The sequence below is a fragment of the Lutibacter flavus genome (assembly GCF_900188355.1).
In the GTDB taxonomy this organism is placed as follows: Bacteria; Bacteroidota; Bacteroidia; order Flavobacteriales; family Flavobacteriaceae; genus Lutibacter; species Lutibacter flavus.
Map to the genome: position 1 here is coordinate 1,199,674 of NZ_FZNX01000001.1, position 192,329 is coordinate 1,392,002.

182 protein-coding genes, 1 other RNA gene and 1 pseudogene (2 of these 184 only partly in view) are annotated in these 192,329 nt (G+C 29.3%); 97 read left to right on the forward strand and 87 right to left on the reverse strand.

Features of this window, described 5'->3' with window-relative positions; translation table 11 throughout:
* The 6 genes from CHB63_RS05290 to CHB63_RS05310 form a co-directional block, all read left to right on the forward strand.
* Positions 1–1,063, forward strand: partial view of an NADH-ubiquinone oxidoreductase-F iron-sulfur binding region domain-containing protein gene (locus tag CHB63_RS05290; protein ID WP_089377357.1) — the 3' portion only. Its footprint begins 563 nt before the window's first position; only the last 1,063 of its 1,626 coding nucleotides appear in the window; its start codon lies off the left edge, out of view; the stop codon is at positions 1,061–1,063.
* A 7-nt stretch (positions 1,064–1,070) separates the two neighbouring features.
* The gene (gene fdhF, locus CHB63_RS05295) at positions 1,071–3,785 is read left to right on the forward strand and encodes a formate dehydrogenase subunit alpha (RefSeq protein ID WP_089377358.1); all 2,715 of its coding nucleotides are present in this window, start codon (positions 1,071–1,073) and stop codon (positions 3,783–3,785) included.
* Between the two features lie 9 nt (positions 3,786–3,794).
* Positions 3,795–4,568, forward strand: coding sequence for a formate dehydrogenase accessory sulfurtransferase FdhD (fdhD, locus tag CHB63_RS05300; RefSeq protein WP_089377359.1), 774 nt, complete (start codon positions 3,795–3,797; stop codon positions 4,566–4,568).
* A gap of 405 nt (positions 4,569–4,973) precedes the next feature.
* On the forward strand, positions 4,974–5,105 hold the full coding sequence (locus CHB63_RS17405) for a hypothetical protein (protein WP_262494203.1): 132 nt from the start codon (positions 4,974–4,976) through the stop codon (positions 5,103–5,105).
* 142 nt (positions 5,106–5,247) lie between these two features.
* The gene (locus tag CHB63_RS05305) at positions 5,248–5,730 is read left to right on the forward strand and encodes a hypothetical protein (protein ID WP_089377360.1); all 483 of its coding nucleotides are present in this window, start codon (positions 5,248–5,250) and stop codon (positions 5,728–5,730) included.
* A 143-nt stretch (positions 5,731–5,873) separates the two neighbouring features.
* Positions 5,874–6,845, forward strand: a complete 972-nt coding sequence (locus CHB63_RS05310) for a type I phosphomannose isomerase catalytic subunit (RefSeq protein ID WP_089377361.1) — start codon at positions 5,874–5,876, stop codon at positions 6,843–6,845.
* A 51-nt stretch (positions 6,846–6,896) separates the two neighbouring features.
* On the opposite strand, the gene CHB63_RS05315 is transcribed toward CHB63_RS05310, so the two are convergent.
* Positions 6,897–7,424 carry a peroxiredoxin gene (locus CHB63_RS05315; RefSeq protein ID WP_317043589.1) on the reverse strand — a complete coding sequence of 176 codons (528 nt, stop codon included), beginning with the start codon at positions 7,422–7,424 and terminating at the stop codon, positions 6,897–6,899.
* Between the two features lie 55 nt (positions 7,425–7,479).
* Between CHB63_RS05315 and CHB63_RS05320 the strand changes: the two genes are divergently transcribed.
* The 3 genes from CHB63_RS05320 to CHB63_RS05330 all read left to right on the forward strand — a co-directional run bounded on the left by CHB63_RS05320 (position 7,480) and on the right by CHB63_RS05330 (position 9,400).
* Positions 7,480–8,487, forward strand: a complete 1,008-nt coding sequence (locus CHB63_RS05320; protein WP_089377362.1) for an adenosine deaminase — start codon at positions 7,480–7,482, stop codon at positions 8,485–8,487.
* A 36-nt stretch (positions 8,488–8,523) separates the two neighbouring features.
* Entirely contained in the window at positions 8,524–9,114 is a 591-nt protein-coding gene (locus CHB63_RS05325) for a coiled-coil domain-containing protein (RefSeq protein ID WP_089377363.1), read from the forward strand.
* A 76-nt stretch (positions 9,115–9,190) separates the two neighbouring features.
* Positions 9,191–9,400: a YgaP family membrane protein gene (locus CHB63_RS05330; RefSeq protein WP_089377364.1), complete on the forward strand. Its 210-nt coding sequence runs from the start codon at positions 9,191–9,193 to the stop codon at positions 9,398–9,400.
* A gap of 28 nt (positions 9,401–9,428) precedes the next feature.
* Here CHB63_RS05330 and CHB63_RS05335 read toward each other — a convergent pair whose 3' ends face one another.
* Both CHB63_RS05335 and idi read right to left on the reverse strand, forming a co-directional pair.
* A complete protein-coding gene (locus tag CHB63_RS05335) occupies positions 9,429–9,839 on the reverse strand; it encodes a 6-pyruvoyl trahydropterin synthase family protein (protein WP_089377365.1) in 411 nt (136 codons plus the stop codon).
* Between the two features lie 2 nt (positions 9,840–9,841).
* Complete coding sequence (gene idi / locus CHB63_RS05340; RefSeq protein ID WP_089377366.1) at positions 9,842–10,360, reverse strand: isopentenyl-diphosphate Delta-isomerase; 519 nt, start codon at positions 10,358–10,360, stop codon at positions 9,842–9,844.
* Between the two features lie 324 nt (positions 10,361–10,684).
* Here idi and CHB63_RS05345 point away from each other — a divergent pair, with 324 nt between their 5' ends.
* Together CHB63_RS05345 and CHB63_RS05350 are read left to right on the forward strand one after the other, a co-directional pair.
* Positions 10,685–11,131 carry a MarR family winged helix-turn-helix transcriptional regulator gene (locus tag CHB63_RS05345; RefSeq protein WP_089377367.1) on the forward strand — a complete coding sequence of 149 codons (447 nt, stop codon included), beginning with the start codon at positions 10,685–10,687 and terminating at the stop codon, positions 11,129–11,131.
* A 73-nt stretch (positions 11,132–11,204) separates the two neighbouring features.
* The gene (locus CHB63_RS05350) at positions 11,205–12,794 is read left to right on the forward strand and encodes a peptide chain release factor 3 (protein WP_089377368.1); all 1,590 of its coding nucleotides are present in this window, start codon (positions 11,205–11,207) and stop codon (positions 12,792–12,794) included.
* A gap of 62 nt (positions 12,795–12,856) precedes the next feature.
* Here the strand turns inward: CHB63_RS05350 and CHB63_RS05355 are convergent, their stop codons facing one another.
* Positions 12,857–14,092: an ABC transporter permease gene (locus tag CHB63_RS05355; RefSeq protein WP_089377369.1), complete on the reverse strand. Its 1,236-nt coding sequence runs from the start codon at positions 14,090–14,092 to the stop codon at positions 12,857–12,859.
* Between the two features lie 8 nt (positions 14,093–14,100).
* Between CHB63_RS05355 and CHB63_RS05360 the strand changes: the two genes are divergently transcribed.
* On the forward strand, positions 14,101–15,342 hold the full coding sequence (locus CHB63_RS05360; protein WP_089377596.1) for an exo-beta-N-acetylmuramidase NamZ family protein: 1,242 nt from the start codon (positions 14,101–14,103) through the stop codon (positions 15,340–15,342).
* A gap of 6 nt (positions 15,343–15,348) precedes the next feature.
* Here the strand turns inward: CHB63_RS05360 and CHB63_RS05365 are convergent, their stop codons facing one another.
* The 3 genes from CHB63_RS05365 to CHB63_RS05375 all read right to left on the reverse strand — a co-directional run bounded on the left by CHB63_RS05365 (position 15,349) and on the right by CHB63_RS05375 (position 18,868).
* Positions 15,349–16,875, reverse strand: a complete 1,527-nt coding sequence (locus CHB63_RS05365; protein WP_089377370.1) for a glycoside hydrolase family 32 protein — start codon at positions 16,873–16,875, stop codon at positions 15,349–15,351.
* A gap of 10 nt (positions 16,876–16,885) precedes the next feature.
* Positions 16,886–18,202: a sugar porter family MFS transporter gene (locus CHB63_RS05370; RefSeq protein ID WP_089377371.1), complete on the reverse strand. Its 1,317-nt coding sequence runs from the start codon at positions 18,200–18,202 to the stop codon at positions 16,886–16,888.
* 168 nt (positions 18,203–18,370) lie between these two features.
* Positions 18,371–18,868 carry a YkgJ family cysteine cluster protein gene (locus CHB63_RS05375; protein ID WP_089377372.1) on the reverse strand — a complete coding sequence of 166 codons (498 nt, stop codon included), beginning with the start codon at positions 18,866–18,868 and terminating at the stop codon, positions 18,371–18,373.
* 76 nt (positions 18,869–18,944) lie between these two features.
* On the opposite strand from CHB63_RS05375, the gene CHB63_RS05380 reads away from it, so the two are divergent.
* Together CHB63_RS05380 and argS are read left to right on the forward strand one after the other, a co-directional pair.
* Positions 18,945–20,474, forward strand: a complete 1,530-nt coding sequence (locus CHB63_RS05380; RefSeq protein WP_089377373.1) for a serine hydrolase — start codon at positions 18,945–18,947, stop codon at positions 20,472–20,474.
* 47 nt (positions 20,475–20,521) lie between these two features.
* The gene (argS, locus tag CHB63_RS05385) at positions 20,522–22,291 is read left to right on the forward strand and encodes an arginine--tRNA ligase (protein WP_089377374.1); all 1,770 of its coding nucleotides are present in this window, start codon (positions 20,522–20,524) and stop codon (positions 22,289–22,291) included.
* A 61-nt stretch (positions 22,292–22,352) separates the two neighbouring features.
* On the opposite strand, the gene CHB63_RS05390 is transcribed toward argS, so the two are convergent.
* On the reverse strand, positions 22,353–22,721 hold the full coding sequence (locus tag CHB63_RS05390; RefSeq protein ID WP_089377375.1) for a hypothetical protein: 369 nt from the start codon (positions 22,719–22,721) through the stop codon (positions 22,353–22,355).
* 110 nt (positions 22,722–22,831) lie between these two features.
* On the opposite strand from CHB63_RS05390, the gene lpdA reads away from it, so the two are divergent.
* The 3 genes from lpdA to CHB63_RS05405 all read left to right on the forward strand — a co-directional run bounded on the left by lpdA (position 22,832) and on the right by CHB63_RS05405 (position 25,234).
* A complete protein-coding gene (gene lpdA, locus CHB63_RS05395; protein ID WP_089377376.1) occupies positions 22,832–24,220 on the forward strand; it encodes a dihydrolipoyl dehydrogenase in 1,389 nt (462 codons plus the stop codon).
* Between the two features lie 153 nt (positions 24,221–24,373).
* On the forward strand, positions 24,374–24,790 hold the full coding sequence (locus CHB63_RS05400; RefSeq protein ID WP_089377377.1) for a hypothetical protein: 417 nt from the start codon (positions 24,374–24,376) through the stop codon (positions 24,788–24,790).
* A gap of 21 nt (positions 24,791–24,811) precedes the next feature.
* Entirely contained in the window at positions 24,812–25,234 is a 423-nt protein-coding gene (locus tag CHB63_RS05405) for a hypothetical protein (protein ID WP_089377378.1), read from the forward strand.
* On the opposite strand, the gene bshC is transcribed toward CHB63_RS05405, so the two are convergent.
* The gene (bshC, locus tag CHB63_RS05410; protein ID WP_089377379.1) at positions 25,231–26,820 is read right to left on the reverse strand and encodes a bacillithiol biosynthesis cysteine-adding enzyme BshC; all 1,590 of its coding nucleotides are present in this window, start codon (positions 26,818–26,820) and stop codon (positions 25,231–25,233) included. The two genes, CHB63_RS05405 and bshC, sit on opposite strands and share 4 nt — an antisense overlap.
* Positions 26,820–27,455 carry a class I SAM-dependent methyltransferase gene (locus CHB63_RS05415; protein ID WP_089377380.1) on the reverse strand — a complete coding sequence of 212 codons (636 nt, stop codon included), beginning with the start codon at positions 27,453–27,455 and terminating at the stop codon, positions 26,820–26,822. The genes bshC and CHB63_RS05415 overlap by 1 nt, the downstream gene beginning before the upstream one ends.
* Positions 27,456–27,863: 408 nt before the next feature.
* Here CHB63_RS05415 and CHB63_RS05420 point away from each other — a divergent pair, with 408 nt between their 5' ends.
* The 3 genes from CHB63_RS05420 to CHB63_RS05430 all read left to right on the forward strand — a co-directional run bounded on the left by CHB63_RS05420 (position 27,864) and on the right by CHB63_RS05430 (position 34,936).
* A complete protein-coding gene (locus tag CHB63_RS05420; protein WP_089377381.1) occupies positions 27,864–29,813 on the forward strand; it encodes a leucine-rich repeat domain-containing protein in 1,950 nt (649 codons plus the stop codon).
* 255 nt (positions 29,814–30,068) lie between these two features.
* Complete coding sequence (locus CHB63_RS05425) at positions 30,069–32,261, forward strand: InlB B-repeat-containing protein (RefSeq protein WP_089377382.1); 2,193 nt, start codon at positions 30,069–30,071, stop codon at positions 32,259–32,261.
* A 212-nt stretch (positions 32,262–32,473) separates the two neighbouring features.
* Positions 32,474–34,936, forward strand: coding sequence for a M14 family metallopeptidase (locus CHB63_RS05430; RefSeq protein ID WP_089377383.1), 2,463 nt, complete (start codon positions 32,474–32,476; stop codon positions 34,934–34,936).
* Positions 34,937–35,125: 189 nt separating this feature from the next.
* Here the strand turns inward: CHB63_RS05430 and rimO are convergent, their stop codons facing one another.
* The 7 genes from rimO to CHB63_RS05465 form a co-directional block, all read right to left on the reverse strand.
* Positions 35,126–36,439 (reverse strand): 30S ribosomal protein S12 methylthiotransferase RimO, encoded by a 1,314-nt coding sequence (gene rimO / locus CHB63_RS05435; protein ID WP_089377384.1) that lies wholly within the window; start codon positions 36,437–36,439, stop codon positions 35,126–35,128.
* Between the two features lie 66 nt (positions 36,440–36,505).
* Entirely contained in the window at positions 36,506–38,155 is a 1,650-nt protein-coding gene (locus CHB63_RS05440; protein WP_089377385.1) for an amidase family protein, read from the reverse strand.
* An 88-nt stretch (positions 38,156–38,243) separates the two neighbouring features.
* Positions 38,244–39,197, reverse strand: a complete 954-nt coding sequence (ftsY, locus tag CHB63_RS05445; RefSeq protein WP_089377386.1) for a signal recognition particle-docking protein FtsY — start codon at positions 39,195–39,197, stop codon at positions 38,244–38,246.
* 87 nt (positions 39,198–39,284) lie between these two features.
* Positions 39,285–39,437, reverse strand: coding sequence for a DUF4295 domain-containing protein (locus CHB63_RS05450; protein WP_089377387.1), 153 nt, complete (start codon positions 39,435–39,437; stop codon positions 39,285–39,287).
* A gap of 9 nt (positions 39,438–39,446) precedes the next feature.
* On the reverse strand, positions 39,447–39,632 hold the full coding sequence (gene rpmG / locus CHB63_RS05455; RefSeq protein WP_089377388.1) for a 50S ribosomal protein L33: 186 nt from the start codon (positions 39,630–39,632) through the stop codon (positions 39,447–39,449).
* A 7-nt stretch (positions 39,633–39,639) separates the two neighbouring features.
* Positions 39,640–39,879, reverse strand: a complete 240-nt coding sequence (gene rpmB / locus CHB63_RS05460) for a 50S ribosomal protein L28 (protein WP_089377389.1) — start codon at positions 39,877–39,879, stop codon at positions 39,640–39,642.
* A gap of 79 nt (positions 39,880–39,958) precedes the next feature.
* Complete coding sequence (locus CHB63_RS05465; protein WP_089377390.1) at positions 39,959–41,203, reverse strand: competence/damage-inducible protein A; 1,245 nt, start codon at positions 41,201–41,203, stop codon at positions 39,959–39,961.
* A gap of 104 nt (positions 41,204–41,307) precedes the next feature.
* Between CHB63_RS05465 and CHB63_RS05470 the strand changes: the two genes are divergently transcribed.
* On the forward strand, positions 41,308–41,721 hold the full coding sequence (locus CHB63_RS05470; protein WP_089377391.1) for a hypothetical protein: 414 nt from the start codon (positions 41,308–41,310) through the stop codon (positions 41,719–41,721).
* Between the two features lie 5 nt (positions 41,722–41,726).
* Here CHB63_RS05470 and CHB63_RS05475 read toward each other — a convergent pair whose 3' ends face one another.
* Positions 41,727–42,338, reverse strand: a complete 612-nt coding sequence (locus CHB63_RS05475) for a fumarylacetoacetate hydrolase family protein (RefSeq protein ID WP_089377392.1) — start codon at positions 42,336–42,338, stop codon at positions 41,727–41,729.
* A gap of 69 nt (positions 42,339–42,407) precedes the next feature.
* A complete protein-coding gene (locus tag CHB63_RS05480) occupies positions 42,408–43,247 on the reverse strand; it encodes a 1,4-dihydroxy-2-naphthoyl-CoA synthase (protein ID WP_089377393.1) in 840 nt (279 codons plus the stop codon).
* 174 nt (positions 43,248–43,421) lie between these two features.
* Between CHB63_RS05480 and CHB63_RS05485 the strand changes: the two genes are divergently transcribed.
* Positions 43,422–45,812, forward strand: a complete 2,391-nt coding sequence (locus tag CHB63_RS05485) for a GAF domain-containing protein (protein ID WP_089377394.1) — start codon at positions 43,422–43,424, stop codon at positions 45,810–45,812.
* Here the strand turns inward: CHB63_RS05485 and CHB63_RS05490 are convergent.
* Positions 45,804–47,063: a Pycsar system effector family protein gene (locus CHB63_RS05490; protein ID WP_245856779.1), complete on the reverse strand. Its 1,260-nt coding sequence runs from the start codon at positions 47,061–47,063 to the stop codon at positions 45,804–45,806. The genes CHB63_RS05485 and CHB63_RS05490 overlap by 9 nt on opposite strands.
* Before the next feature lie 46 nt (positions 47,064–47,109).
* Here CHB63_RS05490 and CHB63_RS05495 point away from each other — a divergent pair, with 46 nt between their 5' ends.
* From CHB63_RS05495 to CHB63_RS05505, 3 genes are read left to right on the forward strand one after another with little or no spacing between them, the layout of a single operon-like run.
* Positions 47,110–50,811 carry a metallophosphoesterase gene (locus CHB63_RS05495; protein WP_089377396.1) on the forward strand — a complete coding sequence of 1,234 codons (3,702 nt, stop codon included), beginning with the start codon at positions 47,110–47,112 and terminating at the stop codon, positions 50,809–50,811.
* A gap of 17 nt (positions 50,812–50,828) precedes the next feature.
* A complete protein-coding gene (locus CHB63_RS05500) occupies positions 50,829–52,007 on the forward strand; it encodes an alpha/beta hydrolase (RefSeq protein WP_089377397.1) in 1,179 nt (392 codons plus the stop codon).
* 15 nt (positions 52,008–52,022) lie between these two features.
* Positions 52,023–53,174 (forward strand): C1 family peptidase, encoded by a 1,152-nt coding sequence (locus tag CHB63_RS05505; RefSeq protein WP_089377398.1) that lies wholly within the window; start codon positions 52,023–52,025, stop codon positions 53,172–53,174.
* 145 nt (positions 53,175–53,319) lie between these two features.
* Here the strand turns inward: CHB63_RS05505 and CHB63_RS05510 are convergent, their stop codons facing one another.
* Entirely contained in the window at positions 53,320–53,745 is a 426-nt protein-coding gene (locus tag CHB63_RS05510) for a S1 RNA-binding domain-containing protein (protein WP_089377399.1), read from the reverse strand.
* Positions 53,746–53,750: 5 nt separating this feature from the next.
* Positions 53,751–55,415 carry a 2-succinyl-5-enolpyruvyl-6-hydroxy-3-cyclohexene-1-carboxylic-acid synthase gene (gene menD, locus CHB63_RS05515; protein ID WP_089377400.1) on the reverse strand — a complete coding sequence of 555 codons (1,665 nt, stop codon included), beginning with the start codon at positions 55,413–55,415 and terminating at the stop codon, positions 53,751–53,753.
* A 151-nt stretch (positions 55,416–55,566) separates the two neighbouring features.
* Here menD and CHB63_RS05520 point away from each other — a divergent pair, with 151 nt between their 5' ends.
* Entirely contained in the window at positions 55,567–56,697 is a 1,131-nt protein-coding gene (locus CHB63_RS05520; RefSeq protein ID WP_089377401.1) for an AraC family transcriptional regulator, read from the forward strand.
* A gap of 204 nt (positions 56,698–56,901) precedes the next feature.
* Here the strand turns inward: CHB63_RS05520 and CHB63_RS05525 are convergent, their stop codons facing one another.
* Together CHB63_RS05525 and CHB63_RS05530 are read right to left on the reverse strand one after the other, a co-directional pair.
* A complete protein-coding gene (locus CHB63_RS05525) occupies positions 56,902–57,966 on the reverse strand; it encodes an isochorismate synthase (protein WP_089377402.1) in 1,065 nt (354 codons plus the stop codon).
* A gap of 46 nt (positions 57,967–58,012) precedes the next feature.
* A complete protein-coding gene (locus tag CHB63_RS05530) occupies positions 58,013–58,429 on the reverse strand; it encodes a PaaI family thioesterase (RefSeq protein ID WP_089377403.1) in 417 nt (138 codons plus the stop codon).
* Between the two features lie 76 nt (positions 58,430–58,505).
* Here CHB63_RS05530 and CHB63_RS05535 point away from each other — a divergent pair, with 76 nt between their 5' ends.
* Positions 58,506–59,009: an IS1096 element passenger TnpR family protein gene (locus tag CHB63_RS05535; RefSeq protein WP_089377404.1), complete on the forward strand. Its 504-nt coding sequence runs from the start codon at positions 58,506–58,508 to the stop codon at positions 59,007–59,009.
* A gap of 91 nt (positions 59,010–59,100) precedes the next feature.
* Here the strand turns inward: CHB63_RS05535 and CHB63_RS05540 are convergent, their stop codons facing one another.
* Positions 59,101–60,165 carry a hypothetical protein gene (locus CHB63_RS05540; protein ID WP_089377405.1) on the reverse strand — a complete coding sequence of 355 codons (1,065 nt, stop codon included), beginning with the start codon at positions 60,163–60,165 and terminating at the stop codon, positions 59,101–59,103.
* Positions 60,166–60,257: 92 nt separating this feature from the next.
* On the opposite strand from CHB63_RS05540, the gene CHB63_RS05545 reads away from it, so the two are divergent.
* From CHB63_RS05545 to uvrB, 4 genes are all read left to right on the forward strand, one after another.
* The gene (locus CHB63_RS05545; protein WP_089377406.1) at positions 60,258–61,160 is read left to right on the forward strand and encodes an ABC transporter ATP-binding protein; all 903 of its coding nucleotides are present in this window, start codon (positions 60,258–60,260) and stop codon (positions 61,158–61,160) included.
* Positions 61,160–62,005, forward strand: a complete 846-nt coding sequence (locus CHB63_RS05550) for an ABC transporter permease (protein ID WP_089377407.1) — start codon at positions 61,160–61,162, stop codon at positions 62,003–62,005. The genes CHB63_RS05545 and CHB63_RS05550 overlap by 1 nt, the downstream gene beginning before the upstream one ends.
* Before the next feature lie 91 nt (positions 62,006–62,096).
* Positions 62,097–64,931, forward strand: coding sequence for a T9SS type B sorting domain-containing protein (locus CHB63_RS05555; protein ID WP_089377408.1), 2,835 nt, complete (start codon positions 62,097–62,099; stop codon positions 64,929–64,931).
* 83 nt (positions 64,932–65,014) lie between these two features.
* A complete protein-coding gene (gene uvrB, locus CHB63_RS05560; protein WP_089377409.1) occupies positions 65,015–67,003 on the forward strand; it encodes an excinuclease ABC subunit UvrB in 1,989 nt (662 codons plus the stop codon).
* Between the two features lie 174 nt (positions 67,004–67,177).
* Here the strand turns inward: uvrB and fsa are convergent, their stop codons facing one another.
* Complete coding sequence (fsa, locus tag CHB63_RS05565) at positions 67,178–67,831, reverse strand: fructose-6-phosphate aldolase (protein WP_089377410.1); 654 nt, start codon at positions 67,829–67,831, stop codon at positions 67,178–67,180.
* Positions 67,832–68,284: 453 nt separating this feature from the next.
* On the opposite strand from fsa, the gene CHB63_RS05570 reads away from it, so the two are divergent.
* Complete coding sequence (locus CHB63_RS05570) at positions 68,285–69,835, forward strand: T9SS type A sorting domain-containing protein (RefSeq protein WP_089377411.1); 1,551 nt, start codon at positions 68,285–68,287, stop codon at positions 69,833–69,835.
* A gap of 9 nt (positions 69,836–69,844) precedes the next feature.
* Here the strand turns inward: CHB63_RS05570 and CHB63_RS05575 are convergent, their stop codons facing one another.
* Positions 69,845–70,648, reverse strand: coding sequence for an SDR family oxidoreductase (locus tag CHB63_RS05575; protein ID WP_089377597.1), 804 nt, complete (start codon positions 70,646–70,648; stop codon positions 69,845–69,847).
* A 70-nt stretch (positions 70,649–70,718) separates the two neighbouring features.
* An RNA gene (gene ffs / locus CHB63_RS05580) (signal recognition particle sRNA small type) lies at positions 70,719–70,817 on the reverse strand.
* A 179-nt stretch (positions 70,818–70,996) separates the two neighbouring features.
* On the opposite strand from ffs, the gene CHB63_RS05585 reads away from it, so the two are divergent.
* From CHB63_RS05585 to CHB63_RS05600, 4 genes are all read left to right on the forward strand, one after another.
* Positions 70,997–71,524 carry a DUF4199 domain-containing protein gene (locus CHB63_RS05585; RefSeq protein WP_089377412.1) on the forward strand — a complete coding sequence of 176 codons (528 nt, stop codon included), beginning with the start codon at positions 70,997–70,999 and terminating at the stop codon, positions 71,522–71,524.
* An 18-nt stretch (positions 71,525–71,542) separates the two neighbouring features.
* Entirely contained in the window at positions 71,543–72,490 is a 948-nt protein-coding gene (locus CHB63_RS05590) for a glycosyltransferase family 2 protein (protein WP_089377413.1), read from the forward strand.
* Between the two features lie 74 nt (positions 72,491–72,564).
* Positions 72,565–74,280, forward strand: a complete 1,716-nt coding sequence (locus CHB63_RS05595) for a phospho-sugar mutase (RefSeq protein ID WP_089377414.1) — start codon at positions 72,565–72,567, stop codon at positions 74,278–74,280.
* Positions 74,281–74,308: 28 nt separating this feature from the next.
* Positions 74,309–76,132, forward strand: coding sequence for an ABC transporter ATP-binding protein (locus CHB63_RS05600; protein ID WP_089377415.1), 1,824 nt, complete (start codon positions 74,309–74,311; stop codon positions 76,130–76,132).
* Between the two features lie 40 nt (positions 76,133–76,172).
* Here CHB63_RS05600 and CHB63_RS05605 read toward each other — a convergent pair whose 3' ends face one another.
* The 5 genes from CHB63_RS05605 to CHB63_RS05625 all read right to left on the reverse strand — a co-directional run bounded on the left by CHB63_RS05605 (position 76,173) and on the right by CHB63_RS05625 (position 80,940).
* Positions 76,173–77,597 (reverse strand): CCA tRNA nucleotidyltransferase, encoded by a 1,425-nt coding sequence (locus tag CHB63_RS05605; RefSeq protein WP_089377416.1) that lies wholly within the window; start codon positions 77,595–77,597, stop codon positions 76,173–76,175.
* A gap of 103 nt (positions 77,598–77,700) precedes the next feature.
* Positions 77,701–78,264: an L-threonylcarbamoyladenylate synthase gene (locus tag CHB63_RS05610; RefSeq protein WP_089377417.1), complete on the reverse strand. Its 564-nt coding sequence runs from the start codon at positions 78,262–78,264 to the stop codon at positions 77,701–77,703.
* A 2-nt stretch (positions 78,265–78,266) separates the two neighbouring features.
* Positions 78,267–79,301 (reverse strand): CDP-glycerol glycerophosphotransferase family protein, encoded by a 1,035-nt coding sequence (locus CHB63_RS05615; protein ID WP_089377418.1) that lies wholly within the window; start codon positions 79,299–79,301, stop codon positions 78,267–78,269.
* A gap of 3 nt (positions 79,302–79,304) precedes the next feature.
* On the reverse strand, positions 79,305–79,985 hold the full coding sequence (locus tag CHB63_RS05620; protein ID WP_089377419.1) for a phosphocholine cytidylyltransferase family protein: 681 nt from the start codon (positions 79,983–79,985) through the stop codon (positions 79,305–79,307).
* A gap of 139 nt (positions 79,986–80,124) precedes the next feature.
* Positions 80,125–80,940, reverse strand: a complete 816-nt coding sequence (locus tag CHB63_RS05625; RefSeq protein WP_089377420.1) for a 2,3,4,5-tetrahydropyridine-2,6-dicarboxylate N-succinyltransferase — start codon at positions 80,938–80,940, stop codon at positions 80,125–80,127.
* Positions 80,941–81,040: 100 nt separating this feature from the next.
* On the opposite strand from CHB63_RS05625, the gene ruvX reads away from it, so the two are divergent.
* The 7 genes from ruvX to CHB63_RS05660 all read left to right on the forward strand — a co-directional run bounded on the left by ruvX (position 81,041) and on the right by CHB63_RS05660 (position 85,209).
* Positions 81,041–81,451, forward strand: coding sequence for a Holliday junction resolvase RuvX (gene ruvX / locus CHB63_RS05630; RefSeq protein ID WP_089377421.1), 411 nt, complete (start codon positions 81,041–81,043; stop codon positions 81,449–81,451).
* 76 nt (positions 81,452–81,527) lie between these two features.
* Complete coding sequence (gene def / locus CHB63_RS05635) at positions 81,528–82,115, forward strand: peptide deformylase (protein ID WP_089377422.1); 588 nt, start codon at positions 81,528–81,530, stop codon at positions 82,113–82,115.
* Positions 82,116–82,119: 4 nt separating this feature from the next.
* A complete protein-coding gene (locus tag CHB63_RS05640) occupies positions 82,120–82,542 on the forward strand; it encodes a DUF5606 family protein (protein WP_089377423.1) in 423 nt (140 codons plus the stop codon).
* 39 nt (positions 82,543–82,581) lie between these two features.
* On the forward strand, positions 82,582–83,136 hold the full coding sequence (locus CHB63_RS05645; protein ID WP_176420260.1) for a LicD family protein: 555 nt from the start codon (positions 82,582–82,584) through the stop codon (positions 83,134–83,136).
* A 62-nt stretch (positions 83,137–83,198) separates the two neighbouring features.
* Positions 83,199–83,978, forward strand: a complete 780-nt coding sequence (mazG, locus tag CHB63_RS05650; RefSeq protein ID WP_089377425.1) for a nucleoside triphosphate pyrophosphohydrolase — start codon at positions 83,199–83,201, stop codon at positions 83,976–83,978.
* A gap of 34 nt (positions 83,979–84,012) precedes the next feature.
* Positions 84,013–84,471: a DUF1801 domain-containing protein gene (locus CHB63_RS05655; protein ID WP_089377426.1), complete on the forward strand. Its 459-nt coding sequence runs from the start codon at positions 84,013–84,015 to the stop codon at positions 84,469–84,471.
* A 6-nt stretch (positions 84,472–84,477) separates the two neighbouring features.
* Positions 84,478–85,209: an SDR family NAD(P)-dependent oxidoreductase gene (locus CHB63_RS05660; RefSeq protein ID WP_089377427.1), complete on the forward strand. Its 732-nt coding sequence runs from the start codon at positions 84,478–84,480 to the stop codon at positions 85,207–85,209.
* A gap of 29 nt (positions 85,210–85,238) precedes the next feature.
* Here the strand turns inward: CHB63_RS05660 and lon are convergent, their stop codons facing one another.
* Positions 85,239–87,695 (reverse strand): endopeptidase La, encoded by a 2,457-nt coding sequence (lon, locus tag CHB63_RS05665; protein WP_089377428.1) that lies wholly within the window; start codon positions 87,693–87,695, stop codon positions 85,239–85,241.
* 235 nt (positions 87,696–87,930) lie between these two features.
* On the opposite strand from lon, the gene CHB63_RS05670 reads away from it, so the two are divergent.
* From CHB63_RS05670 to CHB63_RS05685, 4 genes are read left to right on the forward strand one after another with little or no spacing between them, the layout of a single operon-like run.
* The gene (locus CHB63_RS05670; RefSeq protein ID WP_089377429.1) at positions 87,931–88,491 is read left to right on the forward strand and encodes an RNA polymerase sigma factor; all 561 of its coding nucleotides are present in this window, start codon (positions 87,931–87,933) and stop codon (positions 88,489–88,491) included.
* Positions 88,472–89,014, forward strand: a complete 543-nt coding sequence (locus tag CHB63_RS05675; RefSeq protein WP_089377430.1) for a hypothetical protein — start codon at positions 88,472–88,474, stop codon at positions 89,012–89,014. The genes CHB63_RS05670 and CHB63_RS05675 overlap by 20 nt, the downstream gene beginning before the upstream one ends.
* The gene (locus CHB63_RS05680) at positions 89,007–90,074 is read left to right on the forward strand and encodes a hypothetical protein (RefSeq protein ID WP_141107268.1); all 1,068 of its coding nucleotides are present in this window, start codon (positions 89,007–89,009) and stop codon (positions 90,072–90,074) included. Before CHB63_RS05675 ends, CHB63_RS05680 begins: the two co-directional genes overlap by 8 nt.
* A gap of 10 nt (positions 90,075–90,084) precedes the next feature.
* Positions 90,085–90,855: a head GIN domain-containing protein gene (locus tag CHB63_RS05685; RefSeq protein WP_089377432.1), complete on the forward strand. Its 771-nt coding sequence runs from the start codon at positions 90,085–90,087 to the stop codon at positions 90,853–90,855.
* A 69-nt stretch (positions 90,856–90,924) separates the two neighbouring features.
* Here CHB63_RS05685 and lgt read toward each other — a convergent pair whose 3' ends face one another.
* The 6 genes from lgt to CHB63_RS05715 all read right to left on the reverse strand — a co-directional run bounded on the left by lgt (position 90,925) and on the right by CHB63_RS05715 (position 96,333).
* Positions 90,925–91,749: a prolipoprotein diacylglyceryl transferase gene (gene lgt / locus CHB63_RS05690; RefSeq protein ID WP_089377433.1), complete on the reverse strand. Its 825-nt coding sequence runs from the start codon at positions 91,747–91,749 to the stop codon at positions 90,925–90,927.
* 58 nt (positions 91,750–91,807) lie between these two features.
* On the reverse strand, positions 91,808–92,059 hold the full coding sequence (yidD, locus tag CHB63_RS05695) for a membrane protein insertion efficiency factor YidD (RefSeq protein ID WP_089377434.1): 252 nt from the start codon (positions 92,057–92,059) through the stop codon (positions 91,808–91,810).
* A 1-nt stretch (position 92,060) separates the two neighbouring features.
* Positions 92,061–93,539, reverse strand: coding sequence for a cysteine--tRNA ligase (cysS, locus tag CHB63_RS05700; protein ID WP_089377435.1), 1,479 nt, complete (start codon positions 93,537–93,539; stop codon positions 92,061–92,063).
* Positions 93,540–93,667: 128 nt separating this feature from the next.
* On the reverse strand, positions 93,668–95,254 hold the full coding sequence (locus CHB63_RS05705) for a hypothetical protein (protein ID WP_089377436.1): 1,587 nt from the start codon (positions 95,252–95,254) through the stop codon (positions 93,668–93,670).
* Positions 95,235–95,792 (reverse strand): hypothetical protein, encoded by a 558-nt coding sequence (locus tag CHB63_RS05710; protein WP_089377437.1) that lies wholly within the window; start codon positions 95,790–95,792, stop codon positions 95,235–95,237. Before CHB63_RS05710 ends, CHB63_RS05705 begins: the two co-directional genes overlap by 20 nt.
* Entirely contained in the window at positions 95,785–96,333 is a 549-nt protein-coding gene (locus CHB63_RS05715; protein ID WP_089377438.1) for an RNA polymerase sigma factor, read from the reverse strand. Before CHB63_RS05715 ends, CHB63_RS05710 begins: the two co-directional genes overlap by 8 nt.
* Positions 96,334–96,461: 128 nt before the next feature.
* Here CHB63_RS05715 and CHB63_RS05720 point away from each other — a divergent pair, with 128 nt between their 5' ends.
* The 7 genes from CHB63_RS05720 to CHB63_RS05750 all read left to right on the forward strand — a co-directional run bounded on the left by CHB63_RS05720 (position 96,462) and on the right by CHB63_RS05750 (position 104,214).
* Positions 96,462–97,175: a glycosyltransferase gene (locus CHB63_RS05720; protein WP_089377439.1), complete on the forward strand. Its 714-nt coding sequence runs from the start codon at positions 96,462–96,464 to the stop codon at positions 97,173–97,175.
* Positions 97,175–97,795 (forward strand): lipid-A-disaccharide synthase N-terminal domain-containing protein, encoded by a 621-nt coding sequence (locus CHB63_RS05725; RefSeq protein ID WP_089377440.1) that lies wholly within the window; start codon positions 97,175–97,177, stop codon positions 97,793–97,795. The genes CHB63_RS05720 and CHB63_RS05725 overlap by 1 nt, the downstream gene beginning before the upstream one ends.
* A gap of 17 nt (positions 97,796–97,812) precedes the next feature.
* A complete protein-coding gene (locus tag CHB63_RS05730; protein ID WP_089377441.1) occupies positions 97,813–99,438 on the forward strand; it encodes an ArnT family glycosyltransferase in 1,626 nt (541 codons plus the stop codon).
* A gap of 180 nt (positions 99,439–99,618) precedes the next feature.
* Positions 99,619–100,356 (forward strand): glycosyltransferase, encoded by a 738-nt coding sequence (locus CHB63_RS05735; protein WP_089377442.1) that lies wholly within the window; start codon positions 99,619–99,621, stop codon positions 100,354–100,356.
* A gap of 23 nt (positions 100,357–100,379) precedes the next feature.
* Positions 100,380–101,783, forward strand: coding sequence for an ArnT family glycosyltransferase (locus tag CHB63_RS05740; RefSeq protein WP_089377443.1), 1,404 nt, complete (start codon positions 100,380–100,382; stop codon positions 101,781–101,783).
* 35 nt (positions 101,784–101,818) lie between these two features.
* The gene (locus CHB63_RS05745) at positions 101,819–103,444 is read left to right on the forward strand and encodes an ArnT family glycosyltransferase (protein WP_089377444.1); all 1,626 of its coding nucleotides are present in this window, start codon (positions 101,819–101,821) and stop codon (positions 103,442–103,444) included.
* A gap of 101 nt (positions 103,445–103,545) precedes the next feature.
* Complete coding sequence (locus tag CHB63_RS05750) at positions 103,546–104,214, forward strand: hypothetical protein (protein ID WP_089377445.1); 669 nt, start codon at positions 103,546–103,548, stop codon at positions 104,212–104,214.
* Here the strand turns inward: CHB63_RS05750 and CHB63_RS05755 are convergent.
* The 5 genes from CHB63_RS05755 to CHB63_RS05775 are packed head-to-tail and all read right to left on the reverse strand — an operon-like array spanning position 104,207 to position 108,202.
* On the reverse strand, positions 104,207–104,779 hold the full coding sequence (locus CHB63_RS05755; RefSeq protein ID WP_089377446.1) for a phosphatase PAP2 family protein: 573 nt from the start codon (positions 104,777–104,779) through the stop codon (positions 104,207–104,209). The genes CHB63_RS05750 and CHB63_RS05755 overlap by 8 nt on opposite strands.
* A gap of 20 nt (positions 104,780–104,799) precedes the next feature.
* Positions 104,800–105,906 carry a peptidylprolyl isomerase gene (locus CHB63_RS05760; protein WP_089377447.1) on the reverse strand — a complete coding sequence of 369 codons (1,107 nt, stop codon included), beginning with the start codon at positions 105,904–105,906 and terminating at the stop codon, positions 104,800–104,802.
* 11 nt (positions 105,907–105,917) lie between these two features.
* Positions 105,918–106,649, reverse strand: coding sequence for an FKBP-type peptidyl-prolyl cis-trans isomerase (locus tag CHB63_RS05765; RefSeq protein WP_089377448.1), 732 nt, complete (start codon positions 106,647–106,649; stop codon positions 105,918–105,920).
* Complete coding sequence (gldI, locus tag CHB63_RS05770) at positions 106,636–107,181, reverse strand: gliding motility-associated peptidyl-prolyl isomerase GldI (RefSeq protein ID WP_089377449.1); 546 nt, start codon at positions 107,179–107,181, stop codon at positions 106,636–106,638. Before gldI ends, CHB63_RS05765 begins: the two co-directional genes overlap by 14 nt.
* A complete protein-coding gene (locus tag CHB63_RS05775; protein WP_089377450.1) occupies positions 107,171–108,202 on the reverse strand; it encodes a DHH family phosphoesterase in 1,032 nt (343 codons plus the stop codon). Before CHB63_RS05775 ends, gldI begins: the two co-directional genes overlap by 11 nt.
* A gap of 260 nt (positions 108,203–108,462) precedes the next feature.
* Here CHB63_RS05775 and CHB63_RS05780 point away from each other — a divergent pair, with 260 nt between their 5' ends.
* Positions 108,463–108,897 carry a nucleoside-diphosphate kinase gene (locus CHB63_RS05780; protein WP_089377451.1) on the forward strand — a complete coding sequence of 145 codons (435 nt, stop codon included), beginning with the start codon at positions 108,463–108,465 and terminating at the stop codon, positions 108,895–108,897.
* A 50-nt stretch (positions 108,898–108,947) separates the two neighbouring features.
* Here the strand turns inward: CHB63_RS05780 and CHB63_RS05785 are convergent, their stop codons facing one another.
* Together CHB63_RS05785 and recF are read right to left on the reverse strand one after the other, a co-directional pair.
* On the reverse strand, positions 108,948–109,244 hold the full coding sequence (locus tag CHB63_RS05785; protein ID WP_089377452.1) for a DUF721 domain-containing protein: 297 nt from the start codon (positions 109,242–109,244) through the stop codon (positions 108,948–108,950).
* Positions 109,244–110,323 carry a DNA replication/repair protein RecF gene (gene recF, locus CHB63_RS05790; RefSeq protein WP_089377453.1) on the reverse strand — a complete coding sequence of 360 codons (1,080 nt, stop codon included), beginning with the start codon at positions 110,321–110,323 and terminating at the stop codon, positions 109,244–109,246. The genes CHB63_RS05785 and recF overlap by 1 nt, the downstream gene beginning before the upstream one ends.
* 112 nt (positions 110,324–110,435) lie before the next feature.
* Here recF and CHB63_RS05795 point away from each other — a divergent pair, with 112 nt between their 5' ends.
* The 9 genes from CHB63_RS05795 (at position 110,436) to CHB63_RS05835 (ending at position 119,631) form a co-directional block, all read left to right on the forward strand.
* Positions 110,436–111,200, forward strand: a complete 765-nt coding sequence (locus CHB63_RS05795) for a tetratricopeptide repeat protein (RefSeq protein WP_089377454.1) — start codon at positions 110,436–110,438, stop codon at positions 111,198–111,200.
* A gap of 6 nt (positions 111,201–111,206) precedes the next feature.
* Positions 111,207–111,686: a 6,7-dimethyl-8-ribityllumazine synthase gene (gene ribH, locus CHB63_RS05800; RefSeq protein ID WP_089377455.1), complete on the forward strand. Its 480-nt coding sequence runs from the start codon at positions 111,207–111,209 to the stop codon at positions 111,684–111,686.
* A 90-nt stretch (positions 111,687–111,776) separates the two neighbouring features.
* Positions 111,777–112,061 carry a riboflavin synthase subunit beta gene (locus CHB63_RS05805; RefSeq protein ID WP_089377456.1) on the forward strand — a complete coding sequence of 95 codons (285 nt, stop codon included), beginning with the start codon at positions 111,777–111,779 and terminating at the stop codon, positions 112,059–112,061.
* Positions 112,062–113,879, forward strand: a complete 1,818-nt coding sequence (gene mutL / locus CHB63_RS05810; RefSeq protein WP_089377457.1) for a DNA mismatch repair endonuclease MutL — start codon at positions 112,062–112,064, stop codon at positions 113,877–113,879.
* 19 nt (positions 113,880–113,898) lie between these two features.
* Positions 113,899–114,633: a rhomboid family intramembrane serine protease gene (locus CHB63_RS05815; RefSeq protein ID WP_089377458.1), complete on the forward strand. Its 735-nt coding sequence runs from the start codon at positions 113,899–113,901 to the stop codon at positions 114,631–114,633.
* Positions 114,590–115,468 carry a rhomboid family protein gene (locus CHB63_RS05820; protein ID WP_245856784.1) on the forward strand — a complete coding sequence of 293 codons (879 nt, stop codon included), beginning with the start codon at positions 114,590–114,592 and terminating at the stop codon, positions 115,466–115,468. Before CHB63_RS05815 ends, CHB63_RS05820 begins: the two co-directional genes overlap by 44 nt.
* A gap of 3 nt (positions 115,469–115,471) precedes the next feature.
* A complete protein-coding gene (locus tag CHB63_RS05825; RefSeq protein WP_089377459.1) occupies positions 115,472–116,491 on the forward strand; it encodes an endonuclease/exonuclease/phosphatase family protein in 1,020 nt (339 codons plus the stop codon).
* Between the two features lie 66 nt (positions 116,492–116,557).
* Positions 116,558–118,684 (forward strand): S9 family peptidase, encoded by a 2,127-nt coding sequence (locus CHB63_RS05830; protein WP_089377460.1) that lies wholly within the window; start codon positions 116,558–116,560, stop codon positions 118,682–118,684.
* 161 nt (positions 118,685–118,845) lie between these two features.
* Entirely contained in the window at positions 118,846–119,631 is a 786-nt protein-coding gene (locus CHB63_RS05835) for an aldose 1-epimerase (protein WP_089377461.1), read from the forward strand.
* On the opposite strand, the gene CHB63_RS05840 is transcribed toward CHB63_RS05835, so the two are convergent.
* From CHB63_RS05840 to CHB63_RS05850, 3 genes are read right to left on the reverse strand one after another with little or no spacing between them, the layout of a single operon-like run.
* A complete protein-coding gene (locus tag CHB63_RS05840) occupies positions 119,618–121,222 on the reverse strand; it encodes an ABC transporter substrate-binding protein (protein ID WP_089377462.1) in 1,605 nt (534 codons plus the stop codon). The two genes, CHB63_RS05835 and CHB63_RS05840, sit on opposite strands and share 14 nt — an antisense overlap.
* On the reverse strand, positions 121,206–121,523 hold the full coding sequence (locus CHB63_RS05845; RefSeq protein WP_089377463.1) for an antibiotic biosynthesis monooxygenase family protein: 318 nt from the start codon (positions 121,521–121,523) through the stop codon (positions 121,206–121,208). Before CHB63_RS05845 ends, CHB63_RS05840 begins: the two co-directional genes overlap by 17 nt.
* A gap of 24 nt (positions 121,524–121,547) precedes the next feature.
* Positions 121,548–121,919, reverse strand: coding sequence for a hypothetical protein (locus CHB63_RS05850; protein ID WP_089377464.1), 372 nt, complete (start codon positions 121,917–121,919; stop codon positions 121,548–121,550).
* A gap of 232 nt (positions 121,920–122,151) precedes the next feature.
* Here CHB63_RS05850 and mtaB point away from each other — a divergent pair, with 232 nt between their 5' ends.
* The 7 genes from mtaB (at position 122,152) to CHB63_RS05885 (ending at position 127,521) form a co-directional block, all read left to right on the forward strand.
* Entirely contained in the window at positions 122,152–123,486 is a 1,335-nt protein-coding gene (gene mtaB / locus CHB63_RS05855) for a tRNA (N(6)-L-threonylcarbamoyladenosine(37)-C(2))-methylthiotransferase MtaB (RefSeq protein ID WP_089377465.1), read from the forward strand.
* 14 nt (positions 123,487–123,500) lie between these two features.
* Positions 123,501–124,148: a MarC family protein gene (locus tag CHB63_RS05860; protein WP_089377466.1), complete on the forward strand. Its 648-nt coding sequence runs from the start codon at positions 123,501–123,503 to the stop codon at positions 124,146–124,148.
* Entirely contained in the window at positions 124,138–124,800 is a 663-nt protein-coding gene (locus CHB63_RS05865) for an alpha/beta fold hydrolase (RefSeq protein WP_089377467.1), read from the forward strand. The genes CHB63_RS05860 and CHB63_RS05865 overlap by 11 nt, the downstream gene beginning before the upstream one ends.
* Before the next feature lie 75 nt (positions 124,801–124,875).
* Positions 124,876–125,802, forward strand: a complete 927-nt coding sequence (locus tag CHB63_RS05870) for a lytic transglycosylase domain-containing protein (protein WP_089377468.1) — start codon at positions 124,876–124,878, stop codon at positions 125,800–125,802.
* 10 nt (positions 125,803–125,812) lie between these two features.
* Positions 125,813–126,190: a sulfite exporter TauE/SafE family protein gene (locus CHB63_RS05875; RefSeq protein ID WP_089377599.1), complete on the forward strand. Its 378-nt coding sequence runs from the start codon at positions 125,813–125,815 to the stop codon at positions 126,188–126,190.
* A 98-nt stretch (positions 126,191–126,288) separates the two neighbouring features.
* The gene (locus CHB63_RS05880) at positions 126,289–127,212 is read left to right on the forward strand and encodes a sterol desaturase family protein (RefSeq protein WP_089377469.1); all 924 of its coding nucleotides are present in this window, start codon (positions 126,289–126,291) and stop codon (positions 127,210–127,212) included.
* Between the two features lie 48 nt (positions 127,213–127,260).
* Complete coding sequence (locus CHB63_RS05885) at positions 127,261–127,521, forward strand: DUF1456 family protein (protein WP_089377470.1); 261 nt, start codon at positions 127,261–127,263, stop codon at positions 127,519–127,521.
* A gap of 201 nt (positions 127,522–127,722) precedes the next feature.
* Here the strand turns inward: CHB63_RS05885 and CHB63_RS05890 are convergent, their stop codons facing one another.
* The 25 genes and pseudogenes from CHB63_RS05890 to CHB63_RS06000 form a co-directional block, all read right to left on the reverse strand.
* Positions 127,723–128,658, reverse strand: a complete 936-nt coding sequence (locus CHB63_RS05890; protein WP_089377471.1) for an NAD(P)H-dependent flavin oxidoreductase — start codon at positions 128,656–128,658, stop codon at positions 127,723–127,725.
* Positions 128,659–130,839 (reverse strand): S8 family serine peptidase, encoded by a 2,181-nt coding sequence (locus tag CHB63_RS05895; protein ID WP_141107269.1) that lies wholly within the window; start codon positions 130,837–130,839, stop codon positions 128,659–128,661.
* Positions 130,840–130,914: 75 nt separating this feature from the next.
* Entirely contained in the window at positions 130,915–132,102 is a 1,188-nt protein-coding gene (mnmA, locus tag CHB63_RS05900) for a tRNA 2-thiouridine(34) synthase MnmA (protein ID WP_089377473.1), read from the reverse strand.
* A gap of 106 nt (positions 132,103–132,208) precedes the next feature.
* Complete coding sequence (locus tag CHB63_RS05905) at positions 132,209–132,943, reverse strand: DNA alkylation repair protein (RefSeq protein WP_089377474.1); 735 nt, start codon at positions 132,941–132,943, stop codon at positions 132,209–132,211.
* 103 nt (positions 132,944–133,046) lie between these two features.
* Positions 133,047–133,805 (reverse strand): annotated as a pseudogene (locus CHB63_RS05910) (alpha/beta hydrolase); the annotation flags it as partial.
* A gap of 302 nt (positions 133,806–134,107) precedes the next feature.
* The gene (locus CHB63_RS05915; protein ID WP_089377476.1) at positions 134,108–134,590 is read right to left on the reverse strand and encodes a DinB family protein; all 483 of its coding nucleotides are present in this window, start codon (positions 134,588–134,590) and stop codon (positions 134,108–134,110) included.
* A 114-nt stretch (positions 134,591–134,704) separates the two neighbouring features.
* Positions 134,705–137,008, reverse strand: coding sequence for an ATP-binding protein (locus CHB63_RS05920; protein WP_089377477.1), 2,304 nt, complete (start codon positions 137,006–137,008; stop codon positions 134,705–134,707).
* A 262-nt stretch (positions 137,009–137,270) separates the two neighbouring features.
* Positions 137,271–137,615: a VOC family protein gene (locus CHB63_RS05925; RefSeq protein ID WP_089377478.1), complete on the reverse strand. Its 345-nt coding sequence runs from the start codon at positions 137,613–137,615 to the stop codon at positions 137,271–137,273.
* A 179-nt stretch (positions 137,616–137,794) separates the two neighbouring features.
* Positions 137,795–137,923, reverse strand: coding sequence for a hypothetical protein (locus CHB63_RS17470; RefSeq protein ID WP_394335311.1), 129 nt, complete (start codon positions 137,921–137,923; stop codon positions 137,795–137,797).
* 12 nt (positions 137,924–137,935) lie between these two features.
* Positions 137,936–138,202 carry a hypothetical protein gene (locus CHB63_RS17295; protein ID WP_245856786.1) on the reverse strand — a complete coding sequence of 89 codons (267 nt, stop codon included), beginning with the start codon at positions 138,200–138,202 and terminating at the stop codon, positions 137,936–137,938.
* 96 nt (positions 138,203–138,298) lie between these two features.
* The gene (locus tag CHB63_RS17300) at positions 138,299–139,102 is read right to left on the reverse strand and encodes a MutS-related protein (RefSeq protein WP_245856789.1); all 804 of its coding nucleotides are present in this window, start codon (positions 139,100–139,102) and stop codon (positions 138,299–138,301) included.
* Between the two features lie 997 nt (positions 139,103–140,099).
* Positions 140,100–140,969: a cation diffusion facilitator family transporter gene (locus tag CHB63_RS05940; protein WP_089377479.1), complete on the reverse strand. Its 870-nt coding sequence runs from the start codon at positions 140,967–140,969 to the stop codon at positions 140,100–140,102.
* 160 nt (positions 140,970–141,129) lie between these two features.
* Complete coding sequence (gene mddA / locus CHB63_RS05945) at positions 141,130–141,867, reverse strand: methanethiol S-methyltransferase (protein WP_089377480.1); 738 nt, start codon at positions 141,865–141,867, stop codon at positions 141,130–141,132.
* Positions 141,868–141,879: 12 nt separating this feature from the next.
* Positions 141,880–142,458 (reverse strand): OsmC family protein, encoded by a 579-nt coding sequence (locus CHB63_RS05950; protein WP_089377481.1) that lies wholly within the window; start codon positions 142,456–142,458, stop codon positions 141,880–141,882.
* A gap of 105 nt (positions 142,459–142,563) precedes the next feature.
* On the reverse strand, positions 142,564–143,430 hold the full coding sequence (locus CHB63_RS05955; protein WP_089377482.1) for a helix-turn-helix domain-containing protein: 867 nt from the start codon (positions 143,428–143,430) through the stop codon (positions 142,564–142,566).
* Positions 143,431–143,598: 168 nt separating this feature from the next.
* Positions 143,599–144,096, reverse strand: a complete 498-nt coding sequence (locus CHB63_RS05960; protein ID WP_089377483.1) for a GNAT family N-acetyltransferase — start codon at positions 144,094–144,096, stop codon at positions 143,599–143,601.
* Between the two features lie 124 nt (positions 144,097–144,220).
* Complete coding sequence (locus CHB63_RS17120) at positions 144,221–144,385, reverse strand: hypothetical protein (protein ID WP_176420262.1); 165 nt, start codon at positions 144,383–144,385, stop codon at positions 144,221–144,223.
* Positions 144,386–144,535: 150 nt separating this feature from the next.
* Positions 144,536–145,060 (reverse strand): hypothetical protein, encoded by a 525-nt coding sequence (locus tag CHB63_RS05965; RefSeq protein WP_141107270.1) that lies wholly within the window; start codon positions 145,058–145,060, stop codon positions 144,536–144,538.
* Between the two features lie 212 nt (positions 145,061–145,272).
* Positions 145,273–145,920, reverse strand: a complete 648-nt coding sequence (locus tag CHB63_RS05970; RefSeq protein ID WP_089377485.1) for an outer membrane beta-barrel protein — start codon at positions 145,918–145,920, stop codon at positions 145,273–145,275.
* A 294-nt stretch (positions 145,921–146,214) separates the two neighbouring features.
* Positions 146,215–146,424 (reverse strand): hypothetical protein, encoded by a 210-nt coding sequence (locus tag CHB63_RS05975; RefSeq protein ID WP_089377486.1) that lies wholly within the window; start codon positions 146,422–146,424, stop codon positions 146,215–146,217.
* Between the two features lie 503 nt (positions 146,425–146,927).
* Complete coding sequence (locus CHB63_RS05980) at positions 146,928–147,119, reverse strand: cold-shock protein (protein WP_089377487.1); 192 nt, start codon at positions 147,117–147,119, stop codon at positions 146,928–146,930.
* Between the two features lie 140 nt (positions 147,120–147,259).
* The gene (locus tag CHB63_RS05985) at positions 147,260–147,895 is read right to left on the reverse strand and encodes a carbonic anhydrase (RefSeq protein ID WP_089377488.1); all 636 of its coding nucleotides are present in this window, start codon (positions 147,893–147,895) and stop codon (positions 147,260–147,262) included.
* 77 nt (positions 147,896–147,972) lie between these two features.
* Positions 147,973–148,656, reverse strand: coding sequence for a toxin-antitoxin system YwqK family antitoxin (locus tag CHB63_RS05990; RefSeq protein ID WP_141107271.1), 684 nt, complete (start codon positions 148,654–148,656; stop codon positions 147,973–147,975).
* An 11-nt stretch (positions 148,657–148,667) separates the two neighbouring features.
* Positions 148,668–149,105, reverse strand: a complete 438-nt coding sequence (locus CHB63_RS05995) for a heme-binding domain-containing protein (protein WP_089377490.1) — start codon at positions 149,103–149,105, stop codon at positions 148,668–148,670.
* A gap of 3 nt (positions 149,106–149,108) precedes the next feature.
* Positions 149,109–150,095: a DUF1028 domain-containing protein gene (locus tag CHB63_RS06000; RefSeq protein ID WP_176420264.1), complete on the reverse strand. Its 987-nt coding sequence runs from the start codon at positions 150,093–150,095 to the stop codon at positions 149,109–149,111.
* Positions 150,096–150,278: 183 nt separating this feature from the next.
* Between CHB63_RS06000 and CHB63_RS06005 the strand changes: the two genes are divergently transcribed.
* The 13 genes from CHB63_RS06005 (at position 150,279) to CHB63_RS06065 (ending at position 165,011) form a co-directional block, all read left to right on the forward strand.
* On the forward strand, positions 150,279–150,848 hold the full coding sequence (locus CHB63_RS06005; RefSeq protein ID WP_089377492.1) for a hypothetical protein: 570 nt from the start codon (positions 150,279–150,281) through the stop codon (positions 150,846–150,848).
* Positions 150,849–150,906: 58 nt separating this feature from the next.
* Positions 150,907–152,250 (forward strand): adenylosuccinate lyase, encoded by a 1,344-nt coding sequence (gene purB, locus CHB63_RS06010; protein ID WP_089377493.1) that lies wholly within the window; start codon positions 150,907–150,909, stop codon positions 152,248–152,250.
* Complete coding sequence (locus CHB63_RS06015; RefSeq protein WP_245856794.1) at positions 152,250–152,621, forward strand: hypothetical protein; 372 nt, start codon at positions 152,250–152,252, stop codon at positions 152,619–152,621. The genes purB and CHB63_RS06015 overlap by 1 nt, the downstream gene beginning before the upstream one ends.
* Before the next feature lie 3 nt (positions 152,622–152,624).
* The gene (locus CHB63_RS06020; RefSeq protein ID WP_089377494.1) at positions 152,625–153,404 is read left to right on the forward strand and encodes a TerC family protein; all 780 of its coding nucleotides are present in this window, start codon (positions 152,625–152,627) and stop codon (positions 153,402–153,404) included.
* Positions 153,405–153,509: 105 nt separating this feature from the next.
* Positions 153,510–154,541, forward strand: coding sequence for an AI-2E family transporter (locus CHB63_RS06025; protein ID WP_089377495.1), 1,032 nt, complete (start codon positions 153,510–153,512; stop codon positions 154,539–154,541).
* A gap of 144 nt (positions 154,542–154,685) precedes the next feature.
* On the forward strand, positions 154,686–155,996 hold the full coding sequence (locus tag CHB63_RS06030; protein ID WP_089377496.1) for a TolC family protein: 1,311 nt from the start codon (positions 154,686–154,688) through the stop codon (positions 155,994–155,996).
* Positions 155,997–156,019: 23 nt separating this feature from the next.
* Positions 156,020–157,090, forward strand: coding sequence for an efflux RND transporter periplasmic adaptor subunit (locus CHB63_RS06035; protein ID WP_089377497.1), 1,071 nt, complete (start codon positions 156,020–156,022; stop codon positions 157,088–157,090).
* 109 nt (positions 157,091–157,199) lie between these two features.
* Positions 157,200–160,391, forward strand: a complete 3,192-nt coding sequence (locus tag CHB63_RS06040; RefSeq protein ID WP_089377498.1) for an efflux RND transporter permease subunit — start codon at positions 157,200–157,202, stop codon at positions 160,389–160,391.
* Positions 160,392–160,510: 119 nt separating this feature from the next.
* Positions 160,511–160,816 carry a hypothetical protein gene (locus CHB63_RS06045; RefSeq protein WP_089377499.1) on the forward strand — a complete coding sequence of 102 codons (306 nt, stop codon included), beginning with the start codon at positions 160,511–160,513 and terminating at the stop codon, positions 160,814–160,816.
* A 14-nt stretch (positions 160,817–160,830) separates the two neighbouring features.
* A complete protein-coding gene (locus tag CHB63_RS06050) occupies positions 160,831–161,016 on the forward strand; it encodes a YgaP family membrane protein (RefSeq protein ID WP_089377500.1) in 186 nt (61 codons plus the stop codon).
* Positions 161,017–161,104: 88 nt separating this feature from the next.
* Positions 161,105–161,377, forward strand: coding sequence for a hypothetical protein (locus tag CHB63_RS06055; protein ID WP_089377501.1), 273 nt, complete (start codon positions 161,105–161,107; stop codon positions 161,375–161,377).
* Between the two features lie 38 nt (positions 161,378–161,415).
* Positions 161,416–163,671 (forward strand): TonB-dependent receptor, encoded by a 2,256-nt coding sequence (locus CHB63_RS06060; RefSeq protein WP_089377502.1) that lies wholly within the window; start codon positions 161,416–161,418, stop codon positions 163,669–163,671.
* A gap of 110 nt (positions 163,672–163,781) precedes the next feature.
* Complete coding sequence (locus CHB63_RS06065; RefSeq protein ID WP_089377503.1) at positions 163,782–165,011, forward strand: uracil-xanthine permease family protein; 1,230 nt, start codon at positions 163,782–163,784, stop codon at positions 165,009–165,011.
* Positions 165,012–165,196: 185 nt separating this feature from the next.
* Here CHB63_RS06065 and CHB63_RS06070 read toward each other — a convergent pair whose 3' ends face one another.
* Together CHB63_RS06070 and CHB63_RS06075 are read right to left on the reverse strand one after the other, a co-directional pair.
* On the reverse strand, positions 165,197–166,492 hold the full coding sequence (locus CHB63_RS06070) for an NCS2 family permease (protein ID WP_089377504.1): 1,296 nt from the start codon (positions 166,490–166,492) through the stop codon (positions 165,197–165,199).
* Positions 166,493–166,503: 11 nt separating this feature from the next.
* Positions 166,504–167,136 carry a DUF5020 family protein gene (locus tag CHB63_RS06075; RefSeq protein ID WP_089377505.1) on the reverse strand — a complete coding sequence of 211 codons (633 nt, stop codon included), beginning with the start codon at positions 167,134–167,136 and terminating at the stop codon, positions 166,504–166,506.
* Between the two features lie 353 nt (positions 167,137–167,489).
* On the opposite strand from CHB63_RS06075, the gene CHB63_RS06080 reads away from it, so the two are divergent.
* The 5 genes from CHB63_RS06080 to CHB63_RS06100 all read left to right on the forward strand — a co-directional run bounded on the left by CHB63_RS06080 (position 167,490) and on the right by CHB63_RS06100 (position 174,456).
* Positions 167,490–169,226 (forward strand): NAD(P)H-dependent oxidoreductase subunit E, encoded by a 1,737-nt coding sequence (locus CHB63_RS06080; RefSeq protein WP_089377506.1) that lies wholly within the window; start codon positions 167,490–167,492, stop codon positions 169,224–169,226.
* Positions 169,227–169,533: 307 nt separating this feature from the next.
* On the forward strand, positions 169,534–171,261 hold the full coding sequence (locus CHB63_RS06085) for an NAD(P)H-dependent oxidoreductase subunit E (protein ID WP_089377507.1): 1,728 nt from the start codon (positions 169,534–169,536) through the stop codon (positions 171,259–171,261).
* 17 nt (positions 171,262–171,278) lie between these two features.
* Positions 171,279–172,541 carry an NADH-quinone oxidoreductase subunit B family protein gene (locus CHB63_RS06090; protein WP_089377508.1) on the forward strand — a complete coding sequence of 421 codons (1,263 nt, stop codon included), beginning with the start codon at positions 171,279–171,281 and terminating at the stop codon, positions 172,539–172,541.
* A gap of 18 nt (positions 172,542–172,559) precedes the next feature.
* Positions 172,560–174,011, forward strand: coding sequence for a Ni/Fe hydrogenase subunit alpha (locus tag CHB63_RS06095; RefSeq protein WP_089377509.1), 1,452 nt, complete (start codon positions 172,560–172,562; stop codon positions 174,009–174,011).
* Positions 173,995–174,456, forward strand: coding sequence for a hydrogenase maturation protease (locus CHB63_RS06100; protein ID WP_089377510.1), 462 nt, complete (start codon positions 173,995–173,997; stop codon positions 174,454–174,456). Before CHB63_RS06095 ends, CHB63_RS06100 begins: the two co-directional genes overlap by 17 nt.
* On the opposite strand, the gene CHB63_RS06105 is transcribed toward CHB63_RS06100, so the two are convergent.
* The 3 genes from CHB63_RS06105 to CHB63_RS06115 form a co-directional block, all read right to left on the reverse strand.
* Positions 174,436–174,858, reverse strand: coding sequence for a secondary thiamine-phosphate synthase enzyme YjbQ (locus CHB63_RS06105; RefSeq protein ID WP_089377511.1), 423 nt, complete (start codon positions 174,856–174,858; stop codon positions 174,436–174,438). The genes CHB63_RS06100 and CHB63_RS06105 overlap by 21 nt on opposite strands.
* A gap of 8 nt (positions 174,859–174,866) precedes the next feature.
* Positions 174,867–176,168 (reverse strand): MFS transporter, encoded by a 1,302-nt coding sequence (locus CHB63_RS06110; protein ID WP_089377512.1) that lies wholly within the window; start codon positions 176,166–176,168, stop codon positions 174,867–174,869.
* Between the two features lie 73 nt (positions 176,169–176,241).
* A complete protein-coding gene (locus CHB63_RS06115) occupies positions 176,242–177,069 on the reverse strand; it encodes a M48 family metallopeptidase (RefSeq protein WP_089377601.1) in 828 nt (275 codons plus the stop codon).
* Between the two features lie 76 nt (positions 177,070–177,145).
* On the opposite strand from CHB63_RS06115, the gene CHB63_RS06120 reads away from it, so the two are divergent.
* From CHB63_RS06120 to CHB63_RS06130, 3 genes are read left to right on the forward strand one after another with little or no spacing between them, the layout of a single operon-like run.
* Complete coding sequence (locus tag CHB63_RS06120) at positions 177,146–178,027, forward strand: alpha/beta hydrolase (protein WP_089377513.1); 882 nt, start codon at positions 177,146–177,148, stop codon at positions 178,025–178,027.
* 2 nt (positions 178,028–178,029) lie between these two features.
* Positions 178,030–178,512: a peptide-methionine (R)-S-oxide reductase MsrB gene (msrB, locus tag CHB63_RS06125; protein ID WP_394335309.1), complete on the forward strand. Its 483-nt coding sequence runs from the start codon at positions 178,030–178,032 to the stop codon at positions 178,510–178,512.
* A gap of 32 nt (positions 178,513–178,544) precedes the next feature.
* A complete protein-coding gene (locus CHB63_RS06130) occupies positions 178,545–179,150 on the forward strand; it encodes a YdeI/OmpD-associated family protein (RefSeq protein ID WP_089377514.1) in 606 nt (201 codons plus the stop codon).
* Positions 179,151–179,257: 107 nt separating this feature from the next.
* Here the strand turns inward: CHB63_RS06130 and CHB63_RS06135 are convergent, their stop codons facing one another.
* Entirely contained in the window at positions 179,258–180,007 is a 750-nt protein-coding gene (locus CHB63_RS06135; RefSeq protein WP_089377515.1) for a hypothetical protein, read from the reverse strand.
* A gap of 282 nt (positions 180,008–180,289) precedes the next feature.
* Positions 180,290–181,981: an FAD-dependent oxidoreductase gene (locus tag CHB63_RS06140; RefSeq protein WP_089377516.1), complete on the reverse strand. Its 1,692-nt coding sequence runs from the start codon at positions 181,979–181,981 to the stop codon at positions 180,290–180,292.
* 299 nt (positions 181,982–182,280) lie between these two features.
* On the opposite strand from CHB63_RS06140, the gene ffh reads away from it, so the two are divergent.
* From ffh to CHB63_RS06155, 3 genes are all read left to right on the forward strand, one after another.
* Complete coding sequence (gene ffh, locus CHB63_RS06145; RefSeq protein ID WP_089377517.1) at positions 182,281–183,612, forward strand: signal recognition particle protein; 1,332 nt, start codon at positions 182,281–182,283, stop codon at positions 183,610–183,612.
* A 61-nt stretch (positions 183,613–183,673) separates the two neighbouring features.
* Positions 183,674–184,549: a bifunctional 5,10-methylenetetrahydrofolate dehydrogenase/5,10-methenyltetrahydrofolate cyclohydrolase gene (locus CHB63_RS06150; protein ID WP_089377518.1), complete on the forward strand. Its 876-nt coding sequence runs from the start codon at positions 183,674–183,676 to the stop codon at positions 184,547–184,549.
* 36 nt (positions 184,550–184,585) lie between these two features.
* Positions 184,586–185,302 carry a YwaF family protein gene (locus CHB63_RS06155; RefSeq protein ID WP_245856797.1) on the forward strand — a complete coding sequence of 239 codons (717 nt, stop codon included), beginning with the start codon at positions 184,586–184,588 and terminating at the stop codon, positions 185,300–185,302.
* Between the two features lie 10 nt (positions 185,303–185,312).
* Here CHB63_RS06155 and CHB63_RS06160 read toward each other — a convergent pair whose 3' ends face one another.
* Positions 185,313–185,672 carry a cupin domain-containing protein gene (locus CHB63_RS06160; protein ID WP_089377519.1) on the reverse strand — a complete coding sequence of 120 codons (360 nt, stop codon included), beginning with the start codon at positions 185,670–185,672 and terminating at the stop codon, positions 185,313–185,315.
* 138 nt (positions 185,673–185,810) lie between these two features.
* Here CHB63_RS06160 and CHB63_RS06165 point away from each other — a divergent pair, with 138 nt between their 5' ends.
* Positions 185,811–187,169 carry an MBL fold metallo-hydrolase RNA specificity domain-containing protein gene (locus CHB63_RS06165; protein WP_089377520.1) on the forward strand — a complete coding sequence of 453 codons (1,359 nt, stop codon included), beginning with the start codon at positions 185,811–185,813 and terminating at the stop codon, positions 187,167–187,169.
* On the opposite strand, the gene CHB63_RS06170 is transcribed toward CHB63_RS06165, so the two are convergent.
* Together CHB63_RS06170 and CHB63_RS06175 are read right to left on the reverse strand one after the other, a co-directional pair.
* Positions 187,166–187,729: a hypothetical protein gene (locus CHB63_RS06170; RefSeq protein ID WP_089377521.1), complete on the reverse strand. Its 564-nt coding sequence runs from the start codon at positions 187,727–187,729 to the stop codon at positions 187,166–187,168. The two genes, CHB63_RS06165 and CHB63_RS06170, sit on opposite strands and share 4 nt — an antisense overlap.
* Positions 187,730–187,787: 58 nt before the next feature.
* Positions 187,788–189,305 (reverse strand): helicase HerA-like domain-containing protein, encoded by a 1,518-nt coding sequence (locus CHB63_RS06175; protein ID WP_089377522.1) that lies wholly within the window; start codon positions 189,303–189,305, stop codon positions 187,788–187,790.
* A gap of 105 nt (positions 189,306–189,410) precedes the next feature.
* On the opposite strand from CHB63_RS06175, the gene CHB63_RS06180 reads away from it, so the two are divergent.
* Entirely contained in the window at positions 189,411–190,043 is a 633-nt protein-coding gene (locus CHB63_RS06180) for a 7-carboxy-7-deazaguanine synthase QueE (RefSeq protein WP_089377523.1), read from the forward strand.
* On the opposite strand, the gene cmk is transcribed toward CHB63_RS06180, so the two are convergent.
* Positions 190,040–190,732: a (d)CMP kinase gene (cmk, locus tag CHB63_RS06185; RefSeq protein WP_089377524.1), complete on the reverse strand. Its 693-nt coding sequence runs from the start codon at positions 190,730–190,732 to the stop codon at positions 190,040–190,042. The genes CHB63_RS06180 and cmk overlap by 4 nt on opposite strands.
* A 112-nt stretch (positions 190,733–190,844) precedes the next feature.
* Positions 190,845–192,329, reverse strand: partial view of a Lon protease family protein gene (locus tag CHB63_RS06190; RefSeq protein WP_089377525.1) — the 3' portion only. 900 nt of this gene lie beyond the right edge of the window; 1,485 of the gene's 2,385 nt are visible here — the last part of the coding sequence; the start codon falls outside the window, past its right edge; the stop codon is at positions 190,845–190,847.

A 192,329-nucleotide genomic window follows, 5' to 3' on the forward strand; every position in this document is an offset into this window, starting at 1 on the left:
TCGTGGTGGTGCTGGATTTCCTTTTTGGTTCAAATTAGATGCCGTAATTAAAGAGTCAAATCCTAAAAAATATATAGTTTGTAATGCAGACGAAGGTGATCCTGGCGCATATTCGGATATGTATTTAATGGAGCACCAAGCTCATAAAGTATTGTTTGGAATGTATCTTTCCGGGTTAACTGTTAGTGCAAATACCGGGGTTTTATATATTAGAGGTGAATATCCAGATTCGATTAAAATTGTTGGAGAAGCCATAAATGAATTGAAAGAAAAAAACTTAATTGGCGATTTTAAATTCAAAATAATTAGAGGACAAGGTTCTTATGTTTGTGGTGAAGAAACAGCACTTTTAAACTCTATTGAAGGCTTACGTCCTGAAGTTAGAGTTCGGCCACCTTATCCTGCACAATATGGTTTGTATGGCAAACCAACGGTTTTAAGTAATGTTGAAACGTTTGCAAATATTCATTGGATTTTAGAAAACGGCGGGGAAGCTTTTGCAAAACTTGGAACCAAACAGTCAACAGGAACTAAATTAGTATCGTTAGATAGTTTTTTCAACAAACCCGGAATGTATGAAATTGAAATGGGAACAGATTTACACACTATTTTTAGCGAATTTGGAGGCGGATTTAAATCTAAAATAAAAGGATTTCAAATTGGTGGACCTTTAGGCGGAATTGTACCAATGCATAAAATAGCAGATTTAACGTTGGATTTTGAATCTTTAAATTCCAATGGGTTTTTATTAGGGCACGCAAGTGTGGTTTCTATTCCAACTGATTTTCCAATGGTGAAATTTTTAGAACATTTAATGGAATTTACCTCTGATGAATCTTGTGGAAAATGTTACCCTTGCAGAATTGGATCGTTTAGAGGAATGGAAATGCTTCAAAAAGCTCAAACCTCAAGCTATAAAATTGACAGACAATTATTTGATGACTTATTAGAAACCCTTGAAATTGGGTCGCTTTGCGCTTTAGGTGGTGGAGTTCCATTGCCTATAAAAAATGCATTGCAATATTTTGAAGAAGAACTAAAACACTATTTTACTTCTAACTAAAATCAATATGAAGGCATATATCAACAACATAGCATATGATATTATTCAAGGTGAAACCATCTTAGAATTTGTTCGAAGAATTGAAAAAAATAAGGAAGCCATTCCAACTATGTGCCAAGATGATCGTTTGGAAAATTTTGGATCTTGTAGAATTTGTTCTGTGGAAGTTGCTCGTGAAAAAGATGGAAAAACAAAAACAATGGCATCTTGCCACACTCCTATTTCTGAAGGATTTTATATTTATCCAAATACTGAAAGAATAAAACGCTTGCGTAAAAATATTGTTGAATTGGTGTTAACAGATTATCCAGCGGATAAAATATTTCCTTCAAAAGACAAAAAAGCAACTCCTTTTCAAGAAACTATTGCACAAATTGGGATTCCAGACATTCGTTATCCCAAAGGCGCTAATCATTTTGATATTCAGCCAGACAGAGCACATCCTTACATAAAATCGGATTTATCACAATGCATCAATTGTTATAGATGCGTAAGAGCTTGTGAAGAAATTCAGGGTGAAATGATTTTAGGAATGTCGGGGCGTGGATTTGCAACCAATATTATTAAAGGTTTTGATACTTCATTTGATGAATCTGCCTGTGTTTCTTGCGGTGCTTGTGTGCAAACGTGTCCAACGGAAGCCTTAACCGATAAATTTGAAACCAAAACTTTAATTGCAGATAAAACAGTGAGAACTACTTGCACTTATTGTGGCGTTGGTTGTCAGTTAGATGTTTCAGTAATTGATGGAAAAATTAGAGGAATTCAAGCGCCAGAGACTGCTGAAGTAAATCAAGGGCACACCTGTTTAAAAGGTCGTTTTGCATTTCAATTTTACGACCATCCAGATAGACTTCACGAGCCAATGATTAAAAAGAATGGCAAATTTGAAATAGCTACTTGGGATGAAGCTTATGATTTTATTGCAAAAAAAATAATTGACATCAAAACGAAATATGGACCTGATTCCATCGGTGGATTTTCTTCATCAAGAGCCACTAACGAGGAAAATTATTTAATGCAAAAAATGATACGGGTTGCTATTGGAACTAACAATATTGATGGTTGTGCGCGTGTTTGCCACGCTCCTACCGCTTTTGGAATGCAACAATCATTTGGTACAGGAGCAGCAACAAATTCAATAGAAGATTTAAAACAAACCGATGCTATATTCTTGTTTGGTGCTAATCCTGTGAAAGGTCATCCGGTAACTGGCGCTAAAATAAAACAGGCTTTTATGAAAGGGATTACCTCAATTGTGGTAGATCCTATCAAAACTTCTTTAGCAGAATTGGCGGATTATCATTTACAAATTAGACCAGGAACTAATGTGGCAATTTTAAATATGATGGCGCATTATATTATTAAAGAAAATTTAGTAAATCAGCATTTTATAGATTCTTATACTGAAAAATATGAAGCGTTTAAAAAACATGTTGAAAATCTTAATATGAGTGAATTAGAAACACTTACAGGTGTTTCTAAAGAATTGGTAAAAAAAGCTGCCATTGCTTATGCAAAAGCCAACAGTGCTATGGAATTTCACGGGTTAGGTGTTACAGAACACTATCAAGGAAGTAAAACCGTAATGTTATTGTCTAATTTGGCAATGATGACTGGTAATGTTGGTAGAAATGGAGTTGGTTTAAATCCTTTACGTGGACAAAATAACGTGCAAGGAGCAGCAGATATGGGAGTACAACCACATCAAGGAGCTGGTTATATGGATATTAACAAACCTGAAGTTCAAAAATATTATGCAAAAAAATATGGGGTTCTAAAAATGCCAGAACACGAAGGTTTAAAAATTCCTGAAATGTTAGATGCCGCTATTGATGGAAAATTAAAGGCGCTGTATATTATGGGGGAAGATACCATTATGACAGATCCAAACACGAACCATAGCATCAAAGCTTTTGAAAATTTAGAATTAATTGTAGTACAAGAATTATTTATGACTGCAACCACTAAAATGGCTGATGTGGTTTTACCTGCTTCTTCCTATTTTGAAAAAAATGGAACATTTACAAATGGAGAGCGAAGAGTTCAACGCGTAAATAAAGTTATTGAACCTATTGGAAATACTAAACCAGACGGACAAATTATTATTGATGTTATGAGCCGTTTGGGCTATAATCAACCAACAGGTTCAACTTATGATGCTGCTAAAATAATTGAAGAAATTGCAGATGTTATTCCCTTTATGAAAGGTTTAACCTGGGAACGCTTAGGTGAAAATGGATTGCAATGGCCTATAAAAGAAGATGGTACTGATACACCAATGCTTCATATTGATGGACATTTCAAAAAAGGAACAGGAACTTTTCATCATTTTGATTTTGAAGAATCTCCAGAAATTGTTTCACATGGTAATAAATATCCATTTATTTTAACAACAGGAAGAGAACTAGAACATTACAATTCTGGAACAATGACAAGAAGAACCGACAACCAAATTATTTTATCAAAAGATATTTTAGAAGTTCATCCAAGAGATGCAAAGGCGAAAGGAATTGAAGACAATGAGATGGTTCGAATTTTTTCTGATAGAGGAAGTGTCAACATTCCAATAAAATACTCTAAAAACGTTAAAAGAGGCGTTTTAAGAACTACTTTCCATCAACCTGAAGTATTTATCAATATTATTACAGGAAGCGTTGGAGACAAAGAAACTATGACTCCGGAATACAAAGTAGTAGCAGTTGATTTTGAACGTGTTTAACAAAAATATATGCAAACATTAATTTACGAAGGATTACAACTAAATAATGGTGACTCAAAAAAAGTTAAAGATGCTTTAGTTGTTGAAGCTGCTCTACAAATTAACATTAATAGCAAACCATATACGGTTGTAATGAGAACTCCTGGAGATGATTTTGAATTAATTCGTGGTTTATTTTATGCTGAAGACATTTATAAAAACAAAGAAAATTTGGAGTTTGAAATAATAGAAAAACGTGAAAATGGATTTTCAATAATTAATACTAAAATTTCAAAAGTACTTTTAGGTAAAGGTTATTTAAACAAACGCACATTACTTTCGGTTTCTTCCTGTGGAATTTGTGGAAAGCAAAAACTAGAAGATATTTCGGTCGAAGGAAAAAAATTAGTAACTACTTTTAATTTTGACTCTCATAAAATTGAAACAATGTTTTCGGAAATGAAACTACAACAAGAAACTTTTGAATTATCCGGAGGATCACATGCAGCCGCACTTTTCAATTCTTCTTACGAATTAATAAATGTTAAAGAAGATATTGGCAGACATAATGCAGTTGATAAAGTTATTGGAGAACTTCTAATTAACCAATCTATTAAAAATGCAAATTGTTTATTAGTGAGCGGCCGTGTTTCTTATGAAATAATCTCTAAAGCTTTTATTGCTAAAATACCTTATGTAATTGCTATTTCAGCTTGTTCAACTTTGGCTGTAGATTTTGCAAAAGAATTTGGAATTTGCCTTATTGGATTTTCAAGAGGTAAAAAAGCAACCTTCTACTCTTAGAAAAATAAACAAAATACACGATTTAACACATAAAATGCATATTTTTATAAATACTTGGTAAACATTAATATTTATTATACCTTTGTTTTGTAAGAGCGTCCCTATAATTGCAAATTTTTACGGAGAGAATTTGTAATTCACTGATTTTGACAGTAGAATACCCAATTTTATTGATAAATAAGTCAGTTTTGCTTTTAATTATCTCCAAAATAGAAGTTTTATTTATTAAAATTTTGAAACGTTTTCAACTCAAATTACAAATTAAATAACTGTAATAGAGATGATTAAAAGTTTAAATTTTCTTTATTTTTAAAAATAGTTAAAAATAAAGCAGGACATTTTTTGATTAAACGTAAGTTTTTTCTAAATTTGAGGTTCTTACTAATCATTTAATTCTTACAAATAATGAAAAAATTAAAATTAATTTTCGGATTGCTTATGGTATCTGCTTTTGTTGCAGTAACAGTTTTAACTATCACTTCTTCAGACGATCAAGCTATTAGAAAAGACAGAATTGTTGTTCCTAGAAACGGATAAATAAGTTTTTAACAACATATAACACTTATTTTTTATTTAAAAATTTGACACCACAAAGAATTTATTTTTTTGTGGTTTTCTGTTGTTTTAATTTGAAATATTAATTTATAGTTATATATTTATTGATTAAATACCCCGATCAATGATTAAGAATACAAAAAAATCCTCATTACTTATAGGAAGTATCATTATTGTAATGATCATTTTTATACCATATTTACTTTATATTCATGCATTTATAGATGAGAATATTGAAAATTACAGCACATTCTTCGGTACTATAAAAGGTGGACAATATACATATGCTCAAACTTACATTTATATATTATTCTCAAAATTAGCACCTTTATTTTTTCTTTTCATTTGGTTTTTAACCAATAAACATTGGTGGGTTCACGCGCTGATTATACCAATATCAGTTTATATTTTTCAAACAGTATCAATAATTAATGATAGTGAAGAAGTTGTTGATAATGTTGAATTTATTTACACGGTACCAATTGCTGTAGTTGTACTGTTAATTTTGTATTTTGTAAGAAGTAAAATATCTACTTATATTCAAGCTGTTGATTTAAAAAGAGAAATGGATGAAAATATGCAAGGCCCTAAAACCTTTGGGGAGTAGCATTAACTTTATAATAACTACTTTTTTATTTAAAATATCAATGATTGCATAAATATCATTGAATTTTACATATTTATTCATTTATTTTTGTCTTCTAAAATTTATTTTACAATTATTATTATCAATTTTTCTATACAAAAAAAATGAACTTATATCCTTTAAAATTTGAGCCACTTTATAAATATCGTATTTGGGGTGGTGAAAAATTAAAAACTGTTTTAAATAAAAATTATAACGACCAAAACATTGGTGAATCTTGGGAAATCTCTGATGTTAAAGGAGATGAAACTAAAGTTATAAACGGAGATCTTGAAGGTTTCACTTTAAAACAATTGATTCAAAAATTTAAAGGAGATTTTGTTGGAAAGCATGTTTATGAAACTTACGGTGATGAATTTCCATTACTTATTAAATTTATTGATGCTAAAACACCGTTATCAATTCAGGTTCATCCTAGTGATGAATTGGCAAAAGAACGACATGATTCATTTGGAAAAAATGAAATGTGGTATATTATGCAATCAGACGAAGGAGCTGAGCTAATTGCTGGTTTTAAAGGAAAAGTTTCAAAAGAAACTTATAAAAAACATCTTAAAAATTCAACTATTACCTCTATTTTAAATGTTGAAAAAGTAAAAGAAGGAGATACTTTTTATATTCCTACTGGAAGAGTTCATGCGATTGGTTCTGGAGTTCTATTAGCCGAAATTCAGCAAACCTCTGATATTACTTATCGAATCTACGATTATGATAGAGTTGATAGTAAAACTGGAGAACAAAGAGAATTACATAATGATTTAGCAATTGATGTTATTGATTATAAGGTACATGATAATTATAAAACAGAATACTTAAAAGAGAAAAATGTTTCAAACACTTTAGTCCATTCTCCTTATTTTAAAACAAATATCATTTTTTTAGCAGGCGAAATTGAAAAAGATTATTCCAAACTCGATTCTTTTGTTATTTATATTTGTGTTGACGGTGAATTTGATTTAGAATGTGAAAATACAATATATTCATTAAAAAAAGGGGAAACTATTTTAATACCTGCTTCAATTGATACTATTAGATTAAAAGGAGATTCAGCAAAAATATTAGAAGTTTCTTTATAAACTACTAAAGAAGAAATTTAGGGTTAACATTATTTATAAATAATGTTAACCCTAAATTTCTTTTAGTTTTTTCAAGGCATTTTTGATATGCTTTTCGGCCCCAAACTGACTATTAAATATATATTGAACAATTCCATTTTTATCAACAATATAAGTTACTCTACCCGGTAAAAAAATTAAACTATTTGGCACTCCAAAAAGTTTTCGAACTTTATTTTCTGTATCAGCTAATAAAATAAAAGGCAAATTATATTTCTCTTCAAACTTTTTATGCGATGCAACATTATCACCACTAATTCCTATTACTAAAGAACCTAAATCGGTAAATTTTTCAAAATCATCCCTAAATTTACAAGCCTCTTTTACACATCCTGGAGTATCCTCTTTCGGGTAAAAATAGATAACCATTGGTTGATTTATTTCATCATTTACAGTAAATAAATTTCCGTTTTGATCTATTAAGGTAAATGCAGGAACAGTATTTCCAACTTCAATTTTCTTCATGGCTGAATTATTATTTTTTGAAATAAGGATTAATGCTAATATAATAATGGCAATTATAAAAATTATTTTTTTCATTTTTAAATTTTCAACAAATATCAAATAAAAATAATGAAATACGTATTTTCGTAAAATGAAGTTATTTATTGAGAATTTACCTAAAGCAGAATTACATTTACATATCGAAGGATCCTTTGAGCCTAGTTTAATGTTTAAAATTGCTGAAAGGAATAAAATAGAAATCCCTTTTAATTCTATTGAAGAAATTGAAAAAGCTTATAATTTTAATTGTTTACAAGATTTTCTTGATATCTATTACCAAAGTGCTAATGTGTTAATTAAAGAGCAAGATTTTTACGATTTAACCTATAGTTATTTAGAAAAATGCGCAGCACAAAATGTTCGACATACCGAAATTATGTTTGACCCTCAAACACATACTAAAAGAGGAGTTTCTTTTAAAACAGTAATTGATGGAATAACAAAAGCTTGTGAAGCTGCTGAAGAAAATATAGGTGTAACTTCTTTATTAATAATGAGTTACTTACGTCATTTAAGCGAAGAAGATGCATTTAAAACATTAAAAGAATCGATACCGTTTAAAAATAAAATAACTGCAGTAGGCTTAGATTCCTCCGAACAAGGAAACCCTCCATCAAAATTTAAAAATGTTTTTGAAGCTTCTGTAAATGAAGGGTATATTCCGGTAGCACACGCAGGTGAAGAAGGTCCGGCAGCATATGTTTGGGAGGCAATTGATATTTTAGGAATTAAAAGAATTGATCACGGAAACAATTGTTTGCAAGATGAATCTTTAATAAAAGAAATAGTGAAACGCGATATGGCCTTAACTATTTGCCCACTTTCTAATACTTCTTTGCATGTTGTTGATGATTTAAAAAACCATCCATTAAAAAAGATGCTTGATTTAGGTTTAAAAGCAACCATAAACTCGGATGATCCAGCTTATTTTGGGGGACAGGTAAATAGAAATTATATAGAAATCCAAAAAGCTCTAAACCTTAGTAAATCAGACTTATACCTGTTAGCTCAAAACTCTTTTAAGTATTCATTACTAAATGAAGATAAGAAACAACAATATTTGAACGAATTAGAAGTTTATTACATAAATAACAAGTAATTTTAGCCCCTAAAATAAAATCAAATTAAAAATCAAATGAAAAAAAGTACATTTTCACTATTAATTATCTTATTTATCTCAATTAATTTATTTAGTCAAACTAACAAACAATTTGATGATTCAGGATCTATAAAAGATCAATTTGACAATTTAATTAACAATTCTAACAAATACCAAGATTACAAGGTTGTTAAGTTAAATTGGCTGCAACAACTTAAAACTAACGTAAATGATTCTTTAAGTGTTTCGAAAAAAGAGATTTTGAGTTCTTCTAATATTATAAACTCTCAAAAAAATAAAATTGATAGTTTAAAAACAGCACTGAGTTCAACAAAAACGGAGATAAGTACATTAAATAGCCAAATTGAAAGTATTTCGTTTTTAGGAATTCAATTTGAAAAGGGATTATTTAAAACAATAATGTTATCTATAATTGGTGCATTAGCTTTAATTTTAATATTCTTTATTTCTAAATTTAAACAAAGTAATAGTATTACTAAACAAACTAAAAATGATTTAAAGGAAGTTGAAGAAGAATATGAAGATCATAGAAAAAAAGCATTAGAAAGAGAGCAAAAAGTAATGCGAAAACTACAGGATGAACTAAATAAACAGAAAAAAGACTAACTGAATTAACATTCTATTATATTTATCTTAAATTATACCTTAAATTTAAACCACATTAATTAAAAATTTTTTGACAATGAAAAAAAACATGGGAAACTCAGATAAATTGATAAGATTATTAATTGCTGTTGTAATTGCTGCTTTGTATTACACAAAAGTAATTGATGGTACAGTTGCTATTGTTTTAATGGCGGTTGGTATAATTTTACTATTAACCAGTTTACTAAATTTTTGTCCGCTTTACAAAATATTTGGATTAAATACCTGTAAAATCCCTAAAAATTAGGCGATTTCTATACGTTTTTCATCAAAAATTAATCTCCGGAATAAGTTACGAAGTTTCTTGGCGTTTCATAAAGTGTAATTGTCAATTCTAAATTATTTTCGATTTTAGATCGTAATTTATTCCAAATAATAACTGAAATATTCTCTGCAGTTGGGTTTAAAGTTTTAAACTCAGGAACTTCTTCATTTAAATTTTTATGGTCAAATTGGTCTTCAATTTCAGTTTCAATAAGAGATTTTAAAATTTTCATATCCATTACAAATCCAGTCTCCGGATGTATTTCACCTTTTACAGATACAATTAATTCATAATTATGACCGTGATAATTAGGATTTGCACATTTTCCAAACACATTAGCGTTACGGGCATCGGTCCAATCAGCATTGTATAATCTATGTGCTGCGTTAAAATGTGCTTTTCTATTTACGGTTACTTTCATTTTTATTGCTTTATAAAATCGTAAAATTTTTCAAAAATTATTTTAAACCACTCTGTATAAATCTCAGGTTTTAAATCAATATCTTCTTTAACCTCTTCAACAGTCATAAATTTATAACTTTCTACCTCTTCCCTATTTATTTTAGGCTTACCATTATAATAACCAACCATAATATGGTCTAATTCATGTTCGGTCAATCCATTATCAAAAGGAGCTTTATAAATAAATGAAGTTTTTTCTTCCAACTCACAAACAAAACCCATTTCTTCTTGCAAACGTCTTTTACCAGCTTCAATATTTGTTTCTCCATTCCGTTGATGACTACAACAGGTATTTGTCCATAATAAAGGTGAATGGTATTTATCAGCTGCACGTTGTTGCAACATTAATTGGTTTTTATTATTAAAAACAAATACAGAAAATGCTCTATGTAAAACAGCTTTTTCATGTGCTTCCATTTTTGGCATTAACCCAATTTGTTCATCTTTCTCATTCACTAAAATTACTTGTTCTTCTATCATATTTTTATAAAACACAAATTTACAATTTTAAACATAGAGAATAAAATAAAATTAAAATTTTATATATCGCTTATTATCATATACTTACGTAGTTTAACATAATATTTAGAAAACATTAACAATTTATATGTTGTAACATCTAATGTTTAAACTTATTTTTGCATTGAAAATATATGTTATTACAATTAGCTATATTTTAAGTTAAATTGTTCTTCTGGAGCAATTAATTAATGTTCTTTTTTATTAAATAGATTGTGTAAAATAAACTATAACTAGTTGAAAATTGCACAGTCTTTTTTTTATTTTTGTATAAATTAAGTATTTATGAAAGTTCCAGATGAATTAAAAAGTGCAAAAGATAATGAATTCCTTAGAGCAAGGTTAAACATACATTTTACTCATAATTATTTAAAATATCATTTATTAGATGTTATAAAACCAATAAAATTACCTCTTAATCAATTTACGGTTTTAAGAATCTTAAAAGTTGAATACCCTGAAAACTGCTCAATAAACGGTATTAAAGAACAAATGTTTGATAAAAATTCTGACGTTAGCCGGTTGGTTGATAGATTATTAGTTAAAAAATTGGTTGTTAGAAAAGAATGTAAAACAGACAGAAGACAAAAAGAGATTCAAATTACCCAACGTGGTATTGATTTATTCAAAAAAATAAACAATCATGATGACCTTTTAAACAGTAGAATAAATCATTTATCGCTTGAAGAAGTTACGCAATTAAATAATCTTTTAGAAAAAATTAGAATTTAACTCTTCTTATCTTAAAGTTCCAATTGCCAATTCATCTATTTAGCCATATATTTGCCCACTTAAAAATTAACAGATGAGTTTTTTAAAAGAAATAAAACGCAGAAGAACTTTTGGAATTATATCACATCCAGATGCTGGTAAAACAACTTTAACTGAAAAGTTATTATTGTTTGGTGGTGCAATTCAGGAAGCTGGAGCTGTAAAAAACAATAAAATAAAGAAAGGAGCAACTTCCGATTTTATGGAAATTGAGCGCCAACGTGGTATTTCTGTTGCTACATCTGTTTTGGCTTTTATTTATAAAGACAAAAAAATAAATATTCTGGATACTCCAGGACATAAGGATTTTGCTGAAGATACTTTTAGAACACTAACTGCTGTAGACAGCGTAATTGTTGTAATTGATGTTGCAAAAGGTGTTGAAGAACAAACGGAAAAATTGGTTGAAGTTTGTAGAATGCGTAAAATTCCAATGATTGTTTTCATCAACAAAATGGATCGTGAAGGAAAAGATGCTTTTGATTTATTGGATGAGGTGGAGCAAAAATTAGGTTTGCGCGTTACTCCTTTAAGTTTTCCTATTGGAATGGGATACGATTTTAAAGGTATTTACAATATCTATGGAAAAAAAATAAATCTATTTTCTGGGGATAATAAACAAACTGTTTCTGCAGGTGTCGAATTTACTGATATTTCTACCCCTGAATTAGACGGAATTATTGGAGGTAAGGCTGCCGAAACATTGAGAGAGGAATTAGAATTAGTTACTGAGGTTTATCCTGATTTTAACAAAGAAGAATATTTAAATGGAGATTTACAACCTGTGTTTTTTGGATCTGCATTAAATAATTTTGGAGTAAAAGAATTATTAGACTGTTTTATAGAAATTGCTCCTACTCCACAACCTAAAAAATCAGAAGAACGATTAATTGATTCAAAGGAAGAAAAATTAACTGGTTTTGTATTTAAAATACATGCCAATATGGATCCAAATCATAGAAATCGATTGGCTTTTATAAAAATTGTTTCTGGAACGTTTAAACGAAATGCACCCTATTTACATGTGCGTTTAAATAAAAAAATGAAGTTTTCCAGTCCAAATGCTTTTTTTGCTGAAAAGAAAGAAATTGTTGACGAATCATTTCCTGGAGATATTGTTGGTATTCAAGATACTGGAAATTTTAAAATTGGAGATACCTTAACTGAAGGTGAAAACTTAAACTTTAAAGGTATTCCTAGCTTCTCTCCTGAACATTTCCGTTACGTAAATAATGCTGACCCATTAAAATCTAAACAATTATATAAAGGTTTAGACCAATTAATGGATGAAGGGGTTGCGCAATTATTTACACTCGATTTAAATGGAAGAAAAATAATTGGAACTGTTGGAGCTTTACAATATGAAGTTATTCAGTACAGACTTGAGCACGAATATGGAGCAAAATGTAGTTATGAAAACTTACCGGTTCACAAAGCTTGTTGGGTTGAGCCACAAGATCCTAAAAACGAAGAATTTAAAGAATTTAAGCGCGTAAAACAACGATTTTTAGCAAAAGACAAACAAGGACAATTGGTGTTTTTAGCTGATTCTTCGTTTACAATTCAAATGACTCAAAGCAAATATCCTTCAGTAAAATTGCACTTTACAAGTGAGTTTAATTAATTTTCGGTTGAAATTATTTGTCATTCCTGCGTAGGCAGGAATCCACCTATTCTAAACAAAAACTATTCGAATTTTATAGATTTAACTGGGTCAATTTTTGAAATAATTAATGTTGGTATTATTAACATTATTAAACAAAGTAACAACGTTCCTATATTTAATAAAATTATATACCAAAAGTCCAAATATACGGGAGCTTCACTAACGTAGTAAGTTTCCGGATTTAAGGTAATTACACCAAAATACTTTTGAATAAATAAAATTGTTAATCCAATTAAATTTCCCCAAAAAAGCCCTTTTAAAACTAAATAAGCAGCATTGTATAAAAATACTTTTCTTATACTAACATTATTACTCCCTAAGGCTTTTAAAATACCAATCATTTGAGTTCTTTCCAGTATTAAAACTAACAAAGCAGTAATCATATTAATACCTGCAACCAAAATCATAATAACAATTATTAGGTAAATATTATTATCAAAAAGGCTAATCCACTCAAATATACCTGGATATTTATCCATAATACTTTGGCTATTTAACGTTGAAGCTGTTTGAGTATAAACTTCATCACTTTTTATTTTAATATCCTTAAAATCATTTATTAAAACTTCAAAACCTCCAACTTCATCTTCAGTCCATCTATTCATTTTTTGAATATGTCTAATATCGGCAATTACAAAATTCTCATCAAACTCCTGAAAACCAGAATTGTAAACACCAACTACCTTAACTACTCGTATCCAAGGAGCTTTTGACGGATTTTCTTTTACAAAAAGGATATTGAATTTATCCCCCAAATTAATATTTAAACGGTTCGATATTTCTTTGGAAATTAAAACATCATTTGATACTTCCCCATAAAAATCAGGAATTTTCCCTTCAACTAAATATTCTTCAAAAAAAGTCCAATCATAATCTTTAGCAACACCTTTAAAGATGATTCCTTCAAAATCGGTTTCAGTTCTTATAATTCCACCTTTTGTGGCAAATACCTGAACGTTTTTAATATCACTAACATTCTTAAATTCCGGATAAAATTCCTGATTTTTAGAAACAGGTTCTAGCGTTATCTCCGAATTATTATTATCGAAATTTGTGATTTGAATATGGCCATTAAAACCCGAAAGCTTTTCACGAATTTTCTGTTGTAGTCCAAAACCAGTTGCAATTGCAATCATCATAACAACCATTCCCACTGCAATAGCCAAAATTGCAATTTTTATTATTGGTGATGAAATACTACTTTTATACTGTTTTGCAGCAATTATACGTTTTGCAAGAAATAATTCGTAATTCAATTTTATTTATGATTTCAATGTCGTTCAAAAATACATATTTCTTATTGGTTTTTTTATTGTTTTTTAGTTTGATTTCTTGTGGGCAATCTAAAAATTCTAAAACACAATCAAACCCAACAAATATTGCAAGCAAAACTGACTCAATTTTAATTGAAGATATTCTTTCTGGAGCCCAGCAAACTAATTTATATTTACAACTTTTAAAAGATAAAAACATTGCCGTAGTTGCAAATCAAACTTCTGTAATTTTTAAAGACGAACACTATACACATATGGTTGATAGCTTATTAACTAAAGGGATTACCATAAAAAAAGTGTTTTCTCCAGAACATGGTTTTAGAGGGAAAGCTGATGCCAGTGAAGAAATAGCAGATGGAATTGATCTAAAAACAGGTCTGCCAATTGTTTCTTTATACGGTAAAAACAAAAAGCCAACCAACGAACAATTAAATGGAATTGATATTGTTGTTTTTGACATACAAGATGTTGGAGTGCGGTTTTACACCTATATTTCAACATTACATTATGTTATGGAAGCCTGTGCCGAAAATGGAATTCCTGTTATTGTTTTGGACAGACCAAACCCAAACGGACATTATGTTGATGGGCCAACCTTGGAAACTGAGCATAAAAGTTTTGTTGGTATGCACCCTGTTCCGTTGGTTTATGGTTTGACAATTGGAGAATATGCTCAACTAATAAATGGAGAAAAATGGCTAAAAAACAATGTAAAATGTGATTTAACTATTATTCCTTTAAAAAATTATACACATAATAGTGAGTATAATCTCCCAATCAGACCTTCTCCAAATTTACCAAATAATAAGTCTATAAACTTATATCCAAGTCTTGGTTTTTTTGAAGGAACAACAATAAATGCAGGAAGAGGAACTGAAAATCAGTTTCAACAATATGGCGCTCCATTTTTTTCTGAAAGTGATTTTAGCTATACCCCACAGCCAAATTTCGGTTCAAAATATCCAAAACATGATGGGAAATTATGCTATGGTGTAAATTTAAAAAATGTTGAAAAATTAAACTCTGTGAACATTGAGTATTTAATTGATGCCTATAATAAAACCCCTAAAACTGAAAACTTTTTTGGCCCAACATTTACAGTTCACGCGGGTAATACCAAATTAGAAAATCAAATTAAGAACGGATTAACTGCCAAAGAAATTCACGATTCCTGGCAACCAAAAATTGAAGCGTTTAAAAAAATTAGAGCAAAATACTTAATGTATAAATAAACGTTTTTAGTTTTCAGAAATTGAATCAATTGGATAAATAGTTACCAACTCTGCATCACCACTAATAGAAATACTTTTATAAGGTTCGTTTGGAAAAACCAATTCTGTAATTACTCTTTCTCCGTTATTAATAAAAATTTCTATAGATGCCTTATCAACAAAAACCTCTATTTTATGAATTCTAATTCCATTAAGAGGAACTTCATGAATCGCAGGAAACACATCATTAAAAGAACCAATTCCTGCTAATTTTCTATCAACAAATAATTTATCTTCAATCACAGATATTTTCAAAACTTCATTTAAACGATTCGCTAAATTTATACTAAACGCTTCCGAAGTAATTTTATCAATTTCTAATAAATAAGTAGCTGCTAAAACTTCAAATTCGTTGTTTTTTTCAATAATTCCTTTTGATAAAATCGATTGAAGTTCTTCAACTGGTATACTATTTACAATATATCCATTTTCAGTTTCTTGCAATGTTAATTCTCTAGGAATCGTCATTGCGCTTCTCCAACTATATGTTGGCACTTCTCTTGCATACTGCCAATTACTAAGCCATCCCATAAATAATCTTCTTCCATCATTTTCAGGTATATCGCTAAACGTAATTCCTGCATAATTATCAGCGCCGTAATCTAACCACTTAATTTCCTTTTCAGATGTTGTAAATGTGTTTCCGTCAAAATCACCTATAAAATATTGTGTAGCAGAACCTCCTTGTGGACCTCCCGGATTAATACTGACTAATAACACCCATTTTTCAACTCCATTTTGATCTATTAACGGAAATAAATCCGGGCATTCCCAAACACCGTCATGACTTCCATTATCAGCACCAAACTGGCCTTCAAGCTTCCAACTTTTCAAATCCTTTGAACTATAAAACGCTATGTGGTTTTTAACAGCCAAGCTCATTATCCATTTATTTTCTTTCGCATACCAAAATACCTTAGGGTCTCTAAAATCTTTAATCCCTGGATTTGTAATTACTGGATTATTTTGATACTTAATCCAGGTCCGACCTTTATCTATACTATATGCAATTCCTTGTGTTTGAAAATCTATAGTTCCAGCTTTTTCACCTTCCATACTATGATACGTAAAGATTGCAACCATTGGAGAATTTTTTTTTGTCCCAAATCCAGAAGTATTTTCCCAATCAATTACCGCACTACCACTAAAAATATAACCCAATTCATCTGGATATAACGCTATAGGTAAATGTTCCCAACGTATTATGTCTTTTGAAACTGCATGTCCCCAGTGCATAGGCCCCCAAACATTATCATCAGGATAGAATTGATAAAAAAGATGATATTCACCTTCATAAAAAACCATTCCATTAGGATCATTCATCCAGCCCGTTTTAGGTGTAAAATGAAAATTTGGTCTGTATTGTTCCCCGGTAATTGAGTCTTTTAAAAAAGAAGGTTTTTCAGTTGCTGTTTTTGGTTTTTTATCGCAACCAACAAGCAACGTCATTAAAAATGCAATTAGAAAAAGAAATTTAAAAGAATTAGTTTTCATACCTATATTTCTATTGTTTGATTAATTTTTTACTCAGCTCTTCCAACGAAACTCCTTTTGTTTCCGGCATTACATAAAATACAAATAGCAATTGGAAAACCATCATAATTGTAAATATTAAAAATACAACTCCAGCCCCAATTGTTGAGAATAACATTGGCACTAAAGAAGGAATAATGGCTGCTAATACCCAATGTGTTGACGAACCAAATGATTGTCCGCTTGCTCTTAAATGATTCGGGAATATTTCAGAAATAAATACCCAAATTACAGCACCTTGTCCTATTGCATGTGAAGCTATAAATAAAAATAAAAATATTGGAACTGCCATTCCCTGCCATCCTAGAAAAAATGCTGTTGATACTAATCCTAATGATATAATATATCCAACAGAGCCAATGTACATTAATGTTTTTCTACCTAATTTATCTATTAAAGAAACACCTAACAAGGTAAATATTAAGTTGGTAACACCAATACCAATACTACTTAACAATGCTGTACTTTCTCCTAGACCAGCCTCTTCAAATATTCTTGGCGCGTAATATAAAAAGGCATTTATACCTGAAAGTTGATTGAAAAATGCTATAAAAAATGCCAAGATTAATGGAAACCTATATTTTTTCATAAAAATAGTTTCTCCAGGGAGCTCTCTCTCATTTTCGGCCTTAATTTCGGCAAGAACTTCATCTATATTCTCATTCGGATTGATAATTTCCAATACTTCCTTAGCTTCTGAAATTTTGTTTTTTGAAATAAGCCATCTTGGACTTTTAGGAACGTAAAACACTAATAATGTGTATATAATAGCAGGAAATGCCTCTATTCCTATCATCCAACGCCAAGCATTTTCACCAATATTTCTTAATAAATAATTAGACAAAAAAGCGATTAAAATACCCAAAACAATATTAAATTGGTAGAGTGCTACTAAACGACCTCTATTTTTTGCCGGTGCAATTTCAGAAACATAAGCCGGTGCCGCAATGGTTGATGCTCCAACACCTAAACCTCCCAAAAACCTAAAAAAAGCAAAACTCCATGGGTCATTGACCAATGATGAGCCTATTGCTGAAACCACATAAAATAAACCGATAATTATTAAGGTGTTTTTTCTTCCTAGCTTGTTGGTTGGAATTCCCCCAAACAAGGCTCCTACAACAGTTCCCCATAAAGCCATTGCCATTACTACAGAACCATGAAAAGCATCTGAAGAACCCCATAATAATTGTAATTTTTTATCTGCTCCGGAAATAACAACTGTATCAAAGCCAAAAAGAAAACCTGCCAAAGCAGCAACAATTGACCATCTTAAAATTTTATTCATAATTAATCATTTGAACTTTGTTAATTCTGCTATTCAATAACATTTTAAATATAAACTATTAAAATAAGTACAGATTGTTTAAAAACAATAACAAGACATTTTGTAGTACAAAAACGTTTTCGATTTATAAAATGCTAAATAAAAAACCCGTTAAAATAAATTACTATTTTATAATGGTAATTTCAGTTTTAATGCCTCAATAATATTATAAGTAGCCGGACAAAGTTCTATATTCTTTAAGGTTAAATCTGTAATTTGAATGAATTTTCTTCGGTTAGTGTGTGGGTATTCACTACAGGCTTTAGGTCTTACATCATAAATCATACAAGAATTATCATTCAAATCTAAAAAAGAACAAGGTGAAGTTTTTAAAACATAAAAATCATCGGCATCTCTTTCTAAATATTGTGAAACAAAATTCACAACTTTCATTTTAAAATGCTTTGATATACGCTGAATATCTTTTTCTGTAAATATTGGACTGGTTGTTTTACAACAATTTCCACAAGTTAAACAGTCCGTTTTTTTAAACTCTTTAGTATGTAATTCTTGCATAACCACATCTAAATTTTTTGGTGTTCTCTTTTTTAGTTTCTGAAAATATTTTTTATTCTCAACTAATTTTTCCTTTGCTAATTCTGGCAGTTCATTTAAAAAATTTTCCATACTGCAAATATATAAATGTTAGTTGTTTGTATCAGCAATTATATTTATTATTAAATTCGTAACCTAAATCTATTTTATGAAATTTTTTAAACTTTTTATCCTTCTTTCTTTTGTTAGCATTACACTGTTTTCACAAACAAAAGAACAATTAAATCATTTAGACACTTATTTTCAAAAATCTTTAGACGAATGGCAAGTACCCGGAATGGCAATTGCAATAGTAAATGCCGATTCTATAGTTTTTAGCAAAGGATATGGTTTTGCAAATATTATAAAAAAGACAAAAGTAGATAACCATACTTTATTTGCAGTAGCTTCCAATTCTAAAGCGTTTACAGCGGCTGCAATTGCGAAGTTAATTGAAGAAGGCAAGCTAAATTGGGATGATAAAGTGATTGATTATTTACCCTATTTTAAAATGTATAACGATTATGTAACTGCAAATTTTACTATTACAGATTTGTTATGCCATAGAAGTGGATTAGAAACTTTTAGTGGAGATTTATTATGGTATGGAACTACTTTAACTGCAGAAGAAATAATTGCTGCTCAAAAATATTTAAAACCTAAATACGAATTTAGAACAACATTTGGCTATTCTAACATTGCCTATTTAACCGCTGGAATAATTATTGAAAAAATCTCTGGTAAATCTTGGCAAGAGTACATTAAAAATAATTTTATTGATCCTCTTGAAATGAATAGAACTTTAACTTCAACCACTCAAATTAAAAAAACAACAAATGTTGCAACACCTTATTATTATGAAAATGAAAAAAACCAAGAACTTAATTGGGTAAATTGGGATAATATTGCTCCTGCAGGAGCAATAATTAGCTCAGTTAACGACTTTTCTAAATGGTTACAGTTAAATATTAATAAAGGTAATTTCAAAGAAACATCTTTTTTTAATGAAAATAGCTTCAATAAATTAACAACACCACATGTAAACTTTGAAGTTGGTAAAAACACAGAAAATGTACATTTTAAATCCTATGGATTAGGATGGAATCTTCAGGATTATGAAGGAGTTAAAATTATTTCACACGGAGGTGGTTACGATGGTATGATTTCAAAGTCATTTTTTATTCCTGGAAAAGAACTGGGAGTTGTAATACTAACCAATAGTTTAAACTGGGTTCCAAGTGCTTTAACAAAGAAAATTTTAGAAGTTTTAATCACCAATAATTTAAATGGAAATGACTGGTCAGCTAATTATTTAAATTATAAAAAATCTAGTGATAGTATTGCTATAGTAAAACATAATAAAAGTGAATTACAAAGAGGCAAATTAAATAAAAACCACTTTGAATTAAAGAAATATACGGGTGTTTTTAAAGATATAATGTATGGAACGGTTACGGTTTCAGAACAAAATAACCTACTTCATTTTAAAATGGATGCAACCCCAATTTTTTATGCTTATTTAAATCATTGGAATCACCACATTTTTACATTCAGATTTCCAAAGCACTTAAGTTCTTTACCAGAAGGAAAATTATGGTTTGATTTAAATAAAAATGGAGAAATTACTAAGTTGCATATAGATGTTCCAAATCCAGATTTTGATTTTACTGAATTTGAGTTTATAAAACAGTTAAAATAATATTGAATTTAGTACTTTTGCATTTCGAAATAATTTAGCAAAAAAATATGCAAAACATTTTAGAAACAGCAATTAAAGCAGGGTTTAAAGAAATTTACAAAACAGATATTGAATCTGTCGAATTTCAAGCTACAAGAAAAGATTTTGAAGGAGATATAACAATTGTTGTTTTTGCATTTTTACGCTTTGTAAAAGGGAACCCAGTAGAAATAGGTACACAAATTGGTGAATATTTAAAAGAAAACGTTGATGAAGTTTCCGATTTTAATGTTGTAAAAGGCTTTTTAAATTTAGTGATTTCTGATTCTTATTTTGTATCAAATTTCAATACTATAAAAAATACTAAAGAGTTTGGATTTTCTTCGCCAAAAGCTAATGAAAAAGCTGTAATGGTGGAATATTCTTCACCAAACACTAACAAACCTTTGCATTTAGGTCATATTAGAAATAATTTATTGGGTTATTCAGTTGCCGAAATAATGAAAGCTTCAGGTAAAAAAGTTTATAAAACTCAAATTATTAACGATCGTGGAATTCATATTTGCAAAAGTATGTTGGCTTGGCAACGATTTGGAAACGGGGAAACTCCTGAAAGTACAGGTTTAAAAGGTGATAAATTAGTTGGTAATTATTATGTAGCTTTTGATAAAGCATATAAAAAAGAAATAGCTCAACTTATTGCTGAAGGAAAAACTGAAGAAGAAGCAAAAAAACAAGCTCCAATTTTATTAGAAGCTCAGCAAATGCTTTTAAAATGGGAAGCTGGAGATGAAGCTGTAGTTAAACTTTGGAAAACAATGAACCAATGGGTTTATGAAGGTTTTGACCAAACATATAAAGAACTTGGTGTTGATTTTGACAAGAACTATTATGAAAGTAACACCTACTTATTGGGAAAAGATGTAGTTGCTGACGGACTTAAAAAAGGTGTTTTTTATAAAAAAGAAGATGGATCTGTTTGGATTGATTTAACTGATGAAGGTTTAGATGAAAAAATAGTTTTAAGATCCGATGGTACTGCTGTTTATATGACTCAAGATATTGGAACTGCTATTGAGCGTTTTAAAGATTTCGATTTAGACGAACTTGTGTATACCGTTGGAAATGAGCAAGATTATCATTTTAAAGTCTTATTTTTAATTTTAGAAAAATTAGGATTTGATTGGGCTAAAAATTTATACCATTTATCTTATGGAATGGTAGATTTACCAAGTGGAAAAATGAAATCTAGAGAAGGTACTGTTGTTGATGCAGATGATTTAATGATAGAAATGACAAATACTGCCAGAGAAATTTCACAAGAACTAGGTAAATTAGAAGGTTATAAAATAGAAGAAAGAGAAGAATTATACAAAACTATTGGATTAGGAGCTCTAAAATATTACATATTAAAAGTAGATCCAAAGAAAAGAATTTTATTTGACCCTGAGGAATCTGTTGATTTTGCAGGAAATACCGGGCCTTTTATTCAATATACCTATGCAAGAATTCAATCTATTTTAAGAAAAGCAGATTTTGACTACTCTATAGAAATAACTGATATTGAATTACATAGCAAAGAAAAAGAATTAATGAAACAAGTTTTATTATTTCCAGAAACAATTCAAAGTGCTGCTAACAATCACAGTCCGGCATTAATAGCTAATTATACATACGAATTAGTAAAGCTTTATAATTCTTTTTATCAAACAGTGCCAATTTTAGGATGTGAAGATTTGAATGAAAAAATATTTAGAACGCAATTATCTTCTAAAGTATCAGAAATTATAAAATCAGCATTTAAATTATTAGGAATAAATGTTCCTAGTAGAATGTAGTAATTAATTTATAAAACAAAAAAAGGTTAGCATTGCTAACCTTTTTTTGTTTTATAAATTTCTATACCTCTATATTATCAGATAAGTCTTCTTCTATTTTATCTGTTGTATTTTTACCTTTTTCTTTTACTTTTTTAGCAATATTTTTTCCACCTTTCGCGAAATCTTCAACTTTATCAGATACAGTTTCGACAACATCACCAACTTTATCTTTAGTTTTTTTAAATACTTCTTCCGCAGATTCCGAAACATCATCAGCAACATCTTTCACCTTATCCATAGCTTTACTTGCCATTTCTTTTGCATTTTCACGCACATCTTTTGTGGCTTCCATAGCATCTTCAGCTAAATCTTTAACTTCTTCAAAAGTATTTTTTGTAACTTTTTTAGCGCTACCGAATAATTTTTTAATTGAATCTAATATTCCCATAGTTAACAATTTAAATATATGTGTACTATTTATGTATTTCTTATATCATTATAAGTTTTTTTATTGAAAATCTTTGTAAATTCGCGCTGTAATTTACTAAAGATTAAAGAATGAAATACGACGTAATTATTATTGGAAGTGGTCCTGGAGGATACGTTACCGCTATTAGAGCTTCTCAACTTGGATTTAAAGTTGCTGTAGTTGAAAAAGAAAATTTAGGTGGGATTTGTTTAAACTGGGGTTGTATTCCAACCAAAGCGCTATTAAAAAGTGCTCAAGTTTATGACTATCTGAAGCATGTAGACGAATATGGTTTAAAAGCTGAAGCAATCGATAAAGATTTTGATGCAGTTATTAAACGTAGCAGAAACGTTGCTGAAGGAATGAGTAAAGGAGTTCAATTTTTAATGAAAAAAAATAAAATTGACGTTATTGATGGTTTCGGAAAAATTAAAACTGGTAAAAAAGTTGATGTTACTGATGCTGATGGTAAAGTAACTGAATACAGTGCTACTAATATAATAATTGCGACTGGAGCGCGCTCTAGAGAATTACCTAATTTACCGCAAGATGGTAAAAAAGTTATTGGATATAGACAAGCCATGACCTTACCAAAACAACCTAAAAAACTTATTGTTGTAGGTTCTGGTGCTATAGGTGTTGAGTTTGCTCATTTTTACAATTCAATGGGAACAGAAGTTACCATTGTAGAATTTTTACCAAACTTAGTTCCTTTAGAAGATATTGATGTTTCAAAACAATTTGAACGATCTTTCAAAAAATCTGGAATTAAAGTAATGACTAATTCATCTGTAGAGTCAGTTGATACTTCAGGAAAAGGTGTAAAAGCAGTTGTTAAAACCAAAAAAGGTGAAGAAATTTTAGAAGCTGATATCGTTCTTTCTGCTGTCGGAATTAAATCTAATATTGAAAATCTTGGATTAGAAGATGTTGGTATTGTAACTGATAGAGATAAAATACTAGTAAATGACTTTTACCAAACAAATATCCCGGGATATTATGCAATTGGTGATGTTGTACCTGGTCCTGCATTAGCACACGTTGCTTCTGCTGAAGGTATTACTTGTGTAGAAAAACTTGCTGGTTTACATACTGAAAAAGTTGATTATGGAAACGTTCCGGGTTGTACATATGCTACACCTGAAATTGCAAGTGTTGGTTTAACTGAAGTACAAGCCAAAGAACAAGGATACGATTTAAAAGTTGGAAAATTCCCGTTCTCTGCATCTGGAAAAGCAAAAGCTGCTGGAACTCCTGATGGTTTTGTTAAAGTAATTTTTGATGCAAAATATGGTGAGTGGTTAGGTTGCCATATGATTGGTGCTGGTGTTACTGATATGATTGCTGAAGCTGTTTTAGGTAGAAAACTAGAAACTACAGGACATGAAGTTTTAAAGACAATTCATCCTCATCCAACAATGAGTGAAGCTGTTATGGAAGCTGTTGCTGATGCGTATGATGAAGTGATTCACTTATAATATAAGTTAAATATATTTTAAAAGTCCAAGCGCAATTGTTTGGACTTTTTTATTAAAATCAAGAATATATAGGAAATTAAAGGGAATTTTATTTTTATTATATTTGGAATCAATTTTTAATTTCTTGAGTAATCAAAACTCTAAATAAACTTTATGAAAACATTTAAAATATTTTTACTATTAATTTGTGTAATCTCATTTTCTTGTAAAGAAGAAAAACCAAAAACAACTGTAAAAGACTCAAAACAAACTGCAAAAGTGCAACATTATATTTGTGCTAATAAATGCGAAAATAGCGGAGGAGCGGTTGCTGGAAATTGTGCTACCTGTAATACACCATACACTCACAATCAGGCTTTTCATAATGACGATTTTTTAAAAAACGGACCACTTAACGTCCCAAAAAATACTCAGACTACAACAAATACTGCAGCTCCATCTCCTGCTCAAAATGCTTTAGGAGTATATCATTATACTTGTAGTAATGGTTGCACTGGTGGTGCTGGAGAAGCATCTAATTGTAAATCTTGTGGAAGCGCATTAGCACACAACACAGCATATCATAATTAATAAAAAAAGTAATTGCAAAATATGGCATTCTCATTTTCAAAAATATTTAAACCAAAAGAGGCAACTGTAGTAGCTGCAAATGTTATTGATCAAATAGATTATAAAGGTGGTACAAAATACGCCAAAAACGAAACCAATATTGTATATGCTGATATTGAAGAACTTGGTGGGTTTCCATATTTAAAAACAGTAATTATTGGTGATACAAAAGCGAATATTAAAAGAACTGGCTGTACTATTTCTTTTATATTTAAAAATGAAGAAATTACTTTAGCATCAGATAACACTACAATAGAATCAAATAAAATAAAAAATTCAAATGTCTTTTATACAGAAATCGATTTTGAATTAGATGAAAATGATGCTAAAAAAATTAAAACTCAAAAAGTAAATGAGGTTAAATTTACTTTTAAAAAGTCAGTGGCTGTTTTTAAAACGATTTAATTTTCTATCACTAAAAACTCAAGTTTCAAAGGTTCTTGTGCATTTAAAAGCATAGGAATTAATGTTTCGCCAAACTCCAAATATATTTCTGAAAAATTACGAGTACGTTCTTCTAAACTGTTGTTTGGAAATAATTCATTTTGCAACAATTTAATGCGATTAACTTCATCAGTAAGTTTTCGTTTTTGTGCTTTCAATAACCTTTTCTCTAAATTCTCTAAACCTTTTAATTGTTTAGCTTCCTGAGCGTTAACTGCTCCAATAAAAGAAAAATCAGTTTGTTTGGCAAGTTCTTTCAAGGAATCAAATTGCTGCTGTAAAAATATTTTTTGATTGGAAAAATCAATATTTATTTCTGAAATTTCATTTACTTTTTTATTGACTAAATTCTCTTGTTTTAGAAATATTTCAGATAAAGAAATATTCAATTTATCTAACTTACTAAGTTGCTTTTTTGATACTAACAACACCGAATTTCTTAATAGTAAAATTGGAAATGGTGTATTTACTTTATCAAAATATTCTTTTAATTGAAACCAATAAGCCAATTCTCCACCACCGCCAATATAACATAGATTTGGTAAAATTGTTTCTTGGTAAAGTGGTCTCATAATCACATTTGGACTAAATCTTTCAGGATGATTTTTTATTTCCTCTAATATTTCATCCTTGGTGAAAGTAATTAAAGTATCATTTACTTTATACAAGTCATTTTCAAATACAATGCGTTCCCTTAAATTATCTTTTAAATAAAATAAATTTATTTCCCTTGGGTTTACTTGAATTTTATAATCCCTTCCTAGATTTTTTATTGTTTTTGTAACTTCTGTAAAGGAGGTATTGTTTAATAATTCATCTTTAACAATTGGAGCAAATTCCTTTTTTAAATCAACATCATCACCGTCTATTATTACCAAACCATATTTTCCAAATAACTCATTTACCAAATAACGTGTTGCATCCGTTAAATTGTCATGTTTTAAATAAGACTCTTTAAATAAATTTTTAATATAATTTTCATTTGTTGAATTTCCTAATTGTGAACAAAACTCGTTATAAACGGTATCAAAACCATCAGTTTTCAATCTTCCAACTCCTCCACTACTTTCTCTATTCCAACTAATTTTATGCTGTTTAAAATTAAAATAATTAATCTCATCAAAATCGTGGTCTTCGGTTGCCATCCAATAAATAGGTACAAAATTACTTGATGGAAATGCTGCTTTTAATTGTCTTGCTAAATTAATAGTTGAAACTATTTTATATAAAAAATAAAGCGGACCTGTAAAAATATTTAACTGATGACCTGTTGTTATTGAATAGGTATTTTCCTGCTTTAATAAATCAATATTGTTATTTGTTTGTTCACTTTCACTAATTGATTTATATTGATTTATAAGCGATGAAACCAGCGTTTTTCTTTTTGCTTTATCAAAATTGGACTTTAATTCAATCTGGTTTTTAAAACCAGCTATTTCTGGAAAATTCCCGTAATAATTAGACAAATTCGGATTTTTATCCAAATAGTCACAAATAAGTTTTGAAAAATAACCTGTACTTTGAAAAGGTAGATGATGAACTTTCATTAACTATTAATTCTTTGAAATAATGTATAAACGTATTCGCGTGTATTCCCAGATGGCTGAATATAAGTATAATTAAAAGAATTTAACAATTTAAAATCTTCTCCTAGTCTGTCTTGTAACATTGTTTCATTATAGTTAAAAACATCTAATCCACTACACTTTTTGGCGCCATTTAGATTAAATTCTGCTAAAATAACATAACCGTTGGGTTTCAACACTTTTTTTAACAAATTAAAATAAGTGTCTTGTTGTTCTTGCTCAATAAAAAAATGCAATACTGCCCTGTCATGCCATAAATCAATATTTTTAAGTTTAAATAATTCATTTGGATTTGTTAAATCATCAACTACAAATTTTATACTAGAATTTTTATATTTACTTAAACCATTACTCAATTCAGTGAGCGCAGACGATGCAATATCATTTACAATTAAATTAGAATACCCTTCTTTTAATAACTGCTCAATTAAAGTTGTTGCTCCAGCTCCTGCATTAAAAATAGCGGCATTATTAGGTAAGTTACATTCATTAATTAAACTCAATGAGGGAGTAGACTTTTCTTCATACCAGCCTAAATTATTTATAGGGGTTTTTCTATAAGCATTATTCCAATGCTCTTCAAGATTAGTGCTCATTCTAAATAAAATTTTATTTTATAAAAGTAAACATTTTAGGTTGTTTGTCGCAATAATATAAATTATCTAACATTTTTTTAACTTAAAAAACCAGGTTTATTAACTTAAAAAGATGATGAATAAAAAAACTATTTAGCCATTTAAATAAAAATAATTAAAGTAGGAATTATGCCCTTTAATCCTATAAAGTTCACAAAATTTACAACACCTTGTTATTCAGATAAATACATTTTTAACGTACTGATTAAAACCTTAGATCTTTGAAAATTGCTTGTATTGGTGATAACAATCATTAATATTTTTGGTTGATATCATTGTATCTCATCAAATTTATATCTTTTTTAGTAATTGATTTCTCACTCCTAAAATAACAACCCATAAGTTAGAATTGAATTAAAATTAAATATTATGAATAATGTAAAGAGAGTAACAAGTTGTCAATTGTGCTTATTTTCGCTATTGATTGGATTTACATTTCTATTGCAAAATTGCCAAGAAGATGAGCTCTTAAATTCTCAAGTAGAAGAATTATCAAGCAAGAAAGAAACTGCCTCAAAAGGTAGTATATACTTTAAAGTCCCTGATTCAAATTTTGAACAGTATCTAATTTTGGAAGGATATGATGATATCTTGGATGGCCAAATGTTAAAAAGTAACGCCCTAGGTGTAACAAATATAAATATTCCAATAATGAATATTTCAGATTTAAAAGGAATAGAATATTTTGAAAGTTTAACATACCTTAATTGCGCTAAAAATAATCTTGTTAAATTAGATTTAAGTAAAAATGAGAAACTTGAGATTTTGGTTTGTTATAATAATCAACTTAAAATCTTAAAATTGTGTAAATCAAATTCCTTGGAAGAATTATTATGTTTTAATAACCAGCTTAAACATTTAAATGTTGGAAATAGCCCTAATTTAGTGACAATAAGATGTTTTGATAACCAACTCGAAAATTTAAACATAAGTGGAGCTCCATCATTAACTATTTTGGATTGTTTTAATAACCATCTTGAAAGTTTGGATGTAAGCCAAAATCAGGAATTAGTTTATTTGCATTGCTATACGAACAATCTTACAATGTTAAAAGTTGGTCAGAATCCAAAATTAGAAATTTTACATACTACTAATAACAAGTTGAAAAATTTGGATGTTAGTCAAAGTGAAGCACTTCGTATTTTGTGGTGCGATGATAACGAACTTCAAAGTATTAAATTGGGTAAGCACAATTCTCTACAGAATATTGACTGCTCAAACAACAAAATTAAGAGTTTGGATGTTAGTCAATTTGCATTTTTAGAATATCTACAATGTTATTCCAATCGCTTAACTAATTTGAATGTAAGTCAGAATATAGATTTGGTACTTTTAGCATGTCACTTTAACTTATTAACTTGTATTGAAGTTAACCAAACGCAATTAGAAAATATACCCATAAGCTGGACAAAGGATGACGGTGCTGATTATTCATTAAATTGTTCTTCAAATTATTCTTTAACCTATGTGCCAGATGACAATTTTGAACAAGCACTAATTGATTTAGGGTATGACTTTGGACCATTAGATGATTATTTACCTACGGTAAATATTAATAAAATAACAACCTTAGTTGTAAATAATAAGAATATTAGTGATTTAACTGGAATTGAGGATTTTGAAAGTTTAACCGAGTTAAATTGCAATTGGAACAATCTCACTAAATTAGACTTAAATAATAAGCGTCTAGAATATCTGTCATGCTGGGGTAATTCGCTCGAAACGCTGGATGTTAGGAAGTGTACTAACTTAATAAAGTTAGTTTGCATTAATAACCAACTCACTAGTTTAAATTTAAGTAAAAATAATGCTTTATCATATCTTGATTGCCAAAGTAACCATCTAACAAGTTTAAATATAAGCAAGAATGCTGCTTTGGCCTATCTTGGTTGTCAAAATAACCAACTAACTAGTTTAAATGTCAAGGGCGCAAAAGATTTAATCATTTTAAGATGCTTTGAAAACCAACTTATCAGTTTAAATATAAAAATGTGTACAAATTTATTAGAGTTAGATTGTTCTGATAACCAACTCACTAATTTAGATGTAAGCACAAACACTGCTCTAAATGAATTTGTTTGTATTTCGAACGAATTAGTTAGTTTAGATTTAAGTAGTCTTAAAAATTTAGGTCATTTATTCTGTACAAATAATCAATTAACCAATTTGGATGTAAGTAAGAATATTAATTTGTTGGAATTAGAATGTTCTGATAACCTTTTAACCTGTATTCAAGTAAATCAAGATCAAATTGACACAAAAGTAGGAGATTGGGACTCGGGACTATCTCTCGATGCTTATAAACTAAATTGTAATTAATCTCAATAAAAGAAAACCTAGAGAGTAACCCAAATTGAAGCTCTCACTTTTTTATTAGAGTTACTCTATTATTTGAATAAGAAAAAATCCAAAACTTATTGGTAAATATCTTTTTGATGATTTAAATCATTTCACCTTTGATTAATATCATTGTACTATATTATTTTTATTTCTTGTTTTGTACATGAAATTCTCGCCCTTTAATTAAACCTCATAATATTTGTAGGATAAAATAATATTAAAAATGAAATGAAAATGAAAAATGTTCTAAACCTAAAACCTATAGTATATACCTTACTATTATTACTTTTTGTGGTTTGTACAGAAGATGATCCAATTCAATACAAACTAACTACCCATGTGAATCCTCCTGAAGCCGGAAGTATTTCTCCATCATCAGGTTTTTTTGAGGAGGGAACAGAAATCACATTAACCGCAACGCCATCTGCAGAATATAATTTTAAGAATTGGTCTGATGGAATTACCGGAACCGAAAACCCCATTACCTTTGTATTTAATACACACAAAAATATTACTGCAGAATTTGAAAAGAAAAATTATTCGTTAAACATTGAAATTGTTGGAGAAGGAACAGTTACTGAAGAAATAATTCAGGCTAAGCCGGCAACAGATTATCCCTCAGGAACTATCGTAAAACTTAATGCTGTTCCAAGTGATGAATGGGAATTTTTGGAATGGAGTGGAGATTATCAGGGAACTGAAAATCCACTTCAAATAACAATTGATGAACCCATAAATTTAATTGCAAAATTTGAAAAGAAAAATTACTCGTTAAACATTGAAATTGTTGGAGAAGGAACAGTTACTGAAGAAATAATTCAGGCTAAGCCGGCAACAGATTATCCCTCAGGAACTATCGTAAAACTTAATGCTGTTCCAAGTGATGAATGGGAATTTTTGGAATGGAGTGGAGATTATCAGGGAACTGAAAATCCACTTCAAATAACAATTGATGAACCCATAAATTTAATTGCAAAATTTGAAAAGAAAAATTACTCGTTAAACATTGTAATTGTAGGAGAAGGAACAGTTACTGAAGAAATAATTCAGGCTAAGCCGGCAACAGATTATCCTTCTGGAACTATTGTAAAACTAACTGCAATTCCAAGTGAAGGATGGGAATTTGACAATTGGAATGGCCATTATGAAGGAAATGAAAATCCGCTTGAAATAACGATAGACAAACCAACAAGTTTAACTGCAAAGTTCGTTGACACTAGTCCCAAAACATATATTTCTGATGATAACTTTGAACAAGCTTTAATTGATTTAGGATATGATGATATTTTAGATGATTATGTAGACACTTATAAAATTGATAAAATTATTGAATTAAGTATTATTTCAAAAAACATTTCAGATTTAACAGGAATAGGCGATTTTATTGGTCTTGAAACTTTATGGTGTTCACAAAACCAATTGACTAGCTTAGATGTAAGTGCTAATAATTCTTTAACAGATTTATTTTGTGATAACAATAAAATTGTTTCATTAGATTTATCCAATAATACAGCTTTAACAAGTTTATATTGCGGGAATAACTTTCTAAATTCCTTAAATGTCGCATATAACAAAACCTTAAGTTCGTTGCATTGTGAGGGAAATCAGTTTTTTCTATTAGATGTTTCTAACAATACTGCTTTAGTTGGGTTGAATTGTGAGGGAAATATGCTAACTGAATTAGATGTTTCTTCCAATACAGAGTTAATATATTTGAATTTTAAAAATAATCAGCTAACAACTTTAGATATATCTAATAATACTAATTTAACGACATTGGATTGTTCAAGTAATCAATTAACATCATTGAATATATCTAATAATAATTTGTTAGGAACAATACCTTTTTTTAGTTTTTTAGATTGCACTAATAACCAACTTGATTGTATACAGGTTAATGAAGAACAATTAGCTGATATTGGAATTGACCCTCCAATATATTTTTGGGTAAAAGATGATAGCGCTTTTTATTCCTTAGATTGTAATCCTAAAACATATGTTCCAGATGATAATTTTGAACAAGCTTTAATAGATTTGGGATATGATGATATTTTGGATGATTATTTAAAAACTGAAATAGTTGAAGCAATAACTGAATTAAATATTTCATCAAAAAATATTTCAGAATTAACAGGCATCGAAGATTTTACAAGTTTAGAATATTTTACATGCGAAGATAATCAACTTACTAGTTTAAATCTAAGTGCAAACACAGAGTTAAAACAGTTATATTGCAATAATAATCAACTCACATCACTTGATGTGTCGAACAGTATTTTAGTTGTATTAATTTGTACTGATAATCAACTCAATTGTATTCAAGTTAGTCAAACACAATTAGGTCTTATAAATGCTCCACCTGGACCTGATCATATATTATGGTCTACTGATGAAGGAGTTACAAACTCTTTAGATTGCAATTATTAATATCATAATAAATAATTATAGAAAAGGGTAGCTAAAGAGTTACCTTTTTTTTACACCAAATTATTATACATAAATGATAACAAAACTTTTCAGTATAGATTCCTGAAATAACTAAAAACTATTTTTCTTTCTAATGAAAAATATATTGGCTTCTTTTATTAATCAAAAATTTCAAGTTTAATTAAGTACATTTGGTTTTTAAAATTTAATAAATGAAAAAACTAATCTTTTCCTTCTTAGCAGTTACAGCTATTTTTTTTTCAGTACAAGCTCAAAACATTAAATCTCCCTCAGATTTTTTGGGCTATGAATTAGGTTCAAATTTCACAAGACACCATAAAGTTGTGGAATATTTTAATTATGTAAGTGAAAATTCTTCTAATGTTATTTTAAATAAATATGGAGAAACCAACGAACAAAGACCTTTATACGTTTCGTTTATTTCTTCAGAAGAAAATATTAAGAATTTAGAAAATATTAGAACTGATAATTTAAAAAGAACTGGAATTTTAGAGGGCACTTCTATTTCAGAAATTGGAATTGTTTGGTTGAGTTATAATGTTCACGGTAATGAAGCTTCAAGTACAGAAACAGCTATGCTAACTATTTATAAACTAATAACCGAAAAACAAGATTGGTTAGAAAATACTGTGGTTATTATTGATCCATGTATAAATCCTGATGGACGAGACCGGTATGTGAATTGGTACAATCAAACCAAAAGTACTCCATTTAATACCAATCCAGATGTTTCTGAACATAATGAACCTTGGCCTGGAGGAAGACCAAATCATTATTTATTCGATTTAAACCGTGATTGGGCTTGGGCTACTCAAATTGAAACGCAACAACGTTTAAAAGTTTACAACAAATGGATGCCTCACATTCACGTTGATTTTCATGAGCAATTTATAAACAATCCATATTATTTTGCACCAGGAACAGAACCATATCACGAAATTATAACCGATTGGCAACGCAGTTTTCAGACTGAAATTGGAAAAAACCATGCAAAATATTTTGATGAAAAGGGATGGAGATATTTTACTAAAGAGTCTTTTGATTTATTTTATCCAAGTTATGGAGATACGTACCCAACCTATATGGGAGCAATTGGAATGACCTATGAGCAAGCAGGTCACGGAAGAGCAGGCTTAGGAATAATTATTGAAAACAATACTATTTTAACATTAAAAGATCGAATCGCGCATCATACAACAACTGGACTCTCAACTATTGAAATTGCTTCAAAAAACACGAATAAAATGCTTGCTGAGTTTAAGAAATTTTTTAATAATTCTAATTTAAAAAACAAAAGCTATATTTTAAGAGGTGATGCCGAAAAGATTTCTAAAGTTTCAAAATTCTTACAAAAACATGAAATTATAAGTTATCCCTCTGAAGAAAAAATAGTTAAAGCATTTTACTATAACTCAAATATTATTAAACCATTAAAAACTACAATTAATGATTTAGTGATTCCAACAAATCAACCTAAGGGAAAAATGGTAAAGGTTTTATTTGAGCTTGAGGCACAACTTTCTACACCAATTACATACGATATTACAGCTTGGAATATTCCCTTAGCATATGGTTTAGAAGGTTTTTCCTCTGAATATGAATTAGTTCGTAACAAAAATTTAAATGCTAAAAAGCAACCTATAATAAATGAAGTAAATAAAAATGCATATGCTTACATTAACAAATGGAATGAGGTTTCTGATGCTACATTTTTAGGTGATTTAATTGAAGAAGGTTTTAATGTAAGATTTAGCTCTAAAGATTTTTCGGTTGACGGAAAACAATACAAGAAAGGTTCTTTAATTGTTATGAGAGGAGAAAATAAGCATATTGCGAATTTTGATGACGCAATTGTTGAAATTGCTAATAGACTAAACAAAAAAATTACATCTGCATCGACAGGTTTTGTTGATTCTGGATCAGATTTTGGATCATATAATGTTTCTCTTATAAAAACAAAAAATGTTGCCGTATTAGCTGGCGAAGGTACTTCTTCATTAAGTTTTGGAGAGATTTGGCATTTTTTTGAAACTCAATTGAATTTCCCTTTAAATGTTATAAATACCAAAAATTTAAAACGAACTGATTTATCAAAATACCAAGTTTTAATTTTACCTAATGGTTATAATGCTACTAAAGAAACTTTGAAAAAATTTACCTCATTCACTTCTGGTGGAGGAACTTTAATTGCAATTGGAAGTGCTGTCAATAGTTTTGCTGACAAAGAAGGTTTTAAATTGAAAAAGAAAAAAACTGAAGAAAATGAAAAATCAAAAGAAAATTTAATCCCATTTGATAAACGCGAACTTGAAAATATTAAAAATAAAATTACCGGAAGTATTTTTAAAAGTACAATTGATGCTTCTCACCCATTAGCCTTTGGATATAACGATACTTATTACAGTTTAAAATTAAGTTCAAATGCCTATGAATTATTAGAAACTGGTTATAATGTAGGATACTTCCCTGAGAACTCCACAAATATTTCTGGCTATACCGGGGTTAACGCTTTAAAACAAGTACCAAATTCTTTATTATTTGGAATTGAAAATAAAGGGAGAGGTAAAATAATTTATATGGTAGATAATCCTCTTTTCAGATCCTTTTGGGAAAATGGAAAACTCTTTTTTACTAATGCTGTATTTTTTAATTAATTAAAAGGGAGCAGTTAAAAAGATAAAATTTCATGTATAATTGAGCTTGTAGAAATGTTAAAACTATTTGATATTGAAATAAACTTCGACAAGCTCAGTTTGACAAAACGTATATTCAGTATTACTGAACTAAACTAAAAAAAGCGAGCTACTGCTCGCTTTTTTTATATAAAATATTATAATTGTCAATTAACTAACTGGTTCCCCATAAAGATCAAACTCCGTTGCTGAAGTAATTTTAATATTGGCAAACTTTCCAACTTGCACATAATGCTCTGTTGCATCAATTAAAACTTCATTATCAACATCTGGTGAATCAAATTCTGTTCTACCAACAAAATAATTACCATCTTTTCTATCAATTATAACCTTATAAGTATTATTTACTTTCTCTTGATTTAACTCAAAAGAAATCTGACTTTGCAACTCCATAATTTCATTTACACGTTGCTGTTTCACTTCTTCCGGAACATCATCTTCTAAGTTTGCAGCGTGTGTATTTTCTTCATGTGAATAAGCAAATGCACCTAAACGCTCAAAACGCATTTCTTGAACCCAATCTTTTAATTCTTGAAATATTTCTTCAGTTTCTCCCGGATAACCAACAATTAAAGTAGTCCTAATTGCCATATCTGGAACAGATTTTCTAAATTCAGCAATTAAATTGGTTGTTTTTTCATGAGAAGTACCTCTACGCATTGATTTTAAAATTGCATCGTTAATATGCTGCAATGGAATGTCCAGATAATTACAAACTTTAGGTTCGTTATGAATTACTTCCAATACATCCAAAGGAAAACCTGTTGGAAAAGCATAATGTAAACGAATCCATTCAATTCCTTCAATTTTAGCCAACTCTTTTAATAAATCTGCTAACGCTCTTTTCTTGTAAATATCTAAACCATAATAAGTTAAGTCCTGAGCAATTAAAATTAATTCTTTAATTCCCTTTTTTGCTAATTTAGTTGCTTCTATAACTAAACTCTCTATTGGAGTAGAAACGTGTTTCCCTCTCATTAAAGGTATTGCACAAAATGAACAAGGTCTGTCACAACCTTCAGCAATTTTTAAATAGGCATAATGTGTTGGAGTTGTAGTTAAACGTTCTCCTATTAACTCATGTTTATAATCAGCATCTAAAACCTTTAATAAATTTGGCAAATCATGTGTTCCAAAATACTCATCAACGTTTGGTATTTCTTTTTGTAAGTCTGGTTTGTAACGCTCACTTAAACAACCAGAAACATAAACTCTATCAATTTCCCCTAACTCCTTTTTATTTACGTAATGTAAAATTGTATTTACAGATTCTTCTTTAGCATCTCCAATAAAACCACAAGTGTTTATAACAACAATATTACCATCATCATTTGCATCTTCATGTACAACATTCTTATTATTAGCTTTTAATTGCCCCATTAAAACCTCACTGTCGTAAACGTTTTTTGAACAACCTAAAGTAACTACATTGATTTTATTCTCTTTTTTTGATTTGGTTCTCATCTTCTCTATTTAAGGATGGCAAAAATACTACTTTTTAGTTGTTAACCAACTTTTTACCTAAACTCTTTATTTATAGCTTTTTGGAAATTTACGAACCTTTGTAAATTGTTCAAAAGCATATCCTAATTCGAGTAATTTCTCTTCATGAAAAGGCTTAGCAATAAAAGTCAAACTTATTGGCTCTCCTGAATTTTTATAACCCATTGGAACTGTTAAACACGGATACTTGGCAACAGCCGCAAAACCTGCGTGATAATTATTGATTGATAATATGGCATCCAATTCATAATCTTCAATTGGTGTATTTAAAAATTCAACGCCACTTTCATGTAAATTTTGTTTCACTAAACTAAACTTTTCCTTTGAAGTTGTATCTTGTAATATACCTTCAAATAATTGCTGTCCATACGGTGCTCGCTTAATTGAATCTAATAAATTTAGTTTTACTACATCATCTACAGAAGTAATTTGAATATTTTTATCGGCATAATTTTTTAAATAGTTTGGTAAATCATTTTTCATATCAATATTTAACAATGTTAAAAAACCATTTAATCCGATTTGTGGAGGCTCAAACTCAATAATTTCGGCTCCTGCTCCTTTTAATTTATCAATTGTAATTTTATAAATTGAATCGGATAGCAATTGTTTAATGACCCCCAATCTTTTCCCTTTTAATGTAGCAGATTTTAATGCTTCTACATAATTGAGCTCCAGAATATTTCCTTTTGTTGTGGTGTCCTTAATATCTTCGCCTGTCATTGCCGAAAGAAAAATTGCGTTATCTATTACACTTTTTGTCATAGGGCCAGGAGTATCTAGTGTGCTAGAAATTGGTACAATTCCTGTTCTACTTAACAACCCAATTGTTGGCTTTAAACCAACTACTGAGTTCTGACTGGAAGGTGATAAAATTGAACCAGAAGTTTCTGTCCCAACAGCTGCAATGGCATAATTAGCAGCAATACTAACCCCACTTCCAGAACTTGACCCACCCGTTTCAAAAACTTTTCTTCCATACGGATTTAATGTTTGCCCACCAATGGCACTATATCCAACAGGACAACCACTACAAAAATAATAGGCCCACTCACTTAAATTAGCTTTACCCAAAATTAGTGCTCCGTTTTCTTTTAACTTTTTAACAATAAAAGCATCATCAGTGCTGTTGTTATCTTTTAAAGCAAATGCACCAGCAGTTGTAGGCATTCCAGCCGTATTTATATTGTCCTTTAATAAAATGGGTAAACCGTAAAGTGTGTTTATAATATTTTCTGGCCTTTTTAAATCCTTTTCACGGGCTTGATTAATTACCTCAGGATTTAAAGAAATAATACTATGAAGCGCTAATTCATTATTACTTTCAAATTTTCTAATTCTATATAAATAAAACAGTACAATTTTTTCATATGTTAATATCCCGCTTTTAACAGATTGTTGAATTGAAGGAATGTCTTTTTCTAAAATATAAGGCTCTAAGTTGTAATAATCTTTCTCAGAAAAATAGGCTAATTCTTCTTCAAAAGGTTTGAAAACCAAATTCATATCTAAATATTTTGATTGAATTAGTTTAAATTTCATTCTGTTAATTTGATGATTTTGTTGTTCGGCAATTTCTGATGACTCATCATAATGACTAAAAACAACTGGTAATTCTTTCTTTTTACAAGAAATAAATAGGATTAATATTCCTAAAATAATGGTTAGTTTTCTCATTGATTATTAATTTTAATTAAAGGTATAAAAAAAAGGTCTCATTTGTTTTGAAAACAAATGAGACCTTTTTTTTATAATGAATATTATATTAATTGAAAAATGAATCTACAAATTCAATTTTATTAAATACTTGTAAATCATCAATTCCTTCTCCAACACCAATATATTTTACCGGAATTTGAAATTGATCTGAAATACCAATAACAACTCCACCTTTTGCAGTACCATCTAATTTTGTGACTGCTAAAGATGTAACTTCTGTTGCTTTCGTAAACTGTTTAGCTTGTTCAAATGCATTTTGCCCAGTTGAACCATCTAAAACTAACAATACATCATGTGGAGCATCCTCAATAACTTTTTGCATCACCCTTTTTATTTTGGTAAGCTCATTCATTAAGTTTACTTTGTTGTGTAATCTACCCGCAGTGTCAATAATAACTACATCGGCATTTTGAGAAACACCTGATTTTAAAGTATCAAAAGCAACTGAAGCTGGATCACTTCCCATATTTTGACGAACAATTGGAACTCCTACTCTATCGGCCCAAACCTGTAATTGATCAATTGCTGCTGCTCTAAATGTATCTGCTGCTCCAAGTACAACTTTTTTACCACTTTTATGAAACTGAGCTGCTAACTTACCAATTGTAGTTGTTTTACCAACTCCGTTTACGCCAACAACCATAATTACATATGGCTTTTTACCTTCAGGAATTGAAAATTCAGTTTCATTTCCAACATTAGTTTCAGCAAGTAAACCTGCAATTTCCTCACGAAGAATCTCGTTTAATTCTTCAGTTCCTAAATATTTATCTTTAGCGACTCTAGCTTCAATTCTAGTTATAATTTTTAAGGTAGTTTCAACACCTACATCCGATGAAACTAAAATTTCTTCTAAATTATCAAGTACATCATCATCAACTTTTGTTTTACCCGCAACTGCCTTAGATAGTTTAGAAAAAAAAGTAGTCTTAGTTTTTTCTAAACCTTTATCTAAAGTTTCTTTTTTCTCTTTTGAAAATATTCTTTTAAATAAACTCATTTTAATATTTTAATCTGGTAAATATAAAAAAGAAAAGCTACTCTCAATAGAATGAAAGTAGCTTAATATTATTTTATAAACAAAAATTTATTTTTTGCTCAAAAAGTCTTTTACGTTAGCCGGATCCAATATAGCTTCTACAAAAGTGTAAGCCCCAGTTTTTGGAGATTTCACCATTTTAATAGCTTTTGATAATCTTTTTGATCCAGTTTGTAACGATGCTACTGATTTCTTTGCCATGGTCCTTTATTATTTAATTTCTTTATGAACAGTCATTTTCTTCAAGATAGGATTGAATTTTTTAATTTCCATTCTATCTGGAGTATTCTTTTTATTCTTAGTAGTAATGTATCTAGAAGTACCTGCTTGCCCTGAAGCCTTGTGCTCAGTACATTCTAAAATTACTTGAATTCTATTTCCTTTAGTCTTTGCCATTACTTAATTATTTTTTTAAAAAACCATTATCTCTTGCTTCTTTAATCACAGCAGAGATTCCTTTTTTATTGATATTCTTTAAAGCAGAAGTAGATACTTTTAAAGTTACCCATTTATCCTCTTCAGGAATATAAAAACGCTTTTTAATTAAATTAGCGTCAAATTTTCTTTTAGTTCTATTCATGGCATGAGAAACATTGTTTCCAACCATTGCTTTTTTTCCAGTAAGTTCACAAACTCTTGACATATATCTGTACCTTTTTATTGTATTCTCAAAACGAGATGCAAAATTAATTTTTTAAATCTAAATACACAAACTTATTTTACTAGTTTTTTAAAATTTCTTTTCTAAGGAGTTCCAATGCTTTAATTGAAGCTCGTTCAATTACCTTTTCTCTTGGTTTTCCGAAGAAATATTCTTTTGAGAAAATTCTAGTTGGAGTTGCAATTGCAATAAAAACAGTCCCCACAGTTTTATCAGTTAAATCGGTTGTTGGGCCCGCATTACCAGTGGTTGCAATGGCATAACTAGTATTGTATTTTTTTTGAATTCCTCTTGCCATTGCCTCCGCAACTTGTCCGCTAACTACTGTATTTTCTTCAATTAATTCCTTCGAAACATTCAATTCTAACGTTTTTATAAAAGCTTGATATGCCACAACAGAACCCACAAAATATTTCGAAGAACCTGGAATTAATGTAATCATTTTAGAAATATTGCCGCCAGTACAGCTTTCTGCAATAGCCAAAGTTTGCTTTTTATCGGATAATAAGGCTCCAATTGCAACTTCGATTGTTTCGCTATCATCAAATCCAATTATAATATCTGGTATTATTTTCATCAGGTTTTCAACTTCTTTATTAATCCTTTTTTCCAGTAATTCTTTATAATCGCCTTTTGCTGATAATCTTAATCTAAGCTTTCCATATCCTGGTAAATAAGCTAATTTTATAAAATTAGGCAAATTATTTTCCCAATCCTCAATCCGTTCTGCAACCATGCTTTCACCCATTCCATAAGTTAAAATGGTTTTATGAAGAATATACGGTAAATGAAACGTTTCTGTTAATTTTGGCAACACACTATTTAGCATTAAACCTTTCATCTCATTTGGAACACCAGGTAAAGAAATTGTTACTTGATTATTATAATGAAACCACATTCCGGGTGCAGTTCCCCAATTATTTTTTAAGGGGGTACATTTTGAAGGAACCAATGCTTGATCCCGGTTTAAATCTGAAAAAGGATAATTGATTTTTGCAAACATTTTTTTTATATGCTCAACAATTTCAAGATTTAATTCTAAATGGTCATCAAAATACTCAGTTAAAGTTAATTTAGTTATATCATCTTTGGTTGGCCCAAGTCCTCCTGTTAAAATAACAATATCTGATTTAGACTTTGCTTCTCTTAAGGCTTTTAAAATATGTTCTTTATTATCTTGTATTGAAGTTATTTGATATACTGAAACTCCAATTTTGTTCAATTCTTCTGCAATCCACTTTGAATTTGAATCCAATATTTGACCAATTAAAATTTCATCTCCAATAGTAATTATTTCTGCCTGCATTTTTATTAAAATATTTTGATAAATGTACTAATTTCAACGCAACCTTTTAAAAAAATAGTCATCTATAAATTAAAAGATTAAGTAATAAAAAATAAACAACAGCTATGATATCACCAGATGAATTAAATGACAATGAACTTTTGGAGCAAATTGAAAATTGCACTTTAAGTCCATCTTTTTTTACACACGAGGTTCTTTTAAGAATGTCTTGGATTTTAATTAAAAAATACGGATTAGAAACTGCTATTTTAAAAAATTGTGAAATAAAGGAAAACTATTTTAAAAACGCCTTAAATAGTAATAAGTTCAATTATACTTTAACAAGGGCTTACACAGAAATTGTATATCATTTTATAGAAAATTCCTCAAATAATAACTTTGATAAATTATTACGAGATTACCCTAGATTAAGATATAATTTCAAAAACTTGGTTAAAACTCACTATGGTTACGATATTTTAAAAGAACACAGAAATGAAGCTCCTGAATATAAAGGGCCTATTTTATTTACTTTCTAGTTTTTTTATTTTATTTTAATTGAGAATGCTTCTTTATTGGATATTTTACCAACTAGTATATCATTTTCATGAACTCTTCCAACACCAGCGGGAGTCCCTGTAAAAATAATATCGCCTTTTTTTAAGGTGAAAAACTGTGATACGTATGCAATTAGTTCATCTATCTTCCAAAGCATTGCATTGGTATTTCCATCTTGAACTATCACATCATTTAAAGTCATATTAAACTTTAAATTACTTAAATCACCTAACTCTTCTTTTGGAAAAAAATCACCAATTACTGCACTTCCATCAAAACCTTTTGCTTTTTCCCAAGGCAATCCTTTTTCTTTTAATTGACTTTGCAAGTCCCTTGCTGTAAAATCAATTCCCAATCCAATCTCATCATAATATTTATGAGCAAATTTCTCATCAATATATTTACCAACTTTATTGATTTTAACTAAAACCTCAACCTCATAATGAATATCGTTTGAAAATGGCGGAATAAAAAATGGCTGACTTTTAGCCAATATTGCAGAATCCGGCTTTAAAAAAATTACTGGATTTTCAGGTTTTTCGTTTTGTAATTCTTCTATATGTTTAGCATAATTACGACCTATGCATATTATTTTCATGTGCCCCTTTTTAATTTCCCCAAAGAGGAAAATTTAATTATTCATTCTTAATTATTAATTGTCAATAAACTAAGGAATCCATTTTTTTTCAAAACTAGGTTTCCGTTTTTCTAAAAAGGCATTTCTGCCTTCTTTAGCTTCATCTGTCATATATGCTAAACGTGTTGCTTCACCTGCAAAAACTTGTTGCCCAACCATCCCATCGTCCGTCAGATTCATTGCAAATTTTAACATTTTTATAGATGTTGGCGATTTTTCTAATATTTCTTGCGCCCATTGGTAAGCAGTGGCTTCTAATTCATCGTGAGGAATTACGGCATTTACCATTCCCATTTCAAAGGCTTCCTCAGCAGAATAGTTTCTACCTAAGAAAAATATTTCACGTGCTTTTTTTTGTCCAACCATTTTAGCTAGATATGCTGACCCATAACCTCCATCAAAACTGGTTACATCTGCATCTGTTTGTTTAAAAATAGCATGTTCTTTACTTGCTAAAGTTAAATCACACACAACATGCAAACTATGTCCACCACCAACTGCCCAACCTGGAACAACTGCAATTACTGCTTTTGGCATAAAACGAATTAAACGCTGAACCTCTAAAATATTCAATCTATGATAACCATCTTCACCTACATAACCCTGATGTCCACGTGCTTTTTGATCGCCTCCACTGCAAAATGAATACACTCCATCTTTAGTTGAAGGCCCTTCTGCGGAGAGCAAAACTACACCAATAGATGTATCTTCTCCAGCATCATAAAAAGCATCATACAATTCTTTGGTTGTTTTTGGTCTAAAAGCATTTCTAACATTTGGTCTGTTAAAAGCTATACGGGCAACATTACCACATTTTTTATAGGTTATATCTTCAAATTCTTTAACTGTCTCCCAAATAATTTTACTCATTATTTAATATTTTAAAAAGGTAAAAATAACCTATTTTTATGTGATTATAAAACAACTAAAATAAAAGTTTAATGTTACAAAAATTACAAGGAAACTATAATCAATAATTAAAACAGTAATTTTGTCTACATAAATACGACAAAATAGCTATTATACTGACTAAATTAAAAAGATATGAGGATTTTAAAATCTAATTATAAAAAGAATTCGGATTTACCATTAAAACTTAAAATAAGTTTTAAACCTATATTTGAATACCTTGAAAAAATTGCTGTCGATAATAATCATTTTTTAAAACCTTCGGCAATTCAATTATTAGAAGAATATCAAAACTATCCAGAACTTAAGGAAGGTTTTGACGATTTTAATCAGTTAGAAAAGTATAATAAAGAAGTAGATAAAATTTTAGATATTTTATTTCCAGATTTATTACAAGAGAACGAAATTAAAGCAGCAAGTATTCCTTTTGAATTTACCTCTTTTAAACTTTCAAAACGGTTTTCTCAAATTATTGAAGATGCTGGTGAAGATTATGAATTTAAACTTCGAAATTACGAAGAGTCTAAATTTTATATTTTAGCTTGTACCTTTATTCTTGCATATTGTCATGACACGCACATAGATTTTAGAAGACCCTTTTATTTTGACATTCCAGATAAAAATACAGGAATCACTAAACATTACAGGACTTTATTTAATGGTGATTTTTTTAAAGTATCACCACTTGAAAACGCACCAAAAATAACAACTGAAGATATTAATTTACTATTAGATAACTTTGATAATATTGATATTTGGATGGAAAAATTTCCTCCAAATAGTTATCAATTTGAAGGTTTTGGAATTATGAATTTATTTGATGTTACCTCAGATCAGGCAATATCAAACTTAAGAGAAAACCTTTTAAAAAAGGATGATGATTCTTTTCAAGAATTGGAAAAAAGCATTTCTCATTTATATGGATCTTCAACAGTTCAATTCGGATTTTCAACCTATAATTCAAATATTAACGGGTTACAATTTAAAAATCATAAAATAAAGAAAAGTTTTATTCAACAAGATAAATTCGGTCAAGAATGTCAAGGCTTTTTCTGTGATGAAATACTAAATAAAGTACTTAAAAACAATGAATTAATCGCCATTTCTGATATGGAAAAATATGGAAATAATTCTAACTACAATGGTTTTTACAAAGTGCTTAAGGATCAAAATATTCAAAGTATTATATTAGTTCCAATACAATTAAAAGAAGATTTACTCGGAGTTTTAGAATTAGTGTCAACCAAGAAATACGAATTAAATTCTATAAATGCTTACAAATTAAAAGATGTTATTCCTGTATTCAAAATATCGATTGAAAGATATTTGGAAGAATATGAAAACAAGCTAGAATCAGTAATTCAAGAAAACTATACTGCATTACATTCTTCAGTAAAATGGAAATTTTATGAAGAAGCCGAAGAATATCTTTTTAATTTAGATTTAGGAAACAAACGAAATTACAATTTAAAAGAAATAGTTTTTGATAACGTTGTTCCGTTATATGGTCAAATTGATATCAAAGGATCATCAGTTGCCAGAAATATAGCAATACAAGAAGATCTGGTAAATCAATTAAATTTAGCTTCAATAATAATAGAAAAAGCTCATGCTTTATATAATTTACCTATATACAATGATTTATTATTTAGAATTGATGAATGCTTAACTAACATAAAAGATGGTTTAAATTCTGGAGATGAATTAACTCTGACTGATTTTTTAAACAAAGATATTTACCCCGTTTTTAATCATTTAAAAGCTTTAGATAACAATTTAAAAAGTGATATTGATATTTATATGCAACAAATTGATGACACACTTCATGTTGTTTATGATAAGCGAAAAAAATATGAAGAAAGTGTTAATATCTTAAATGAGGAATTAGCCAAATTTATTGATAAAAAACAAGTTGAAGCTCAAAAAATGTTTCCTCATTATTTTGAACGCTATAAAACTGATGGTATTGATTATAACATGTACGTAGGTCAATCATTAGTTAAAAATTGCACTTACAACAAAATTTATTTGTACAATTTTAGATTATGGCAATTACAATTAATGTGCGAATTAGAAAATATTGCAACTAATTTAAAAGATACTTTAGAGCATCCTTTAGATGTAGCCTCTTTAATTTTAGTACATAGCAATCCTTTAGCTATTAAATTTAGAATGGATGAAAAACGCTTTGATGTTGATGGAGCTTATAATATTAGATATGAAATAATTAAAAAACGAATTGACAAAGCTCATATATTAAACACCAATGAGCGATTAACACAACCTGGAAAAATCGCAATTGTATATAGCCAAAATAAAGATGCTGCCGAATATTTAAAATACATTAAGTATTTACAATCTAAAAACTATTTATTAAAACCTGTTGAAAAATTGATTATTGAAGATCTTCAGGGCATTTCAGGATTAAAAGCATTAAGAGTCGCTGTCAATTACAATAATACTCCAGAAAACAAGATTACACTTAATGATTTAATGAAAGTTATAACTAACGATAACTTAAATTAAATCAGGTGTAACTCCAGAATTTTTCATTATTTCAAAAGCAATTACAAAGGCAATTACTGAAATAATTATCCCAACCATAAAAATATTATAGGCTATACGCAATAGCCTATATTTTTTTTCTAGTACTATTCCAAGAAAATATAAATCTTTCATTAAAGTTTTGTAAAGGTATTCCCTATCTTTCATTAACTCAGTCATTCCCTCTTGAAAATCTTCCAAAGGCATTTGATGAAAATTACCAAAAAACAATAAATTTACTTTTTTATTTTTAACATCTTCTTTTGTAAACTTACCTGAAGTAACCTTTGGCCGTGTAGACAAGATAGAATAAATCATTGTTATTACTGTAATAAATAAAAAAAACAACGTAGGGTAAATTAAATAGTAATTGTCAGGTTTATCCAATTTTGGAAACAAACTAGAAAGCGCAATTGACAAAATAATTGCACTAACGGACAACAATATATTTGCCTTAGTATCAGCTATATCACTTAATTTAATATGATTTTTCAATGTTACCCGATACATTGTTTCAATACCTCGTTCTGGTCTGTCACTCTTATCCTTCTTTCTTTTTAATTCTTCTTTTTTTAATTTATTTTTAACCCTTAACTCTTCATTTTTAGCAATTGTTTTGCGTAAATCCTTTTTAACTTTTAACCAATTTGCTGTTTTTTGCTTATTTAAATTAGCAAAGGCATAATTTGTAAAATATGTATGCTCACTTAAAAAAATTTCATTTTCTTCTAAATATTCAATATCTGTTAAAGTCTTATCACATAATTGTTCCCATTCAGAACGAAGTAAATTCGATTTTTCATTAAAATCTTCAGCTCCTAAATGGTATAAATCAGCATCACAGATAATTTCCTCTAATTTATTAGTAGGTTTCTGTGGTATTTTGGTAGCATCAATTAATAAATTGACTTTTGATATTTTATCTAAAGAGAAACCCTTTTCACTTAAATATTTTTCTGAAATTTCTTTACTCTTTGTTTCATGATTTTCAAATCCGTATATAAAACCTGTATCATGAAACCAAGCTGCAAGCAATACTATTTCTAACTCCTCTTCGGTAATATTTTCAGCTAAACCAATTTCATAAGTATTTTTAACAACTTGAAATGTATGTTCAAAATTATGGTAAACCACTTTCGGAGAAAGTTCGTTTTTAAACAAATTAAACACAAAGGCTTCTATCTCCTTAAAAAAATCGTTTTCTAACATAGTAAAAAATATAGTTGAATTCAAAAATACATAAATTTACGTACTTTTAAACTTTTAAACTTAATACTTAATGAATCGAGTTCTTATTTGTAAACTTACTTTTTTATTTGTTTTCCTATTTTTAGGTAGTTGTGCAACTTATAATGCCCAATATGAAAATTCGAATTTGAAATGGGATACAAATTCAGCTGATAAGAATTTAGAAATTGACCATACTTTTTATTTAATTGGTGATGCCGGAAATGCTTTAAAAGGAGAGATTTTAACACATTTTAATTTATTAAAAGAAGAACTTTCCAAAGCAAATGAAAACACTACTGTACTTTTTTTAGGTGATAATTTATATGAAAAAGGATTACCTAAAAAAGATGATCTAAACAGAGAATTGGCTGAACACAGATTAGATGCTCAAATTGAATTAGTGAAAAATTTTAAAGGTCAGCCAATTTTTATTCCAGGAAATCACGATTATTACAGCAACGGAATAAGTGGTTTAAAAAGAGAAGAAAAATATATTACAAATAAGTTAGATGATAAAAAATCCTTTTTACCAAAAGATGGCTGCCCAATTGAAAAAGTTGATATCTCAGATGAAATTGTATTGATAATTGTTGATTCTCAATGGTATTTAGAAAATTGGGATAAAAACCCAACAATGAATGATAATTGTGACATTAAAACCCGAGAACATTTTTTTGATGAATTTGAAAGTTTAATTAAAAAAAATGAAAGTAAAACAACTATTGTAGCAATTCACCATCCACTTTTTAGCAATGGTTCTCATGGCGGTCAATTCTCATTTAAATCACAATTTTACCCTGTTAATAATAAAATTCCTTTGCCTGTTCTTGGTACAATAGCTAATGTATTTAGAAAAACCAGTGGTGTTTCTATACAAGATATGAACAACTCACTTTATTTAGAGTTAAAAAACAGAATTGTTACACTTTCTCAAAAAGCTGAAAAAGTAATTTTTGTGTCTGGTCACGAGCATAATTTACAATATATATTTAGAGATAATATTCCTCAAATTGTTAGTGGATCGGGTTCCAAAACATCAGCAGCAAGAGTTATTAATGGAAGTAAATTTTCGATTGGAAAATTGGGATATGCAAAAGTTGACGTTTATAAAAATGGTGCTTCTTGGGTATACTTTTATACTGAAAAAAATGAAACTAAAAAGTTAGAATATAAAACTGAAATTTACCCTTCAAACATAACTGAAAAGCAATACAATTTTGAAAACCATTTTCCAAAAACTGTTTCGGCATCTATTTATAGTAAAGATGAAATTTCAAAAGGAAAAGTTTTTTTGGGCTTATGGGGTAAACATTACAGAAAATATTATGGCACAAAAGTAACAGCTCCAACTGTTTTATTAGATACTCTTTTTGGAGGTTTAACTCCCCTAAAAACGGGAGGAGGAAATCAATCCAGATCTTTACGCTTATCTGATAAAACCGGTAAAGAATACGTAATGAGAGCATTACGGAAAAGCGCAACCCAATATATTCAAGCTGTCGCCTTTAAAAATCAATATATTGAAGGTCAATATGATAATACTTATACAGAAAGTTTGTTATTGGATATTTATACCACATCGCATCCTTATGCTCCTTTTACAATTGGTCAATTAGCTGAAGCTATAGATGTTTATCACACAAATCCAACCTTATATTATGTTCCAAAACAAAATGCATTAAAACACTTTAATGAAGAATTTGGTAATGAATTATATATGATTGAAGAACGTGCTTCAGATGGACATGGTAACGTTAAAAGTTTTGGTTTTTCAGATGAATTAATAAGTACAAGTGATTTATTAAAAAAACTTAGAAAGTCTGACGATAATTCAGTTGATGAAGATACATACATTAGAGCTCGATTATTTGACATGTTAATTGGAGATTGGGACAGACACGAAGATCAATGGAGATGGGCAGAGTTTAAACAAAACAAAAGAACAATTTATAAACCAGTTCCAAGAGATAGAGATCAGGCATTTTCAAAAAACGATGGATTTATTCTTGGTTTTTTAACACGAGCTATTCCTGCTTTAAAATTAATGCAAGTGTATGATGAAGAAATTCGAAATGTAAAATGGTTTAACTTAGAACCTTACCCACTTGATATGGCACTTATAAATAACGCCACATATAAAAATTGGGAACAACAAGTTGCCTATATTCAGCAAAATATTACAGATGAAGTAATTGACGCTGCTTTTGAGAACTTTCCTGATGAAGTAAAAGATAAAACTATTGACGAAATAAGAACCAAGCTAAAAGGACGGTTAAAAAACTTGCCTAAAATTGCCAAAACATATTATAAACATTTATCTAAATATGCCATAGTAAAAGGAAACGATAAAGACAATTGGTTTGATATTGAACGTTTAGAAAATGGACAAACATTGGTAAAAGTATTTAATATTAAAAATGATAAAAAAGGAAACTTACTATTTGAAAAATCATTTAATAAGAAAACTACATCAGAAATTTGGGTATATGGATTAGATGATAAAGATAAATTTTATGTAACAGGATTATATAATAAGGTTATTCCATTAAGAATTATAGGGGGGCAAAATAATGATGAATATTATATCGAAAACGGAAAAAGAGTAACTGTTTATGACTTTAAATCAAAGAAAAATACAATAGTTAAAAACAAAGCCCGATTAAAACTAGTAAACGATTACGAAACAAATGTTTACAATTATAAAAAATTAAAATACAGCCAAAATCAATTAATTCCTGCAATAGGTTCTAACCCAGATGATGGAGTGAAAATTGGAATTAATGATGTTTTTACGGTTTACGGCTTTGAAAGAAATCCGTTTACTCAACAGCACACATTAAATGCAGCTTATTATTTTGCTAACAAAGGATTTGATATTTTATACAGTGCAGAGTTTGCAAATATTTTTAAAAAATGGAATTTCTTAGTTGAAACTAAATTTACAAGCCCAAACTATAGCATTAATCATTTTGGTTATGGTAATGAAACTATTAATTTTGAGAAAAGTTTTGACGAAAACTACCATAGAGTTAGGTTAAGTACTTATGCAATAGCACCTTCATTAAAATGGAATGGTCGTTTAGGGGCTATGTTTAAAATTGGAACAACCATTGAAAGTATAGAGGTTGAAGCATCAGCCGATAGATTTATAAATTCACTTCCATATACACTAGATAAGCGCAAAAATTTTATTGGTGTAAAGACTTCATATTTATATGAAAATTATGATAATAATGTTTTTCCAACACTTGGCATGAGCTTTTCTATTGATACTGGCTGGAAAACAAACTTTAAAAATAAAAACGAAAATCACATTTATGTAACACCTTCCTTAGGAATAAATTACAAGCTAATTGCGAGCGGAAAAATTATTTTTGCAACAATATTAAAGGGAAATGTAATAATTGGTAATAACTTTGAGTTTTATAATGCAGCAAGTATTGGTGGACTTGACGGTTTACGTGGTTATAGAAACCAGCGTTTTGTTGGAGATAAATCGTTTTATCAAAATACGGATATTCGATTTAATTTAAGAAATGTTAAAACTGAATTGATACCATTAAAATTTGGTTTATTTACTGGATTTGATTATGGCAGAGTTTGGCTTAAAAATGAAAATTCCAGTGACTGGAAAACCTCATATGGAGGAGGCTTTTGGCTTGTTGGAGCAGAATTAATTAATTTAAATTTATCTATTTTTAAGTCAAAAGAAGGTACCTACTTCAAATTTGGTTTAGGTTTTGGATTTTAACAAATAACTATTTAACTATGAAAAAAAATCTTTCAACAATTTTAATAATTTTTATTTCTTCTGTACTCTTTTCTCAGAATATTAAAACAAAAAAGTTTAATTCAGAAATCCTTCAAAATGATCGTTATTTAAAAATATATCTTCCACCGAGTTATGATTCTGAAGAAACCAAATTTTATCCTTTAGCTATTGTATTAGATAGTGAATTTTTATTTGATGTATATGTGGGCAATTCAATCATGTTTGCAAATAGGGAAGAAGCACCTGAGCAAATAGTTGTAGGTATAAATCAAAATCATAATGGAGAACGTTTTCAAGATTGTTCTTATCAAAAAGAAAATAGCTTTCCAACTCAAGATGGCGAAGCTTTTTATCAATTTATTAAAATTGAACTATTGGCATATTTAGAAGAAAACTATAGAATTTCACCTTTTAAAACTCTTGTTGGGAACACTTTAACTGCAAATTTTACTAACTATTTTCTAATTGAAGATTATCCTAGCTTTAATGCATTTATAAATATTAGCCCTTATTATGCATTAGATATGCCATTATTATTGCATCAAAAGGTGTCTGGCTTAAAAGATGAAAACATATACTACTATCTTTCAAATAATAAAGATAATACTGAAGAAAGACAGCAAATTATTAAAGATACAGACACTATATTAAAAAGTGCAAATAATGCTAAATTTAAATATAAATTTGATGCTTTTAAAAACAGCTCTAAAACTGCTGCTATAGGACAATCGATCCCTAGTGCTTTGTCATTTATTTTTGAACTATTTTCTACAATTTCTGATGAAGAATTTGATAAAAATATAAAGGATTTATCGCCTGCAGATGCAATTGCATATTTAGAAAATAAATATGTAGAAATTGAATATTTATTTGGGAGTAATTTAAAAATTAGAGAAAAAGATATTTATGCTGTAGAAGGTATTATTTTAGATAAAGAAAATGGAGATTATTTAAAAAACTTTGGTGAAATGATTAACAAACTTTATAAAGAATCGCCTATTGGAGATTATTATATTGGACGTTATTATGAACTAGGAAAAAAATATAAATTAGCCCTAAGATATTATAAAAGCGGTTATATGAAACTAGATGAAGGTGATCCAAATTCTGATGGCTATTATGAAAATATTGAACGAGTACTGCAAAAAAGAGATGGTACTTATAGTGATGAATAAAATAATAAATACAAAATGAAAAAAGCTTTTTTAACGCTACTTTTAGTAGCAACTACAACTTGTTTTTACGCACAAGAAGATAATGTTGTTACCATAAAAATACCTAATGAACAAAAGTATGAATTTACCCCAATTATTGATATTGAAGCGTCTGCTGTAAAAAGTCAGGGAATTACTGGAACGTGCTGGAGTTTTTCTGCATCATCATTTATTGAATCCGAAATATTTAGAAATACTGGTGAAATGATTGATATTTCTGAAATGTATAATGTTAGATATACCTATCCTGCAAAAGCCTGGAACTATGTTATGCGTCAAGGAAAAATTCAATTTAGTGAAGGAGGATTGGCTCACGACGTTTTAAATTCAGTTTCAACTTTTGGTTTAATGCCGGAAAGCGCTTATTCAGGGTTAATTGGAGAGGCAAAAAATCATAACCATTCTAAAATAGTACCAGAATTACAAAAGGTTTTAGATGCTTATATTAAAAATGATAAAAAATCTGAATACCCAAATTGGAGAATTGCTGTCGATTCTATTTTAGATTTGCATTTAGGCAAAACACCAAATACTTTCTTTTATGAAGGTATAACTTATGATGCAAAATCTTTTTTAGAAAAAACTAAATTAAATACATCAAATTATGTAACCTTAACTTCTTTTAGCCATCAACCATATAACTCAAATTTTGTATTAAATATTCCAGATAATTTTTCAAACGGAATGTTTTACAATATAAGTTTAGATGAATTAGTAGCCGAAACTGACAATGCGCTAAAAAAAGGATATACAATTGCCTTAGATTGCGATGTTTCAGAAAAAACATTTTCATCTAAATATGGAGTTGCTGTTATTCCAAAAAATATAGATGATACTAAAAAATCTCTGACTTATATTGTAGTTGAAAATGAAATAACTCCAGAATACAGACAACAAGAATTTGAAAATTACAATACTACTGACGACCATTTAATGCACATAGTTGGTATGGTAAAAGACCAAAATGGCAACGAATACTACAAGGTTAAAAATTCTTGGGGAAACAATAGCGAACGCATTGGTAATGATGGCTATGTTTATATGAGCAAAGCTTTTTTTAAGTTAAAAACAATTTCCGTTTTAGTAAATAAAGAAGCTTTAAGTGAGGAATTGAAAAAAGAGATTTAAAAAAATATTGAACTAATTTGAGCAAAAAAGAGATTTTCTAGAAATTGCAAAAAACACTTATTGTCAAACTGAGCTTGTCGAAATATTATAACTTTTCGTATTATAAAAAACTTCGGCAAGCTCAGTTTGACTTAAAATTTTATTTTTAAGAATACGTTTCAACAAACTTTATTCCTTCATCTGAAATTGTAATCAATTTTTGTCTAAATAAACCACCTACAGCACTTTTAAATGCCTTTTTGCTCATTCCTAATTGATATTTTATTTCATCTGGACTACTTTTATCATGCAAAGCTAACTCTCCATTATTTTTCCTTAATGCATTTAATATTGTAATTTCATTCTTAACAATAGTATGCTTAAAACCAACTGCCTGTAAACTCACATCCAATTTTCCATCTTCACGAATTTTCTTTATATAACCTACTAATTTCTGACCTTCTTCTAATTTTTGGTATAATTCATTTCTATAAAGCATTCCTTCAAATTCTTCATTTACCAAAACTGTAAATCCAATACCTGTTAGTCTAACAACAATTAAATCTACCTTATCTCCTACTTTTAAATCCATTTTTTTTATTTTAAATTGTTAAAATATGCTTTTAATATAATATCATTCTCCTCCCTTGGAGTAAATACCTCTAATAATTTTGGACTATCAGACTCTGTATAAAAAACAGATAATTCTTTATTTAATTCAATTTCATTATTAGCTGTTGAATATTCAAAATTATACATTTTACATAAATGCTCAGCTGTTAAATTATGAAGTGTTTCAAAGTAATCCAATGCATTAGAATTTTGTGGCCCTGGAATAAATCTAAAAATACCTCCGCCATTATTGTTTATTAAAATAATTCTAAAGTTTATAGGAATATATTTATTCCAAAGTGCATTGCTATCATAAAAGAAACTAATATCCCCAGTAATAAATATGGTGTTTTTATCAACCACTGAAGCAGCACCTATAGCTGTACTTGTACTTCCATCAATTCCGCTAGTTCCCCTATTGCAAAAAATAGGTAGCGTTTTATTAATATCAAACAACTGCGTATATCTAATAACTGAACTATTACTAATTTGTAACTGTGAATTATCTGGAATTGCTTTTAAAATAGCATCAAAAACCTTTAAATCTGAAAACTCACAATTTGCAATAAATTCGATATGCTTTTTTAACCTGATTGCTTTTTTATTTAACCAAAACTCTTGATAATCACTCTTTAAACTTTCTGTTAAAAAGAAAAACTGACTAAAAAATAATTGTGGAGTTATTTTAAAATGATGATTTAAACAATGAAACGTATTAAAGGCTCTTTTTGAATCTACATGCCAATGCCGTTTAGGTTTAAACTTTCGTAAATGTTGTTTTATTTTTTTTGAAACTATTAACCCTCCTAAACTCAATAAAATATCAGGTTGAAAATGTTCTAATTCATTATCTTCAAGCGGAAATATTAATTTATCAATACTGTTTATAAATTTTGGATGAGAAACGTTAGCAGTGTTCTCTATCAACACTAAAACCGAAGGATCTTTTGTTAAATGCTCCAACTGAATTTGTAATAATTCATTTGGAAAATGTTCCCCAACAAGTACTATTTTTCTATCTGAATTATTCCAAACTTTTGCAAATTTTTCTAATTCATCAACATTTAAAGGCTCTTCTACAAACTCAATAGTTTCTTTTTCAAAAACCAAGATTTCATCAATTGTTTCATATAAAGGCTCATCAAACGGAATATTTATATGAACAGGCCCTTTTTGCAATATAGAAACTTTTAAAGTTTCATCAATCATTTCCTTAATTGATTCATCTATATTCAAATTTTCAACTAAACTAATAGCTTCCAAAATGTGATTTTCAAACACATTTTCTTGTCGTATAGTTTGCCCATCTCCAATATCAATTAAATGAGCCGGCCTATCTGCTGAAATTACAACTAACGGAATATTACTATAAAAAGCCTCGGCAATTGCTGGATAATAATTTAACAATGCAGAACCCGAAGTACAAACTATTGCAACTGGTTTTTGCAGTTGTTGCGCCATACCCAATGCAAAAAATGCCGCACAACGCTCATCTACAACACTATATGTTTTAACTTTTAAATGATTTGTAAATCCAATAGTTAATGGTGCATTTCTTGAACCCGGAGAAATTACAACGTGTTCAATATTATTTGCAACACAAGATGCAATTAAAGTTTGAGCAAGGAAATTTTTAGGAAATTGAGGCATTTAAATTCTACTAATTTTAATGTTGCAAAGTTACACAAACTTATTGTAGAAATATTAATGAAATAAAATAAGATGCATACTTGATTTTTATCATATACTTTTTTAAATATTAATTGTACTTTTCGTTGTTATATCAACTAAACCAATTACTTTGATAAAAATAATAGCTTTATTATCAACATTATTTTTAAACTTATATGGTTCATTTTTTTTAATTTCTTCTTCAAATAAAAAATTTAAAAATCGTTTTTACCTAGCTCTTTTCTTTTTTAATAGTTTTGTTTTATTTGTTGGACATTTTTTATCTTTTAATGAATATTGGAGGGCTTTTAGATATTTTGATTTTATTTTTTTAGCCTCTTTACTCGCTTTTTACCCATTTTATTATCTATACCTTTTTAGCGCATTTAATTTTAATATTGTAAAATCTAAGTGGATATATCATTTTATTCCCTCAATTTTAATTGCTTTTTTAATGTTAATTGCAACAAGTCTTTCAAGCTGGGAGAATTACGATATTTATATGAATAACAATTTACATGGCACTAAACTTACTAGTAATTCATCGGTAATACTTGCATATTTATATAAAGGAAGTAGAGCTTTTCATCTAATTCAAATTTTAGTTTATAACTATTTAGCTATTCGTTATATTTTAAAAGCAAAATCTCAAATGAACAATTCATTCTCCGACTTAGACAGCTTTCAATTACGCTTTTTTTATATCGCAAATATTTCATTTATCTTATTAATGTCAATCCCAGGTTTTTATGCTACAATAATTGGAAGAACTCCATTTAACACCAACGAATTGTCACTTTTATTTTTATGTTCATTATTTACAGCACTTTATTTAATACTGGCTTTTGTTGGTTTAAGACAAATTCCTGTAAATGTAAATTTATCTGTAAAAAATAGGAATGCAACATTAGAAATTCATCCAAATGATTTAATTCAAATTGAAAAGCAGTTATTAGATTATTTTAACAATGATAAACCATGGTTAAATCCCAATTTAAATATTTGGGATGTAGCAAGTAAAATTGGTACAAACCGATCTTATGTTTCAAAAATTATTAATGAAAGTATGGGCTTTAATTTTAATCATTTTGTAAATTATTACAGAGTAAAAGAAGCCAAGTCTATTTTAATAGCAAATCCCGATCTTTCCATTGTTGAAATTAGTGAATTATCTGGCTTTGGATCTATGAATTCATTTATAAGAATCTTCAAAGAAACAGAAAACTGTACGCCCACTGAATTTAAAAAAAATTCTAATTAATTTTTACGATTTGAAACCTTCTTTATACGATTTAAAAGTTACAATATTACGGTTCTTAATAAATTTACATCATAAAACAAGAAATACTAAGTTCTTAGTTAAACATTTGGGAACGAATTGCTAGAATCTGTTTTAACGTGCTACCTCACAGCCTATTTAAAATTTAAATTGCTATAAAATAACTTTGAGTTTAGTATTTCTGTTTTATAAAACTTTTCTCATTATTTCAGCTTTTGATACTGTTTCAACCCACTCATTTTCAGCAATACTTTTACAAGTTATTCCTCCTCCAACAAATATTGAAGCACTATTATTTTCTAGTTGCATACATCTTAAATTTACAAAAAGATTGGTTGAATTATTCATATTTAATTCACCTAAATAACCCGAATAATAAGCTCTATTATAACCTTCATGTTCTAATATAAAATCTGTTGCCACTTTCTTTGGAATCCCACAAATTGCAGGTGTTGGATGCAATGAGTTAATTAAGGTCTCTAATAAATTCGAAGATTTTAATGTGCCCGAAATATCTGTTCTTAAATGCAACAAACTACCTGCTTGCACAGTATATGGTCCAACTGTTTTGAAAGATGTTAGTTTGGGTTTTATATTTTCTACAATGTAATCTGTAACATATCGTTGCTCATGCAATTCCTTCTCCTGCCAAATAACATCTAATGTTCCTTTAAATTTTTGGGTTCCAGCTAGCGACATAGTTTTTAGCTTATTCTCGCTAATACTTATTAAACGTTCTGGTGTTGCTCCCATCCATAATCCAATTTTTGGATGAAACCATACATATACAAATGCATTTTTATAATTGTTAAGCATTTGTTTTAAAGTATAAATTACATCTATGGTATCACTTTCAAGAGTTTCTTTTCTAGATAATACAATTTTTTTTGCTTTATTACTTTTTATAAACTCAACCGCTTTTTCTATTATTGAAATATGATTTACTTGTGCGTTATCTTTAGTGGTTGATTTTAGAACTGTTGACTTTTCATTTAGCTCAAAATCATTATCTAAATTGGTAATTAAAACATCACATTTTTCGAGTGGAAAAATAATTTTCAATCCATTTTTATTAAAAGGAGCAAAAATAAACCCGGATTGATCAAATGATTTTAATTCAAACAGTTCGTTTGTTTTTTGGCAAAGAGCAGTAACCTTATTTTCATTAGGTTTTCTAAACACAATAAATGGAAAATTGCTATTAAAAACAGTTTCTATTTTATCAAAAAAAATCTCATTAGTCTGTTGCACTTCCTTTAATTTAATTGTTGATTTAATATGTTTTCCGGTTAAAAAACTATTTAGCCAAAATATAGTTTGTTAACTTACATAATGAAATAACTCTACCTCTGTCATCCACAACTTTAATTTCAACCAAATGTATAGTTTTTCCTTTATGAATTATTCTTGCCGTTGCGGTTACAGTTCCGCTTTTAACACTTCTTAAATGGTTTGCAGAAAACTCAATTCCTCTTACACTATATTTATCCATATCAACAGCCAACATTGATGTTGGACTGCCAACACTTTCTGCCAATGCCATTGTTGCACCTCCATTTAAGATTCCATCTGGCTGATGAACCCTCGAATCTACAGGCATTGTGGCAACTAAAAAATCATCTCCAATATCTGTGTATTTTATATTTAAGGTTTCATTTAAAGTGTTTTCACACATTTTATTTAACTTATTTAAAGTTACTTCTTTAGAATTCATACATAAAAAGTTAGTTGGTAAAAATAAGAATTAAAACTTTAAATACTACCTTTGCATTTTAATTGTATTATATAAAATGGCTTATAAAATTAGAGTTATATTAGATGTTGATCAAGATGTTTTTAGAGATATTATTGTAAATGAGACTATTAATTTAGAAGAACTTCATTTTACAATAGCAAAATCTTTTGGCTTTAAAGGACAAGAAATGGCTTCTTTTTATTTGAGCGACCATAACTGGGAACAAGGTGAAGAAATTCCTTTGTTTGATATGTCGGAAGATGAAAATTCATTTTCAATGGCAACTTGTACTACTTCAATGGTTCTTAAAAAAGTAGGTGATAAACTTATTTATGTGTACGATTTCTTTTCAATGTGGACATTTTTTGTTGAATTGACAGATATAATTGAACATACTGATGACGATTTACCGGTTATTGCACTTTCCTTTGGAACCCCACCAGATGAAGCTCCTGAAAAAGAATTTATAGGCGAATCAACGAACAAAGATGATTATGATGTTTTTGATGATGAAAACAATTTTGATAATATTGATGATATTGACTTAGACAACTATTAGTTTAAAACTTGCTGTTTATTGTTTACCATTCCTTAATCCTGTCCAAAGGAGAGAATACTTTGTACCTTTGTACCTTTGCTACTAAACTAATTTAACGAATAATATAAGTATTCACATTTTCATAATTTCTTGTAACAAAATCAAAAGCAACTTTTAATATTTCACCCATAGAATTACACTTTTTAAAGTTTTTATCCTTCGTGTAATCAATCAAATCCGTTTTTAATTGTTTAATTTTTGCTGGAGTTGAAATATTATCATTTACCATGCAATCCATTAAATCATTTATTCTTTCCTGTGAACCTCTGATTCTTCTTGCTATTGCAGATCTTTCTTCCTTTTTATATTGTTCAACAGATTCAATTTGTAGATTTTCTGAAACCATTTTTACAAATGGATAGTTTTCTTTAAAAAACTGTGGATAATAAACTTTTAAATTACCTTCAAAACTTTGTTGATCAAAATCCATTGCTCTAATTCTATATTCAACTTGGTCAAAATCATACGAAGCAACAATTACATAATTATATGAACGCATATCACCTAATAAACGAATCATGCAACGTTCATTAAATTTCACAAACTCTTTAGAAAGTCTTTTTTTACCACTAACTGAAACCGTTTCAAGGTTTTCTGCAACAAACTGGTCTCCAGGAATTCCCAACACATGCTCTTCAATTAGGGTATCCTTATATACCAAGAAATTTATATTATTTGGCGATAAAATATGCTCTAGTTCCAATCCATAAACTCTAGATGCATCCGCTTTTTTAATATATAAATAAGTATGGTTATCGTTTAAAATATTTCTAATTTTTATTCTAAATGGCTTCGAGTTTCCAAATGTGCAATAATCAATAGCATCAACAGTTAAAAAAGGAATTGAATCTTCACTTCCATCAGCATGTAAAATTAAATACATCCGTTTTAAACTTAAATCAATTTCATCACGCTCATGTTCCGCATAATAAACTCGTACCCATAACGTATCATCTCCATTCTTATCATACACAACAATTGCACCTGCAAAACGTAACAAATCATCATAAAAAACTGGAATTTTAATATTTCTATTATAATCCGTTAAATAATCATACAATTGCTGATTAATTGGGAAAGCCGGTTTTTTTTGTGAAATTAATTTTTGTTCTTCCATATAATAAAACATCTAATAAATTTCAAATTTACTATATTGCTGTAACAAAATTAAAAAATCATCGTCTTAATTTTATACTAAACTAATTTATATTGGAAACTATTCTATCAATTAAAAATCTTGACAAAAGATTTGGAAACATTCATGCAGTAAATAATTTATCGTTTGACATAAAAAAAGGCAACGTTTATGGAATTTTAGGCCCAAATGGAAGTGGAAAATCCACTACATTGGGAATTATTCTAAATGTTGTAAACAAAACATCTGGAGAATTCAGTTGGTTTGATGGAAAACTTTCTACACATCAGGCATTAAAAAAAGTAGGTGCAATTATTGAACGACCTAACTTTTATCCATATATGACCGCAATTCAAAACCTTGAATTAGTATGTAAAATTAAGGAGATTCCATACAATAAAATTGAAGAAAAACTTAAAACAGTTAATCTTTTTGAACGAAAAAACAGCAAGTTTAAAACCTATTCTTTAGGTATGAAACAACGTTTGGCAATTGCATCTGCACTTTTAAATGATCCGGAAATTTTAATTTTAGATGAACCAACCAATGGATTAGATCCTCAAGGAATTCACGAAATTAGAAAAATAATTAAGGATATTGCTGCACAAGGAACAACTATATTATTGGCTTCTCATTTATTAGATGAAGTGGAAAAAGTATGTTCTCATGTTGTTGTAATACGTGAAGGAATAAAATTATATTCAGGGAGTGTCGATGAAATGACAGCTTCACACGGATTATTTGAGCTTAAAGTAGCTACAGATTCTGACAAATTAATGGAAATATTATCTATTTACGATGGGATTTCATCTCTAAAAAACGAAGAAGAATTAATAATTGCAACATTAAATAAACAGATTTCGGCCTCAGAAATAAATAATTATTTATTTAAAAATGGAATTATCTTATCTCATTTAGTAAAAAGAAAACCAAGTTTAGAGCAACAATTCTTAACACTAACTAACAACAAATCATAATGCTACGATTATTAAATATAGAAATTCATAAATTAAAATATAATAGAGCGAGTAGAATTTTAACGCTTATCTATTTTTTATTATTAACTTCAATAGCATTAATCGCTGCTATAAAATTTGATATTGGTCCAATTCAATTTCATTTAGCAGAACAAGGAATTTTCAACTTCCCGTACATTTGGCATTTTAACACATTTATGGCTGCAATATTCAAATTCTTTTTGTTGCTTGTAATTGTTTCTATGATGGCTAATGAATACAGTAACAAAACATTAAAACAAAATTTAATTGACGGTTTAAGTAAAAAAGAATTTATTTTATCAAAGTTTTACACAGTAATTGCACTTGCACTTATCTCTACAATATTTGTGTTTGTAGTCTCTTTAATATTAGGTTATAGCTACTCCGATTTTAATGAATTTGCAATTGTAACTACCGATTTAGAATATTTATTTGCCTTTTTTATTAAACTTACTGCATTCTTTTCTTTTGGATTATTTATGGGAATTTTAGTAAAACGTTCAGCGTTTGCAGTTGGAGGCATCCTAATTTGGTTCTTTGGAGAAAGTATGCTGAAAGGTTACTTATTTTGGCAGTTTAAAGATGCTACTGAAACAACTGAAAGCGTAAATAGTGTAATGCAATTTCTTCCTTTGGAATCTATGTCGAATCTAATAAAAGAACCATTTACGCGTTTAAGCGCAGTAAAATCAGTAGCAAAACAAGTTGGTGAAGATTTATCAAAAGATTTTTCAGTTCAACCATTAGACATACTAATTGTATTGGCGTGGACTGCTTTATTTATTTATTTATCCTATGCTTTATTAAAAAAGAGGGATTTATAAATTTCATTATTATTTTTAACTCCTATAAGTTAAAGAAATAATACTATGTACTAGGTTATTTATATATTTGAGTATTATATTTAAACTTAGAATGAAAAAAACAGTATCCGTAATTTTCTTTTTAACTAGTATTATTGCTTTCTCGCAAGGTGAAGCTAATATTTGGTATTTTGGACAAAATGCTGGTATCGATTTTAAATCTGGTAATCCTATCGCAATTTCTGATGGACAACTTAATACGCTTGAAGGTTGCTCTTCTTTTTCTGATGCCAATGGAAATTTACTATTTTATTCTGATGGTACAACGGTTTGGAATGCAAATCATGTTTCAATGCCAAATGGTGTATTTTTAAGAGGAGATTCATCCAGTACACAATCTGCTATGATAATTCCCAAACCGAACAGCACAACTGAATATTATATTTTTACTGTAGGGTCTTTACCTGGTCGGAATCCAGGTTTCAACTATTATACCATTGATATGAGTAAAGACAGCGGCTTAGGTGATGTTGTTGCAGGCCCTATAGATTTAAATGAAGGTAGAGCAGATGAATGGTCTGAAAAAGTTGCAGCCATAAATGGTGAAGAATGTGAAACATTTTGGGTTATTTCCTACGTGTCTAACGAATTTAAATCTTATAAAATTACAAAAAATGGAGTTGCTACAAACCCAGTTTCATCTATAGTTAATTATACTGCTCAAGATAGACGTGGGTATCTAAAAATATCTCCAGATGGAAAAAAAATAGCAATCGCTCATATGGCTGATCAACAAATGATTTTATATGATTTTGATAACTCAACCGGCATTGTCTCAAACCAACAATTTTTAAATCTGCAAGCTCCCTCTAACAAGCCTTATGGAGTAGAATTTTCTGGAAATGGAGAAAAACTTTATGTTCATGCTACAAATGATTTTTATAGTGATGATTTTATTGAATGGAATAATCCTAGCAATCATTTTTCAACTTTATACCAATTTGATGTGAGCCTACCTACAATTCAAGAAATTAATAATTCGAGATTTGAAATTGATTCACAAAACTTATATAGAGGTGCTTTACAATTGGGACCAGATCAAAAAATATATAGAGCTTTATCGGCTTCATATAATAACGGTGGATCTTATTTGGGAGTTATTGAAAATCCAGAAAATGATGGCTTAAGCTGTAATTATAAACACAATGCAGTAAATTTAGGTACAAAAAAATCTACACAAGGACTTCCTCCTTTTATTGCTTCAATTTTTTATTTAATAGAAATTACTAACGAAGCATCTAATGAAATAATCACCAATCAATCCATAAAATTATGCACTGGAAGCGATTATACATTTAATGCACAAAGTTTATCCGGAGATCCTGTTTTTAATTGGAAATACAAGGACTCAATTATTAGTAATCAGCCCTCAATTACTTTTTCGAACATTCAAAAATCAGAAGCCGGGTTGTATAAATTAGAAGTCGATTTAGTTGATGATTGTGATAAAATTATACTTTATAAAGGTGAATTTGAAGTTGAAGTTTTTGATCCTCCAGTTGCTCCCACAACTATTATTTATGATCAATGTGATATTGACGAAAATAGTTTAGACGGGGTTACTGTTTTTAACCTTAATTCTAAAATTCCTGAAATTACAAATAACGATTCTAATCTAGAAGTTACTTTTTTTGAATCTGAAGAAGCTATAGAAAACAACAAACCTATTGAGAATCCAACTGAATATATTACTGCAAGTAATCCACAATTATTTTTTAAAATGATTGATACACGATCTGACTGTTTTGCAATTGAATCAATGGAATTAAATGCCTACCCAACTAGTTTAGATATTTATAATAACATTTATGTTTGTGAAAATGATTTAGGTTTTGATACTGAAACAAGCAGTGGAAGTGGAAATGGCACATTTGATTTTGAAGCAAAAAGAGCTTCTATAGATGATATATTTTTCAATTACGACATTATTGTTGAGTTTTATGAAAACTCCCAAGATGCGCAGCTTCAAACAAATAAAATAGTTGGCATACAGGATTATTCAGATATGGAAATCTATGTTAGAATTTCCAATAAAGATAATAACAATTGTATTTCAGCAGGAAAATTTAATTTGGTTGTCAATGAAATTCCATTACCAAATAGCGTTAATGAAAATGTAATATTGTGCATTGGAAATAAAGAAGATGCTCCTCAAGAATATACGGTTGAATTAGATGGTAATACTTATGTTCAAGGAGATCAATTCCAATGGTATTTTAATAATACACCTATTGCTAATGCTACAAACCCAATCCATTTTGCTAATAAAGAAGGCCAATATCAAGTTATTGTAACAAGAAATTTCGAAAATGATTTAAATACTTTTATAGATAACAGCTCGTGTAATGGTTTTAGTAAATTTAAAGTTGTAGCATCAAATATTCCTGTAATTTATTCTGAAAATGTGTTAATAAAAGACGATTCTGACAATAACACAATTTTAATAAACCCCTATGAATTAGGTATTGGAAACTACGAATATTCTCTAGATGATTATTATGGAACCTATCAGGACGAACCTTATTTTGAAAATGTTTCAGCTGGATTCCATACTGTTTTTGTTTTCGATAAAAATGGTTGCGGATTTGATCAATTAGAAGTTTCCATATTAGGTTTTCCAAAATTCTTCACTCCAAATAATGATGGCACCAACGATACGTGGAGAATTCCGGGCGCAAATACTGACTTTTACCCTACTTCAAACATTTATATTTTTGACAGGTTTGGTAAATTAATCACAATTATCAATCCAAATAGCGAAGGCTGGGATGGAACTTTTAATGGTAAATTACTACCTTCTTCAGATTATTGGTTTTCTGTAGAACTTATTGACAAACAAGGAAATACACGTCTAAAAAAGGGGCATTTTAGTTTAATAAGACGGTAATTAGAGTACTTCGAAAAAATTAAATATTCGTTAAAATAAATCGCTTTTCTACGTTCAAGTAGAATTTAACTTATTTTTGCAAAATGCAATTCAAATTAGAATCAAATTTTAAACCAACAGGAGATCAACCTGAAGCAATAAAACAATTGGTAAGTGGTATAAATTCTAACGAAAAATATCAAACCTTACTTGGTGTAACTGGTTCAGGAAAAACATTTACTGTAGCTAATTTGATTGAGCAAGTTCAAAAACCAACCTTGGTTTTAGCACATAATAAAACATTGGCTGCACAGCTTTATTCAGAATTTAAACAATTTTTCCCTTCTAATTCAGTAGAATATTTTGTTTCCTATTACGATTATTATCAACCAGAAGCTTTTTTACCTACAACTGGAACCTTTATTGAAAAGGATTTGTCTATTAATGAAGATATTGAAAAGCTAAGAATTAGTGCTTCATCTGCCCTACTTTCAGGAAGAAGAGATGTAATTATTGTTGCATCGGTTTCATGTATTTATGGTATCGGAAACCCTGTAGAATTTAAGAAAAATATCATTTATATTGAAGTTGATCAAACCATTTCAAGAACACAATTTTTAAAATTATTGGTTGCCAGTTTATATTCCAGAACCGAAACTGAGATAAGTAGTGGGACTTTTAAAGTAAAAGGAGACACGATAACTGTGTACCCATCTTATGGTGAACACGCATATCGAATTCATTTTTTTGGAGATGATATTGAAGAAATTGAAAGCTTTGATGTTACTAATAACCAAGTTGTTGAAAAATTTGAGCAGCTTACAATTTATCCTGCAAATTTATTTGTTACCTCTCCTGATGTTTTACAAAATGCGATTCATGCTATTCAGGAAGATTTAGTAAAGCAAGTTGATTATTTTAAAGAAATTGGTAAACATTTAGAGGCAAAACGACTAAAAGAACGTACCGAATTTGATCTAGAAATGATTCGTGAATTGGGTTATTGCAGTGGAATTGAAAATTACTCTCGTTATTTAGATGGAAGAGAAAGAGGAACAAGGCCCTTCTGTTTATTGGATTATTTTCCAAATGATTATTTAATGGTTATTGATGAAAGTCACGTAACAATTCCTCAGGTACATGCAATGTATGGTGGAGACCGATCCAGAAAAGTAAATCTGGTAGATTATGGATTTAGATTACCGGCAGCAATGGATAACAGACCTCTAAAATTTGAAGAGTTTGAGGAAATTCAAAATCAGGTAATTTATGTGAGCGCCACACCAGCGGATTATGAATTACAAAAAACTGAAGGTGTTTTTGTAGAACAAATAATCAGGCCGACAGGTTTACTGGATCCAGAAATTCAAGTACGTCCAAGCCTCAACCAAATAGATGATTTAATTGAAGAAATTCAGGTTAGAGTTGAAAAAGATGAACGTACTTTGGTTACGACTTTAACCAAAAGAATGGCTGAAGAATTAACCAAATATTTAAGTAGAATTCAAATTAGATGCCGTTATATTCATTCTGATGTAGATACTTTAGAGCGTGTTGAAATAATGCAAGATTTAAGAAAAGGTTTGTTTGATGTTTTAATTGGTGTAAACTTATTACGTGAAGGATTGGATTTACCTGAAGTTTCATTAGTTGCAATTTTAGATGCTGATAAAGAAGGTTTTTTACGCTCGCACCGTTCTCTTACACAAACAATTGGTAGAGCAGCAAGAAATGTAAATGGAATTGCAATTATGTATGCTGATAAAATTACTAGAAGTATGCAATTAACAATAGATGAGACCGAAAGAAGGCGCGAAAAGCAAATTGCCTATAATACTGCAAACAATATTACACCAACTCAAATTAAAAAAAGCATTGAAAATACGCTGGCAAAAAACACAGTGTCATCCTATCATTATGACAATTCAATAGATATGGCTGCTGAAGAAGAATTAGCTTATTTAAGTAAAGATGAAATTGAAAAGCGAATTAGAGAAAAGCGTAAACAAATGGAAGCAGCTGCAAAAGCGTTGGATTTTATTGTTGCGGCCAAACTTCGTGATGAAATAAAATTATTAAAGGAAAAAATTTAGTTACGTCATTGCGAAAGAAACGCAGTGAAATGAAGCAATCTGCAACTTATAAAACCATATTGCTTCAGTCATTCTTCCTTCGCAAAATATTCAAAATGACAATAAAACCATTAATAGAATAAAAAAAAGCCTCACAATGTGAGGCTTTTTTTATATCTAAATTCGAAAATCGAATTAGTTTCCTTTTTGGTAATCAGCTAAAAACTGGGCTAAACCGCTATCCGTTAAAGGGTGTTTTAACAATCCTTTAATTGCACTTAATGGTCCTGTCATTACATCAGCACCAATTTTTGCACAATCAATAATATGCATTGTATGACGAACTGACGCTGCTAAAATTTGAGTTTCAAAACCATAATTGTCATAAATATGTCTTATTTCAGAAATAAGGTGCAAACCATCTGTAGAAATATCATCTAAACGACCAATAAAAGGTGACATATAAGTTGCCCCTGCTTTTGCAGCTAGCAATGCTTGACCTACTGAAAAAATCAACGTTACATTTGTTCTAATTCCTTTGTCAGAAAAATATTTACACGCTTTTACTCCATCAGCAATCATTGGTAATTTTACCACAATTTGAGGGTGCAAGGCTGCTAAAGCTTCTCCTTCTTTAACCATTCCTGCAAAATCTGTTGCAATTACCTCTGCACTTACATCTCCATCAACAATATTACAAATATCTACATAGTGTTTTAATATATTGTCTGAACCTGTAATTCCTTCTTTAGCCATTAAGGATGGGTTTGTAGTAACTCCATCTAAAACCCCTAAGGCTTGTGCTTCTTTAATTTGATCTAAGTTTGCTGTGTCAATAAAAAATTTCATTCTCCTATTTTTAATTAATTAAGTTACAAATATAAAATAATAGAATGGATAAAAAATGAATAAAAGTGAAAAAAGAAGTTTGTAAGTGTGTTTTTAACACTTTTAAAAGAAAAACAACAAAAATATCATTTTATCTCCAAATAAATTTAAATGATAATGTTTCATTAATAAATTCTCATAAATCTTATCGGGTAATGCATTTTTTAAAATAATAGAAAATTTCTGCATAAAATTCCCTACTTCGCGTATTATTTATTAATTCTCACTTATTTTCTTCTATAAAAAGTAGACAAATCTTTGGTTTTTGAACCGCTAGGGAAGAAAAAAATATCATTCATTTAAAACAGAATTTTAATTTACATATAATACTACCTGATTTAAAGCCTAAGAAAGTTGTATTTTTGTTAAAGATTTTTTATATTAAAGTGCTATTTTGAATTATATTGAGGACCTATGAAAAAAAATATTTTTATTACAGCTATTTTATGTTTCTTTTTAAACATAACATTTATTAATGCTCAAAAATCTTTAACTGCATCATCTGCTCAAGGTACTGCTACATCTAATACTGCTGTGAATGTCTGGAATACTGTAGCTTCAACAACACTTAATTTAACAGCAGGTGTAAAGGTATTAGTAGAAGCAACAATTGAAGTTCAAGTAACTAGTGGGAATAGTGATATAAATACTCAATTTAGGTTGACAGATGGTACTAATTTTGGTCAAATTATTTCGCGTTATGTAGCAACAAAAACATATACAGACAAGGGGATTGTCGCAATTTCATTTATTTTCGATTATGGTGCGGGTTTTACAGGATCAAAAACTTTTAGCTTAGAACAAGCCAAAACTACAACTGGTGTAAGTAAAATTTTTACATCAAAAGCTGAAATTACTGCTATTGAGATAGCTAGTAGCAATGTTAGCTTACCTAATGGGCAAGCAACAACTGTTTCAGTAAGCACTGCATCTTCAACTTATGTAGCAGCTGCAAACACAAATAGCATTGTACTTGAAAAACCTGCAGATATTTACATTGTTTCAACATTTTCAACCAGGGCTGCAAATGCTCCGGCAGTAGGGGCATGGTCTTTACAAGAATCTATAGATAATAGTACTTTTACAGATATTCCCAATTCTCAAATTACAAGATCTATTATAGCCGCAAATGAAAATGGTAATGGTGCCGCTACTTTAGTCACTTTAATTAAAAATAAACCTGCCGGGAATTATTATTTTAGGCTAGCGCATAAGGTAAATTCTGGAATAGATATTATAACCTCTGGAGCTACAATATCTGCTGTTGTTTTAAGAAGTACAATAGCCACAGGAGACGATGTATTTCCTGCTTATAGTGATTCCCCTCCAAGTGCAACAAGTACTTTAAATAGTTATAGCGACATAGCAACGGCTTCTATAACAGCTCCTACAAATGGCTTTACAGATAATATGTTTTTTATGCATGCCACCTATAATATGTCGGCTTCGGGTGCTAATATAGAATATGCTACCTACAAATTTGGGAGTTCTGCAGGAACATTACCTCTTTTTGAAATACAGCGCTATGTTCTTAATGGAACAACAGGTAGTGGAGGATTGATTGGTATTGTAAGTGGAATAAATGAAGGAACCTCTTTTAATGCTTCTTTTCAGCATAAAAATTCGGGTGCAACGGGTACCCTAACTACTTCTAATGTAGGTACTATAGGTTTTTTTCTAAATAGTGACCCTTTTAGCACACTCTCAATTGAAGAGGATATCTTAAATACTAACATTTCTATATATCCAAATCCTGCCCAGGAACAATGTTATATTAGTAATAACGTAACCGATGGAGAAACTTCTTTTAAGTTTTATACATTAACCGGACAGTTAGTGCATTCCATAAATGTACTGCCTAAAACCAATACTAAAGTAAATGTTACAGGTTGGGCTTCTGGAATTTATATTATGAAAGCTACTAATAATGGTGTTAATATTGCAAAAAAATTAATTATAGATTAAGCTAAGTGCTTATAATTTATAATGATTCATTAATAATTTTTCATAAACTTTATCTGGAAGTATTTTTTTTAATACAATAGAAAATTTCTGCATAAAATCTCCAACTTTGTAGTGTATTTTAGGTTTTGGAGTTTGGATAATTTTATAAATAGCTGTTGCCATTTCTAGAGGATCTCCTCCACTATCAACATGCGCATCCATTAAATTTAAATTTTCTTGGTATTTTTCTTTATAAGGAGAATCTTCAAAAATAGGAGTATGATACCTTCCTGATGCAATATTGGTTGCAAAATCTCCTGGAGCAACATTAGTAACTTCAATACCAAAGCTTTTAACTTCCATTCTAATAGCTTCTGTAACAATTTCCAAAGCACCTTTTGTAGCGGAATAAATTCCTCTAAAAGGCAACCCCATATAACCTGCTATGGAAGTTACATTTATAATTAGCCCACTTTTTTGCGCTCTCATTTGGGGTAAAACAGCTTTCATAACATCAATGGCTCCAAATAAATTGGTATCAAAAACTTTTCGCATTTCGGTAGTTGGAGTATCTTCAATAGAACCAGTAATTCCCATACCTGCATTATTGATCAAAACATCTAATTTTCCTTCAGATTTTATAACTTCAGAAACTGCTTTTGAAATACTTTCAATATCATTGACATCTAAAGCAACTAATTTAAATGGATGATTTTCAATATTTTGAGGTTTTCTACTCGTACCGTAAACAATAAAACCTTTTTTAGATAAAAACTCACCAACGGATTTGCCTATACCAGAAGAACCTCCAGTTATTAAAACTACTTTGCTCATATTAGGTAAAATTAAACTAATTACTTTAAATAAAAAATCCTGCAAAAGCAGGAAGTACATTTTAAATAAAAAAAGGCAAGCTACCTACATCACACCGCTACAACCTAATACCTTTGCTGCGTTCCCGCCCTGGAGGATTCAAAGGGAGCTGGTTGTGTAGGACTTGCCCGCGGCAAATTTACAATCATTTTTTAGTATAAACAATCATTTTTTTTATATTTTTATGTAACATTTTTAAAGAACTGTTTACTAATAATTTATTACAAATAAATATTAATGTTAATCTAAAACTTTACATACTAAAAGTGTATTTAGTATATTTGTTAATCTAAAACTAAACAAACAATTATGGAAAACCAAAAATCAACATCATCAAAACAAGTAATGTTAAACTATGGCTTAATTTTAGGAGTAGTTTCTATTATTCTTTCTGTTGCTATTTATGCAATGGGTAAAATTTATGACCAAGGATTTGGAGTTATGGCCGCCAGCTTTGTAATTATGGCTGTTATTACTTTTATGGGATTAAAAAACTTTAAAGAAGGTAATAATAACCTTTTAAGCTTAGGAGAAGCTTTAAAAATTGGTTTAGGAATAGCATTAATTGGTGCTGTTATTTCAGTAATTTACAACCAAATTTTCATCAACTTTATTGAGCCAGATTTTATGGAAAATATGATGAAAGTGGGTCAAGAAAAAATGTTAGAACAAAATCCAAATATGACAGATGAACAATTAGAAATGGCAATAGGTATGCAAGAAAAAATGTCCAGTCCACTAATTGGCGCTGCTATGGGTATTGTTGGAAGTTTATTCTTTGGATTTATTATTTCATTAATTGAAGGTTTAATTCTAAAAAGAACCGAAGAAGATTAAAAAATACACATATTATAAATGGATATATCAGTAGTTATTCCACTACTTAATGAAGAAGAATCTTTAAATGAATTACACGATTGGATTGCAAAAGTTATGCAATCCAATCGTTATTCTTATGAAATACTTTTTATTGATGATGGTAGTACAGACACCTCGTGGAAGGTTATAGAAGAACTTTCTAAAAGTAATACAAATGTAAAAGGTATTCGATTTCAAAAAAATTACGGTAAATCACAAGCTTTAAACGCAGGTTTTAAAGAAGTCCAAGGTGATGTTGTAATTACTATGGATGCAGACTTGCAAGATAGTCCAAATGAAATTCCGGAGCTTTACAACCTCATTAGAAAAGATGGTTTTGATTTAATTTCCGGTTGGAAAAAGAAACGTTACGATTCCAAAATTAGAAAAAACATACCCTCAAAATTATTTAATGCAGCCGCACGTAAAACTTCAGGTTTAAAATTACACGATTTTAATTGTGGCCTAAAAGCCTACAAAAATGAAGTAGTAAAAAGTGTTGATGTAAATGGTGAAATGCATAGATACATTCCTGTACTTGCCAAAAATGCTGGATTCAATAAAATTGATGAAAAAGTAGTTGCTCACCAAGCAAGAAAATATGGCGAAACAAAATTTGGAATGGATCGTTTTGTAAATGGTTTTTTAGACTTAATTACAATTTGGTTTTTATCAAAATTTGGAAAAAATCCAATGCATTTATTTGGATTATTAGGTACAATTATGTTTATTATTGGTTGTACTTTTGCTTTTTATTTAGGAATAGATAAATTGTTTTTTCATCAAACAGGCAGACTTATTACACAAAGACCAGAATTTTACATAGCATTAGTTACTATGATTATTGGCACTCAATTATTTTTAGCTGGATTTTTAGGAGAGATTATTTTAAGATCAAAATCTGACACAAAAAGATACTCTGTATCAAATAAAATAAATCTATAACGTTTTAGTAGAAAGGGCTATTTATTTACACTCAATTACAGTATTTTTGCGATAAAATTAGAATATATTATACTATGACTACAATATTAGAAAAAGCAAAACTTTGGTTAACTGACACTTTTGATAGTGAAACTCAGCAAGAAATTCAACATTTAATTGATACCGATCAAGATCAGTTAGCAGATCGATTTTATAAAGATATGGAATTTGGTACTGGAGGAATGCGAGGTATTATGGGTGCTGGGATTAACCGTATTAATAAATATACATTAGGAAAAGCTACACAAGGTTTGTCTAATTATTTAATTAAAACTTTTTCTAATAAACAGCTTAAAGTAGCTATAGCTTTTGATTGTAGACATAACAGTAAATCATTTGCAAAAATTGTTGCAGATGTGCTTTCGGCAAACGGTATTAAAGTTTTTCTTTTTGAAGATTTACGTGCAACACCTGAACTTTCATTTGCAGTAAAACATTTAGGCTGCGATGCTGGTATTGTTTTAACAGCTTCTCACAATCCACCAGAATATAACGGTTATAAAGTTTATTGGAATGATGGCGGACAAATAGTTCCTCCACACGATAATAAGATTATTGATGAAGTTAATAGCTTAGATTTTTCTGAAATTAAATTTGATGCAAATGAAGATTTAATTGAAGTTATTGGAAAAACAGTTGATGACGCTTTTATTGATGCTTCAGTTAAAAATGGAACTTTTGATATTAAAGGAAGAGAAAATTTAAAAGTTGTTTTTACTTCATTACATGGAACTTCAATTGTTTCTGTACCTGATGCTTTAGGAAAAGCTGGATATAATGATGTAAACATAGTAGAAGAACAAAGAGTACCAAATGGAGATTTTCCAACAGTTGTTTCACCTAATCCTGAAGAACCTGCTGCCTTAAAAATGGCAACAGATTTAGCTGATAAAATTGGGGCTGATATTGTTATAGGTACCGATCCAGATTGTGATAGATTAGGAATTGCTGTTAGAGATTTAGAAGGAAACATGAAGTTATTAAACGGGAATCAAACAATGTGTTTAATGACGAACTTCTTAATTAAAAACTGGAAAAAAGAAGGTAAACTAAATGGAAATCAATTTGTTGGATCTACAATTGTTTCAACCAATTTAGTAAATGAAATTGCATCTAGTTATGGAGTTGAAACTAAAGTTGGTTTAACAGGTTTTAAATGGATTGCAAAAATGGTACGTGAAGCTGAAGGTGAACAAGATTTTATTGGTGGTGGAGAAGAAAGTTTCGGTTATATGGTTGGTGATTTTGTACGCGATAAAGATGCTGTAACTGCTACATTATTAGCTTGTGAAATAGCAACAAATGCAAAAGAAAATGGCAGCTCTATGTATCAAGAATTATTGCAAATTTATGTTGATAATAATTTCTACAAAGAACATTTAATCTCTTTAGTTAGAAAAGGAATGGATGGAGCAGAACAAATTGCTCAAATGATGGTTGATTTACGTAAAAATCCAGTGAGTGAAATTGATGGTTCAAAAGTGAATTTTGTTTATGACTATGAAGCATCAACAAAAACTAATTTAATAACAAATACAGTTCAATCTATTGATATTCCAAAATCAAATGTTTTAATTTATGAAACTCTTGATGGAACAAAAGTTGCTGCCAGACCAAGTGGTACGGAACCAAAAATTAAATTTTATTTTAGTGTTAGAGGAGCTTTAGACGCTGTTGAAAACGCTAAAAAAGTTGAAGCTGAATTAGACGCCAAAATTCAACGTATTATTGTTGAAATGAAACTAAACTAATTCTAAGGCTTAACCAATTAAATAATTAATGAAATATTTTAGGCAAATATTAGTATATGCAAAACCGTATAAAATGTACGGTTTTTTTAACATTATTAGTAACATCTTCTATGCCCTTTTCGGAACTTTAGCATTTGTTTCGTTAATGCCAATGTTAAAGGTGCTGTTTAAAAGTGCTGAGCCAATTAATACTCCACCAGTTTATAGCGGAATTACTAAATTAGGAGACTATATTGAAAATTCTATCAATTATTTTATTACTCAAAAAGTAAATAATGAGGGTGAATTAAAAGCCTTATTATTTATGATTGTAATTATAATTAGTACCTTTTTATTGAAAAATATTTTTGGCTATTTAGCAATGTACTTTATTACTTTTTTAAGAAATGGCGTTTTAAAAGATGTTAGAAATGATCTGTATGAAAAAACTGTTGATTTACCCCTAGCCTACTTTTCTGAAAAAAGAAAAGGAGATATAATTGCTCGTATTTCTACTGATGTATTAGAAATTCAACATTCATTTTTATCTATTTTAGAATTAATAGTTAGAGAACCATTAATGATTCTTTTTACTATAATTGCTATGTTGGCATTAAGCCCGCAGTTAACACTATTTGTCTTTATTTTTATTCCAATAGCTGGGTTTGTAATTTCCTTAGTTGGTAAAAAATTAAAAAAACAATCCGATAAGGTTCAAAAAGAACAAGGGCAGTTTTTATCAATTTTAGAAGAAACTTTGGGTGGCTTAAGAGTTATAAAAGGCTTTAATGCTGAAGGCTATTTTAATACAAAATTTAAAGATTCAACTTCTAGATTTTATAAATTTTCAAACTCATTATTAAACAGACAAAATTTAGCATCACCGCTGAGTGAGTTTTTAGGTATTGGCGTAATTGCCATTTTATTATGGTATGGTGGTTCATTAGTTTTAGTAGAAAAAACTTTAGCCCCCGATGCATTTATTGTCTTTATGGGATTAGCTTACAATATTTTAACTCCTGCAAAAGCAATATCAAAAGCAGTTTACGGAGTTAAAAAAGGTGATGCTGCTGCCGAAAGAGTATTGGAAATATTAAATACAAAATCCCCTTTAGCTGACAAGCCAAACGCACTTAACAAAGTGAGTTTTGATTCTGGAATTAGTTTGAAAAACATTACTTTTAAGTATGAAGATGAATATGTTCTAAAAGATTTTTCTTTAGAAATCCCAAAAGGAAAAACAGTTGCATTTGTTGGCCAATCTGGTAGTGGGAAATCAACCATTGCAAATTTATTAACTCGTTTTTACGATGTAAATGAGGGTACCATAAAAATTGATGGTATTGATATTAGAGATATTACAAAAAAATCGCTTCGAAATTTACAAGGATTGGTTTCTCAAGATTCCATTTTATTTAACGATTCTATAAAAAGTAATATTTTATTAGGTATTGACAATAAAACTGACCAGGAAATATTGGCTGCTGCCCAAATTGCAAACGCTCATGAATTCATTAAAGAAATGCCTAATGGATACGATTCTAACATTGGAGATAGTGGAAATAAACTCTCTGGTGGTCAGAAACAACGATTAAGTATTGCGCGTGCGGTTCTAAAAAATCCTCCAATTATGATTTTGGATGAAGCTACATCAGCATTAGACACAGAATCTGAACGATTGGTGCAGGATGCTTTAGAAAAAATGATGCAAAATAGAACTTCGGTTGTAATTGCACATAGACTTTCTACGATTCAAAAAGCCGATCTAATTGTGGTTTTACAAAAAGGTAAAATTATTGAACAAGGAACTCACAATGAACTAATTGCAAATAATAACGTTTATAAAAAATTAGTTGAAATGCAATCACTTTAGAGTTCACTTCTGCTTTAATATTTGCGTTTGTCTTTTTAAGTTATTCTCTTTTCAACCCTAATTTTTCAGCACGTTTTAGCATAAAAGCATAGGCTTCGTCATAATCATTGGCAATATTTCCATCTAAAATGGCTTCTTTAATAGCATCTTTTATCTGTCCAATTTCACGGCAAGGTTTTAAATTAAAAGTTTCCATAATTAGTTCTCCAGAAATTGGTGGTTGAAAATTACGAACGTGATCACGTTCTTCCACTTCTTTAATTTTATCTCTAACAATTTTAAAGTTGTTATGATATTTCTGAAATTTAACTGGATTTTTTGTAGTAATATCCGCTTCGCACAAAGTCATTAGACTATCGATATCCTCACCAGTATCAAAAACCAAGCGTCTAACCGCAGCATCCGTAACATTTGAGGCCAAAACAATTGGTCTAGAACTTAAAAACACCATCTTTTGAACAAATTTCATTTTATTATTTAAAGGCATTTTTAATCTTTTAAATAATTTATAGACCATTTTAGATCCAACAAATTCGTGACTATGAAATGTCCAACCAACCTTTTTATCAAATTTTTTAGTTGGTGCTTTTCCAATATCGTGTAATAATGCAGCCCATCGAAGCCATAAATCATCAGTTGTTCTGGCAATATTATCCACCACTTCCAAGGTATGATAAAAATTGTCTTTATGTTTTTGACCTTCAACCTCATCAACACCTTGTAAATTTGTTAATTCAGGTAAAAAACGTTCTAACAATTTAGTTTTATGCAACAATAAAAAGCCAACAGAAGGAACATCAGACAGTATAATTTTATTCAATTCATCAATTATTCGTTCTCGTGTAATTATGTCTAATCTTTCAGCATTTCTAGTAATTGCATTTAAAGATTCCTCTTCAATTATAAAATTTAATTGTGATGCAAAACGAATTGCACGCATCATCCTTAAAGGATCATCAGAATACGTAATATCTGGATTTAAAGGAGTTTTAATAATCTTAGATTCTAAATCTTTAATACCATTAAACGAATCTAATAATGCTCCAAAATTGTCCTTATTTAAACTTAAAGCCAACGCATTTATGGTAAAATCTCTCCTGTTTTGATCGTCTTGTAAAGTTCCATCTTCGACAACAGGATTTCTGCTATCTTCATTATAAGATTCTTTTCTCGCTCCAACAAATTCAATTTCAATATCACTATAACGTAACATCGCAGTACCATAGGTTTTAAAAACCTTTACTTTTGGTTTTTTAGGTAATAATCTGGCAACTTCCTTAGCCAACTCTATTCCACTGCCAACAGCAACAATATCAATATCTTTTGGCGTTCCTCTTTTTAAAAAATAATCACGTACAAAACCTCCAATTACATAAGAATCTAGCTGTAAATTTTTCGAAGCTTTTGAAATATATTCAAAAATTGGATGCGATAATGCACCTTTGTATGTTTTGCTATCTGACATATTTTCTAATATCAAAGTCCTTAAAAATATTAAGAACGTCATTCTGAACTCGTTTCAGGTTGACGAAAACTTTTTACTTTATAAACTTCGGTTTTGTTTTAAATTATTTGCGAAGAACTATTATTTCCCCATTATCAGCTACTTTTAAAATTGTAGATGATTTATCATTCACTTTTTCGCGTTGCAAATTTACAATATAGTCTACGCTATCCAAAATTGCAGTATCAATTTCTTTAAAACAATTTGGTGTTTGGTTTCCGCTCACGTTTGCCGAAGTAGAAACAATAGGTTTTCCAAAAGCAGTAATTAGTTGCTTACAAAATTCATTCTCTGGAATTCTAATAGCTACGGTATTATCTTCAGCAACCACATTTTTTGCCAGACCAATAGGATTGTTATAAATAATTGTAGTTGGATTTTTTGAAGTTTTTAATAATTCAATTAAATTTTTTGAAACTGAAGGAATGTACTGTTTGAGCATTTCAATTCCATCTACCAATATAATCAAGCTTTTACTTTCGGAACGTTTTTTAATTTCAAAAACCTTTGCAACCGCTTCTTTATCAGTTGCATCACAACCAATTCCCCAAACCGTATCCGTTGGGTACAACAAAATTTGTTGACTCCTCAATACTTTTAACGCACTATTTATTTCTGATGTAATCATTCCTATTTTCCAAATATTTTATGAATTTTTAATCGACGTAAAAATGATAATTTTCTCTTTTCCGGCACTCCATTTTCAATAATATAAATAGAAACTGCTTCAACCATTCTTTCTGCTGACTTACCATCGTTATATGGATGATATTCTGAAACAATTTGTTGTCTTTGCTCTCTAAAATTATCTTCTGTTAAGTTCGATTTAATTTTGTCTGAAAGGTTTTTGTATTCTTTGGAATCATCCCATTGAATATTTTTTGAGCTACTTTTAAACGTAATTACTGGTTTATCCAATAATAAAAACTCATAAACAACAGAAGATGTATCACTTATCATAATATCAGCCATTAATAAAAACTTAATGATATTTCGTTCTTCTTCAACAATAATATTTTCATTTTCAGTAGCCAATTGTTTGTAACTTTCAATCAATTCAACTGACATTAAATCGTGAAACTTTACCAAAATTAAATATTCTTTATTTTTAGCAAGTTCTTTAAATTCATCAATTAAAAAACCACCTGATGTTAATGATGGAGAAAAAGTTGGTGCATATAACACAATTTTACAGGCATCATACTTACTTAATAATGCTGTTTTTTCTGAATCATATTTATGCAATTCTTTCCCATAAATATCTATTTTAGGCCAGCCTGTTTCTAAAACTTCAAAATCTTTATATTTCTTTTTTAGTTCTAAAAATTTTCGAGTAAAAAATGGCCCCTGAGTTAAGTATAAATCAAAATAATGACGAATTCTAAAATGGCCTTTTTTCTCTCCTGCAAATCCGTGAAAAATTTGAACTTTTAATCCACGTAAATAGTAAGGAACTTCATTTCCAGGAACAAATATAGCGTCGCTTTTAAATTCTTTTACTTCGTTCATGTTAGAAGTAAAAGGCTCGTTTTTAAAAGGAAATTTATCTTTTATAGGTTCGTTTACAAACCACAAATACTCATAATCCTTTTCTTTTAAAACCTGCATAATAGGTTCTAAAATTCCAAAAGCATAAGGATTCTGACAAAAAAGTACTATTTTCAAAATCTAAACTATTTTGTTGGCATTTTGTAAATCTTCTTCGAAATCAACCTCAATACAATTGTATTTTGAAATATCTATGGCTTTGATTTTTAAATTGTCCTGAGCGATTCCATTTTCCAAACCTTTCTCAAAATAATCATTGGCATCGCATTTTTCCAATTGAGAAATAAAAATATCTAAATCCTTCTTCGAAATAAAGTTAATTCCAACTGCTTCACCTAAACCATTTTTCACTTCTTTAGAAAGCTCATTTACAAAACCATCTTTAAGCGTGTATTTAACTTCCTCATCTGCAACACTTAAGGTGTTTACAGCTATAAAAGAGTTGTTTTTTTTAATATCATCAATTAAAACAGAAAGTAATTTTTCATCAAAAACAACATCTCCATTAAACCATAATACTGATTTACCTTTATGTTTTTTTAATGCCTGCAGTAAACTTTTTGAAGTATTTGTTTGATCGAAAAACGGATTGTAAACATAATTTACTTCAGGAAAACGTTCCATTATTAAATCTTTTTTAAATCCTACAACCGTTGTTACATCATTGATATCAAAATATTTTGAGATGTTTTTTAGCTGTTTAGCCATAATACTTTCTCCATCTTTTAGTGGAGTTAATGGTTTTGGAAAAGGATTTCCAAGCCTAGATCCAATACCTGCGGCTAAAATAATAATCTTCAATGTATTATAAATTTAAGTTTCAATTATAAAATACAAAAATAGAATATTAAATTTTAATTATGTTAACATTTTAAAATCGTTAAGTAAGATGCAAAAAAAAGCTCCAACATTTGTTGGAGCTTTAATTAATAGTTAATTTTTAAACGGCAACATCGTTCTCACGAAGTGCATCATTTAAACTCGTCTTTTTATTTGTACTTTCTTTTCTTTTTCCAATAATTAAAGCACAAGGAACACTGTAAGTTCCCGCTTTAAACTTTTTAGGATAACTACCTGGAATTACAACAGAACGTTCAGGAACTTCTCCTCTCATTTCAACTGGTTCATCACCCGTTATATCAATTATTTTAGTACTCATTGTTAAAACAACATTTGCTCCCAAAACCGCTTCTTTTTTAACTCTAACACCTTCAACAACAATACAACGAGAACCAACAAATACATTATCTTCTATAATTACTGGCGCTGCTTGCAATGGTTCTAAAACACCACCAATACCTACTCCTCCACTTAAATGAACATTTTTTCCAATTTGAGCACAACTACCTACAGTAGCCCAAGTATCAACCATTGTTCCTTCATCTACATAAGCTCCAATATTTACATAACTCGGCATTAAAATAGTTCCTGCAGAAATATAAGAACCGTGACGTGCAACTGCGTGAGGTACAACTCTAATCCCTTTTTCTTTATAACCACTTTTTAAAGGTATTTTATCATGATATTCAAAAATACCAACTTCTATAGTTTCCATTTTTTGAATTGGAAAATAAAGCACAACTGCCTTTTTTACCCATTCATTCACTTGCCAGCCACCTTCAATAGGTTCGGCAACACGTAAAGTTCCACTATCTAATAAATTTACAACCTCACGAATTGTATTTTGTGTAATTTCTTCTTTTAATAACTCTCTATTATCCCAAGCTTTTTCAATAATCTCTCTAATTGCTTTCATGTTCCTTTTATAATTCTTTATTTACGCAAATATAAAACTTAAAATAGTATTTCGTCCAAAATGCGTAAATTTGCACAACTTTATAAATAATGTTAACGTATTGGCACGAATTTTAGCTATTGATTATGGTGAAAAAAGAACTGGAATTGCTGTAACTGATGAACTTCAGATTATAGCTTCCGGACTTACAACCATTGCCACAAAAAATATTTTTTCCTTTTTAACTGAATATTTAAAAAGTGAAAATGTCGAATTATTTATTGTTGGAGAACCTAAACAAATGAATAATAAAGAAAGTGAAAGTGAACAATTTATTAAGCCATTTGTAGAAAAACTGAGCTTAACTTTTCCTAAGATTCCAATAAAAAGAATAGATGAACGTTTTACTTCAAAAATGGCATTTCAATCGATGATAGATAGCGGATTGAAGAAAAAACAACGCCAGAATAAAGCTTTAATAGATGAAATAAGTGCTACATTAATTTTGCAATCTTACCTTTATAACAAATAAACAATTTGTTAATAATTATATAATCTTTTGACATATAGCCTGATTATTTGTAATTTTGCAAACCAAAAAAAATTAAATGATATTACCAATTATAGCATATGGAGATCCTGTCTTAAGAAAAGTAGGAGTTGATATTGATAAGGATTACCCTAATCTAGGCGAACTTATTGATAACATGAGAGAAACAATGGTGAATGCACAAGGTGTTGGTTTAGCTGCACCTCAAATTGGAAAAGCTATTAGATTATTTATTATCAACGCTACACCTTTTAGTGAAGATGAAGAATTAGAAGAAAATGAACGAGAATTTTTATCTAATTTCGATAAGGTTTTTATAAATGCTAAAATATTAAAAGAAGAAGGAGATGAATGGGCTTTTAATGAGGGTTGTTTAAGTATTCCTGATATTAGAGAAGATGTTTTTAGAGAGGAAAAAGTAACTATTGAGTATTTAGATGAGAATTTTGAAAAACATGTTGATGTTATAGATGGCATTGCAGCCAGAATTGTTCAACATGAATACGACCATATTGAAGGCGTTTTATTTACTGATAAAATTTCATCTTTAAAAAAACGATTATTAAAAAAGAAATTAGAAAATATTACTAAGGGAATTGTAAAAGCTGATTATAGAATGAAGTTCCCAATGCTAAAAAGAAAATAAATATATGGAATTAAAAGATATTGTATCTGTGAATGGAAAACCGGGATTGTATGAAATTAAAGCACAATCTAAAGGTGGTATTATTGTTGAATCTTTATTAGACGGAAAAAAAATACCTGTTACCGTTACTCATAATATTAGCGCACTAAATGAAATTGCAATTTATACCTATGAAGAAGAAATTCCTTTGCGAATTATTTTTAAAAGTATTGGAGAAAAAGAAAACGGTAAAGAAGCAATTAGCCACAAAGAAAATGGTAAAGTTTTAACTTCATATTTTAGAGAAATTTTACCAAATTTTGATGAAGAACGTGTTTACACTTCAAACATTAAAAAAGTATTGCAGTGGTATAATTTATTAGCATCTAAAAATTTCGATTTCACCGCAATTAAAGAAGTGGAAGATGAAGTTGAAGAGAGCTCTTAACTGGTGGCCTATAACATAACTCTTACTAAAAAAAATAAGGTGGAAGCTCTGGAATTACTAGAGTTTTCTGCTAAAATAATTGAAAGTTGCAAAATTAACTATTGGTTAGATGGAGGAACTTTATTAGGTCTTGTAAGAGAAAATAGGCTGTTACCTTGGGATGATGATTTAGATATTTCAATGATGCATCCTGGCCCTGATGAATTAGCTCTAAAAGAACTAATTAAAAAGTTTAAAAAAGCTAATAAAAGAGTAAAAGTAAGATATTTTAAAAAAAATAATTATTATTTCTCAATTAATAATATTAGGGTTATAAAAATTAGAAATAAATATTTTTTTGGATTGTTAAAAGGAAATGTTTGTTTGGAAATTTTTATTAGATATAAAATAGAAGATGAAACATATTGTAAAGTAGGTGATCAAGTACAAGTAATTCCTTATAACCTTTGTAATTCATATAAAACTCTAATTTTTCAAAATTACAACTATTATGTACCACAATTAACATCAGAATACTTAACATTCAAATACGGCGATTGGAAAATCCCTGTAAAGGAATGGTGTGTATTTAATGACGATAAATCAATGATGTAAGAAACTTTACAATTAATTATTTCATTTTGATTAATTTCATTTAAATCCAAAAGTAAATAATTATGAATACTCGCGAACAACAACTTCAAGCATTTGGCCGATTATTAGACATAATGGATGAGTTGCGTTTAAAATGTCCTTGGGATAAAAAGCAAACTTTTCAATCTTTACGCCATTTAACTATTGAAGAAACTTATGAACTAGGCGACGCCATTCTTAATAATGATTTAGAAGAAATCAAAAAAGAATTAGGTGACGTTTTACTGCATATTGTTTTCTATGCAAAAATTGGTTCTGAAACCGATACTTTTGATATTGCTGATGTTGCCAACGAAATTTCCGAAAAATTAATTTACCGTCATCCTCATATTTATGGAGATGTTGTTGTTAAAGATGATGAAGAAGTCAGTCAAAACTGGGAAAAACTAAAGCTAAAGGAAGGTAAAGAATCTGTTTTAGAAGGAGTTCCAAAAGGATTACCGGCAATAGTAAAAGCGAATAGAATACAAGATAAAGTTGCTGGCGTTGGTTTTGATTGGGAAAAACCAGCACAAGTTTGGGAAAAAGTTCAAGAAGAATTAGCAGAACTTAATGCTGAAATTGAAAAAGGAAATACTGATGCGATTGAAGCTGAATTTGGTGATGTTTTATTTTCAATGATTAATTATGCACGTTTTATTAAAGTAAATCCTGAAAATGCTTTAGAACGAACCAATAAAAAGTTTATAAATCGTTTTCAACATCTTGAAAAAGAAGCCAAAAAAATTAATAAGTCATTACATGAAATGTCCTTAGAAGAAATGGATGTATTTTGGAATGAATCTAAAAAGTTTTATAAATAATTTATAACTTAGCATAGAAACTCAATTTCACGCTATGCAATATAAAGCTAACGCTCCCGAAGAATATATTTCTCAAATTCCTGAAGACAGAATTCCGTATTTCAATAAATTAAGAGAAACTATTTTAAACAATATTCCAAAAGGTTTTGAAGAACAAATGAGTTATGGAATGATTGGATACGTAGTACCTAAAAGCTTATATCCAAATGGTTATCACTGTGACACAAGTTTACCGCTCCCTTTTACAAACATAGCTTCACAAAAGAATTTTATTGCTTTATATCATATGGGTATTTATGCTAATAAAGAGTTATTAGATTGGTTTGTTAGTGAATACCCTAAACATTGTAAACGTAAATTAGATATGGGAAAAAGCTGCATTCGCTTTAAAAAAGCTGAAGAAATTCCTTTTGATTTAATTGCACAATTAATGCAGAAAATAACTGTTGAAAACTGGGTGAATTTATATGAAAGCGCTTTTAAAAAACAATAAATTGTTATGGAAAAAATTGTAATTATTACAGGAGGAAATAAAGGTTTAGGATATGGTCTTGCCAAAGAATACCATAAAAAAGGATATCGAGTTATTTCAATATCAAGAAGTAAAATTGAAAAATTATATTCAGTTGAACAATACCAATGTGATTTAAGTAAATCTGAAACTATTGAAGATACTGTAAATGAAATATTTTCTCATTTAGATAATAGTACTACAAAAACATTAACACTATTTAATAATGCCGGTGATTTAGGAAATGTAAATACCATAGAAAATATTTCTCCAGAAGAAATTGCTTATACAATTAGAGTGAATTTAATTGCCCCATTAATTTTAAACTCGTTATTTATAAAACTAACTAAAGGTTGGGAATGTAAAAAGAAGATAATTAATATTTCTTCAGGTGCGGCAATAAACCCTTATGAAAGTTGGTCTATGTATTGTTCATCAAAAGCTGGTTTAGATATGATGACAAAAGTGCTATCTAAAGAACAAAAAAAGATTAAAAACGGTGTTAAAATTATTTCAATTTATCCTGGAATTGTTGATACAGATATGCAGGCACAAGCACGTAATACTCCTAAAGAAAATTTTAAATCCGTTCAACGTTTTATAGATTTTTACGAGCATGGTGAATTGTTTACACCAAAGCAAGTTGCCGAGAAAATTTATCAATTAGATTCTAAAGGAAAACTCAAAAACGGTAAAATTATAGATATTAGAAACGTATAAAAAAAGCAGCCAATTGGCTGCTTTTTTTATTATAATAACTTCTTAGCGTTTTTTACTTTTTGCTTTGTTAAGGCAATATCAATTACCTCTTTCATATCGGAAACATAATGAAAATTAAGTCCTTTTAAATAGGATTCCTTAATTTCTAATATATCTTTTTCATTGTCTTTACAAAGAAGTATTTCTTTAATATTTGCACGTTTTGCGGCTAATATTTTTTCTTTAATACCACCAACAGGTAACACCTTTCCTCTTAAAGTAATTTCACCTGTCATTGCCAATCTCAATTTCACTTTACGCTGTGTAAATACAGAAACTAAAGATGTTAACATTGCAACGCCTGCACTTGGTCCGTCTTTAGGCGTTGCTCCTTCCGGAACATGAATATGAACTTTATATTCATCTAAAATTTTAGGATTAATATCAAAATCTTGTGCATTAGCTCTAATATATTCCATTGCAATAGTAGCAGATTCTTTCATTACTTTTCCAATATTCCCAGTAATTGAAAGTCCTTTTCCTTTGGAAACAATAGATTCAATAAATAAAATATCACCCCCAACACTTGTCCAGGCTAAACCTGTTACAACTCCAGCAACATCATTACTTTCATACTTATCACGCTCCAAATGTGAAGGTCCTAATACTTTTTCAATAACTTCATTGGTAATTTTAACCTCATAAGCCTCCTCCATCGCAATTGATTTTGCAGCAAAACGCACCATTTTTGCAATTTGCTTTTCTAAACCTCTAACCCCAGATTCACGTGTATATGCAACTACAATTTTTTCTAGTTGCTTTTTACCCATTTGAATGTGCTCCGAAGTTAAACCGTGCTCTTTCAATTGTTTTGGTAATAAATGACGTTTCGCAATTTCAACTTTTTCTTCAATTGTATATCCCGAAACATTTATAATTTCCATTCTATCTCTTAAAGCCCAAGGAATAGTAGATAAACTATTTGCTGTCGCCACAAACAATACTTTAGAAAGATCATAATCTAATTCTAAATAATTATCGTAAAAAGAAGTATTTTGTTCAGGGTCTAAAACTTCTAACATTGCTGAAGACGGATCTCCACTATGGCTAGATGTTGCTAATTTATCTATTTCATCCAACACAAAAACTGGATTGGATGTGCCGGCTTTTTTAAGATCCTTAATTATTCTTCCTGGCATTGCACCAATGTATGTTTTTCTATGCCCTCTTATTTCGGCTTCATCTCTTACTCCACCTAAAGACATACGCACATATTTTCTTCCTAATGATTCTGCTATAGATTTTCCCAAAGATGTTTTACCAACTCCCGGAGGACCATACAAACAAATAATAGGTGATTTCATATCTCCTTTTAACTTTAGTACAGCCAAATGCTCAATAATTCTTTCTTTTACTTTCTCTAAACCAAAATGGTCTCTATCTAATATTTTTTGAGCACGTTTTAAATCGAATTGATCATCAGAATATTCATTCCAAGGTAAGTCCAATAACAAATCTAAATAATTTCGTTGTACAGAATATTCAGCAACTTGTGGATTCATACGTTGCAAACGTCCTAATTCTTTATCAAACGTTTCCTGTATATCTTGACTCCATTTTTTTGTTTTTGCCCTTTCGCGCATTTCATCCAACTCTTCATCATAAGAAACACCTCCCAATTCTTCCTGAATTGTTTTTAATTGTTGATGCAAATAATATTCACGTTGCTGCTGATCCATATCAGTACGTGTTTTTGACTGGATTACATTTCGCAACTCTAATCGTTGCAATTCTTCATCCATCTTCTTTAATGTAAGTAGCGCTCTTTCTTTTAAATTCTCAGTTTCTAAAAGTTCTTGCTTCTCTTCTACTTTTAAATTCATATTAGAAGAAACAAAATTGATTAAGAACGGTTTGCTTTCAATATTTTTTATAGCAAAAGAAGCCTCAGAAGGTAAATTTGGATTCTCCTTAATAATACGAATCGCCATTTCTTTAATAGAATCAATAATTGCCTCAAACTCAGGTTCATTTTCTTCAGATCTATCTTCTTTTCTTGGTTTTGTAGTCGCTTGTAAATAAGGCTCTTCCTGTACAAAACTATCTATTTCAAAAGGCTTTTTTCCTTGTATAATTACAGTTGTATTTCCATCAGGCATTTTTAACATTCTTAAAATGCGAGCAACGGTTCCTACTTTATATACATCTTTATTTGTTGGATCCTCAATTCCTTCATTTTTTTGCGCAACCACACCAATAATTTTATTGCCTTTATTAGCCTCTTTTATTAATTGGATAGATTTATCACGCCCAGCTGTAATAGGAATTACAACTCCTGGAAATAACACAGTATTACGTAAAGGTAATATTGGTAAAATCTCAGGAACATCCTCTCTATTTATTTCCTCTTCATCTTCAGGAGTCATTAAAGGAATTAAATCAGCATCTTCATCTAATATGTTCTGTAATGACAGATTGTCTATATTTATAAATTTCGATTTACTCATAGTCTATAATTTGGTCATTTTGTCATTTAAAAATTTACACTAAATAAATATTTAAAAACAAAATCACGTTATTTATTTGATTTGCAGCGATTTAAATTATACTTAAATACACTTTCATAGAGTAAATTTCAATTGTTGTGCCAAATAAGAATTAAGGAAATAATTAATTTTTTGTAATTTTAAATAAAAGTGTAACAGTTCTAAAAATGTCATGTCTTTTTAATAGAAATCGATTTTGAAAGTAGAGAATCAACATAGCAACAGTTTAATTGAACAATGTAAAAACGGAGATAAATCGGCTCAATTTGCAGTATACAAACAATACTATAAAGCTATGTATAATACAGCTTTAAGAATTGTAAATGATAGTTTTGAAGCAGAGGACATTATGCAGGAATCATTTTTAGCTGCTTTTACAAAATTGGATTCTTTTAGTGGAAAAGTAACTTTTGGAGCTTGGTTAAAAAGAATTGTAATTAATAATAGTATTACAGCTTTAAAAAAGAGTAAAAGACTTGATACTGTTCCAATTGACAAAGTAACAATTAGCAATGTAGAAAATGAGGGATCTCAAGACTATAATTCAATATCACCAAGTGATATTTTAAATAAAATAAAACAATTAAAAAGTAATTATAAAATAGCCTTAACATTAAATTTGATTGAAGGATATGATTACGAAGAAATAGCTCAAATTATGGAAATTTCATACCAAAACAGTAGAACTACTATTTCAAGAGCTAAAAATAAATTAAGACAACTTTTTTCACAACAACATGAAAAACAATTTAGATAACATATTTAAAGATTTAGAAGGAAAGTTTGATCTGGAAGAACCAACAATTGGACATTTTGAGCGATTTCAAACAAAACTTAATAAAGGATCTGATTTAGATTCAAATAAAAGAAATAACCTTTTTTATTTTATAGCAATCGCAGCTTCTTTTATCTTATTTTTTGGAATTTGGATTGGTTCTTCATTAACAAATTCAGGTATGGAATTAGCAGAGCTTTCTCCAGAAATGAAAGAAACCCAAAGTTACTTTGTAAGTGTTATAGAAAAAGAACTTCAGGCTATTGAAATAGAACGAAATAGCGACACAGAGCATTTAATAAAAGACGCTCTTTTACAATTAAATAAACTTGAAACAGAATATCAATCACTTACTTTAGAGCTCAAAGAAAGTACAGATGAAAAACGAATTATTTTTGCAATGATTTCAAATTTTCAACAACGGATTGATGTTTTACAAGGTTTATTAGCTCAAATAGAAGAATTTAAACAATTAAAAACACAAAAAAATGAAACATATGTATAAAATATTACTTTTTCTTTTTCTAGTCCCTTTCATTTCTTCTGCTACTGAAAGAGATGGAAAATACACTAAGAAAAAAGTAATTTCGAAAAAATTTACAGTTGATAATAATGCAACTTTAAATGTTACAAATAAATATGGAAATATTGATATTATTTCCTGGAATGAAAATACCATTGAAATAGAAGTTACAATTACTACCAATGGAAATGATGAAGAAAAAGTTGAAAGAAGATTAGAGCAAATTGATGTGGATTTTAGCGCAAGTTCTAATTATGTTTCCGCTAAAACTAACATTGGAAAAAGTTCTAACTCCTGGAGTTTTTGGGGAAAGAGCAACAATGTGAATATGGAAATTAATTATAAAATTAAAATGCCAGTAACCAACAACGTTGATTTAACTAATGATTATGGTGGAATAAGTTTGGATAAACTTGAAGGCAAGTCTAAAATTGATTGTGATTATGGTAGATTAACTATTGGTGAATTGCTAAATTCAAGTAACAGTATTAACATTGATTACACAAATAAATCAGAAATTGAATTTATGAAAGATGGAGATATAAATGCCGATTATTCTACTTTACACATTGAAAAAGCTGGAAGAACTAAATTAAATGCTGATTATTCACACATTTCTTTTGGAATGCTAACTACATTAGATTATAACTGTGATTATGGTGATTTAAAAATTGAAGATTGTGGAAATCTAAGTGGAAACAGCGATTATATGCATACAGCTGTTGGGAAATTAAGAGGGTCTGGAAATTTTGACATGGATTATGGATCTTTAAAAATTAATGAAATAGGACCTAATATTAGCCAATTAAAAGTTGAATCATCTTATACTCAATTAAAATTTGGGGTTAATCCAGATACCTCTTTTAATATAACTGCTACTTTAAGTTATGGCGGTTTTAAATATGGAAACGGCTTCACTTTTAATAAAGAAATAGTTAAATCTACTTCAAAATATTATGAAGGTTATTATAATACTGCCAATTCTAATGGAAATATCACAATAAAATCAAGCTACGGAAGTATCACATTTTTTAACAACTAAAAACTAAACTATGAATTTTTTAAATCAAAATCGCACTAAAAAAAGCAAGCCTTTTACAATTAAAACAATTGCAAGTGTAATTGCATTTTTAATAATTAGCACTAGTATTAATGCACAATTTTTCAACAAAAAAATTAATGGAAACGGTGATATTATAACAAAAACAAGATCTGTTGGTGACTATGATAAAATTGGAGTTTCTGGATCTTTTGATGTGAAATTATATAAAGGAAATGAAGGTAAAATTACTATTAAAGCTGATGAAAATTTAATGGAATATATTGTTACCGAAGTAAAAAATGGTAATTTAGAAATTAAGCCTAAAAAAGGCTATAATATTAGATCAAGAAAAACTATTGAAATTACTGTTCCTTTTGAAGACATCAAAGCCGTTTCTCTTGCAGGATCTGGAGATGTTTATACAACTGATGTTATTAAGTCCTCTGAACTAAAGTTAAGTTTAGCTGGCTCTGGAAACATAGATTTAAATGTAGATACAAGTGATTTAGACTCGAGTATTGCAGGTTCTGGAAACATTAAATTAAATGGAAAAGCTAAAGAATTCTCTTGTAGCATTGCAGGTTCTGGAAATTTAAATGGATCCGATCTAAAAGCCTCAATTGCAAAAGCTAAAATAGCTGGTTCTGGTAATATAAAAATCAATGCTGTTAACGAAATTCACGCAAAAATAGCTGGTTCTGGTAATATTATTTACTCAGGAGATCCGGACATAGTAAAATCAAATTCAGCTGGCTCTGGTTCTGTTAGAAAGAAAAACTAGTCCTAATTTATAATAACAAAAAAGCCCATTGAAAAATCAATGGGCTTTTTTAATATATTATTTTAATCTCTATTTTGAATTATTGTTTCTAAACATAAAATACAATCCAACCAATATTAGTGGGATACTTAATACCTGGCCTGTATTTAAGCCTAAAATCCAATCTTCTCGTCCTTCAACTTGTGCTTCTTTAAAGAATTCAACAAAAAATCGAACTGTCCAAAGTAATGCAAAAAACAAACCGAAAATATATCCTGATTTTTGTTTTTTATCAGTTTTCCAGTATACAAACATCAAAATTCCAAAAATTACTAAATAGCTAATTGATTCATATAATTGCGCCGGATGACGTGGAAAATCTTCTCCCAATCTTCTAAAAATAAAACCATAATCAGAGTTTGTTGGTTTTCCAATAATTTCCGAATTCATTAAATTTCCAAATCTTACAAATGCAGCTCCCAAAGCACTAGGTACTACAAGTCTATCTAAAATAAATAAAACAGGTTTTTTTAGCACCTTTTTACTATATAAATACATAGCTATAATTATTCCAATTGCAGCCCCATGACTTGCTAAACCCATAAAACCAGTAAATTCAAATTTTGGAGAAAATTTAAATGGCAAAATAACTTCCAAAGGTTTTCTTATTAAAAACTCTGGGTCGTAAAATAAAAAGTGTCCTAATCGTGCACCAATTAATATTGAAACTACTGCATAAATAAAAAGGGAATCTAACTTTTCAATTGAAATTTTTTCATTTAAAAATATTTTCTTCATTATATATAGGCCAAACATAAATGCAAATACAAACATTAAGCTATAATAACGGAGTGCAAAAGAACCAATTTTAAAAATTTCTGGTGCTGGATTCCAATCTATTTGTAATAAAATCATTTAAAAATATTTTAGTAGGTAAATATAAAATTTAATTGTTGAACTATTTTTTTAAAAATCACTTTTTTAAATCTTCTTTTTCAGGAACGGGATCGTAACCGCTTCCTCCCCAAGGATGACAACTGCCTATTCTTTTAATAGCTAACCAGCCACCTTTAAAAACACCATGTTTTTGCAATGCTTCTAAAGAATAACTTGAGCACGTTGGTGTATACCTGCAAGCAGACGGCGTATACGGTGAAATTGCAGCTTGATAAAAACGTACCAACCAAATAAATGGAATTGCTAATATTTTTGTAAAACTTTTCAAATTAATTTATTGAAAAAGTTGTTCCTTCTTTTCCATCTTTTAATTGAATCCCCAAATCAGCCAATTCATCTCTAATTTTATCTGATAAAGCCCAATCCTTGTTATCGCGAGCATCTTTACGCATTCCTATTAGCATTTCAACTACTCCAGAAAGCTTATCTGAACTATCTTCTTGCAGTTCGTTTCTTAAACCCAAAACATCAAACACAAAAGCGTTAATAGTTGTTTTAAATTCTTGTAAATCTTCTGAAGAAATAGCTGCTTTCTTTTCAGTTAATAAGTTGATGAATTTAACAGCTTCAAATAAATTAGCTATCAAAACCGGACTATTAAAATCATCATTCATAGCATCATAACATTTCTGTCTCCAAGCTTTAATATCCAACGATGATTCCTTTCCTGCCTCAATATTATCTAAATTATTTATAGCTTCCATTAATTTTATATAACCTTTTTCTGAAGCTTCCAAACCAGAACTTGTAAAATCTAAAATACTTCTGTAATTGGCTTGCAACATAAAAAAACGTGTTGCGCTTGGAGAAAATGCTTTACTTAAAATTTTATTATTCCCTGAAAATATTTCATTAGGTAAAATAAAATTTCCTGTTGATTTAGCCATTTTTTGACCATTTAGAATCAACATATTGGCGTGCATCCAATAATTAACAGGTTCTACACCATTATTAGCTTTTGATTGGGCAATTTCACATTCATGATGTGGAAATTTTAAATCCATTCCACCACCGTGAATGTCAAAAGTTTCACCTAAATATTTCGTGCTCATTGCTGAACATTCTAAATGCCAACCAGGAAAACCATCGCTCCAAGGTGAAGGCCAACGCATAATATGACGTTCATCTGCTTTTTTCCAAAGTGCAAAATCTTGCGGGTTTTTCTTTTCTGATTGTCCGTCTAACTCACGCGTATTATGAATAGAATCCTCAATTTTTCTTCCAGAAAGAATTCCGTAATTTTCAGTTTCATTATACTTTAAAACATCAAAATAAACCGAACCGTTTATTTCATAAGCCAAACCTTTATTAAGTAAATCTTTAATAATTACAATTTGTTCAACAATATGTCCGGTTGCTGTAGGTTCAATACTTGGTGGTAAATTATTTATTTTTTGTAGTGTTTCGTGAAAATCAACTGTGTAACGTTGTACTACTTCCATTGGTTCAATTTGCTCCAACCTTGCTTTTTTTGCAATTCTATCTTCACCGGCATCAGCATCATTTTCTAAATGACCAGCATCGGTAATATTACGTACGTAACGCACTTTGTAACCCAAATGTTTTAAATAACGAAATATCAAATCAAAGGACATAAAGGTTCTAACATTTCCTAAATGCACATTGCTGTAAACAGTTGGTCCACATACATACATTCCAACTTTGCCTTCAACAATAGGTGTAAAAACTTCTTTAGTTTTACTTAAAGAGTTATATATTTTTAATTGATTTGATTTAAATAATTCCATTAAAATTTGTTTGTTTTTAAGGTTGTAAAGATAACAACAAATCTTTAACGGAAAAATTTATACTTCAGCGTATTTTGAAGTATAAAAAAAGAAGAAAATATATTTTATAAATCCTTAAAAACGTGAAGTTAAATAATATTTATTGTGCTAAAATTAGATTTTAACTTAATTAAATTATTTGTTTTAACACTTGAACTAAATGAACCATTAATGCTTGTTTCATTTTTTTTAAGAATATTCATGAATTTATTCTGTAAAAAATCAGAGTCTTTAGATGCAATATTTAATCTACTTTTATTAGTATCTAAATTATAATTTGCTTCTAATTTTTCTAATGGAACAGTTGCTTTGGTATAATCTAAATTCAAACTAAGGGTTTTAAATAAAGGAATTATATTTTTCACCATTATATTTCCAAATTTCTGACTTAAAGCAACATCCATTCCTATTTCATCTATAACAACATCTGATGAATTTGAAAATAAGTTCACATTCTCAAATGTTCCAAACTCAGCGTTTGGAACATTTTTTAATGTAATATTACTTGAGATTAAAGAACCAATTATTACTGGAGAATTGGTAAAATTCAATTCATTTTTATCTCCAGTTATAGTTCCACCTACAAAATCTCCATAGGACATATTTGCAGATATTTTTTTATTAGATTCTGGAATAGTAACTTTTCCGTGACGAACATTTAAATTGAAAGTCGCTTTTTTAGGGACTTTAATTTTTAAGTATTTTTTAATTTTAACTTTAGAATTTTTATCGGTACTATAATTAAAATAGATGTTTTCACTGTAATTATGCAATGAATCTAATTTATTTTCGTGGTAATTATGTAATGAATCCAATTTCCCATCCTTCTTCATTCGTTTAAGTTCTTCCATTGCAGCCTTTCTAGCTTCACTAGCCATTTTAGCTTGTTCTAAAATTTTATCTCTATTTTTAAGAAGGTGTATTCTCGTTTCTTCAGCAGCTTTTCTGGCTTCTTTCATTTGTTGTTTAAATTCTTCAGAATTTTGTAATTCCTGTATTTCTTTAAACCACTTTGACTCTTTTAATTCTTTTGTCATTTTTTCACCAGCCTCTTTAAACTCCTTCATTTTCTTTTTATAATCAGGGGAATTTCTTAATGAGTCAAAATTCTTTTTCCAATTACTGTTTTTAAATTTTTCGACACCTTCTGCCACTCTCATTTTATAATTCTTTAAATAGGTAGAATCATTTTTATATGCTTGATAATCGAACTCAAATTCCTGCATCTCTGGCATTTCGGGCATCTCTGGAAATTCAGGCATTTCGGGCATTTCAAAATGAGGAATCTCTACATCAATTTCAGGGAAATCGAAATTAAAATCAAAGTCGTGATCAAAATCAAAGTCAAAATCATGATTAAATTCATAATGTATATTGTTTGATAACGATGTGATTTTTACTTTACTTTTATTTCCTAAAGCTTCGAATTTCCAATTCTTTAAGATTTTTTCAGCTTCTTTTTTATCTACACCTTCAACTTCCATTACTGCTTCTACAGAAACTTCATTTCTATTCCAAGTTTCAATATCTACATCCATATTTGAAGCATTTATAACAATTTCGACATCTGAATTCACTTTAAATTTTTCTTCAATTTTTTTGTCGAAAGTTTGAGCTTGTGCTAGTACAGTAAGTAATATTAAAAAAACTACTAATCTATATTTGTATGTTTTCATTTTCTGATGTGTTAAGATTTTTTAATTCGTTTAGTTGTTCTTTAAGTTGATACAATAATTTTAAACGAAGTTGTAAATTGTCTATTAAAGCATTTATTGTTTTCTCATTTAATCCTTCTTCATTTAACTCTTTAGTCAGTAACTTATAATCTTCTGTTAATTCACTTATTTTTTCAAAATAACCATCTAACAACTCTTTGTTTTCTTTAGTTTCTTCCAGGCTTGATATTTCTGAATTAATACTAACTAAATAATAATTTTCTATTTTCTTTAGTTCAGGTGAAATACTGCCTAAACTTTCTATTTGAACCTTTTCTGCAGTATTTGTTACTGTGCTATTTGAAAAATAAAAAATAGATGAACCCAGCCCAATTATCACTAAAAAAGAAGCAGCTATTTTTAAAAATTGATAGTTTTTGTTTTTAGTGCTATGCAATTCTTTCTGTAATTTCGCTTCAAAATTACTTCTGTGATTATTAGAAAGTTTGCCCGTGCCTTTTATTTCTTCTTGTAACATTTCTCTTAAATCCTTAGGCATATTTATACTCTTTTAAATGATTTTTCAACTTGTTTTTACCTCGCATTAACTGTGATCTAGAAGTAACCTCAGTAATGTTTAAAACTTGTGCAATTTCCTGATGATCGTACCCTTCAATTAAATACAAATTCAAAACGATTTTGTATTTTTCAGGGAGGTTGTTAATAGCAGAAGTAACAATACTAATAGTTACTTCTTCATTCACATTCCAATCATTTTCATCTGCAATTGTCAGTTTCGCTTCGTCAATTGAAACCAATTCAATTCTTTTCTTTTTCAAATAATCTATGCATTGATTAATTACAATTTTTTTTATCCAGGCGCCAACGGTAACTTCACCTTTAAAACTTTTAATATTTTTAAACACCTTAATAAAAGCTTCTTGCATAATATCTTCAGCTATAAAACTATCTTTTACATATCGTTTAGCAATTGTAAACATTGCCTCGCAATACATATCATATAATTGCATTTGAGCTTTAGACTTGTTTAGCTTGCAATCTTCAACAATTTGGTTATTCAAAAAAACTGTTTTACTCATTAAGTTGGTTACTTCTATTACTAAAGACGAAACATTATTTTGTGCGTTGCATTTTTATCGAAATAAATATTTTAAATTTACACCTTTAAATAAAATAGTTAAAGTATTACTAAATCACTTAACAAATAATGAGTTACGAATTTACTATAATTGTTCCTGTTTATAACGAAGAAGACAATTTAAAACGTGTTGAACAAGAACTTTCGAACTATATTAAAATAGCAACCAAAAAAACCAAAATCTTATTTGTTAATGACGGAAGTAAAGATAAAAGTCAAGAGTTAATTGAAGAAATTTGCGCTAATAATTCTGACTTCACTTTTATACAATTTGAAAAAAACTGTGGACTAAGTGCTGCAATTTCAGCTGGTTTTAATACTGTTGATACCGAATTGGTTGGCTATATAGATTCCGATTTACAAACTGCTCCAGAAGATTTTAATCTACTTTTAGCAGAAAGTGGAGAATTTGATTTAGTAACTGGTGTTAGAGCAAATAGAAAAGATTCGTTTGTTAAAAATATGTCGTCAACTATTGCAAATGGAATTAGGCGTGCATTTACACATGATGGAATGGATGATACTGGTTGTCCGTTAAAAATAATAAAAACTGAATACGCTAAAAAGATCCCAATGTTTAAAGGCTTACACCGTTTTTTACCTGCAATGATTTTATTACAAAATGGCAGCATAAAACAAATTCCTGTACAACATTTCCCGCGCATTGCTGGTGAAGCAAAATATGGTTTATGGAACCGACTTTTAGGTCCGTTATTAGATTGTTTCGCTTATTTATGGATGAAAAAAAAATATGTTAATTACAAAATTGCTAAAAAAGGTTAATGAGTAGTTGGATCATTTATACCGTTGGTTTTATTGCACAGTTATTATTTTCTGGCAGGCTAATATTGCAATGGATTTTATCAGAAAAAAGTAAAAAAGTATTAACTCCTTCTCTATTTTGGAAATTAAGTTTAGTTGCCTCTTTTCTATTGTTTATTTATGGCTATTTACGAGATGATTTTTCAATTATGTTAGGACAAGCCCTTACCTATTTTATTTATATCCGAAATTTACAATTACAAGGCGAATGGCAAAAAGCTCCCAAAGTTTTACGTTTATATTTATACATATTCCCAGTACTTTTAGTTGTTTACTCTTACAATAACAACACCTATGATATTGATAAATTATTTAGAAATGATGCAATACCAGTTTGGTTACTTATCTGGGGAAGTATTGCACAAATTATTTTCACCCTTCGATTTGTGTATCAATGGTTATATTCAGAAAAAAATAAAGAGTCATCTTTACCCTTTGGTTTTTGGTTATTGAGTTTAATTGGCTCAATTATGATATTAATTTATGCTATTTTAAGAAAAGATCCCGTACTTTTAATAGGTCATTTAATGGGATCTGTAATTTATTTTAGAAATATTTTAATTTTAAGAAAGCAGGTTTAATAAGTTTTCATTTTATTTTGAAAAACAAATTATACATTTTATTAGGTATTATTTTTATCCTACTCATTTTTAAGCTCGGAAATTGGGGTTTAACTGAAAGTAGCGAAGCCAGATATGCCGAAATTGCAAGAGAAATGGTAATAAGTGGAGATTATATAAATCCAACTTTATTAGGAATAAAACACCTGCACAAACCTCCCGTAACTTATTATTTAACAGCACTGGGTTATAAAATATTTGGCATAAATGAATTTGGAGCGCGTTTTTTTATGCAATTAGGGTTAGTTTTACAACTAGTTTTAGTTTTTAAAATATCCTTGCAACTGTTTAAAAGTGAGAAAATAGCAGTAGCTGCTTTACTAATTTATTTTTCATTTCCTATAACAGTGATTGCTGTTAGAACTTTAACAACGGATGCTTATTTAACAACATTTATTTTAGCTTCAATTTATTTCTGGTTACAATACAAAACGCATTTAAAACCTTATAATCTCTATTTATTTTACTTTTTTTTAGGATTAATTTTTGAAACAAAAGGACCTGTTGGATTTATGATTCCAGTAACATTTGTAATTACTTATAAAATCTTACATAAAAATAAAATTGAAGCAAATATTCATCAATTTTTAGGATTTATTTTATTTCTGTTAGTTTCTGCAGCCTGGTACCTTATTGTGATGTACAAAAACGACGGATTATTTGATTATTTTATTAACAATCAACTAGTTGAAAGAATTTCTGAAAATAATTTTAAAAGAGGAAAGCCAATTTGGTATTATATATTTTTAATGCCTTTAGTAGGGATGCCTTGGTTATTCTATTTTATTTTTTATTTCAAAAAGAACATAAAAACTATTTTGAAACAAAAAAAGACTGACTTTCTATTAATAATTACTTTCTTAACTTTATTTATTCTTCTTTCAATCTCCACTTCAAAATTGATTTTATATGTATTGCCTTTGTACTTTATTCTGGCAATTTTTTCTGCGAGATATTTAAGTTTATGTTCTGAAAAAACAATGAAGTCAATTTCTAATTTTTATTATGTTTTAATTATAACTGTAACTGCAGCATTATTTATAGCATCGTTTCTAAATATAGAGCTTACTATAAATCGATTTTATTCATTTTTAGTTTTTGTTTTTTTTGGGATAATTGCTTCCCTTTTAAAAACTAAAATTTTGAATACCAATTTTTTAAAACCGGCATTTTTAGGTGTTGTTTTTATAGTTTCAATTATTATATCCTCAGATTTTATTTTTAAAGAAAATGAACTTAAAATAAACTCGGTAAAACCGCTTGCTGAATTCATAAAAAATAATTCCCAAATTGAAAACGAAGTAGTTGTTTACAATTATTTACTACCATCTTTATCCTTCTATTTAAATAAAGATATTACCACAATTAATCACGGAAAATATACAACAGAAAGAGAAGTCCAATTTGAAACGAATGATCAATGGAAAAAACATTTAATTAATTATTTTGAAAATAGCGAAAGAGAGCGTTTATTAAAACTTGCTTCTGATAAACCAATATTTCTAATAAAACGGAAAAAAGACATTTTTCCAGATACCTTAAATATTTTAGCCAAAAAATTAAATCATAAAAAGAATTTTGACAAATTTGAAGTCTACTATTAAAACTACATAAAAGTTAAAAATAATTCATTAAAAACTATTGCAAAACACTTTAAAATAGAGCACTTTTTATTATCCTTATTTAAAATTATAATAATAGTATATTTGTAACTTTGTATACTGAAAATAATATTTAAACAATGTTTTTCTTAATTGAAGAAACATTTATAATTAAAAAAAAGAATGACAGAAGAATTTAAGTTGTGCATTATAATTCCATGTTATAATGAAGAAAAAAGACTTGATATAACTCGCATATCTTTATTTTTAAAATTAAACAAAACAACACTGCTCTGCTTTGTTAATGATGGCTCTAAGGATAAAACATTAAAAGTACTTGATAAAATTAAGACAGACTTCCCTCAAAATGTTTCTGTAATTTCTACCCCCAAAAATGTTGGAAAAGCGGAAGCAGTTAGAAATGGGGTTCAACATTGTAATACTTCGTATCAGTTTACAAAAATCGCCTATTTAGATGCTGACTTGGCAACCACTTTAGAAGAATGTGTAGAAATTAGTGAACAAGTTAATAATAATGTCGTCTTTGCTTTTGGATCAAGAATTGCTAAAATTGATTCTAATATTCAACGCAAGTTTTCAAGATTTTTAATTGGACGTGTAATTGCTACTTTTATTTCCAGACAATTAAAACTCCCTGTTTATGACACACAATGTGGGTGTAAAATTTTTGAAAAAGAACTCTCAAAATTAATTTTTAAAGATAAATTTATTTCAAAATGGTTATTTGATGTTGAATTATTTCATCGTATAATTTCAATTTATGAATTAAATGAAATGAAAAATATTTCAAAAGAAATTCCATTAAAATCTTGGATAGACTCAGGGGATTCAAAAGTAGAATTAAGTTATTTTTTCAAACTTTGGATAGATTTATTTCAAATAAAAAAATACTATCGTTAATTCAAAAATAATTTAAATATAAGATGAAGTTGTTTACTAAAAAAATATCTCCTTATGCTATTTTGGTTAGTGTACTAATTTTGTTCAGAGCCTTTTTAAATTATGCAATTCCTTTAATGGATAAAACAGAGGCTCGTTATGCAGAAATAGCGAGAATTATGGCCGAGACAAACAATTGGACAACTTTACAAATTGACTATGGCGTTCCTTTTTGGGCAAAGCCGCCACTTTCAACTTGGTTTTCAGCAATAAGTTTTAAGGTGTTTGGGGTAAATGAGTTTGCGACAAGATTTCCATACCTTCTATTAAGTATATTTATCATTTTATTGATTGGAAAATATTCAAAACGAAAAGGCCTAGACTTTTTAATTCCGGGTATTATATTACTTACAATTCCTGAGTTTTTAATTCATTCAGGCGTGGTTTCAACTGATACTGCTTTGGCATTTTGTGTTACTTTAGTAATGATTTCATTTTGGGAGGCACTCAACAATAAACAAAATAACATTTGGAAATATTTATTCTTTGTTGGCTTAGGTTTGGGTTTATTAGCAAAAGGACCGATTATTATTATTTTAACTGCACCACCAATTTTTGTTTGGGTAGTTTTATCTAAAGAATTTAAAGCCTTATGGAAATCGATTCCCTGGGTTGTAGGAATTCTAATTACTGCAATAATTGCAATCCCTTGGTATTATTTAGCTGAATTAAAAACACCAGGCTTTATTGATTATTTTATTGTAGGTGAGCATTTTAAACGATTTTTAGATTCTAGTTGGAAAGGCGATCTATATGGATTCCCAAAATCTCAACCATTAGGAATGATTTGGGTATTTTTAATCCTTTTTGCAATCCCTTGGATTCAAATACTAGCTATTAAACTTTGGAAAAACAAATCTGTAGTATTTAAAAATAAATGGCTTTTATATTTAATTCTTTGGCTATTATGGACACCGCTGTTTTTTACAGTTTCAAAAAGCTTAATTCATCCATATATTATGCCTATAATGGTACCAATAGCATTATTAATTACACATTATTGGGGAGAAATTAAACATAAAAAAAGAATTATTGGTGTTGGTTTAGTATTCCCAATTTTGGCATTACTACTTTACATTTCAATGGCATTTACAAACAAAATGGAATTTTATATGAATTCCGATAAGTATTTTATTGAAAAGCATATTAATGATAGCTTGCCCATTTATCATTGGCAAAATAAAAGTTATTCTGGTCAGTTTTATTCAAAAGGTAAAATAAAAGCACTTGAAAACAATTTAAAATTAGAAGAACAACTTTCATCTAAAAAACCGTTCTTAATAATTATTTCTCATAAAAAGATTAAAAACATTGATAAAAAAAGTATGAACTTACTTGAGAAAATAGATACTAATTATAAAAAAAGTATTTATAAATTTAATAAGTAGCTCATTCTGATTGTATTTTTTTAAAAGATTTAAAAATGATTAAAACCCTTGAAAAGTATCCAATAGCAACTTTATCAATTGTAATTATACTAATGCTTTTGATTCATTTAGATGTTCCAAATGTTACTATTATGGAAGCGCGAAATTTTATTACAGCTCGTGAAATAGTAAATGATAACAATTGGTTATTAACTACAATGAACGGTGAACCAAGATATCAAAAACCACCTTTACCAACTTGGCTAACAGCTATTTCAGGCTTAATATTTGGATTTAAAAACCTTTTTGGATTAAGATTACCAGCCGCTTTAATGGTCTTATTTTTAGGGATTTTCGGATATTATTTATCTCTAAAATTAGAATTATCTAAAAAACATAGTTTAAATAATAGTTTACTATTAATTACTTCATTTTATGTATTTGCTATAATTAGTGAAGCTCCCTGGGATATTTTTGCACATGGGCTTATGCTTGCCGGCTTGTATTTTCTTTTTCTCCTTTTTGAAAAAAATAAATCTGTTTGGAAGAACGCTTTACTTTCAGGTATTTTTATTGGATTTTCAATTATGAGTAAAGGCCCTGTGTCTTTATTTGCCGTGTTTTTACCGTTTTTAATTTCTTATGGAATTGTAATTAAATTTAAAAGTATTAAATCTAAAATTACACCTTTACTAAGCTGGGTAATTACATTTATATTAGTTGGTGGCTGGTGGTTTTTTTATGTAAGATATGCAGATCCAGAGGCTTTTTTAGAAATCGCAACCAAAGAAACTGGCAATTGGAGTAGTTATAATGTAAAACCCTTCTATTATTATTGGAGCTTTTTTACACAATCTGGTTTATGGACAATTCCTGCTTTTATAGGCTTGTTATATCCTTATTTAATAAAACGTGTTGAAAATAAAAAAGCATATAAATTTACTTTTTGGTGGACTATTTCTGCTGTAATTTTACTTTCCTGCATACCAGAAAAAAAAGCCCGTTATTTAATGCCGGTTTTAATTCCATTGGCTTTAAATACTGGTTTTTATATACAATATTTAATTGAAAATTTTAAAGAATTAACATCTAAAAAAGAAACACTTCCTGTCTTTTTTAATTTTGGATTGATTGCAACAATTGCAATTACACTGCCTATTGCGTTGTTTTTTATATTAAAGGAAGATATTCAACAATATTTAATCAATTATATTTTAACATCCATTTCGGCTATTTTAATTGGTGTTTTAATTTTTAAATCTTTAATTAAAAAGAGAATTTTACAAGTGTTTTACTTAACCATTCTTTTTATGGTTTCCATATTTTTATTTGGCTTACCTATTTCAAAAAGTTTCAATAAAAATGATCAATTTAAAGCTATAAATTCTTTACATACAATTGAAACAAATTATAAAATAAACACCTATTCAATTGGTGAAATAGCCCCTGAATTACTTTGGGATTATAATGGAATTTTAAAAGACATTTATAAAAATGAAACTTTACAAATACCTTTAGAAACAAATTTCGGGCTGTTAATTATGAATGCTGATATTGAAACTATAACTGCAGAATTAAACTCAAACTATAATTTAAAATTAATTGAAACTTATAATTTAAATGTTGGTTCTAAAATGAAAGAACGATTAATTAGACAGTTTTATTTAGTATCAAAAAAATAGTACTTTTGACATATGAAACGAGCATGTTAAAAAGTTTATCGTCCAATGAAATGACAAATAGCGAACAGCATGTGACCGTTAAAAAATATTAATATAGACATATGAAAACACTTACTAACATCGATAAAATTGCCTATTTATTTTTAATTATAATATTTGGATTAGGAATTTATTACGCAAACACAAACCTTCAGTATTTTGATGAAGTGTATACGGTTGAAGACGGATATGTCGAAGGTGGTTCAGCTATATTTCTGTTTATTTCTAGTATGTTATTGTTATATCGTTTTTTTAAACTTTTTAAGCATAAAGACTTATTTTGGAAAATTGGGATATTGGCAATGGCCATTGTTTTCTTTTTTGGAGCAGGTGAAGAAATATCCTGGGGACAGCGCATTTTTAATATAGAATCTTCAGAATATTTTTTAGAAAATAACGCCCAAGGAGAAACCAATTTACACAATATGGTTGTTGACGGAACAAAGATTAATAAGTTAATTTTTAGTCAGCTTTTAACAGTAGTTCTGGTAATTTATTTAATAATTACACCGTTTCTTTTTAGAAAATACGAATGGATTAAAAATTTAGTGAATAAATTTGCAGTTCCAATTGTTCAATGGCACCACACCATTTCATTTTTGGCAGTTACTGCCTTATTGGTTTTTATTTCATCAAATAGGAAATGGGAAATATATGAATTGGCCTTTAGTGTAATTTTCCTTTTGATTTTTATCAAACCACTAAATAAAGAAATCTATACATCTAGGTAGTTCCAAACTTTTTTAAAAATACTTTAAACAGTTTATAAAACAGGATTCCATAAAAACCTCCAATTATAACTCCTGTGAGCACATCTAATGGAAAATGAACTCCTATATAAACTCTGCTATAAGCTATTAATAAAGCCCAAAATATTAAGAAAAAAGGAAGTATTTTATAGCTCCTTTTTAATAAAAAACTAAAAAATATTGCAATCGCCATAGAGTTAGAGGCGTGTGCAGAAAAGTAAGAATACAATCCACCACAGCGTTCTTTTACTAAACGTACTAAATTTAAAATATTTTCATCGTGGCAAGGACGCAATCGTTTAAAACCATACTTAAACAAATTACTTGTTTGGTCAGAAATTGAAATCAACACAATTACAAACAATACTACAATTATAGTTTTTATAAAACCAAACTTTTTAAATGTGAAATAAAGTAGTAATAAATATAATGGGATGGCACTAAACTTGTTTGTTAAAACAAGCCAGAAACCATCCCATTGTTCTGAACCTAAATTATTTAGGTAAATTAGTAATTCAACGTCTTTATCAATTAATAAATCTATCATTGAATACTAATAGTATAATTTTATTTAACTACTTCAACTAATTCTAATTCAAAAACTAAATCAGAATTTGGAGGTATAACACTACCAGCACCTTGAGCTCCATAACCCAAATGAGAAGGGATAAAAAGCATTGCTTTATCACCAAGTTTCATTTGTTGTAAACCTTCTCTAAAACCAGGAATTAAACGAGCCTCTGGTCCATACACAGTTTCAAACGGTGCATAACCATTTTGTGCGTCCCTATGTTCATCATAAGTTTCATAGGCTTTTGCAACTTCTTTAAAACTTGTATCAAACAATTTACCAGTGGTAAAATAACCTGCATAATTTACTTTTACTTTTGATCCTAAAACTGGTTTTTCTCCATCCTTAGTTTCAGTAATTACAAACTTTAATCCAGAAGGTAATTCAGTTCCTTTTGTATTGTTTTCTTTAAAACTTTTTAGCTTTTCTGAAAAAACAGCTTGAAGTCTCTCCTCTTTTAATTTACTTTCTTTCTCTTGTTCTATAAAATATTTAGAGAAAATGGCTCCTCCTTTAAATTTTTTGGCCAATTTTCCAACCTTAATTATTTCAAGTGTTTTTATGGTGTCATTTTGTGCTATTGAATCAACAACATTATGACCTTTAATAACATTTCCAAAAACAGTATGCTTACCATCTAACCAAGGAGTATCTTTATAAGTAATAAAAAACTGACTTCCATTAGTTGCAGGTCCTGAATTTGCCATTGATAAAACACCAGCTTTATCATGTTTCAGCAATAAATTACCAACTGAATCTTTTGGAAATTCATCAATAAATTTATATCCCGGATCACCAGAACCAGTTGCTAAAGGATCACCTCCCTGACACATAAAATCTTTAATTACTCTATGAAAAACAAGACCATCATAAAAATGTTTACCTTTTAAAGAATCTACAACTTGCTCATTTGAACCTTCAGCCAAAGAAACAAAATTAGCCACAGTAATTGGAGTTTTCTCAAACTCCAATTTTAATAAAATAGTTCCTTTGTTAGTTATCATATCTGCATACATCCCATCTTCTAAATCAGCATATTTAGTAGGTTTACACGATACAATTATTAAAGAAAATACAATTAAAACTAATTTAAATATTCTCATATTTTATATGTTTATTTTTTTACAATTTCTAATAATTCCACTTCAAAAACTAAAGCATCAAAAGGTCTTATTTTACCACCTTGACGTGGTGTAGCACCATATCCTAATTCTTGAGGAATAAAGAATTTGTATTTTGAACCTACAGACATTAATTGTAATCCTTCTGTCCAACCTTTTATAACTCTATTCACACCAAATTCGGCTGGCGTACCTTTATCTACAGAACTGTCAAATACTGTTCCGTCAATTAAAGTTCCATGATAATGAACTTTTACTTTTGATGTTTTTAATGGTTTTTCACCTTTTCCTTCTTTTAAAACAATGTATTGAACACCACTTTCAGTTGTTACAACACCATTTTTAGTTTTATTTTCTTCAAGAAATTTTTCACTTTCAGCTTTTACTTCAGCAAAATCACTTTCAGCCTTTTTTGCAGCAGCTTCTTGTTGTTCTTTTCTTTTCTCTTGTTGAATTTTTTGAAAATAAGCATTAATAACTGTATTAAGATCTTTTTGTTCGAATAGTAAATTAGTAGAATCAATTCCACTTTTTACTCCTGCCATATATAAATCTTTATTTACATTATCAAAATTAGTTCGAAGCTTAAGACCCATATCTAAACCTAAGGCATAGCTTACAGAATCCACTTGTGTTTCTAACGATTTATTTGTAACTCCTTGAGAATTACATGAAGCTAATGATACTACTATTATACTTAGAAATAAGAATTTAATTACTTTCATTTTTTTTATTTATTTTAATTAATTGAACTTTATATATTAACGGTTGATTTATATTAATTTTATTTTGATCCCCCAAATATCCAAAAACTTTATGAGATGGGAACAAAAAAGTTACTGTGTTTCCTTCACTCATCAATTTTAAACCCTCTCTTAGTCCTTCAACAATTTCCTGTTTATCTACTATATATTTTTGAGTACCTATTTCATCGGCACTATATATTAATTGATAATTTATATCATAAATATCATTCGAATATATTACTTCATCACCAGATTTAGGTGTATAACCTTCAGTGTTTTTAGAATCAATTTTATACCAAAATCCAAAATCGCTTGCAATATAATTATTTAATGAATCCTTTTTCATTAAATAATTAAAATCGGCTTCTTCTCTAGAAATTAATGTTTTATTGTACTCAACAGAAGTATTCATTAATGTTGAAGTTTTTCTAACAATAGGTTGTCTAGGAATTGGTTCATTACAAGAAACAAGCACAAAAATTATAAAATATATGAATTCTTTATACTTCATATGAATTTAATAAATCATTTTTATAGTCTGGAATAATACTTAAAAATTTTGAAACTGTCGCTTTTAAAGAAATTTCAGATTTTCCGCCTGCTGCATTGTCATGTCCACCTCCATCAAAATGATTTCGAGCAAATTTATTTACTGAAAAACTTCCTTTGGATCTAAATGATATTTTCACAATTTTTTGATCAATGTCTTCAATAAAAATCGCTGCAAAAATAACACCTTCAAGAGATAGCGCATAATTTACAACACCTTCGGTATCTCCCTTTTGATAATTAAACTGGTTTAATTCGTCTTGAGACAACGTTATATATGCCGTTTTAAGTTTATCAATTACTACCAAATTACTTAAGGCACGCCCTAAAAGTTGCAATCTACTATAGGAATTGGTATCATACACATGATTGTGAATCAGCGAATTTTTTGCCCCTCTGTCAATTAAATCGCCAATTATTTTATGAGTTACACTTGTTGTTGAAGCAAATCTAAATGAACCGGTATCTGTCATTATTCCAGTATATAAACTAGTTGCTATTTCAGCATCAATAGTATCCACATCATCTAATTTTTCTAAAAAATGATACACCATTTGACAGGTTGAACAAATAGAAGTATCTGAAAATAAATAGTCTGCAATAGCATCTGGTTGTTGATGATGATCAATCATAATAAAAGTACCATCAAAATCTTTCAGGGTATTTTCCATATCCGACCCAACACGATGCAACGCATTAAAATCCAACAAAAATATTATTGTAGCTTCATCTATGGCTTTTTTAGATTGACGATTTTGCATATCAAACTTTAAAACTTCTTTAGAATCTGGTAACCATTTTAAAAAATTAGGATAATCATTTGGTGCAACAACAGTAGTAAAATGACCTTTTTTTATTAAATAATGATACATTGCTAAACTAGCGCCTATAGCATCTCCATCAGGATTTCTATGTGGTACAATTACTATTTTTTTTGGAGTAGATAGTAATTCCTTTATTTCTTTAATTTCACTTACATTCATAAGTTGCAAATATACAATTTTATAATATTCTATTTCATTACCCCAGTTGTATGTTTGTTAAAATTAAGCTAATAAAAATTGTTAATTTCATATATATTTTTCCTGCTATTTTTATATTAAACCAAAATCTTAAGTAAAAAAGGAATTAGATGTTATAATTAATTCCCTATAAAAGTTATAATGAAAAAATATTTTTAGTAAATTTGAAGTTAGCCATAAAATACTATATTTGCGGCACTTAAAAATTCAAAAAATATAAAATGACTACAAATAGAACATTTACAATGTTAAAACCTGATGCAGTTGACAAGGGTTACATCGGGGCAATTTTAGAAAAAATAAACGCTGCTGGATTTAAAATTATAGCAATGAAAATGACAAGATTAACAAAAGCAGGTGCTGAAGAATTTTATAAAATTCATAAAGATCGCCCATTTTTTGGAGAACTAGTTGATTATATGACATGTGGACCAATTGTATCTGCAATTTTAGAAAAAGAAAATGCGGTTGAAGATTTTAGAGTTTTAATTGGTGCTACCAATCCAGCTGAAGCAGCTGAAGGAACCATAAGAAAACTATATGCTGAATCAATTGGAAATAATGCAATTCACGGTTCAGATAGTGATGAAAACGCTGCTATTGAAAGTGCTTTTCATTTTTCAGGTAGAGAAGTGTTCTCAGGAAATTTCTTTTAATCAACAAATAAATCAAATAAAAAAATCCGCTAATTAGCGGATTTTTTTATTTAACACAATAGTACTTTAGAAATTAAAATTTCTCCTAATTCTTCATTCATCATTTTAAGTATTTTCTCTTTTCCATAACTCAATTCTTCTCTTAATACAGAGGATTTTAATTTTACAATTAAAGTTTTACCTTGTAATTCTACCTTATCTGTATTAGACACAACTCCATTTCCCATAAGATTAGCCCAGGCCTCTTTCACCGACAATTGATGCATTCCTTTTGTAAGTTTATTCTCCTTTATTACATCTTTCATCAAATCCTGTATGGATTGAAATTCATTTTGCCTTTTCACCATTATAACTTAAATATTTTATATGATTGTTCTGTTCTTTTTATAACCTCCTCTGTTCTTTCCTCGTGTGTATCACTAATAAATAACTGTCCAAAATTATCATTATTTACTAAATTAATCAATTGTTCTACACGTAAGTCATCTAATTTATCAAAAATATCATCTAACAACAATATAGGCTTTACTTTAGCCTGCGATTTAATAAAATCGAATTGTGCCAGTTTTAAGGCAATTAAATAGGATTTTTGCTGACCTTGAGAACCAAATTTTTTAATTGGATACCCATCAATTTCAAAAGTTAAATCATCCTTATGAATTCCTACACTTGTATATTGCAATATACGATCCCGTTCTAAATTCTGCTCAAATAATTGTATTATATTTTTATCTTGAAGTTGTGATTTATATTCCACATTCACTGTTTCTTTACTATTAGATATAGATTCATACCTTTTTTTAAAAATAGGAATAAAGGAATTTAGGAATGCTGTTCTTTTTTCAAAAATTATAGTTCCATAACGTTCTAATTGCTCATCATAAACTTTTAAATTAATGGCGTCAAAAACTCTATTGGCAGCAAAATACTTTAATAATGAATTTCTTTGGGCTAAAACTTTATTATAATTTAAAATTGTTGTTAAATAACTTTTATCCGACTGTGATATTACACCATCTATAAACTTTCTTCTAGTATCACTCCCTTCAATTATTAAATCTCTATCTGCAGGCGAAATAATTACCAAAGGTAAATAACCAATATGGTCAGAAAATTTTTCATAAGCCTTCCCATTTCGTTTTAAAACTTTCTTATTTCCCCGTTTTAAACTGCAAACAACCGTATCTATTTTCTCTTCAATACGATATTCTCCCTGAATCATAAAAAAGTCTTCGTGATGCCTAATATTTTGAACAGCTACCGGATTAAAATAACTTTTAGCAAAAGACAGATAATAAATCGCATCTAACACATTTGTTTTTCCAACTCCATTATTACCAACAAAACAATTGATTTTATTCTCAAAATCAAATGTTTGTGATTCAAAATTCTTAAAATTTACCAGCGTAATTTTTTGTAAATGCATCTATTTTTTATGAAAGTCCAAAATTATTCAAAATAAATGGAAATTTAGACACAATTGCATTTTTACTTTCCAATTAAAAATTCTATTTTTGCGCCTACAAATTTTACAATAAATGGCAACATATAAAAAGAGAGGTAATAAAGCAAATAAAGCTCAAAATTCTGTTGAGAGTCATTCTACTACAGCTGAAGTATTTAACACTTTAGATGAAACGGCTTCAAAATCAGAACAGTTTGTAATTAAGCATCAAAAAACTATTTTTATTATTTTAGGATTAGTAGTTGCAAGTATTTTAGGTTATTTAGCGTATCAAAAATATGTAAAAGCTCCTAAAGAGAAAGTCGCGGCTGATGAATTAGCTTTTCCAAAAGCATATTTTGAAGATGCATTAAATAGTTCTGTAGCAATAGATTCTTTATTAACATTAGGATTAAATGGTGCTGATGGAAAATATGGTTTTGTTGATATTGCAAAAGAATTTAGCGGAACCAAAGCTGGAAATTTAGCAAATTATTATGCTGGTATTTCTAACTTAAAATTGAAAAACTATAAAGAAGCGATTGATTATTTAGAAGATTTTTCTTCTGAAGATGAATTATTAGGTCCAACTGCAAAAGGTGCAATTGGAGATGCTTTTGCAGATATCAATCAACCTGAAGATGCTTTAGACTATTATTTAAAAGCAGCAAACTTAAGAGAAAACAATTTTTCTACTCCGCTTTTTTTATTTAAAGCAGCAAATACAGCAATGGATTTAGAAAAGTTTGATAAAGCATTAGATCTTTTTAAAAGAATTAAAAAAGAATTTCCAGATGCTCCAGAAGCAAAAAATATAGATATCTATATCAATAAAGCAACATTTGCATCAAAAAACTAAGCTGTAATGGCAACAACTAATTTATCTAATTACGATAAAGCCACAATCCCAAACGCGAAGAAATTTCGGTTTGGGATTGTTGTTTCTGAATGGAATCCTGATATCACAGAAAACTTATATTTAGGCGCAAAAGAAGCTTTTTTAGAAAACGGAGCAACTGAAGAAAATATAATTAAATGGGACGTTCCAGGTAGTTTTGAACTTATTTACGGTTGTAAAAAAATGATTGAAACTCAAAAATTAGATGCTATTATTGCAATTGGAAATGTGATTCAGGGAGAAACAAAACATTTCGATTTTGTTTGTGATGGCGTTACTCAAGGAATAAAAGATTTAAACATTAAATTTGATGTTCCAATTATTTTTTGTGTTTTAACAGATAACACAAAACAACAATCAATAGACCGTTCAGGCGGAAAGCACGGTAACAAAGGCATTGAGAGTGCTATCGCCGCTATAAAAATGGCAGCTTTAAGAGAGTTTTAACACCCTACTTTTTTAAAAAACTTGACCACAACTTTATAATTCAGTATTTTTGAGGATTACTGTATAATCTATTTTTATTTTTGATAATTTATGGGAATCTTAAAGAGACGTACTAATAAAAAATTTGACTATCAACCAAGATATTATAAAGGTGAAGGAAACCCTTATAAAATTGGTCATAAATTTGATGAATTTAGAACTACTGTTGGGGATAACAAAGGAATTAAAGATAAATTTAAGTCGGCTTATGAAGAATTAAATAGTAAAGAAAAGAAAGGCAGTAATAAATTACTCCTAATTATTATTGCTATTTTAGTTTTCATTTTTTTATATATAATCGATTTCGATTTAACAATTTTCAAGAAACCATTTTAGATGTCAGACATCATTCAGCTTTTACCTGATCACGTTGCTAATCAAATTGCAGCTGGTGAAGTCGTTCAACGACCTGCATCTGTTGTAAAGGAATTATTAGAAAACGCGATAGATGCTGGAGCAACAAATATTAAACTAATTATTAAAGAAGCTGGTAAAATTTTAATTCAGGTAATTGATAACGGTAAAGGAATGAGCCAAACCGATGCCAGATTAAGCTTTGAACGCCACGCAACTTCAAAAATAAAAAAGGCAGAAGACTTATTTAATTTACATACCAAAGGTTTTAGAGGTGAAGCGTTGGCATCAATTGCTGCAATTGCTCATGTAGATTTAAAAACCAAACAAGAAGAAAGCGATTTAGGTACACTTATTAAAATTGAAGGAAGTAAATTAGTGAGTCACGATCGAATTTCAACTTCAACTGGTACATCTGTAGCTGTTAAAAATTTATTTTATAATATTCCTGCTCGCAGAAATTTTTTAAAATCAAACACTATAGAAACGCGTCATATTGTTAACGAATTTCAACGTGTTGCATTGGCACATGCATCAATTTCATTTTCGTTTTACCACAATGAAAACGAAGTATACAATCTAACCTCCAGTAACTTACGCCAAAGAATTGTAGCAATTCTAGGAAAAAAAACGAATGAAAAATTAGTTCCTATTAATGAAATAACTGATGTTGTAGAAATTAATGGTTTCGTAACTAAACCTGAATTCGCAAAGAAAAAAAGAGGGGAACAATTCTTTTTTGTAAATGATCGTTTTATTAAAAATGCTTATTTAAATCATGCGGTTACAAGTGCATTCGAAAGTTTACTTTCTGGTGGATATCACCCAACCTATTTTTTATATTTAACTGTACCAACTAAAAGTATTGATATAAATATTCACCCTACAAAAACTGAAATTAAATTTGAAGATGAAAAAACGTTATATGCAATTTTACGTTCAACAATAAAACATAGTTTAGGTCAATACAATGTTGCTCCGGTCTTAGATTTTGAGCGTAGTAATTCTTTTGATACTCCGTATGCGTTTAAGAATAAAAGTTCGGCAACACCAAGAGTAAATGTTGACCCTAATTTTAATCCTTTTAAATCAGAAGCAGAAAAAACTGTAAATACTCCTTACAAACGCGAAACACAATCGCAATGGGAAAGTTTATATACAGGTTTAGATATACAAAATATAGAAGTTGAATCAGAAACCGTAAATACCTCTTTATTTTCAGATGAAAAACCAAATAGCAAAACCTATCAAATTCATAATAAATATATTGTAAGCAGTATTAAATCTGGTATTGTATATATCAATCAGCATTTAGCACATCAACGTATTTTATATGAAGAATTTTTAGAAAATATTACCGTTAAAGAAGCAATGAGCCAACAATTGTTGTTTCCTTTAGAAATTTCTTTTAGTAAATCTGATATCACTTTAATAAAAGAAATTAAAGAAGATTTAGAAAGTGTTGGGTTTTTATTTGGCGATATATTAGATGATACAATTATAGTAAAAGGAATACCAGTAAATATTTCTGAAAGTCAAATTACTATTATTATAGAGCAATTATTAGAGGATATTAAAAATGATGTTCCAGATACGAGTTTTAGTCAGCTTGATATTATGTCAAAAAGTTTAGCAAAAAGTTTAGCCATAAAAACAGGAAGTAAATTAAATTTGAAAGAACAAGAAGAAATGGTAAACAAACTATTTTCTTGTAAACAACCAGATTTATCTCCATTTGGAAAAATTACATTTGTAACAATAAATATTGATGAAATTGATAAAAAGTTTAACAACTATTAATTGATAACTAGTTGAAATTATGGGAAGAATTACAGAAGCTGTTAAGCATCTTATTATAATAAATGTTATATTATTTATAGCACCACAACTTATTCAAGGGTTTGATTTGCAAAGTATGTTTGCACTCTATTTCCCTGAAAATGAAAAATTTGGATTTTGGCAATTTGCTACACATATGTTTATGCATGGCGGGTTTTCACATATATTATTCAATATGTATGGCTTATGGGCTTTTGGAACTCCATTAGAACAAATGTGGGGAAGAAATAAATTTATTTTCTTCTATCTTTCTGCTGGTTTAGGTGCAGGAGTAATTTACACATTGGTAAATTATTACCAGTTTAATAATATATACGACCAACTTATAAATATTGGATTGTCAAGTACCGATATTCAAAATATATTAACCACCGGTAGTTATAACAATACAATTTTAGAAACTATTTCCGAAGCTAAATTAAATGAGTTTTATGCAACTTACCATACACCCGCCGTTGGAGCCTCAGGTGCCATTTATGGAATTTTAGTAGCTTTTGGTCTATCTTTCCCTAATGCTAAATTAGCATTGATATTTTTCCCTGTTCCAATTGCAGCAAAATACTTTATTCCTGCTATAATTTTAGGAGATTTATTCTTTGGAATGACAAAATATTCCATAGGAAATGTTGCCCATTTTGCCCATGTTGGTGGAGCATTAATCGGATTTTTAATTGCCTGGTATTGGAAACAAAACCAATTTAAACGCTGGAACTAAAGTGAATATAATTAACGACATAAAACAAGCTTGGTACAAAGCAAACATCGTTGAAAAAATAATATATGTAAATGTATTTTTATTTTTGATAACTGTATTATTCAGTAGATTTATTATTGAATATCTTGCTTTACCAGCTACAATCGACAGTTTTATATTTAAACCTTGGACACTTATAACCTACGCATTTATTCATGAACGACTATTTCATGTATTATCAAATCTATTAATCCTTTATTATATTGGCAATCTCTTTTTAAATTTTTATTCTAAAAAGCAATTTTTAAACTTTTATTTTTTAGGTGCTCTTGTTGGAGGTGTTGTATTTTTAAGTTATAATTATTTTGCTAGTAAAAATGGAGCTCCTTTAGGCGGAGCTTCCGCAGCAGTTACAACAATTTTTGTTGCATTAGCCACCAAAATTCCTCGTTATTCTTTACAATTACGGTTTATTGGAAGTGTAGAATTATGGGTAATGGCCGCAATTTGGGTAGCGTTAAGTATTTTACAATTAGCAAATCCAGACAATGGAGGCGCAATTGCTCATATTAGTGGTGCTGCTTTTGGATATCTTTATTCTAAACAATTAGATAAAGGAAATGATATTGGAAAATGGTTTGAGTCTATTATAAATTTCTTTACTAATTTAGTCCAGCCAAAAAAGAGTTCACCTTTAAAAACTGTTCACAAATCTAAAAGCAGATCCTCAAAAGATGAAGTAACCAAAACCAAGCAACGAAAAATTGATGAAATTTTAGATAAAATAAGTAAATCAGGGTACGAAAGTTTAACGCAAGAAGAAAAGGATTTTTTATTTAGGGCCGGGAAAAAGTAACAGATGCAGAAATTATCATTAGTAGATAAATTATTATTTATAGTCAATTCATTATTGGCTACTATGCTGCTTATTTCATTTTTAAGCTATTATATTTCACCTAACACTTTTTCATTTATATCATTTATAAGTTTATCTATTCCTTTCCTAATTATTCTTAATTTACTTTTTATAATTTATTGGATTCTAAAATTAAAGAAACAGTTTTTACTTTCTACAATCATACTACTAATTGGTTTTCAATTTATTACAAAATTTTACAGTTTTTCTGAAAAAAAAGTATTGCTAACTAATGATCTAAAAGTTATGAGTTATAATGTGCGAATGTTTAACTTGTATAATTGGATAGATGAGAAAAATGTAGATCAAAAAATATATGACTTTATTAAAGAAAAATCTCCAGACATTTTATGTATTCAAGAGTTTCATCCTTCAAAAGAGCTTGATATAAAATATCCGTATCAATATGTAAAAATTAGAACCAACCATAATAATTTTGGACACGCTATTTTTTCAAAATACAAAATAATTAAATCTGGGTCATTAGATTTTTCAAATAGTAGTAACAATGCAATTTTTGCCGATATTGTTAAAGATAAAGATACAATTAGAGTATATAATGTTCACTTAGAATCACTTAAAATTAATCCTAAAGAGGAAACATTAACACAAGAAAATTCTGAAAAACTAAGAATAAGAGTGGAAAAAGCCTTTAAAAAACAAACCAATCAGGCAGATTTAATTTTACTACATCAAGAAAAAGCAACCTATAAATCCATTATTTGTGGAGATTTTAATAACAATGCTTTTTCCTGGGTGTACAATACATTAAAAACTAATAAAAACGATGCATTTGAAGTTGCCGGAAAAGGATTTGGAAAATCTTTTGATTATCATTTTCCATTTAGAATCGATTTTATATTAACAGATAAAAAGTTTGAAGTAAATAACTTTAAAACTTACGATGTAAAATATTCCGATCATTATCCAATAATGGCGCGTATCAATTTTAATACAAACTGATAAACATCAGGTAAAAAAACCTTTAAATATCTAACTTTACTTTGTTTAATAATTAACTCCATAATAATGAAAAAATTAATTTCGTTTCTATTTATTTGCACCTTTATTTTAGGTTATTCACAACAAAAAGAATTATCAATTGAAGATGCCGTATTAGGTTATTACAAAGGATTATATCCTTCTTCTTTATCCAACTTACAATGGATTGAAAATACCAGCAACTACGCTTTTAAAAAAGAGAATGAATTAATTTTTACAAATGCTAAAACCAATAAAGTTGTTTCTAATTTATCTTTTGAAGCTCTTAAAAAAGTATATCCTGAGATAAAAAGACTTCCCTATTTACAGGAAATTTCAGCTACCGACTTTACATTTCAAAATGGAAGTTCTATTGAAGTTTATAATTACGTGTCAAAGTCTAAAAGCACTTCAATACATTTTGACGAAAATGCCAAAAACACAGAATACAATTCAAAAGCCAAAGCAATTGCATATACAATTGACAACAATTTATTTATAGCCAACGCTGCAAATCCAAAAATTGTAGTAACTGAGATAGAAGATAAAAACATAGTTAGCGGACAAGCAATTCATAGAAGTGAGTTTGGAATCTATAAAGGTACTTTTTGGAGCCCAAAAGGTAATTATTTGGCATTCTATCAAAAAGATGAGAGTAATGTAGCAGATTATCCGTTAGTTGATATTAACACCTACCCTGCTTCTTTAAAAAATATTAAATATCCAATGGCCGGACAAGGAAGTGAAATTGCAAAAATTGGAATTTTCAATTTAGCTACGCAATCAACAACGTATCTTGATATTGATACTTCAGATGAGCATTATTTAACAAACTTATCCTGGACACCAGATGAAAAATTTGTATTGGTAGCTGAAATAAATCGCGGTCAAAATCACGTTTGGTATAACAGATATAGTGTTGAAACCGGTAAAAAAGTGAATACTTTATTTGAAGAAACCAGTGATAAATGGACCGAACCAGAATTTGATGCCGTGTTTTTACCTAAAAGTACCACAAACTTTTTATGGTTTAGCGAGCGTGATGGGTTTATGAATTTATACCAATATACCTCTGAAGGCAAACTGGTTAAACAATTAACTAAATTTGATTGGGTTGTTACCGGAATTTTAGGTTTCGACGCTTTAGCAAAAAATGTATTTATTACTGGAACAGGTGCAGATGCCAGAGAATCTCATACTTTTAAAGTAAATTTAAAATCAGGAAAATATACTAAACTAACAAGTACAAATGGTACGCATAGAACACAGTTAAGTACGAATGGAAACTATTTAATTGATTCCTATAGTAACTTAACTACTCCTAATTCTATTGAGATAGTTGAAACTAAAAAAGGAAAGTCAACTTTAGTTTATAATGCAGAAAACCCTTTAAAAGAGTACAATTTAGGAACTACTGAATTTGTAACTTTAAAAGGAACTGACGGAACTGATTTATATTCCCGAGTTATTAAACCTGCTAACTTTGATGCGTCAAAAAAATACCCTGTTTTAATTTATGTTTATGGTGGGCCTCACGCTCAAATGAATACAAATTCTTGGCTAGGCGGTGCAAGCCTTTGGATGACCGCTTTTTCAACTTTAGAAGATTACATTATTTTCACTTTAGACAATAGAGGTTCTGCAAATAGAGGTTTTGCTTTTGAAAGTATTATTCACCGTAATTTAGGTGATGCTGAAATTGAAGATCAACTAACTGGTGTTGATTATTTAAAATCTTTAAGTTATGTGGACAGCAGTAGAATTGCTGTTAATGGCTGGAGTTATGGTGGTTTTATGACTACAAGTTTAATGTTACGCAACCCAGGAATGTTTACTACTGCAGTTGCCGGCGGACCTGTAATTGATTGGAAATATTACGAAGTTATGTATGGTGAACGATATATGGATACACCTCAAGAAAATCCAGAAGGTTATGAAAAAACCAAAGTTGCAAATTATATTAAAAATTTAGATGGTAAAATGCTTATAATTCACGGCAGTGTAGATCCTGTTGTTGTACCTCAACATAGTATGACATTATTACAGGAAGCTGTAAAACAAAAAACTCAAATCGATTTTTTCACCTATCCAATGCACGAACATAATGTGCGCGGAGTTGATAGAGCGCATTTAGTTAAAAAAATGTTGGACTATATTGTAGAAAATAATAAGTAGATTCTCGTCACCCTGAATTTATTTCAGCATCTCATAAACCCAGGTCTTAGTATGATGAGATGCTGAAATAAATTCAGCAAGACGTTAGCCAATAATAGTATTAGTTACAGATATAAAATACAGCATAACGGTAAATTTCCTCTTTCTTAAAAAAAATATAAATGATTTTAATAAGCACAGACAAAATTTCTATTGTAAAAATTGAAAAGGGTGAATTAATTAGTTACCAAAAAAATGGTGAAGAATTAATGCATCAAAAAGGAAATCCAGGCTGGAGAAATTCCGATACAGAAATGTTTCCAATTATTGGTCCAACTGAAGCCAACAATTTTAGAGTTGGTACTCCAAAAGGGAATTACAGTCAAGATCAACACGGACTTTTAAGAGAATTAGAGTATTCGGCTACAAGTAAAACAGAAAAATCCTGTTCATTTATTAAAAAATATGCTGCATATTCTGCTATTGAAAATTCAAAATATCCTGAAAAATCTTCCGCCAGATTGCTTTCCTGGCCTTATAGTTTCACCTTTAAGAAAAGTTTTGAATTAACAAACGAATCCTTAAAAATTACTTTTGAAATTATAGCAGAAAAAGGAATGCCTTTTATGCTGGGTTATCATCCTGCATTTATGTTAAACAGTAATTTAGATGAACTTGTAAAAACCGAAATTAAAGAAATTACAATACCCGAAATTATGAAAGGTGGAGATACAGCATATCCTGTTTTAAACACCTCTGAAATTTCTTTACTAAAAAAAACAGGGTCTAATATCTCCATTAGAACGAAAGGTTTCAATAATTTTATGTTATGGACACCTGTTGATAATATGTTGTGCATAGAACCTATTACTGCCTATCCTTATACAGGTAAAGAAATGCTTTCAAAAGAGTTGTTTACTAATTCTAATGGGTTAGATATTTTTGAAGTTGAGATTATTCCTTCTTAACCATTTTAATACTCAATAAATTAACTGGATTTATTCCTAATCCACTAACATTTTTTTGAGAGAAACGTACCACCTCATCATAATATAAGGGTATTACTGCAGCTGATTCCATTACTAAACTATCCATTTTTCGGTATAATACATGTCTTTTTTCATTATCTATAATTTGAATGGATTTTTCGAACAAAGCATCATATTCTTTAGAACTATAATGTGTATAATTTGGTCCGTTTGGTGAGAAATTTTTACTGTGAAAAATAAATAAGTAATTTTCTGCATCTGGGTAATCGGCAACCCAACTTCCTCTAAAAATACTAAGCTGACCATTTACTTTAACCTGACGTAATGTTGAAGGCGGCATTACATCTATATTAACTTTCAACCCAGTTTTTTCCAATTCTCTTTGTATGTATTCACATAAATCTAAATACTGACTGTTGGTACCTATAGTAACTGAAGGTTTTAAATTACCCGTTTCTTCTATATACGATTTTACTAATTCCCTTGCTTTTTCTGGCTGATAGGTGTATCCTTTCATATTATTAAAAGAAGGTAATCCTTTAGGGATAAAACCATTAATAGCTGGAGTTCCAATTCCGTTTCTCAAATACAAAATCATTTTTTCACGATCAAAACCGTAATTTAGCGCTTGTCTTATTTTTTTTGAATGTACTTCTTTCTCATCTGCATCCATATAAACTCCTAAATATTCGGTATTTAAATAAGGACCAGTAACCATATTTATTTTATCCTTATAACTATCGGTAAGTTTTCCATCTGTGGTTAATAAATCGTCTTTATAAGAAGCGTCTATACTGCTCATAAAATCAATATTCCCTTGTATAAATTGCAAAAATTCACTTTGTTTGTCTGGTAAAAACGTAATTGCAACCGCTTCTAAATAAGGCAATTTATATCCATTTTTATCTTTTTCATGGTAAGTAGTATTTTTGCGAAAAACCAATTTTGTGTTTTCTACCCATAACTTAAATTGAAATGGTCCAGTACCTATTGGATTTGCTCTAAACGTATCTCCAAAATAATCAACTGCTTCTTTTGGAAGTACCGAACAATATTTCATACTTAGTAAACTTAAAAACGGCGGAAAAGGTTGTTTTAAATTTATTACAAATGTGCTATCGTTTTTGGCTTCAAAGCGCTCCACATATTCCAATACCCATTTCCCTGGAGAAGCCACATTTGGATCAATCAATCTATTAAAACTGTATTCAAAATCACTGGCAATTACATTTCTAGTTGAGTCTTTACCAAACAAACTATGCTTGTGAAATTTTATGTTATTTTTCAGATTGAATTCATATGTTTTTGCATCATCAGAAATTGTCCAGGAATGTGCAATATCTGGTTTAATTTTTAATTCATCATCTAACTGTACCAAACCATTAAATAGTTGGTTTGTTGCCCAAATAGTTCTTAAATCTTTTGCAAATGCCGGATCTAAAGTGGTAATATTGGCGTGTTCATTATACCTAAAAACCTGAGCATCTCTTTTTTTAATTTCTTCATCAGCACAAGAAACCAGTAACAAACAACCAATAACAACTATTAAAAACCTACTTCTCAAACCCATAGTCATGTTCTACTTTACTAATTCTAAGTTGGTATTTTTTATACCAAAGTGCTCTCCCCTTTTCACGCGCAATTATATGTTCAGCATTATTTTTCCAGTTTAAAATAGCTTCCAAACTTTCCCAATAAGAAACTGTAATTCCCACATCATTTCTAGCTGACTCAATTCCTAGGTAACCATCTTGTAATTTGGCTAATTCTTCCATTTTTTCTGCTGTTTCTAAATAACCTTCATCTATTTCAGTTCGTATGGTGGAAAAGATTACTGTGTAATAAGGTGGTTTTGGTGTATTTGCAATCATAATAAAATTTAATTTCTATATTATTTATTTGAAATTTAACAACCACTTTATTGCAGCAGCCTTTGTTGTAAAAACCTTTTTAAAATGGCTGTTTCCTATCCATTCTTCATGAAATAAAGTTGTTAAAACATGCGTTTCGGGATCATTTACTAAAACAGCCTCATAGTTCACTTTTTCATGATTTACAATCGAAGATAAATTATCTTTCAATAATTTTATCTCGTGTATATCCCAGTTATATTCAGCCATTCGTGTATCAGAAAGATATAATGTATTATTACCTTTAACATTATTGGATAATTCTTTTGCTAAATCAAGAACCTCATTAACACTTATTAAACCTGTTAGCTCAATTTTCACAATACAATTAAAATATTTATAATCTATTTTATACATTTATATCTATTTTAAGATACTGCAATTTAAGACACTTCGTGTTCCTATTTATAATAAATTGATGCAAAATTTTTCAAAAACTGTTGCCATTACTGCAATATATCACATCTATATTCTTTTGTCTTTTTTGAAAGTCATTTATTTTCGAAATTGTTAATTTTTGAACTCTAAGTCGATTGGTTTCAAATATTATCAATTATTCTGTACTTTTGCACTCGATAAATGTACAAGAATGAGCGCACAAAAAAAAGTCGCATTTTATACACTTGGATGTAAACTTAATTTTTCTGAAACTTCAACCATTGCAAGAAACTTTCTAGGAGAAGGTTTTGAACGTGTTGAATTTGAGGAAAAGGCTGATATATACGTAATTAACACGTGTTCTGTTACTGATAATGCTGATAAAAGATTTAAATCTATTGTGAAGTCGGCATTAAAGAAAAACGAAGAAGCATTTTTAATTGCTATTGGTTGTTATGCCCAGTTAAAACCAGAAGAATTAGCTGCTGTTGATGGTGTAGATTTGGTGTTGGGAGCTACCGAAAAATTTAAAGTTACCAATTATATAAACGACCTTTCTAAAAATGATATGGGTGAAGTTCACTCGTGTGAAATTGAAGAAGCCGATTTTTATGTTGGTTCTTATTCAATTGGGGATAGAACTCGTGCTTTTTTGAAAGTACAGGATGGTTGTGATTATAAATGTACCTATTGCACAATTCCTTTAGCCAGAGGGATTTCACGAAGTGATGAATTAGAAAACGTATTGCAGAACGCCAAAGAAATTTCTGAAAAAGGTATTAAAGAAATTGTACTGACAGGTGTAAATATTGGTGATTATGGTAAAGGTGAGTTTGGAAACAAAAAACACGAACATACCTTTTTTGAATTGGTAAAAGCACTCGATACTGTTGATGGAATTCACCGTTTAAGAATTTCTTCTATTGAACCTAATTTGTTGAAGAATGAAACCATAGAGTTTGTAGCAAATTCTAACAGTTTTGTTCCTCATTTTCATATTCCATTGCAAACTGGAAGCGATGAGCTATTAAAATTAATGAAGCGTCGTTACCAAAAAGAAACCTATACAAATAGAGTTGATGCGATAAAAAAAGCAATGCCAAATGCTTGTATTGGAGTTGATGTAATTGTTGGGTTTCCAGGAGAGACTGATAAATTATTTTTAGAAACTTATAATTATTTAAACGAATTAAATATTTCTTATTTACACGTTTTTACATATTCTGAAAGACCAAATACAGAAGCTGCCGAAATGGATAATGTAGTATCAAAAAATGTACGAGCTAAACGTAGTAAAATGTTAAGAGGTTTATCGGTTAAAAAACGAAGAGCTTTTTATGAAAGTCAAATTGGAAATGAATTAACAGTGCTTTTTGAAAGCGAAAATAAGGAAGGTTTTATTCACGGATTTACAGAAAATTACGTAAAAGTAAAAACACCTTGGAATCCTGATTTGATAAATACATTGCATCCTATTAAATTAACGAAAATTGATGAAGATGGAATTGTACGTTTTGATTGGATTTCTGTTTCAATAACTAATTAAATAAACTATTTATTTTGTACGATTTATACTCTTTTGGTTTGTTAGCTTTTACAGCTTTTTTTACGATTATCAACCCACTAGGCACCATGCCTATTTTTATGTCGATGACAGCTTCTTTAAGTAAAACTCGTCGTAAACAAACAGCAAAAAAAGCAACAATAGTAGCATTTTTAACCGTAATTGCATTTGCATTTTCAGGTCAAATATTATTTAACTTTTTTGGAATTTCAGTAAATAGTTTTAGAGTTGTTGGTGGTATTATTTTCTTTATGATGGGTTGGGATATGTTACAAGCCCGATTAGGTAATTTTAAGCATACCGATGATGAAGATCAACTTGATGCCTATGTTGAAGATATCTCTATAACTCCTTTAGCAATTCCTATGATTTGCGGACCTGGTGCAATAACCAATGCAATTATCTTAATGGAAGAAGCAAATGATTATCAACAAAAAATAGTGTTAGTTTCAGTAATTGCACTTGTGCTATTTATCACTTATTTGGTATTGGTTGGAGCAAGTAAAATAACTGAAAAATTAGGCTCTACTGGTAATAAAGTTATGATGCGATTAATGGGATTAATAGTTATGGTGATAGCGGTTGAATTTTTCTTTAGCGGATTAAAACCAATTTTATTAGGAATTATTAGCAATGGATCATAAAAAAACACCTATTTACTTTGTCCCGGGATTAGCTGCAAGTCCTAAAATATTTGAATACTTGCAATTGCCAAAAGATAAATTTGAGTTTCATTATTTAGAGTGGTTACTTCCTTTATCTGATACCGAAAAAATTGAAGATTATGCCAAACGAATGGCTCATTTAGTTACAGAAAAAGATCCTGTTTTAATTGGTGTTTCTTTTGGAGGGATTATGGTGCAGGAAATGAGTAAACATTTAAAGGTTAAAAAAATAATATTGATATCCAGCGTTAAAAATAAAAATGAATTACCAAAACGTTTAAAAGTAATTCAAAAAACTTGGGCCTATAAATTATTCCCTTCAAAATCTATTGATAATCTTGAAGATTTAACAATGTATGCTTTTGGTGATTTTGCTAAAAAACGTGTTAAATTATATAAAGAATATTTATCCGTTAGAGATGAAAAATATTTAAACTGGGCTATTTACAATGTGCTGCATTGGCAACAAGAGGAAACTTTAAATAATATTGTTCATATTCAAGGTGTTGATGATCACGTTTTTCCAATAAAACATATAAAAAATTGTATTCCTATTGAAAAAGGAACACATATTATGATTCTAAACAAAGCGAAGACAATTAGTAAACTAATTTTACAATCACTAAATTAATTGTTAAAATACTAATCTTCTTTCTAAAAATTCAAATAAATTTGTACTTTACAAACACATCTAATAAATGCTATTATGAAAAATACAATTAAAATCTTAGGGTTAGTTGCAATAATTTTAGTGAGTTCCTTGCTAATTTTTGCTTCAAAAACGTCTGATGAAAATAAAGTAAAAATAGCCAATGAACCTGAAAAGAACACAAGCGAATCTTATCAAATAAAAGCGTTAAAAATTCCTGCTAATTTAAATTTTGCAGGTGAGCGTATACCAACTGAAAATGCTGATATTAAAGAGCGCATAGATCGTGAGTTATTAGTGAATACTTATTGGCAATCTAACGGACTTCTTTTATTTAAAAGAGCTAATAAATATTTCCCAATTATTGAACCTATTTTAGAGAAAAATGGAATTCCAGATGATTTTAAATATTTAGCAGTTATTGAAAGTGGATTACAGAATGTAACTTCACCTGCAGGAGCAAAAGGCTTTTGGCAAATAATGAGTGCTACAGCTAAAGAGAATGGCTTGGAGGTAAATTCGAATGTTGATGAACGTTATCATTTAGAAAAAGCTACGGAAGTTGCATGTAAATATTTAAATGCTTCAAAAGAACGCTTCGAAAATTGGACTATGGCAGCAGCTGCATACAATGCCGGAAATGCTGGTATGGCGAGAAAAATTAATGATCAACAAGTTAAAGATTATTACGACTTGTTATTAGGTGAAGAAACAAAAAGATATTTACCTAGAATTATTGCTGTTAAAGAAATATTATCTAATCCAGAGAAATATGGATTCATTTTCGATAATGAGGATTTATATTACTTTAAACCAACAAGATTTGTTGAAGTTGATACTGCAATTACCAATATTGCTCAGTTTTCAAAAGATTTAGGTATCAATTATAAAATATTAAAAGAATACAATCCTTGGTTACGTGAAAATAAATTAAATAATGGTTCACGAAAATTGTATCATATACAAATTCCTTCAGAAATATAAACTAATGAAAATGACCCTAACAACAATTTTTACCCTAATTATTATTGGTTTATTAGCAGGAATATTAAGTGGATTGGTTGGTGTTGGAGGCGGAATAATAATGGTTCCATTATTTGTGCTGTTTTTGGGTTTAACACAACATAATGCGCAAGGTTTAAGCTTGGCTGTAATGCTCCCTCCTGTTACTTTTTTAGCAGTTCATAATTACCATACAACTGGAGATGGAGGAAATATTGATTGGAGAGTTGCATTAATAGTCTCTGCTTTATTTATTATTGGAGGCTTTTTAGGTTCAAAAATAGCACTTCAAATAGATCAGCGTATGCTTAAAAAAATATTTGGTGTTTTTATGTTGATTGTTGCAATTAAATTAATTTTCACAAAATAAATTTCAACTTTAGAGGTTATATTGTAATAAAGTACAAATATTGAAGGGTTTACTAAAAATATTCCTATATTCCGCTTTTTATAATTTAAAACCAACAAATGGATTTCACCAACCCATTAGTGTATGGAGTTCCTTGCTTCTTAGCGCTAATATTACTTGAACTTACTTATAGTAAAAGTCACGATAAAAAAAATCTTTACGAATGGAAAGATTTAGGAGCCAGCCTATTTATGGGTGTTGGTTCTGCAGTAATTGCTCCATTAATTAAAACTATTTCTGCAATTGTAATTTTCAACTTCATATTTGAATTATTTAATCCAGAAATAAATGGGATTCGAACAAATGTTTTAGGATGGGAATCATTTGGATATGCTTGGTATGTATGGATAGCTTGTCAGATATTAGATGATTTTACTTATTATTGGTTTCATAGACAAAACCATATGGTTAGAGCATTATGGGCTGCACATATTGTGCATCATTCTTCAGATAATTTTAATTTAGGAACTGCCGTAAGAAATGGTTGGTTTACAATTTTATACAAACCATTATTTTATATGTGGTTGCCTGCTTTAGGTTTTAGACCTGAAATGGTAGTTGTTTGTTTAGGAATTGAAGCTTTATGGCAATTTCAATTACATTCTGTTTATATTCCTAAAATGGGATTTCTGGAAAAAATATTCAATACCCATACCATGCACCAAGTTCACCACGCAAAGAATGTGGAGTATATGGATAAAAATCACGGTGGATTTTTAAATATATTTGATAAAATATTTGGAACATGGAAAGAGTTGGACGATTCTATTGAAGTTAAATATGGAGTAACACATGCCCCTGATTCTTATAATCCCTGGGTAATTCTTACTCATGAATATAAAGACATTTGGAATGATACTAAAAAATCTAAAAACTGGTATCACAAATTTATGTACACATTTGGCCCTCCTGGATGGAGCCATGATAATAGCACACAAACTGTAAAACAGATGCAATTGGAACTTAAACAAAACAAAGTTTAATTCTAATTTAAGTTAGATTTATGTTTTATAAAAAATTATCTTTGCAAAATGGGATTAACAAATAATGATATTTTTAAAAAACTACGTGTAGCTCATAAATTAAGAGATACTGATATTATAAAAATATGTGAATTGGTTGACTTTAAAGTCTCTAAAAGCGAGTTAGGTGCTATTTTTAGAAGTGAAGACCACGAGAAATATATGGAATGTGGCGATCAGTTTTTACGTAACTTTTTAAATGGTTTAATTATACATTTAAGAGGTCCAATGCCTCCAAAAGGGGCTAAACATCTAGACAAAAAGAAATAACCTAATTAGCCTAAACGTACTTTAGATTTTGGTAATAAATTGGATTCAATTTGTTGAGATTCTAAAACAAGCCTATCTGTCTATAGGAAGGTTTAGAATCAATTAAACTAGTGTCATTCTGAGCGATAGAGAAGAATCTCAGAGTACGAATGGTTTAATTTAGTTCTCAACATAAAGATTCTTCAATCCGTTTCACTTTTTTCAGCAAAAAGACTTTTTTATACTATTATATTCTTCAATAATTTCTTGAACAATTTCAGCTGCAGGTTTTATCTCATGAATTAGACCAGCTATTTGTCCGATTTCTAATTCCCCATTTTCTAAATCACCTTCAAACATTCCTTTTTTAGCTCTTGCCCTACCCAATTTTTCTTTCAATTGTTCAACTGTTGGTTTTTGCTGATATAAATCCTGTAATTCACTGTAAAACTTATTTTTAATCAATCTAACCGGTGCTAATTCTTTCAAAGTTAAGTGCGTGTCACCATCTTTAGTTTTTACTACTTCTTCTTTAAAATTGATATGTGCAGAAGATTCGTTACTAGCCACAAATCTGCTACCAATTTGAACTCCTTCTGCACCTAAAACCATAGCTGCCAGCATTCCTCTTCCTGTCGCAATCCCCCCAGCAGCAATAACTGGAATAGTTACTGCTTCTTTAACCATTGGAATTAACGTAAACGTAGTTGTCTCTTCCCTTCCATTATGACCTCCGGCTTCAAATCCTTCCGCTACAACAGCATCAACTCCAGCCTCCTGAGACTTCAATGCAAATTTTACACTACTTACAACATGCACCACTGTAATTCCGTTTTCTTTTAAAAAAGGTGTCCAGGTTTTTGGATTCCCCGCTGAAGTAAACACAATTTTTACCCCTTCATCCACAATTATTTTCATAATTTCTTCAATGTTTGGATATAACATTGGTACATTAACTCCAAAAGGTTTATTGGTGACTTTCTTACATTTTTGAATGTGTTCTCTCAATACTTCAGGATACATGGAACCTGCTCCAATTAATCCCAATCCTCCTACATTACTCACAGCCGAAGCCAATCTCCATCCACTATTCCAAACCATTCCGGCCTGAATTAATGGATATTTTATATTAAAAAGTGTTGTTATTTTATTCTCCATTTAATTTTTTAAAACTTTAAAAGCTCTAATTTCATTGTTAGATTTAACTTGCATTAAATAAAAACCTTTAGATAAAAAAGAAATATCTGTTGTTGGATTATTTTTTAGTATTTGCCCCTGATAAATAGTGTTCCCCAATAAATTATAAATTGATATCTCAATTTTATCTACGTCATTTGGAAATTTAAAGTTAACTATATTGTTTATTGGGTTTGGATACACACTAATTGCTGCTTCTGCTGCTATTTCTTTAGAAAAAACACCTTCACACGCAATGCTGGTTTTAACTTCAACTATATCTCCAGGCTTAATTGCTATTTCAAAAATTGAATTTAAAGTTTGCAGTTTTTCTAATCCATTTAAATAAACTGTATAAGGTGGAGTTCCCTTATCTAATTCAACAATAACAGATTTAGAAGAAATACTAGCTTTTCCAGATACCAAAACCCCTTCTAAAATATCAAAATTATAACATTGCTCATAATTTTGATTTTCTAATGTTACACACATTTCATAATCTCCTGGTGATAAATCTAAAAGATTAAAAGTACTATTTGTAAGTGAATAATTTAAACCATCAACCGTAATTAAATAATTATAAGCAGTTTCTGAGCTAAAACTAATTTGCCCATTATTTTTATCCGGACAAGTTTCTCCAGTTACTTCCAATTTAAAATTATCTGAAGGTAAAACCAAACAACCGTTAGTATCAACTTCTGCTCCTTCAGGTGTATTTGGACATGCATCAAACGTGTTTAAAACCCCATCACCATCTAAATCATCAATATTAACTGAAAGAAGTTGATAAATGGTTGTAAAATTTGGAATTCCGTAACCTTTCTGATTGGTTGGTGAAGTATATAAATGCGCAGATTCTTTTATTAATTGTGTTATTTCTGCATTTGTTTTATCAGGAAATGCCTGCCATAAACAGGCCACAACTCCTGTTAAAACAGGTGATGAAAAAGAAGTTCCATTTCCTGAATCAACATTTCCAGCACTATTTATTAAATATGTCCCTTGACCTTGAGCAAGTACATCTGGTTTTGTGCGATTATCTGCGGATGGTCCAAAAGAGCTAAATGATGCAATTATACCTTCGGAATTTACAGCTCCAACGGTTAATACTGAAGGACCGTCAGCAGGTGCATTTATATAAGGCCATGCAGCATCTCCCCCTTCATTTCCAGCTGAGGTTACCAATAGCATTCCTCTTGAAAAAGCAACTTCAGCTCCTCGGGTTATAAAAGCTGTTTGTCCATCCATATCCTCATAACTATAATTATGATCTGGATTATCAAAAAACACTGAATACCCCAACGAAGTATTAATTACATCTACTCCTAAGCTGTCAGCTCTTTCAGCTGCTTCAACCCATAAACTTTCTTCTAATCTAACCTCAACTGGTGCGTTTTCTGTTCTAAATAAATAAAAATCCGCATCAGGTGCTGTACCTGTAAAATTAGCAGTTGCACCGTCAACACCAATCTCTAAATAACCTGCTATTGTTGATAATACAGAAGTTCCATGAGAACTTCCCGTATAAATATCTGAACTTCTAGCAACAAAATCATAACCACCTAAAATCTGACCGTTATCTCTAATTCTTTTAAATGCACTAAATGTATTTACACCAGGAAAACCAGCATCTATAACTGCAATTTGCATTCCTGCACCGGTAAAATTATTTTGATGAAGCGTTTCTCCACCCAACATTTCAATTTGATTTGTAGCACTTCCATAACTAACTGTTGATTCAAATTTTAGTTTATCAATTCCTTTTTTTATTATGTTTGAAGTTTTACTTGGTTTTGAACCAGTTAATAATCTATTGGCATATTCTATCGATTCAATAAAACTTAAATTCAATAAATTATCAATAGCTGCTTTTGATCCTTGAATATGCAATGCATTTAACCATTTAGATCTTGCTAAAATTGTAATTCCTACACTACTATTTATTTGTGAAACATATGTTGGCTCTAAAGGAACATCTTTACTATCTAATGCAATACCATAACGTGCTCTTCTATCCAAAGAACGCTGTGTTAGCATATTTAAAGGAGTTGTAAAATAAGAAGCCTCACTAGGTTTGTCATTAAAATACACCCAAGCATCTTCTTGTGCAAACAAGCTGAAAATAGAAAAAAATAATAGTAGAGATAGTAATTTAACTTTCACAAGTATAAAATATTGGAGTTAAGGTTCGAAATTACTAATTATTATTGAATTGTTACTTTATAAATATGTTAAAGATTAAGCAATTACACCCGACCCTAATAACTCCTCATTTAAGTACCAGGCAACAAATTGCCCCTCGGTTATGGCAGATTGCATATTCTCAAACTCAACATACAAGCCTGTTTCTACTTTATACAATGTCGCTTTTTCTAATTTCTGACGGTATCTAATTCTCGCCAAAACATTTAAAGACTCTCCATTTTTTAAGGCTAAATCGGTTCTAATCCAATGTAATTCTTCGTTAGAAACAAATAATACATTCCTATACAAACCTTTATGATTTTTACCTTCACCAGTGTAAATTACATTTTCTTTTACATCTGTATCAATTACAAATAAAGGTTCTTTGGTGCCTCCAACAGCTAAACCTTTACGTTGACCTTTGGTAAAATAATGAGCTCCCTGATGTTTTCCAACAATTTTACCATCCGCTACTGCGTATTTATATTTTGTAGCAAAAAATGCCAGTTCTTCTTCTTTGGATTTAAAAACTGGAACTTCTCTATTGTAAATTTCAGAATCTTCAGGAATTTGAACTATAACTCCTTCTTTTGGTTCTAATTTTTGTTGTAAAAATTCTGGCAATCTAACTTTCCCAATAAAACATAAACCTTGAGAGTCTTTCTTTTCGGCAGTAATTAAATCTTGTTCAGCGGCTATTTTTCTAACTTCTGGTTTTGTTAATTCACCTATTGGAAATAATGCTTTTGAAAGTTGTTCTTGAGATAACTGACATAAAAAATAAGATTGATCTTTATTAGTATCCTTTCCTCCCAATAATTTATAAACAGTTTCTCCATTAATTTCTTCTTCTCCCTTTCTACAATAATGCCCGGTTGCAACGTAATCGGCCCCTAAATCCAACGCAATTTTTAAAAAAACATCAAATTTAATTTCACGATTACACAATACATCTGGGTTTGGTGTGCGACCCATTTCGTATTCTTTAAACATATAATCTACAATGCGTTCTTTGTATTGCTCGCTTAAATCAACAACCTGAAATGGAATTCCCAATTTATCAGCTACCAACATAGCATCGTTGCTATCTTCTAACCAAGGGCATTCGTTTGAAATAGTTACAGAATCATCGTGCCAGTTTTTCATAAATAAGCCAATAACCTCATACCCTTGTTCTTTTAACAAGTATGCTGCTACACTACTATCTACACCACCGGAAAGACCAACAATTACACGTTTCATTTAGAAAATTTTAGGATGCAAAGTTACATATAACTTTTAGTAACAAAAAGTAATTTTTAAATGGTTTAAAACAGGAGGTTTAATGCACTTTAAATGAAAAATAGATTTATGCTTTAGCTGCAATTTTTTTTACTCTCCTAAATTTTTTTCGATATTCTTTATCCATTTTTTCAGTGGCATATTGTACAATTACTCTACCACACTCATCTTTCCATTTCAACAAAAAATCTTCTATTATTTGAGGATATTTTTTCCATAAACCACGTAATAATGTTCCAATTCCTTTTTGAACATATTGAGAATCATCAAGCATTAACGCTTCTATAACTGGTAAAGCAACAGCTGGTTTTAAGTCGTGTTTAATTAATTCTACCAACGTTACTGGCACGGCTCTTCTTTGCCATTCAGATTCTGCTTTTGTCCATTCTTTAAATTTCTCGAACGAAATTATATTATCTATTAAAAAACTTGAAAGAACAAGCATACACAACACATCTGTAGTTGCCCAATTAGAAATGCCATACTTAAACCAATTTCCAATTCTATTAAAAGTATTTTCAGTGAAATTTGCTCGTTCCGATTTCAAAAAAACAATGGCAAATGATATTTCTTCAAGTTTACCATTTTGCATTAATTTATCCCCTAAATCCAAGTAACTGGCTAATGTCATTTCATTTTTCCAATCTGCAATCCATTGATCCCTTTGGGCTTCAAATATTTTTTGGTCTATACCGTAACCATTATAACCTTCTTTAAAATATTTCGAATATTTTTTAATTATCTCGGGATCCGAGTTTGATTCACAAAATTCTCTAATCTCTTTTAGTTTTGAATTAATCATAATAAAATAATTTAGATTGTTTTTTTATTTTGCGGGATAACTATATAAAATTAACGATTTTACATCAATTAAATTACTTTCTTAATAATTGAATATGAACAAATTAGTTTCTTATATCATTTCCAATTGATTTTAATGCCAGTTCCAATCCGGTCCTCCAATATTCCCAAGTATGTGCTCCATCACGAACCCTAAATTCAAATGGTACCTGAGCATCTTTCATTATTTTGGTAAGATTCATATTTTGTTTTAAAAGAAAGTCATCATCACCGCAACCAAGTGTAATAGCCGGTAAACCAAACTCTGCTCCTGTCATTTCAGCATATGCATTTGGAGCTTTATAGGTACCCATTGTTTTAAAAATTTCTTGTATGGAATGTTTTTTATAATTTGCTGGCAAACCTTCTTTATTAATTGGTCCCCAAATTTTATCCTGAAAAGCTTTGTCATATTCACTTTGTTGCTCGCCCTCTTTTAAAGGCGCTACCTCTATAACCGCAGCACTAAGTGCATAACAAGCTTTATACATTTCTTTATGAGTTATTGCATGGTACAAAGATCCGTACCCTCCCATTGAAAGCCCTGCAATTGCCCTCATATTTCTATTGTTTAAAATTCTGTATTTCTTTTCTATTTGAGGAATAAATTCTTTGTAAAAAAAATCTTCCCATTTAACAGATTTATCATAATTATTTATATAAAACCCATCAATTAAGCCATCTGGCATTATAATTACCATTTCAGGAATTTCCCCTTCGGCAATTAATGTACTTGCGATTCTATTCACTTCACCTTTTGTAACCCAAGAATTATAATCATCCCACATACCATGTAATAGATATAAAACAGGATAAGATCTAGTAGATTCGTTGTATCCTTATGGCAAATAAACAGCATAATGCATATCTTTATTTAACACACTACTCTTAACAACAGGAGAACAATCTACTACACCTGTTTGGGAAAAAGAGTTATTGATAATAAAAAAAAAGATTATTAAAAAGAATTTGTGTTTTTTCATCGTGTAATTATTTTTAATTAGGTTTTTAACCAATAAATTTAATCCTTTTCCATGATATATTCTATCAATATTAAAGTATATAGAAATTATTTAGGTCAATTATTTAGGTCAATTATTTAGGTCAATTATTGGAGTATTATCAATTAACCTTGTTTTTCTGATTCTAGCACCATTTTCTTAATTAAAGTGATCTGTCCTAAATGGTAATAACTATGTTCAATAATACCGTTTATATTTCTCTGATAATTTCCATATTTTTTATCTACAAAAATTTCATCAAGTTTTTTTTCAGGCATCGACTCAATTAAATTGGCAAATTTTTCAGCATTATTCCACAAAGTATTTATTAATTCTTCCCAATCATTTTGTGATTTAATTGGAGTTGAATTAAAACTATATTTGTCTCTAATATCAAGTGGCCCACCTTCAAATACGTTTAATACCCCTGCGATATAATAATTAATGTGAAATACAAGATCCGAAATGGTGTTTAAAGATTCTATTTTCTTGTTAGCTTGTTTCCAAGTTAAATTTAATAATTGATCTTTATAATTTGTATAGGAAACCCATTTACCATTTAAAATTACTTCCCTGAATCGATTAGAAATTTGTTTTGCTTGTTTCATAAGTTAAATTCTTTTTCTAACTCATTAAAAAGTATTTAATATTTAAAATTCAAATTTGTCTTTATTATTATTATTAGAAAAATAAATATCTCTCATATTCTTGAAAAAATAGTATTATTTAGCAAAGTAGCGTTGTATTATTGAAAATAATTCTTGCTTACTAATTGGTTTTGAAAGATGTTCATTGCAACCTGCTTCAACTGATTTTTCGTCATCACCAGTGAGCGCAAATGCAGTTTGAGCAACAATAATTACGTCTTTATTGAATTTTCGAATTTGACGTGTTGCTTCATACCCATCCATTATTGGCATTTTAATATCCATTAAAATCAAATTAATATCAGGATTGTTTCTACACATTTCAACAGCTTCAATTCCATTAGTTGCATGTAAAATTATACAATCTATTTCTTCTAGTATTGTATCAATCAGAAATTTTGAAATTTCATCATCTTCAACAATTAATATCTTTAAATTTTTAAATTTATTTTCTTCTTTTTCTGCTGAAACCGTTAATGTAATTTCATTTATATTATTGCTGTATGGTATCGTAAAATAAAAATTTGAACCTTGATTTTTTTTACTTTCAACCCATAGTTTCCCACCAAGTAGTTCAATATATGCTTTGGAAATTGCCAAGCCTAACCCTGCACCTTGTCTTGCCATTTTATCTTCGATATCAGCTTGGATAAATCGCTCAAAAATGGCTTTTTGTCTTTCTTCCGGTATTCCAATACCAGTATCTTTTACATAAAACTCAAGGAATTCTTTCTTTTTTACATAGCCAAATTCAATTGAACCTTTTTCACTGTATTTAATTGCATTTTTTATAAGATTGGTAAGTATGGATATGAATTTTTCTCTGTCAACTTTTATAATTGATTCGTCTGCTGGCAATCCATTTTTAAATGAAAACTTTATCCCTTTAGCTTCAACTTCTGGTTTGAAAAATGTGTATATATATTCTATTTGCTCATTAATATTCATTTCCTCGAGAATTATCTCCATAAGTCCCGATTCTATTTTTGAAATATTTATAATATCATTAATAATATTGAGCATACGAGTACCACTTTTCTCGATAATTCTGATGTAATTTTGCTGTTCTTCATTTGAAATATTTGCGTTCTTAAGCAAATCTGAAAAACCAAGAATTCCATTCATTGGTGTTCGTATTTCATGACTCATATTAGCCAAAAAAGCAGATTTTAATCTATTGCTTTCTTCCGCTTTTTCCTTCAATATAATTTGTTCCTGCTGATATATTTTTAAATCTGTGATATCTGTAATGGTTCCAACATATCCAATTATTTCATTTTTACTGTTTAATTCGGGAACAGCTAAACCCAATACCCATTTAATTGTTCCATCCTTTAACAAAAATCGATATTGGGTTTGAGATTTTCTTTTTTGAACTGTAGCTAACTCCCAACCTTTTTTAATGATTTCAATGTCATCTGGATGTACTGCTTGCATCCAACCGTTTCCAAGTGCTTCATCCTTCGATAAACCAGAAATTTCACACCATCTTGGATTTACAAATGTTGTGAATCCATCAACACGTGTATGAAAAACACCAACAGGCGAAATATTTGTCAGCGTTCGGTACTTAGCTTCATTTAATTTTACTTCTTCTGAAGTTTTAATTGCCTCAAGACGGGCTAGTTCAAATTTCTGTTTATATGTCTGCGTATGAAATACATCTTTTATCTTGAAATAATGTGTCCCATTTTCGTTCGTTTCAATAAACTTTAAATAAAGATAAAAGAGAATGCTATAAAAAATTGCAAAAACACCTTTTGAAATTAATCCGGAAGTTATAATAACACTTAAATTATCAAAATTCCAAAATGCAACTATTGAAAAGAAAAGGGTATCAAAACTTACAACAATTAACATGGTTATAAAAATCTGAAAGAATACCGTTGAAAGGTGTCTTGATATAAATTCATAAATAATAATAATTAATAATGAATCTAGAAAAAGTGCCAAACCACCTACAAATAATGCCCATGCATTATTATCAAAAAGAACAGTTGATACATTAAAAGGGTTATATGTTGAATGTTCTTCTATAGACCAGCTAAAAATTAGAATAAGAAGTGACATTATAATATTTACTATTAATAATGCATAAATTATTTTTCGGGTTTCACTTGCCTCTTCTTTTATATAAATTATTAAAATAGCAAAAAGTGTAGCTGTAAATAAAACCGAAGATCCTGGAGATACAAGAAGGTTATCCGTTATTTCAACATAAATTGTGCTTGAAAGAAAAACCTGCATAAATTGAAACAGGCCTAAACAAGCAAATAGCAATCCAATTCCCTGTTTTTTACGAAGACGAAAAAGAAAAAATATCAAAAGTACAACTAAAGCACCTTGCAAAAATAATATACCAATCTGGTGAAAATTCATTGTTAAAGATAAATTTTTTTATTTAATTTATGAATCTATAAAAAATATTTTTTGAATTATTTTGGTTAGCAACTCTTTTAGAATTTGGATTAAAATCTAAGGTTTTTTTAGCTTATAGCAATTTGATTAGTTAAATGTTAACTGGTTTGTCTTCGTGCAAATTTAGATGTCAATTTTATTTGTGGGTACCCGTTTTTAAGGTTTTCTTTATTCAATATTTTAGTATTCACTAAGCTCAAATAAAGAAACTTTTATAAATCATTTATTTGTCCGACCAAACTGCAAGCTCGTTTCCAGCTGGATCCATAAAATGAAATCTACGCCCACCTGGAAAAGTGAAAATATCTTTTGAAATTTCACCATTTGATGCAATAACTTTTTTCATTATCAAATCAAGATTATTATGGTATAATACAACCAGTGCACCATTTACAACATTATTTTCAGTTTTTTCAAACCCGCCCTCAAGTCCACTCTCAGAAAAAGCTGTATATGTTGGTCCATAATCAGTAAATGTCCAATTAAACGATTTAATGTAAAATTCCTTTATTTTCTCGAGGTCTTTCGCTTTAAATTCAATGTAATTAATGTGATTGTCTTTTGGCATTTCAAAATAATTTATTTAATATCGGTATTTTTAATTGACTAGAGGGTGTTTGACTAAAGTTTTGGTTTGGAAAATGATAGCAACTTTTCCGCCATTCAAACTTAGCTGATTAAAAATAGAACAAACTTTTGATTTAGAAAAAAGCCATACTCAATTATAAACATAAATGAAAGAATGCTTTATATTGCTTTTAAACTACTTACAATTATATTAAAACCATCTGGATCTTTAATTAAAATTCCATTTTCATTCCAATATGGATTTTTTGCTTTTTCTATTTTTATATTAAATTTATTAATTGCTTCAATTACATTATCATATCAATTTATTGTCTTTGGATAAAAGACTAAAATGTCATCATCATCAAATTTATGGTCAGCACGTTCATTCGATTTTGTAAATTCTAAATGCCAACTCATTCCTTTAATTCCTAAAAAAACGCCATCGTATTTCTCGTGGTTTTCGAAAGAACCTAAAATTTCGAAATTTAATATATTCTTGTAAAAACTTATTATTAATTTAAGGTTATCGGTATGTCTTGCTATTCCAAATCCATTTACTTTTTTTAAATTTATTAACAAAAGCAATTTAAATAATTTTTTATAATTCTGTTCAATTCTTTTTCGTTATTTTAATTTAAGCATTTCGTTTTTATTAAATATTTAATCCTTCTTTAGCCAAAGTTATTTTTTTTCTGTCATTCTTGCATCTGTTATAATTTCAGCAGGATATTTATATAATTCCAGGATTTTAATTGCATTTCTTGTCTTTAATTTTCCAGCTTTCAATTTATGATCAAAATATAATTCGTCATTTTCTATATTTTCGCTGAAATGATGTAATGCATAGTTTTCTTTTTCTAGTAATTCCGTCAATTCAATATCATGCGTTGAAACTAATACAATATGATTTTCTTTGTTTAAAAACGATAAAACTGCTTTCCCGCCAGAAATTCTCTCGATAGTATTTGTTCCTTTAAAAATTTCATCAAGCACAAATAAACACGGACTTTCATCTTTTGAAGCTTCAATAAGTTCTTTAATCGTCAAAACTTCTTTTAAGTAATAACTTGTATCCTCAAGTAAGTCATCTGTTATTCTAACTGAAGAATAAACTTTTAAAAATGGAGCAGAATATTCCTTTGCAAAACAAACATATAAAGTTTGAGCTAATATAGAATTTATTGCAATTGTTCTAATAAATGTTGTTTTTCCAGACATATTAGAGCCTGTTAACAACAAGCTTTTGTTATCAAGATTTATATCATTTGCTACACAATTTTCAATTAATGGATGTATAATTTCTCTTGTGAAAATATGTTTTTCTTTTGTGAATTTAGGTTCGCAATTTTCTAATTTGCCTGATTTTAGTGAAGCTACCGATATTGCAGAATCTATTTCTCCAATAAACTGAAATAATTTATCAATGTTATCTTTTTCCTTTGTTATGGAATCAACAAAACTAAAAAAGACAATATATTCAATCATAAATTGAATTTTTAGTAATTCAATTATTAACCAAAAAAACAAAGCATATTCATTACTTAATTGATTTTAAAATCCAATAAATTCAGTTTTGGTTTGAATTGCACTTACTTTATTTATAAAAGATAAATCAGAAAAATGCAGTTTAATTTCATCAATTGATGAAAGATCTTTACTTACTTTTAAAGCTTTTGAAAGTTGATTTACAGCACTAACATAATAAGTAACATTTTCTTTGTTTTTATAATAAAAAATAGAGTTTATAAAAAAATAGGAAGTAAAAAAAGAAAAAATATTGGATTGAAAAAACCTAGAATTATCAATAATAATGAAGTAAAAGATGAAACGTAGATATACTTTAAATATTTTGGTTTTTCTATTGGTTTATCATTTATTAGTTTCTCTAAATCATAAGAGTTTTGGGAATTTAATTTAGATAGAATAATTTGACAATTAAGTCGTAATTTTTCATTGTTCAAGAACAGTTTACTTAATAAATCAAACTTTTTAAATTTTTCAACTGTTTCTATTGTTCTTATCTTAAAATAAAGGTATTGTTGCCCAATTTTTGAAGAAGTTCTGTCAATAAATTTGAAAAGTTCATCAATATCTAAATCTATGTTTGTTCTTTCAGGGATTTGGTGGTAAGATTGATTTTTATGTAAATTATTTTCAAAGTATTATTTAATAACATAAAAATTAAAATATTCATTTTTTTTCTGTTTTCCCCAATTCTTTAGAAGATTTACTTTTAAAGTATTAATTCTTTTCTTTCTGAAATAATTATTTACTAAAAAGATTAAAACCAAAACAAAGGTAGTTCCTAAAATCCAATTAATTTTTTTTCTCTTTTTATATAATTATGCTAACTCTTTAGACTAAGAAAGGTTTCGGTTTGCAAACCCTAATTTTTTGATGTTTAAAGTTATTATTTTTATGTTTTATACCTATCATATTTGTTATAATTAAGTATTTTTTTAACCATTGTTGCACACTACCTTTACTCATTCGGTTCAATATGAATTAGAACATGAGCTAAATTAGCTATTTCTTTACGCAGATAATCTTTAAGGTTATGTGCAATTTCGTGACCTTCTTTAACAGAAATTTCAGCATCTACTATAGCATGTAAATCAACATGATATTTCGTTCCGGCTTTTCGTATAAAGCATTTTTCTGTTCCTAAAATACCTCGAACCTGCATTGATTTTTCCCTAATTTCAATTAATAGATTATCATAAAGATGTTCATCCATAATTTCACCTAAAGCTGGCCTAAAAATCAAATAGCTATTGTACAAAATAAAGAAAGAAGCTAATAATGCAGCCCAATCATCAGCAGTTTCATAACCTTCTCCAAAAATAAGTGCTATTGAAATTCCAAGAAAAGCCATAATTGAAGTGATTGCGTCACTCCTATGGTGCCAGGCATCAGCTTTAAGAGAAGAGCTATTTGTTTCCTTACTTTTCTTAATAACAATTCGGAACGAAATTTCTTTCCATAAAATGATACATCCCAAAACAATTAAAGTCCAAGATTTAGGAATTTCATGAGGTGTTTGAATGTTTTGAATACTTTCATAGGCAATTATTGTAGCTGAAGTTACAAGAAAAGCCACAACCAAAAACGTTATTAATGGTTCAATTTTTCCGTGTCCGTATGGATGATTTTCATCTGCGGGCCTTTTTGCGTATTTAAGACCAAATAACACCAAAAGTGAAGAAAAGATATCAGTTGCTGATTCAATTGCATCAGCGATTAAAGCATATGAATTTCCGAAAAATCCAGCAAGCCCTTTTATTAAAGCTAAACAAGTATTGCTAATAAGACTGAAATATATAGTTCGTATAGCGGTTTGTTCGTTATTCATATGTTTTTATAAGGATGCATGGGTTTTTATTAGATTTGTACATTTGATGAATCGGAGATTTTTCGGACGAAGCAAATCGCTTGTTGAATGTTTGTCGTTTGTAATAGTTCAAATTTAAGCATAAATTATATAAGTTGTTGACTGTTGTTTTTTCCTATATCTACCTCTTGTTTTTAGTAAATGGAATAATCATTGGCACTTCTTTTTGGTACGTTTCATATTTTTTTCCAATAACTTTTTTGAGGTCTTTTTCCTCTAAATATTTTACAGCCACAAAAATGTATATGGTAGTTATTAGTGCAAATAGTAAATGCCCAACTGTCATAGTAGGCGTTGCCCAAAAAGCGATGAGAAAACCAAGCATTAGAGGATGTCTAACCAATTTATATAAATAATTTGTTTGAAATTTTGGATTTGGAGTTTGCTTATTTTTTAGATTGTCAAAGATTTGTGCAAGACCGAAAAGCTCTAAATGATTAATCATAAAAGTTGAAAGTAAAACAATAAGCCAACCAAGAAAAAATATCCCAGTTATAATACTAGAAAGAATTGTGTTTTCAGTTTCCCAAACTATAGTTGTTATTGGTTGCCATTGCCAATAGATTAAAATTAGAGCTAAACTAGATAATAGAATATAAGTGCTACGTTCCATAGCTTGACTAAAAATGGAATTAAACCATTCTTTAAATTTTGGTCTCGCCATTATACTATGTTGTAATGCAAAAACACTTAATAAAATTACATTGATAAATACGGAAAAATACATTGTAGTTTCTGCACCAGTGTCTATTGATTTTGGAACAATAATATTACCTACAAACCCAATGGCATATAAAAAAGCAATTAGAAAGACAAAATAGGCTACAATTCCATATAATAAGATGATTGATTTTTTCATAATTTATTGTTTTTAGTTTTTGATTTTAACATCCGTATTTAAAGTAATTGGGATTCCTTTTTTTATAGTTTGATAGATAATACAACTACGTTTTGCTCCATTTATTAATGTATTCAATAGCTTTTCATTGGTGTTTTTAGCAACAATTAGCAAATCAATATGCATAGTTTGAAACTCAACAGGAACAGACGTATCAAACAGTAACGTTCCTCTTACATCAATTTGAGCTATTACCTTTATTTTTGTTTCAATAAGTTCTATTCTCAATTTATTAGAAATTAGTCTAATAGTGCTTTCAAAACAAGATGCTAACGAAGCACAAAGTAAATCTCCAGGATTTGGAAAATCGTGGTCACCTCCAACTGCTTTATGAACTCCAATTTTAAACGGAACCTTCATGTTATCATTTATGGAAACCGATGTTCTAAATGGGTCGTGTAAATTTTTTCCAACAACCTCCGCAGAATCAGTAATCCAAGCAGATGCAGTGTCTTTTAGATATTTTTCATTAAGAACTAAATGTCTTTGGTGAACAATAGAAGTGTCTTTAATAGATTTTGTATTCTTGGTTGAAAATTTTTGATTTGGCATCACATCATTTTATTAATTTACTAATGATGTAAAGGTTGTATTTATATTGCCAATCAGGATTTCTTAAAAGTCCAAATAATGTTCTTAAAAGTTCAAGAAATATAGTTACGCTTCTTTTTTGAGTATTCTATATTTATTGGGTGTTACTTTAGCTATCTTTTTAAAAGCTTGAATAAAATGGGAATTATTTTTAAAACCACAATCAAAACCTATTTCACTTACAGTTAGATTTGTACCTAGTAACAGTATTTTGGAGTGTTCTAATCTCTTATTAATTAACCACCTATTTGGTGTAGTGTTAAAACATTCTTTAAATTCACGTTTAAAAGAAGATAGGCTTTTTCCACAAAGTTTTGCAAAATCAGTAATTTTCAAATCATATTGAAAATTTTCTATCATAATATCTTCAATAATTGTTTTACTGTTTTGCATTATTGAATTAAAGAAAAACAGCAGTTCTTTATTATTTGAATTAAGTACGATATTGAAGAGTAATTCTTTAAATTTAATTTCCACTAATTCTTTAGGCATTTCCAATTCTTGATTTAAATATTGGAATATACTTTTTATTAATGTTTTAAACACATCATTAGTAGTAATGTCGAAAATTTGATTATACTCTTTCTTATGATTTAATTCTCTTTTAAAAGTTGGATTCTCTGAAATAAACCTTTTTATGAAATTATCATTAATAAAAAATAGCATTACACAATACTCACTTTCTAAATATTGCTTTGTAGTATAAACACCTTTTCTAACAAATAAGGTGTCTCCAGCTGTAAGTTTGTGTGTTTTTTCTGGAGTAATCCAATCCTTTTTTCCGCTAATGACATAAGTAATTAAATGATTTTCAATCCACAATTGATACTCTTCAATATTTAGAGGACATTTATATTCAACGAACAAGAAATCATTACCAACAAGCTTGTTGAATTTCGGATGATTTTTAAAGTATTCGTATGCATTAATCACTATCTAGTTTTCAGTTTTTTAAATTATTCCTCACGGGCTTTTATAAAATTTACATAACTGGAAAATCGGAGATTTTTCTGCCGTTGCAAATCGTTAGTTCAATGTTTGTCGGTTCGCTATTAAGTTTAAATGTAAGCATAAATTTTATGAGTTGTTGGTCACGGTTTTTTATTTTTTCCACTCATTTTTATTTATGGACATATTAATAGCTATCCATTTTTCTTCTCCTAATTTTGCCTCTTTGGTAATTCCTTTGTTTATTTTCATTCCTGATTTTTCATAACATTTTATTGCTCCAATATTCCAATCGAAAACATTTAGGTTTACTCTGTCAACTTTTAATTCCTCAAAGGACATTCTTAATAGTTCATTGATTAGTATATCTCCAATTCCTTTTCCTCTAAATTTTGAATCTCCAATCAATATTCGGCAAAGTCGAGCGTTAAATTTATCCTCTAAATATATTTCAGCTTGTCCAATTATAGTTTCATAATAAACTACTTTAAAAACAAATCTATTACTGTCATTTAAGTATTTTACAATTTGAGTTTCTGTTATTGGGAATGAAAACATATCTCCAGCGAATTGGAATAAATCTTTTTCATTGTCAATCCATTTTGATAAATATTCTAAGTCTTTGGATTTAAAATGTTCCAATTTTACCATTATAATTCGGTTTTTCTAATTGTTGCCAACAATTTTTATAAGATTTGTTCGACTGGAAAATCGGATATTTTTCGATTGTTGCAACTCAGTTTATTCTTAACTCTAGAATTATTCTTGAGTGAATTTATGAGCTTTTTCTTGAGAAAAAAGTTTTTCCTGCAATTGTTACAGCACCTCCAGCTCCAATCAAAACACCTGAAATGAATGAGCTTAAATCATTGTCTAGTGTATACATTAATATAATTCCGATAATTAATATTAAAATTCCGAAAAGTCTAGTTTTGTTCATCTTTTTCTATTTATTGTTGTTATCCGCAATTACTTGCAATGGGTTAATCTAGGGTTTTAGCGTGGAAAATGTCGGAGACTTTTTACCAGTTGAAACTTAGCCGATTAAAAGTAAACCAAACTTTTGATTTAGCAAAAACTTTAACCATTGTTACTTGCAGTTTTTATTGTATTCAGCTAATTCTTGGAACATTCCAACATCTGTCATTACTCCAAATTCAATTCTTGGCTCACAATTCGGTTGATTAAAAATCACTCCGTATTTCCCTTCTTCATTTTTTAATCGGTCAAGATATTTAATTCCACTTTTTGTTGAATATTTTATTATTCTTTCTTTTACAATTTTAACTTTTAAATCCGTTTTTGAGATTGAGTCATAAACTTTATTTGCATAAAATCCGAAATCAGAATCGACCTCATTAATTCCTGAATTTTCCCCAAGTGCTTTTAATAATTCATTGTATTCGGATTCGTTAGGTTTAAAAAATAAAACATTGAAGTTATCTGCATCAATTGTATCTAGTTTAATAATATTTGGAGTAGTTTCGATAATAGGGTCAATAATCACTATTTCAGAGTCGTCAAAAATTGGACTATCAATAAACTCTTTCTCTTTTTTTTCCGCTTTACAACTTAAAATAATTATCATTAAACTCAAATAAATTATCTTTTTCATATTTCGATTTTTATTGCAACGGGTTAGTACATGAAAAGTAGCATTTTTGAAAACGTTATTTTCCGATGTTTAAAATTAATATTTTTTAAGTTTAGAAACATTCTATTTTAGTAAATGCAACAATTTTGGTTATGCATTGTTACCTTATTTTGCGACACGTTTTACTGATAAACAAATTTTAGATTGTTCTGAGTTTTGTCTGCTGTAATTAATTAAAAAAAATAAGAAAGACCTAAAAGTAAATTATTAGAATTAAAATTAAAATTAAATGAATTAAATTTTCCTTCACGATTATTAGATTCATTTTTTCCTGTTGAATAACCTAAGGCACCAATACTAGTTTCTAAAACAATCTTTTCAGTTAGAAAAAATGTTATCCCAGGACGAATTCCAACAAATAGACTGCTATTATTTTCCTCGTAAGAATTGAAGTTTATTGAGCTATTATTATCATTCCAAGATTTGGACACTCTAAATTCACCTTGCAAATGAAAAGAAAATTTTTCATTTACATTAAAATATTTCTTAATGTATGGAAAGACAACTATTCCATTCTGATCTGAATTATAACTTTCAGTTTCTGAATAATAATTTTTATTATTATGATACTCATAACCAATTCCAATTCCAATAATTAAATTATTATTAATTGCATAACCAACTCGAGGATAAAAGCCAACATAAAATTGATTATTTTCAGTATTTGATGAATTGTTATTAATTTCTGAACTGGAATTATTTAAAGTAAAATTTCCTCCTAAATTCCAAGTTCCTTTTTGAACGTTTGAATTTTCTTCTTTTTCTTGACCAAAGCTAATTCCAAACGTAACTAAAAGTCCAATAATAAGTAATTTTTTCATAATAATATTTTAAGATTAAGTTTAGCAGGTATCAATTTCTATTCCAATAGTTTGAATTATTAATTAGAATAGTTCTAAATATTATTTTGAAATTTTCGAGCAATTAAAGGTAAGGGTTTAGAGTTATGATTTCGTTGCTGAAAATCCACAGGGATTTTGGGTTAAGAAATCAGGTTAAATGGACAAAGAGTTCATCGGAATTGCACCTAAAACAGCAATGAATTATACGCATTGTTGTAATTTTTTAGCGACACGTTCTGCTGATAAATGAATGTAAGTATTTTTCAAGGTTTGTCATCCTTGTTCCTCATATAATTTTTTTAACACATACAATACAATGGGAATTGCAATAATAACTCCAATAACAGAAGCAATGAGCATATAACCTTTTAAATCTCCATATCCCATTATATACATAATTACAGTAAAAAAAATAATTAAGCATACAGTTAAAAATAAATAGTCCTTGCGATTTAATTTATTATTTGGTTTAGAATTTATCATTTTACTTGTTTTTTTGCAATTTTTTTTCGTTTCAAGGCTCAATCCGTTATGATTTTAAAATCTTGGAATTCATTGAGTTTTCCATTTCAGCTCTCAAATCCATAAAGTGAAAGCGAACTCAGAATTTGGCATTAATCGACTGTTAAAACAATTTGTTACTCATATTCTATTCGAATCAATACTCCATCCGTAATTTACTAAAAATCATTTTATTAAGCTAATTTTATTTCTGACCGAAATTCAGTCGAGCTATTAATTACAACTTGTTATATCCAAACAAAAAATACCGTTTATCATTTAAATGTACGGGATAAACCCAAGTATAATTACAAAATAGTGGTAAACAGCAATTTTTATTTTGTTATGTATTTCAAATATAAAAAATACAACATTCTAATGAGGTGATAATTATCACAATAAAAAATAATTGGTAAAAAAAAGCATAAAAAAAGCCTGTTAATTTAATTAACAGGCTTGTACTAAAAAATGTTTATAATTATGTATTAAATAACTTTTACATTTACTGCGTTCATTCCTTTTTTACCTTCTTGTAAATCGAATTCCACCTCATCACCTTCACGAATTTCATCGATTAAACCAGAAATGTGTACAAAATGTTCGCTGTTAGATCCTTCTTCTTTAATAAATCCAAAACCTTTTGTTTCGTTGAAGAATTTTACTGTACCTTTACTCATTGTTGAAAAATTTAAAATATTATATTAGATACAAATATAGTATTTTTTATTTAACTATAATATTTTTAGCGTTTTAAATTTTTTTAATGGAATTTAATTCGTAAATCAGCTAACTTTTTTAATTATTTTTTAAACAGTTGCTAATCTTCACTAGATAAACGGTAAATCTCTCTAATATCTTTTAAAATTTTATCAAAGTCTATTTTTAAATCTTTCAATTCACCGGTATGAATATCCCAAACCCAACCGTGAACCGTAATTCTTTTTTCTAATACAGCCTTTTGCACATCAGATGTTTTTAAAACATTTACACATTGTTCCTGCACATTTAGCTCAACCAGTCTGTCATACTTTTTGTCCTGATCTTCAATTAAATCTAATTCGGTATGGTGCAATCTATAAACGTCTCTAATATTTCTAAGCCACGGATTTAAAATGCCTAAATCTTTAGATTGCATAGCCGCTTTTACACCTCCACAAGAATAATGACCACATACAACAACGTGTTTTACTTCTAAATGGCTAACCGCATAATTTATAACTGACATTACATTTAAATCGGTATTAGGAACCATATTCGCTATATTTCTATGTACAAAAACATCTCCAGGTTCCACTCCCATTAAATCTTCCGCAGAAACTCTACTATCTGAGCATCCTATATAAAGAATTTGTGGGTTTTGTCCTTTTCCTAAGTTTGAAAAATAATTTTCATCATCACTCAACCTTTTAGCTATCCAAGCTTTATTATTTTCAAATATTTTTGATATATCCAATTTTGGTAGTTTTAGTTTATTTATTTTAATTTATAATTTAACCAAATAAACGGCAATAAAATATGTTAGAAGGTAATTTATTGTTTTAATTTATTTACGTTTTCTTTTTTACCGTTATTATAATATTCCCACTCACCTACTTTCTCATCATTCTCATAATTGCCAGTATAAATTAACTGCCCATTAATATCATAGTATTTTGCCAAACCTTCAAGCTTTCCTTCTTTGTAATTTAAATCGTCTAACAAAACCCCATTGTCTGCATAACGTTTCGTATTTCCGTGTAATTTTCCGTTATTATAATTTAAAAATTCTGTAATTTTTCCTGTTTTATAATAACTTTTAAATTCACCGTTCAAAACTCCATTCTCATAATTTTCTTCAATCATTAAAGTCTTACCATCTGGCTGAAAATATAACCATTTGCCTATTCTATTTTTTCCCTGCATTTCTCCAGTACTTTCCAGAACTCCTTCAACAGTATAAAATTTAACTGTTGCAATATCATTATTCGCAGTAAATGTTTTAATAATTACAGGATGTTTAGAACTAACAGCACTGTAATATTTAAAAATACCAATTTCCTTACCAGACTTAAATTCGCCTTCGTATCTAATATTATTATTTGTGTAGTGCTTTTTCCATACGCCGGTTCTTTTACCATTTAAATCGAACTGATTTATTTTTCCCTGTGCATTTGTTTGAATTCCAAATAACAGTAAAAAAACAATTACCACACTTTTAATAGATTTGTTTTTCATTAAATACCCAATTATTCTACTTTCAGCGTTTTTACCCAATTTAACATTAGTTGATATTGTTCTGCACTTAATTTAGCATCTTTATGAATCCACAAATAACTATTTAAAGGCATTTTATGATCTTCTAACTCTTCTTCCAAATCTTTTATTATATGGCTTTTTTGATTTTTATTATATGCTGCCCATTCCGAAAAATTTAAGTGCTCTTTCCCATCATTTACATGTGATGCTAAATACCAAGAAACCGGAGCAATTTCGCTATACCAAGGATAATTGGTTTTATTAGAATGACAATCAGCACAAGAGGTTTTTATTATTTTTTGAATAGTTGCAGGAACATTCATTACCGCTGTAATGGCATTGGTTTCATCATTAGACTCATTTTTTTCAGGCCTAATAACTTGTATTAAAATAATTGCAACTACGATACCTAATAGTACTTTTTTCATAAATTATAGCTTTAATATTTCTTGTAGTTCTTTTTCTGAAATTATTAACAATTTAGGTTTTACCAATCTTGGAGTTAACTCTTTCCATTTACTGTTTTGTTTAAATACGCCTTTTAATATTTCCTTCGCTTCGTCCAATTCCCCATTATTTGCCAAGGTTATTGCATACCAATATTTCATTTCTAAATTATCAGGATTTAATTTTTGAGCATTCATATAATGCTGTTTGGCTAACTTGTTATTTCCTGTTTCAACGGCTAAATCTCCCTTGTTCATAAACTCATATGCAGTATTAATAGTTAACAACCGTCTCATTTCTTTTATAGGGTTTTTGTTATCCTCTACCCTTAAATCCACAACTTTATCTTCCCATTCATTTCCAGTACTTTTAGCCTTAACGACTAAGATAGCCGCAGATTGCTTACCTCTAATATCACCACCTTCTTTTTGTGCTGCTTCCATTGCCTGAAGCATTCTATCGGCCAAACTTCCTTTAGCATTTTTAAAAGCTTCTGCCATTTCCGGCCAAACAGTATTTTTATCCATTAAATTTGCTTGTACAGAAAAATTATTACCTATAATATGCCCAGCCTCCACAATACAGTTTTTACCTGTATAAGCTTCCACATTTCCTTGAGCATCTAATATTGCCAATTGACGAACTTCTCTTCCTTCATCCAGTTCTAACAAAGTTTCAACAGCCATTTTTGGTGTTAAACCATTTTTTAACAAGCTCAATCCTCGTGGCCCAAATGAAGGGTTTACAAAAGATTGGGTTGCAACAACACCAACTCCGGCTTCTCCCCAAACTACCAAACTACCAACAGAAAACCAATGTGATTGCACGGCCACACCCATTTCACCTGTTACTGTATCCCTTGCTACAATTGAATACGTATGTGCAAATGGTTCTTTTTTTGAAAAAACTTGTTGCGAAAAACCTTCAACACTTAAAAATAATGTTAATAATAGTATGGCATAAAACCTCATAATATGTAATTTTAAAGTTTAAAGATAAATATTCTTTTATTACAATTAAACTTAAATTTAGAATGGGACTTTCAAACTTTTGGTTTTATACAATAATGATTGTTGTGATACTACACATTATTATTGGGTTTGCTTATTTACTGTATAAATTATCGCCAAAGAAAAAAGATAAAGAATCAAAAAATGAATAAAGATTTATTAGTTGAACAACTTGAGCTTTTAGAAAACGCAAAACGAGTGAATCGTTTACGTGTTTCTAATTTTGTGCTTAATAATCCAACATTATTTCCTCATTTATTAGAATTATCTTTTGATACAACAAATAAAAAATCAATTAAAGCTGCCTGGATATTAGAGTTGGTTTGTATCGAAAAATTAGACTGGCTAGCTCCACATTTAAACTATTTTACACAAAATATTAAACAGCTGAAATTTGATAGTGCAGTGCGCCCAGCTTCGAAAATATGTATGTTTTTGGCTAAGGCCTACGCTTCAAAAAACGATAGTTTTGTAAAAGAAACTTTAACAAAAAACCATATCGATAAAATAATTGTAACTGGTTTTGATTGGATGATTAGCAACCATAAAGTGGCAACAAAAGCATATACAATGGAAACACTTCTATTATTTGGTAAAAACTATTCTTGGGTTCATAACGAATTAAAATTGATTCTAGAACAAAATATGGCGAGTGAAAGCCCTGCTTATAAAGCTAGAGGAAGAATAACCTTGAACCGCATAAACAAGAAATAAATCTAACATTTTTGGCTTAAAATCATTAATTTTGCATTTTTCAACACAAAACTAAAAGATGTCATTAACAAGTTTAAACGCAATATCTCCAATTGACGGTAGATACAGAAGTAAAGTCGCAAATTTAGCTCCATTTTTTTCGGAAGAAGCCTTAATAAAATACAGAGTAAAAGTAGAAATTGAATATTTTATTGCATTGTGCGAAATTCCATTGCCGCAATTAAAAGATTTTGATACAGCTCTTTTTCCTGAATTAAGAACTATTTATATAGATTTTACCTCAGCTGATGCTCAAAAAATTAAAGACATTGAAAGTATTACAAACCACGATGTAAAGGCGGTTGAATACTTTATAAAAGAAAAATTTGATGCTTTAAATCTTCAAAAATATAAAGAGTTTATTCATTTTGGATTGACTTCTCAAGACATCAATAACACCTCTGTTCCATTATCAATTAACGATGCTTTTGATATCGTTTATTATCCGGAATTAGCGCAGTTATTGGAAAAATTAAGACAATTAGCTATTTCCTGGGCTGATGTACCAATGTTAGCACGCACACACGGACAGCCAGCATCTCCAACTCGTTTAGGGAAAGAAATCTTTGTTTTTATTGAACGAATAGAGCAACAAGTTAACCAATTGCAAAACATACCATACGCAGCAAAATTTGGTGGGGCAACGGGTAATTTTAACGCTCATAAAGTTGCATACCCAACTATTGACTGGAAAGAATTTGGAACTCATTTTGTAGAAAAAGTATTGGGATTACATCACTCTTTTCCAACAACTCAAATAGAGCATTACGATCATTTAGCAGGTATTTTTGACGCTCAAAAACGTATCAATACTATTCTAATTGATTTTAACAGAGACATTTGGACGTATGTTTCTATGGATTACTTTAAACAAAAAATTAAAGCAGGTGAAGTTGGTTCCTCAGCAATGCCACATAAAGTAAATCCTATCGATTTTGAAAATTCTGAAGGAAACTTAGGAATTGCAAATGCCTTGTTTGAGCATTTATCAGCCAAATTACCAATTTCCCGTTTGCAACGTGATTTAACAGATTCTACAGTTTTAAGAAATGTTGGTGTTCCATTTGCACACACAATTATTGGCTTTACTTCTACGTTAAAAGGATTGAATAAATTATTAATAAACAAAGAAAAATTTGCTGAAGATTTAGAAAATCATTGGGCGGTTGTTGCGGAAGCTATTCAAACTATTTTGCGTAGAGAAGCCTATCCAAATCCTTATGAAGCATTAAAAGGATTAACCAGAACAAATGAGAAAATAACTCAAAAATCTATGGCCGATTTTATTGATAGTTTAGAAGTTTCAAACGAAATTAAAACTGAATTAAAAGCCATAACACCAAGTAATTATACCGGAATCTAATGAAAAAAATTGCCTTAATTATTGTTTTAGTACTCGCTTTTACATCTTGCAAAGAAGAACCTATAAATCCAGATCGATTTAAATATGGAACCTTTGAAATTCCAGAAGGAAAAGGATATGAAAAAACAATTATTGTAAGGCAGGATTCTATTCAAATAGAAACCTATGAAGATCGAATAGACACATTATCAATTAGTTGGAAAAATAATTTTAATTATACATTAAAAATGATCAATCCAAAAACGGCTATTGATGAAGATCCAATTCATATAAAAATAACCAATATAGATAAAGATTCTTATGACTTTGAAGCTGTTATTGGACATTCAAATTATGTACAAAAAGGAAAATTGATTAAAAAATCTAATTAAACCATGGAAATATTTTTGCACGCAGATACATGGATAGCACTACTTACTTTAACTTTTTTAGAAATAATTCTAGGAATAGATAATATTATTTTTATTTCAATTTCGGCTGGAAAATTGCCCAAAAATCAAATTAAAAAGGCTACCAGATTAGGATTATTATTAGCTCTTATTTTTAGAATTATTTTATTATTGGGTGTATCATGGTTAATTTCTATGAAAGCTCCTTTTTTAACCTTCGATTTATCATGGTTTAGAGGTGGAATTACTGGTCAAAGTGTAATTTTAATTCTAGGTGGAATCTTTCTATTATATAAAAGCACTAAAGAAATTCACCATAAAGTTGAAGGTAGTTCTGAAAATGAAACGAATTCAAAATCTATAAAAGGTAAAGTTGCTGCTACTTTTAATATGGTCATCGTTCAAATTGTAATGATTGATATAGTTTTCTCCTTCGATTCCGTATTAACAGCTGTTGGTATGACTAGCGGTATACCAGGAGCACTAATTATAATGATTACAGCAGTAATTATTTCCATGATTATTATGATGATATTTGCTACACCTGTTGGAAATTTTGTAAACAAACACCCAACAATTCAAATGTTAGCACTTTCATTTTTAATTTTAATCGGATTTATGTTAATTACTGAAGGTGCACATTTATCACATATTGAAATTTTTAATAAACCAGTTGGCGCAATTCCTAAAGGGTATTTATATTTTGCAATTGCTTTTTCATTAGGTGTAGAGGCACTTAATATGAAAATTAGAAAAAAGAAATAACTTAGGATAAAAAACCTAATAAACAACAATTTATATAATTTGAAAAAATCCTGTTTTTACGGGGTTTTTCTTATTAAATTTGCAATAAATTAGACACAATACTTTATGAACGAACGTAGAACAACAAATATTCTATTACTTATTATTGTAATTCCTCTTATTTTTTATTTACTAAAAATATTGAGTTTTATTCTAATTCCATTAGTGTCGTCATTGTTTATTGCCTTGTTATTTTTACCATTAATGAGATGGCTTACAAAACGTAAAATCCCAAATTTTATAAGTATCATTATTATTTTACTCATTTTTATTGGAGCATTTTTAATTGGTGGTGAAATAATAAAACTTGCCAGCAAAGAAATAGTACAAACACAAGATGCTTTTTTGGTAAAAGCACAAGCTAAAATTACAGATTTAGCGCATCTTATTGAAGATTTTTTAGGTGTTCAATATATAAAAGAGGGTAATCTTATAAACACATTTATAAATAACAATGCTTTTGGTAGTAGTTTTGGCTCAACATTAAGTTTAATTAGCAATACAATAACTATGTTGTTAATGACCGCATTTTTTGTTGTTTTATGGTTGGCCGAATCAATTAACTTTTATAAAATATTAAGTAGCACTATTTTTAAACGAAAATATGCTTCAGCAAAAATATTTATGAAAATTGAAGATGACTTAATAAAATTTGTGAAAGTAAAATTTTTTATAAGTGCTTTAACAGGTATTGGTTTTGGATTGGCCTGTTACTTTTTTAATGTTAGCTTCCCTATTTTCTGGGGATTAGTTGCGTTTCTATTAAATTTTGTACAAATGATAGGTTCTATAGTTTCTGTTATATTATTATCAATATTTGCCTTTGTAGAGCTTGATCCTACAAGTGTCTTGTTCTTTTTTATTTTAACAATTACATTGGTTCAAGTTGTATTTGGAAGTATTTTGGAACCTATATTCTTAGGTAAATCTTTCTCTATTAATGTAATTGCCATTTTGGTTTCATTAATGCTATGGGGATATATTTGGGGTGTTCCAGGTTTAATTATGTCCATTCCAATAACGGTATTTTTAAAGATTATTTTTGAACAATTTCCTCAAACAAAATTTTTCTCTTCGCTACTTTCCGGAAAACATTAGTTTTTTAATTAAAGTTTTTGTAAATTTAATCATGTAAATCACTATTTATTAATGTGTTACAAATGTTACATTAGACTGTAATGTTTATTACTGTTCACCCTTGTCACCTCATTTACATTTGCACCAAACTAAAAAAGCAAAACTATGCGCGGTAAGGACATTTTATTATTTACATTTTTACTTTTTAACTTTTTATTTATAAATGCTCAACAAGAAATTTCAATTTCTTTGAATGAAGTATTGGAAAAAGTTGAAAATAACAATCACACTGTAAAAATATCAGAACAAGATTTTAATGCTGCAAAAGCAGATTACAATCAAACAAATTCAATTTTTTTACCAAATATTGCTGTTTCACATGCTGCAATTTCAACCACAAATCCATTAATGGCATTTGGTTCAAAGTTGAATCAGGAAATTTTAACACAAGCTGATTTTAATCCTGCACTGCTAAACGATCCCGATGAAATAAAAAACTTCGCTACTAAAATTGAAATTCAGCAACCAATTTTTAATGCAGATGGAATTTTTATGCGAAAAGCTGCAAAAGCAAAAATGAATGCTTTTGAATTGCAATCAAATAGAACAAAAGATGCAATGAAGCTTGAGGTTACAAAAGCTTATATGCAATTACAAGTAGCCTACAAAGCTGTGGAAGTAATTGAAAAAGCCAAAAATGCCGCTTTTGAAAATAGAAAAATAGCTGAAAATAATTTTAAACAAGGGTATCTACAAAAAGCGGATGTTTTAGCTGTTGAAGTTCATGTAACTGAAGTTGAGAATCAATTATTAACAACAAAAAGCAATGTTCAAAATGCTTCGGATTATATATTGTTTTTAATGAATGAAAAAAGTGATGTAATTTTAAAACCTACTACAGAACTAAAAGCAGCACTGGACTTAGAGGTATACAATCAACTACTTTCAGAAAATAGAGCAGATATAGAAGCTATGGAAAATAGTACAGAAGCTTATAACAATATGTACAAAGCTTCTAAAATGACGTATTTACCAAGATTGAATGCTTTTGGAAGTTACGAATTATATGATGACAAACTTTTTGGTACAAATGCTAAAGGCTATTTAATTGGAGCACAACTTTCCTGGAATGTTTTTGAAGGCTACAAACGTATCGGTAAAACACAAAAAAGTAAGGCTGAGTTTGACAAAGCTGAAATTAGCTTAGATCAATATAAAAATCAAAGTCAGTTAGAATTTGTTAAAGCTAAACGCCAATTAAAAGATGCCGAAAATAAGCTTACACTTACAAATTTAGCTTTAGAACAATCTAAAGAGGCTTTAAGAATTAGAACAAACCGATTTGAACAAGGATTAGAAAAAACTTCTGATTTATTAATTTCTGAAACCCAATACTTACAAAAACAATTAGAATACCTACAAACCGTTTTTAACTATAATTTTACAAAAGCGTACGTAAATTTCTTAACAAAATAATAACCCTAACTAAAATAAATAAAATGAAAAATATATTAAAAATAATAGCATTTGCAACCTTAATAATAGTAGTAAGTTGTGGAAAAGAAAAAACCAAACTAGCTGATACTAGAGAAACAGTTGCTGTAAAAGTAAGCACACCATCATCTGAACATGTATCATTTATTACTGCAAGCGGAAAAGTTGAAGCTGTACAAAATGCAAACCTAAGTACTAGAATGATGGGGTTTGTAAATAAGGTATATGTAAAAGTAGGTCAAAAAGTTTCTAAGGGTCAACTTTTACTAAGCATCAATAGCGCTGACATAAATGCCCAAAAAGCACAGGTAAATGCTTCAATAACCGAAGCTACAGCTGCTTTTACTAATGCGGAAAAAGATTACAACCGTTTTAAAGCTTTGTATAATGACAATAGCGCTTCACAAAAAGAAATGGATGATATGACAGCTAACTACGAAATGGCTAAAGCTCGTTTAGAAGCCGCAAATCAAATGAAAAACCAGGTGAATGCACAGTTATCTTATTCAAATATAACTGCTCCTTTTACTGGTATTGTAACTGGAAAATTTATTAATAAAGGTGATATGGCCAATCCGGGAATGCCTTTAATTAGTATTGAAACTCCAGGTGAATTTCAAGTTATGGCAATGGTACCGGAATCTGAAATTACAAAAGTAAAAACAGGATCAAAAGTAAATGTGGTTATAAAATCTACAAATAAATTATTAACCGGTGAAGTTACTGAAGTTAGTACTTCAGCAAAAAATACTGGCGGGCAATATTTAGTTAAAGTAATACTTGATAAAACAGAAGAAAAATTACTTTCGGGAATGTTTACTTCTGTACAAATTCCAATTGAAAAAGTTGAAACTTCAAGTTTAGTAATCATTCCAAAAAGCGCTTTGGTTAAACAAGGTCAGTTAACAGGTATTTATACTATTGGAAATGAAAATACAGCCATTTTACGATGGTTAAGAATTGGAAAAAGCTTTGGTGATCAAGTTGAAGTTTTATCAGGTTTATCTGCTGATGAACAATACATTGTTTTTGCTGAAGGTAAATTGTATAACGGAGCAAAAGTAGCTATTCAATAAGCCCATCCTAACCTTCCCAAAGGGAAGGAGCTTATTATAAAATAATTAAAAGTTCCTCAAATAAATCCCCTTTTGGGGGAAATAGGGGCTAAACTTAAAACTTTAAAAAATGCAAGAAGGAATATCAGGTAAAATAGCCAATGTTTTCATTAATTCAAAATTAACAATTCTGTTAATGGTTGCCTTAATGGCTATTGGTATATATAGTTCTTTTCTAATTCCAAGAGAAGAAGAACCACAAATTATTGTTCCAATGGCCGACGTTTTGGTTGGGTATCCGGGAGCGAGTCCAACCGAAGTAGAAAGTCGTGTTGTAAAACCTTTGGAAAAAGTAATTTCTAACATAAAAGGAGTTCAGCACGTACATAGTATTGCAATGAACGGACAATCTATGATGATTGTGCAGTTTTATGTTGGTGAAGATACAGAACGTTCGTATGTAAAATTATATGATGAATTAATGCGTCACAAAGGTATGTTTCCTCCTGGGGTTACCGAGCCTTTAGTAAAAACCCGTTCTATTGATGATGTTCCAATGTTAGGACTTACTTTTTGGAGTGAGAATTATGACGATTACCAAATTCGCCAAATTGCTGAAGAAGTAACGTCAGAAATTGAAAAAGTTAAAGATGTATCTATTACCAAAGTAATTGGAGGTAGAAATCGTGAACTTAAAGTGGTTTTAGATAAAGATAAAATGGCGGAAAACGGCATTGACGCCTTAAATATCATGCAAATGGTACAAGCAAATAACAGTAGTTCACAATCTGGAAGTTTTGTTAGCGGAGATGAAGAGTTTTTAATAACTACAGGAAAGTTTTTAACCTCTAAAGATGATGTTGAAAATTTAGTAGTTGGTGTAAACCAAAATATGCCTGTTTATTTAAAACAAGTTGCAACAATTATTGACGGACCTGAAACTCCAAAAAGTTATGTTTCTTTTGGTTATGGAAAAGGCAACGAGCAATTTGAATCAAATCCAAGTGAATATGCAGCAGTAACACTTTCTATTGCAAAAGTAAAAGGTGCTGATGCTATGAAAATTTCAGAAAAAATTCTTGAGCGAGTTGAACATTTAAAACAAAATTTAATTCCTTCAGATGTTCACGTTTCAGTTACAAGAAACTATGGAGAAACTGCATCACACAAAGTAGGAGAATTATTATTACACTTAGGGGTTGCAATTTTAGCCGTTACCATTTTAGTAATGTTGGCAATGGGTTGGCGTGGTGGACTGGTCGTGTTTTTCTCGGTACCATTAACATTTGCCTTAACGTTATTCAGTTATTATTTATTGGGTTATACATTAAATAGAATCACATTATTTGCCTTAGTTTTTGTGGTTGGTATTGTAGTTGATGATAGTATAATTATTGCTGAAAATATGCATAGACACTTTAAAATGAAGCGCTTACCATTTAAACAAGCTGCTATTTATGCTATTAATGAAGTTGGAAACCCAACAATTTTAGCAACTTTTACGGTTATTGCTGCAATTTTACCAATGGCGTTTGTATCTGGAATGATGGGTCCATATATGAGCCCAATGCCAATTGGAGCTTCAATTGCGATGATACTTTCTTTGTTTGTTGCATTAACAGTAACTCCTTATTTAGGTTATCATTTATTACAAGAAAAGGATTCAGAAGAACATAAAGAAGAGGAAGGTTTAGATACCGGAATGATTTATAAAATCTACAAAAAAGTTGAACAACCTTTTTTAGATAGTAAAACAAAACGATTTGTAATGTTAGCCATTACAGTTGTAATGTTAATTGGATCTGTATTGATGTTTTTTACTAAATCTGTGGCAGTAAAAATGTTACCTTTTGATAACAAAAATGAGTTTCAGGTTGTAATTGATATGCCTGAAGGAACTACCTTAGAAAGAACTGCAGCGGTTACAAAAGAAATTGCTCAGTATATTTCAACAACGCCAGAAGTAGTAAATTATCAAAACTACATTGGTACCTCTGCTCCTATTACGTTTAACGGTTTAGTTAGACATTATGATGTTCGTGGTGGAAGTAATATGGCTGATATTCAAGTAAATTTATTATTGAAAGCAGAAAGAGATTTACAGAGTCATGATATTGCTAAAAAAGTTCGGCCAGAAATTCAAAAAATAGCCAAAAAATATGGTGCCAATGTAAAATTAGTTGAAGTTCCGCCAGGACCTCCAGTTTTATCAACATTGGTAGCAGAAGTTTATGGGCCAGATTATGATGAACAAATTAAAGTTGCTAATCAGGTAAAAAATATCCTTGAAAACACCACTGATGTTGTTGATACTGATTGGATGGTTGAAGACGCACAAGTTGAATACAAATTAGAGGTTGATAGAGAAAAAGCAATGCTAAATGGAATTGTACCTCAACAAATTGTAGGAAATTTAACCTATTTATTAAGTGAATATCCTATTTCTTATTTATACGATGAAACTTCTTTTGATCAGGTAAATATTGTTTTAGGATTAAATGATGCTGATAAAACCAGTTTACAAGATATTCAAAACATAAAAATAAAAGGTAAAAATGGAAATGTTGTTCCTATTAGTGATTTGGTAAAAGTTAAGAACGATACTTTACAAAAAACCATTTATAGAAAAGACCAAAAACGTGTAGTTTATGTGTTGGCTGATATGGCAGGTGATTTAGAAAGTCCGGTATACGCAATTTTAGGAATGAAAGAAAAATTACAAAAAATTGAGTTACCAAAAGGTTATAAAATGAATGAATTGTATTTAGAACAACCATCTAATGAAAGCGATTTTACAGTAAAATGGGATGGTGAATGGCAGATTACTTTAGAAGTTTTCCGTGATTTAGGTGCGGCATTTTTAATAGTAATTATCATTATTTATATGCTAATTGTTGGTTGGTTCCAAAACTTTAAAACTCCAATGGTTATGATGGCTGCAATTCCGTTGTCGTTAATTGGAATTGTTTTAGGTCACTGGTTATTAGGCGCTTTCTTTACAGCAACATCATTTATTGGAATGATTGCTTTAGCCGGTGTAATGGTTAGAAATTCTGTATTATTAATTGACTTTATAGAAATTCGTTTGAATGATGGAATTCCTTTAAAACAAGCAATTATTGATGCTGGCGCAGTAAGAACAACTCCTATTTTGTTAACAACAGGAGCAGTTGTAATTGGTGCTTCAATTATATTATTTGATCCTATTTTTCAAGGGTTGGCAATATCGTTAGTTGCTGGAGCAATTGTTTCAACATTACTAACATTAATTGTGGTTCCGCTAATTTATTATATGACAGAAAGAAAGAAGTGGGAAAAATAAAATGTGAGATTATAAAAAAGTAACTTTTTTTGTCTATTGAGCTTGTTGAAATATATTAAACTTCGACAGGCTCAGTTTGACAATACACAACTAGTTAAAATTAACTTAAAAAATACCATATGAAATTACTAATTATTACAGCCATTAGAGTTTTTGAAAAAGAAATAAAACAAATTTTAAAAAAATCGGATGTTAAAATATTCTCTTTTGCAAATATCAACGGTTTTAGAGATTCAACCGAAGAATCTGTGGAAAGCAATTGGTTTGCTTCAGAAATGAATCAAAATGAATCGATGCTTTTTTATGCTTTTGCAACTGAAGAACAAACCGAGCTCGTATTTAAATATGCAAATGAATTTAATGAAACTCAAAAAACACTATCAAAAATTCATGTAGTTGTTTTAAATGTAGAAAAATCAAATTAAAAAAATAAATAATTATGAAACAAAGAGTTGTTAGAGCTGTTGCAGGTACATTTATTTTAATAAGCTTAATACTTGCAATTAAAGTAAATATCAATTGGTTATGGTTTACGGCATTTGTTGGTGCAAACTTATTGCAGTCATCTATTACTAAATGGTGTTTATTGGAAGTTATTTTAAATAAATTTGGCATTAAAGATTAAAATCATTTTGTAATTTTGTGTTTAAATAAAATAAGTTATAAAGTCACAAATTAAACATATAATTTCAATTGTACTTGTTACTACTCTATTGCTTCCATTTGCAGTACAGTTTGCGCATTCATTTGAAACTCACGAACATTTAGTTTGTAAATCACAAAATAAGCTTCATTTTGATTCACATGAAATTGACTGTTCTGTCTTTCACTTTAAAATTAATACAGATACAATTGATTTTAATTCTAACTATACTGCTTACGATAGTAAGTTAAACATTGAAAAATTTTACAAAGCAGAACATCAAATTACTTCTGTTAAACTTTATTATAAAACTTCTAGAGGACCACCAGTTTTATTGGCTTAGTAATTAAAAAAAACTAATTATCAATAAAAATATGAAACATGAAATTTCAAATATCTATCCTATTTATAGGATTATCATTTATTGCATATTCGCAAAATAAAATATCTGGTAAAATTACAAACGAACAAAATGAACCGCTTTTAGGAGTTGAAGTTTATATTGAAGATTTACAAAAAGGAACTTCAACTAATGAAAATGGTATCTATGAATTAATAAATTTACCCAATTCTCAAATTAAAATTACTGTAGCTTATATTGGTTACGAAACACAAACTAAAAACATAAACTTTCAGCAAAATGAAATCGTCATAAATTTCACTTTAAAAGAAGCTGTTTTTAAAATGGATGAAATAATTGTTTCAACCGCATTTAATAAATTACAATCAGAAAATGTAATGAAAGTTGAACGAGCCACGGTTCAACAATTAAAAAATAAAGGAGCTGCTACTTTAATTGACGGAATAAGTTCTATTGCAGGAGTTTCACAGGTTTCAACAGGAATTGGAATCGGAAAACCCGTAATTAGAGGTTTACGTGGCAACAGAGTATTAGTTTATACTCAAGGAATAAGACTAGAAAATCAGCAATTTGGTGACGAACACGGCTTGGGTATCAATGAATCAAGTATTGAAAGTGTAGAAGTAATTAAAGGTCCCGCTTCACTTCTATATGGCTCAGATGCCTTGGGGGGAGTACTTTATTTTAATCCTACAAAATTTGCCGAATCTAATTTGTTCGATTTTAATTTTAACCAAACGTATTACTCAAATACTCAAGGTAGTTCAACTGGTTTTGGAGTAAAGCAATCATACAATTCTTGGAAATTTTTAGTAAATGGAGCACATAACCAACATAGTGATTATAAAACAGCAAATAGCGAAAGAATTACAAACACACGATTTAACGAAACCAATTTTAACACAGCGATTGGATTTTCAAACAATCTTATTTCAAGCGCTTTACGCTTTAATTTTAACAATTCTAAAATTGGAATTCCAGAAGAAATTGGCATTCAAAATTCACATAAAACACCCTTACTGCCTTATCAGGATTTAAGCACTAAGATGTTAAGTTTTAATAATATTGTGTTTTTACCAAATTCAAAGGTTGTTACAACTTTAGGGTTTACTGTAAATGATAGAAAAGAGTTTGAAGAACACGAAAATGAAGAGACAGAAGAATCTCATACCAGCCATAACGAAACAATTGAAGCATCCTTAAATTTAAAATTGAAAACCTTTAGTTATGATACCAAATGGCACTTACCAAATTTTGGAAATATTGAAACTATTGTAGGAATTCAGGGTTTACATCAAACAAATAAAAATTATGGTGAAGAAATTTTAATACCAGATGCCACAACAGATGATTTTGGTGTATTTTTTACAAGCGCAATTGATTGGGAGAAAAGCACCATTCAAGGTGGTTTAAGATTCGACTCAAGAAGTATTTCTTCAGAAAAACATATTGTTTCGCATGATGATGAAGAACATATTTTTGAAGCAATTGATAACACATATAAAAACTTTACTGCTTCCTTAGGGTATAAATCGTTACTTTTTAAAAAAATAACAAGCAGAATAAATTTAGCTACAGGTTTTAAAGCACCTAATTTAGCAGAACTTACTTCAAATGGTGTCCATCATGGTTCCAACAGGTTTGAAATTGGTAATAACAACTTAAAAAGCGAAAAGAATTTTCAATCTGATATTGCCTTGGAATACAATACAAACCACTTTGAAATTTTTGCAAACGGTTTTTATAATTATATTAATGACTATATTTTTGTTTCTCCAACAGGAGAATTTGAAGATACATATGCTATATATAAATACACGCAAGACGACGCAAAATTGTATGGAGGAGAATTTGGTTTTCATTTGCATCCTCATCCACTAGATTGGCTACATTTAAATAGCAGTTTTGAGTTTGTAATTGGTAAACAAAATAAGGGTAATTTTCTACCTTTAATTCCGGCTAATAAACTTACAAATACATTAAGAGCTGAATTTAATTCAAATGAAACCTTTAAAAATGGTTTTGCATCAATTTCTTTAGAAAGCACATTGAAACAAAATAATATTAGTGAATTTGAATCTTCAACTAAAGGCTATAATTTAGTAAATATTGGAGCTGGTGGAACAATTAATATTTCCAATACTTCTTTTAATGTAAATATAAATATGAACAATGTGTTTAATACCAATTATTTTTCGCATTTATCGCGATTAAAAATAGATGGAATTCAAAATATTGGACGAAATTTTATTGCAAGTATCAAATTTGACATCTAGTTTTATAGAATCATTCTAAATTTCTATTTTAATAAGCAATCTTAAGCTAACTACTTAAGGTTGTTTTGTTTTTATACCTAAATTAGCGAGTTTAAAATTTATACCACCCTATGAAATCATCTCAAACTTTTACCGACACTTCTAATCCAGTAAAACGCGTAATTATTGGAATTCAATTTTTATTTGTTGCCTTTGGGGCAACCGTTTTGGTTCCACTTTTAATCGACATTGATCCTTCAATAGCGTTATTTACTGCTGGTGTTGGAACACTCATTTTTCACGTAATTACAAAAGGAAAAGTACCTGTTTTTTTAGGGAGTAGTTTTGCTTTTATTGCACCAATTATTGCGGCAACCAAACTGTATGGTTATCCGGGAACACTAGGAGGAATAATTGCTGTAGGTATTGTTTACGGTATTGTATCCGGAATTGTAAAATTATGGGGATTAAGGGTTATAGAAAAAATATTTCCTGCTGTTGTTGTTGGTCCAGTTATTATGATAATTGGATTGTCCTTAGCATCTGTTGGAGTTGATATGGCTAAAACTAATTGGCCAATAGCGCTTACAGTTCTAATTACAGCTATTATTATTGTAATTTACACCAAAGGTTTAATTAAATTAATTCCAATATTTATTGGGATTCTCGTTGGTTACTTTATTTCCATTATTTCTGGCTTGGTTGACTTTTCTAGTGTTAATGATGCTGCTTGGTTTGCCTTACCTAATTTTACAACTCCAGAGTTTAATTGGGGAGCTATTTTATATATGATTCCAGTAGCAATTGCACCAATTATAGAACATATTGGAGATATGTATGCTATTAGTGGAGTTGCAGATAAAAAGTTTGTAAAAGATCCTGGATTACACAGAACTTTATTAGGAGATGGTGTTGCCACTGCTTTTGCTGGTTTTATGGGAGGACCTCCTAATACAACCTATTCAGAAGTAACTGGTGCAGTTGCCTTAACTAAAATAACGGATCCTAGAGTATTAAGAATTGCGGCAATAACAGCTATTGTATTTTCATTGGTTGGTAAAATAAGTGCCATTTTAAAAACGATTCCACAAGCTGTGCTTGGAGGTATAATGTTACTTCTTTTTGGAATGATTGCAAGTATTGGAATTAAAACTTTGATAGATGCCAAAACAGATTTTTCAATTACAAGAAATCAAGTAATTGTTTCGGTTATTTTAACTGTTGGTATTGGAGGAGCACAAATGGGAATTGGAAACTTTTCTTTAGCAGGTATTGGATTGGCCTCTGTAGTTGGTGTTATTCTTAATTTAATTTTACCTAAAACAAAAGAAGTTATTAATCCTGAAGAAATTAAGGAATAATTGTAGTTAAATAACTAAAAAAAGCTTTGTAAAAAGTATTGAAAACGGCATTTTGAACTTGATTCAGAATCTCTTATTTATATAAATATCTAGTGTTAAGTGTAACTCTATATTAGGACGAGACAACATAAAAAAAACCTTCTTGAAATAACAAGAAGGTTTTTTTTATTTAAGTTAATAGCGTATTATATATAAAATTTAATAATAAATAATATCGCTATTATATACATTATAGGCTTAATTTCTTTAAATCTTCCAGTAAGAATTTTTAACAATACATAAGATAACATTCCAAAAACAATACCTTCAGCAATACTGTAGGTTAAAGGCATCATAATAATTGTAAAAAATGCAGGGATTGCTTCCGTAAAATCTGTTAAATCAATTTTCATAATTGGAGAAATCATAAATAATCCAACAATTATTAAAGCAGGCGCAGTGGCCGCCGCTGGAATAATCATAAAAATTGGAGCGAAAAACAAAGCCAATGCAAACATTCCTGCAACTGTTAAAGCTGTCATACCTGTTTTTCCTCCTTCAGCAACACCTGCAGCACTTTCTACATAAGTAGTAACTGTTGATGTACCCAACATAGCTCCTACAAAAGTACCTATTGAATCTGCAAATAAAGCTTGTTTTACTCTTGGAACATTTCCATCCTTATCCAACATTCCAGATTTTGAAGAAACACCAACCAAGGTCCCAACAGTGTCAAACATATCAACAAATAAAAATGTAAATAATACCAATAACATATCTAATGTAAAAATTTGAGAAAAATCAAATTTAAAGAAGATAGGTTCTATTGAAGGGGGTAAACTTACAAAAGTAAAACTTTCAGGAACAACAGTTACGCCAACAAATAATCCAATAATTGTTGATGCTAGAATTCCAATTAAAATTGCTCCTTTTACTTTTTTTGTTAATAAAACTCCAATAATAATAACTCCAGCCATTCCAACTAAAACCGCAGGATTTTTCATATCTCCTAAGCTTACTAAAGTTGCTGGATTGTCTACAATTAATCCTGTTCCTTTTAAACCAATAAATGCTATAAATAAACCAATACCTACTGAAACCGCGTGTTTTAAATTTAAAGGAATAGAGTTCACTATTAATTCTCTAATATTAAAAGCAGTTAAAATTATAAATATGATTCCTTCTAAAAAAACTGCGGTTAACGCAAATTGCCAGGAATATCCCATACCTAGTACTACTGTAAACGCAAAAAATGCATTTAAACCCATTCCTGGAGCCAATGCAAACGGCAATTTAGCAACTAAAGCCATCACTAAGGTTGCAATAACTGCGGATAATGCAGTTGCAGTAAATACCGCATCTTTATCCATTCCTGCCGCACTTAATATACTTGGATTTACTGCTAAAATGTACACCATTGTCATAAAAGTGGTAATCCCAGCTACAATCTCTGTTTTTAAAGTTGATTTATTTTCTGTGATTTTAAAAAATTTGTCTAACATAATTTATATTTTTAAATGTTCCACTTTATTCCTAAGGTTGGCCTCACCTTAAACTCAAACTCATAAGCAAAATTATTTGCTAATTCTACCTCACCTCCTATTGAAAAACTCTTATTTAAATGATACCATAATTGTGGTTCAGATAAAAATACTGTTTTATCAGACAAACCGTTTTCTGTCCATAAATCTGCAAAACCAGAAAACGTCAATTTATTTTCAATTAAATTAATATACCAAGTTCCTGTAACTTGAAAATTTCCTTTTCCAGCTCCTGTAAATGCTTTATAACCTGCATAGGTTGAAAAACCCCATTTTGCACCACCTTTAGAATAATTAGCTCCAAAAATCCAAGCTTCATTAAAACTAAATGCATTTGACAATCCCGCATTGTATTCTACGTGTAAACCAACAGGCATTTTTTCAGTTTTTAAAACACGTGCAATTTCATAATATGCAGAGCCCGTTCCTACCGCTGCATTGTAATCAAAATCGATAAAAGTAAACGTGCTACCGTATTTATCCATTTTGAACATTTCAAATGTTGTTGTAAAATGATCCCTTTCAAAATCTCTGTGTAATTGAAAGTTTTGTGAAGTAACAGTTACTGTTACTAAAATTGTAAATAGGGTGATTAGTTTTTTCATGGTTTTTAGATAAAAAATTTAAGCATCAAAAATACTATAAATAATACTAGTTAGTCTTATTAAAAAAATTCAATTATTAACACGTAATTAACTATTTATAATGAAACTAAGTAACACGAATCTTAAACTTTGCCTAAATTGATAATACTATTTTAGGAATATTAAAATATTCTCATTAAAAACGCTTTTTCAAAATTTAATAATCATCCTAATTGTTTTAAAATAACAATATTATAATTGATTACTAGAAAATATAATTTTTCAATAATTCTACCAAAATCAAATTAATTATATTGGTTATCAATAAGTTGTGTTGTAAATTTATATAGTTTTTAATACTAAATTATTTTATTATGAAAAGGACGGAGCTATTATCTCGCCTTTGGGAATTTCAAAATAATTATGGCTACATATCAGATAAAGCTATTACTGAAATCGCTCAAAAACTAAATGTATCAAAAATTGAAATTGAAGGAGTTATTTCGTTTTACCACTTTTTTCACCTTCAACCAACTGGAAAACACATCATTTACTTAAACAACAGTATTGTATCCGAGTTTAAAGGGTTTTCAAAAGTGAAAGCTGCCTTTGAAAAAGAAACTGGCTGTACTTTCGGTGCATATTGTAAAGATCCGTTATTCTCACTTTTTGAAACTTCGTGTATTGGATTAAGTGATCAAGAACCAGCAGCACTAATTGATTTTTATCCATTTACAGATTTAACACCAGATAAAGTTAAACTAATAATCAGGCAATTAAAAAGTGGAACTCATCCTGAAGAAATTTCAAATAACCCAAAAAGTAAAATACAGTACACTCCTAAAGAAGAAAAATCAATTTTTTTTAGAGATTACAAGTTAGGTACATCCTTAAAAAAACTAAAAACCAAGGATGTTAATTCAATCTTAAAAATTATAAGTGATTCTCAACTAGATGGCCAAGGAGGTGCTTTTTTTCCAACCGCAATAAAATGGAAATCCTGTAAAGAAAATAGTAATAAAACTAAATATATAATTTGCAATGCAGATGAAGGTGAGCCTGGAACTTTTAAAGATAAATCATTACTAAATAATTTACCAGGATTGGTTATTGAAGGTATGATTATAGCCGCCTATGTAACTGGAGCTAAAAAAGGTTTTATTTATTTAAGAGCTGAATACAAATACCTGCTTAAAAAAATTGAAAATACTCTTGAAGAATTTAAACAAAAAGGATTTTTAGGTAAACAAATTTTAGGAATCGAAAACTTCAATTTTAAAATTAAAATCATTTTAGGTGCCGGTGCATATGTTTGTGGAGCAGAAACTGCCTTAATAGAATCTATGGAAGGAAAGCGTGGAGAACCGAGAATTAGAAAGTATTTTCCAACAGATATTGGTTATTTGGGAAAATCTACCATTGTTAATAATGTTGAAACGTTTGCAAAAGCAGCTAGAATTATAGAATTAGATACAAAATTTATTTCATCAATTGGAACAGAAAAGAGTAAAGGAACCAAATTATTAAGTATTTCCGGTGATGTTGCCAAACCAGGAATTTATGAAATTGAATGGGGAATGACTGTAAATAAGTTATTAGAGTTATGCCAAGCTACTTCTCCTCACTATGTACAAATTAGTGGTCCCTCTGGAGTATGTATTAACAATTCTGAATTCAATAGAAAAATTTGTAAAGAGGATTTAATTTGTGGTGGGTCTGTTATGGTATTTAATAATTTTAGAAGTATTACCCGAATTATAGAAAATTTTGTCAAATTTTTTAAAGAAGAATCTTGTGGATCCTGCACACCTTGTAGAGCAGGAAATCAAATTCTTTATGAAAAAATTAAAAAAATTAAAAGAGGAATTTGTACCACAAAAGATTTAGAGGATATTAAAGAATGGGGTAAAATTATGCAATTGACCAGTAGATGTGGTTTAGGGCAATTTTCTGCAAATACATTTATAATGGCTATTGATAAATTTGATGATTATTTTAATCTAAAAGTAACTACGTGTGATAACAATTGTAAAATTGAATTTGATATGCAAAATGCCGTTTATGAATATGACAATTTAATTAAAAACACTCAATTAGAAGAAGTTGATTAATAAATTCAAGTAATAACTTGAGTTTAATTTATTGCATAATTATTTATTTTTAAGCCAAATAATCAATCATAATTAACTAATTATAAATTTAATAAGTGGTTTTTTATGAATTTAATAAATTAATAATTTAATAAATACTATGGTTTTATATATTTTATCAGGAGAATCATTAAATTTTTTAAACTAAAACAAATGTCTCCTAAAATAATTTTCATTTTAAATAAAACGATTCAATGCGTGTTAAATTCCTAAATAAAAAATGCTTTTTTTGTAATTTTAGTTACATCAAACATCAATACATTTTCTTATGGATAGAACACATCTATTAAACAAACTTTGGCAATACCAACATCAATATGGTTTTATTTCAGATGAAGCAGTTTCTGAGATATCAAATAAATTAAATGTGTCAAATATTGAAATTGAAAGCGTTATCTCTTTTTATCATTTTTTTCATAAAAAACCAACAGGGAAACACACCATCTATTTAAATAACAATATCATTTCCGAATTAAAAGGTTTTTCAACAGTTAAAACCACAATTGAAAAAGAAACTGGTTGTACTTTTAATGAACAAGGAAACGAGGAATTTTCTTTATTTGAAACTTCTTGTATTGGGTTGAATGATCAGGAACCAGCTGCTCTTATCAATTTTCAACCATTTACAGATTTAACACCTAATAAAGTTAAATTAATTATTCAAAAAATTAGAAATGGAGAAAATGTAAAAGATTTTGCAAGTAAAACTAAAAGCAAAATTAGATACACGCCTGAAGAAGATAAAACCGTAATATTTAGACCATATGAAATGGGAAAAAGTATTCTAAAAGGACTTAAATATACTCCTCAGGAAATAATAGATAAAATTTCCAAATCTAAATTACTGGGATTGGGTGGTGCGTTTTTTCCAGTTGGCTACAAATGGCAATCGTGTAAAAATAATGAAGATGATGCAAAATATATTATTTGTAACGCAGATGAAGGAGAGCCTGGAACTTTTAAAGATCGCGCAATTTTTCAACACTTGCCAGGATTAGTAATTGAAGGAATGATTTTAGCTGGTTACGCAACTGGTGCTAAAGAAGGCATTATTTATTTACGTGCTGAATATCAATTTTTTAAAGAAGAGCTAGAAAACTTAATTCAGCAATTTCATACCGCTAATTTACTTGGTAAAAACATAAAAGATATTAATGGATTTGATTTTGATATACGAATTCAACTTGGGGCAGGCTCTTATGTTTGCGGAGCTGCATCCGCTTTAATAGAATCTATGGAAGGTCGCCGTGGAGAACCTCCTGTGCGTATGTGGTCTGCAACAAAACACGGTTTTAAACACAAGCCAACAATTGTTAATAATGTTGAAACATTGGCGTTTGCATCAAGAATTATTGAATTGGGTGAAGATTATTTTTTAAACCTCGGTACTGAAGAATCTCCTGGAACAAAATTAATAAGTATTTCTGGTGATGTTGCAAAACCTGGTATTTATGAAATTGAATTTGGAACGACAATTAGAGAATTATTAAGCATAGAAATGAGCCAGGCAACTGCTCCTTATTTTGTTCAAGTAAGTGGTCCATCGGGTGAATGTGTAAATAACACTGAGTTTGATCGAAGAATTTGTAAAGAAGATATTTTATGTGGTGGATCTTTTATGGTTTTTAATAGAAACAGAGATATTCTTCAAATATTAAGAAATTTTATGGAATTTTTTAAAGAAGAATCTTGTGGAGTTTGCACACCTTGTAGAGCTGGTAATTATATTTTAACCGAAAAGATAAAAAAAATTCAGAGAGGTTTATGTGCTCAGGAAGACATTGATGAAATGAAACAATGGGGTAAAATAATAAAACTTACAAGCAGATGTGGGCTTGGTAAATCATCTGCAAATACTGTTACAACTGCAGTTGATAAATTCAAAGATTACTTTAATGTAAAAATTGCTCCGGCAAACTTTGACAAAACGGTAGAGTTTGATATGGAAGATGCAATACACGAATTTGATAGTATTATAAAAGACACACAATTATAGCTTGAAAACCAATTCAAATGGAAAATATATCATTTAAAATAGACGGAAGACAATGTTCCGCCGAAAAAGGTCAAAATCTAATTGAAGCAGCTAAACAAAATGGAATTTTCATTCCTACGCTTTGTCATTTTAAACATTTAAACCCATTAGGAACTTGCAGGGTTTGTACTGTAAAGAATAATGGAAGAACCATTGCTGGATGTACAGTAAACGTTGAAGAAGGAATGGATATTGAGGTGAACTCTGCAGAATTGTTAGATGCCCGAAAAGCCATTTTAGAAATGATGTTTGTTGAAGGAAACCACTTCTGCCCTTCTTGCGAAAAAAGTGGAGATTGTCAAATGCAAAATTTAGGTTACGAAACCGGAATTAGATTTACACGTTTCCCTCATTTATTTGTTGATCGTGTTGTTGATGCTCGTCCGGAACGTATTGTTGTAAATCAAAATCGTTGTATTAAATGTAAAAGATGTATTGAAGAGGTTATAACAAATGATGGTTTTAAAGTATTTAATTTCACAAATAGAGGGAATGATACTGTTGTTGGTGTTGATTATGAACAAGAAGCAAAACTATCCGATGCTCAGGCAGAACATGCAATGCATATTTGTCCAACAGGTTCAATTTTAGTTAAAGGTAAAACTTTTGGAAAACCATTTGGAGACCGTCAATTTGATTATGGTCCAAAAGGTAAAATGATTCCTTTAAATGAAATAAAAAAACACAAAACAACAAATAAAAAAAAGCGTATTGCTACAACTTCATTAGCAGGTTGTTTTGGCTGCCATATGTCTATGCTTGATATTGATTTAGGTTTGTTAGATTTACTTGAAGTAGTAGAATTTAATAAATCTCCAATAACAGATATTAAAACTTTTAGTGAGCGTTGCGATATTGGCTTAATTGAAGGTGGCTGTTGCAACACTCATAATATTGAAGTATTAAGAGAATTCCGTAAAAATTGCGACATTCTAATTTCAGTTGGTGAATGTGCTATTTGGGGAGGAGTTCCAGCAATAAGAAATACGGTACCTTTAGAAGAGTGTTTAAAAGAAGCTTATTTAAACTCCATGACAAGTGAAGAAGGAGAAACTATAATTCCAAATCACGAAGACATTCCAAAAATTTTGAATAAAGTATATTCAAATCGTGAAATCGTAGAAATTGATTATCACATACCTGGTTGTCCTCCAAATGCAAATCATATATGGAATGTAGTCAAAAGTATTTTATTTGAAGAAGAATATTCAATCGCTTACCCAGAATTTAAATATGACTAAAATCAAAACATCTGAAAAATGAGTAAAAGAAAAATAGTTATAGAGCCAGTAACAAGAGTTGAAGGCCACGGAAAAGTAACCATTAAATTGGATGAAAAGGGAAAAGTTGAAGATGCCTTTTTACATATTGTAGAATTTAGAGGTTTCGAAAAATTTATTCAAGGTCACCCATATTGGGAAGCGCCAGTTTTGGTACAACGTTTATGCGGAATTTGCCCTGTAAGCCATCACCTTGCTGCTGCAAAAGCAATTGATCAATTAGTTGGTGTAGATCCTGAAAACTTAACTCCAACTGCAACAAAATTACGTAGACTATTGCATTATGGTCAAGTTTTTCAATCGCATTCACTACACTTTTTCTACTTAGCTTCACCTGATATTTTATTTGGAATTAATGCTCCTGCTGAAAAACGAAATATTGTTGCCGTAGCTTCAGAAAATAGAGAACTTGCAAAAAAAGGTATTTTAATGCGAAAGTTTGGGCAAGAAATAATTAAAGCTTTAGCAGGTAAAAAAATTCACGGAATTTTGGCCGTTCCAGGAGGAGTTCATAAAACATTTACAAAAGAAGAGCGAGAGTATTTCTTAGATGGAAAAGAAATTCCAAATGTGGATACAATGATAGCATGGTCGAAAGAAGTAATAGATTTTATGAAAAACTATCATCTTGAAAATGGTGAATGGATTGATAATTTTGCCGCTTATCCGTCAAATCATTTAGGTTTAGTTGATAAAGAGACAGGAGCTCTTGAGTTATATGATGGTCGCCTTCGTTCTATTGATTCTGAAGGAAACGAACTACTAAACATTGAAGATATTGAATATCGCTATCACTTTAAAGAAGCAGTTGAACCTTGGTCCTATTTAAAATTTCCATATATGACAAAATATGGAAGAGAAAAAGGTTGGAACCGTGTTGGGCCATTAGCTCGTTTAAATACTTCCTCACATATTACAACGCCTTTTGCTGAAGTCGAGCGACAAATTTTTAAAGCTTATACACAAAACAAGCCTAACAATATGACAATGCACACACATTGGGCGCGTTTAATTGAAATGCTTCATTGTGCTGAATTAATAAAAGAATTATTGTTAGATGACGATTTAATGGGGACTGATTTAGTTTCAACAGGGACTCCGAGAAATAAAGGTATTGGAATTATTGAAGCTCCTAGAGGAACTCTTATTCATGAATACCATACAGATGATAAGGGATTAATAACTAAGTGTAATTTAATAGTTTCTACCACACACAATAATGAAGCCATGAATAGAGGCGTTAGAGCTGTAGCGAATGAGGTTCTTAGTGAAAAACCTGAAATAACTGAACCAATGCTAAATCAGGTTGAGATGGCAATTAGGGCATATGATCCTTGTTTAAGTTGTGCAACACACGCCTTAGGTCAAATGCCATTAATAGTTCAATTAGAAGATACTAACGGAAACTTAATTGATGAAAAAATTAGATAACACTTTAATAATTGGGATAGGAAATAATACTCGCCAAGATGATGGTCTTGGCTGGAGTTTTTTAGAAATATTAGAAAAAAATGGTTTTAACTCTGAAAATTTATTGTATAAATATCAGTTAATGGTTGAAGACGCTGAGTTAATTGGCGAATATGAAACAGTTTTTTTTGTTGATGCTTGTAAAACAGATATTCCAAAAGAATTTGAAATTAAACGCATATTTCCCGCTGAACAAGTTGCTTTTTCAACGCATGAAGTTCCTCCTAATCAAATTTTAAATCTTTGTGAAACAATCTATAACAAAAAACCAAAAGCATATATTATTAAAATCCAAGGATATGAATGGGATATTGAAATTGGATTAACCGAACAAGCAAAAATAAATTTAAAAAATGCTTTTTCTTTTTTTATAGAAAATAAAAATTTAGTTTCCAAAAGCCGTTAAAACCAATTTTCTCGAACCACCATAATCTCTATGTTCGCATAAGTAAACACCTTGCCAAATACCTAAATTTAATTTTCCATTGGTAATTGGTATTTGAACTGAGGTTCCCAAAAGGGATGCTTTAATATGAGCTGGCATATCATCTGAACCTTCGTAAGTATGGATATAATATGGCATATTTTCAGGAACCATTTTATTAAAATGACTTTCAAAGTCTGTTCTTACTGAAGAATCTGCATTTTCATTAATGGTTAAACTTGCTGAAGTGTGCTTTATAAAAACTTGCAATTGCCCAATTGAAATTTGTTTAATTTCTGGCATTGCATTAATAATTTCAGAAGTTATTAAATGGAAACCTCTTTTTACCGGTTTTAAATTTAGTTCTGTTTGAAAAAACATCATTGCTACTTTTATTTTACATATTTAGTCTTTTTCATAAAACTTAAAACTATAAATCCAGCTATAAAAAAAACAGCCAAAATAAGTATAAATAAGCGTAAAGAATTAGTGTAAGATGTAACAATACCTGCAATTGTCATACTAATAACAATTGCTATTTTCTCAGTTACATCATAAAAACTAAAATAGGTTGCATGATCTTGAGTTTCATCAGGAATTAATTTCGAATAAGTTGAACGAGATAATGTTTGGATAGCACCAAAAACTAAACCAATAAAACCTCCTAAAATATAGAACTTTAAGTTTACATCTGGATCATCTCTATGCAATGTATAGGCTCCTGCACAAGCAAATGCCCAAATAACTACTGTTATTTTCAATGCTTTAATATTTCCAATTTTTGCAGATAACCTAGAAAAGAAAAAGGCTCCTACTATCCCAACTAATTGAATCAATAAAATTGTAATAATTAAGTTTTGGTCTTCTAGCCCTAAATCTTTAGTTCCAAAAGTAGATGCTAATAAAATTACGGCTTGAACACCAATACTATATAAAAAGAATGAAATTAATAGTATTTTTAGCTGCCCTTGTGTTTTTATTTCTTTTAATACAATTTGTAATTCCCGATACCCTTTAAAAATATAATCTTTTTCTGGTTTTCTTTTAAAAGGATTATTTGGTAAACGACTAAATGTAATCTGTGCAAATCCAAACCACCAAATACCAACTGTTAAGAATGATACTCGTGCAGGCAATGTTGAATCCGTGATACCATATAATTCTGGCTTCATTACCATCGATAAATTAAAAGCTAATAATAAAACTGAGCCGGCATAACCTAACATAAATCCTTTTGCACTTACCCTATCATGATCTTGAGGTTCTGCTACTTCCGGTAAATAAGCATTATAAAAAACAATACTTCCCCAAAACCCGATACTCGCCAACATAGCAAACACAATTCCAATCCAAATATTTTCTTTTCCTGTGAAAAAGAAAAGTGACATAACCGAAAGTGACCCCAACAAACAGAAAAACTGCATAAAACGCTTTTTATTCCCTGTATAATCTGCTATTGCTGAAAGAATTGGAGATAGAAAAGCAACTATTAAAAAAGATACACCCAATGAATAAGAATATAACGTAGTATTGTGCCAATCCGTCCCTAAAAAATGAACATTTCCTCCTTTATTGGTAACTGCTTCATAATACATTGGAAAAACTGTAGTACTTATAACTAATGAATAAACTGAATTGGCCCAATCATAAAACGCCCATCCGTTTATTAATTTTTTATCCCCTTTTTTTAACATAGTTTAAAAATAAAAAACCGCTCTCAAAATTGAGAACGGTTTACAATATACTTATTTTATTTCTATTAATTTTTTATTGATTTGAACTTACTGGCTGCGCACTGTATTTTTTAGCTAGTTTAACAGCTTCAGGCAAAAATGCTTTTAAATTTTTAATCCTTGTTTGATTTGATGGGTGCGTACTCATAAACTCCGGCGGAGCCTGATCAGAACTTGCTCTTTGGCTCATTCTAATCCATACATTTACAGCTTCTTCCGGTTGATAACCAGCCATAATCATAAATACCATTCCCAATTTATCAGCTTCTGTTTCATGATTTCTACTAAATGGCAACATGATTCCAAACTGAGCTCCTAAACCAAAAGCTGTATTCCATATTTGTTGAGTTTTAGGATCTTTATTAGCAGTTCCTAAAGCAACTCCTGCACCTCCCAATTGCAATAAAGTACCGGTAGACATTCTTTCTTGTCCATGTTTTGCAAAAGCATGGGCTACTTCATGTCCCATAACTGCTGCAACACCATTAGTATTGTCACAAATTGGTAAAATACCTGTATAAAAAACTACTTTGCCTCCAGGCATGCACCAAGCATTTACAGTCGGATCATCTATTAAATTAAATTCCCATCTATAACTATTTGCTTCAGCTTCCATTCCATTTGCCCGCATAAATTGATCTACAGCTTTAGATATTCTCATCCCAACGGATTGAACTTCATTCGTCATACCAACATCTGCAGAAATTTTATTTTCGGCAAGAAAACTTTCGTATTGGGCAAAACTTGCTGGTAATATTTGAGCATCACTAACAAAATTAACCCGCTTTCTTCCAGTTATTGGCACGGTACTACAACTAACTATGAACAGTGCCAACATAACTATCGAAATTACTTTTTTCATTTTTCTGATTTTTTTAATTGTTATTTCTCGTTTAAAGTAACAAATTCTATCTTTATCCACAAATTTAATATAATAAATGAAGAATTCTAACCCCAACAAAATATCAACTACAATTAATGTTCCAAAAATTCCTTCAACAATAATTTATATTGGAAAATTTCTTCAGTTTATTTGCCCTCCAATAGCAACAAAATATGTTATTAAACTTTTTAGAACCCCTATAAGGCATAAAACACCTGATAGAGAAAAAATGATGGCAAAAAGTGCTCAAAAAGAAATGGTTTTAATTCCAAATCTCGATAAAGAAGTTATGGTATATACCTATGGATACTCAAAAAGAAAAGTACTTTTAATTCACGGTTGGTCTGGAAGAGGAACACAACTCTATAAAATTGCTGACAAACTTTTAGAAAATGGATTTATGACCATTAGTTTTGACGCTCCGGCACATGGAAAATCTAAAAGTAATAGTACAATGATGACTGAATTTATTGCTACTGCAATGCATTTGGAAAAAAAATACGGTCCTTTTGAATTTGCTGTTGGTCATTCACTTGGAGGTATGGCAGTTTTAAACAGTGTTAAAAAAGGGTTGAATATTAAAAAAGCTGTTACTATTGGTGCAGGAGATATTATCACCGATATAATTATACATTTTGTAAATAAGCTTCAATTAAAACCAAATATGGTTATAAAAATGAAAAAAGCTTTTCATAAAAAATTTGGTGAAGATATTGATAATTATTCAGCTAGTGTAGCAGCTAAAAACGTAACTATTCCTATTTTTGTAGTTCATGATTCACAAGATAAAGAAGTTGGTGTAAGTTGTGCTTACAATATTCGTCAAAACTTAAAGAACGGTGAAATTTTAATTACGAATGGCTTGGGGCATACGCGTATATTAAAAGATAACCAAGTTGTAAACCGAATTATTGAATTCATAAAAAGAGATATTTAAAAATGAACCGCTATTATTTAATTTTTATTTTAAGCTTATTAATTTCAACCAATAGTTTTTCTCAAGAAAAAAATAAAAAAAACATGATGAAAAAAGTAACTAAAACGGAACAAGAGTGGAAAGAACAATTAACTCCACAAGAATATTTTGTTTTGCGTGAAAAAGGTACAGATAGACCAAGTGAAGGTGGATTGACATCTCATTTTGAAAAAGGCACTTATCACTGTGCGGCTTGTAATGCTCAACTTTTTGAATCCAATAGTAAATTTGAATCTCATTGTGGCTGGCCTTCTTTTGATGATGCTATAAAAGGAACTGTAAATTATGTTTCAGATAAATCTCATGGAATGATTAGAACTGAAATTATTTGCGCTTCATGTGACGGGCATTTAGGTCATATTTTTGATGATGGTCCAAAAGAAACTACCGGACAACGTTATTGTGTTAATACTACATCAATAAAATTTGTAAAAGCAACAAATTAATTTATTAATTTAGTATGTACAATTAATTACAAATGGCAAAAATAAATCCAGAAGCACCTCTTTTAATTGATGATTATATTGAAAATTTACCCTCATTTTCTAAGGAAATTAGCGAAATTATTCGATCAGTAATTCATAAAAACGAACAAGATATTATTGAAGATTGGAAGTGGAACAGACCAATATTTAGCTCCAATAAAATGGTATGTGGTTTTTCAGCATATAAAAACCATGTTTCTCTAACTTTTTTTGAAGGAGCTATTATGAGTGATAAACATCAACTATTTTCAGGTGATTGTAGTGCTCAAAAAACAAGAACAATAAAATTTGAAACTGCTTCAGAAATAAATAAAAATAAGTTATTTGACTATTTTAAAGAAGCTTTTTTATTAGATATTGTTGCCAATAAAAAAACTGTAAAATCAAAAGAAATAGAAATTCCTGAATTATTGAAAAATGCCTTTAAGAAAAATAAATTAGCTGAAATTAATTTTGAAAACATGGCATATACTTATAGAAAAGAATATGCTCGTCATATTTCAGAGGCAAAAAGAGAAACTACGCAACTTAGTAGACTTGAGAAGGTTATTTCTAATCTTGAAAAAAATATTAAAATGCACGAACAATATAAGTGCTAAAAAAAAGGCTGTCTAAAAAGTAAAATTCCTTATCATATTGAGTTATTACCTACTTTAACTCATTTTAACAAAACAATTTTTGTTTTCTTTTTAAACAGCTTTTTTTGTTATTTATTTACTCCAATTCTCCAAACCTGAGAATTTATTGATTCTGTTGAATCGGCCCAATCTTTAAGAGCATTATCCCAACTACCTTCTCCATTAATTTCTTCAAAAGACTCTTTAATTCCTCCATCATCTTCATCCATATCGGCCCATTTATTAAATGCCCAAACTATCGCAACGTCTCTTCCATTACCTTCTCTAAACTGATTGTTATATATATTGAAGTTACCTTCCCCTTTTTTCTCATAAGCTTTTTTAACTTTTTTTATAAATTCATTAAACTTATAATCTTGCCCCTTTTTAACATCAACAAACCAAATATTTTCAAATTTTGGAGAATCAGAAGCATCACCACGATAAGAAAGCTTTGTATTGTAACGCCAAAATTCATTTCTTCCATATTTTAAAACATTTGGAGAAACATTTTTGTCCCAATCATTTGTATGTGCAGCATCTGTAGGTCTATTATCCAAATCTGAAAAAGTACAAGGCCCCATAATCCAAACATACCAACCCGTTTCTTTTCCAGTTAAAATCAAATCTAAAGAAGCTTTAAAAACACCTTCTTTGTGATATTTTTGATTGTGTGATTTCACAGCACTTTCAAAAGCTTTTTCCATTCCTATTTTGGGAAGCATATAGGTTATTTCAGCCATTCCATAGGATTCTTTTTCTTCCTGTGCCGTTACAGTAAATGTGGTTACCATTAATGCAAATACAAGAATTACGATAAAATTTGTTTTTGTTCTCATAGTTAAAAAATGTATTGGTTAGTAAATTAATTATATACCAAATTATTTGATATCGAATTGATAATTGGGGTAGAAAACTGGAGTTAAAAGAAATAAAGTTTCAACGTTTTCTTATGTAACTTTTATTACTTTAATAGTCTAATATAATAAATATTAATTAGTTACAGTAATAAAAATTAAAAAAATATAAATTAGCATTAATAATTTCACATATTATTCAATAAAAAAACCTCTAACTTTTTATAAAAATTAGAGGTGCTATTAAATTAAATTTCTAATACATTAATCTATATAAACAGGTTCTGGTATTGCTATTTTGTCGCTATACATTTGCCATAATTTAAATCCACCTGCAACATTTACAACATTAGTAAAAATATTATTATGTTTTAAAATAAGTTCAGCTAAATAACCACGTAGTCCTTTTTGACAAAATATTACAACTGGTTTATTTTGTTTTTTAATAAAATCAATATGTTGTCTGATTTCATCCAAAGGATAATTAATTGCATTTGGAATTGTCCCTTTTTCATATTCAGCAACAGTCCTAACATCTAACAACAAATAATCTGAGCTATCATTATTATTTAAATATGTTTCTAATTCTTCAACTGAAATTTGTTCGCTTTTATTATTCACAATATTTTCAGATACAAAACTTGTAACAACTACAGGATCTTTTGCAGGTGAAAATGGCGGTGCATAAGCCAAATCTAATTGTGCCAAATCTGTTATTTTCAATTTAGCATAAATTGCAGTACTTAAAACATCAACCCTCTTATCAACTCCTACTTCTCCAAATAATTCGGCTCCTAAAATTTCTTCAGTTTCAAAATTATAATAAATTTCAGTAATTAAATCTTTTTGTCCTGGATAATAACCTGGAGTAGCACCTGCAATGGTCAAAACTGTTTTAAAAGGTACTTTTAAATATTTCAATGTTTTTGCATTCATACCAGTTCTTGCCAAAGTATAATCAAATACTTTTATAATAGCTGTTTTATAAGCTCCTTTAAATGGGGTATTTTTTCCCACAGAATTAGCCCCTGCAGCTCTCCCAGCTTTATTTGAGTGCGTTCCTAAAGGAAAATAGTCAAACTTACTTGTCTGCAAATTTTTAATTGCCACGTTATCACCTGCGGCGTAAATATCTTTTATGGATGTCTCCATATACTCATTTACTTTTAAGGCTCCATTCCAAATATGCTTAGCTCCGTTTTCAAGCAATAGTTCTGTATTTGGTTTAATACCAACACTTAAAATTACAAAGTCAGTTTTTACAGTTTTACCATCCTTAATTTTTACACCTTTAATTTTCCAATTTTCATCTAATTCAAATTCTGAAACTAGACCAGAAGTAATTACTTCAATGCCTTTATCTTTTAAAACTTGTTCAGCAAAATTTCCAAATTTTGGTAACCACATGTTTAGTATTTGATGATCTCCTTCAATTAAAGTCACTTCTTTTCCTGCTTCACGCAAATTTTCAGCAACTTCTACTCCAATTAATCCTGCACCGATAACAGTAATATGTTTAGATTTAGAAGCCAAACCTTCTTTAGTGATTTTATCATAATCAACCATAGAGCGGCAAGTTGACCAATTAGTAGCTTTTTCAATATTTTTTATTGGTGGAACAATTGATTTTGCACCCGTGGCAAAAACTAATTTATCATAACTATAATCACTTTTTTTTGAATAAACAATTTTGTTTTCAGTGTCAATTTTTATAATTTCTTCATTTAAATGAACATCAATATTAAATCGGTTTTGTAATAATTCTGGTTTTACAACAATTAAATCATTTCTATCTTCAATTACACCCGAAAACGCATAAGGCATACCACAAGTAGCATAGCTAATATTTGCTCCTTTTTCAAAAAGTATTATTTCAGCATTTTCATCTTCTCTTCTAGCCTTTGCTGCTGCCGATGGACCCGCCGACAAACCTCCAATTACTATTATTTTTTTCATTTCTTTATTTTATAAATCCATACAAATTTTAACTATTTTTTAAAAATAGAAAGTAATAATTATTACTATATCGTTTGCGCAATTATAATAGTTTTACATTCTATTTTATATGGCAAAGTTATGGGTTCAAAAAAGTTAATTATTTAAATACATCATTCATTATTTAATTATAAACCTTATTGAAAAGTATTAATTAATAAACAAACAATTATCTTAAAGAAAAGATAAAATGATGTTTATAAAAATAGTTTCTTATCCATTTTTATTATATTTGCAAATCTCAAAATTGAAGCAAGAATATGTTTAATAATTTAAGTGAAAAGTTAGATAAAGCCCTACATGTTTTAAAGGGACATGGTAAAATTACAGAAGTTAATGTTGCTGAAACATTAAAAGAAGTTAGAAGAGCGCTGTTAGATGCCGATGTTAACTTTAAAATAGCCAAAAATTTTACAGCTACTGTTAAAGAAAAAGCTTTAGGACAAGATGTACTAACATCTTTAAATCCTGGACAGCTAATGGTGAAAATTGTTAAAGATGAACTTACTTCTTTAATGGGTGGAGAAACTGTTGGTATAAATTTATCAGGTACACCTACAATTATTTTGATGTCAGGTTTACAGGGGTCTGGTAAAACTACATTTTCAGGAAAACTTGCAAATTATTTAAAAACCAAAAAAAATAAGAATGTATTATTAGTTGGTTGTGATGTTTACAGACCAGCTGCAATAAACCAATTACAAGTTGTTGGTGAGCAAATAGGTGTTGAAGTTTATGCTGAAGTAGGTAATCAAAACCCTGTTGAAATTTCTCAAAATGCAATTAAACATGCAAATGAGACTGGAAAAAATGTTGTAATTATTGATACCGCGGGTCGTTTAGCTGTAGATGAAGCAATGATGACCGAAATATCTAATATTCATAAAGCCGTTAACCCACATGAAACTTTATTCGTAGTGGATTCAATGACTGGTCAAGATGCTGTAAATACGGCAAAAGCTTTTAATGATATCCTAAATTTTGAAGGTGTTGTTCTTACAAAATTAGATGGTGATACGCGTGGTGGAGCCGCCTTATCTATAAAATCGGTTGTAGACAAACCAATTAAATTTATTGGTACTGGAGAAAAAATGGAAGCAATTGATGTTTTTCATCCAGATCGTATGGCTGAAAGAATTTTGGGAATGGGAGATGTTGTTTCTCTAGTTGAACGTGCCCAAGAACAATATGATGAAGAAGAAGCTAGAAAAATCCAAAAGAAAATTGCCAAAGATCAATTTGGTTTTGATGATTTCTTGAAACAAATTCAACAAATCAAGAAAATGGGTAATATGAAGGATTTAATGGGGATGATTCCTGGTGCTGGAAAAATGATGAAAGATGTTGATATTGATGATGATGCTTTTAAAGGCATTGAAGCAATGATACATTCTATGACTCCTGGTGAAAGAACCGAACCAAAAACTATAAATGCAGCAAGAAAAAAGAGAATTGCTAAGGGATCAGGAACTACAATTCAAGAAGTAAATCAATTGCTAAAACAATTTACCCAAATGAGTAAAATGATGAAGATGATGCAAGGTGGTGGCGGTAGACAAATGATGCAAATGATGAAAGGAATGGGAAAATAAATAAAATAGGTAAACGAAAAAGTTTGCCTTTTTTTATATAAAAAAATTAAAACTAATCACAATGATTTTACTAGACGGAAAAAAAACATCGGCAGATTTAAAAATTGAAATTGCAGAATCAGTAAAAAAATTAAAATCAGAAGGAAAGAAAACACCACATTTGGCTGCGATATTAGTAGGTACGGATGGTGCAAGTATGACTTATGTAAATGCTAAAGTAAAAGCTTGTGAATTAGTTGGCTTTAATTCTACTTTAATAGATCTGCCAGAAGAAACATCTGAAGAAAAATTATTACAGGAAATTGAAAAATTAAATACGAATAATGATATTGATGGTTTTATTGTTCAATTGCCATTACCAAAACATATTGATGAACAAAAAATATTAATGGCTGTTAATCCAGATAAAGATGTTGATGGATTTCACCCAACGAATGTTGGTAAAATGACTTTAGATTTACCCTCTTTTTTACCCGCTACTCCATTTGGAATTTTAGAATTATTAGAACGTTATAATGTCCAAACATCGGGAAAACATGTTGTAGTTATTGGCAGAAGTCATATTGTTGGTAGACCAATGAGTATACTTATGAGCCAAAAACGTAAAGCCGGAAACGCTACTGTAACCGTGGCCCATAGTAGAACTAAAAATTTAAAAGAACTTACATTACAGGCCGATATAATTGTTGCTGCATTAGGAATTCCTGAATTTTTAACTGGTGATATGGTAAAAGATGGAGTTACAATTATTGATGTTGGAATTACTAGAATTAGTGATTCAACTAAAAAAAGTGGGTATCGTTTAGCAGGTGACGTTCATTTTGCAAGTGTTGCGCCAAAGTCTGCATTTATAACTCCTGTTCCAGGCGGCGTTGGTCCAATGACCATTGCTATGCTAATGAAAAACACATTATTAGCCTGCGAAGGGAAAAGTTAATTTTTTTAGTATATTGGGCTTTTAATAAACTATTTTTTGAAAGAGTCCTTTTTTTTTAAAGACAATCATAACTTTGTCCTGTTTGGTTTTGAGCATATTTTAGCTATTTTGGCTTTTGCTCTTTTTGGTTTTATTCTTATAAATTGGGCAAAAACAGTATCCAAAGAAAATCAATTTAAAATTGGAAATATTTTTGCATACTCAATGTCCATTACTATTGTGGTTTGGACCTTTTTAAAAATTTATAATAGAGGTTTTGATATTAAACATGATTTACCTTTTCATCTTTGTAATTTTATAGCATTACTCTTACCTGTTTTAACAATAACTCGTAAAAAAATATATTATGAAATTCTACTTTTTTGGATTTTTGCAGGAACCTCACAAGCTATAATTACCCCAGATATTAAAAACGGATTTCCTCATTTTCATTTTTTAAAATATTGGATTATACACGCAGGTTTAATTGTGTTCATATTATATATAACTCACATTTATAATATGCGTCCAACTCTAAAAAGCGTGTTTAAATCTTTCCTGGCTTTACAAGCATATTTTATTCTTATGCTGATTATAAACAAAATTACAGGTGCAAATTACTTTTACATAAATAGGAAACCTGAAGGAGCATCTATTTTAGATTATTTGGGGGACTGGCCATATTATATTCTTGTTGGAGAAATAATACTTATTCCTTATTTTCTAATAATTTATTTACCGTTTTATTTAACAAGAAAAAGAATTAAAAACTAATTAAGGTATATTATTCTTCCCTATTTACTTTGTCCATAGAGAAAGCCGGTAAACATATTGATAAATATTCACAAGGTGAATTAAAAGGATTTGAATAGCGAATTCTAGCGCCTTTTTCAATTTTAATAGATTCACCAGTTTCTAAAACAATAATTTCCCCATCAATATTAAATTGCTTTTTTCCTTTTATAATATAAGTATACTCATCAAATTCTGGTGTTTGAAATGGTTCACTCCAATTTGGTGGAGCAACCATATGTGCAATACTTAGTTCTGAGAGAATACTTGCTAAACCAAAATGTTCTTCAATTAATTTTCCATCATTTGTTGGCACTACAAATGGATTTTTTTGAATTCTATATTTCTTCATAAATAAATTATTCTAAATTAATTCTTTTGTTAAATTACTAAAATACTAAATATGAATGCCAATATTAGTCAATTAAAAGTTGTAAATTAGTATAGATATTGCACCTCAAATATTTCTAATTAATTTAAATCTATTAATATGAAACTAACATTTTTAGGTGGAGCTGGTACTGTAACAGGTTCAAAAATATTACTTGAAGTAAATTATAAAAAAATTCTAATTGATTGTGGTTTATTTCAAGGTCTTAAAGAACTTCGCGAAAAGAACTGGGAAACGCTTCCAATAAACCTTAATGAACTCGATCTGGTTTTATTAACACATGCACATTTAGACCATTCTGGCTATATACCTTTATTAGTTAAAAATGGATATAAAGGAGAAATCTATTGTACAGAAGCTACAAAAGATTTAACTGAAATTATATTGTTAGATAGTGGTAAAATTCAAGAAGAAGATGCAAGACGAGCAAATAAATATGAATATTCAAAACACAATCCTGCCGAAGCTCTTTATAATGTGGATGATGCAAAAGAAGCTATTACTCATTTAAAAACTTTTGAATCTAACAAATGGCATAAATTTAATGATGAAATAGAATTTAAATTTATAAATAGTGGTCATATTTTAGGAAGTGTATTTGTTTTAATAAAGGTGAATGAAAAAATTATTGCTTTTTCTGGAGATATAGGTAGAACCGAACCAATCCTATTACCAAAATTTGAATATATAGATTATGCTGATTATTTGATAGTTGAATCAACTTATGGAAACCGAGTGCATAAAGAAGTTTCAATTTCTGATGAACTTTTAAAATACATTAACCATACATATGCCAAAAAGGGAATTTTAATAATTCCAACATTTTCTGTTGAAAGAGCCCAAGAAATAATATACTTACTAAGTGTTTTAAAACGTAAAAAACAATTACCAAATATCCCGATTTTTTTAGATAGCCCAATGGGTGTAAATGCCACAGAGGTTTACTTTAAATATAATAAAATTCATAAATTAACAGAGGAAGATATAAAAAGTATGTTGTCTACAGTTCATTTAATAAGCAGTGTTAAAGCTTCAAAAGCTGTAGTTAATGATAATAGTCCTAAAATTGTATTAGCTGGTAGTGGCATGATAACAGGTGGAAGAGTATTACATTATTTAAATAAATATATATCAGACAAAAGAAATAGTGTTTTAATTGTAGGTTTTCAAGCTGAAGGAACAAGAGGAAGAGCCCTATTATCTGGGGACTCTGAAATTAAATTCTTTGGAGAATATCACAAAATTAATGCTGAAGTTTTCAAAATAAATGCTTTTTCGGGTCATGCAGATCAAAATGAATTAATGGATTGGCTAAAACATTTTAAATCTTCACCAACTTTAACATTTATAAATCATGGAGAACCACATCAAAGTCAAGCTCTAAAAGTTAAAATTAGAACAGTCTTAAATTGGAATTGTACCGTAGCAAAAATGAATAATGAATACTATTTAGATTAATTAAACCAAATAGTAAAGTACTTAATTCTAGCGATATCAGGAATTTGATCAATAGAAATTTCATCTCTGCTAAAGGTATTTAAACCTAATTCCTTTTTATCAATTGAAATTGTAGCATTTAATTCATCAATAAAAAGTGTTGCCGATGTTAAGGTTGTTTCAACCTTATTTACCAAATAATTTTCGTTAATATCCTTAAATGTTGATTGAAGAGAAATTCCTTTCTCCGTTTTATAATTTGAATCAAAAATTTGAATACTTTTTATTTTTGATAATGAATCATTTTCATCTGAGGGTACAATCTCCAATATTTTTTTTCCTTTCTTAGAAAAAACTATATACTCTTCTTTATCAACCTTAAATAATTTATTTTTTAATTTATCATCAGCCATATTTGCAACAATGGAATCGTTTGCAAAAATTGAATTTAAATCTTGAATGCTAGTTTGTTTATTTAATTTACCTACAGTACCTTTTTCAACAAGAAATTGATTATCCTTTCCACATTGAATAAATACTAAAGTAATTAATACAATCACAATTTTTTTTAATGAAGACATATATACCTTACAATTTTTATATAGTTTTAAACGAAACAATTTAATTTTTATTTGAAAATCACATTACTCGTTTTAAAATTCCCAAAACACCACGTATAAAAGTAGCGCTGGTTACCACTTTTAATATAGGATTCATTCTCGTGCTTCTTCTACTTCTACTAGTTCTACCAGAAGATTTAGAAGCCTCTTTTTTCTTTTCCTCAACTTTTTCCTTTTCATTTATTTTTTCAATTTTCTCACTCAAAATTTCATAAGCACTTTCCCTATCAATATCTTCATTATATTTATAATAGAGTCTAGAAGTATTTATTAAATGTTTAAGTTCATTATCTGTAAGAACATCCATCCTACTCATTGGAGCTCGCATCATAGTTGCGGCCAAAGGTGTTGGTATTCCCTTTTCATTTAATGCCGAAATAAATGCTTCACCAATTCCAAGCTGTGTTAGTGATTCATCAAGATCATAATATTCCGAATCTGGATAATTCTCTGAAGCTAATTTAATAGCCTTTCTATCTTTAGCTGTAAACGCACGCAATGCATGTTGTACTTTTAAACCTAATTGTGCCAAAACATCTTCAGGTACATCTTTTGGATTTTGAGTAACAAAAAATAATCCAATTCCTTTAGATCGTATTAATTTTACAATACTTTCAATTTGCGACATTAATGCTTTTGAAGCTTCTTTAAATATTAAATGTGCTTCATCAATAAAAATCACAAGCTCAGGTTTTCCACTATCTCCTTGCTCAGGAAATGTTGAATAAATTTCAGCCAATAATTGCAACATAAACGTTGAAAACAATTTTGGTTTATCTTGAATATCCGTTAAGCGCAATATTGAAATAACACCTTTTCCTTCTTCATTTGTCCGCACTAAATCTTTAACATCAAAAGAGCGTTCTCCAAAAAACTGTTCTCCTCCTTGTTGCTCTAATTCAACTAATTTTCTTAAAATTGCACCAGTACTCATTGTTGAAATCCTTCCATATTCCGACTGAATTTCTTTTGATCCTTCTTCTGTTGAATATTGTAATATTTTTTTGAAATCTTTTATATCTAATAATGGAAGTTTATTATCATCACAATATTTAAAAATTATAGAAACAATACCACTTTGAGCTTCAGTAAGATCAAGTATTCTCGATAATAAAACAGGGCCAAACTCTGAAACTGTTGCTCTTAATCTTACACCTTCTTGTTCGGAAATAGATAATATTTCAACAGGAAACTTTTTTGCATCAAAAGGCAAACCAATTGCAGCATGACGTTCATCAATTTTGACATGACCTGGACTTGGTTGCGCCAACCCACTTAAATCACCTTTTATATCCATTAACAATACAGGAACTCCTTTTTCAGATAAATTTTCGGCCATTACTTGTAATGACTTTGTTTTACCAGTACCTGTAGCACCTGCAATTAATCCATGTCTATTTAAAGTTTTTAATGGGACCTTTACAAAAGCATCCTTTATAGTTTCACCGTCTAACATTGCAGAACCAAATGTGATAAAATCACCTTTGGTTTTATATCCTTCTGTAATATGATTAAAAAATGTTTCTTTTCTTCCCATTATAAATATTTTTGATAAAAATAAGACTAAATACTCAAATTAAAAATTTCAACAGAAATTATATTGAATTAATTTATTATCACTCTGAATGCCTATATTTGCAAAATGATTAATGAGGAAATTCAAAAGCAAATTAGTAAGGGTAAAATGCTACCTTTAATGGAGGAATTTTATACAATTCAAGGAGAAGGTTTCCATACAGGAAAAGCCGCATATTTTATTAGAATAGGTGGTTGTGATGTTGGTTGTCATTGGTGTGATGTTAAAGAAAGTTGGAATGCAAATTTACACCCTCCAACAAATACTGATAACATAGTAAACAACGTAATAAAGTATGCAAATACAGTTGTTGTAACTGGAGGAGAGCCACTAATGTGGAGTTTAGACTTTATTACCTCACAACTTAAAAAAAACAATATTAGAACTCATATTGAAACTTCAGGTGCCTACCAACTAAGTGGTGAATGGGATTGGATTTGTCTTTCTCCTAAAAAAACAAAATTACCCTTAGAGCCTATTTATTTAAAAACAAATGAACTTAAAGTTATAATTTATAACAAAAACGATTTTAAATTTGCCGTTGAACAAGCATCCAAAGTTTCTGACACTTGCGAATTATATTTACAACCAGAATGGAGCAATAAAGAAAAAATGACCCCATTAATAGTGGATTTTGTCATGAAAAACCCTCAATGGAAAATTTCATTACAAACTCATAAATATCTAAATATACCTTAAGACTCCTTAATTCTTTTTTTAACTATTTTATAAACTTGCTTAAATTGTTGCTCCAAATTTAGATCAGAATTATCTATTTCAATTGCATCACTGGCTTTAATTAAAGGTGAATCTTCACGCGTTGAATCAATATGGTCTCTATATTCTACATTTTTTAATATTTCTTCAAAAGTAACCTGATCTCCACGTTTAATAAGTTCATCAAAACGTCTTTTTGCTCTTTTACTCGCCGATGCATTCATAAAAAATTTTAATTCGGCATTTGGAAAAACAACAGTTCCAATATCTCTTCCATCCATTACAACTCCTTTGTTTTCTCCATATTTCTTTTGTTGCTCAACCAATTTTTTTCTTACTTCAGAAATTTCAGCAACTTTACTTACAAGTTTTGAAACTCCTAAAGTTCTTATTTCTTTTTCAACATTTAGATTGTTCAAGTAAATCTCAGCAAAACCAAGAGATACGTTATATTTAAAAGTTAAAATAATATCATCTAATTTTTTAATTAATTCATCTTTATAAAAAAAAGTATCCGAAATAATATTATTTTCCATTGCAAAATAAGTAACTGCTCTATACATTGCACCTGAATCAACATAAACATATTTTAATTTTTTTGCTAACTCTTTTGCAATGGTACTTTTACCTGTTGATGAAAAGCCATCAATAGCAATTGTGATTTTTTTCAATTTTATCTTAATTTATAACGCAAAGAAAATAGAAATATAAATAATAACGTAATATTTTATATACTTTTTATTAAAACATTTATAATAAACCTGTATAAAAATGATTATTAAATCATTCTTTTAGTTCCGAATATTTTTTAAGGGTTTTATTTAACTCATCTATTCTTTTATCTACTAAATAATGAACAGAATTTTTGGTAAAAGATTTGTTTTTTAATTGTTTTCCTGCAGGATGCCCTAAAAGAATTTGAATACCTTCATCAATAGTGGAAACTGACCAAACATGAAACTTTTTTTCTTTAACCGCATTAACAATTTCCTGTTTAAGCATTAGGTTTTGCTCATTACTTTTAGGAATTATTACACCTTGTTCACCTGTTAAACCAACTTGTTTACATACTTCAAAAAAGCCTTCTATCTTTTCATTGATAGCGCCAACAGGTTGTACTTCGCCTTTCTGGTTAATAGATCCGGTTACTGCAATACCTTGTTTTATAGGTAATTGTGAAAGGCTTGATAAAATCGCATACAATTCAGCACTTGAAGCACTATCTCCCTCAATTTCAGAATAGCTTTGTTCAAATACAAGACTTGCAAAAAGGCTAATTGGTTTTTTCTGAGCATATTTTTCAAGCAAGTATCCTTGTAAAATAAGTACACCTTTGGTATGAATTGGTCCTGCGAGCTTTGCTTCTCTTTCTATATCAACTAAACCTTTTTTACCTGAAGCTATACTGGCAGTTATTTTATTTGGTTTACCAAAAATAATATCTCCCAAATCCAACACTGAAATACCATTAATTTGACCAATTTTTGATCCCCCTAATGGGATCATTAACTGATTTCGTTTAATCATTTCATTAATTTTCTCCTGAATAAGGTTAGATCTATAGTATTTGGCATCAATAGCTTTATTTATATGTTTTAATGAAATTTTATCTTTAGATTCTAACTTTGCATAATGCTGTGCCTCAATTAAAATATTACTTATATCACCAAATCTTATAGAAAGTTTATTCTGGTCATGAACCATTCTAGATGCTTGTTCTATTAAACAAGTAATCGCTTTATCATCTAATGGAAGTAAATTATTCTCCTTTTCTATTTTATATATAACTCCAGCAAAATCCTTTATATTTTGAATAGAGTTATCCATTGAAGTATCAAATTCTGCTTTAACCTTAAATAATTCTTTGAAATCTTCATCTAATTCATACAATAAATAGTATAATCTTGGTGAACCAATTAAAATTATTTGAACATTTAGTGGAATTGGATCAGGTTTTAAGCTTTTTGTACTTAAAAAACCATAAAGTTCACTAATATCCTCAATTACAACTTCATTATTTTTAAGAGCCCTTTTTAAACTTTCGTATGAAAAGTAATTTAAAAGAAGTTCTTTTAGCGGAATAATTAAGTAGCCTCCATTTGCTTTGTGTATAGCCCCACCTCTTATTAAAGTGAAATTTGTAATATATGTACCCATATCTGATTCACGCTCTACTTTTCCAAAAAGATTATTATATGTAGGATTCAACTCCATAATTATTGGAGCTCCTTTTAAATGAGAATTATCGGTGATAACATTTACTTGGTA

Coding starts and splice junctions, on each gene's coding strand:
- CHB63_RS05570 (WP_089377411.1), top strand. CDS start 68,285: ATGAAAAAAAATATTTTTATTACAGCTATTTTATGTTTCTTTTTAAAC.
- lpdA (WP_089377376.1), top strand. CDS start 22,832: ATGAAATACGACGTAATTATTATTGGAAGTGGTCCTGGAGGATACGTT.
- CHB63_RS05655 (WP_089377426.1), top strand. CDS start 84,013: ATGCAATATAAAGCTAACGCTCCCGAAGAATATATTTCTCAAATTCCT.
- CHB63_RS05705 (WP_089377436.1), bottom strand. CDS start 95,254: ATGAAAACATACAAATATAGATTAGTAGTTTTTTTAATATTACTTACT.
- CHB63_RS05405 (WP_089377378.1), top strand. CDS start 24,812: ATGGCATTCTCATTTTCAAAAATATTTAAACCAAAAGAGGCAACTGTA.
- CHB63_RS05375 (WP_089377372.1), bottom strand. CDS start 18,868: ATGGAAAATTTTTTAAATGAACTGCCAGAATTAGCAAAGGAAAAATTA.
- CHB63_RS17405 (WP_262494203.1), top strand. CDS start 4,974: ATGAAAAAATTAAAATTAATTTTCGGATTGCTTATGGTATCTGCTTTT.
- CHB63_RS06165 (WP_089377520.1), top strand. CDS start 185,811: ATGAAACTAACATTTTTAGGTGGAGCTGGTACTGTAACAGGTTCAAAA.
- CHB63_RS06060 (WP_089377502.1), top strand. CDS start 161,416: ATGAAATTTCAAATATCTATCCTATTTATAGGATTATCATTTATTGCA.
- CHB63_RS06095 (WP_089377509.1), top strand. CDS start 172,560: ATGAGTAAAAGAAAAATAGTTATAGAGCCAGTAACAAGAGTTGAAGGC.
- CHB63_RS06140 (WP_089377516.1), bottom strand. CDS start 181,981: ATGAAAAAAATAATAGTAATTGGAGGTTTGTCGGCGGGTCCATCGGCA.
- CHB63_RS06105 (WP_089377511.1), bottom strand. CDS start 174,858: ATGATGTTTTTTCAAACAGAACTAAATTTAAAACCGGTAAAAAGAGGT.
- CHB63_RS05725 (WP_089377440.1), top strand. CDS start 97,175: ATGAGTAGTTGGATCATTTATACCGTTGGTTTTATTGCACAGTTATTA.
- CHB63_RS05660 (WP_089377427.1), top strand. CDS start 84,478: ATGGAAAAAATTGTAATTATTACAGGAGGAAATAAAGGTTTAGGATAT.
- CHB63_RS05920 (WP_089377477.1), bottom strand. CDS start 137,008: ATGAATTTTCACCAGATTGGTATATTATTTTTGCAAGGTGCTTTAGTT.
- CHB63_RS05595 (WP_089377414.1), top strand. CDS start 72,565: ATGACTACAATATTAGAAAAAGCAAAACTTTGGTTAACTGACACTTTT.
- CHB63_RS05575 (WP_089377597.1), bottom strand. CDS start 70,648: ATGAGCAAAGTAGTTTTAATAACTGGAGGTTCTTCTGGTATAGGCAAA.
- CHB63_RS05555 (WP_089377408.1), top strand. CDS start 62,097: ATGAAAAAAACAGTATCCGTAATTTTCTTTTTAACTAGTATTATTGCT.
- CHB63_RS05315 (WP_317043589.1), bottom strand. CDS start 7,424: ATGAAAAAAATAATTTTTATAATTGCCATTATTATATTAGCATTAATC.
- bshC (WP_089377379.1), bottom strand. CDS start 26,820: ATGAAAGTTCATCATCTACCTTTTCAAAGTACAGGTTATTTTTCAAAA.
- CHB63_RS05425 (WP_089377382.1), top strand. CDS start 30,069: ATGAAAAATGTTCTAAACCTAAAACCTATAGTATATACCTTACTATTA.
- lgt (WP_089377433.1), bottom strand. CDS start 91,749: ATGATTTTATTACAAATAGATTGGAATCCAGCACCAGAAATTTTTAAA.
- CHB63_RS05480 (WP_089377393.1), bottom strand. CDS start 43,247: ATGAGTAAAATTATTTGGGAGACAGTTAAAGAATTTGAAGATATAACC.
- CHB63_RS05360 (WP_089377596.1), top strand. CDS start 14,101: ATGATTTCAATGTCGTTCAAAAATACATATTTCTTATTGGTTTTTTTA.
- CHB63_RS05780 (WP_089377451.1), top strand. CDS start 108,463: ATGACTACAAATAGAACATTTACAATGTTAAAACCTGATGCAGTTGAC.
- CHB63_RS06170 (WP_089377521.1), bottom strand. CDS start 187,729: ATGTCTTCATTAAAAAAAATTGTGATTGTATTAATTACTTTAGTATTT.
- CHB63_RS05870 (WP_089377468.1), top strand. CDS start 124,876: ATGAAAAATACAATTAAAATCTTAGGGTTAGTTGCAATAATTTTAGTG.
- CHB63_RS06015 (WP_245856794.1), top strand. CDS start 152,250: ATGAAAAAAATTGCCTTAATTATTGTTTTAGTACTCGCTTTTACATCT.
- mutL (WP_089377457.1), top strand. CDS start 112,062: ATGTCAGACATCATTCAGCTTTTACCTGATCACGTTGCTAATCAAATT.
- CHB63_RS05720 (WP_089377439.1), top strand. CDS start 96,462: ATGAGTTACGAATTTACTATAATTGTTCCTGTTTATAACGAAGAAGAC.
- CHB63_RS05400 (WP_089377377.1), top strand. CDS start 24,374: ATGAAAACATTTAAAATATTTTTACTATTAATTTGTGTAATCTCATTT.
- CHB63_RS05510 (WP_089377399.1), bottom strand. CDS start 53,745: ATGGATTTAAAAGTAGGAGATAAGGTAGATTTAATTGTTGTTAGACTA.
- mnmA (WP_089377473.1), bottom strand. CDS start 132,102: ATGAAACGTGTAATTGTTGGTCTTTCCGGTGGTGTAGATAGTAGTGTA.
- CHB63_RS05885 (WP_089377470.1), top strand. CDS start 127,261: ATGGGATTAACAAATAATGATATTTTTAAAAAACTACGTGTAGCTCAT.
- CHB63_RS06135 (WP_089377515.1), bottom strand. CDS start 180,007: ATGAGAACAAAAACAAATTTTATCGTAATTCTTGTATTTGCATTAATG.
- mazG (WP_089377425.1), top strand. CDS start 83,199: ATGAATACTCGCGAACAACAACTTCAAGCATTTGGCCGATTATTAGAC.
- CHB63_RS05715 (WP_089377438.1), bottom strand. CDS start 96,333: ATGAGTAAAACAGTTTTTTTGAATAACCAAATTGTTGAAGATTGCAAG.
- CHB63_RS05325 (WP_089377363.1), top strand. CDS start 8,524: ATGAAAAAAAGTACATTTTCACTATTAATTATCTTATTTATCTCAATT.
- CHB63_RS06130 (WP_089377514.1), top strand. CDS start 178,545: ATGGCAAAAATAAATCCAGAAGCACCTCTTTTAATTGATGATTATATT.
- fdhD (WP_089377359.1), top strand. CDS start 3,795: ATGCAAACATTAATTTACGAAGGATTACAACTAAATAATGGTGACTCA.
- CHB63_RS05970 (WP_089377485.1), bottom strand. CDS start 145,920: ATGAAAAAATTACTTATTATTGGACTTTTAGTTACGTTTGGAATTAGC.
- CHB63_RS05840 (WP_089377462.1), bottom strand. CDS start 121,222: ATGGGTTTGAGAAGTAGGTTTTTAATAGTTGTTATTGGTTGTTTGTTA.
- CHB63_RS06180 (WP_089377523.1), top strand. CDS start 189,411: ATGATTAATGAGGAAATTCAAAAGCAAATTAGTAAGGGTAAAATGCTA.
- CHB63_RS06080 (WP_089377506.1), top strand. CDS start 167,490: ATGAAAAGGACGGAGCTATTATCTCGCCTTTGGGAATTTCAAAATAAT.
- gldI (WP_089377449.1), bottom strand. CDS start 107,181: ATGAAGTATAAAGAATTCATATATTTTATAATTTTTGTGCTTGTTTCT.
- CHB63_RS06110 (WP_089377512.1), bottom strand. CDS start 176,168: ATGTTAAAAAAAGGGGATAAAAAATTAATAAACGGATGGGCGTTTTAT.
- CHB63_RS05540 (WP_089377405.1), bottom strand. CDS start 60,165: ATGGAAGAACAAAAATTAATTTCACAAAAAAAACCGGCTTTCCCAATT.
- CHB63_RS05625 (WP_089377420.1), bottom strand. CDS start 80,940: ATGAAAGCAATTAGAGAGATTATTGAAAAAGCTTGGGATAATAGAGAG.
- CHB63_RS05370 (WP_089377371.1), bottom strand. CDS start 18,202: ATGAATAAAATTTTAAGATGGTCAATTGTTGCTGCTTTGGCAGGTTTT.
- CHB63_RS06000 (WP_176420264.1), bottom strand. CDS start 150,095: ATGAGGTTTTATGCCATACTATTATTAACATTATTTTTAAGTGTTGAA.
- fsa (WP_089377410.1), bottom strand. CDS start 67,831: ATGAAATTTTTTATTGACACAGCAAACTTAGATCAAATTAAAGAAGCA.
- CHB63_RS05980 (WP_089377487.1), bottom strand. CDS start 147,119: ATGAGTAAAGGTACAGTAAAATTCTTCAACGAAACAAAAGGTTTTGGA.
- CHB63_RS05505 (WP_089377398.1), top strand. CDS start 52,023: ATGAAAAAAGCTTTTTTAACGCTACTTTTAGTAGCAACTACAACTTGT.
- CHB63_RS05475 (WP_089377392.1), bottom strand. CDS start 42,338: ATGAAAATAATATGCATAGGTCGTAATTATGCTAAACATATAGAAGAA.
- CHB63_RS06175 (WP_089377522.1), bottom strand. CDS start 189,305: ATGGGAAGAAAAGAAACATTTTTTAATCATATTACAGAAGGATATAAA.
- CHB63_RS05380 (WP_089377373.1), top strand. CDS start 18,945: ATGAAATTTTTTAAACTTTTTATCCTTCTTTCTTTTGTTAGCATTACA.
- cysS (WP_089377435.1), bottom strand. CDS start 93,539: ATGGAATTATTTAAATCAAATCAATTAAAAATATATAACTCTTTAAGT.
- CHB63_RS05975 (WP_089377486.1), bottom strand. CDS start 146,424: ATGATAAATTCTAAACCAAATAATAAATTAAATCGCAAGGACTATTTA.
- CHB63_RS05450 (WP_089377387.1), bottom strand. CDS start 39,437: ATGGCAAAGAAATCAGTAGCATCGTTACAAACTGGATCAAAAAGATTA.
- CHB63_RS05830 (WP_089377460.1), top strand. CDS start 116,558: ATGAAAAAATTAATTTCGTTTCTATTTATTTGCACCTTTATTTTAGGT.
- CHB63_RS05775 (WP_089377450.1), bottom strand. CDS start 108,202: ATGAATGTAAGTGAAATTAAAGAAATAAAGGAATTACTATCTACTCCA.
- CHB63_RS05915 (WP_089377476.1), bottom strand. CDS start 134,590: ATGAAACAAGCAAAACAAATTTCTAATCGATTCAGGGAAGTAATTTTA.
- CHB63_RS05710 (WP_089377437.1), bottom strand. CDS start 95,792: ATGCCTAAGGATTTAAGAGAAATGTTACAAGAAGAAATAAAAGGCACG.
- CHB63_RS05600 (WP_089377415.1), top strand. CDS start 74,309: ATGAAATATTTTAGGCAAATATTAGTATATGCAAAACCGTATAAAATG.
- CHB63_RS06120 (WP_089377513.1), top strand. CDS start 177,146: ATGAAGAATTCTAACCCCAACAAAATATCAACTACAATTAATGTTCCA.
- CHB63_RS05470 (WP_089377391.1), top strand. CDS start 41,308: ATGATATCACCAGATGAATTAAATGACAATGAACTTTTGGAGCAAATT.
- recF (WP_089377453.1), bottom strand. CDS start 110,323: ATGCATTTACAAAAAATTACGCTGGTAAATTTTAAGAATTTTGAATCA.
- CHB63_RS05550 (WP_089377407.1), top strand. CDS start 61,160: ATGCTACGATTATTAAATATAGAAATTCATAAATTAAAATATAATAGA.
- CHB63_RS05815 (WP_089377458.1), top strand. CDS start 113,899: ATGGGAAGAATTACAGAAGCTGTTAAGCATCTTATTATAATAAATGTT.
- CHB63_RS05925 (WP_089377478.1), bottom strand. CDS start 137,615: ATGCCAAAAGACAATCACATTAATTACATTGAATTTAAAGCGAAAGAC.
- CHB63_RS06020 (WP_089377494.1), top strand. CDS start 152,625: ATGGAAATATTTTTGCACGCAGATACATGGATAGCACTACTTACTTTA.
- CHB63_RS05965 (WP_141107270.1), bottom strand. CDS start 145,060: ATGAAAAAGATAATTTATTTGAGTTTAATGATAATTATTTTAAGTTGT.
- CHB63_RS05940 (WP_089377479.1), bottom strand. CDS start 140,969: ATGAATAACGAACAAACCGCTATACGAACTATATATTTCAGTCTTATT.
- CHB63_RS06150 (WP_089377518.1), top strand. CDS start 183,674: ATGATTTTACTAGACGGAAAAAAAACATCGGCAGATTTAAAAATTGAA.
- menD (WP_089377400.1), bottom strand. CDS start 55,415: ATGCCTCAATTTCCTAAAAATTTCCTTGCTCAAACTTTAATTGCATCT.
- CHB63_RS05610 (WP_089377417.1), bottom strand. CDS start 78,264: ATGATTACATCAGAAATAAATAGTGCGTTAAAAGTATTGAGGAGTCAA.
- CHB63_RS06005 (WP_089377492.1), top strand. CDS start 150,279: ATGAATAAAGATTTATTAGTTGAACAACTTGAGCTTTTAGAAAACGCA.
- CHB63_RS05680 (WP_141107268.1), top strand. CDS start 89,007: ATGTATAAAATATTACTTTTTCTTTTTCTAGTCCCTTTCATTTCTTCT.
- CHB63_RS05330 (WP_089377364.1), top strand. CDS start 9,191: ATGAAAAAAAACATGGGAAACTCAGATAAATTGATAAGATTATTAATT.
- CHB63_RS05590 (WP_089377413.1), top strand. CDS start 71,543: ATGGATATATCAGTAGTTATTCCACTACTTAATGAAGAAGAATCTTTA.
- CHB63_RS06040 (WP_089377498.1), top strand. CDS start 157,200: ATGCAAGAAGGAATATCAGGTAAAATAGCCAATGTTTTCATTAATTCA.
- CHB63_RS06030 (WP_089377496.1), top strand. CDS start 154,686: ATGCGCGGTAAGGACATTTTATTATTTACATTTTTACTTTTTAACTTT.
- CHB63_RS05495 (WP_089377396.1), top strand. CDS start 47,110: ATGAATCGAGTTCTTATTTGTAAACTTACTTTTTTATTTGTTTTCCTA.
- CHB63_RS05755 (WP_089377446.1), bottom strand. CDS start 104,779: ATGATAGATTTATTAATTGATAAAGACGTTGAATTACTAATTTACCTA.
- idi (WP_089377366.1), bottom strand. CDS start 10,360: ATGATAGAAGAACAAGTAATTTTAGTGAATGAGAAAGATGAACAAATT.
- CHB63_RS06115 (WP_089377601.1), bottom strand. CDS start 177,069: ATGAAAAAAGTAATTTCGATAGTTATGTTGGCACTGTTCATAGTTAGT.
- rimO (WP_089377384.1), bottom strand. CDS start 36,439: ATGAGAACCAAATCAAAAAAAGAGAATAAAATCAATGTAGTTACTTTA.
- CHB63_RS06075 (WP_089377505.1), bottom strand. CDS start 167,136: ATGAAAAAACTAATCACCCTATTTACAATTTTAGTAACAGTAACTGTT.
- CHB63_RS05530 (WP_089377403.1), bottom strand. CDS start 58,429: ATGAATTCTAAAGAAGTAACTTTAAATAAGTTAAATAAAATGTGTGAA.
- lon (WP_089377428.1), bottom strand. CDS start 87,695: ATGAGTAAATCGAAATTTATAAATATAGACAATCTGTCATTACAGAAC.
- CHB63_RS05750 (WP_089377445.1), top strand. CDS start 103,546: ATGAAAACACTTACTAACATCGATAAAATTGCCTATTTATTTTTAATT.
- CHB63_RS05835 (WP_089377461.1), top strand. CDS start 118,846: ATGATTTTAATAAGCACAGACAAAATTTCTATTGTAAAAATTGAAAAG.
- purB (WP_089377493.1), top strand. CDS start 150,907: ATGTCATTAACAAGTTTAAACGCAATATCTCCAATTGACGGTAGATAC.
- CHB63_RS05760 (WP_089377447.1), bottom strand. CDS start 105,906: ATGAGAATATTTAAATTAGTTTTAATTGTATTTTCTTTAATAATTGTA.
- CHB63_RS05420 (WP_089377381.1), top strand. CDS start 27,864: ATGAATAATGTAAAGAGAGTAACAAGTTGTCAATTGTGCTTATTTTCG.
- CHB63_RS17300 (WP_245856789.1), bottom strand. CDS start 139,102: ATGATTGAATATATTGTCTTTTTTAGTTTTGTTGATTCCATAACAAAG.
- fdhF (WP_089377358.1), top strand. CDS start 1,071: ATGAAGGCATATATCAACAACATAGCATATGATATTATTCAAGGTGAA.
- ffh (WP_089377517.1), top strand. CDS start 182,281: ATGTTTAATAATTTAAGTGAAAAGTTAGATAAAGCCCTACATGTTTTA.
- ribH (WP_089377455.1), top strand. CDS start 111,207: ATGGCAACAACTAATTTATCTAATTACGATAAAGCCACAATCCCAAAC.
- CHB63_RS05320 (WP_089377362.1), top strand. CDS start 7,480: ATGAAGTTATTTATTGAGAATTTACCTAAAGCAGAATTACATTTACAT.
- CHB63_RS05685 (WP_089377432.1), top strand. CDS start 90,085: ATGAATTTTTTAAATCAAAATCGCACTAAAAAAAGCAAGCCTTTTACA.
- CHB63_RS05390 (WP_089377375.1), bottom strand. CDS start 22,721: ATGGGAATATTAGATTCAATTAAAAAATTATTCGGTAGCGCTAAAAAA.
- CHB63_RS17120 (WP_176420262.1), bottom strand. CDS start 144,385: ATGAACAAAACTAGACTTTTCGGAATTTTAATATTAATTATCGGAATT.
- CHB63_RS05825 (WP_089377459.1), top strand. CDS start 115,472: ATGCAGAAATTATCATTAGTAGATAAATTATTATTTATAGTCAATTCA.
- CHB63_RS05875 (WP_089377599.1), top strand. CDS start 125,813: ATGACCCTAACAACAATTTTTACCCTAATTATTATTGGTTTATTAGCA.
- CHB63_RS05350 (WP_089377368.1), top strand. CDS start 11,205: ATGAGTTTTTTAAAAGAAATAAAACGCAGAAGAACTTTTGGAATTATA.
- CHB63_RS05310 (WP_089377361.1), top strand. CDS start 5,874: ATGAACTTATATCCTTTAAAATTTGAGCCACTTTATAAATATCGTATT.
- CHB63_RS05850 (WP_089377464.1), bottom strand. CDS start 121,919: ATGTATAAAATAGATTATAAATATTTTAATTGTATTGTGAAAATTGAG.
- CHB63_RS05880 (WP_089377469.1), top strand. CDS start 126,289: ATGGATTTCACCAACCCATTAGTGTATGGAGTTCCTTGCTTCTTAGCG.
- CHB63_RS05305 (WP_089377360.1), top strand. CDS start 5,248: ATGATTAAGAATACAAAAAAATCCTCATTACTTATAGGAAGTATCATT.
- CHB63_RS06160 (WP_089377519.1), bottom strand. CDS start 185,672: ATGAAGAAATATAGAATTCAAAAAAATCCATTTGTAGTGCCAACAAAT.
- CHB63_RS06065 (WP_089377503.1), top strand. CDS start 163,782: ATGAAATCATCTCAAACTTTTACCGACACTTCTAATCCAGTAAAACGC.
- CHB63_RS06035 (WP_089377497.1), top strand. CDS start 156,020: ATGAAAAATATATTAAAAATAATAGCATTTGCAACCTTAATAATAGTA.
- CHB63_RS05950 (WP_089377481.1), bottom strand. CDS start 142,458: ATGCCAAATCAAAAATTTTCAACCAAGAATACAAAATCTATTAAAGAC.
- CHB63_RS05990 (WP_141107271.1), bottom strand. CDS start 148,656: ATGAAAAACAAATCTATTAAAAGTGTGGTAATTGTTTTTTTACTGTTA.
- CHB63_RS05485 (WP_089377394.1), top strand. CDS start 43,422: ATGAGGATTTTAAAATCTAATTATAAAAAGAATTCGGATTTACCATTA.
- msrB (WP_394335309.1), top strand. CDS start 178,030: ATGAACCGCTATTATTTAATTTTTATTTTAAGCTTATTAATTTCAACC.
- CHB63_RS05785 (WP_089377452.1), bottom strand. CDS start 109,244: ATGGTGAAAAGGCAAAATGAATTTCAATCCATACAGGATTTGATGAAA.
- CHB63_RS05500 (WP_089377397.1), top strand. CDS start 50,829: ATGAAAAAAAATCTTTCAACAATTTTAATAATTTTTATTTCTTCTGTA.
- CHB63_RS06045 (WP_089377499.1), top strand. CDS start 160,511: ATGAAATTACTAATTATTACAGCCATTAGAGTTTTTGAAAAAGAAATA.
- def (WP_089377422.1), top strand. CDS start 81,528: ATGATATTACCAATTATAGCATATGGAGATCCTGTCTTAAGAAAAGTA.
- CHB63_RS05845 (WP_089377463.1), bottom strand. CDS start 121,523: ATGATTGCAAATACACCAAAACCACCTTATTACACAGTAATCTTTTCC.
- CHB63_RS05365 (WP_089377370.1), bottom strand. CDS start 16,875: ATGAAAACTAATTCTTTTAAATTTCTTTTTCTAATTGCATTTTTAATG.
- CHB63_RS06050 (WP_089377500.1), top strand. CDS start 160,831: ATGAAACAAAGAGTTGTTAGAGCTGTTGCAGGTACATTTATTTTAATA.
- uvrB (WP_089377409.1), top strand. CDS start 65,015: ATGCAATTCAAATTAGAATCAAATTTTAAACCAACAGGAGATCAACCT.
- CHB63_RS05465 (WP_089377390.1), bottom strand. CDS start 41,203: ATGCAGGCAGAAATAATTACTATTGGAGATGAAATTTTAATTGGTCAA.
- CHB63_RS06085 (WP_089377507.1), top strand. CDS start 169,534: ATGGATAGAACACATCTATTAAACAAACTTTGGCAATACCAACATCAA.
- CHB63_RS05745 (WP_089377444.1), top strand. CDS start 101,819: ATGATTAAAACCCTTGAAAAGTATCCAATAGCAACTTTATCAATTGTA.
- CHB63_RS05960 (WP_089377483.1), bottom strand. CDS start 144,096: ATGGTAAAATTGGAACATTTTAAATCCAAAGACTTAGAATATTTATCA.
- mtaB (WP_089377465.1), top strand. CDS start 122,152: ATGAGCGCACAAAAAAAAGTCGCATTTTATACACTTGGATGTAAACTT.
- CHB63_RS05440 (WP_089377385.1), bottom strand. CDS start 38,155: ATGAGAAAACTAACCATTATTTTAGGAATATTAATCCTATTTATTTCT.
- CHB63_RS05865 (WP_089377467.1), top strand. CDS start 124,138: ATGGATCATAAAAAAACACCTATTTACTTTGTCCCGGGATTAGCTGCA.
- ftsY (WP_089377386.1), bottom strand. CDS start 39,197: ATGAGTTTATTTAAAAGAATATTTTCAAAAGAGAAAAAAGAAACTTTA.
- CHB63_RS05585 (WP_089377412.1), top strand. CDS start 70,997: ATGGAAAACCAAAAATCAACATCATCAAAACAAGTAATGTTAAACTAT.
- mddA (WP_089377480.1), bottom strand. CDS start 141,867: ATGAAAAAATCAATCATCTTATTATATGGAATTGTAGCCTATTTTGTC.
- CHB63_RS05675 (WP_089377430.1), top strand. CDS start 88,472: ATGAAAAACAATTTAGATAACATATTTAAAGATTTAGAAGGAAAGTTT.
- CHB63_RS05640 (WP_089377423.1), top strand. CDS start 82,120: ATGGAATTAAAAGATATTGTATCTGTGAATGGAAAACCGGGATTGTAT.
- CHB63_RS05740 (WP_089377443.1), top strand. CDS start 100,380: ATGAAGTTGTTTACTAAAAAAATATCTCCTTATGCTATTTTGGTTAGT.
- CHB63_RS06100 (WP_089377510.1), top strand. CDS start 173,995: ATGAAAAAATTAGATAACACTTTAATAATTGGGATAGGAAATAATACT.
- CHB63_RS06090 (WP_089377508.1), top strand. CDS start 171,279: ATGGAAAATATATCATTTAAAATAGACGGAAGACAATGTTCCGCCGAA.
- CHB63_RS05430 (WP_089377383.1), top strand. CDS start 32,474: ATGAAAAAACTAATCTTTTCCTTCTTAGCAGTTACAGCTATTTTTTTT.
- CHB63_RS05605 (WP_089377416.1), bottom strand. CDS start 77,597: ATGTCAGATAGCAAAACATACAAAGGTGCATTATCGCATCCAATTTTT.
- rpmG (WP_089377388.1), bottom strand. CDS start 39,632: ATGGCAAAGACTAAAGGAAATAGAATTCAAGTAATTTTAGAATGTACT.
- CHB63_RS05345 (WP_089377367.1), top strand. CDS start 10,685: ATGAAAGTTCCAGATGAATTAAAAAGTGCAAAAGATAATGAATTCCTT.
- CHB63_RS05535 (WP_089377404.1), top strand. CDS start 58,506: ATGGCTTATAAAATTAGAGTTATATTAGATGTTGATCAAGATGTTTTT.
- CHB63_RS05795 (WP_089377454.1), top strand. CDS start 110,436: ATGGCAACATATAAAAAGAGAGGTAATAAAGCAAATAAAGCTCAAAAT.
- CHB63_RS05765 (WP_089377448.1), bottom strand. CDS start 106,649: ATGAAAGTAATTAAATTCTTATTTCTAAGTATAATAGTAGTATCATTA.
- CHB63_RS05415 (WP_089377380.1), bottom strand. CDS start 27,455: ATGAGCACTAATCTTGAAGAGCATTGGAATAATGCTTATAGAAAAACC.
- argS (WP_089377374.1), top strand. CDS start 20,522: ATGCAAAACATTTTAGAAACAGCAATTAAAGCAGGGTTTAAAGAAATT.
- CHB63_RS05335 (WP_089377365.1), bottom strand. CDS start 9,839: ATGAAAGTAACCGTAAATAGAAAAGCACATTTTAACGCAGCACATAGA.
- CHB63_RS06070 (WP_089377504.1), bottom strand. CDS start 166,492: ATGTTAGACAAATTTTTTAAAATCACAGAAAATAAATCAACTTTAAAA.
- CHB63_RS05735 (WP_089377442.1), top strand. CDS start 99,619: ATGACAGAAGAATTTAAGTTGTGCATTATAATTCCATGTTATAATGAA.
- CHB63_RS05805 (WP_089377456.1), top strand. CDS start 111,777: ATGGGAATCTTAAAGAGACGTACTAATAAAAAATTTGACTATCAACCA.
- CHB63_RS05905 (WP_089377474.1), bottom strand. CDS start 132,943: ATGATTAATTCAAAACTAAAAGAGATTAGAGAATTTTGTGAATCAAAC.
- CHB63_RS05890 (WP_089377471.1), bottom strand. CDS start 128,658: ATGGAGAATAAAATAACAACACTTTTTAATATAAAATATCCATTAATT.
- rpmB (WP_089377389.1), bottom strand. CDS start 39,879: ATGTCAAGAGTTTGTGAACTTACTGGAAAAAAAGCAATGGTTGGAAAC.
- CHB63_RS06025 (WP_089377495.1), top strand. CDS start 153,510: ATGAACGAACGTAGAACAACAAATATTCTATTACTTATTATTGTAATT.
- CHB63_RS05995 (WP_089377490.1), bottom strand. CDS start 149,105: ATGAAAAAAGTACTATTAGGTATCGTAGTTGCAATTATTTTAATACAA.